We start from the raw sequence: 230,686 nt of genomic DNA, 5'->3' as shown, positions 1-230,686 counted from the left end.
CGGGCCACGCTCGGGCTGGTCGGGGCGATCCAGGTGGTGCTGGGGCTGGCACAGGTCGGCCGCGCCGCCGCCGGCCCACACCTGCACGCCGGCGGTCCGCTCGCGTCCGGGCACCTGTGGCACGAGGCGGCGGCGTGGAACGTCGCGGTCGGCGCGGGCTTCCTCTTCGTGGCGGCCCGGCGCACCCCGCCGACCGGGCTGCTGCCGATGCTGAGCGCGTTCGTCGCCACCCTGGTGCTGCTGTCGGTCAACGACCTCGTCACCGGCCGGGTCGACACGACCCGGCTGGTCAGCCACGCGTTCCTGCTGCTCGGCTACGCCATCGTGGTGGCCATGTCCCGCCCCGGCCTGCGTCCGGGCGGCCCCACCCCCCGCGGCGTCGAGGACGAACCCCGCTGGCGCATCCACGTCGAGGACGAGGTGCCCGCGCCCGGCCTGCGGCTGCTTCCCCCGCCGCACCCGGGCACGGCCCGCCACCGGGACCGCACCGCCGCCTGAGCATCACCCCCGCTCCACGACGCCGGTCGCCCCGCGCGTCCGCCGCCACCGACCAGCCACCCGACATCGGTCACCGAGAGGACCCTCCATGCCCAGCACCCGCAGACTCCCGCACCGGGCGGCACTGCTCACCGCCGCGATCCTGGCCCTGGCCGCCGCCGGCTGCGGCTCGTCCGCCGACCCGTCGCCCGGCACGAACGCCCCGTCGACCACGGCCTCGGCGTCGGCGAGCGCCGCCGCCGGGGTGCTCGGCATCCGTGACCCCTGGGTGAAGGCCGCCGACACGGGCATGACCGCGGCGTTCGGCACGCTGGTCAACGACGGCGACGCCGACGTCACCCTCACCGCCGCGTCGACCGAGGTGTCGCCGATGGAACTGCACGAGATGGCCATGGAAGACGGGAAGATGGTCATGCGGGCCAAGCCGGGCGGCATCGTGATCAAGGCCAGGAGCGCGCACGCCCTGGAGCCCGGCGGCGACCACCTGATGCTGATGAACCTCGCCCAGCCGGTGAAGGCCGGCGACGAGGTCGCCTTCACGCTCACCTTCGCCGACGGCCGCACCCAGACCTTCACCGCGGTGGCGAAGCCGTTCACCGGCGCGCAGGAGAGCTACGCCCCCGGCCACGGCCAGCCGATGCCGGGCACGTCCGCCACCCCGGGGATGAGCATGAGCCCGGCGGCATGACCGGCACGTCCGACGCCCGGCCGGTGAGCCGGCGCGGCCTGCTCACCGGCGGCGCGCTGGCCGCCGGGGGCGCGCTGGCCGGTGCCGCCACGGTCACCGCCGCCCGCCCCGACACCCCGGGCGTACGCCCCGCCGAGGCGGCGCCGGTGGCGCAGGTCGGCAGCGCTGTGGAGCCGTTCCACGGTCCCCGGCAGGCCGGGGTGGCCACCGAGCCGCAGGCCCACGCGGCGTTCGTGGCGTTCACTTTGCGGTCGGGCACCGACCGGGCGGCGCTGGGGCGGATGCTGCGGTTGCTGTCCGACGACGCCGCCCGCCTCACCCAGGGCCGCCCCGCCCTGGCCGACACCGAACCGGAGCTGGGCCTGCTGCCCGCCCGGCTCACCGTCACCTTCGGCTTCGGCCCCGGCCTCTACCGGGCTGCCGGGCGCGACGACCGGCGACCGGACTCGGTGGTCGACCTCCCGCCGTTCCGCGTCGACCGGCTCCAGTCCCGCTGGTCCGGCGGGGACCTGCTGTTGCAGATCTGCGCCGACGACCCGCTCACCGTCGTGCACGCCCAGCGGGTCCTGGTGAAGGACAGCCGCCCCTTCGCCACGGTGCGGTGGGTGCAGCAGGGATTCCGCCGGGCGGCCGGCGCCGAGCCGGGCCGGACCCAGCGCAACCTCTTCGGCCAGCTCGACGGCACCGCCAACCCGAAGCCGGGAGTGCCGCTGGACACCGCGGTGTGGGTACCGGACGGACCGGACTGGCTGCGCGAGAGCACCACCCTGGTGGTACGGCGGATCAGCATGAACCTGGAGACCTGGGACCTGCTCGGGCGCGCCGACCGGGAGGTGGCCGTCGGCCGCCGGGTCGGCACCGGCGCCCCGCTGACCGGCACCGGCGAGCACGACGAACCCGACTTCGCCGCCCTCGGCCCGGACGGGCTCACCGTCATCCCGGACTTCTCGCACCTCACCCGCGCCCACGTCACCGACGACCGGCTGCGGATCCTGCGCCGCCCGTACAACTACGACGGCGTACCCACCGCGGACGGCACCGCGGACAGCGGTCTGGTCTTCGCCTCCTACCAGGCCGACATCGCCCGACAGTTCCTGCCCATCCAACGCCGGCTGGCCGAGCGGGACCTGCTCAACGAGTGGACCACCCCGATCGGCTCGGCCGTCTTCGCGATCCCTCCGGGTTGCCCGCCCGGTGGCTGGATCGGCCGGCAACTGCTCGGCTGACCGAAGGAGACCCATGCCCACCCGCACCCGCCCGAGCGTCGCCGGCCTGCTCGCCGCCACCCTGACCGCGATGGCGCTGCTGCTCGTACCGGCCGCACCGGCCGCCGCGCACAACACCCTGCAGGCCGCCACCCCGGCCCGGGACGCCCGGCTCACCGCCGCGCCGACCATGGTCACCCTGCGGTTCATGCAGAAGCTGGACCCGGCCTTCACCACCATCGCCGTGTCCGACGCCGCCCAGCGCCGGATCCCCACCGGCGAACCCGCCGTCAAGGGCACGACCGGCACCGTCACGATCGACGAACCGTTGTCCAACGGGACCTACACCGTCGCCTACCGGGTGGTCTCCACCGACGGGCACCCCGTGCAGGGCTCCTACCGGTTCACCGTCGCCGACCCGACGGTCACCGCGAGCCCCGAGGTGACCGCGCCGGTCACCTCCGCGGCACCGGCGACGTCGGCCGCCCCCGGGTCGCCCAGCCCCGCCTCCTCGACCGGCGCCACGGAAGGGCCCGGCCCGCTGGTCCTGGTCGGCGGTGGAGTCCTCCTGGTGGCGGTGATGGTCGCCGGGATCGTCCTGCTGCTGCGCCGGCGCCGGTCGTCCTGACCGCGGCCGGCGCCCCGATCCGGGAGCCGGACGGATCCGCTCAGCCGGTCCGGAACTTTCCGAGGTCCTGAGCCGACTATTCGACCGGGAGTCGGCGACCGGGCCGCCGACGGCTCGACGGGCACGAGCTCCGCACCAAAACCTCCATCTCCGATCGGAGTAGTCGATGTCCGTGACCGATCTGCCCGGTGATCGCCCGCCGGACCTTCCCTCCGCCCCGGCGGACCCGGTACGGCCGGCGCGCCGTGCCACACCCTTCGCGGCCCTGCTGGTCCGGCTGCACTTCTACGCCGGGATCCTGGTCGCCCCGTTCCTGGTGGTGGCGGCGCTGACCGGGCTGGCCTACACGGTCAGCCCCCAGCTGGACCAGGTGCTCTACGGCGACCAGCTCACCGTCGCCACGGTCGGCGGCCAGCCCCGGTCACTCGCCGAGCAGGTCGCCGCCGCCCGCACCGCGCACCCCGACGGCGCCCTCGCCGGGGTGCGGCCCGGCACCGGCGAGAAGACCACCCGGGTGGTGTTCTCCCAGCCCGACCTGGGCGACCGGCAGCACACCGTCTACGTCGACCCCTACACCGGCGAGGTCAAGGGTCAGCTGACCACGTGGTTCGGTTCCACCCCGGCCACCACCTGGTTGGACGACCTGCACCGGAACCTGCACCTGGGCGAGGTCGGCCGGCACTACTCGGAGATCGCCGCCAGCTGGCTGTGGGTGCTGGTCCTCGGTGGGGTGGTCCTGTGGTGGCGTCGCCGCGCCGCCCCCCGCTCCCGGATGCGGCACCTGGTGGTGCCCGACCTGTCCGCCGGCAAGGGGGTACGACGCACCCGGGGCTGGCACGCCACCACAGGGGTCTGGCTCGCCGTCGGCCTGATCTTCCTGTCGGCCACCGGCCTGACCTGGTCCCGTTACGCCGGGGCGAATTTCAGTGCCGGACTGGACAGCCTGCGCGCCGGCACGCCGGCGATCTCCACCACTCTGGACGGTACGCCCCCGGCGGCCGGTGGCGGGGAACACCAGCACGGCGGCCCCTCGTCCGCCGCCGCGGAGGATCCGGCGGCGTACGACCGGGTGCTGGCGTCCGCGCGCGGCGCCGGCCTGTCCGGCCCGGTGGAGATCGTCCCTGGGGACCTCGGCGCCGCGTGGACCGTCGCGCAGACCGACAACACCTGGCCGGTCGCCCGGGACCGGGTCGCCGTCGACCCCACCGCCGGCACCGTCACCGCGCGCAGCGACTTCGCCGACTGGCCGCTGCTCGCCCGGCTGAGCAGCCTGGGCATCCAGGCCCACATGGGCGTGCTGTTCGGCCCGGTCAACCAGATCCTGCTCGCCGGGCTCGCCCTCGGCCTGCTCTGCGTGATCGTGTGGGGCTACCGGATGTGGTGGCAGCGCCGGCCGACCCGCACCGACCGCCGGGCCCCCGTGGGCACCCCGCCCGCCCGGGGCGGGGTGCGCGGGCTGCCGTGGTGGGTGCTGCTGCTCGCGGTGCCGGCCACCGTGGCGCTCGGCTGGGCGCTGCCCTGGTTCGGCGTCACAGTGCTCGGCTTCCTCGTCGTGGACACGCTCCTCGGCGCGGTCGCCCGCCGGCGGCGCCCTGCGGTGCCGGTCTCGCCGGCTCCCGCCGGGAGTTGATCCCCGGCCGTCCGGCCGCCCGCGCTCGCGGGGCGGCCGGACGGTCGCCGCAGCCTGGTCAGGGCACGTCGACCGTGTACGCCGCGGTGTGCACCGCGCCGTCGACCTGGAAGTCGAGGAACGCCCGGTACCGGCCCGCGCTCGGTGCGGTCAGCCAGAACCGGACCGCGCCGTCGACGAGTTCCGACTCGGGGTGCACGTGCACGTAGCCCAGGTCGCCCTCGCGGACCACGACCAGGTGCCCGTACGCGCCCAGGTAGCGCTGCAACGCCACCGGGTCGGGCGTCCCGGCGGGGCTGACCCGGAAGTCCAGCGGCACCGTCACACCGGCAGTCGGGGTGCCGCCCATCGCCACCGTGTAGGGCCCGGCCGTCGCCCGCGGCCCGGCCGGTGGCAGCGCGACCGGGGCGTACGCGCCCGGCACGTGGTGGTCGACGCCGAGCACCAGCGGCACCGGCCCGCCGTCCGGACCGGCGACCGAGAAGTCGGCGTAGACGCGGTAGCTGCCGGCCCGGGTCAACGCCAGCGGGACGGTCCACGTGCCGTCCGGGGCCATGGTCGGATGCAGATGCTGGTAGCCGTCGAGATCACGGCCGACCACGATCAGGTGCAACGGCTTGTCGTGGACGGTGACGAAGCGCGTCACCGGCTGCCCGTCGGTGCCCACGACGCGGAACTGGTAGTCCGCGCCCGCGCCGGCCGGCTGGGTCCGCCGCACGGGCCGCATCGTGTAGCCGGCCGCGCTGACCGCCGTCCCGGCGACCTGATTCTGGCCGGCGCCGTCACCCGGGTGGGTGTGCGGTCCGGTACCCGCCACGTGCTGGTGCCCGTCCCCCGCCGAGGCCGCCCGCGCCTGGTCGGGGTCCCCGCTGCCGGCCGCCGGGCCGGCCGGCCCGCCGGTCGCGACCCGCTCGCCGGTGCCGGTCCGCCCCAACCCGAACCCGGCCAGCAGGGCCACCACCACCGCACCGACGACCAGCGCGAGACGTGTGTTGCTCGTCCGCGGTCCGAAGGTCGGCCCCGCGGCCGACAGGTCCGGCCCGTCGACGGGTACGACCGCCGCCCGGTCACCGTCGGGCGGAGCGGCCGCCGGCGCGGTCTTCCGGGTGGCCGTCGACCCGGCGTCGGCGGCGCCGGCCGCGCCGCCCTTCCTCGTCGTGGCCGTGGGTTGCCTCGTACTCCCGGTGCCGGTGCGGCGGCCCGTCCCGCCGCGCCCGGCCGGACGCGCCCGGCCAGCACCGCCGCCGCGACGCGGTGCGGCCCCCGGGGCACGGGAGCGCCCGGTGAGCCGGCGCACCGGAGCCGGCCGGCGCCGCCGGAGCAGGAGCCCGGCCAGCACCGCCGCCAGCGCCACCGCGCCGCCCCAGGCGAGCAGGCCGGGGCCGCCCTCGTCCGACGCCGGCGGACCGGCTACGGCCGGGGTCGGCGCCGACGACACCACCGGCGCGGCGGCGGCGGTGGTCTGCCCCTCCGGTCCGTGACCGGAGGTCTCGTGCTGCGCGGCGGCCGTCACCAGCGCCGGGTCCGGCTGGTCGGTGGGCGGACTCCAGCCGGCGGGCGGCGGAGTCGCCCGGCCGGTGTAGCGGAACGTCAGGGTGCCCCGGACCGGCTCGCCGTCGGAGGCCAGCGACAGGTAGCTCACCGTGTACTGCCCGACGGCCGGCAGGTGGGCGACCCTCACCACCGCCGGGAAACCCGTGGTGTACTCGCGGGGCTCGAACGTCCCGTTGACCAGGAAGTACTCCCGGACGGGCCGATCCAGCGGCTTCGGCTCACCATATCTCCACCCACCGTCGACACGACCGCCGCCCGGGGCGGTGACCGTGAGGTACGCGTTGGGCGCCACCTTCTCGGTGAAGTAGAGCGACACCTCGGTCAACGGCTGGGCCACGCTGGCACCCGGGGCCGGCGTGGACATCGCCAGCGAACCGTGGGCCGAGACCGGACCGGCGGGCACGAGGAGGACGAGCGCCACGACGACGAGCGCGAGCAGGCCGGAGATCGGCCGGCGGGGAACTGAGCGGGGACGGCGCATCACCACATCTTCGTGACAGCGCCATCTTTAGTCGAGATATGACCATCTTTTTGTTTCAATGGCAAAAGCCCTGGCATGCATCGACGGGTCTCGGTACGCTCGCCCCGCCCGCGGCCAGGCGTGCGCGGGGCGACAGCGGGTAGGCAGCGGCCGGGTGGCGTGCTGGACGCCACCGGGCAGGAGGCCCCTCGTGAGCACCTACCAGGACGACCCGCTGCGCCGGCCGCCGGAGGCCGACGCCGTGGAGCAGCGGCAGGACGCCATCGACGACGGGCCACCGGACCGGATGTCGGGCGACGTCGACGCGGAGGCGTCCGAGGCCGACCTGGCCGAGCAGGGCTCCCTACCGGCGAGCACGCTGGAGGACGTGACGTCGTTGCCGGCCGACGCCAACCCGGCGGACGCGCTGGAGCAGCGTCAGCAGATCCCCACCCGGGACGACGACCGCAGGTGACGTCGACACCTCAGGACCCGGCCAGCGCCGAGGCGTTGCGCTCCAACAGGTCGTAACCGAACTCCCGGCAGACGCCGGTCGCCTGCACCGCGTAAGCCCGGGACTCGGTCGTCCCGGCGACGCCGCGCAGCCGGTGGGCCCGCGCCAGGCCGATCAGCGCCTGCGCCTCGGTGTGCCGGTCGCCGTCCCCACGGGACTGCGCGAGGACCTGCCGCAGGTGCGCGACGGCGAGGTCGGCGTCGCCGGTACGCAGGTCCAGGTCGGCCTGGGCGATCAGGACCTGGGCCTCGACCCAGCGGTCACCGACCTCGCGGGTTATCCGTAACGCCTCGGTGGCCAGGCCCTGGGCCTCCTCGACGTGACCGGTCGCCGCGCGCACGGAGGCCAGCAGGCGCAGGGTGTCCGCCTCGCAGCTGCGCGCCCCGGCCCGGCGGTGGGTGGCCAACGCCACCGAGAGGTAGGTCAGTGCCTCCTCGTGGCGTCCGAGCAGCAGATGGGCCTCCCCCAGGCAGCCGTGGGCGGTGCCCTGCCCCTGCCACTCGCCGATCGTGCTCTCCAGCGCGACGACCCGCTCGCAGTACGCGATGGCCTCGGCCAGTCGGCCCTGCTGGAGGCGGATGTTGCCGAGGTTGGCCAGCCGGGCGAGCTGGCCGGCGGTCCGGCCGATCCGGGTGTCCAGCTCCAGTGCCTCCAGGCTGTGCCGGGCGGCCAGGTCCAACCGGCCGGTCTCGAACGAGACGTGGGCCAGGTTGCTCAACGCGCAGGTCTGGCCCTCGACCCACCCGGCGTCCCGGGCGAACCCGAGCGCCCGCTGGAAGTCCTCCAACGCCTCCGGGTATCGGCTGGTGGCCAGCAGGACCGTCGCCCGGCCCAGGTGCGCGGCGGCCTGCCCGAGCGGGTGCGCGTCCGCCCGGGCGTGCCCGAGCGCGGCCTCGGTGACCGGCAGCCACTCCGCCGACGGGGCGGTGAAGTCGAGGTGCCAGCGCAGCTGGTCGGCCAGCCGCCAGGCCGCCTCGCGGTGCCGGGGTCCGGCCGCCAGGATCGCCGCGATCATGTTGTCCTGTTCGGCCGCCACCCAGTCGGACGCGTCGGCCGGGTCGTCGAACCCGACCCGGTGCGCGGCGTCGACCGTCGCGGGCAGGTCCAGCCGTACCACGTGCGGATAGAGCAGACCGGCGGCCGCGTCCATGGTGGACAGGTAATGGTGGTGGAGCCGGTCGATCGCCACCTCCCGGTCGGTGTCCTCGGCGAGGCAGCGACGTCGGGCATAGAGGCGGACCAGGTCGTGCCAGCGGTAGCGGCCGGGGCCGGCCCGCTCCAGCAGATGGGCCCGGGCGATGGTGTCGAGCAGGACCTCGGCCTGGGCCACCGGCACGTCGGCGAGGGCCGCCGCCGCCGGTGCGGTCACCGTGTCCCCCGGTGCGACGCCCAGCAGCCGGAACAACCGGCGGGCGGCCGGCGAGTGTGCCTGGTAGGAGAGGTCGAAGGCGGTGACGGTGCCGGTGGTGGCGTCGCCGGGCACACCGAGCGCCGCCAACCGGTCCCCGGCGGCGAGCCGCCGGTTGTACTGACTGATCGGAGTCAGCTCGGCGCGCAGGTTGGCGGCGGCGATGCGCAGTGCCAGGGGCAGGTGACCGCAGAGCCGGGCCAGTTCCGCCGCGTCCTCGTCGGCCGCACCGGGTAGCAGCGTCCGCAGCAGGTGGGCGGCCTCGTCCGGCGGCAGCACCCCCAGGTGGAGTCCCACGGCGCCCTCCCGGGCGGTCAACCCACGCTGCTGCTCGCGGCTGGTCACCAGGACCATGCAGCCCGGCCCGCCCGGCAGCAGCGGGCGGACCTGGTCGGGTCGCTCCGCGTTGTCCAGCACGACGAGGATCCGCCGGACGGCGGTCACGCTCCGGTACAGGCCGACCGCCTCGTCCAGCCCGGCCGGGATCTCCTCGGCCCGCACGCCGAGGGCGTGCAGGAAGTGCGCGAGTGCCTCCATCGGCGCGACCGGCGGACGGGGTGAACTCCCGCGCAGGTCGAGGTAGAGCTGACCGTCGGGGAACCGGTCGCGTACCGACTGTCCCCAGTGCACCGCGAGGGCCGTCTTGCCGACCCCGGCCAGACCCGCGACGACCACCGGCGGCGCGGGCCGCTGCCGCGCGAGGGAGTCCAGGCTCGCGAGCAGGTCGTGGCGGCCGGCGAAGTCGGCGACCGCGGCCGGCAGCTGCGCCGGGATCACCGGCGCGACGGCGGGCGCGGCCAGCGTACGGTCGTCGGTGAGCACGGCGTGCTCCAGGCCTCGCAGTTCCGGACCGGGCTCGATGCCGGTCTCCGCGACGAGCACCCCCCGGACCCGCCGGTACGCGTCGAGCGCCTCCGCCCGCCGTCCGCACCGGTACAGCGAGATCATCAGGTAGCGGCAGAGTCGCTCGCGCAGTGGATGCTCACGCGTGAGCGCGGCCAACTCGTCCACGATCTCGGCGTGCTGACCCAGCTCCAGCCGTGCGCCGAAGTGTTCCTCACGGGCCGTGAGGCGCAACTGCTCGACCCGGGCCACCTCGGCGGACACGGTGAGCGTGGCCGGCACGTCCGCGAGGGCCGCGCCGCGCCACAGCGCCAGGGCACCGGACAACTGGCGCGCCGCGTCGGCCATCCGGCCCTCGGCGACGTACCGCTTGCCGGTGCGCACCATCCGCTCGAAGACCTGGATGTCGACCGCGTCCTCGGCGGTCGCCAGCTCGTAACCGGCGGCGCGGCTGACCACGTCGCCGGCGTCGCCGGCGCGCAACGACCGGCGCAGGCGCATGACGTAACCGTTGACGGCGGTGGCCGCGGTCCGGGTCGGCCGTTCACCCCAGATCTCGTGGATCAGCCGGTCCCTGGGCACCGGTCGTCCGGCGTCGGCCAGCAGTACCGCCAGCACGATGCGTTGGTGCGGCGCCGCGATCGACGCCCACCGCGCGCCGTCCCAGATCCGGAGCGGTCCCAGCGCCTGTATCCGCACCACAGTCCCCCCGCTTCACCGCGGTTTCATCGACGAATTATCACCCCTGGCTAGCGTCCGCGGCGAGGCGGAGGGATCACCAGAACCGCTCGCCTCGCCATCCAGCAGCTCCTCGGAAGGAGACGCCAGCCCATGAGATCCACGTTCCGCGGCAGCGGAAGAGCATGGGGTGCCATGACCGGGATCCTGGCGGCCCTGGCCACGCTCACCCTGATGGTCGGCATCAATGTGACCGTCACGCCCGCCGATCCGCTGACCGTCCGGCCGGTGGCGGCGGGGCCCGGCGACGACCCGGGCACCTGTACCCGCGACATCGACTACCGGGGGGTGCTCACCCGGTGGACGTTCGACCCCTGCGTTCCGGAGGGGGCACCACTGCCCGCCGACGTGCGCAACGCGTTGGCGCAGGACTATGCGGACGCGCAGGACTGCCCCACCGCGACACCGACGGCCGGCGGCACCCCGGCCACGCCGCGGCCGGACCGGGCCGACACCGGCGAAGCGGCCCGGGCCGCCGCGATCGCCACGGTGGCCCCGACGGCCGTCGCGACCAGCGACAGCCCGGCGCCCACCGGGAGCCCGAGTCGATCACCCAGCGGCAGTCCGACCCCCTGCCCCAGCCCCACCGGCGGCCCGAGCGGGTCGCCGTCGGCCAGTTCCACCGCGTCACCGTCGACCAGCGCGAGCGGGTCACCGTCGGGCAGCCCGAGCGGCTCACCGACGAGCAGTCCCAGCACGTCGCCGTCGACCAGCCCGAGCGGGTCGCCGACGGCCAGCCCGAGCGGGTCGCCGACGAGCAGCCCGAGCGGCTCACCGTCCGGCAGCCCGAGCGGCTCACCTTCGGGCAGCCCGAGCGGGTCCCCCTCCACCAGCCCGAGCGGATCCCCGAGCAGCAGCCCGAGCGAGTCGCCCTCCGAATCTCCCACCGCGCCGACCGACCCGCCCACCGACCCGCCCACCGACCCGCCGACCGGTCCGCCGAACCCGCCGCCCAGCCCGACGGTCGGACCGCCCTGCCCGACGAAGGCCGGCGACGAGGAGCTGACCGACGCGCGCAAGGACCGGTTCTGCCCCTCGGGGCGCAACCCCGCCAAGCCGGTCGTGCTGGTGGCCACCGGTGACTCGGTCACCTCCGCCCACCTCCAGCTCAGCCACGCGTACCCGGTGGGCAACTGCGTGGGGAACACCTCCGCCGACTTCCGGGTGCCCAAGCTGCCCGGCAACGACATGATCTTCAGCTACGCCGGCAAGTACGTCGCCAACCACAACCGCAACGTCACGGAGTACTTCAACTTCGCCCGTACCGGCATGGGCACCGGAGAGATCCGCGGCGCGGGTCCGGGCCACGCGGACGCCTGCAGGAACCCGTGGGCGCGCAACTCCCCGCCCATCGACCTGGCCGACCGCGCGATCCGCCAGGCCAAGGCCGACCGCAAGGCCGCCTACTTCGTGACCACCGGCGGGGTCAACAACACCAACTGGACCGAGGTGCTCACCGGCATCGCGAAGTGCGGCACCGCGGACCACTACAAGGATCTGGTGCAGCGGTACTTCGACCAACACGGCCAGCTGTTCAAGGCGATCACGGAGTGGTACGACCTCGCGGGCAAGGTGACCACGAAGCCCAACGTCATCAACGGCGGCTCCTGCGACGTCCGGATCGAGGGTGACCGCAGCGGCATCCGCTACGTGCACCGCCGGATCGAGATCAAGGCGTACGACGGGCCGGCCCACTACGCCGCCATCAAGGCCGACGTGGAGAGCATCGTCGAGCAGGTGCTCGACGCCGGCGCGGACAAGGTGGTGTGGATGGGCTACTACGACATCAGCCGGGCCGGGTTCGACATCGGAATGTTCGCCGAGACGTACCGCGCGGCCCTCGACAAGGAGGTACTGGGCCTCCTGCCCGGACAGATCCCCTCCGACGTGCGGGACCTGATCGACGATCCGGGCTGGAAGGCGACCGTCCAGCGGTGGACACAGGAGATCAACGCGGTGATCCTCGCCGGACTGCCCCGCCACGACCGGGTGCGGTTCGCGCCGCCGCCGGCACTCGGCCCCGGCGACATCCAGCAGACCGGCCTCGGCGGCTGTCCGCACCCCAACGAGCCGGGTCACCGGAAGCTGGCCGCGGTACTCGACAACGTGTTCGGCTGACCTCCGACCCGCGAACCCGGGGGCCCCGCACCGTGCCGGTGGGGGGTCCCCGCACAACCCGGACCGGTCATAGCCCGCGCGGGGACACCAGGCCGGACTCATAGGCGAGCACCACGAGCTGGGCCCGGTCGCGGGCATGGAGCTTGGCCATCGCCCGGTTGACGTGGGTCTTCGCGGTCAGCGCGCTGATCACCATCCGATCGGCGATCTCGTCGTTGGACATGCCCCGGGCGACCAGGGCGACGGCCTGCCGCTCCCGGTTGGTCAGCCCGGCCAGGGCCGTGCGGGCGTCCGGGAGCGGCGGCTCGGCGACGTACCGTTCGATCAACCTGCGGGTGATCGACGGGGCGAGCAGGGCGTCGCCGCGCGCGGCGACCCGTACCGCGTGCAGGAAGTCCTCCGGCTCGATGTCCTTGACGAGGAACCCGGCGGCGCCGGCGCGCAGCGCGTGCAGCACGTGTTCGTCGAGGCCGTAGTTGGTCAGGATGACGACGCGCACCCCGGCCAGGCTCGGATCCGCGGCGATCCGTCGGGTCGCCTCGATGCCGTCCATGACCGGCATCTGGATGTCGACGAGCGCCACGTCGGGCAGGTGTTCCCGGGCCAGCGCCAGACCCCGCGCGCCGTCGGCGGCCTCCGCCACCACCTCGATGTCGTCCTCGCCGTCCAGCAGCGCGCGGAACCCGCTGCGCAGCAGGGGCTGGTCGTCCACCAGCAGGACGCGGATCGTCACGGCCGGCCCAGGGGCAGTTCGGCGTGGACGGTGAAGCCGCCCTCGTCGCGTGGTTCGGCGCGCAGGCGACCGCCGAGGGCGGTGACCCGTTCCCGCATGCCGAGCAGTCCGACACCGGGCACCGGGGCGGCCTCCGGTGCGGCCCGGCCGTCGTCGTCGACCCGGATCGCCAGCGCGTCCGGGCGGTAGTCGATCCGGACCGAGGCGGTGGCGGCGGCGGCGTGCCGGGCGACGTTGGTGAGTGACTCCTGCACGATCCGGTAGGCGGTCCGCTGCACCGCGGCCGGCACGTCGTGGCGTTCTCCGGCGATCGTCAGCGTCGCGTCCAGGCCGGCCGTGCGGGCCCGGTCCACCAGTTCCGGGAGATGGTCGAGCCCGTGCGGCGGGGACGCGCGGTCGTCATCGCGCAGCGCCTCCAGGGTCGCCCGCAGTTCCCGGGTCGCCTCGCGGCCGGCCTCCCGGATCGCCAGCAGCGCCTCCGGCACCGGTTCGCCACGCTTGCGAGCCAGGTGGACGGCGACCTCGGCCTGCACCTTGATGATGGAGATCTGGTGGGTGAGCGAGTCGTGCAGCTCCCGCGCGATGCGCAGCCGTTCCTCGTCGGCGCGGCGTCGCGCGGTCTCCTCCCTGGTGCGCTCGGCCTCGTCCGCCCGCCGCTCGGCCTGCCGCAGCGCCTCGCCCGCGGCGCCGGCGGCGACCAGCCAGGCCAGTTCGAGCACACCCCGGGCCCGGGCGAGCGCCTCGCCCACCGGCAGGTCCGCCGGCGGGGCGAGGGCGGCGAGCGGGAGGGCGGCCAGCATGGTCACCGCCGCCGCGACCGTGACGACCCGGTGGCCGGCCCGCACGGCGGTGTACACGGCGAACAGGAACGCCACGGCGGGCACCTCGAAGCCGACCGCCTGGTAGCCCACCGCGCACGCCCCGGTGACGGCCAGGACGGGAATCGGAGCCCGGCGTCGCGCGGCCAGGGCCAGGCCGCCGGCGGCCAGCAGCGGGTAGCCGAGCGGGCCGGCGCCGGGGTGGTCCGCGGACAGCCCGGCGACCACCAGCACCGCCGCCACGCCGACGGCGGTCGCCCAGTCGGTGACACCGGCTCGTCCCGCCCTCATGTGCGCACCCTAGCCGCCGGACGTCCCCGGGCGGATCCTGCGCGCGGGCGAGGGTCCGACTACCGCGGGTGCGGTATCCGCGCGGCGCCTGCGGCGTCCGCGGCAGTCGGCTGCGCCGCCGGCGGCAGCCCGAAGTGCGTCCGTCGGCGGGACGACCGGCGGCGGGCCCGGCGACATGATCAGGGACATCAGCAGACGTACGACGAAGGAGCGGGACATGAGTTCGTTCAGCGCACCGAAGCCGGTCCGCCTGGTCCTTGCCACCGCGGCCGCACCGCTCGGGGGGTTCGGGCCGGCCACGCCGGCCGCCGCGCACCTCCCGTCCGCACCGGTCGCCGCCGATGCCCTCGCGATGAGCGCCGGACGCCTCGGGGCGAGCGTCGCCGCCGTGCTGGGGCTGATCGGTCTGATCATCGGCGGGCTGGCGCTGGCCCGGCCCGCCGGTCGCTTCGGCACCGCCGGGGGTCGGCTCGGCGCGACCGTCGCCCTGGCGGCGGGACTGGCCGGCGTGGTCCTCGGTGGGGTGGTGGTGGCCACCTCCGACAGCGGCGTCGGCACCGGCAACGGGCGGGGCGGGGGGTACGTGGCCCTGGTGGTGGGGTCGGTCGCCGTCCTCCTGGGTGGACTGGCCCTGAACCGGTCCCGCCGCGCCGGGTGACGCCCCGGGCGACGCACGGCGCTGGCACCAGCGCCGTGCGGCCGGTCATTCGTAGCGGTACCTGAGCGCGTCCGCCTCCGCCTGCTCGATGTCGGCGATCGTCAGCTCCGGCATCCGTAGCTGGGCCAGCGTCACCTCGGCCGAGGTCGGCTGGGCGTCCGCCGGCAGCCACTGCTCCGGCTTCCAGGCCCCGCCGCGCAGCAGCGCCTTGGGGCAGTTCAGACGCCTGTCGTCGGTCGCGTCCGGTATCGCCACCGTCCGCGCGTCCAGAACGGCGACGAACCCGGCGGGGCCGCCGCTCGACGCGGCACGGCTTCACCGGGCATCTTCGTCCAATCAACGGACGAAACAGAAAAGGAAGGGGAATGACGCATCCCCTTCCACTCCTAACGTATATCGCACCGGGGGGCTTGCGGCAAGACCCCGGTCGTGCCGCAAAATCGTCGGCCGAGCCCCGACACCTGCGGAAACGGAAGTCATAAATGCGAGATCGACGCGAACTCGGCGGGTGGAATCCACCGACCGACAACGACGTGTTCCACCTTCCCGACCACCTCGCCCCGAAGGCCGATCCGGCACTGATCGCCGGTGACCGGCGGCATTTCGCGGCCATGGCGGAGAGCCTCGGCCGGCTGTCCGCCGAGCTGTCCGGCCGCCTCGAAGCCGCCCGCCGAGCACCCGGCGGCGGGGGCCGGCAGGCGGTGGACCGGGACCAGGAGGTCCGCCGGCTGACCACCCGGCTGCGCACGCTGGGCCGCTTCGGCCTGGACCTGTGCCTCGGACACATGGTCGGCGTCGACGACACGGAGCCGGTGTACGTCGGGCGGCAGGGCCTCACCGACGGCGCGGGCCGCCGGCTGCTGGTGGACTGGCGCTCCCCCGCGGCCGAGCCGTTCTTCGGGGCGACCCACGCCGACCCGATGGGCCTGGTGCGTCGCCGCCGGTACCGCTGGACCCGGGGCCGGATCACCGACTACTGGGACGAGGTGTTCACCGCCGACGGGTTCGAGGGACACGCCGCGCTCGACGACCAGTCCGCCTTCATCGCCAGCCTGGGTGGCAACCGTTCGGCCCGGATGCGGGACGTGCTCGCCACCATCCAGGCCGACCAGGACGCCATCATCCGCGCGGGTTCCCACGGCGCTCTCGTCGTCGACGGCGGTCCGGGCACCGGGAAGACCGTCGTCGCGCTGCACCGCACCGCCTACCTGCTCTACTCCGACCCCCGCCTGCGTCACCACCGGGGCGGCGTCCTGTTCGTCGGCCCGCACCAGCCGTACCTGGCCTACGTCGGCGACGTACTGCCCAGCCTCGGCGAGGACGAGGTGCAGATCTGCACCCTGCGGGACCTCGTCGCCGAGGGAGCCACCGCCGGCGTCGAGACCGACCCGAGGGTGGCGAGGTTGAAGGCGTCGGCGGACCTGGTGGCGGCGATCGAGACCGCCGTCCGCTTCTACGAGGAGCCGCCCGGCAAGGGGATGGCGGTCGCGACCGACTGGTCCGAGATCTGGCTCGGTGCCGACGACTGGGCCCGGGCGTTCGAGGCGCCGGACCCCGGTGTCCCGCACAACGAGGCGCGCGACCAGATCTGGGCGGAGCTGCTCACCATCCTGCTGGACAAGTACGACGGCGACGAGCCGGTGGATCTCCTGCGCCGGTCGCTGTCGGCGAACGAGGAGTTGCGTACCGCCCTGCACCGCGCCTGGCCGCTGGTCGAGGCGGTCGATCTCGTCGGTGACCTGTGGTCGGTACCCGCCTACCTGCGCCGGTGCGCCCCCTGGCTCGATCCCGACGAGATCCGGTTGTTGCAGCGCCCGGACGCCCGCGCCTGGACGGTGTCCGACCTGCCGTTGCTGGACGCGGCACGACAGCGGCTCGGCGATCCGGAGGCGTCCCGCCGCCGACGCCGGCACGACGCCGCGCTGGCCGCCGAACGCGAGCGGATGGCCACCGTGGTCGGCGAACTGATCGAGGCCCACACCTTCGACGACGGCCAGGGTGTGCTGGCGAGCCTGCGCCAACTCGACCTCCAGGACGCCCTGGTCGACGAGGCCGTGCTGCCCGGCACCGACCCGGACCCGCTCGCCGGCCCGTTCGCGCACGTCGTCGTGGACGAGGCTCAGGAGCTGACCGACGCCGAGTGGCAGATGCTCCTGCTCCGCTGTCCGTCCCGGAGTTTCACCGTCGTCGGGGACCGCGCCCAGGCCCGGCACGGGTTCACCGAGTCCTGGCAGGAACGCCTCGAACGGGTCGGTCTCGGTCGGGTCGAGCTGGCCTCGCTGACCGTCAACTACCGGACGCCGGCCGAGATCATGACCGAGGCCGAGCCGGTCATCCGGGCCGTGCTCCCCGACGCCAACGTGCCGACCTCCATCCGTGGCACCGGCCTGCCCGTCGTACACGGCTCGGTTCGTGATCGGGACTCGATCCTCGACACCTGGCTCGCGGCGCATCCCGACGGGATCGCCTGCGTCATCGGCGATCCCGCGTTCGCTGGATCGTCCCGCGTCCGGTCGTCGACGCCGGAGCTGGCCAAGGGGCTGGAGTTCGACCTGGTCGTCCTCGTCGACCCGGAGGCGTTCGGTGACGGCATCGAGGCGGCGGTCGACCGCTACGTGGCGATGACCCGGGCGACCCAACAGCTCGTCGTCCTCACCGGGCGCTGACCGGCTCCCTCCCCTCCCCCCGTGAAGGCGGGTCCGGTTCGCGCGCCTGCCAGTCCAGCCGATCCCGGTACAGACGCTCCACGGCCATCCAGCCGAGTGAGAACGGCAGCACGCCCAGGACGACGATCTCCAGAACGCCACGTCCGGTCACCTCGAACGCGGCCCCCGCGCCCAGGAACAACTGGGCGACGGTCTGGAAGGCGAGGTGGAATCCGATGCCCGCCCAGATGTCGCCGGTGGCGACGCGGAAGCCACCGAGCAGCAGCGCGAAGAGGAAGAAGATGGGGAGCCGGTCGAGCGAGGTGGCCGCGCCGACCAGGAACCCGAACAGGGTGAACAGTCCGGCCTGACCGAGGACCGCCTGCCAGGCCGGCAGGACGGTGGCGAGACTGCGTTGGAGGTAGCCGCGGAAGACGAGTTCCTCCGGCAACGCCTCGTAGAGCAGGACCAGCACGACCAGGAGCGCCGCCGTCCGGAGGGCGTCCATGGCGGAGGCCCGCAGGCTGATCTCCACCCAGCCGACGCCGAGACAGAGCGCGAACCCGACGGCGGCGGGGACGAGCCAGCAGGCCATGCCGAGCAGCAGGCGCCGCCCGCCGGCACGTAGCGAGGGCAGTCCGAGGCCGGCCCAGGGGCGACGGTCGAGCAGCCGGCGGGCCACCACCACGAGGGGGACGACGAGAGCGGTCGTCAGGACCGCCCGGGCGGCGTGGGTGAGGCGGTCGTATTCCGCACCGGGCGGCACGACCTGGTAGAGGAACAGCCAGAGCAGGACGGTGGCGGCGAACACGACCAGGACCCGCCATCGCGGGGCGGGGCGGGAGTCGGTCGTGGTCGCCGGACCGGTCACGTCGACCACTGTAGGTGCCGGGCCCAAGGCCCCGAGCGCCCTGCCAGCGCCGGGCCCCGGACGGAGCGACCGCGAAGGCCCGCGTGGGCGCTAACCCCGCAGAGCGTCCTGGACGGCGGGGTCCGGCGGCGAGACGACCGCGGGCGGGCGGTCCCGCACCGCGTCCCAGGCCGCCTTGCCGCTGGCGAAGTAGTCCCGGACGGCCTTCTCGGCGAGCAGCGTCGCGGCGCAGCCGTCGCAGTCGGCGGCCACGCCGTCGGCGTCGACGCCGAGGTGCCGGCAGAGGGTCACCGCGCGGGCCAGGTGGTACGACTGGGTGACGATCAGCGCTCGGGTGACCCCGTACACGTCGCGGGCGCGGGCGCAGCTGTCGTAGGTGTCCAGCCCGGACGGATCCGCCACGACACGACCACGGTCGACACCCAGCCGCTCGGTCAGGTAGCTGGTCATCACCGACGGCTCGTCGCCGGAGGCACCACCGCCGTCGCCGGAGACCAGGACCACCCGGGCCTTCCCGGCGTGCACGAGTTCGGCGGCGGTCCGCAGCCGGCCGGCCAGCCGCGTCCCCGGTTCCCGGCGGTCCGCCGCCACCTCGGTACCCAGGACGATCACCACGTCCGCGGCGGGCGCGTCGGACACCTCGTGCAGGTGACCGGACGCGGCGATCGTCGTCCACAGCCACGGGCCGCTGACGACCAGCAGCGCGGCGGCACCGGCGACGGCGAGACGTCGCGCGGTCCGGCGCCCCCCGGGAACCCTGAAGCCCACCTGGCCGTCCTCTCCCGCCGCCGTTGCGGCCATGATCGTAACGGCGCCGGCGGGGACGTGGTGTCCACCGGCCGGCAGGCGCCGGGCCATCGGTGCGATGATGCGGCCCGTGACTTCCCCACCCGCTGATCCGCTCGACGTGCGGGGCGTGCGGCGCGCCTACGACACGGTGGCCGAGGACTACGCCGCGCATCTGCCGGACACCCGGGCCGAGGCCCCACTGGACCTCGCCATGCTCGACGCCTTCGCCGCCGTGGTGACGTCGGGTGGGGACGCGCGGGTCCTCGACGCCGGGTGTGGGGCGGGCCGGATGAGCCGCCACCTCACCGAACGCGGCTGTCTGGTGCGGGGCGTCGACCTGTCCCCGGGCATGGTCGCCCGGGCCCGGCGGGACCACCCCGACCTGCTCTTCACCGTGGGCTCGCTGACCGATCTGCCGTTCCGGGACGACCAGTTCACCGGCGTGCTGCTGTGGTACTCGACCATCCACACGCCTCCCGCCGGCCAGGCGCGCGTCTTCGCGGAGGCCGCCCGGGTCCTCCGCCCGGGCGGCTACCTGCTGGTCGGATTCCAGTCCGGCGACGGCACCCGCGACGTGTCCGCGGCGTACCGGCGGCGGTTCGGCCTGGAGATCCAGCTGGAGCGGCACCTCTACACCGCCGACCAGGTCGCCGCCCGGTTGGCGGCCGCCGGCCTGCGGGAGATGTGCCGCCTGGTGCGACGGCCCCGGGGCAGCGAGCGCGACGACCAGGCGTTCCTGCTGGCCAGCGCCCGGGATGCGACCCGACCGGAGACGGCCTGACCCACCCGGGAGGAGGATCCTGGCGGCCGCGCCGAGGGCCTCACCGTTCGCCCAGGGTGAGGCGTCCCTCCCGGTCGTGGCGAAGACGGCCGCTGGTGAGGGCGACGTGCAGTCCGTACCGGAGAAGCTTGTCGATTTTGTCGGTGCGGCGACGGTAGCCGAGCCGTTCCAGCCCGGCGCGCAGCAGCCGTTCCTCCGCCAGGTGCGGCACGCCCTGCAGCACGTGCGCGAAGGCGTTCGCCACCTCCTCGGGCGGCACCTCCTCGAACGCCCGGTCGTTGCTGACCTGGGTGACCCGGTACGCGCGGTACGTCCGCGGATCGGTGCCGTCCGGCCAGGCGTACCGACCCACCGCGGGATGGTCGTGCAGCCGCCGGGAGTCGACGAGCGCGAGCACGGCCAACCGGCGGTCCTCGCGGGTGCGCAGGAAGCCGAACCGGGCGAGGGCCAGGCGGGCGAGCCGGTGCTGCTCGACGGGCCCCTCCGCCTCGATGATCTCGCGGAGCGCGTCCCGCACGAGACCGCGGACCCGCTGGTCGGTGCCGAACACCTCGAGGTCTGCCTGGTCACCGAGCGGCGTCGGGACGTACGGGACGAACGGGCTCACCGTGATCGCGCCGGACGCCGGCGGCGCGGCGGCCACGGCGACCGGCGCGGGCCCCGCGAAAGCCGTCACCGGGGCCGGTGTCGGGTCGTCGCCGGTCACGTCGTCCGCCGCCGGTGCGGGTGGCGGCCCGGTGTCGTCCGCCCCGGAGCGCGGCTGCGGCAGGCCGACCGCGCCGGCGACCTCCGCCGGTGCGGGCTCGCCGGTCGCGCCCGGCCCGGTCCGGGCGACCGCCGCGTCGACCCGGTCGAGCAGCGCGGACCGGTCGTGCACCCAGGCCGGGAGCCAGAACCGCACGACCTCCGGCCATCCCATCACGGTACGCAGCAGCGCGGGCGCCGAGTCCCGGTCGGCCACCGTGGGGCGGACGCTCCACTCCGGACCGTCCAGCATGACCGCCACCTGCCATCGGGGGGACCCGGGCGCGCGCACCGCGATGTCGACGGTGAAGTCGGACAGGCCGTGGGAGGTGCGTACCTCGTGTCCGCGGGAGCGCAGCGCCGCCGCGACCTCGTCGCGGATCCGGCTGCGCCGCTCGGTGCGGTCGGTCGCCAGGTCACCCAGGCGGTCCGCGCCGGTGGCGGCCATCTCGCAGTACGCCCGCAGGTGCTGGGTGCCCAGGGCGGAGGTACGGGAGAGGTCGATGTCCGACGGGTCGAAGGAGGAGTAGAGGACGACCTGCCGGCGCGCCCGGGTGATGGCCACGTTGAGCCGCCGCTCCCCGCCGGCCTGGCTGAGCGGACCGAAGTTCAGCGGGAGCTGGCCGGTGTCCGGGTTGGTGGAGAACGCCAGCGAGAACAGGACCACGTCACGCTCGTCGCCCTGCACGTTCTCCAGGTTCTTGACGAAGACCGGCTCGGCGACCGCCCCGGACAGGTGCTCCCGCAGGATCGGGTCGGCGTCGTCCTCGAGCAGGTTGAGGATGAGGTCGCGCTGCTGGATGTTGAAGGTGACCACGCCGATGGACTGGCCCGCGGTGGCCGGGTCGTGCAGGCGCCGGGTGATGTCGGCGAGGATCGCCCGCGCCTCGACCTCGTTGGTCCGCGCGCCGCCCCGGTCGTACTGGCCGTCGACGCGGTGCCAGGTGATGCCGGCGGTGTCGCCGGCGCCGGGCGACGGGAGGCTGGAGAGCTTGCTGTCGTAGTAGTAGCGGTTCGAGAAGGCGATGAGTGACTCGTCGTGGCTGCGGTAGTGCCACGACAGCCAGCGCTGCGGCAGTCCCGACTCGACCGCCTCGCCGAGGATGCTCTCCAGGTCCTCCGGCACCGGACCGGTGTCGTCCGGCACGTCGTCGGTGGCGTGGCTGGCCTGCATGATGCTCGACGGTGGCATCTGCCGGGAGTCGCCGACCACCACCACGGCGCTGCCCCGGCCCATCGCACCGACGGCCTCGGCGACCCGGATCTGCGACGCCTCGTCGAAGATGACCAGGTCGAACCGCCGGCTTCCGGGTGCCAGGAAGTTCGCCGCCGAGGCGGGACTGACCAGCACGCAGGGGGTCAGTGCCAGCACCACGTCGGGGTACTGCGCGAACAGCTCACGGAACGACCGGCCGCCCCGTTTGCGGCGCAGCTCCGCGGCGAAGTCGGCGAAGCGGCCGCGCCGGTCGGTCGGGCTGAACGGGCGGCGACCGACCAGGACCGCCGGCAACCGCGTCGGGAGGGCGGATCGCAGCTCACCGGCGGCGGCCTCGAACTGGACGATCTCGTCGTCGTGCAGCTCCGGGTCGAAGTACTGCAGGCCGCCGGCCCGGACCCGCTCGGCCAGCGACGCCGCCGCGACTCCCCGGCGGTAGGCCTCCTCGGCGAGCTGCGCGTTCACCTCGGCGCGCAGCAGCTGGTCGCGGTAGTCGGTGAGGCCGGCCGAGGTGAGCACGTCGGCGTGGGTCAGGACGGTCGCCCAGCGGCGCAGCGGGAACAGCTCCTCGGTCCGCAGCTCGTGCAGCCAGGTGGCGCCGTCGCGCTGCCAGGCGTCGACCCAGTGCGTGTCCCCCGCCCACAACGCCAACTCGGGTGCCGTCGAACGGAGCACCCCGCGCCAGGCCCGCCACCGCGCGGCGACCCGGTCCAGCACGGCGGCGTCGCTGTCGGTGACACCGGCCTGGAACAGCTCCCAGGCACGCGGGTGTCCGGCCAGGAGGGTCCGGCCGGTCCGGGTCGCGTCGACCGCCTCCGCCAGCCGCTGCGGCGCGTCCGGGCCGGTGGGCTGCCACCCCGGCAACCGCAGCCCGCCCAGCGCCGCCGCCTGGTGCTGGAGCGCGGCGGCCTGCGCCTGGGCGGCGACCAGCCGGCCGGTGGTCACCTCGACCCGGTCGACGTCGAGGGACGCGCCGGAGACTAGGTGCACCGCCAGCCGGTCCAGGACGGACTGCCGGCGCTTGCGCTTGCCGAACAGCTTCCTCGCCGCCTCCTGCGCCTCGGCGTGCCAGGTGGACAGCTCCGCCAGGGCGAACGCCTCCGGCCGGAAGGAGGCCAGCTCACCGGCGAAGCCCTGCCGGAAGGCCGCCAGGTCCGCCTGGAGTCGGGCCGCCGCCTCGTCCCACCGCCGGTCGCCGGCGCGCAGGGTCGCCTCCCGGTCCGGCAGCATGCCGCGTACGGCGAACCAGGCGCCGGCCTGCAGCTCGGTGACGGTCTCCGGGTCCGGCAGCGTCCGCAGCAGCTCCACCAGCCGGGGGTGGGCCGCGAGGTCGGCCCGGAGGTGTTCGAGGTCGGCGGCGATCTCGGTGACGGCGGCGCCGTGCAGCCCGTCGAGGGTGCGGCAACCGCTGATCGCCCAGGGATGCCCGGGCCGGACGCGCGCCGAGCGGGCGGCGGCCGGGAATTCCCGCAGCGTCGTCTCCACCCGCGCCCGCACCTCGGCGGGAGCGTGCAGGTAGCCCACCGGGATCGGGGCGACCGGGCCGTCGCCGTACGCGAGAACCTGCTCGTAGGCCGACCAGAGCGACATCCCGACGGGGTTGGCGGTGTGGACCTGCGTCGGGTACTCCGCCAGCGGCGCGAGGCGGGTCCGGTAGGCCGTCTCGACGGCCGTCCAGGTGCCGTCGTCGCCGTGGTCGTACTGGTCGAGGGCGTCGCGGAGCTGCTGGCGGATCGCGTTGAGGGACTGCTTGCGCCCGTGCAGGTCGAGGGCGAACGGACCGAGGCCGATCTGCTTGAGGCGGCGCTTGACCACCTCCAGGGCGGCCTGCTTCTCGGCGACGAACAGCACCGAGCGGCCGGCGGCGACCGCCCGCGCGATCATGTTGGTGATGGTCTGCGACTTGCCGGTGCCGGGCGGACCCTCCAGGACGAAGGACTGGCCACGCTCGGCCATCACGATCGCCTGCATCTGGGAACCGTCGGCGGGGATCGGCAGGTGCAGGTCCGCCTCGTCGACCATTACCCGGGACTCGTGCTCCGGGCGGGCCGGGTCGTCGAAGGTCGCGCCGGAGGACTCGACCAGGTGCCGGACGACCGGGTTCTCCATGAACCGGGGCCAGTGGTCGGTGAGGTCCCGCCACATCTGGAAGGTGGAGAACTGCAGCAGTCGCAGGCTGGCGGTCTCGTCGATCCGGTAGTCCAGCCGGTTGTCCACCAGCCCGGTGTTGATCGCCGCCAGGGTCTTCGCCACGTCGATGCCGTGCTCGTCGAGGACCGGCCGCTCCAGCTCGGGAATCCGCACGCCGTGCTTCACCCGCAGCCACTCGACCAGGCAGTGGTTCGGGCTGGCGACCTCGGTGCCGTCGATGACCAGCGCGTACGGGCGACGGCCGCTGCCGCCCTCGATCCGCACCGGCAGCAGGAACAGCGGCGCGTACGCCTCTCCGCCGGTCGTGCGGGCGTGCACCAGCGTGCCGATGGTCAGGTAGAGGTAGTTGCTGCCGGTCTCCTGCTCCATCGTGCGCGCGTCGCGCTGCAACGCCCGCATGGCCGTCTTGTAGCGGGCCTCGGTGACCGCGCCGTAGACCCGCCGGTCGGTGCGCAACTCACCGGTCAGGATCTCCGGGTCGAGGTCCTGCGCCCGGCGTGCCCCGGCCAGTTCGTGGACACCGCTGATGGCGTCCTGCGGGATCACCTGCACCTGACGGCCGTCATGGATGAGGTCGTCGAGCAGGGCCAGCGCCCCGGCCGGCACGTGCAGGTCCAGGCCGCGCCCCCGGGTGGGCAGGTTGAGCAGCGGGTTGCGCAGGCTCAGGTCGAGCAGCGACTTCTTCCACTGCTGGATGCGCGCCGGTGCGCCGTCGGACCGGTCCGGTACCTCGTCACCCTCGTCGGCGAGCCGGCGCAGCCGGGCCGCGGCGATCCCGTCCGGAAGGTCCAGGGGCGCCGCGGCGGCCGGCGCCGCCGGGGCGTCGACCGGTTCGGGTACGGCCACCTCGTCGACCGAGGGCAGCGGCCGGATCCCGGAACGGTGCGCCAGGTGTACGTCGACCACACCGCGCGGGCGCCGGTCGGTGCCCCGGAAGTGGCCGAGACCGACCCGTACCGCCTCGGTGAACGTCGCGGTCTGCGCGCCCGGTCCGATCCGGGTCAGCTCGACCGGCACCGCCCGCCCGGAGTCGACCATCGAGACCAGCAGGTTGCTCTCGGTCAGCGCGGCGGAGCCGAGCCGCTCCGCCTCCAGCAGGAAGCCGCCGAAGGCGTGCCCCTCGCCGACGAAGACCAGCGGGTGCAGCCCGGCCGCCTCCAGGCAGGCGGCGTACGTGACGGACAGGTCGAGGCAGTTGCCGAGCCGCCCGTCCAGCACGGCCGCCGTGGTGCGGACCTTCTGGCCGGTGTTCTCGAACGACGCCGGCAACGTCTGGTAGGTGATGCCCAGCCGGCGCAGCGCCTCGTACACGGCGCCGGCGATCAGCGCCGCCCGCTCCGAGCCGTCCTGGTAGCCCTGCAGCGAGCCGGAGCCGGTGCGGGCGAGCAGGATCTGCGCCGCCGACCGCAGGACCGCCTCGACCGCCCGGGTGTTCGGCTGCACGAAGGCGGCCAGGCTGTCGTACAGGGCCGGGCTGTTGAACCACTCGTTGTGCGCGAGCACTGCACTTGGCGCGACCAGCCGTAACGGCTTGTCGTTCGCCTCGACGGTCAGGTGGTAGTCGACCGGGAACGCCTCGTCGGTGCGGTACAGCAGCGCGCGGTCGGGCGTGACGTCGCGGAAGTCGTCCCAGCCGGTGCTCGCGCCGGGCCGCAGCGGCGCGGTGAGGGTACGCGTCCACGGCTCGACGAGTGCGCCGTCCGGCCCCCGCAGCTCCAGCGTCACCGTCACGTCCGGCAGCGGCTCGACGCCCCGGTTGACCAGCGTGAGGTGGCGGACCAGTGGCACCCGGTTGTGCACCAGGGCGGCGTTGATCGCCGGCTGCACGAGCAACGCGACGGCGAGGCGGTCGTCGTCGGCGGTGAACTGTGCGAAGACGCTGTCGGACATGGGGTTTCTCCAGGTGGCGAGGCCAGGAAGGGCCAGCCTAGCGGTCAGCCGACCGGCGGTTCCTCCCCTGGCCCGCATGCCGATCTTGGTTGTCGTACGCCTGGGGCAGGATGTGCGCCATGACGACGTACCGCCTGGTTCACGGTCACGCCCAGCTGCACGACTGCCTCGCCTTCAACGTGCTCGACGGCCGCGGCTTCAGCCCGATCGGCGGCGGAGCATGACCGTCATCGACAAGGTCGCCTGGATCCGGTTGGAGAACGCGTCGATCCTCAGTTCCCGCTCCCGCGGCAAGGACGTCTACTACATACCCGGCGGTAAGCGCGAACCCGGCGAGAACGACCTCGACACCCTCACCCGGGAGATCCGCGAGGAACTGAGCGTCACCATCGTCGCCGACAGCGCCGAGCACCTCGGCACCTTCCATGCCCAGGCGCACGGGCACCCGGACGGTACGACGGTGCGGATGACCTGCTACACGGCCGACTACCGAGGCGCCCTTCAGCCGGACAACGAGATCGAGGAGATCGCCTGGCTCACCTACCAGGACCGCGACCGCGTCTCCCCGGTCGACCAGCTCGTCTTCGACCATCTCCACGAGTCGGCCCGCCTCAGCTGAAGCCCGACAGGAGCCCCGCTGCTCCCCCGGCAAAACGTCGGGCCAGTACGCAGCGCCACCGATTGATAACGTGACGGCGGCATCGGCGACCGTCTACGTCGGTGCGGCGGAGGGTCACGCATGTGGGCAGACGAGGCCGCGCTCGACGCGACGGTGCGCCGGATCGACGACTGGGAGTCCTCCATCGCCGCGCGGACAGCCCAGGCGCAGGCGTTGTCCAGGCAGATCCAGGCACTGACCGGCAACGCACGAAGTCCTGATCGGACCGTCGAGGTCACCGTCGACTCGGCCGGCCTGCTGACCGATCTTCGGCTCGACGAGCGCACCCGGCAGCACTCCGCGGCAGTCACCGCGCGGCAGATCCTGCAGACCACCCTGGCCGCCCGCCACGACCTGCTGCGGCAGGTCACCGCGATCACCACGCGGGCCCTCGGTGCCGACGACCCGACAGCGGCGGCGCTTGTCGCCTCGTACCGGCACCGACTGGACCCTGACCCGGGACCACCGGATGCCGACCGGTGACGGCATCCGAGTCGACCCCGACGACCTGATCCGGCACGCCGCCCGCATCGACCGCAGCGCCGACGACCTCGACACCGCCCGGCAGGCAGGCCAACACGTCCGACTCGACACCGACGCGTACGGCCAATTGTGCGCGATCATGCCGCTGCTGCTCGACGGCCTCCAACGGACACTGGTCGACGGCATCGGCACCGCCGCCGGCTCGGTCCGCGACACGGCCGGCCGACTACGGGCCAGCGCGGCCAGCTACCGAGCCTCCGACGTCCACGCCGACCACCTGCTCCGTCGCGTACGGGACGACCGGTGACCGCCAACCCCCTGGTCGCCCCCGTCACCGGCACCCCACCCACCGCCTGGGCCGGCGTCTGGATCCTCGAGGACATCGAACTCATCGCCCAGGGCGTCCGCGCCGGCAGCTGGATCGACGGCAGCCTCGGCGTGGTCAGCGCCGGACTTGACGCCCTCGCCTTCGTCTCCGACCCGGTCGGCGCACTCCTCCAGTACGGCATCGCCTGGCTGATCGAGCACGTCAAACCGCTCAGCGAAGCCCTGGACTGGCTCGCCGGCGATCCGGCCCAGATCACCGCCCACGCGCAGACCTGGCGCAACGTCGCCGCGAGCCTGCGCGACGAAGCCGCCCAGCTCGCCGCCGCCGTCCGCACCGACATCGCCGGCTGGGGCGGCACCGCCGGACCCGCCTACCGGAGCTGGGCCGCCGAGCAACAGCAGGCCGTCGCCGGCCTCGCCATGGGCGCCGACGCCATGGCCGCGATCACCGAGGGCACCGCCGGCCTGGTCGCCGCCGTCCGACTGCTGGTCCGCGACGCCATCGCCACCTGCGTGTCCCGCCTCATCGTGTACGCCGGCGAGCTGGTCATCACCGGCGGCCTCGCCGCGCCGCTGGTGGTGGAGCAGGTGACGACGCTGGTGGCGTCGTGGGCGGCCCGGATCGCGAAGCTGCTCCGCGCACTGCTCGCCAGCCTGCGCCGACTGATCCCGGAGATCCGGCGGCTCGGCGACCTCATCGAGAAACTGAAGCAGGCGCTGGGCCGGCTCAGGGCCGGCACGGTGGAACACCCGGGCAGGGCCGCGGACGATGTAGTCGACGTGCATGGGGGCCACACGACACGCCCCCGCAACGTAACCGACTACGATCGTCAGGACCGTTGGGCGACGGAGGCGTACGAAGTGATCCGGCAGCAGGACGACGTCGACGTGATCACCCGCCATACTGCCGACGCCCCGCGGCTGGACGGTGTTTCCCGAGGCTTCTCCCGTGAGGAGATCGAGCAGATCCGTCGGCACATCTTCTTCGAGGAGCACCCGATGGATGACTACGCGGGCGGGATCGTTCATCAGCGTTACGAACCAAGCCCGCACATGGCAGAGGCGTGGTTACGGCTCAGACGTGGTGGTCAATTACCGTCAGATCTCCTGCTGCTCGAACATGAGCTGGCGGAATCTCGGTACTACCGGTCACATCCGACGGCGCAATACCGTGAAGCCCACGCCGCCGCCAACGATGTGGCCAGGTGGGAAGACTCGATTCCCGGCCCCACCTACGAGGACTACACAGGCTTTGGAGGCTAGTGCTGTGGGAATGATGGTCACCGCGCGGCGGCTCGACAGTGCCGCAGACGAGGTCCGCTACGCCTTCGGCTTTGAGGACAGGTTCGACCGCGTCCTCATCATTGATCCCCACACCCTGGAGGCGCGTGCCGAGGAAGGCGACTTCGACGGGGCCGCCAGCGTGATCACAGCGAAGATCGTCAAGATGTGGCGGTCGAGCGGTGAGTTCCCGACAAGAGCGATGTTCGCCGGTTGAGCGAGCGACGGTCCACCTGGACAGGTGGGTGAGCGGAACCGGGCCACCGCTGCTTGGACGTCGCCTCCTACGCCTCGGTCACAGGCTCGTCCACACCGCATTCAACGGCGTAGGCGGCGGGCGCAGGCACCGTCGTGGTCGGCGCGGAGCAGGCAGCGCCGGCCGCCGGGCATCCGCAGGTCGCAGAAGACCCGATGGCGTACGTTCTGCTCGTCCTCGGCCGAGACGGTGGTCTCCCCCGGGTCGGTCTGCGGCAGCACCAGCGCCCAGCGGCCGACCACCCGGGCCAGGCGCTGCGCGGCGGGCAGGTCGGCGGCGACGACCGGCAGGTGGATGACGTATCGTCCGGTCATGCCGCCGGGCCCCGATCGTCGCGGGCGCGGTCCTGGTCGGACTGCCGGCGGCGCAGTGCGAGTGTGATGGCGGCGGTCTCCCGGCGGCTCGCGGCCAGGGCGGCGTAGACGGCCGCCATGTCGCCGGCGACCCGGTCGAGGAAGGCGTACACGTCGGCCGGTTCCAGGCCGCGACGTCCGAGCCCGGCCGCCTTGAAGCGGCGCTCGCGCACCTGCCACGGCAACAGACTGGTGTACGCGGACACCGCACCCCGGTACGTCGGGCGCTGGTTTCTCATCGGCCGTCTGCCTCTCTTTCGGAATGGAAGGGGTGGGACCACGCCGCCCTCCCCGCACGGGCGGTCCCACCCCGCCCTGCCACCGCAGCCTCCGATCAGCGCTGCAGCACCAGGGCTTCGTGGTCATCCTGTGACGGTCCGAAGTCGAAGCGCAACGTTCCACGGCAGAATTCTTGTGACATGCATTGACTTTCTTTGTCTTCACGAGTAGCTGTTACATGACTACGTCACGCAGTGTTGCGAATTGGAATCAAGGAGTGCTCAGGTGACTGAGGACGTCGGATCGACCGTGCCGCGCCGGCAGCTCGGCCGGCTGCTGCGCCAGTTCCGCACCGAGGCGGGGGTGACGCTGGACGCCGCCGCCGAGGCGCTCGAATACAGCCGGCAGAAGATCTGGCGGATCGAGTCCGGCACGGGGCCGGTACGGGTGCTCGACGTCAAGGCGATGTGCGAGCTGTACCACGTGTCGGCGGAGATGACCGAGGCGATGCGGGGGCTGGCCGCGGAGACGAAGTCCAAGGGGTGGTGGCACGCGTACGGGGACGCGGTGCCGAGCTGGTTCGAGCTGTACGTGGGCCTGGAGTCCGCCGCTTCCCGTCTCCGGGGTTACGACGAGTCGCTGATCCCCGGCATCCTGCAGACCAGGGAGTACGCCGACGCGCTCTACCGCCTCGGTCGGACGCTGAGCGACGAAGAGCGGGAGCGCGCCGTGGAGGTGCGGTTACAACGGCAGGCCCTGCTCACCCGACGGTTACCGGCTGCTCCCAGGTTGGAGTCGGTGCTGTCCGAGGCGGTGCTCCGGCGAAGCGTCGGCGGGCCGAGCGTCATGACCTCACAGCTCAACCACCTCATGAAGCTGACAGAGCTGCCAAATGTCTTCGTCCGGGTGCTGCCGCTCGCCGCAGGCCCTCAGCCCGGAGCGGTCGCCGGCACCTTCATGATTCTCGATTTCCCAGCCACCAAGGGTGGTCGCGAGGCACCCGAACCGTCCATCGTCTACAGCGAATCGCTGACTGGGGCTCTCTACCTCGACAAGCCCGGTGAACTGGCCGCGTACGAACGGGTCTGGAAGGGTCTGGATGCACTCGCGCTTGGCGAGGCAGAATCAAAGGACTTGATCAAAAAGATCACCGGGGAGATGCGGCATGACTGACCTGACCGGCGCCATCTGGCGCAAGAGCACCCGCAGCGGCGACAACGGCGGCGCGTGCGTCGAGGTCGCCGACAACCTCCCCGGCGTCATCGCCGTCCGCGACTCCAAGCACAGCGGCGGGCCGGCGTTGCTCTTCGGGCCGAAGGCATGGAGAGCCTTTACCACTGGGATCAGGGCCGACCACATCCGCCCAGACAACGCGCACTCGTAGCAGTACCCGCCCTCCAAGCGGACCGGCAAGATCGCCTTCCAGTCTCGTCGACGGGACCGATCGGAGGGTGACGATCTGCGATCGACAGCACGAGACTTTATCTCGTGACCTATCACGACTCGTCGCAGCAGTGGCATGCCGGTCAACAGCACCTGCCCGTCTCCGCCACCAATGCCGTGCCCGCGTACTACCCCACGCCGGTAGCGGTGGTCCCGCAGAAGTCAGCCGGCGCTGCAGTCGCGCTGGAACTGGTCCTCGGTCTGTTCGGCGTGGGCAACATCTATGCGGGCCGCGTCGCCACGGGCGTGATCCTGATGGTGTCGTTCTGGGCACTGTTCTGGGTGAACTTCCTCCTCATCTTCGTGATGGTGGGCTTCGCGACCATGCCGCTCACCTGGATCACCTACCTGGTAGTCGGTGCGCTCCTGGCCGCCCGGAGCGTCGAGCAGCACAACTCTGGCGCGGTGGGGGTCACGCGTTCGGCTACCAGGCATCCATACTGATCGCCCGCAGGTGTTCCCCCACCCGGCGCAACCATCGTCCAGATCACGGGGAGGCTCTGTGCCGTTCCAGGCACCCATCACGATTGCCGCCGCGCTCGAACGGATGGCACGGCACGACTACGTCCTTCCCGCCATCCAGCGTGAGTTCGTCTGGGGACCTGATCGGATCTGCAAGCTCTTCGACAGCCTTATGCGTGGCTATCCGATCGGCTCTTTCCTGTTCTGGAAGGTGAACGGGGACACGGTCAAGTCCTACACCTTCTACGACTTCGTGCGGACCTACCACGCTAAGAACTCACCACATTGCCCCACCCTGGACGTCGAGCGTGGCAGAGATGTGACCGCTGTCCTGGACGGCCAGCAGCGCCTGACCGCCCTCAACATCGGTCTGCGCGGCTCCCACGCCGAGCGGATCCCGAGGATGCGGTACAACAACCCGCTTGCCTACCCGACGAAGCGGCTCTACATAAATCTGCTCGCTCGGGGCGACGACGACGAGCTCGAGTTGGCTTACCACTTCCGGTTCCTGACCCCGGAGGAGGCCAGCGCCCGTGACGAACGGACATTCTGGTTCCTGGTGTCGGAGATCAGAAACGTCAACGAAGGCGACCAGGTCTTCGACATCACCGCTCGCCACGAACTGCCCAACGCCGCCGGACGAGTGCTGTTCAAGCTCTACGAAGTGGTGAAGCGGCAGACGCTGATCAACTACTTCGAGGAGGAGGACCAGAGCCTGGAGAAGGTGCTCAACATCTTCATCCGGGTCAACAGCGGCGCGGTCCCCCTCTCCTTCAGCGACCTGCTGCTGAGCATCGCCACGTCGCAGTGGCGGGAGCGCGACGCGCGGGAGGAGATCCACGCGCTGGTCGACGACCTCAACCGCACGGGGCTGGGTTTCAACTTCGACAAGAACAGCGTTCTGAAGAGTGGGTTGGTCCTGCTCGGTAAGCGTGACATCCGCTTCAAGGTCGACAACTTCGACCGGCACACCATGCTCGCCATGGAAGAGGGTTGGGACGACATCGAGCGGGCACTACGGCTGGCCGCCCAGATGCTCAGCGACTTCGGTTTCTCGTCAGCTACCCTGCCCGCCAGCAGCGTGATCATCCCGCTCGCCCACTATGCGCACCTTCGGCGCCTCGACACGGGCTACCTGCGGCGATCGGCCGAGGCCTCGGACCGCAACGAAGTTCGACGGTGGTTGTTGCAATCGGTTATCAAGGGTGGCATCTGGGGCAGCGGCCTCGACACGCTGCTGGGCGGCCTGCGGGCGGCACTGGACGCTGAGGCCCGGAACGGCTTTCCCCGCGCCTTGATCGAGCGAGAGATGGCCCGGCAGGGCAAGGCGCTCCGGTTCGATCCGCTCGAAGTGGACGATCTGTTGGACCTGAAGTATGGCGGAGCGAAGACCTTCGCGCTGCTTGCGTTGCTCTACCCCGGCATCGACGTGCGCAACGCGTTCCACGTCGACCACGTGTACCCGAGAAGCAGGTTCACGGCAGCCCGCCTGCGCAACGCGGGCATTCCCGAGGAAGACATCCCCGTCTACCTAGATCGTGCCGACCGGCTGGCCAACCTCCAACTCCTGGAGGGAACGGAGAATGTCGACAAGCGGGCTGCCATGCCGTCGGATTGGGTTCGGCGCGCTCACCCCGATCCGGGCGCCCTGTCGGGATACCTCGCCCGTAATGACCTCGGCGATCTTCCCCCACTCTCCGACTTCCTGTCGTTCTACGATCGCCGGCGCGCGCTGATGCGGGAGCGGCTGATCAGCCTGCTGGGCATTGACCCGTCGGCGGTGGCAGATGTCCGCGAACGGACCGAAGAGGACCAGCACGGGCACCTACCGGAGCAGCTCCCGTCCACTCGCGGCCCACAGCGCCGCGACATCGCCGCACACATCACCTCGGCGTTCGCCGCACTCGCGTCGGGCGCATTCCTCACCGTTCAGGAGATCCGCAATCACCGCAGCGACGAATACGGCGCCGAGTTCCCCTCGGCAGGCGCGATCTCGGCACGGCTCTTTCCGGTCACGGGCAGGTGCAGCGTGCCGGGTGTTGAGCCGGGTATGAACGAACGTGGCGTACGAGGCGCAAGGAAGCTCTAACGCGGGTCGCGCTCCCCTGCACCGTCGCCCAGTCGGCCCAGATGGGCCAGTAGCGCCTCGATCTCCGCTGCCGCCGACGAACGCGGGCCATGCATCGCGCTGGCGTCACGAAGGAGAGCCGTCAGCTGCTGCCGCGCGTCAGTCACCTCCCCGACACCGGCGGCCAGCATGGCGATCTGCTGCCGTAGCGGGAACAGTTCTGGCGAGTCTGGCGGCATGACCTGCGACGGCCCTTCACCGAACGATTCGGAAGTGACCTCTGCGGGACATCACCGGCGCGGCCTCGCGGTGGCCGGCGCGGTCGGCGCCGCCACCGTTGTCCTGGCCGTCGTCGGGGTCGTCGCGGCGACGCGTGACCGCGACGGGCAGGCGACGCCCGCCGAGGAGACGAAGACGCCGCTGGTCGTCGCCGACGAGCGGTGCCGGAGCACGTCCACCGGCGGGGCGAAACTGGGCGATGAGGGCAGGACGCTCACTCTGCGCGGCCAGGGCAAGGAGAGCATCGGCCTCGGCTACTCGACGCTGGAGTGCTACTGGTCGGCGCTCGGCATGCCCGACTCGGTGAAGGCCGAGGTGGGCCCCACCCGTGCCCTGGACGGACGCCGGAGCGGCGACTGGGCGGGCTACCACGCGTCGTGGAGCTACCACCCCGACAGCGGGCTGCAGATGGTTCTCACCCTCCCCGACTGATTCATCCACGCCATCAGATCGACAGCGTCACACCAAGCCCGCCCCGGCAGCGCACCGCGGTCGCGAATCCCTCATGACACGCCACAGGAGGCGTCGTGCGTCCCGATGAGTTCCTCCGCGCCCTGGCCCAACTCCCCCCGACCCTGCACGACCAGGCCTTCGACCTCCGCCGCTACACACGCGACACCGGCTGCGGCGACTGCCACCGCGTCGGCGACGCCGTCCGCCTGGCCCTCACCGCCGCCCACTACGACGAGTTCACCTCGGCGACCGACCTGCTCGACAGCGCCGAGCTACTGGCTGCGGAGCACACCGAGCACGCCGGGCGCATCGGGCCCGCCCGGCAGGGGTCCGGTTGCGGGCCCCGCCCGGACCGGCGGCAGCGGAGCCGCGGCCGAGTGGTCCGGTGGGCGGGGACGTCCGCGCCGCTGGTGGCCGCGACCGACGCCAGCTGGAAGGGCCGTGCCGGCGGCATCGCGTACGTGGTCAGCGACGGCCACTACGGTCTGCGCGGCCGGGGAACCGGCCGGCTGGACCCGACCGGCGCCTCCCGGGTGCTCGTCGACGAGCTACGTGCGGTCGAGTTCCTGCTGACCGCGTACGACGAGATGCCGGTGGGCACGACCGTGCTGCTGGACAGCCTGTCCGCCCTGAGGTACCTGCACCGCTGGCAGGCCGGCGAGACGGGGGCGATGCCCCCGGGCTACAGCCTGCGGCAGCGCCGCTGGTCGGACCAGCCCACCCTGGTCCGGCTCGCCGGGCAGGTGGCCCACCGCCCTGACCTGGTCTTCGCGCACGTCAAGGGGCACAGCGGCCACGCGCTGAACGAGGCCGCCGACGGGCTGTCGCACATGGCCCGTCGCCGACGGGAGGAGTCGTTCGACCTGCGTCCCCGGGCGCACGCCCTGGTCGAGGCGTTCCTCCGCGACTGGCACGCCGCCCCGACCTGCTGACCGCCGATCCGCGAGCACCCGCCCGCGGGGGTGCCCACGAACCGGGCTCACTCCGGTGCCAGCGGCGCAGGGTCGACGTGGTCGCGCCACGAGTGGCGGGGCTCGTAGCCCAGCACCCGCCGCGCCTTGCCGATACTCAGTAGCGTCTCGTGCCGGCCGAGTTCGCCGCGTACCTCGACGCCCGGATAGACCTCGGCCATCAGGCTGGCGCTCGACCTGGTCATGACGGTGTCGGCGTTGGCGACGATGAAGACGTCGGCGCCGGGCCGGTCGTGTGCGAGCGCCCGCTCGACCGCCTGGGCCGCGTCGCGGGCGTCGACGTAGCCCCAGAGGTTCCACCGCCGCGCCCGCGGGTCGGCGTGAAACGACGGGAACGTGGCGTAGTCCTCGACGTCCATGACGTTGGAGAACCGCAGACCCACCATGACCAGTTCCGGGTCCCAGCGGCAGAAGTGCCGCGCCATCTCCTCCTCCAGGGCCTTGTTCAGCGAGTACGTCGACTCCGGCCGGGGCGCGTACTCCTCGTCGACCGGGGCGTACGGCGGTGGCGTGTCGAACGGCAGCCCGAGCACGGTCTCGCTCGACGCCCACACGACCCGCTTGATGCCGGCGGCCCTGGCCGCGGCGAAGACGTTGTACGTCGCGGCGGAGTTGTTCGCGAACGTGGCCGCGTTGGACACCAGCCCGGGGGCCGGGACCGCCGCCAGGTGCACGACCGCCTCGATGCCGCCGGCGTGCTCGTCCGTGCCCCCGGTGAACGCCTCCACCACCTGGCCGTAGTCGGTGAGGTCGACGAGGAGGAACTCGCCGCCCACGGCGCGCGGATCGGGGCCACCGGCACGGTCCACCGCGAGCACGTCGACACCCTCGTCGCGCAGGTGGGCGACCACGGCACGGCCGAGCTTGCCGGTGGCCCCGGTGACGACGACGCGGGCGGGCAGGGCGGAGTGGGTCATGCCCCCCATCCTCCGTCGGACCGCGACACCCCGCATCCGGGGTACCCGGTCCTCCGGCCCAGGGTGCGTAGCGTGCAGGGGGTAGCCGTTGCCTGCCAGGAGGAGACCTCATGTCCAAGCCGCCGCTTCCCGAGGCCGCGGTCGCGATGCTCCGGAAGCCGAACCCCGCCGTGATCACCACGCTTCGCGCGGGTGGCCACCCGGTGTCCGCCGCCACCTGGTACCTCTGGGAGGACGGCCGGATCCTGGTCAACATGGACGAGGGTCGCCGTCGGCTGGAGCACGTCCGCAACGATCCCCGGGTGTCCCTCACCGTGTTGGACGAGGCCGGCTGGTACACCCACGTCAGCATCATCGGGCAGGTCGCCGAGCTGCGCCCCGACGAGGACCTGGCGGACATCGACCGGCTGTCCCGGCACTACACGGGCAACGCCTACCCGCGCCGGGACCGCGGTCGGGTCAGCGCGCTGATCGAGATCGACCGCTGGCACGGTTGGGGCGCGCTCAAGGACAACGCCCAGGTCGGCTGAGGACCGACCGCACGGTCCGGGGGCCGCCGTGGTCAGGCGGGGCTCATCGCGCGTACGGCGGTGTCGATGAGCGTGGTGACCTGGTCCATGTCCCGGGCCCGGCGGACGTCCAACTCGGCCGAGGACCCACCGGGCAGCGCGAGGGTCACGGTCGCGTCCTCACGGCGGTGGATCAGCCAGCCGGCGACCGCCTGGACCAGCACCATGACGTCGCCGGCGTCGTCGACCGCCACCCGCAGCGGGTCTGCCCCGTCGGGTCGGGCGGGGGGCACCCGGTCGCGCAGCCGGTCCTCGGCGCGCAGCCAGGACGCCAGGGAACGCCGAGCGGCGGCGGAGGGAAGGTCCGGGTGGACCGAGAGCGTGATCGTCTCCAGGTACGCCGGCAACGTCGCCCCTTCCGGTCGCGGACGATGAGCGCGGGCACGACAACCCACAGTGATCAATGTACCTCGATGTCGGTGGTCCGGCCGGCCACGCGCCCGGCCGGCCGGACCACCGCGGTGGGCGTCAGCCGCTCGCGCAGACGGTGCCGTTGAGGGTGAACACGGTGGGCAGGACGTTCGGCCCGCCGTACGCGCCGACGAACCCGGCGCTGACGCTGCCGCCGGCGGCGATCTGCCGGTTGTCGGCGGGGGTGACCCGGACGTCGGTGCCGACCTGTTCCCAGGTGGCGCTCCAGCCGCTGCTGACCTGTTGCCAGCCGGTCGGCCAGGTCCAGGTGAGGGTCCAGCCGTCGATCGGGCGCGTCCCGTTGTTGGTGATCTCGACGCCGCCGATGTAGCCGTTGCCCCAGTCGTTGGCGGTGGTGAAGCGCACGGTGCACCCGCTGGTGGACGGCGCGACGGTGGCGAAGGTGAGCGGCGGCGAGGACCAGGACACCCGACCGGCGGCGTCCCGGGCCAGCACGTTGACCGTGTATCTGCGGCCCGGCACCAGATTGTCGACGGTGAACGAGGTTCCCGGCGTCTCGCCGAGTTGCTCGCTCACCGCGCCGTTCTGCCGGTGCACCTCGTACTTGGCGATCGGGCTGCCGCCCGGCGTGGCCGCCGGCCAGGAGATCGTCGCGGACCGGTCGCTGACGTCGGTGGCGGTCGGCTGGCCCGGCGCCGCGGGCAACCCGGCGGTCGCGCCGGCCGGTCGCAGCACCAGCATGGTCAGGGAGTACGGCGGCAGCGTCCGGCTGGTGGCCGAGCCGGACTGGCTGGTGGCGATGCCGGTGGCCCCGTTGGTCAGGGTGGACACCGTGGGCGCGGCGGCCGACGGGGTGAACCCGGCGTAGTCGACGGTGACCGGGTGGGCGTTGTCCGGGTCCTTGTTCAGCAGCAGCACCGCGAGGTCGCCGTTGCCCCGGCGGACGGCGTGCGCGGTGACCAGCGGTTCGTCGGTGCCGGCGCGGACGAACTGGTCCCCGGCGGTGGCGAAGAGCTTCATCATGCTCAGCCCGTGGTACGGCGCGAACGGCGTGTTCAGCGGCGGTTCGCAGACCGACCCGTCGGCGGTGCAGCCACCGCTGGAGAGCAGTCCGAAGTCGTCGTAGTCGGTCTGCCCGGCCACCTGCGTCACGTCGCCGATGCCGTTGTGCACGTTCCACCAGTGGACGGTGAGGACGCCGTTGGCCAGCAGTTCGCTGTACGCGTCGGCCAGGAAGAGCGCCCCGGGCTGAGTGTTCCGGCCGACGTCGACGTTCAGTTCGGTCAGGCTGATGCCGATGCGGTCGGCGTTCGGCCCGGCGTACCGGGTGAGCTGCTGCCGGAGCAGGTAGGTGGCGTCGACGATCTGGTTGGTGCGGGCCAGCGACTGCGCGGCGTCGCCGCCGGGGTACCAGTGCACGTCCACGAAGTCGATCTTCTCACCGGCGAGGGAGAGCACGGTCTGGTTCCACGGGCCGGGGTCATTGCCGGCGGTGATCCCGTCCGGCCAGTTGCCGGGCATGGTCAGCACCGCGCCGACCTTGATGCCCGGGTCGACCGCCTTCATCGCGTCGGCGTACTCGACGACGAGTCGCGCGTACTGTGTCGCGCTCTTGTCCGGGTGGTCGTCCGCCTCCCACGCGGAGCCGTAGTGGCCGTTGCCGTAGTTCTCGTTGCCGATCGTCCAGTACTTCGCGCCGTAGCCCTTGGTCACGTTGGCGTACCGCACCCAGTCGGCGGCTTCGGCGGGCGTACCGGTGCCGTAGTTCGCGATGATCATCGGCTGCGCGCCGACCCGGCGGACCCCGGCCATGAAGGTGTCGAAGTCGGTGTTCGGCGCGACGTACCCGCCGGGGGCGGTGTGGTCCTTCCAGTGGTAGATGTCGGCGTAGGAGCCGCCCGGGTAGCGCATCATCTGCACCCCGGCGTCGCGCAGCAGGTCCGAGGTCTCGGTGGTGCCCAGGTTCTGGTCCCAGATGGCGTGGTTGACGCCCAGCGCGGTGTCGGGCACGGTCGCCAACCCGGCACGCGCGTTCACGGTGACGGCGACCGGATCGGGTGCCGCCTCGGCGGTCGGGGGGTTGACGCCGGAGAGCGCGGTCGCGGCGAGCAACAGGCTCGCCAGCAGTGCCACGCGGCGTTTCGTCAGGGGCATGGGCTGGATTCCTTCGCGAAGAGCGGTCGGTGAGTAGCCCGTCCGTCCGGAACCCCTGATCGGATCCCGGCTGCCCTTCGGACGGGTGTCAGCTCCGCGCGCGGAAATGATCGACGGTCAAGAATGTCACGAGCGGACCGGCCGACTCAAGCCGACACCCGGCCGGCCTCGACCACCCGAAAGGCCGCCACGTTATCATCACTCGTCAATACGTTACAGAAATTCCGAAACCTGCATAAATGATTGGCCCGCCCTATCCTGTTCCTCGTGACATCGGGGGCCGAGGCCAACTGGGACGACGTGATGGCCTTCCGGGCGGTCGCCGAGCATCTGAACTTCACCGCCGCCGCCCGCCACCTGCACGTGTCCGCCTCGACGCTGTCGCACCGGGTCTCCCGGCTGGAGTCCGCCCTCGGGCTGGCCCTGTTGAGCCGGAACACCCGGTCGGTGCGACTCACCGAGGCGGGGACGGTGCTGCTGGAATGGGCGGTCGAGGCCGGCGATTCGTGGCGGGACCTGCACGTCTCCCTCCGCCGGGAGCCGGGTCGAGTCGGTCCGGCGGGCAGTCCCGGGGGGCGGAACGTCGTGCGGTTCGGCTACGCCCGGGTCGACACGACCGACCTCTTCGGCGAACTCCCCCTCGTCGACCCGGGGATCACGTGGCACACGCGGGCCCTGCCGACCGGGGTGGCGGGGCTCGGCGCCCTCGCCGACGGGTCCCTCGACCTGCTGCTCTGGGTGGACTGGTTGTCCTGGTGGCGTCGGGAGACCCCCGATCAGGTCCTGGCACAGGTGGAGTCCGCGGTGGTGGTCGACGAGCCCCTCTGGGTCTACCTGCCGGCCGGGCATCCGGCGGCCGGACAGGACGTCGTGGACGTCGGTCAACTCGCCGAGGACGACTGGATCGCCTCGCCGCAGCCGGTGCCGAGACGGCTGGTGCGGCACACGGCCCGTCGGTACGGGCGGTTCGAGCCACGGATCCGGCACCTGACCGACGATCCGAGGATGGCCTTGAGCCTGCTGTCCGAGGGGCTGGCCGTGGACGTGGGGCCACCGCCCTGCGCGCCGCTGCCGGCCCAGGTGGTGGCCCGACCCCTGCGGGGCGCGCCGCGGACCCGGATCCAGCTGAGCAGGCGACGATCCGGACCGCTGTCCGAGGAGACCTTCCGGGCCGTGCACCGCCAGGTCGCCCGGTGGTACGTCGATGGCTACCGGGTGGCCAATCCCGGCTACTGGCGCTCGCTCGCGCACCGGCCGGAGCGGCACCCGGGTCTGCGGGACGTGCTGCGGGAGTCCTCGGGTGACCTGCGGGTGACGGGGTGAAGTGGCAGGAGCTGCACTCGTTCGTGGCGGTCGCCGAGGAGGAGAGCTTCACCGGCGCGGCGCGGCGACTGGGCGTCAGCCAGCCCGAGGTGTCGCGCCGCGTGCGCCAGCTGGAGCGACAGGTCGGCGCCAAGCTGGTCCAGCGGACGACACGTCAGGTGACGATCACCGCTGCCGGTCGGGAGGTGCTCCGGTGGGCGCTCGGGACGATCGACAGCTGGGAGCGGGTCAACCGCAGGCTCGACGGCTACCGGGACGACGACGGCCCGCGCAGGTCAGACGCCATTGATACCGATCCGGACCAGAAGTGAGGGGATTAAGAGCATTTCCGTGCTTCTAACGTTGGAAATCTGCGGGCAGACTCGATCCCGCGGGGCACTCCGCGGCCGGACGGGACGACGCCTCCGGCATCTCGAAGGGAGCGCATCATGCGGTTGAAGCGAACGATCGGAAAGGGCTCCACCCTGGCCGCCGTCGGCCTGGCGGCCGCCGCGGTGCTGGCCGTGCCGGCGCCGGCCAGCGCGGCCGTCAGCGCCGCACTCCTGGGCACCTGGTACAACAACTACGGCAACGTGCTCAGCATCCGGGAGGACGGCGGGCACGGCACCCCCGCCGGCACCTGCGGCGACCTCATCCTGAAGGACGTCAACGTGGTCGACGGCGCGGGTCTGGTGCTGACCGGGCAGTACCGGACCGCCGCGGCCGAGGGCGTGATCGACGGCCAGGTGCGGTGCGTCAGCTACACGTACACCAATGTGCTGATCACCGTGAACGCCGCGCAGAACCAGTTCACCGTCACCGGCGGGGTCAACACCACCTACACCCGCGCCGCGTGACCGGCGGCGCGGCGCGTCGACGTCCGCACCGCTGAGCCCACCCCGGTCCGGTGTCCCCGCGGGGACACCGGACCGGCGCACACCACCCACAGTGCCGGGGAATACCGGTCGACCCGTACGACGTTCGTGGCTAGCGTGATGACCATGTTCGGCACCGTCGGCTCCGTGCGGCCCGCAGGTTTCCTCCTGCCGGCCGCCGTCGACGTGTGTGCCTGGCTGGTCGATACCCGAGGCTGACCCTCCTCCCGCTGCGGCAGAACCATGGAGGAGGGTGGCCCGGTCCTCCGGCGCTGCCCATCGGCGCGCCGTGACACGCGGTTCTGACGCGGTTTCCCGCGGAGTGGCGCCCGCCCGCGTTCGTCGACGAGCCATTCGTTCCACTGTGGAGTCTCAGCATGGCCAAGAGCCAGTTCATCCGTACGAAGCCGCACCTCAACATCGGCACGATGGGTCACGTCGACCACGGCAAGACGACCCTGACCGCCGCCATCACCAAGGTCCTCGCCGACCGCGACCCCACCGTCAACCGGTTCGTGTCCTTCGACGGCATCGACCGGGCGCCGGAGGAGGTGGAGCGGGGCATCACCATCAACATCGCGCACGTCGAGTACGAGACCGCGACCCGGCACTACGCCCACGTGGACATGCCCGGCCACGCCGACTTCGTGAAGAACATGATCACTGGGGCGGCGCAGGTCGACGGCGCGATCCTGGTGGTCTCCGCGCTGGACGGGGCGATGCCGCAGACGCGTGAGCACGTGCTGCTCGCGCGGCGGGTCGGCGTGCCCTACCTGGTGGTGGCGATGAACAAGGCCGACGCGGTGCAGGACCCGGAGCTGCTCGACCTGGTCGAGCTGGAGGTCCGGGAGCTGGTGTCCGAGTACGGGTTCCCCGGCGACGAGGTGCCGGTGGTGCGGGTCTCGGCGCTGCGCGCGCTGGAGGGCGACCCGCACTGGGTGGCGTCGGTGGTGGAGCTGCTCGACGCGGTGGACCGGTACGTGCCGGTGCCGCCCCGCGAACTCGGCGAGCCGTTCCTGATGCCGATCGAGAACGTGCTGACCATCTCCGGTCGGGGCACGGTGGTGACCGGCGCGGTCGAGCGGGGCACCCTGCGGGCGGGTGACCCGGTGGAGGTGGTCGGGCTCGGTCCGACGCTGTCGACGGTGGCGACCGGGCTGGAGACCTTCGGCAAGTCACTGGCGACCGCCGAGGCCGGCGACAACGCCGCGGTGCTGCTGCGCGGGATCAAGCGGGACCAGGTGCAGCGGGGTCAGGTGGTGGCGTTGCCGGGCAGCGTCACGCCGCACCAGCGGTTCCGGGCCCGGCTGTACGCGCTGACCACCGCCGAGGGCGGACGCCACACGCCGTTCTTCGCCAACTACCGGCCGCAGTTCTACTTCCGCACCACCGACGTGGTCGGATCGGTGGATCTCGGCGACGTGATGATGGTCATGCCGGGCGACACCGTCGACCTGACGGTGGAGCTGGGCAGGCCGGTCGCGATGGATGCCGGGCTCGGCTTCGCCGTCCGCGAGGGCGGCCGCACGGTGGCCGCCGGAACGGTTACCGAGCTGCTCGACTGACGCGTGCCGACGAGGGGCCCCGCTTGGGGGTCCCTCGTCGCACGTGGTGGTGACATTGCAGTCGTATCGCCAAACGGGTACGGTGGGATGCAATGCGAGTGCATTGCATAGAGAGTGGGCCCACATGCGCGTGATGGCGTTGTCCGAGGTGACCGCCGGGATGCTCGACCTGGTCGGTGGCAAGGCCGCCGGGCTGGGCGAGCTGATCCGGCACGGCGAGCGGGTGCCGGAGGGATTCTGTGTCACCACCGAGGCCCACCGGCTCGGCGTCGTCCCGCAGGCGGAGGTCGTCGCCGCGTACCAGCGGCTGGGCGGGGGCCCGGTGGCGGTGCGCTCCAGCGCCACCGCCGAGGACCTGCCGGAGGCCAGTTTCGCCGGGCAGCAGGACACCGTCCTGAACGTCACCGGCACCGCCGAGTTGTTCGCCGCGATCGAGAAGGTCTGGGGGTCGCTGCACACCGCCCGCGCCACCGCCTACCGCGACGCCCGCGGCATCGACCACCGCTCGGCGCGGATGGCGGTCGTCGTGCAGCGCATGGTCGCCCCGACCGTGGCGGGGGTGTTGTTCACCGCCAACCCGCTGACCGGCCGCCGCGACGAGATGGCGGTCGACGCCGCGCCGGGCCTCGGCACGACGGTGGTGGACGGCGCGGCGACCGTGGACCACTACGTCCTCGACGGCACGCCCCGCCCCGACGCCGGTTGCCTGACGTCCGCGCAGTTGGCGGAACTCCGGGCCGCCGGTGAACGGCTCCAGGACCACTTCGGCTGTCCGCAGGACGTGGAGTGGGCGTACGACGCCGAGGGCGTGTTGTGGTTGCTCCAGTCGCGGCCGGTCACCGGCCTGTTTCCCCTCCCCCCGGCGACCGACAAGCCCCTCCCCCGGGTCTACCTGGAGTTCGGGCACGTCCAGGGCATGTTGCGACCGGTCACCCCGATGGGCATGTCGACCCTGCGGGCCCAGATCGCGGCGATGCTCGCCGCGCTCGGCGTCCGGGTGGAGATCGTCGACATCGGCGGTCGCCTCTACGGTGACCTGACCGAACTGGCCCGGAACCGTTCGTCCCGCCGGCGGCTGGTCAAGCTGCTGGCGGTCGACTTCGGCCCCCGGGCCCAGACGGTGATGCGGCACGTCCTGGCCGATCCGCGGTTCGCCCCTACCAGGGGTGGCGCCGGCAACGGCGCGCGGTCGGGCGGCGGCGCCTCGCTGCGTACCGCCGGTCGCGCGGTGGTGGGGATCCTGGCCGCGCTGGCTCGTCCCGACACCGCGCGGATCCGGATGTTCCAGGCGATCGAGGAGATGAGGGTACGGTCGGCGGCCCCCGCCGACCTGAAGACCGCCGCCGACCGGCTCCGCTTCGTGCGGGCGCACGACACCGAGGACCGCGCCGACGCGATCATGTGGCCGATCGTCGCCGGGATGCTCGCCGCGGCGGCGCCCACGGCGCTGCTCAAGGGAGTCGCGAGCCCGGACGAGATCCACGCCGTGCTGGGTGGGATGCCGCACAACGTGACCATCGAGATGGACCTGGCGCTCTGGCGGCTCGCCCAGGGGGTGGGCGAGCACCGACAGCTCCTCCTCGACACCCCGGCGGACGAGCTGGCCACGCGGTACCTGCGCGGGACGCTGCCCGACATCGGGATGGCCGGATTCCTCGACGCCTACGGTCATCGCGGTGTCGCCGAGGTGGACCTCGGCGTACCGCGCTGGGCGGAGGACCCGGCACCGGTCTTCGCGGCGCTCGCCAACTACCTGCGGGTCACCGACCCGCGGCAGGGGCCCGACCAGCGCTTCCAGCGGGCCGCCGCCGCGGCCGAGGCCGCCCTCGACGAGCTGGTCCGGCGGGCCCGCCGCCGGCGACCGGTACGCGGCACGACGGCCGGATTCCTGCTGCGCCGCGCCCGGTCGTTGGCCGGTCTGCGGGAGGCGGGGAAGTTCGCCGGGTTGTACCCGCTGCGCGAGACCCGCCGGCAACTGCTGCTCATCGGCGCCGACCTGCACGGCGTCGGGTTGCTGGAACAGCCCGACGACGTCATGTTCCTGACCCTCGACGAGGTGCACGCCGCCGTGCACGACGGCACCGACCATCGGGCGACGGTCGCCGCCCGACGAGCGGTGCACCGCCGGGAGTCGCGCCGCAGGACGGTACCGGTGGCGCTGCTCTCGGACGGCACCGACGTCGAGGCGGTCCTGCCGGCGACACCCGCCGTCGACGGCACCCGTACCGGGGTCGGCGCGTCGGCCGGTCGGGTCACCGGCCCGGCCCGCGTCGTCCACGACCCGGCCAGCGCCCACATCGAACCCGGCGAGGTCCTGGTCGCCGCGACCACCGACCCCGGTTGGACCCCGCTGTTCCTCACCGCGTCGGCACTGGTCACCGAGACCGGCGCGATCATGGCGCACGGGCCCACGGTGGCCCGGGAGTACGGCATCCCCGCCGTCATCTGCGTGCCGGACGCCACCCGGGTGATCACCACCGGTCAGCTCGTCACCGTGGACGGCGGCGCCGGCACCGTCACCGTCCACTGACCGTCACCCCGCACCGATGACCGACGGACTCCCACCGCGAGGAACGACCATGACCGAGACGAAGGCCCCGACCGGGGCGAGGATGGGTACGCTGCTGCGCCGGGCCGCCGCGATGGAGGTCGCGATGTGGCGGAGCCTGTTCAGGTGGGCGCTACGCCGGCCGCTGCGGCTGGCGCCGGGCGACGAGCCGTTCGGCTATCTGGGCCCGGTCAAGCCGATCCTCGGCGTCCTGATCGGCCTGTCGGTCGTGGAGATCCCGGTCCTCGACCTGATCGTCGCCAACGTGGTGCCGTGGACGCCGGCCCGCTGGATCGCGCTCGGCCTGGGCGTCTGGGGAGTGCTCTGGATGGTCGGCCTGTACGCGGGCATGCGGATCCACCCGCACGTCGTCGGTGACCGGGGCCTGCGGGTCCGGGCCGGTTCGGACATCGACGTGTGGATCCCGTGGACGGACGTGCAGGCGCTGCGCAAGCGGCACCGCTCGCTGCCCTCCAGCAGGTCGGTGCAGGTCGAGCAGGAGGGTGACCGCCGGGTGCTGTGCCTCGGCGTCGGCAGCCAGACCAGCGTCGACGTCGTGCTGCGCCGGCCGACGACCTTCGACCTGCCCAAGGGCCGGTCCGAGCCGGTGGACGAGTTGCGGTTGCACGCCGACGACCCCGACGGCCTGCTGCGCAGCGCACGGGGCACCCCGACGACCGGAGCCGTCAGCCGGTAGCCGACGCCGCGCGGGCGGAGGTGTCCGGACCACCCACTGTGAAACGATCGAGGTCATGCCCAAGAAGGTCGATCACCAGGCGCGGCGCACCCTCATCGCGGACGCGTTGATGCGGGTCGCCGCGGACCAGGGACTGGAGGCGGTCAGCCTCCGCCACGTGGCCGCCCAGGCCGGCGTGTCCGCCGGGATGGTCCAGCACTACTTCCGCACCAAGGACGAGATGATGGCGTTCGCGCTGGCCGAGGTGCGCGAGCGCAGTCAGGTGCGGGTGACCGAGGCCCTGGCCCGGCTGGGCGCGGACCCGTCCCCGCGGCTGCTGCTGCGGACGATGATCGCCGCACTGCTGCCGCTGGACGACCGGACCCGTGACGACGGACGGGTGGCGCTGGCGTTCCTCGCCTACACCGCGGTGCGTCCGGCGGCCGCGACCGGCCTGCGCGAGGACACCGCACAACTGGCCGGGTTCATCGCCGGCCTCCTCCCCCGGCCCGACGCCGACGCCGCCGCGGCCGGCCTGCTGGCCGTGATGGAGGGGCTGGGCGTCTACCTGCTCGGCGGGCAGTTCACCGCCGAGCAGGCGTTGGCCGCGCTGGACGCCCACCTCGACCTGCTCTTCGGCTCACCCACCGGTATCTGACCGGGGACGTCGAGCGGCGGCGTTCCGGGGCGGCGACAGCCACGACGACGGGGGCGGAACCCGGGAGCGTCCAGGCTCCCGGGTTCCGCCCCCGTCGTGCGAGCGGTCGGTCAGGCGGTGGCGAGGCGGCATCGGCCGAGCGGCGCGTGCCCGCCGGGGTCAGTGGATGACGACCGGGGTCTTGACCTGCTCGCCGCCGGGCTGGTCGTCGAGCAGGTGCGAACGCTCCCGCCGGCGGGGCAGGAAGGCCGCCGGGACGAACGTCACCAGCACCAACGCGAAACCGACCCAGAAGGTGGTGGCGAAGGAGTCGGCGGCGTAGTCGAGCCCACGCTCGATGAACGACGGGTCGACCGGGAACTGCTGCGCCAACTCCGGCCGCTGCTGCACGGCGATGGCCAGGCCGGCCTCGGTGACCGGGTTGCCGCTCGGGTCCACCGCGCCGGGGATCGGCCGGGAGTCGTTCAGCTCGTTGGTCAGGATCACCGACATCACCGCGGCGCCGATGGACCCACCGATCTGCTGGAGGATGTTCACCAGGGTCGAGCCGCGGGCCACCTCCGGCCCGGAGAGGCTACGCAGCGCCGAGGTCATCAGCGGCATCATCGTCCCGCCCATGCCGAGACCCATCACGAACAACGAGCCGCACAGCAGCACGTACGACGTGTTCGGGTCCACCTGGGTGAAGGTGAAGAACCCGGCCGCGATCAGGACCAGCGCGAACGGCACCGTGCGGCCGACCGGCACCTTGTCGGCCAGCATGCCGGCGATCGGCATGGTCACCATCGCGCCGAGGCCCTGCGGCGCCATCAGCAGACCGGCGGTGAGCGTCGTCTCGCCGCGCACCTGGAGGAAGTAGCTGGGGAACAGCAGGCCGGCGCCCATGAACGCGATGATGAACACGAACAGCGTCACCGACGCGATGGTCAGGTTGCGGTTGCGGAACAGCCGCAGGTCGAGCAGGGGGTGGCGGGGCTTGAACGAGTAGCGGACGAAGGCCACCACGAGTGCCGCGCCGACGAGCATCGGCAGCCACACCTCGGGGTCGGCGAAGGTGCCGGCCTCGGGCAGGGTGGACACGCCGTAGAGGAACAACGCCAGGCCGGGCGAGAGCATCAGCATGCCGAGGAAGTCGAACGACTCCGACGGCTCCGGGCTGTCCTTCGGCAGCGCCAGCTGGGCGTAGACCAGCGCGATCAGGCCGATCGGCAGGTTGATCAGGAAGATCCAGTGCCAGCTCGCCACGTCGATCAGCCAACCGCCGAGGATCGGGCCGCCGATCGGGCCGAGCAGCATCGGGATGCCGAGGACGGCCATCAACCGGCCGATCCGGTGCGGGCCGGCCGCGCGAGTCATGATCGTCATGCCGATCGGCATCAGCATGCCGCCGCCGAGACCCTGAAGCACCCGGTAGCCGATCAGCTCACCGATGGTGTCGGCGGTGGCGCAGAGGCCCGAACCGATCGTGAACAGGGCCAGGGCGATCATGTAGAGCCGTTTGGTGCCGAACCGGTCGGCCGCCCACCCGCTGAGCGGGATGACCGTGGCCAGCGCGAGGGTGTAGCCGGTCATCGTCCACGCGACGCGGGCGTACGAGGCGTCGAACTCGCTCTGGAACGTCGGCAGCGCGACGCTCACCACCGTCACGTCGAGGATCGACATGATCGCGCCGAGCACCACGACGCCCGCCACCTTGAGTACCGCGGCGTCGAGCTTGTCCGACGTCGGGACCGGCTGCGGTGTCGCGACAGATTGCTGTGCCACGAATTCTCCTGAGATCAGATTGACCGAACGGACGAGCGGTGGTGGCCGGTACGGCGAATGCCGGGAACCGGGGCGCAACGTGCCGAGGGGTTGAACCGCAGGAAGACTAGCCCTGGGCGGCGACACCGCGCCGCCTCTTTAGCCGCTGGCAGAGCGTGCCGTGGCGGCAATCACGTTCCCCCCGGGTAACCGCCGGTGGATCCCGCTCCCCGCCGGCCGGAAAAGTCGGGACGCCACAGCTTCAACCTTCGGGTCGGTCTCGGAGTCGTGTCAGATAACCGAGCGAGGTGGGAGCAGATGGCGGCAGACGACGAGCATTTCCGAGAGTTCGTCGACACGCGTTACATGGATCTGATGCGCGTGGCGTACCACCTGACCGGGTCGGCCCAGGAGGCCGAGGACCTGGTGCAGTCGGCGCTGGTCAAGGTGATGCGGCGGTGGCGGCGGATCGACGACCCGATGGCCTACCTGCGACGGGTCATGATCAACCAGCACATCAGCCTCTGGCGCCGCCAGCGGGTGCACGAGGTGGTCAGGGCGGTCCTGCCGGACCGGTCCACCCGGGACCTGACCGAGACCGTGCTGGAACGGCAGGCCCTGTACGAGGCGATGCGCGAGCTGACGCCCCGTACCCGGGCGGTGATCGTGCTGCGGTACGTGGCCGATCTGCCCGAGGCCGAGGTGGCGGCGACCCTCGGCTGTTCCGTCGGCTCGGTCAAGAGCCGCGCGTCCAGAGGATTGGCCCGCCTGCGAAGGGCGCTGGGCCCGGTGCCGTCGGCACCAGCGACGGCACCCGCGGCCGAGACGACAGAAACCGCTACGGCGACGACGAGGATGACGGAGGTGGCACCATGACGGTCGACGAGGAGCTGAGCCGGGCCCTGGACGACCTGACCAGGGGACTCACCCCTCAGCCGGACCCGTACGGTCGGGTCGTGGCTCGCCATCGGCGGGCCCGGCAGCGACGCGCGGTCGGCCTGACCACGGCCGTCGTGGTCAGCCTCACCGGCGCGGTCGTCGCGGTCGGCGGTCCCGGCACACCGGCGCAGCCGCCACCGGCCGACTCGACCGACCCCGTCCCTCCCGTGCTCGCCTGGTCGGAGAAGTTGCTCCAGTCACCTCCGCGGGGAGCCGTGGCCCGGGACGCCGCATACGTCCGCGGCCTCACGGACCTTCTGTCGGCGGCGCAACGCAGCGGCGACATCGCCCGGCTGAGGGGGGTGCCGGTGCGCGAGGTGCGGGTGCTCTTCGTCGACGACGTCGGCGGGCGGCGGATCGCCCTCGCCGCCTTCGTCCGCGAGGAGCCCGACCCGAACACCGGCTGGCCGAGCGCGGCGGTGTGGCTGGTCGCTCCCGAGGGCGCCGACGCCGAAGAGCTGGCCGACAGCAACGCGATCCGGAGCGTGAGCGACGCGCTGGAACCCGTCGAGAGCATGGTGCTCGAAGACACCGCCCCCCGTTCGGGCGAGCCGGCGGTGCAGGTCGCGATCGCACCAGCCGAGTGTGTGTTCCTCAGCTCGCCGATGCCCGTGGACCCGGCCCGGTGGACCCCCGAGCCGACCAGCTCCTACCTGGTCCGTACCCCGCAGACCCGACGGCCCGAGTGGTGGCGGGTCGACTGCGGCCCGGTGACCCGCAGGGTCGTGCCCGCGCCGGGCTCGCTGGTGACCGGGCCGATCACCGACGCCCAGCTCGCCACCGCGATGTCCCGGTCGCGTGGGACCGCCGACGCGGAACGTTCCCGGGCGCTGGTCCAGCAGACGGCCCAGACGCAGGGGTACCGGGCGAGCGCCCTGCCGACCGTGGTCTGGGGGGGCCGCGTGGCCTTCGTTCCGATCAGCGACGCCTCGCCGGTCGCGCCGGCCGCCGACGCGCAGGTCACCGTACTGGCCGCCCCCGCCGTCGGGGGAGGTTGGCGGGGCACGGTGACGATCGACCACGACCGGCCGGGGGCCGACGGCGCGACCGCCACCGGGATGTCCTTCGAGGTGCCGACCGATCCGAACGATCCGACCGGCGTCCTCGCCATCCCCGCCGGCGAGGACGGACCGGACGGGGCTCGGCAGTCCCTACTGGTGGTGACGCCGGCCGCCGCCACCACCGTGCGGGTCCTCCGCGACGGTCAGGAGGTGGCCCGTTCCCCGGTGCGCCGCTCCGGCGCGGTGGTGACCGTGCCCGGCCCCGCCTCCGGACTGGTGGTGGAGGCACTCGACAGGTCCGGCACCGCCCTTGCCGACGCACCGGTCGCGAGGGTCGGCGACCAGCTGGATTCTCTGGAGATGGACGCCTTCAACCAGCAGTGAGCCGGTCCGGCAGCGGCCGACCGGGGCCGCTGCCGGACACGACGGGTCGTGAATCCCCCGGCCCGACGCCGGGACGAGCAGCCGGCGCCGTTCGGTCAGCGGCTCAACCGGGTTCTACCCGTCCAGCCTGCGAAGCCCCGCGCTGACGGCCGTCCGGAGCTGCTCGCCGTACGCGTCCGTCGGCAGCGCCTCGACGTGCTCGGCGGCCCGCTCGAAGGCGGCGCGCGCGGCGAGGGTCTCGCCCAGCCGCTCGTGAGCCAGCGCCACACTCACGTGCAGCGACGGGTAGAGGGCGGCGACCCGGCCGTCGCCGACGGCCTCGGCGTGTCGCAGCGCCTCCTGGTTCCACCGCAGGACCTCCTCGGACCGGTCCTGATGCCGGGCGAGATAGTGCGCGGCGACGCAGGCGTCGTAGTCGTCGGTACGCCTCGCCCAGGCCCGCTCGAACGACGCCCGCGCGTCGGCCGGTCGCCCCTCCGCCTCCGCCCGCATCCCCTCCTGGCACAGCACCAGAACCGGATTGTCCAGATCCATCATCACTCCCGAAGATCACCAACGAATGGCGCGATCATCGGGGCTCGACCTGGTCGAGGGTCAAGCCGAACCCGGAGCGCTGAGAACGCCGCGCACCCGAACCCACAGGGCGGAACGGCATTTAGTGAGGGTCATCTATATTGACGTCCGGCGTCGGCGTCGACAGAATCTCCGCACCACCACCACCATGATCCCTCTCTGGGAGGCGCCATGCCCCGTCCCCGCCTGCCGCTCCTGCGCGCAGCCACCCGGTTGGCCGCCCTCGCCGCGGCCACCGCCGGCGTGCTGCTCGCCGTCGCCGCACCCGCCAGCGCCGCGGTGCCCACCGGGCGCTACGTCGCGCTCGGCGACTCGTACACCGCCGGCCCGCTGATCCCCACCCAGGTCGACCTGAACTGTCTGCGGTCCAGCCGCAACTACCCCACGCTGGTGGCCGCGTCCGCCGGCTCCGCGTCGTTCGCCGACGTGAGCTGCTCCGGCGCCACCACCGACGACATTCTCTACGGTGGCAGCGGCCAGCTCGGCATCAACCTGCCACCGCAGCTCAGCGCGGTCACGTCGAACACCGCGTTGGTGACGGTCCAGATCGGCGGCAACGACATCGGCTTCTCCGGCATCATCAGCACCTGCGCGGAGGCGAGCGTCGACAGCCCCTTCGGGTCGCCGTGCAAGAACCGGTACACCGCCGGCGGCACCGACCAGTTGCAGGCCAGGATCGCCGCCGCCGCGCCGAAGGTGACCGCCGTGCTCCAGGCGGTCCGCCAGGCCGCGCCCGGCGCGCGGGTGGTGGTGCTCGGGTATCCGGCGATCGTGCCGGACTCCGGATACGGCTGCTGGCCGGTGGTCCCGATCGCCTACCAGGACGTGCCGTACCTGCGCGGCATCGCGAAGTCGCTCAACGCGATGCTGGCCAGCACCGCGGCCGCGAACGGGGCCACCTACGCCGACGTCTACACCCCGTCGATCGGCCGGGACGCGTGCAAGGGCAGCAGCACCCGGTGGGTGGAGGGGCTGGTGCCACAGAACTCGGCCGCCCCCTTCCACCCGAACGCCCGCGGTGAGCAGGGCATGGCGACCGCCCTGCTGGCCACGCTGAACAGCTGACCGGCCCGCGCGGCAGGCACCGGCCCCACCGCTTCGGTGGTGGGGCCGGCTCGCCCCGGTGCGCCGGCCACCCGGTGACACCGTCACCGGGTCGTTCGCGCCGATCCGCCGGTGCGGACGGGACCGAGATCTCGCCCGCCACCGCCGACCCGGCGCGCCGAGCGGGGCGCCGCCCGGATGGGCCGACCCACCCGGGCGACGTGCAGAAGTCGCTCCGGCGCCACGCCGAGCAGCGCGCCGAGCGCCGTCCGGGTGGCGGCGACGTCGATGAGCTGGCTCAGCGGGTGCGCCGCCAGTCCGGCCGCGTGCAGGGTCAGCCAGACCCGCAACAGCACCCGCCCGAACTCGACCTCGCCGGCCTCGTCCAGGCCGTCCGGGGCGATCAGGGCCAGCACGGCGCCACCCCGCGCGAGCGGGTCGCCACCGGCGGCGGCGAGCAGCCTCGGCAACCCCAGCGGGCGCAGCACCGGGTACGCGCCCAGCGCCGCACGCAGCCCGGCGGCGGCGGGCCGGGACAGGTCGAGGCAGCGGTCGCTGAGCCCGTCGGCGTGGTAGTCCGGATGCGCGGGATCCAGCCGCAACCAGTGGCGCAGCTCGGCGACGACCGCCGGATCCGCGTACAGACGGCGGTCGGCGACGCGCAGGAGACCGCCGAGACGCCCGGCCCGCGGCACGGCACGGACACCGCCGCCGGCCTGCCGGGCGACCAGGTCCACGACGGCCAGCGCGTCACCCCCCGGTGCACCGGCGAACCTGCCCCGGTCGGTGCGGCGCTCCCACACGTCGGTGGCGCGGAAGGATGTCCGGTAGCGGTACCGCGCCGGCCGCAGCCATCCCACCCGTCGGTTCCGGTCGTCGTGGTCCGCGACGTACTCCAGCCGCAACCCGGCGTCGGCCGCGACGATCAGGCAGGTCTCGACGAACGCGCCGAGGGACAGCCGCAGGTCCCGGCCGGTGGGGTCGGCCGCCTTCAACGCCTGGTCCGGGTCCCACCCGACGCGGATCGCGTCGGGTTCGTAGCGCAGCCGCCACGGTTGGGTGTTGTGCGCGCTCGGCGCCCGCCAGCACAGCGGTTCGAGCGTACGGAAGGCCGACAGGTCCACCTAGCGCTCCTTGGCGTAGAAGGTGTAGCCGTGCAGCGGTTGACCCCGCAGTCGCAGGAACTGGGCGGCCGACGCCGGGTTGTCCCGCCCGACGTAGGTGCTGCGCAGGGTCTCGTAGCCGGCGGCGTGCAGGTTGTGGTGCAGGTGCGCGGAGAGCAGCCGCTGGTAACCCCGTCCCTGGTGCTCGGGGAGCACGCCCTTGACGATCAGCACCGCCTCCCGGCGGTAGCGGCGACGGGCGGCCAGCAGCCGTAGCTGGTTGACCGGGTGCAGGTCGCCGCGGACCGCGACCAGGAACTCGCTGATGTCCGGCACGCAGAGCACGAACGCCACCGGCCGGCCGTCCCGGGTCAGGTAGAGCAGCAACGACTCGTCGAGCAGGTAGGCCAGCCCGTCGGTCTGCCGCCGCAGCTGCGCGGCGGAGATAGGCGTGTAGTAGCCGAGCTGGGCGAAGGAGGCGTTCAGCATCCCGCGCAGCAGGTCGAGTTGCCCGTCGAGCCGCCGGACGTCACCCCGGTGCAGTTCGAGTCGACCGCCGTCCGGGTCGACGCCCACCGGCGGTGCCGGTTCCGACGGGGCGGACACCGGGCAGATCCAGGTGTCGGACTCGAACCGGCGGTGGAACCCGTACGCCTCGTAGGCGGCCACGTAGCGCGGCGGGTTCCAGGCGCTGTCCACGAAGCCCCGCCCGGCGTACCCGGAGGTGATCACCCCACCGGCCTGGTTGGGCAACAGCGCCACCGGGCCGAAGAGCAGGTCGGCGTCGGGGTCGGCGTGCGCGGTGATCGCGTCGAACAGCGGCCGGGCGGCCGGCTCGGTGAACTCGGTGAGCCCGAAGAGCTGGCACCGGCGGCCCAGCTTGGCGTCGAAGTCGCCGTCGGTGTGCAGGGTGGTGCGGCCGACCACCGCACCGGATGCGTCGCGCAGCAGGTACAGCGGCACACCGGCCCGCCACCAGCGCCGGATCTGCTGCCGTGGGACGGGTACGTGCCGCGGTTCTTCGGCGTACAACCGGTCGGCGAACGCGAGGAACTCCCGCAGGCCGCGGCGGTCGGTGACCCGCTCGAACCGGTGCCGGCCGGCGCTCACCGGCGGACCGCCGGACCGGTCGTCTCGGTGCCCAGCGCGGTGAAGGTCTCGATGTGCCCCATCTCCGGGCCCTCGGCCCGCCACGCGCCGTTGGAGTATCCGTCCGGCGAGGCGCTGTAGAGCCGGATGAAGCCGGCGGTCGCGTTGCGGGTGCCGTCGGTCAGCCAGACCATCAGCCGGCGGTGCTGCCTGGTCCGGGCGAAGCGCAGCATCGCGTCCCGGTCGGTGAAGAACGCGATCGTGCCGAGCGTCAGGGGGAACTGCCAGTACACCGTGTGCCAGCAGTAGCCCTTCATCCGGCGCAGGTCGCGGATCATCCGGAACCAGTCCGGGGCCAGCCGCAGCAGCACCAGGGGGTTCGCGTAGCGGGTCCCGCCGATGAACATGGCACCGGCCCGGGCCTGCGCGGGAGCGCGGGAGAAGTCACGGGTTCGCATGGTCACCTCACCAGGTAGGTGTTCTTGAGCTTCTGCTGGCCGGCGAACGGGCCGGTACCGGGCTCGTGCAGCTCCACCCGCAGGTCGCCGGCGGACGAGTCCTCCACCAGGGACTGGGCGAAGTCCCGCGACACCGAGGTGAGGTGCCGGCGTACCCCGCGGCGGCACGCGTCGGCGAGCGCCGCGCGCTGTGCGGCGGCCAGCGGGCGACGCAGTTCGAGGTGGATCACCGGCCGCGTCTCCAACGCCGTGTCCTCGACCAGCGCGAGGCAGAAGCGGTCGATTTCGGCGGCGTACGGGTTGCCGTCGTAGAGGCCGTACTCGACGTCCTGCGGGTAGAGGTTCGCGCCGAGGTAGGAGACCGTCGAGTCGGTCCGGCCGAAGAGCAGCAGCACCGGCAGGGTCATCCGCTCCACCGAGGCCACGGTGCGCAACTCGGCCCGGCGGACCGGGTCGGCGCACGCCAGCTCGACGACCCGCCGGTACGGCACGAGCAGCGCCTCGTCGCCGACGTTGTAGCGCAGCCGGGGCTGGAGCACGTCGCCGTCGGTGATCGTGCAGACCAGTTCCCGCCGCTCGTTGGTCTCCAGGTAGGTGGCGAACGGGTTGTACTGGAACACCATCGGCAGCCGTTGCTCGTCGGCGCCGAGCAGGGCGGCCCGCAGTTCCCGGTCGGTCTGCAGGCGCCGCCGCAGCCACACCGTGAACCGGGTCTCCGCGCCGATGCCGATGCTCAGGTCCGAGGCCCCGTACGCCGAGCGCACCAGCGCGAACCGCTGTTCCAGGTAGTCGCGCAGCGCCTCGGTCATCCCCTCGCCGCCGCAGCTGGCGAAGACGCGGTACCGCGACCAGGGGAAGTCCTCGGCGTCGAGCCGGTCCCGCAGGTGCTTGAGAAACGGCGGATAGGCGGTCACCAGGTAGTCGAAGTCGGGACCGAACTCCCGGAGCGTGTCGACGATCTTGCCGAGGTCCGGGCCGGTGTTCTTCACCACCGCGATCCGGGCCATCGCCGCGCCGGTCGTCGTCCCGGTCGCCCAGGCCCCCATCGAGTACGCGTTGATGACGAACGGCCGGCGCATCGGGAAGACCAGGCCGGTGTAGCCGACGATGTCCCGGTGCACCGCGCGCAGCTCACGGTCGGAACGCGGCCAGTTGAACGGCCGCCCGGACGAACCGGCCGACTCGTCGACCACCACCCCGCGGGTGGGCAGCCGCCCCTGCCAGCAGCGCGCGGCGGAATCGTGGGCCACCACGTACCCGCGCTTGTCGGTCTCCGGGAAGTCCGCCAGCGCGCGACGGGCACCGGCGGGGTGGGCGCGGAGGAACGCCCGGTAGGCGGGTACCCGCCGGGCGGCCCGGACGCAGATCGCGCGCGCGTTCGCGGCGGCCAGCCGCTCCAGCACCGGGTGGTGGCGCCGGGCCAGCCAGCGCCACCCGGCCGGATGCCGGCCGATGATCCGGGCCAGCGCGGCGACCACGCGGCCCAGAGCCGCCAGCGCGGCGTGCCGGCCGCGCGCGGCCAGCGCCGGCAACGGCGAGTCGACGGTACGCAGAACGGTGTGTCGGTGCGGCAGCTCAGCCATGACAGCCATCCTGTCCACGCCGGACCGGGTGCGCCTGAGCCGGCGGACGGTGCCCCGCTGAGTATCCCTACTCAGCGGGAGGCGTGGGCGCACGCCCGGCTGGTACCCGGTGCCACGGGCCGCCCCTGTCGGCGTTTGGCGAGATTCAACCCCGGCGGCTGCCTATGGTGGAACCGATGCGACGGACCCCCATCGGCCGGTCGCCGCCGAGGATGATGGGCAAGCAGCATGGAGCGGTTCCTGGAGGCACTCTGGGACACGAGCAGCGTGAGCGGTCGCCTGGTGACCAGCATCGTCCTGATCGTGCTGGCCGTCGTGCTCGCCGCCCTGGCCGGTCGCCTGTCCACCCTCCGGGTGAAGGACACCACCAACCGCTACTACCTGCGCAAGGCGGCGCACTACCTGACGGTGGTGGTGTTGCTGTTCGCGCTGGCGCTGCTGTGGCGGCCGTTCGCCGGCCGGATCGGCCTGGTCGTCGGACTGATCGGCGTCGGTCTCGCGCTGGCCCTTCAGGAGGTCATCGGCGCCTTCGCCGGGTGGATTTCGATCCTCACCGGCCGGCAGTTCCGGGTCGGCGACCGGATCCAGATGTGCGATGTGCGCGGTGACGTCCTGGACATCACTCCGCTGCGCACCCGCATTCTGGAGAGCGGGTCCTCCACCGACCCGGAGTCCTGGGTCCGCGGTCGCCAGTACACCGGACGGGTGGTGTCGCTGTCGAACCGCTTCGTGTTCTGCACGCCGGTCTACAACAGCAGCACGGTGCTGGACCACCTGTGGGAGGAGTTGATCCTGCCGGTACCCTACGAGGCGGACTGGCACCTGGCCGAGCGGATCCTGTGCGAGGAGGCGGAGAACATCTCCTCGACGGCCGAGGCGCGGCGCGCCATCGAGCAGATGCGCCACCGCTACCCGGTCGCCGACGCGGAGGTCGATCCCCGGGTGTTCGTCCGCGCCACCCCCAACTGGGTCGAGCTGTCGGCCCGGTTCGTGGTGCCGGTGCGCGCCGCCCGACAGGTCAAGGACCAGGTCACCCGGCGGGTGCTGGACCGCTTCGCCGAGAGCGGCATCCGGGTGGCCTCGGAGACCCAGGACATCACCGTCTACTCACCCAAGCCACCCGGCGCGGTCGCCGGCCCCGGTCGACCGCCGATGACGGGTCCCGCGTCGTGAGCCGGCCGCGCACCATGTCCAAGCGGCTGTCCGACATACGGGAGAGCTTCTGGCTGGTTCCGGCGGTCTTCGCGGTGGGTGCGGTGACGTCGGCGATCGGACTGTCGGCACTGGAGTTGCAGTTCGACCTGCCCTTCGGCGGGGTGGTGCCCAGCGGTCCCGCCGGCGCCCGGTCGCTGCTGTCCTCGATCATCACCGCGATGATCTCCTTCACCGCGCTGGTCTTCTCCATCACGGTCGTGGCCCTGCAACTGGCCAGCAGCCAGTACTCCCCCCGGGTGCTGCGGACCTTCCTTCAGGACCGGACCATCCAGGCGACACTCGGCACGTTCGTCGCCACCTTCCTGTTCGCGATGGTGGTGCTGGCCGCGCTGCCGGCCCAGCGGGACGAGGGACTGCCGGAGCTGTCCCTCGCGGTGTCGATCGCGCTCGTGCTGGCCAGCAGCGGCACCTTCATCTACTACCTGCACCACATCACCACCGTGATGCGGGTCTCGCACATCATCGGCTCCATCGGCGCGCAGACGCGGCGGTCCATCGCCCAGCTCCCCCCACCCGACCAGCCGTCGGCGACGGTGCTCGGCGAGGTGATCCAGACCGTGCCGGCCACCGCACCCGGCATGGTCAGCAACATCGACCTGGCCCTGCTCGCGCGGCTGGCCCGCGAACACGACTGCGCCATCACCGTCGTGCCCATACCGGGTGACTTCGTGGTGACCGGAGCACCCCTGCTGCGCGTACACCGCACCGCCGGCGGGACGGGCCGTCCGGTGCCGGCCGACCGGGCCGAACAGGGCGTGACCATCGGCGTGGAACGCACCCCGGGCCAGGACCTCGGCTTCGGCTTCCGGCAACTCGCCGACATCAGCGAACGCGCGCTCTCCCCCGCGGTCAACGACGTCACCACCGCCGTACGCGCCATCCAGGAGGCGCACGACCTGCTCCGCCGGCTCGCGGCCCGACCCGACCCGGTCCACGTCGTCCGCGACGACGACGGCACCGTCCGCGCCCGGTTCACCGGCATCAGCTACGACACCATCCTGGCCATGGTCATCGACGACATCCGGCTCGTCGCCGGTGATCAGCCGCGCGTGATGCACCTGTTGGACAGCATCGTCCGTGACCTGGCGTCCGTCGCGCTACCCGTGCACCGGGCGACGATCGGCCGTCGGCTGCCGGCCCGCGGCCCGGGCAGCCACTGACCACCACGTGTCCGGACGCCGCGGTTCGGCCGGCCCGGTATCCGGCGACGAGCGGGAGCAGGAACGGGACGAGCCCCGGTCGATCCCTGAGGATCGGCCGGGGCCCGTCGGTGGAAGCTGTCAGGCGATGTCGAACCGGTCGAGTTCCATGACCTTGGTCCAAGCCGCGACGAAGTCGGTGACGAACTTGTCGCGCGCGTCCTGGCTGGCGTAGACCTCGGCGAGGGCACGCAGCTGGGAGTTGGACCCGAAGACGAGGTCGACCGCGGTGGCGGTCCACTTCACCTCGTCGGTGGCGAGGTCCCGGATCTCGTACACGTGCTCCTCGGACTCCGACGCCTTCCACCGGGTGCCCGGGGAGAGCAGGTTGGCGAAGAAGTCGTTGGTGAGCACGCCGGGCCGGTCGGTGAGCACGCCGTGCGTCGCGCCGCCGACGTTGTTGCCCAGCGCCCGCAGGCCGCCGACGAGGACGGTCATCTCGGGTGCGGTGAGGTTGAGCATGTAGGCACGGTCGACGAGCAGCACCTCCGGCTGGGTCTTCTCGCCGGCCCGCAGGTAGTTGCGGAACCCGTCGGCGCGCGGCTCCATCACCCGGAAGGACTCGGTGTCGGTCTGCTCCTGGGTCGCGTCGGTGCGGCCCGGCCGGAACGGCACGGTCACCTCGACGCCCGCGTCCCGCGCCGCCTTCTCGACGGCGGCCGAACCGGCCAGCACGATCAGGTCGGCCAGCGAGATCTGCGCGCCGCCGGCGGAGTTGAACTCCCGCTGGATGCCCTGGAGGGTCTCCAGCACCGTCGCGAGCTGCTCGGGCTGGTTGACCTCCCAGTTGCGCTGCGGCTCGAGACGGATCCGGGCGCCGTTGGCACCACCCCGCTTGTCGGTGTACCGGAAGCTCGCGGCGGAGGCCCAGGCGGTGGAGACCAGCTGCGCGGTGGTGAGCCCGGACTCCAGGACCTTCGCCTTGAGGGCGGCGACGTCGGCGTCACCCACGAGCGCGCCGTCGACCGCCGGCACCGGGTCCTGCCACAGCTGCGGCTCGGCCACCCACGGTCCGAGGAAACGGCTGACCGGGCCCATGTCGCGGTGCAGCAGCTTGTACCAGGCCTTGGCGAAGGCCAACGCGAACTCGTCGGGGTTCTCCAGGAAGCGGCGCGAGATCTTCTCGTACGCCGGGTCGACGCGCAGCGACAGGTCGGTCGTGAGCATCGTCGGCTTGTGCTTCTTCGACGGGTCGTGGGCGTCCGGGATGATCGCCTCGGCGTCCTTGGCGACCCACTGCTTCGCGCCGCCGGGGCTGGTGGTGAGTTCCCACTCGTAGCCGAAGAGGATCTCGAAGAAGCGGTTGCTCCACTCCGTCGGCCGGTCGGTCCACGTCACCTCGAGACCGCTGGTGATCGTGTCCTTGCCCTTGCCGCTGCCGTGGGTGCTCAGCCAGCCCAGTCCCTGCGTCTCCAGCGGGGCGCCCTCGGGCTCGGGGCCCACGTGGCCGTCGGCGACACCGGCGCCGTGGGTCTTGCCGAAGGTGTGGCCACCGGCGATGAGGGCGACGGTCTCCTCGTCGTTCATCGCCATCCGGCGGAAGGTCTCCCGGATGAAGTGCGCCGCCGCGAGCGGGTCCGCGTTGCCGCGGGGGCCCTCCGGGTTGACGTAGATGAGACCCATCTCGGTGGCGCCGACGCCGGCGGCCATCTCCTTCTCGGAGGCGTAGCGCTCGTCACCGAGCCAGGTGTCCTCCGGACCCCAGAAGATCTCCTCGGGCTCCCAGACGTCCTCCCGGCCGAAGCCGAAACCGAAGGTCTTGAACCCCATCGACTCCAGGGCGACGTTGCCGGCGAGCACGAGCAGGTCGGCCCAGGAGATCTGCTGGCCGTACTTCTGCTTGACCGGCCACAGCAGCCGGCGGGCCTTGTCCAGGTTGGCGTTGTCCGGCCAGCTGTTGAGCGGGGCGAAACGCTGGCCACCGTCGCCGGCCCCACCGCGGCCGTCCTCGATCCGGTAGGTGCCGGCGGCGTGCCAGCTCATCCGGATCATCAGGCCGCCGTAGTGGCCGAAGTCGGCCGGCCACCAGTCCTGCGAGGTGGTGAGGACCTCGGTGATGTCGCGCTTGAGGGCCTCGACGTCGAGCTTGGCGAACTCCTTGGCGTAGCTGAAGTCCTCGCCCAGCGGGTTGCCCTTGGACGAGTGGGCGTGCAACACCGACAGGTCGAGCTGGTTGGGCCACCAGTCCCGGTTCGTACGCGGACGACCGCCGGTCTTCGGGGTCGGCGAGTCGATCGCCGGGTTCTCGCTCTCACTGCCGTGCGCGGTCACCGAGTCGTGCGCGACCGGGCAGCCGGCCGCCTCCTTCTTGTCCACGCCCTGCGCGCTGGTGAAAGCGTTGTCCTGGGTGTCGCTCATCTGTTTCCTTCCGAACTGGCGATCAATGGGAGGTGCGTTCGGTCGCGCAGTCGGGGCAGGTGCCCCAGTAGACGACCTCCGCCTCGTCGACGGCGAACCCGCGGTCGTCCGAGGCGGTCAGGCAGGGGGCGTGACCGACGGCGCAGTCGACGTCGGCGATCACGCCGCAGGAGCGGCACACGACATGGTGGTGGTTGTCCCCCACCCGCGACTCGTACCGGGCGACCGCCCCGGCGGGCTGGATGCGCCGGATCAGACCGGCGTCGGTCAGCGCGCGGAGCACGTCGTAGACCGCCTGGTGGGAGACCGTGGGCTGGTCCGCCCGGACCAGCGCGATCACCGTGTCGGTGTCGACGTGCGGGTGGTCGCGCAGCGCGGCGAGCACCGCCAACCGGGGCCGGGTCACGCGCAACGAGACCGCGCGAAGCTGGGTCTCGAAGTCGTCCGTCACCGGACGAACATATCCCAGTTTTCTGGAATCAATCAAGTTCTGCCATGATCGTGATCCGGGCTCGCGCGGGCTGCCGCCCGATATCGTCCCGAGTCGCCCCGCTGTCGCCCTCCGACCCGTAATCTCAGCGCCCGCGGCGCGCGTGGAGCCGGGCGGCCTGACGGGTCAGGTGGTCGCGCTCGGCCAGGTTGGGGGCCTTCCGGGCCGCCTCGGCGTACAGCCGGGCCGCCGTCGCCAGGTCTCCGTCGCGCTCGTGCAGGTACGCCGCCACGGCGGCCCGGCGGGGCAGCGAGGCGTCCAGCCCCACCAGCGCCGCCAGGCCGGCGCGCGGTCCGTCGGCCGCACCGACGGCCACCGCCCGGTTCAGCCGCACCACCGGGCTGTCGGTCAGGCGCGCGAGTTCGTCGTACCACTCGACGATCTGCACCCAGTCGGTCTCCTCGGCGGTGCGCGCGTCGGCGTGCAGGGCCGCGATGGCGGCCTGGGCCTGGAACTCGCCCAGCCGGTCGCGGGCCAGCGCCTTCTGCAGGATCCACACGCCCTCGGCGATCGACCGGGTGTCCCACCGGCCGCGGTCCTGCTCGGCCAGCGGCACCAGGCTGCCGTCCGGTGCGGTCCGGGCGTCGCGCCGGGCGTGGTGCAGCAGCATGAGGGCGAGCAGCCCGGCCACCTCGGGGTGGTCGATCGCGGCCGCGAGTTGCCGGGTGAGCCGGATGGCCTCGGCGGCGAGGTCGACGTCGCCGGAGTAGCCCTCGTTGAAGACCAGGTAGAGGACGCGCAGCACGGTGGCGACGTCGCCGGGTTGGTGGAACCGCACGCCGGACACGGTGCGTTTGGCCCGACTGATGCGCTGCGCCATGGTGGCCTCCGGCACCAGGTAGGCCGCGGCGATCTGCCGGGTGGTCAGCCCGCCGACCGCGCGCAGCGTCAGCGCGACCGCGGAGGACGGCGTCAGCGACGGGTGGGCGCAGAGGAAATAGAGCTGGAGCGTGTCGTCCACCGCGGGCACCGGCCCCGCCGCCGGCTCCTCGTCGAGGAGGTCCTCACGCCGGCGGCGGGCGGCGTCCGACCGGGTCGCGTCGAGGAACCGGCGCCACGCCACGGTGACCAGCCAGCCCTTCGGGTCCCGTGGCGGGTCGGCCGGCCAGACGCGGACCGCCTCGAGCAGCGCGTCCTGCACGGCGTCCTCGGCCGCCGCGAAGTCGGCTCCGCGGCGGACGAGGATACCGAGCACACCCGGCGTGAGGCTCCGGAGCAGAACCTCGTCCATCAGGTCACTCCGTGATGGTCGGCGGGGCGGTCAGGAACGGACGCACCTCGAGCCACTCGTGCAGCGGCTTGCCGCCCACCCCGGGGGCGGCCGACAGCTCCCCGGCCAGTTCGACGGCCCGCTCCCAGCTGTCGACGTCGATCACCATCCAGCCGGCGATGAGGTCCTTGGTCTCGGCGAACGGACCGTCGGTGACCGGCGGGCGGCCCTCCCCGTCGTACCGGACGAACGTCCCCTCGGGGGCGAGCGCCTGGCCGTCGACGAACTCGCCGGTCCCCTCGAGCCGGGCCGCGAAGTCGTTCATGTACTGAATGTGCGCCGAGATCTCCTCCGGCGTCCACTGGTCCATGGGCACGTCGTTGATCGGGGTCGGGCCACCCCGGTAGTGCTTGAGCAGCAGGTACTTGGCCATCGTGTTTCTCCTCCGTGCCGGTGCGACCCCCATTCTGGTCGCGTTCACCCCGGGGACGGAGCCGGCCCCGGATTCTCGACAACATGGCCGAACCTTTTTTGGCACCCGGGTTGAGGTGGACCGGGATGCGGAACTCCGGGTGTGGAGTGGAATGATCGAGGCGGCCCGCTTCCGGCGCGGCCTTCGTCGTCGGAGGTGCTGGCGATGGCACGTCAGGGCTTGCCGACGCGGGGCGACATCGCCACCGACGGAGAGAGCGGCCGAGCAGGATGATGGAGTCAGCGCGGCGTGAGCTGGCACGGGCACGGAGGTCGTCTGCCGGGTGGCCGGAGCTGCGCTACCAGCACGCCACGGACGCCGACGGCCATGCCTGCGACGGAAACGCGGTGCGGCGGGCGAGGGTGTTGTGGGCGCTGCAGTACGACCACCGCGCCGAGGACCTTGCGCTGGTGCGCTGGTTGGCCGGGCAGGAGGCGCGGTGCCGGCGGGAGGCCCCGTCCCAGGGGCTGGGTGAGGAGACCGAACTGGCCGGCTTCCTCCTCGCCGGGTACCGCCGGGTGCAGGACGTCTGGCTGCACTGGGAGATCAAGGGGGCCAACTTCGACACCTGGTGCGGCTACGACATAGAGCACCTGTTCGCCGCCGGTGTCCGGACCACCATCGCCTTCGTCCGGGACAGCGGCCACGCCGATCGGGACGACGTGCTGGAGCGACTGACGGATCAGGACGGCGAGCCGTGCGTGTCCGAGGAGGACCTGGCGCAGTGGTGGCAGGGGCGACTGTCGTACTTCCCGGCCGATCCGGACGCCGAGGACCCGCTCACCTGGATCGAGCGCGCCAAGCGGGTCGGTGACGCCGTACTGGCCCGCCACTGGCTGGACCGGTGGACCGTGGGTCGCCCGCGGGACGCGGCCACCCTGAGCCAGCTTCGCTACCAGCTCACCGACCTGGGTGCGTTCGCCGAGGCGGCTGCGGCGCAGCGGGAGAGCCTGGTGTTCGCCGGTGACGCCTGGGACTTGGCGTCGGCCTGGCAGTCCCTGGCCGGGCTGGAACGCCAGGCCGGCAACCAGCACGCCGCCTGGGACGCGCTGCGCGAGTGTGGCCGGGCCCTGGACGACGTGTCCGGCTGGCGGGAGGTGGGCCTGGGTCGGTCGTACGTGATGGAGCTTTTTCTCCTGGCCCGGTGCGCCGGCGGCGAGTTGGCCGACGTGGTGTTCGCCGAGGCGGACCGGCGGGCGCGCGAGGTTCCCCGCCTGCCCCTGGTGGTGTTCCGGGCAGCCGCCGAGGCGGCCGACGCGGTCGGTCTCCGGACGCGGGCACAGCACTACCGTGAGCTTCGCGATGCCGAGCGACGGCGCCTCGACGGCGACAACGGCCCGGGCCGCTCGTGACCCGTCCGGGGACGACCTGTCAGTGCACGCTGACGCCGTGGCCGAAACCGCCGCTGCCGGACACGCCGTGAGCGGTCGCACCCGACCGACGCAGGAAGCTCCGGTCGGTCTCCGTGCACGGCCGGTCGCGCCCGCCGTTGTCGGCCGCGGCGCACAGTCGGTCACGTAGCTCGTCGTACCGGTGCAGCTTCCCGGCGTACTTCCGCAGTTGTCGGCCGTCGGGATCGGCGTCGTCGTAGCGGTCCCACTGTTCGGTCAGGAACAGAAACGGTGCCACGTCCTCCCGCCGCGACGGCAGGTGACCGGTCTGGACCGTCACCGTCCGCGCGATCCTGTCGCCCCCCATCGCCAGGCGGCAGAGCACGTCGCGGTCCTCCGGGCGGTCCATGTCCCGCAGGGTGGCGAGGCAGGCGCGCCGCACGTCGCGGGGACCAGAACGTCGAACAGGTCGCCCACCGGCACGTGGGGGCGGCCCGCCACGTGGCGGCAGAGCCACGACGTGGCGGCCCGACCCGGCCACCCCTGGTGGTCCAGGGCGAGCGTACGAACCCAGCGTGGTGGAGCGATCGCCATCCGTCCATGATGCCCGCATCCCGCCGGGTAGCGCCGTGTCGCCCCTGCGGGTCAGGGCAGCGGTACGACGTAGGAGTCCACCCGGGCGATGAGCCCGTCGCGGAACGTGAACAGGTCGTTGAAGGCGAACCGGAACGGCCCGTGGTCCACGCTGGTGCCGCGACCCTCGCCGGTGGCCACGACGACAGCGCCGGCCTCGTGGACATGTTGGACGTCCAGTTCGGGGCTACCGGTGAAGGCCGGATTCTCGATCTCGCTGTCGAACTCCGCCTTGCCACGGGTGGTCCGGTGGCCGTGGATGACCCACTCGACGTCGTCGGTGAGGGTGGCCAGGATTCGCCGGTGGTCGGTCGTCCGGAATCCGGCGAAGTAGTCCGCGACGAGTTCTCGCTGGGTCGGTCGGGTCATGGCGATCTCCTCTGGTGTGATCGGGGAATGCCGCAGGTGTGCGGCGAGGGCGTCGAGGATCGAGGCGAGCCCGTCGACCGCTCGGGCCGTCCGCAGTTCGGGCGGAAGCCGGCGCTGGTGGATGACGAGATCGGTTCCGCCGTCGGCGGGACGGACGGTGACGGTCGTACGGAGGCCGGTGACGGGCTCGTCGAACACGAGTTCGCGCGGCGCGTCGATGCGCGCGTAGACGAACCGGAGCCGGCGGGTGGCGCCGTCCGGGGCGCAGGTGTCGAGGGCGAACTCACCGCCCGGACGCAGGTCCACGGTCACCGACCCGGTGGGCACGGTGGCGTGCGAGCCGCCCCAGAACGCCGCGATGCCGTCCGGCGAGGTGAAGGCGACCCACACGCGTTCCGGTCGCGCCGGCAGGTGGCGCTGGGCGATCAGTTCGTCGCCGTGCAGCTTCGCGCGGGCGGTCAACTGCCCGCCCCGTCGTCGGCGAGGTGCTGGGCGAGGGTGTCGAGCCGGTCGTTCCAGGCGCGGCGCTGGTCGTCGATCCACGTGCCGAGCAGCGCCAACTGGTCGGCCCGCAGCCGGCAGCGACGTCTGGTGCCCTCGGGGCGTTGTTCAACCAGGCCGCACCGGCGCAGGACACCGACATGGTGGGAGATCGCCTGTGGGGTCAGGTCGAACGGTTCGGCCAGCTCGCCCACCGTGGCGTCCCCGCGCGCGAGACGAGTCACCAGGGCGCGGCGGACGGGGTCGCCGAGGGCGGCGAAGGCCGCGTCGAGATCGGGGGCCGGCGACACGGTCGGGGTAGGCATGCCCCCATCCTAATGCAAATGATCGCTTGCGCAAGCGATCATTTGCATACTGTCTCCGGGAAGCGACACGATCAGGGGATCCCGCTCGACCGCCCCTCGAACGTGTGCCTGATTCATCCTATTATCGCCATGTTCGCGCCGGTCAGCTCCTGCCGTTCGCCACCTGGCGGGTGATGCCCCCCAGCGACTCGACACGGCAGCAGCCACGGAGGGTGATCATGGAACACACCAGACCAACTGAGGGACTCCGCCGACGTCAGTTCGTCCGGCTCTCCGGCACCGCCGGTGCCACGGGACTGTTGGGCCTGATGGGCGCGGGTCGGGCGCTGGCCGACGGAGGCGGCGAACACCAGGCCCCCGAGCCCGCCCCACCGGCGCCCGACGGTCCCGGTGCCACGACCTGTCCCACCCCCTCCACCCTGTGCGGCTACCCCAGCGACACCGGAGGCAGGTACGACCTGTGGGACAGGGTGCAGGTCTGCGAGGGCACGAAGACCGGTCCACCCTTTCCACAGTGCCTGCGGACGACCCCCACCTACGTGATCCTCAACGGAGGGTCCGGGTCGAACCACGACTACCTGCTCGTGCCCAGCTGCCGGATCAGCGGCATCGAGTGTCCGTTCATCACCACCGCCGCCGCGCCGAACTACTGGCTGGAGGCATGGAACAACGCTCAGCCGGGGCAGCCGGGACATGTGGTGTATCCGAACATCGGGTTGGGGATCAACTCGGCCGACCCCTCGATCCGCCAGCAGGACCAGCTCCACATCCACCTGGCTGGCATCCACTCGGGCATCCAGACCCAACTGAACAACTACGACGCCACGATCACCAACACCCCATCGCGGTGGCGCAACCAGATCGTGCCGATCTGGGGCCTCACCAGCGCCGGCAATCCCGCTCCGCGCTCATACCGCGTGCTCCACGTCGGAAACCTGAACACGAATCTCTTCCGGCTCCTGCTCGACAGCGTGGTGCGGCCGACCGGAGCGGCCATGTCCGCACAGATCCTGGCCGTGACGCCGCGACTGATCGGCAACGGCGGGTTCTACGTGCTGAACAGTGAACCAGGCCTCCCCGTCCCGCCGGGCCAGCCCGGTGGCACCGGCACCGTCGACTTCCTGCTCGCGTACGCCTGACCGAACCGGGCTCGCGACCTCGCGGGCCCCGACCGCCTCGGACGATCACCGACCGGCGGCTGTCATCCCGCGGGGATGACCAGGCGAACAGACACGACGTCGTCGAGGCAGATGTTCTCCCTCTTGCGCACCGAGTCCCGCAGCGGGAGAACGTAGCCGCCGTCCCGGGGGAACAACGAGGTCCGCCATCGGCTCCGCCCGAGCCGGACCTCGACGGGCACCATCCCCCAGCCGTACGTCACCGCCGACGCCAACTCGCGTACCACCTCGGCGCACTCGTCCGGGACGGTGACGAAGTGGTACGGGGACGGCCCTCGCCACTCCCACACCACGCCCTCGAACTCCATCACCGAATCGGGCACTGCCGAGCGGCAACGATCGGCCAGAGAGCGTCGACATCGAGGTCCGAGGTCCAACGGGGCACCATGACTATCAACATACCCGGCCATGCGTGGACCGCCCCGCGGCCACGACGGAGGAGACGGCGGCCGCCGTCTCGCCGATGTGCTGCGGCGCCGGTGGCGGCCCTCTGCCGTGTCCGGCACGACCAGGCACCCCTACCAGCGGCGGAAGCGGGGCAGGTCGCGCCAGGACATCTGGCGCCAGAACCGCCGCATCTCCGTTCGCGGAACGCTCTGCCACGGTGCCCGGGCCGGCAGCAGGTAGCGCAGGGTGGCGAGATCGGCCTGGCGAGCGGAGAAGTTCTGGTCCAACCGGTGCGGCAACGGTTCACCCTTAGCCGGCAGGGGGCAGAGCCGGAAGGGGCAGTCGTCCAGGCAGGTGGCACCCGGAGCGCACGCCTCCACGCCGTGAACGCTGCGCTCCGGCTCCATCGCCCTCCGGTCCGCGGTGAGGCACGGCGGCAGGTCGCAGCGATCAGCCCGGCGCAGCCGCTCCTCCCGGGCGACGAGGCTGTCGCCCCGGTCCGCGAGATTCAGCAGCAGCATCACGTCGGCGAGCAGCCGCTCGGCGCGCGGCTCCAGCACGCTCCAGCCCATCGAGTCCGGGATCCACAGCCGTTGCACGCGCCGTACGTCCGTCGAAGGGCTGCACGCTCCCACGCGGCCAGCGGTGTCATCTTCGTCTATCCAGCAGAACCGCTCCGGTTGCCGGGTGATCAATGCCGATACGCAGAGCCGGCCGGCCGCCAGCAGGAAGGGGTGAGCAGTGCAGCGTTCCCGGTTCGGCACGCCGCTGCTGGCGATGGCCAGCCAGTGCTGCACCAGGCCGACCGGGTTGGCTCCGTGACCCCGGGCGGGCAGTAGATCACCTGGTTCGATCGGCAGGGAGAACAGGGTGAGAGCCTGGATGAGCACGAGATGGCTGTACCAGAACCGGGAGTGGGTCAGGGCGAACTCGGCCTTCTCGACGAGCGCGCTCCGGTCCCCGATCGGTCGACCGCGTGGCAGGCTGCGCACGTTGGCGGCGAGCCGGAAACCCTGGGCTAGGGCGATTTCCGAGTACAGGCAGAGCGTCCCGGCTGCCAGCTCCTTCAGCCACTCCCGGAGACAACCATCGGTATCGGTCTCCGGGGGGAGCTCGCTCGGATCGCCGACATCGTAGAGCGTCGACAGATGCAGCAGGGGCACCACCCATCCGCGGAGTTGCCGTTCCCAGAGTCCGCTGTCGTCGGTGGTCCAGCCGGTGTGCAGGGGCCTGAGGCCCCCGCCGTCGACCATCTCGTGCGCGGCGGGCCGGCCGCCCAGTCCGATCTCCTTGGCGGCGGCGAGCCGGACGCGGTAGGAGCTCTCCCGGGCGGCGAGCTGGTACAGGCTGCGGTAGGTCTTCGTCTCGGCATGTCGCCGCCGGCCGAGGAACACGGCTGCCCCGTGCAGCCTCGATCCACCGTGCCGTGCCGGCCGCCGGTGGTGGTCGTCAGTGACCAGGCGAGCGGTGTCGCCCCACCGTCGGACGAGGCTGACCTTCGCCTCGTCCAGGGGTCGGTCGCCGACATCTCCCTCGTGGAAGTCGCTCCACTTCGACAGGATGTCGATCACGATGTCGGTGTGCCTGGGCGGCGCCATGGCGCAACCTATCTCCAGGGCGGCGGCGTACATCTCCAGCCGCCAGCACTTGTTGGCACCGTGGTTCGCGTGGTTCTTGAGCATGTCGACGAGGTGAGCGTTCAGGGCATCGGTGGTGTCGTTCTCCCGCGACAACAGGGTCAGCGCGATCAGGGACTCGTGGCTGGGCTCGTCCCGAATGAGTTCCGGCAGCAGCTTCTGCCGGACGTCGGACTCGGTGAGGAACTGCTCAGCCAGGAATGCCTGGATGACGCCGTGCTGGAACCGTAGGCCCTCGGGGTCAAGCCCGACCACGGAGAACTCGCCCGCCGTGGTTACCGCGGTGACCAGGTCGACCCGGCTCCGCACGTCCAGACCGTCCGCCACGCGCTCCTCCAGTTTTTGGAAGATCACGTGGTACGGGTGGCCCTCGCGCGTCCAGTCGCCGTTCTCCGTGAGGTGGTCGTAACTGACGCTCAGCGAATTCTGGAGCAGGCCGATGCAGGCGAAGGCCGCGACCACATCCAGGACGTGCCTGCGTTCCACCGGGTTGTGGGCGAAGTCCTCGCAGACGTATCCCTGCTCGATGGCCTGCCGCCAGGCGTGGAGAAGTTTGAGGCGGACCATCGACCGGTCGGCCGGATGGTTTGCCGTTCGGGGCCCGGGATCGCCACCAAGTTCCTCCGGCAGGTGCTGGTACCTGTTTAGGTCACGGATCACCTTCAGGTACAGCGGAGACTCGGTGGCATCGGCGTCGTTGATCAGGCGGGTCAGGACGGCCGACTCGGGTGACTGCGCCTGATCGTCTCCGAGGCCGAAGGCGAGCGCGTGACTCTCGCTCAGCGGCTCCAGTTCGACAATCACCGCGGGCATGCTGCGCAACGGGTCGTACGGACGGGTGGCCGCGATCAGTGGCAGCCGGTGGTGTGCCGCCCTGGTGAAGGCGTCCCGCAGCACGCTGTCGTACTGGCCCTGGTGCCCGTACTGGCCTGTGCCACCGAGTTCCTCCAGCCCGTCGGCGAGCACGGCGATCTGGTTGCTCCAGCGCAGTTGGCGCCAGAGCCGGTCGCCCTGCGCACCGCTGTACAGAAACGGGTCGATGAAGTCGGTGAAGTGCTGCCGCGCCGCCTTCTCGAAGTCCAGCCCGTCCCTGAAATCCAGATCCCTTACCCGGAGCACGATCGGCACGACTCCCCGCCGGGCGAGTTCGTGGGTCAGCCGGAGCAGGATGGCGCTCTTGCCCGCCCCGACCCCACCCACCAACACCATCGGGCAGCGCACGCCCGGATCCCTGACGCGCTCGACGAGCACCTCACACAGCTCGTCCCGGCCGATGACGTCGGCCAGCACGTCGTTCGAGGTGGTGACCAGTTCCTCGGGCGTACGCCGGGCGATCTTCAGGTAGGCGGGTTCGACGTAGCCCCGGGTGAAGAGGTAGAAAACGGCCAGGAGGATGGGCAGAGGGAACAGTGTGGCGAAGAAGCCGGCGATCTTCCTACATTGCTCGCCGTCGCCATCGCTGCAGAGCTGGCGGTGGACCCACTCCGTGGGTGGGAACCCCACCCGCCGGTCGAGCCAGACGTTCCACAGCGGCAGCACGAACTGGGTGAGTACCCACACCATGAGGACAACGGCCGTGAACGCCGCCAGGGCGTACCACCACCAGGGCCGGTGCCACCAGCGGGCGGGAGCGGCCGGACGGGCCGCTTGCAGCCGTGCGTGCTCCTGAGACCGGCCCTGGAACCAGGTGGCCGTTCGGCGGAAGGTCATCGCCACCCAGGTGCGCGGTGTCCAGAGCCACCCGCGCCAGAGCGGACCGCGCATGCGTCGCACCCCCGTCCGCGCGCCGCCGTACGTCGAATACGAGCGACACTCACCGCCCGGCTGGACCGAGGCTAACCCCTCCTGAACTGCGAGTTTCTTGACTTGGCCGAATCCGTCTCACCGACGCACGCGGGTGCCCTACGGCGGGTCACGCCCTTCGTGGCGGGGGACGGCTCGGTGAACAAGGATGGACCCATGCGGAAGTGGGCCGTTCTGGCCGGCGCGATCGTCGCCGAGACGTGTGCGACGCTGGCCCTTCGGGCGTCCAACGACCACGCCGCCTGGATCGCGGTGGTGGTCGCCGGGTATGCGCTCGCGTTCACCTTGCTGTCGGTGGTGCTGCGCGCCGGGATGCCGATCGGGGTGGCGTACGGCATCTGGGCCGCCTGCGGTGTGGTGGCCACCGCGGTACTGGCCGTCCCGTTGTTCGGTGACCCGCTGACCTGGGTGATGGGTCTCGGCTTCGCGGTCATCGTGGCGGGGGTTCTGCTGGTGGAGTTCGGCTCGCACACCCGGACGTCGCCGGCCGCCGACGACGCCGTCCCGGAGGTCGCCCGATGACGAGCTGGCTGTTCCTGCTCGCGGCCATCGGCTCGGAGATCACCGCCACGATGGCACTGCGCGCCTCCGACGGTCTGCGCCGCAAGACCTGGCTACCGCTGATCGTCGTCGGCTACCTGGGCTCGTTCGGCCTGTTCGCGCTGACCCTGCGGCACGGCATGGCGGTCGGCGTCGCGTACGGCATCTGGGCCGCCACCGGTCTGGCGCTCACCGCCGTCTTCGCCCGCATCCTGTTCAAGGACGTCCTCACCACCCGGATGCTGGTCGGCATCGGTCTGGTGGCGACCGGCGTGTTCATCGTCGAGGTGGGCGCGCACTCCGCGCGTGCGTAGGGTCGGGTGTCCCTGGCTAACTCCGCAGGTATCCGGTCAGTCGGTCGGCGAGTTGCGTCGGGTGGCTGAGCGCCACCGCGTGACACCCGTCCATCTCGTCGGGAACGACGCCGAGCCGATCGGCGGCCACCCGGCGCTGGAACTCCACCGGGAAGAACCGGTCCTCGCGGGCGATGAGCACCTTCGTCGGCACCTCCGGCCACACATCCCGCGGCCACGGCTCGTCCCACTCGGCGCTGGCCTGGTCCCGGACGTGGTTCGCGGCTTCCGCGACGACCTCGGCCGGCACGCCGTTGTAGAACTGCTGCTCCTCGCTGAGCCCCTCGGTGCCCCGGTAACCGGTGTTGTCCCACCAGTCCCCCGGCCGCTCACCGGGTCTGGGGATCATCGGGGTGAGCAGCACGACCAGCCGCACCGGCAGCCGGTCGGCGACCAGCGGCGCGGTGAACGCGCCGTAGGACTGCCCGACCACCACCAGATCGTCCCGGTCACCGACCGCGTCGACCACCGTCTCGCAGAACTCGGCGAACCCCGCCGACTTGTCCCCGATCGGCAGCTCCGGCACCACCACGTCGTGGCCGCGGGCGGTCAGCTCCGGAACCAGCAGATGCCAGTCCCACGCGCTGCCCCCGCCGCCGTGGATGAGCACGAAAGTCGTCATGTCCCGGAGCCTCACACACGGGTCCGACAGTTCTGGTGCAGTCACCACTCGACGACGCGGTCGAGGCGACCGCCTCGTCGTACGCCCGGGTCCCGCCACCGGCGACGGACCGTGACTTCCGGCCGCCGGGTCGGCCGGCGGCTGGCCGGTTCCCGCCGCCTGCCGACCACCGGATGGCAGGGTGTGTTCCATGGACAGGAGGCACGTCGACGACTGGATCAGCGCTTACGAGAAGGTGTGGCGGACGCCGGGCACGGACGCGCTGGTCACGCTCTTCACCGAGGATGCGAGCTACCGGCAGGGGCCGTACTGGACGCCCGTGGTGGGCCTGCCGGCCATCGCCCGGATGTGGGAGAAGCAGCGCAAGGGTCCCGACGAGGTGTTCCGGATGACCTGGGAGATCGTCGCGGTCGACGGCGACACCGCCGTGTCGCGCCAGGAGGTCCGCTACGGCGACCCGGTCGACCAGGAGTACCGCGACCTGTGGATCATGCGATTCGCCGACGACGGACGGTGCCGGTCGTTCGAGGAGTGGCCGTTCTGGCCGGGACAGCAGGTGGCCGAGCCGCCGGCCGGATCGTGACCCGGGACGGGCCTACCGCTCGTTCGCCGAACCGGCGGCCTCGCGCAGCGCGGCGAGCGTCGTCCGCGCCGCCGGGGTGTGCGCGATCGCGTCGTGCACCACCACGTGGATCGACCGGACCGGCGTCGGGCGGACCACTCGAACGCGGCTCACGCCGTGCGGCAGGTGTGCCGCGCCGAGCGTGGGAAGCACGGTCAGGCCGATGCCGGCCGCGACGAAGGCGACCGCCGTGGGGTAGTCGTGCGCCTCGACCCGGAAGGCCGGGCTGAAGCCGGCGGCGGTGCAGGCCTCGATGAGGTTGGCACGGCACCAGCCGCGCGCGAAGTCGTTGTCGACCCAGCGCTCGTCGGCGAGATCGGCCAGGTCCACCTCCTCCTGCCCGGCGAGGCGGTGCCCGGCGGGCAGCACGGCCACGTACGGGTCGTCGAGGAGATGGTGGGCGGTGAAGCCCGAACCCGGGTCGAACGCGGTGCCCGCCACGACCACCTGCACGTCCGCGCGCTCCTCCCGGCTGTCCGGGATGTGTTCGCGCAGTTCCAGGTCGAGCCGTACGCCGGGGAGTTCGGTGAGGACGCGTCGCACCACGAGCGGCATCCACGCCGCGCCCACCGACGCGAAGTACGCGATGGACAAAGCCCCGGTGCGGCCAGCGCGCAGATCGGCGACCAGCGACTCGGCCGCACCGAGCCGGGCGAGCACCCGATCCGCCTCGGCGGCGAGGGCGTGCCCGGCGGCGGTGGGCGTCAGGCCCCGTCCCGCTCGGACGAGCAGGGCGAGGCCCGTCTCGCGCTGGAGCGCGGTGAGGTGCTGGCTGACGGCGGACGGGGTGTAGCCCAGGTTGGCGGCGGCCGCCTGGACGGACCCGGACGCGACGACGGAGCGGAAGATGCGGAGGCGGTGGACGTCGAGCACCCGACAACAATAAAGCCCGACTGAATCGTCGTGAAGAAATAGTCACTGGTGCTGAAGATTCGGGCGCACCAGACTTGCCGCATGTCCCGTACGCAGCTCAGCACCGGTCCGAGTCGGAGCGACGTCCGGCCGGCCACCGGGGACGTCCACCCGCGGGGGTCCGCCCGGCCCCGGTCCTGGCCGATCGTCGCCGCCGGGACCACGGTGTTCCTGTGGGCGTCGGCGTTCGTCGGCATCCGTTTCGCCGGACACGACTACTCCCCCGGCGCCATGGCACTGGGCCGCATGGCGGCGGCGTCCGTCGCGCTGAGCGCGTTCATCGCACTCTCCGCCGGACTGCGCCGCCGCGGCACCCGGCCGCGGTACACCCGGTCGGAGCCGGGCCGCGCGGTGTCCCGCCGGGTCGCCCTGCCCCGCGGCGCGACCCTGGGCCTGATCGCGCTCTGGGGCGTGGCCTGGTTCGGCGGGTACAACGTGGCGCTCAACGCCGCGGAGCGGCTGATCGACGCCGGCACGGCGGCGCTGCTGGTGGCGGTCGCGCCCATCCTCGTCGCGGTGGCCGCGGTCCTCGTCCTGGGCGAGCGGCTCACCGGCCGGTTCGGCGCCGGGGTGACGATCGCCTTCGCGGGCGTGGCCCTGATCGCGGCCAGTGGCTTCACCGGGCACGTCGACAAGATCGGCGTCGGGCTGGCGGTGCTCTCCGCCGTGCTGTACGCCTTCGGCGTACTGCTCCAGAAGCGCCTGCTGGCGAGGGTGGACGCCGCGACGATGACCTGGCTCGGCGCGCTGGCCGGGACCGCGGTGCTGCTGCCGTTCGCTCCCACGCTCCTCGCGCAGCTCGCCACCGCACCGCCGCAGGCCACCCTGGGCATGCTGTACCTGGGCGTGTTCCCGACCGCGATCGGCTTCCTCACCTGGGGTTACGTCCTGTCCCGCTGGACCGCCGGGCGCACCACCGCCGCGACCTACCTGGTACCGCCGGTGGCCGTCCTGCTGTCGTGGACGCTGCTGAACGAGGTACCGGCGCCGCTCGCCCTGGTGGGCGGCGCGCTCTGCCTGACCGGCGTGGTCCTCGCGACGCGCCGCTGACGGTCTCCCGGGGCGGCGGGCGACCGGGGAAGATGCCATCGCGGCGCCCTCGGCCACCTATCGTCGAGACGATGGAGCGACCCGCAGTGGCTGCCGTCCGTACGACCGCTTACAGGAGACCGTGATGAGTGGCGAAGATCGGCCCAGGGGCATCAGCCCGACGGCGGTGGAGGGCGCACCGGGGTTGTGGCGCGTCGACCTACAGCGGCACGACCTCAGCATCCCCGGACGCGAGGTCGTGCAGACCCGGGTGGAGTTCACGCCGGACTCACCCCCGTTCACGCACTTCCATCCCGGCGAAGAGATCATCTGCGTTCTTCAGGGGTCGCTGGAATACACCATCGAGGGCCAGCCGACCGTGGTGTGCCACGCGGGTGACGCGCTCACCGTGCCCTACGGCGTGCACCACCGGGCGCGCAACGTCGGCGACGACATCGCGGTCGAACTGGCCACCTACGTCGTCGAGAAGGGCAAGCCGCTGCTGACCCGGGTGGAGTGAGCCGTCCTAGTTGCCGGCGGGAGCCTCGGACGCCGCGGCCGGGCTGACGGACGGCGCCGCCGGGTCTGCGGGCGCGGTGTCGTCGACCACCTTGCGGTTGAGGCTGACCTGCGCCATGCCGGTGCCGCCGACCCGGATGTCGTCGTACGCCTGGAGCCGGTTGTCGGCACCGAGGTAGAGCACCGACATGGCCAGCGGCATCGGTTCGTCGCCTTCGAGCCCGCGTAGTCCCGCCCCGCCGGTGGAGCCCTGCACCGCCAACCGGGTGACGACCTCGCCGTTGGGCGGCAGCGACGTCACCTCCCGCTGGTGCGTGTGGCCGGCCAGGACCAGCGGTACCGTCCCGTTGAGCCCGGGCGCGGACGCGGGGTCGTGCACCAGCGCGATGTCGACCGGCTGGTCCAGGGCGCGGATCGTCGTGGCGAGCTGCGTCCCGGTGCCCTCGACGGTCGTCGCCGGCTCCTCCCAGGGCCCCGCCTCCTCCGCCTGTTTGTCGGGCGTGAACCGGGGGTCCGCGATGCCGGCGATCGTCACCCCGGCGATCGTGGTGACGGAGTCGTCCAGCACCACCGCGTTCGGCTGGCTGGCCACCGCCGCCGCGGTTCGGGGTGAGTCGTGGTTGCCGCGGATGTAGACGTAGGGCGCCTCGAGCTGGCCGATCATGGAGACGTACGTCGTCTCGGGCTCGCTGCCCCAGTCGGTGATGTCCCCGGTGTCGATCACCAGGTCGATGTCGTACTGCTCGACCACGGTCCTGATCACCGGCCAGGCGGCGGGGTTGAGGTGCAGGTCCGAGACGTGCAGGATCCGGGTGGTGTCCGGTGCCGCCTGATAGATGGGCAGCGTTGACACGGTGGTGTAGAGCTTGCCCACGTTGCCGACGAGCCGTTGGAGTTGCTCGGCGTAGCGGGTGTAGTCGTCGGCGATCCGCTGCGCGTCTCCGATCAGCGCCGGGGCGTTGATCAGCAGGCCCTCGTACCGGGGTTCGGCCAGTGCCTGTGGTCGTACCGTCAGGGCGGCCGTGCCGAGGGCGCCGCCGGTGACCAGCAGGGCAAGACCACCCGACCAGGCGACCCGCCGCACGGACCGGAACGCCAGCCCGGCGAGCAGCATCGACGCCAGGACCGAGACACCGAGCGTACGGAGCCCGAGGCGGACCAGGGCGTCGCGGAGGTCCTCGGGTGCGGTGGCGCCGGCGCGGGCCAGGCCGGCGGGATCGTCGAGCAGCGCCTCGGTGCGTCGCTGGTCGAGCGAGTCGAGGCGGACGGTCAGCCGCACGGGGCCGTCGTGACTGTCGAGGAAGAGTGATCCCAGCGGGGGGATGGCGATCTCCGAGCCGCCGTCCGTGGACGGGCTCAGCTGGAAGGCCACCCGGAACGGCCCGACGTCACTGCCTCCGCGCGCCCCCAGGAGGGTGCCGATCGTGATGCCGGTGGCGGTGACGGCCACCAGCGCGAGCACCGCCAGGACGCGGCGCGCCCACCGCGAGCGCATGATCTCAAGCGGCCGAGTGGTCACCTGCCGCAGGCGTGCGGGCACGGCAATCCGACGCGGGGGCGCTGCGTCCGGGGGCGGAGTCACGAGCGGGGTCCGATCTGTGGGGCGGCCGAGGGGACGGGTGGTTCAGTTCGAGGAGGCGGCGCTGCCGTCATCCCCGCCACACAGCAGGCCGAGCAGGCCGGCGGCGAAGAGTTGCCGTCGGACGAAGTGCGCGAGGTTCTCCAGCCGCAGGGTGCCGCCTCGCACGGCGACCGCGCGTTGGCATGCCACCAGGGTCCCCATGCCGGAGGAGTCGATCAAGGTGAGGTGGGTGAAGTCGAGGGTGACGTCTCGCACCGAATCGATCGCCAACGCCGCGATGACGGCGTCGTGCACGTACCCGCTCGTCGCGACGTCCATCTCCCCGGACAGCCGGAACCGGGTGACGGGCTCCTGCTGCGTCATGTCGATCGTCAACGCCACGCACGACTCCATCCGATCGGCGCCCACCATCTGAAACGTGCAAGCATGCAATGAACTGTGCCGTAGGTCAGCCTATCCGGCCGCGCAGGTCACGTCCAAGATCGCCAAACGTGCAGGCGGTTGGGTCACCCGACCGCGGGCCGGCGCTCGGCCAGCAGCAGGGCGATGTCGTCGTGCGGTTCGCCGCCCACGTGCCGGTGCACCGCGCCCCAGACGGCGTCGAGACACCTGTCCACCGACGGCTCGGCCAGACAGTCCCGCAGCGCGTCCATCGGGAAGAAGCGCCGCTCGCCGTCGCGGGCCTCGATCAGTCCGTCGGTGAGCAACAACAGCCGATCGCCGACCGCCCAGTGGCGGCCGATCTCCGCCGTGCGGGGCCCGGCCAGCCCGAGCGGCCGATCCGGTGGAGACGTCCCGCACTCCGTCATCTCTCCGGAGCGGCGGCGCAGGATCGGTGCCGGATGGCCGCAGTTGACGGTCCGGATCTCACCATCGCGTAGCTCGACCAGGACGGCGGTGACGAACGTCGTGCCGCGGGCGGACGTGGGCTCCCGGGCGACCAGGGCGTCCAGATCACGCGCCACCTGCACCAGGTCCGGCCGGATGATCGCCAACTGCCGGAACGCCCCGGTCACCGCCGAGGCCAGGCGCACCGCGGCGAGCCCCTTGCCGCAGACGTCACCGACGATGATCCGCAGCCGGTCGTGGTCGGCGACCACCTCGTACAGGTCGCCGCCCACGCCGGCCTCCTCGTAGGCCGAGACGTAACGGGCGGCCAGCTCCACCCCGGCCGCGTACCGCGGCGGCTCGCGCAGGATCGCCGCCTGGGTGGTCCGGACGATCTCGGCCATCCGGCGCAGCCGCTCCTCCCGTCGGGTCCGGGCCCGCGCGACGTACACGGCCATGAGGCTGACCGCGATCACCACCAACACCCGGAGCAGGTGGTCGAGGCTGCCGAGCATCCCGCTGGGCAGCCCGGCCGCCACCGCCGCCGTGATCGCGGTGGCCGACACCACGCCCGTGCGGCGGGGCGTGTCGACGGCGGCGGCGAACAACGGGGCGAGGGCGAGGAAACCGATGAGTACGGCGTGCGTGCCCGCCGCGACGTCGACCAGCAGGACCACCGCGATGAACCCGATGGCCAGCCGCAGTCCGAGCCAGGGGGCCCACGGGGAACCGGCGGCGTCCGTCCGGTCCGCCACGCGCTCAGCCGGCGGGTTGGTCCGCATGGTCCCGCCGATCCGGGTCGTCGCCGGTCGTCGACGCCTGCGGGTCGAGCTGCCGACGCAGCGCCGCGATCTCCGCCCGCAGGGCCGCGATGTCGTCGACGGTGGCAGCGGCCGCCCGGCCCTTCTCGGAGACCCGGTCCACGATCCAGGTGGCCAGTGAACCGGTGACGAAACCGATCAGTCCGATACCGCCGATCATGAGCCCCAGTGCGACGAACCGACCCGTCGCGGTGACCGGAAAGTGATCACCGTAGCCGACGGTGGTGATGGTCACCGTCGCCCACCACATCGCGTCGTCGAAGGACGTGATGTTGCTGTCCGTCGCCGATCGCTCGGCGTCCAGCACCGCCAGCGCGGACACCAGCACCAGCAGCATGGTGGTGGCGCCCACGTAGACGGCGAGTCGGCCACGGGCCCAGGATTCGGCCCTTCTGCTCAGGTTGAGCACCACGGTGACCAGCCGCAGCGCGCGCAGCGGCCGCAGCATGGGCAGCACCAGGACCGCGAGGTCGAACAGGTGATCCCGCAGGAAGCGCCGCCGCTCGCCGGCCAGGATCAGCCGCGTCACGAAGTCGACCCAGAACAACAGCCAGATCAGGACGGTCGTGGCCTCACACGCAGCCCGCCAGGAGTCCGGCAGGTCCGGCCGCAGGATCGGCACCGCGTAGACCACCAGGAACATGACCGACAGGAAGGTCAGCGGCAGCGCCGTCAGTCGTTCCCACCGCGTGGCCCGGTCGGCGGGTATCGCGTCAGTTCTCACCTGCATCTACGGCCCACCCGATAGCTATGCGTGCATACGTGCAATCATTTCGGGGTGAAACTGTACGTGGAGGGCGACACCCCGTCGACCGCGGCTGACGACCAGCTGGTCGCCGGCCTTTCCGCGCTGAGCCGCACGTTGGTCGGGATCACCGCCCGAACCCTGGGCTCACTGGACGCCGAGGTCACCCTGTCGCAGTACCGGACACTTGTCATTCTCGCGTCACGCGCCCCGCTGCGGACCGTGGATCTCGCCACGTCGCTGGGGGTGCATCCGTCGACCGCGACGCGGACGTGCGATCGACTGGTACGCCGGAACCTGGTGCTCCGCCGCCGACAGCCCGACGACCGGCGGGTCGCCTGGTTGATCCTCACCGACGGCGGCAAGACGCTCGTCGGCGAGGTCATGCGGCGCCGCACCGCGGAGATCCGGCGACTCCTGGAGCTGGCGGGCGCCGGAGGGCCGCGGACGACCGCCGACCTGATCAACGCTCTGGTGGTCGCCGCCGGGGAGCCGACGGAGGAGCTGTGGTGGCGCCGCTGGGAGCAGTCCAGCACCAGCCCCTGACGATGCCACCGCCGCAGGGCCGCCGCGCGGCACCGCCCCGGACGCCCCGAACACCCAAGCCCACCGGGCAGGTACCGTTGCGCCGTGGATACCTGCAATCATGCAGGTATCCAGGCGTCGACTCAGGGAGGTGGCAGCAGCCCCGATGTTCAGCATCCGGTCCTCCGGTGCGGGGCTCGCGCCGAGGACTCTGCACCTCTCCGGAGAACTGGACATGGCCTTCTCCGGCCACCTGCGCGAGGCCGTGGAGCGCACCCTCGCGTCCACCGCCACCCAGTGGCTGATCGTCGACCTGCGGGACACCACCCTGATCGACTCGAGTGCCGTGAAGGAGTTGGTCGACGTCCATCGGTTCGCCGCCCGGCAGGGGCGGGTCCTGGTCGTGCGCAACGCCAACGGAATCGTCGCCGAGGTCCTCCGGATCACCGGTGTGGCGGCCACGCTCGAGCGTCCCGCCACCCGGCCAACCGGCACGCTCTACGGCTCGCCGAACGGCAGATGACGTTCCGTGGCCCCATTCACCTGGACAGTCCTGCGCGACTTCGACGGCGGCAGCACCCGGATCACCATCGCGGGTAGCCTCACCCGGGAGGCGGAACCGCATCTCGCCGCCCTGCTGCTCGGCGGGACCCTCGACGCTCCGCTGGCCTTCGAGGTGGACCTCAATGCCCTGGCCACGCCGGACGTCGCTCCGGTCGCCAGGTTCCTCTCCCGATGGGCGACCGACCCGCTCGACGGACCTCGGCTGACGTTGTCGACCAATCCGCTGACTCCCACCGGCCGGCTGCTCCGCGCCACCCTCGGTCAGCACGCGATCCTCGGCAGGGCACTCCTCGCTCAGGCTGCCGGGCGTGAACCACCCGGTTCCCGCCGGACGCACCTGTGTCTGCCCGCCCACGCGCAGTCGCCCGCCGCTGCCCGCAGGCTCGTCGCCCGGCAGTGCCGCGAATGGGGCATGGACGCGGTGGCCGACCAGGCGATGGTCATCGCCTCGGAACTGATCAGCAACGCCGTCCAGCACGCCGGGACCGAGATGGACATCACCGTCGCCGAGGTCGCGGGATCGCTGCGGATCAGCGTCCGCGACCGGGGAGGCGACACGCCCCACTCCACCGCCCCGACACTCCCCGGTCAGGTCTCCGAAGGTGGTCGCGGCCTGCCGATCATCGCCGCTCTCACCACGAAGTGGGGCTTCTTCGCCTTCGGTGACGGCAAGACCGTCTGGGCCGAGATCGACGGATCCTACTGATCAGTCGCCGGCGGACGTCTCGTCCCGATCCCGCGACCGGGACCGCAGCGGCCGGCGCGCCCGGTGCAGGACGCCGAACCAGGCAGGCGTCTCACGGGACTCGTCGAAGGCTCGGGCGATCACGACGTCGGTCGAGGAGTGCAACAGGATGGAGATGACGATGGTCAGGGCGACCAGGTGGAACACCTCGTCGCCGGCGGCGATGCCGGACTCCAGGACCAGCAGCCCGTAGACGACGGAGGCGAAGCCCTTCGGTCCGAACCACATCGCCGCGGCCTGTTCCCGGGCGCCGAGCCCGGAGCCCAGGAACGAGATCCACAACGCGACCGGACGGGCCACGAAGATGGCCAGCGCCGCGAACGCCCATCCGGTCCAGGAAATCTCGCTCAGGAACTGCACCGAGATCAGCGCGCCGAAGACCAGCAGCGCGGCGAGTTTCAACAGCTCCGCGACGTTCTCCCCGAAATGCTCGAACGCCGCTCGCTCCCTCGGCCCGAAGGTGGCCACGGTGATCCCGGCGGCGAACGCCGCCAGGAACAGGTTGCCGTGAGTGACCTTGCCCAACGCCAGGACCAACAGCCCGATCGCCACCCCGTTGAGCGGCGCGTACGCGGCGGACGCCGCGAACCACCGGGTCCGCTCCAGCGCGAGCGCCAGCAACGGCACCAACACACCGATGAGCAGTCCCACCGCGAGTTCGCTGGCGAGCCCTCCCAGGTGCAGGTCGTCCGAGCCCGCGGCGACCGCCAGCAGCAGCACCACGAACGGAAGGACCAGCCCGTCGTTGACGCCCGACTCCACGTTGAGCAGGTGCCGGAGGCGGGCCGGCACCTTGTCGTTGCCCACCAGCGCCGCCGCGAACACCGGGTCGGTGGGGGCCAGAACCGCGCCGATCAGCAGCGCCTCGGCCCAGCCCAGCCCGGCCACGTAGTGCGCCAGCAGCGCCGTGATCAGCAGGGTCAGCGGCAGACCCCACCCCAGTGCCCGGCCGGGTAGCCGCCACGCCGACCGCAGGTCCGCCCAGCCGACCCGCATCCCGTCGGAGAACAGCACGGCGAACAGGGCGAGCTCCGCCAGTTGCGCCACGATGGGCGAATCGGCGTGCAGGTGCAACAGCCCGCCGGTGTCCTCACCGAGGATGAAGCCGGCAACCAGGAACAGCGCCGCGGTCGACAGGATGGTGCGGTGAGCCAGCGCCGAGAGCAGCACCGCCAGCAGCAGCACGGCGGCGAACGACAACAACAGCATCGGTCACGCTCCAGAGACCCGCGTCAGCACGGTGCCGACAGACCCCGCGGCGCTACATCGGACCCCGATGATCATAGCGACGGCGCCGGACGATCCCGGTGGCCGTCGTCGGCCACGTCGTCCAGGCTGCTGCCGTCGCCGAGCTTGCTGCGCTGGATGACGCTGAGGCTGCCGTCGGACTCCAGCACCACCGCCGCCAACTCGCTCAGATCTCCGGCGCCGCTACTGCGGGCCGCCTGGCGGATCTCGCTCTCCGCGACCCGGGCGCGCCGCATCGCGTCGCGCCGCAGCCGACCGTCGCGCAGCAGCATCGTCGGCCGCGACTTGAGCAGGCGCTGCGCCGCCGGCCAGCGTACGGCGACCAGCGCGACCGCGTACTGCAACGCCACCAGCAGGGTCAGCGCGAGGATCCCCTCCACCAGTGAGACGTCCCGGGAGAGCAGGATCGTCGCAAGGGTGGACCCCAGCGCCACCGTGACCACGAAGTCGAACGCGTTGAGCTTCGACAACGTGCGTTTTCCGGACAGCCGCAGGATCAGCACCAGCGCCGGATAGACGATCGCGGCGACGACGAGCAGGCGGAGCAGGTCTTCCGGGTTCTTCAGCACCATCCGCCTCAGATACCCCGGTACCTCGGCCCGTACCCGGCCACCCCGACCGGTCCGCTGCGCGCTTCCCACGGAATCGTGACGCAACTGTCACGGTTCCGGGGTCGGGTCGCCACAGGCGGGGGAACTCCTTGAATCGAGACACCCGCACGAGAGGAGGAACCACGGATGGGCAGAAAATGCGGCTGGAAACGTCCCGCAGTGGCAGCGCTGGCATCGGTGGTCCTGCTCGCCGCGGGCTGCACCGGCGAGTCCGCAGCTCCCCGGCCCAGTCCCGAACCCGCACCCACGACTGCCCGGGGCACCGTCGCGCGGGCGGAGGTGGGCGACCGGCTCACCGTGACGGCGAGCGTCGAGCGGGTCATCACCGATGCCGCATTCGTCGTCCGCGATGTGGACCTGACCGACGGAACGCTGCTCGTGCTGATCACGGGCCCTTCGATACCCGCGCCGCCGCAGCTGGTGACCGTACAGGGAACCGTGATCCGGTTCTCCCACCGCGACCTCACCGACCGCTACGACCTCGGGCCGCCGGGACCGTACCGGGCCTTCGAGGGCGGCCGTGCGCTCGTCGCACAGGAGATCACCGTCCGGTGACGGGGCCGGGACGCCCGCCCGTCGGGGTGCGATCGCCGACGGATCGGGAACGCCACCGGTGAGCGGGGCCGGCCGCGACCGCGCTCCGGGCGGCGCCACCGCGCCGGCCCCGACGACGAGTGATCCCCGGACGAAGGTTGCCTGATGCTGACACCTCGCATTCGTCGAAACGGGAACCATACCCACGCCACCGACCGGAGGTCGGTGACACCGGATCGGGTCGCTCCTTCCCACCCGAGGCTCGTCCTGCGGCCGGCGACGCGCGGTGAGCTGCGGGCCACCGCCCGCGCCCACGTCGACTTCCTGCCGACCGGGCTGTTCCCGTCGCTCGGCGCCCGTTTCGTCCGCCGCTGGCACCGGTCGTTCCTCGACTCCCCGTACGGCGTCTGCTACGTGGTCGTCGATGCCGACGCCCCCGGTGACGGGCTGGTCGGGTTCCTGCTGGGCACCACCCACCAGAGCGCCCACACGGCGACGTTGCTCGGCGACCGCCGGGCGATCGCATCCTTCGCGATCACCGGGGTCACGGCGATGGCGCGTCGACCCCGGGTGGCCGTTCGGCTGCTGCGCTCGCGGGTCGGACCGTGGGCACGCCGGCTGTTGACCCGTCGACCGGCGGGTCGAATGCCGGACCGGTCGACGCCCGCGCCGCAGGTCGCCGTGATCACCGCCCTGGCGGTGCATCCGGCGTGGCGGGGCGGCGGAATCGGCGAGCGGCTCGTGCACCGATTCGTGGCGTACGCCCGGAACGCCGGCGCGACGATGGCCGAACTGGTCACCCCTACCGGGCCCGCCGGGGCGGTCGGATTCTACGAGCGACTGGGTTGGGAGGCCGGCTCCCACCGGCACACCCGCGACGGTGACGGGCTACGGACGTACCATCACCGGCTGCGGGACCGGCCACATCCCTGACCGTGCCGTCCGGCGGGCGTCTGGTGCCGGTCACTCGTCCCGCAGGCGCAGCCGGTTGCTGACGTCGCGTACCTCGGCGCGACCCCAGACGAGGGCGTGGGCGTGGGCCCGCACGCCGGCCGAGCTGACCGATCCCTCCAGGATCACCACCCGGTCCTGCACCTCGATGCAGATGCGTTCGTGGCGCAACAGCGGCTCCCGCTGCATCTGTTCGAGCAGGCGGCAGGCCAGTCGGGTGTCCTCGGAGACGGGGGTGCTCGGGAACAGCGACGGCAGATCGTCAGGGAAGAACCAGGGGTAGGTCACGACTCACTCCTCACATCCTGGTGGGGCTTCCGTACTGCGCTACCCCGCAGGTTTCGCCGCCAATACGACAAAGTCGTGACGGTTGGAGCGTACGACCGTGACAGTTCCACCGGGTGGCCCACGGGACGTTTGGCGCCAATGGGGCCGGGTAGCGGCCCGATGAGGCGCCGGGAGGCGCGCCGCCGGACGGATCCGGGAGAGGTGAGACGTGGCACGTCGATCGCGCCGGGTGGCGCTGCTCGGCACCCTGGCGGTGCTGGTCGTCAGCACCGGCCGCACGGCGGACGGTCGGGCCGATTCTCCCGCCGTGACCCCGACGGCCGTCACCCGCTGACGCCGTGCCCACCCCTCCCCGAGCCCTGCCGCCGGCTCCGTTCGACCGATGACGGGCCCTTCCGACGACGAGCGGTCCCGCGACGCGGCCCTGAATGGACTCGCCCGGCGGCTGGACAAGCCGATGGGCGCCCTCGGCGTTCTCTTCCTGCTGGTCGTGTTCGGCCAGGCGCTCGCCCGACACCCCACGCTCTCCGCCGCGCTGACCGTCGTCAGTTGGGTCCTCTGGGTGGTCTTCGTCGTCGAGTTCGCCCTGCGCGCCTGGCTCGCCCGACACCAGCCCGCTACGTTCTGGCGCCGCAACTGGTGGCAGGTGATCTTCCTCGCCGTACCGTTCCTGCGGTTCGCCCGGGCCGCCGCCACGTTGCGCGCCGCCCGCGCCGGCGGCGTCATCAGCGCCGCCGTCCGCGGCTCCCGCTCCGCCGGCCGCCTGCTGACCGACCGGCTCGCCTGGCTGGCGATCATCACCACCACGATCGTCCTCAGTGTCGGGCAACTGCTGGTCCTCGCCGGCACCTACCGCTCGTACGGCACCGCGCTGCACGACGTCGCGCTGACCACGATCACCGGTGAGCCGCTGACCGCCGCCGACCCGCTGGCCCAGGTCGTCGAACTCGTGCTCGCGGTCTACTCGGTGGCCGTCTTCGCCACCCTGGCCGGTGCCCTGGGTGCGTTCTTCCTCAGTTCCGAACGCCAGCGTGCCGACGCCGACCGGGAGCAGCGGGAGTGACGCTCATCCGGATGGCGTCGGCACCTCTCCTGGTTGTCGGCCCGCCTGCCGCGCGTCGGCGATCGCGATGCCCAGCAGGACGAGGGCGGCGGCGGTCGCGGCGACCAGCGGTGTGCTGAAGAGCAGTGGTATCGCGAGCGCCAGCAGAAGCACGATGCCGACCGTCCGGCGGGTGGAGACGCGGTCGAAGACGACGCGTTCCAGCCGGATCCGACCCAGCAGGAACAGGACCGGGCCGCCCAGGATCATCACCAACCAGACCGGTAGCACGCCGGCCGTCGGCCGTTCCTGCACGACCTCGGCGCCGACGGCGACGGCGAGGATTCCGATCACCATGATCATATGAGCGGCGCCGGTGCGCCGGCCGATGCTGTCCCGGTCCTTGGCCATGGTGACCGCCTCGGCGAGGACCTGCCCGGAGCGGTAGAAGTAGATCCGCCAGAGCAGGATGGTGGTGACGAAGGCGACCACGAGACCCAGGGTGTTGCCGACTCCCGCGGGCAGGACGGTGTAGGTGGTCCCCACCGCCAGGACGCTCTCCCCCAGCGCGACCAGCAGGAGCTGTTGGTAACGCTCGGCCAGGTGGTGGCCGCTGTGCAGCGCCCAGGCGCTGATCGCCCGGCGTCTGAGGTGCGGCACGAACCACCCCACCCGGGCACCCACCAGATCGAGCACGATGGCCACCGACCAGAGCAGGACCCTCGCCTCGTCCTGCAGGATTCCCCCCGCCAACCACGGCACGGCCGAGACCGCGGACCACGCCGCCGACCGCAGGTAGAGGGCGCGGAGCGGGAGGTGCCCACGCACCAGCGCCGCCAGGATCAGCGGCCGACCGACCTGCAGGACGACATAGGGCACGGCGAAGACCAGGCCCCGACCGATGAACGCGTGCGCCAGCGACGTGGTCATCAGCAGGAGGCCGAAGGCGCTGACCAGCACCATGACCTGAATCCCCTGGTGGCGCGGATCGAATCGGCTGGTGATGTGCACGGTCGTGGTCCACAGCCACAGCAGCGGCAACGCCAACAGGACGGCGTAGAGCAGCGACGACCAGCGGATCGCGAGGTCGCTGTCGAGGAGGTCCGGGGTCACCCGGTCGACGACGCCCTTCAGTGCGAAGACGAGTACCAGATCGAAGAACAACTCCAGGAAGTTGGCCTGCCTCGACTGCTCCGGGCCACGGAGCAACTTCCCGGGATCGTCCCTGCCCTCGCCGGTCCTCATCGCGCCCGGTGACTCGCGGGCGGGCGCGTCGCCGCCCGCCCCGAACCGATCCGGTGCGGCACTGTCGACCCGCTCGGGACACCCGACGTGTTCCACGGCGGGCGGCCAGAGTCGACCGGAGGCCACTGACCCACCACAGCCTCCCTCCGGCCCCGCTTGGACGAGCCGGCCGGGTGCCGCGGTTGCCATCGCCCGTCGTGACGTCCCGGGCAGCCCGGGAGGCACGACCGTGGACACCCGCGTCGCGTCGGCCGGCTCGGCGACATACCCGCCGCCGAGCCGGTCACACCTGCCCGACCGCGCCGGGCGCGGGTGGACCGCGAGCGGGAGGGGCCGCGTCACCCGGCAGCATTCATGTCTGCCTCTGTTCGCCGGCCCGGCCCCGTTCACCACACCGTCGGGGAGGATGAGGCGGCGGTCAGATCGGGACCGAGTGCACCGCGATGTCGATGCCGCTGGTCGGCGTGTAGTCGAACCAGGTCGCCATCAGCGAGGCGCCCGCCGCGGCGGAGATGTCCGCGTCCACGCCCTCGCCGCCCGGCTCGCCGTCGGCACCGAAGGAGATCAGGTCGTAGTCGTTGCCACTGCCGGGCAGCCGGTACACCAGCTCGCGGTTCCACGCGTCCCGGTAGGGCCCGCCGGCCAGGTCGGCCAGCTGCGCCGGATACCGGCCGTGGGTGGCGTGGTAGCGCTCCAGTTCGTCGATCACCACCTGCATCACGTCCCACGTCGTCCGCTGCTGCGGGTACAGCAGCGGACGGGCGTGCTGCTCCGGGTTCGCCGGCGGGATCCCGGCGTAGTTGGTGTGCGCGAACGCGGCCACCTCCTGCGCGATCGTCAGATAGGGCGACGTCCCGGTCGGGCTACCCGTGTCGAGCAGGTGCGTGAAACGCTCCTCGAAGCCCGGTCGGATCGGCACCACCACCCGTGCGTAGCCGGCGCGCAGGAAGTCGCGGTGCCCCGGGTCGGCGTGCTCGAACAGCAGCTTCTCCCGGGCCAGGTCGTCACTGCCCCAGAAGTACGGGTAGAGGAAGTACAGCAGGTTCTCCCACTCGACGGCGTGGTGGATGAACTTCACCAGGTCCCCGAAGCCCGACACGGTGCCCCACTGGCCGGCGGTGAGGATCCGGTCGGGTTGCGGCTTGTCGTCGGGGGCGTCGACGGCGTCGGCGTCGCGATCCATCGACTGTTTGATGATGCTGCCGACCTCGTTCGGCGCGGTTTCGAACTCGGGTCCGATAAGCCAGGTCAGCACCCCGCGCATCAGCTCGTCACGCTCCAGCCGCCGGAGGGTCAGGGTGTCCTTGCCCGACAGCAGCATCCACAGCCGGTCGCGCCGGTCCTGCAGCAGCGCCTGCTGGGTCTGGTGCTTGGCCAGGGCGGTGTCGCGCAGCGCGGTCCACGCCCGCTGCTGCCAGTCCCGGAACGTCCGGTCCGACCGCTTGGCCCCGGCCACCAGCGAGAACTGCATCGTGTACGAGGGCGTCCGCATGAACGTGACCATGAGTTTGTCGTCGCTGGCGATGCCCTCGCCCTTCACCTCGGCGATGCCGGTGCCGGGGGTGGGCAGCTGCGCCTCCAGCTTCGTGTCCTCGGTCGGCCACAGCATCACCGGGATCCCACCCGGGCCCCACCACTCGATGACACCCATGAACCCGCTGCCCATCGTGTAGCCGGGCGGAGCGGTGAACTCGATCGGGCCGTCCACGTCCTTGCCCGCCTCGAACCGGCGGGCGTACGGGATGACGATCTTCTCCGCCGGCGGCGGCTCCAGCGCCACCCCGTACTCCTTGCCCAGGGCCGCCCAGCTCGTGTCGGTGATGTCGTCGACCGACAGGGCGAAGCTGAACGGTGTCCGGATCCGCACGTCCAGGTCGGCCAGCTCCCGGTGCCGCGCCCACAACCGGGCGCCCGGGTTGGGCACGGCGATGTCGAACGTCAGCCGCAGCCCGTAGCGGAACAGGTCCACCCGCCACCTGCGCATCATCCGGAAGTAGTCCACCCGCAGCGCCCGGTCGGCGTGCGGGTTGGTGATGGTCCGGTACGACGCGTCCTCGGTGCCCCGCGTCGACTCCAGCTTCAGCGACACCTTGTGCTCCTGCCGGGACCGCGCCGACGCCTTCTGCGTGATCTCGCGGGTGTTCGACACACTCTCCTCGACCGAGGCGCGATCCTCCGACGAGTTGGACAGCCCCACGCTGACCGACGCGGTCACCGGCCCGTACCCGCCGCTCACGCTGGAGCCGAAGGTGAACGCGCTGGTGTGCCGCGACTCGTTCTCCGTTGAGACCGACGCGTCGGTCTTGTCGACCACGCCCCGCTCGCTGTAGCTCTCGAAGTAGTCCGAGACGATCTGCTCGTACTCGTCCTTCGACGTCGACCACTCCTTGTGCGAGACGGTCACGGTCTCCTTCGGCGTCATCGGGACCGTGAAGACCAGCTCGCCCCGCTCCGTACCCGCCGGATACATCTCGATGCGCTCGAGATGCAGCCGCCCGACCGGCGCGATGCGCAGCCGCTGCTCGAACGCGGCCACCGTGTACGTCGTCGCGGGCGTGGCCCGCAGCCCGGCGACGGCCTGCCCCAACCGCAGGAAGGCGGCGTCGTCCAGGGCCGCCATCCGTCCGGCGGTGAGCAGGTGCTCGGCAGGTCTGGCCATGAGCGTGTGCGCCAGGTCGAGCAGCTGGTGGTCCTCGGGCAGCGCGTGCCGCAGCGTGCGCAGCTCCTGCTCGACCAGGGCCAGGTCCCGGACGAAGTTGACCTTCTCCAGTGCCCGGCCGCTGACCGACCGGACCTGGACACGGTCGTCGTCGGACAGCTCGGTCTGCACGTAGCTGGCCTTCAGCAGCACCCGCTTGCTGTTGGTGAGTTCCATCGGACCTCTCCGATCATCGGACGGTTACCCGGCCCAGGTAGCGGACGTGCAGCGGTGCCGGAGGCTCGGGGGACGCGAACAGGTCGCGGTCGGCGCGGGTCTGCCCGTGGTCGTGGACGTTGATCCGGTCGCCCTTGACGGCGTCGCGCGGCCCCCGGTGCGCGGCCAGCGCCCGGACCAGGTACACCCCCGACGTCACCTCGGCGATCAGGTGCCTCGGGTCGGGTGCGGTCACGGTCGTCTGCGGCTGCTCCGGCGCGGGGGTGGCCGCGGGCGGGACGGGCGTGCCCGCGTACGCCTGCGTGGAGAAGGTCAGCACGGCGATGCCGCCGGCCGCCGCCGCGGCCGTCTTGACCACCGGCGCGGCGGCCTTCATCGCGGTGGTCAGCAACGGCACCACGTTGCTGGTCGTGTTCGCCGCCGCGCCCGCCCCGCCGGCCTGCGCCAACGCCACCTCCTGGAACGTCATCGCCACGCCGCGGCTGGCGGTCGCCGCGGCCACCTGCGTGCCCGACCCCGCCTCGACCACCAACTGCGGCAGCGCGGCGCGGCCGAGCCCACCGATCATGTTCGCGCCGACGATCTCCCCGCCGCTGATCTCGGCGGCGGCCAGCGCCCCACCGACCAGCAGCCCCGCGTCGATCGCCACGGCCAGGCCGCCGGTCACCACCACCGGCACCACCACCAGCGCCACCGTCAGGTACGGGTGCGCGCTCATCCAGCGGATCACCGCGTCGGCGAACTCCCGCAGGCCCGGCACGACCCCGTTGGCCAGCCGGGCCATCTCCTCGACCTTCACCAGCACGTCCTGGCGCAGCATCGTCACGCCCTGCTTGCCGCCCAGCAGCTCCGCCCACGCCTCGGCCTGCCTGCGGAACTGCGCCCACAGCGTGTTCACGCTCGGGCCGGGCAACGGCACCAGTTGCCGGTACGCCGCCTCGTCGCAGACCAGCAGCCACTGCTCGCCGGGCAGCGCCAGCCCGCGCTGGAACATCGCCTCCTCGATCCGCGCGTTGAACGGCTTGAGCTGCTCGATCACGTCGAAGGCGCAGCGGATGCGGGGCACCGCGTCGCCCTCGTACGACGTGTCGCCCAACTCCTGACCCAGGTCCCTGAACCGTTCCGGGGCCAGGCAGTACACGTAGACGGCGAGGATGTGCTTGGCCAGGGCCTTGCTCAGCGTCTGCTGCCTGCGCCGGTCGTCGGAGTCCATCTCCACGCAGATCTTGTACAACAGCAGCCCGCTGCGCTCCCGGCGCACGTGCAGCGCCAGGCGGATCGCGGTCATCCCGTGGCGGGCCAGCAGCGTCCCACACAGCACGGCGAACAGTCGGTTGACCGGCAGTGGGATCTTCACGTTCTTGCCGTACGGCGGGTAGTAGTCACCGGGCCGGTAGGGCAGCTCGAACTTCCGGTAGACCCGGATGATGTCCTTGAGCTTCTCCTTACCGCGTTCGATACCGGTGTCCGAGTCCGGCTTGATCTCGTAGAACTCGTGCCTGCCCCGGCGGAGCGCGGGCCGGGGCGCGGCCGGCCGACCCGGGTGGAGGACGAGCGAGTTGATGATCGCCACGATCGGCGGGGCGGAGACGCCGTCGTGGGTGACGATGTCCGGCCAGCGCATCCGTTCGGCCATCAACCGCTCGACCGTGACGTGCTTGTTGCGCCGGGCCAACATCTCGCAGTAGTTGCGCTTGCCGCCGTGGTCGGGCCAGTCCCGTTCGTCCAGTACCGCCTGCGGGAAGGCGGCGTGGTTGGTGACCGTCACGTAGTGCTCGAAGATCACCTTCTCGGCGATGTCGAGGCCGAAGACCTGCGTGCCGTTGAGCTGGCCGCGATCCTTGGACGCGTCGAGCAGCTCGCCGACGGTATAGCAGCCGCCGGACGTCGTGTTGGCCATGCGCCCACGCTAGGGACGGCGATAATGTCTCGCCGCTGACTGTCCGATGTACGTCTCGGGTCGGTGACACCGCCGCTGGCGGCTCGCCCACGGCGGCGCAGGCGCGCGGTGGTTCAGGCCACGAGCAGGCGGAGACCGAGTTCCGCCGCGTCGAGGGCGACGAGGTCACGGTTGCGCTCGGCCCACCGACCCGAGCGGAGGTCCGCGGCCAGCGTGCTGACCGCCCGCTGTTCGGCCTGCGATCCGACTCTGGTCCAGACCGAAACCGCGCGGCGCACGCGTTCGTCCAGGTATGCCTCGGGCCGGCGCCAGTGGGCCTCGAAGAAGCCGTCGGCGCAGTCCCACGGGACGAGCAGCGGCTCCGCGCGTCCGCCGATCGCGTGCGTCAGGTCGGCCAGCGACGGCCAGCCGACCAGGAGGTCCCCGAACTCGGGCAGGTAGTCGCGGGTGAGCCAGAACCGTTGACGCCACCCGATGTCGTCGGCGTCGTAGGTGAACACCACCACGCGGCGGGCCACCCGCCGCATCTCGCGCAGCCCGGCCACCGGGTCCGACCAGTGGTGGACGGTGCTGACCGCCATCGCGGCGTCGAAGGACTGGTCCTCGAACGGCAGCCGCTCCGCGGCGGCGGCGACGCACGGCGCCGCGCCCACCGGACGCTGCGCCCGCATCACCGCCGACGGTTCCACCGCGGTGACGTCCCGGTCGGGTGGTTCGTAGGAGCCGGTGCCGGCCCCGACGTTCAGCACCGTTCGGGCGTCCCCCAGCGCGTCCCAGACGCGCGCGGCGATCCGTGGGTCGGTGCGCCGCGTCGCGGGGTAGGCGGATCCGATGGCGTCGTACAACTGCCCGCCGAACACTGTCAACTGCTCCTCCGGCGTCGTCCTGATGCCCATTGCTCGTGCCTCCAGTTCCCTGTCTATGGCCGCCACCATGGCAGCGGCGCGGTCGCGCTGGTCCATCAGCAGACCGCGCAGCCGGCACAGATGCGCGACCGCGTCGGTGGTCGGATCGTCGACCAGATCCGCGATCTCCCGTAGTCCGAAGCCCAGCCGTCGGTACGCGAGCACCTCCCGGAGCCGCTCCACATCGCCGGCGGAGTAGGCCCGGTGCCCGGCCGCGGTCCGGGTGGACGGCTCCAGGAGGCCGATCTCGTCGTAGTGGTGCAGGGTGCGGACGCTGACCCCGGCCAACTCCGCCACCCGTCCCACGGTCAGGTGCTCCGTCACGCCCACGACTATGTGGCATGACGTCGCGTGAGGAGCAAGCGCGCCGGGTGGCGGGTGCGGACACCTACACGACCGCATCCACACCTTCCTATACAGCGACGCATGGCCGTTGTGTAGAGGTCCCTGCCACGATTCCGCCGAAGGCAGCCAGCGTGGAAGGGATGGGCGGATGGATCAGGCATCCACCGGCGTCGTCGAGCGCGACCGGACGGCCGACGACCTGGCCGCCGTGCGGCCACGGCTCCGGCACGACGTCGTGTTCGCCGAGTCGGCCGACGGCGTCTTTCTCCGGCACTCGGACAACGGTTTCGTCCTCAAGGGCCGGTCGGCCTACCGGCTGGTCTCCAGCCTGACACCCCACCTGACCGGCGAGCACAGCGTCGAGGATCTCTGCACCGGGCTCGGCGACGCGCAGGCGGCGATGGTCACCGCCACCATCCGGACGCTGCTGGACCGGGGCTTCGTACGCGACCGCGGCCGGGAGCCCGACGTCGTCCTCGCCCCGGAGGTGAAGGCCCGGTTCCAGCGGCAGATCTCGTTCGTCGAACACTACGTCGACGGCGCGGTCGGGCGTTTCGCCGCCTTCCGGCAGAGCCGGGTGCTGCTGATCGGCCGGGGTGAGGTGGTCGACGCCGCCGCGCTCGCGCTGCTGCGCAACGGGCTGCTGCGGGTCCACCTGTCCAGGCCCGCAGGCGCAGCGCGACCGAGTCGCGCTCGCGCTTCTTCCGCTGGCGATACTGATCAGCGGTCCTCCGGTAACGCGCGAAGCGCTCCGTACCGGTCACGACCGACGGTCGGCCCGTCGAGAGTGTCCGCGTTGTCCACGGCGGGCGTCCCGCCCGAAGGTTGGTTAGGGTCGTCGGAGACCCGCACCGCCGACGACGAGGACTGCGATGACCCGGACCGACGACGACGTCGACCTCGACTCGGCGCTGGACCCGCTGGTCCTCGCGCTGGACATCGGGTCCACCGCCACCCGTGGCGGCGTGCATGACGCGTCGGGTCGGCGGGTCCGCGGCCTGCAGCACAAGGTGCCGCACGCCTTCACGGTCGCGTCCGACGGCACCTCGGTCATCGACGGAGATCAGGTGACCGCGGAGGTCGAGCAGGTCCTCGACGCGGTGACCGGGGACCCACGGCTGGGGACCCGCATCGCCGGGGTCGCGATGGACACCTTCGCCGCCTCGCTGATCGCGGTCGACGCGGCCGGCCGCGCGCTCACCCCGTGCCTCACCTACGCCGACTCGCGCAGCGCCGACGCGGTCGCGACATTACGGAACGAACTCGACGAGCAGGCCGTGCAGCAGCGCACCGGCACCCGCCTGCACACCAGCTACCACGCTCCGCGGCTGCGCTGGCTCGCGGCCGCGCAGCCGCGGGTCGTCGCCGGGGCCGCCGGGTGGTGGTCCCTGGGTGAGTACGTCCTGGCCCGGCTCGTCGGGCACCCGCTGGCCGGAACATCCACGGTCGCGTGGACCGGCCTGCTCGACCGTCGCACCGGTGAGTTCGACGCCGAGCTGCTCGCGGCCACCGGCATCGGCCCCGAGCAGTTCTCGCCGCCGCGGGACATGACCGAGCCGGTGCCTTCGGCGGCCCCGGCGCGCCGGCCCGCCCTGGCTCGGGCCGCGTGGTTCCCCGTCATCACCGACGGCTTCGCCAGCACCATCGGGTCCGGGGCGACCGACGCCACGACGCTCACCGCGGCCACCGCCACCAGCGGTGCGCTCCGGGTGCTGCTCGACGGCCCGGCCGATCCCCTACCGTTCGGGCTGTGGAACTACCGGGTCGACGCGGGACGCACGCTGCTCGGCGGGGCGATCAACGACGTCGGTCGCGCCGTCAGTTGGGCGCAGAGCACGCTACGCCTCAGCCCGGCGCTCGCGGACGCCCTCACCGCGCCGCCGAGCGACGCCACGCCGCTGGTCCTGCCGTACCTCACCGGTGAACGCGCGCCGGGCTGGGTCGGCGGGGCCCGCGCCGTGCTCGGCGGAGTGTCGGCGGCCACGGACGCCGACGCCCTGTTCCGCGGGATCGTCGAGGGCGTCGCCATGACCTACGCGCGCGTCACCGACGAGTTGCACCCGGCCGCCCCGCGGGTCCTGGAGGTCGCGGCGTCCGGGCGGGTCAGCAACGACCACCCGGAATGGCTCCAGATCCTCGCGGACGTGCTCGGGCGGCCCGTCACGCACGTGACCCGGCGGCGCGCCACGCAGCGTGGCACCGCGCTGCTCGCGCTGGACGTCCTGGCGCCGGACGTCCCGCGCGCCCCCCGGACCACCGGAGCGACCTACGAACCCCGACCGGCGCACGTCGCGCACTACGCCGGACGGCGCGCGCGGTTCGCCACGGTGTACGACGCCCTCGTGCGCGGCTGAGGAACGCCCGTTGAAGATTTCTCCGGCACGGCGTCGGATCCGGGGCGGGTCGTTCGTAGAACAGGTGAGAGGCGGCCGGAGGGGCCGCCGTGACAAGGGAGTCATCCGGTGGCCCGGTACTTGATCTCGTTCAATGACGGCGCGATGGACCACATCCCCGACGCGGACTGGACCGAGGTGAGTAGGGCCTCGCACGCGGTGGTCCGGGAGGCCGCGGAAGCCGGCGTGTGGGTGTTCGGCGCCGGACTCCAGCGGCAGCAGGCGAGCATCGTGGGCACGGACGGGGTGGTCACCGATGGGCCCTACCCGGAGACCAAGGCGGTCATCGGCGGGTTCTCGATCGTCGAGGTGGCCTCCCGCGAGGAGGCGCTGAAGTGGGCGGCCAGGATCGCCGCCGGTTGCCGCTGCGCGCAGGAGGTCCGGGAGCTCATGCCCGACGCCGAGACCGACGCGATGCTCCGCCAGGCTGGCCGGCGATAGCGTCCGACACCCGCAACCGCTGCACGCAGACGAGCACCGGCGGGGAGGATCATCCCCGCGCGAGGATGTCCCGCGCCACCGGCAGCGCGGTCTCCCGGTGCGCCGGGACGAGCCCGACGCGGGTACGCCGGTCGAGCAGATCGTCGACGGTGAGCGCGAGTTCGTGTCGGACGGCCCAGAGCAGCTCGGCCCCGGTGACCGGGATGTCGGGCCCGATCGGCCGGTGCAGCTCGACCGGCGCCCCGGCCAGCACGTCGACCGCCTCGGTGCCGTAGCGCTGGACCAGCCGGCGGGGTGCCGGCACCCGGGCCAGTTGCGCCCGGCTCGCCGCCCCGGGCAGCGGGAGCCGCCGGGTACGACAGGGGCCCGCGGTGAGTCGACGCGTACGCACCGCGGTGTCGACGGCGTCCTGCGCCATCCGGCGGTAGGTGGTGAGCTTGCCGCCGACCACGCTGATGATGCCGTCCGGATCGTCGATGACCGCGTGTCGCCGGGAGATGTCGGCGGTCCGGGCGGCACCGTCCAGCAGCGGGCGCAGACCGGCGTACGCGCCGAGCACGTCGGACGGTCGCAGGGGCACGTCGAGGACACTGTTGAGCACGTCGAGCAGGAACGCGATGTCGGCCTCGGTGGCTTCCGGCACGTCGGGCACGGGTCCGTCCACCGCCTCGTCGGTCAGGCCGGCGTAGACCAGGCCGTCGGTCTGGGGCAGCGCGAAGACGTAACGGGTGAACTCACCGGGAACCGGAATCGTCAGCCCGGTCCAGAGGCCGCCCAGCCGGGCGGCGGACAGCACGATGTGCGTACCCCGCGACGGGCGCAGCCGGACGTGCGGGGTGAGGTCGCCCGCCCACACACCGGTGGCGTTGACCACGGCGCGGGCGGAGACGGTCAGCCGGCTGCCGGTGCGGGTGTCCACGATGGTGGCGCCGTCGCGGTGCAGATCGACGGCTCGGCACCGGGGCAGGATGCGCGCGGAGTGGGCGGCGGCGGCGCGGGCCAGGCCGACGACGAGTCGGGCGTCGTCGCAGAGTTGCCCGTCCCAGGAGAGCTGCGCGCCGCGTAACCCGGCCGGGCGCAGCGCCGGTGCCATCGCGCCGGCCTCGGCCGCCCCGAGCCGGCGGGTGCCGGGAAGGGCGCGGCGGGACGTCCCGGCGCAGGTACGGAGCAGGTCTCCGGCGCGCAGCCCGGCCGCCGCGGCGCGGTCCTGCCAACCGGTGGTGAAGGCGGTCGACGGCAGCAGCATGGGCAGCGGCCGGGTGAGGTGCGGGGCGGTACGCGTCAGCAGCAGGTGACGCTCCGCCGCGCTCTCGTAGGCGACGCCGACCTCGCCGTGGGCGAGGTAGCGGAGCCCCCCGTGCACGAGCTTGGAACTCCACCGGGAGGTGCCGTGCGCCAGGTCGTGCGCGTCGACGGCGACCACGGACAGTCCCCGGCTGGCGGCGTCGAGCGCCACCCCGGCGCCGGTGACGCCCAGCCCGACCACGAGGACGTCGACGGTGGTGCCGGCGGCCAGCTCGGCCAGGTCACGGTCACGCCGGGCGCCGGTCAGTGATGCCTCCACCCGAACTCCTTGCACTAAGTGACATTGGATGTAACTCTGTCACACATGGATGAGCGAGGGGAAGCGTCGGACACCGGATGGGCCCGCTGGGGAACGGCGCAGGCCGCCCGGGAACTGCCGGACGGCGCGCGGAAACTGCTGGCGCAGGTGCTCGACCTGACGCCGCCACCGCCGGCCGTGCCGCTGGCCGAGGTCGCCCTGCCGGACTGCGAACTGGACGAGGTGGTCCTCGACGCACTTCGGCACGCGGTCGGCGACGAGCACGTGGTGACCGCCGCGCCGGCCCGGGCCCGCCGGGCGTCCGGCATGTCCACCCCGGACCTGCTGCGCGACCGGCTCGGCCGGCCGACCCTCGCCCCGCAGGCGGTGATCCGCCCGGCCGACCACGCCGAGGTGGTGGCCGTACTCGACGTCTGCTCCGCACGCGGCGTGCCGGTCGTCCCCTTCGGCGGCGGCACCTCCGTGGTGGGTGGCCTGACTCCCGCCGCCGCCCGGCACGTGACCGTCGACCTCTGCCGGCTCGACGACGTCGTCTCCGTCGACCCGGTGTCCCGGACCGCCACCCTGCAGGCGGGGCTGCCCGCCCCGCGGGCCGCGCAGCTGCTCGCCGCGCACGGGCTGACCCTCGGCCACGTTCCCCAGTCCTACGAGTACGCGACCATCGGCGGCTTCGCCGCCACCCGCTCCTCCGGGCAGGCGTCCGCCGGCTACGGTCGCTTCGACGACATGGTGACGGCGCTGACGGTCGCCACGCCCCGGGGCACCGTCCGGATCGGTCGCGCGCCCGCCTCGGCGGCCGGTCCCGACCTGCGGCAGCTCTTCCTGGGCAGCGAGGGCACGCTCGGCATCATCACCGACGTCACCGTGCGGGTACGTCCCCTGCCGGCGCAGTCACACCACGAGGGCTGGCGGTTCGAGTCGTTCGCCGCCGGCCTGGACGCGGTACGCCGGTTGGCGCAGGACGGACCACGACCCACCGTGCTGCGACTCTCCGACGAGATCGAGACCATGATCGGGGCGGCCGGCTCCGGCCGGTCGGACGGCGGGTGCCTGCTGATCGCCGGGTACGAGGGGGCCGACGTCCACCCCACCGCCGAGGCGGCCGCCGGCGTACTCGCCGCGCACGGCGGAGTGCCGCTGGGAGCCGAGGCGGGGCAGCAGTGGGTGCGGCACCGCTTCGACGCCCCGTACCTGCGTGACGCGCTGCTGGAGGCCGGCGCGTTCGCCGAGACCCTGGAGACCGCGGCGTACTGGTCGACGCTGCCGCAGGTGTACCAGCGCGTCCGGGCGGCTCTGCTCGACGCGCTGCCGGACGGGGCGCTGGTGCTGGGCCACGTGTCCCACGTCTACGAAACGGGCGCCTCGCTGTACTTCACGGTGATCTGCTCCCCCGGGCCGGACCCGATCGGCCGGTGGCACACCGCGAAGGCGGCGGCCGGCGACGCGATCATCGCCGCGGGCGCCACCATCACCCACCACCACGGGGTCGGCGCCGACCACCGGCAGTGGTACGCCACCGAGATCGGGGACGTCGCCGTGGACCTGCTCCGCACGGTCAAACGGCACCTGGATCCGGCCGGCATCCTCAATCCCGGCATCCTGGTGCCGTGAGGTGCGCACCTTCGCGGTGATCCTCGGCCCGGCCGCGCGCCGAGGGCTGTCCCGCCTGATGCCGGTGGCCCACCATCTGCGTGCCGCCGGCGCGCGGATCCGGGTGGAGTACACGCAGACCACCGAGCAGGCTCGCCGGTGCGCGACCGAGGCGGTCGACGCCGGCGAGGTCGTGGTCGCCGCCGGTGGCGACGGCACCATCCGGCTGCTCGCCGCCGCCGTCGTCGACGCCGGGGGGACGCTCGGCGTCATCCCCGCCGGACGCGGCAACGACCTGGCACGTGAGTTGCGACTGCCGCACTCCCCCACCGAGGTCGCCGACCTGCTGCTGCACGGTCGGCCCCGACAGTTGGACGTGCTGCGCGTCGCCGGGCAGACGGTCATCGGAAGCGTCTACGTCGGGGTCGACGCCGCCGCCAACGAGCTGGCCAACCGGTCCCGCCTGCCCGCGTCGCTGGTGTATCCCAGCACCGGTCTGCGCGCGCTGCTGCGCTGGCCCCGCACCCGGTACACGATCACCCTGGACGGCCGGACGGAGCGGGTGCACGCGTACACCGTGGTGGCGGCCAACTGCGGGTACTACGGCAACGGGCTGCACGTCGCCCCGGGGGCACGGCCCGACGACGGGACCCTGGAGGTGGTGGTGGTCCGACACGCCAGCCGGCTGCTGTTCCCGGTCGCCCTCTGGCGGATGCGTACCGGATCGCACGTGGGACTGCGGCAGGTCACCGCCTACCGCACCGGCTCGGTCACCGTACGCGCGGACCGGCCGGTCGTCGTCTACGGCGACGGGGACCCGGTCGGCCAGACGGCGGAGGTGAAGGTCGAGGTGCGGCCCGGAGCGCTGCGGATCATCGCCGGTTAGTCGGGGCGCAGGTAGCCGTCGACCAGACGGGCCAGCTCGCGGTCGAACTCGGCGAGCGGCGTGCCGTCGGCGACCGTCCGGACGGAGAGCACGAAGGACTGCGCGGTGAGGTAGACCGCGCGAGCCATCAGCCCGGCGTCGCCGGGCCGGACCGAGCCGTCGGCCTGGCCGCCGGCCACCGCCGTGGCCAGGAATCGCAGCATCTCGTCCTGACCGCCGCCACGCCGATCCAGCAGGTACGGCAGCAGCACCTCCGGATCGACGTCCCGGATCTTGCACAGCAGTGGGTGCTCCCGCAACAGGCGCGCCCCTGCCGTCACCCGCCCCACGAGGCGGGACCGGGCCGGCCCGTCGCGCTCGTCCTCCCCGGTGGCCACCAGCACCTGGTGCCACTCCCGGCTCATCAGGTCCCCGATCAGCGACTGCACGTCGGGCCAGCGCCGGTAGACGGTCATCCGCGAGACCCCGGCCCGGCGCGCCACGTCCGTCAACGTCGTACGCCGCACCCCGTAGGCCAGCACGCAGTCCCGGGCGGCGTCCAGCACCAGGTCGTCCACGCGGCATGTCTACCACGCGGCGGCCGGCCCGCATCCGCCACATCAAGGGTCGATCGTTGCCCGTTACGCAACGGTCGTGGTCCGAACCTTACTTGATCACCCCCTCGGGCTCGCGCAGAGTAGGTGTCGTCAACTACCGAATGCGAGGCCGACCACCATGTCCTTCCAGGCATACCTCGACGCGATCGAGGACAAGACGGGCAAGACACCGCGTGTCCTGGTCGACGAGGCCAAGCGACACGGCTACGACGCGGTCGACGTGAAGGCCGGCGTGATCGTGGACTGGCTGAAAGCCGAGTACGGCCTCGGTCGCGGGCATGCCATGGCACTGGTCCACGTGATCAAGAAGGGGCCGACCATCAGCGCCACGCACGTCGGCTCGGCCGGCTCGCACCGCGACGTCGCCGACACGCTGTGGCTGGACGGAAAAGCCGGCCGGCCGACCTGAGTCGCGCCGGCCAGGCGCCCTGGCAGGCACGGGTTTCGCGACCAGGTCGGCAGGGGTAGAGATCGCACCCCATCGTCCAGCCTCTGAGGAGCCTGCCATGTCGGCACAGGCGTTTCTCTACATCGTCGCGGTCATCCTGCTCGTGCTCGCCGCGCTGCCCATCCCGACCCGGGGTTTCTCGCTCGCACTGCTCGGGGCGGCATGTGCTCTGCTGGCCTACGCCTGGCCGGTGATCAGCGGCTGACGCCCGGGCCGAACCCGGTCGACGCCGCTGCGACCACGTTCGACAACCCGCCGTCCATCCCGTCCGGGTCGACAAGGACCTGCCGGGATGGACGGCGGACCGGGGGCGAGGGACTTCGGGGCCGCTACGGCTGCATCTCGTACGCGCCGCAGAGCGCCACGACCTGCGCCCACACGGCGGCGGTCCGGGACGGGTCGGGAATCGGGCGGCGCAGGTGCGCCACGGCCCAGGCGGCCTGCGCCTCGGTGGCGGCGGCCTTGCCGTGCAGGTCCGTCGCGAAGGCGGAGAAGTCCCCGACGAGGACCGCGAAGATCTCGTCCAGCAGGTGGCGATCCAGGCCGGTCAGCTCGGCCTGTTCCAGGATCAGCTGACCGTAGACGACCAGCGCGAAGAGCTGGCCGAGGGTGAGCATGAGGTCCAGGTCGCGTTGCTGCTCCTCGTCCGGGGCGTGGGTACGCAGCAGGTCGCGGAGTCCGTCGGCCTGTTCCCGGAGCACCGCGACGTTCGGGATCTCGGCATACGCGTCGTAGGCGGCGCGCCAGTCGTGGAACCGGATCGCCCCGAGGCCGCGGGCCGGTCCCTGCTGGAAGAGGAACTCGTCGTCGGCGGGGTCCTGACGGGTCGGCACCGGCGCGAAGCCGGCCGGCCGGAACAGGTAGTTCGGCATGAACTTCAGGATCAGGGCGAGGTTGACGTGCACGGTGCCCTCAAGCTTCGGCAGGCCACGAATGTCCTTGGCGGCCTTGTCGAAATAGGTGTCCGCCTCGAAACCCTTCGCGGCGATCACGTCCCACAGCAGGTCGATCACCCGCTCGCCCTCGGTGGTGACCTTCATCTTGGTCATCGGGTTGAACAGCAGGTACCGCCGGTCGTCCGGGCCCGCTGACCGGAAGTAGTCGGTGGCCCGGTCGCTGAACAACTTCATCGCGACCAGCCGGGCGTACGCGTCGGTCAGCTCACGCCGTACATGCGGGAAGTCGGTGACCCGCTTGCCGTAGAGCACCCGCCGGTGGGCGTGGGTGACGGCCTCGTACATCGCGTGCTCGCAGATGCCGATGGACGCGGTGCACAGGTTGAACTTGCCGACGTTGACGGTGTTGAGCGCGGCGTCGAACGCGGCCCTGCCGGTGTGCAGCACGTCCTCGTCGCGTACCGGGTAGTCCTCGAGCCGGAACTCGCTGACGTACATCTGCCCGTTCACGACGTTCTTGACCAGGCGGTAGGCGGGATGGCGGCTGTCCGCGGCGAAGAAGACGTAGCCGTCGGGCCCCGGCACGTCGGCGCGGCGACCGAAGACGGAGACGAGGCCGGCGACGTTGCCGTTGCCGATGTAGTACTTACCGCCGTTGGCCCGGAATCCGTCCGCGCCGTCCGGCGTGAGGATCATGTCGGTGGCGTAGATGTCGGCGCCGTGGCCGCGCTCGGACAGGCCGAACGCCATGACGTGGCCGTCGGCCAGCAACTGGGCCGCGCGGGCGCGGGCGCTCGGGTTCGCGCTCTGCCACACCGGCCCGAGACCCAGGACGGTCACCTGCCAGGTGTACCAGTAGCCGAGGCCGTAGAAGCCGAGGATCTCGCTGAGCGCCGCGTTGCGCGCCGTGTCCCAGCGTCTCGCCGGGGCCCCGCCGCCCTCGGCCGCCGGCGTCAGGAAGGTCGCGAACAGGCCCTCCTTCGCGACGAAGTCCAGGAAGTCGCCGTACCAGGCCCGGTCGTTGTAGCTGTCGACCAGCGCCTTCTTGCCGCGGTGCTCGAAGAAGTCGACGGTGGCCCGGAGCAGCCTGCGCGTCTCGTCGTCGAGGTGCGTGGGGTCGTAGGTGCGCGGGTTCAGCAACAACGGGTTCGCCATGGTGGCAGTCCCTTCCTGGGGGTCAGCGGTCGAGGCCGCGGAGGGTGTCGAGGACGTCGTCGAGCCAGTCGAGCACCATCCGCTCGTACGCGATGCCGCCCCGCAGCACGACGTGCTGCAGCCGCTGACCCGCGTCGATCTCGGCGGCGTCGAGGAAGTCGCGCCGTTCGCCGGCCAGGTAGCGGTCGAGGGTGGCCACGTGGTCGGCGCGGTACCGCTCGACCTGCACGATCAGCGCGGCCCGGCCGGCATCGTCGTCGTACGCCGCGCCGCGGATCTTCACGGCCAGTTCGTGGCGGACCGTCTCCGGCTGGACGGGCTCCCGCAGCCACCTGGTGAGTGTTTCCCGGCCGGCCGTGGTCACCGAGTAGCGCCTCTTGTCGGGGCGCCCATCCTGGCCGATCTCCTCGGCGGTGACCCAGCCGTCGGTCTCCATCCGCCGGAGGACGCGATAGATCTGCTGGTGGGTGGCGGTCCAGAACCGGCCGATCGAGCGCTCGAACCGCCGGGCCAGCTCGTAGCCGGACCCGGGCTGCTCCAGCAGCGAGACGAGAATCGCGTGTTCGAGTGCCACACCGACGATCCTGCTATGCAACGAGTTGCATAGCAACCCCTGCGCGGGTCCACACCGCCGACCGCCCCGGTGATGAGTTGTCGCGCCCGCGCCCGTCACACCTCCGACGGGAACGGACGAGACGGAAGGATGACCTGATGAGTGCGGACACGCGGCTGGAGGAGTCGGGCGTGAGCGAACTGGGCGTGAGCGGGCTGGGTGAGGTCGACGAGCCGGCGTTCTCCGGGCTGGCGCAGCGGCACCGGCGGGAGCTGCACGTGCACTGCTACCGGATGCTCGGGTCGTTCGAGGACGCCGAGGACACCGTGCAGGAGACGTTCCTGCGTGCCTGGCGGCGGCGGGAGACCTTCGAGGGGCGGTCCACGTTCCGGGCGTGGCTGTACCGGATCGCCACCAACGCGTGCCTGGACCTGCTCGCCACGTGCCGCCCGGAGCCCGCGACCGGCGGTGAGGTGCGCTGGCTCCAGCCCTACCCGGACCGGCTGCTCGACGAGCTGCCCGCCGGCGACACGGACGAGCCGGAGACGGTCGCCGTCGCGCGCGAGACGATCGAGCTGGCGTACCTGGTCGCGGTCCAGCACCTCGCCCCCCGCCCGCGGGCCGTGCTGATCCTGCGGGACGTGCTCGGCTGGCCCGCGAAGGACGTCGCGGAGCTGCTCGGGGACTCCGTCAACTCCGTGAACAGCGCGCTGCAACGGGCCCGCGCCGGCATGCGGGAGCACCTGCCCGCCGACCGGCAGGACTGGAGCGGCGGCGAGGAGGACGCCGGGACGCGCGACCTGGTGCGCCGCTTCACCGACGCCAGCGTGGCCACGGACGTCAAGGCGCTCGCCGCCATGCTGCGGGAGGACGTCCGCTGCTCGATGCCGCCCACCCCGGGCCTGCACATCGGCCGGGACGCGGTGCTGAACAGCTGGGTCGAGGATGGATTCGAGGGCATGGCGGGCCTGCGCGCGGTCACCACCTCGGTGAACCGGCAGTCGGCCGTCGCCTTCTACCAGTGGCGGGAGCGCGACGGCGGGTACCTGCCGCTGACGATCGACGTCCTGCGCGTCACCGGCGGGGCGATCTCCGAGATCGTCACCTTCCACGCCGACCGGTTCCCGCGCCTCGGGCTGCCGGAGCGCCTTCCGGCGGACGGCACGGAGTAGTCCCGGTGCGGACGCTCGCGCTGCGCGGTGGCGCGCGTGTCCCGGTGGTCGCGGCGGAGTGGACCGACGCGTTCGGCGTCGTCACCCGTGGACGGGTGCAACTGGAACTGCGCGACGGCGAGCCCGGACCGGTCCTCGGACGCGACGCCGGGTTCTGGCTGCGCGGCACCGGCGTCCGCGCCCTGCGCAACCCCGACCGCCGCACCGCGCGGGTACGCATCGTCACGCCCGGGACCAGGACCGGCACCCGCCGATCGACAACACCCCCCGCGTCAGTCGCCGAACCATGGAGGAACGACATGAACAGCATGAACGACACCGGGGCCGTCACCGGCCCGGCACCGGGCCGGACCAGCCGCCCCCACCGACTACGTGGGCTCGCCGGCACCGGCGTGATCGCCACGCTGGCAGCGGTGGTGGCCACCACCCTCGCCGCCGCGTCGGCGAAGGCCGTCGGCGTCGACTTCGAGATTCCCGATGGGGGCGAGACGATCCCGTTGTCCGGGTTCGCCGTGGTGACCGGCTTCTTCTCGGTCGTGGGCGTCGTCATCGCCGCCGCCCTCCTTCGCTGGAGTGCCCGCCCCGCCGAGCGTTTCGGGTGGACGGCGGCGTCGCTGACCGCGATCTCGTTGGTCCCGCCCCTCATCTCCGGGGCGGACACCGCCACCATCACCGCCCTCCTCGGGCTGCACCTCGTCCCCGCGGCGGTGATGATCCCCGCCCTGACGCGGAGCCTGCGCACCCGCAGCGACTGACGGTTCCGCGCCCGGACAACACGCCGACCAGGGTGGCCGGCAGGCCGCGCTGTCCCGGCTACCCGGGCCGGACACACGGGTCGGCGACCGGGTAGGTGGGGCTCTGCGCCGTGCGACCGTCGATCGAGGTTGCCCGTACCGACCAGGTCATCGCCGACGCGCGCAGCCGCCCGACGGTGACCCGGGCGGTCGAACCGTCAACGGTCATCGCGCGGGTCGCGGTCCTGCCCCCGGCGGTTGCCCAGCGGACCTCGGCACCGACGAGCGTGGCACTGCCGGTGGCCTGCACCACGACGGCGTACGTCTGGGCACCGCACCGCACCCGTGCGGTGGCGGAAACCGTGAACGGCGCGGCGACCGGCCGAGGCGCGATCGTCGGCGCGGGCGCGGTGCCAGTCGGCGCGGGCGCGGTGCCACCCGACCTGACCTCCGGCGCGGCGGGCGCGGCAGGCCCCGGCTCGGTGGAACCGGCCGGTGGCCGCGGTGCGGCGGCCCGGGTACGGGCCGCCGTAGGCGTGCCGGACGACCGCGGCGCGACCGCGGGTGCGGCCGGAGTGCCGGCCAGGGCGCGAGCCGGGGTGCCGGCTGTCCCGGAGACCGGTTGCCCGGAGCCGCTCGGCACGGCGGCCGGGCGGGTCGGTGCCAGCGCCCACGAACCGAGCGCGGCGAGGAGAACCAGCAGAGCCGACGTCACACCCACCCGGCGACGCCGCCGGTCGCGGCCCGCTCGCGCGGTCGTCCGCGCGGCGGCCGCCACCCGCCGCGCCACCCTCGCGCCGCCCGATACCGCCGGTTCACCTGGCGGAGCCCCACCGTCCCGAACCGGCGCACCACCGGTGGGGGCGGTGAGCCCGTCCGACGGCCCGGGTTCCCCGGGTCCGGAAGGTTCCCCGCCCGCTGCCGCCGGACCGGGCGCCAGAACGTCCGCCACCGGGTCGGTCGCCGGATCGGATGCCGGGGTCGACTCGCCGGCCGGCCGATCCGACTCCGAGCCCGTTGCCGCGTCGCCCGGGGCATCGGTCGCGTCGGCCCCGGCCAGCCTCGGCCACGCCGCGTCGGTGATGGCCAGGAAGGCCGGCGCCGTGTACGCCGACAGCAGCGCGGCCGGGCTGAACTGTTCCCGCTGGAGCAGTCCGCACACCGCGCAGCCCTCGATGTGCCGGGAGACCCGTTTGCGCAGGGTAGGGGTGAGCCGGCCCTGCCAACCGTCGATCAGGCCGGCGAGCGTGGGACAGTCCCGGGCCCCGGCTCGGGCCACCAGCAGTGCGCCCATCGCTCGTTCGAGCTGTGAGCGGGCCCGCGACAGGCGGGCGTGCGCGTGATTGGCGGGGACCCCGAGGGCCGCGCCGATGTCGGCGGACGACAGGTCGTGCCGGATCGCCAGGTGGACCACCTCGCGGTCGCCCGGGTTCAGCGCGTCGGCCGCCGCGTGCACCAGGTCGCGCACCTGCTCGGCGTTGACCCCGGTCCCCGGGTCTGCGATGTCGGCCACCGGCTCGTCGGTCTTCTCCAGTGGCAGGGACCGGGACCGATCCCGGAGCTGCCGGTGGCATTCGTTGCGCACGATGGCGTACAGCCAGGGACGCAGTCGGGCGGGCTCACGGAGCTGACCGATGCGCTGACCGGCAGTGAGGAACGCGTCGTGGACGGCGTCCGCGGCGGCCTCCGGTTCGCGAAGCACGCTCCGGGCGTACGTGTACAACCGGTCGGCGTACCGGCGGTACATGCCCTCCAGCCCGGCCCGCTCACCGCGGCGCACCGCCTCGACCAGAGCGGTGTCGTCCTGTGCCGGCATGTCCATCCCGTGCCCCCCGCTGCTCGTCGACGGGTCCAGTAGAGCCGCGATTTTTTTCCTTCGGGTCTTTCTGTTGGCATCCCGACCCCGACGCTCTCCTACCGGTGTCAACGCACCGACCAGAACACCTCGTCACCGAAACAATCCAGGAGAGGAAGACACCATGCGAGAAGGACCGAACCGCACCCGTTGGTCGCGTCGGATGGTCACCGCGGGCGGGATCGCCCTGAGCGCCGTCGTGCTGGGTCAGGTGGCACTCACCGGACCGGTCGCGGCGGTGCCCGGCCTGGTCCGGGTGAACTCGCTCGGCCCGAGCAACAGCGTCGCGAAGACGCAGAACGCCACCTGCCCGACCGGCACGAGGGTCATCGGTGGCGGCGGCCTGGTCTCCGCCTCGGGCGCCGGGCAGGTGGGCATGGACATCATGCTGCCGGTGGCCGGCTCCAACGTGTACTCGGTCACCGGCCGGGAGGACCCGACCGGCCTGGCCGCCAACTGGTCGATCACGGCCAGCGCGCTCTGCGCCCCGACGCCGTCGGGCCTGACCACCGTCTGGGGCAGCTCGGTGAGCAACTCGATCAGCCCGAAGTTCCGGGAGGTGTTCTGCCCGGTGGGCAAGCGCGCGATCGGCGGTGGCGGAGCGGCTCTCGGCGGTGGGGTCAGCGAGGTGATCCTGGAGGACCTGCGCATCTCGCAGAACAGCGTCACGGTGGCGGGTGTCGAGACCGGCAACGGCATCGCCGGCAACTGGACGGTCGAAGCCACCGTCATCTGCGTCGACCCGCTGCCCGGCGAGCAGCGGGTGATCACCGACAGCTCGTACAGCTCGACCAGCACCCAGTCGGTGACGGCCACCTGCCCGGCGGGCAAGACCGTACACGGGGTGGGCGGTGAGATCGTCGGAGGCGAGGGCCAGGTGCGTCTCACCGAGATGCGGGCCACGGCGTCGAATACGGTCACCGTCCGCGCGGCGGAGGACGAGAGTGGTTTCAGCGACACCTGGAAGGTGCGGGCGTACGCGGTCTGCGCGAGCTGACCCGCCGGGTGAACCCGCGCCGGCGTCCGGTGCGGGACCACCCGGCACGCGGCCCCTTCCCACGCGTGGAAGGGGCCGGCGTCGCGCCGGAGTCCACACCGTCACGAGTCAGGTCGGTGACCAGCGGCGACATCGGGCACCGGTGGCATCGCGCCGATCGACCGGAGACGGTCCAGGCGGCCGTGCAGCGCCTCGACCACACCCGGCAGGCCGAGCCGGGCGGCCTCCACGACGGCGAGGTTCCGCAGCAGCGGCGCCACCCCGGTCCGGCCGAACTGGAAATCGAGTTGGCTGTGGTAGCTGCCGGCGGCCGCCACCTTCGCCGCCAACTGATCGCTGATGTCGACGCCCGCCTCGACTCCCGCGGGCACGCGGTGCCACGGCGACGCCGCCGGTTGTCGGTCGACGTACGGCACGTCCCGCCAGAAGAGGCTGTCCGGGGCGAGGCCCGCGACCGTCTCGGTGACGATGCGGTGGTCGACGTGGTCGCCGAGGGCCTGCGGCGCGAGAACCACATCGGCGTCCGCCAGCTGCGGGCGTAGCGCCGGCGCGAGCGCGGCCGCGGCCCGGTCGTCCGCGCGGACTCCGGCGAAGAGCGCGGCCGGGTCCGGATAACCGCGATGCGGCGCCTCGGGCAGCGGCAGGTGCACCGGCTCCACCCCGAGCAGCGCGCACGCGGTGTCGTCCTCGGCCCGGCGCAGCGCCATGTAGTCGACGTCGGCCGGGAACCCCTTGTCGAGCTGACAGGCCAGTGCGAACGGCGACGGGTCCGGCACGCTGGCGGTGAAGCAGGTGACCACCCGTACCGTCCAACCCGCCGTGACCAGCGCCGCGAGGGTGCCACCGACGGAGAACACCGCGTCGTCCAGGTGCGGGCTGACCGCCACCGCGAGCCCCGGCTCACTCCTCGCGCTCACCGGCCCACCCGTCGATCGCGACTGCGGGGCTCGCAGGACCGGCTCACTCCTCGCGCTCACAGAAGGTGGGGGGCCGCGCGGAAGCGGCAGGTCGGGTCGACCGGCGGGTCGGGAATCTCCGGCACGGTCGTGGGCAACCCGTCGTAGACGGCGGTGATCCGGCCGGCGACCACCGGCCAGCTCCACTGCTGCTCGACGTCGGCGCGGGCCCGCCCGGCGAGCCGACGGCGCAGCGCGGGGTCGTCGAGCAGCCGACGGACGGCCGCCGCGAGAGCCGCCGGGTCACCGGCCGGCACCAGCAGCCCGTTCTCGTCCGAGCGCACGCAGTCGCGGACACCCACCACATCGGTGGAGACGACCGGAAGGCCACTGGCCATCGCCTCCAGGATGGTGTTGGAGAAGCCCTCGGCGTATGTGGGACTGACGAAGATCTCCCCCCGGGCGTACACCTCGTGGGCTCTTTCGTAGGGCACGGCGCCGAGCGGCTCGACCACGTCGGCGAGGCCCAGCTCGGTGATCCGGGTGGCGACGGTGTCCAGGTCGGGGCCGATGCCCGACAGCAGCAGACGGACCGGCACGGCGTCCGCACGCAGCTTGGCGACCGCGTCGAGCAGGTCGAGTACGCCCTTACGCGCGTCGATCCGGCCGTGGTAGAGCAGCACCGCCGGGTCGGACACCCGGCCGGGGGACGCGACCGGCACGAACCGCTCGGCGTCGGTGGCGCCGGGTACGACGGTGAAGCGGGCCGGATCCAGCTCGTGCCGCCGGCAGACCTCGGCGGCGAACGACGGCGAGCCGATCAGCAGTGCCGGCGCGTGCGCGAAGACGGCCCGGACCAGGTCCCGATGGGTGGCACAGCAGGTGCCGACCCAGTGGCCGTCGCCGCCCTGCACGGAGACCACCGCGGGTAGCCCGGCCACCCGGGCGGCCCGGAGCACCGCCAGCCCGTTCGGGTAGGCGTACTGCGCGTGCAGCACGTCGAAGGGCCGGCGGGCGTGCAGCCGCAGCACGGTGTCGGTCATCTCGGCGACGTCCGCCTCGAAGTCCGCCGGCCCGCCCCGGCACACGGCCTGTTCCCCGCGCGCCTGGAGGGCGTGCACCTCGACTCCGGCGGGCACCCGGTCCGGCGGCGGTGGGCCGCCGCCGTACACCGCGCGGCCCGCCGGGTCGCCCCGGTACTGGGACACCAGGGTGGGCTCGTGGCCGGCGCGGACCAGGTGCCGGAGCAGGTTCTCGGCGTACGCGCTCATCCCGGACACCGCCGGCCAGTAGCGGCGCGAGACGAAGCAGATCCTCATCGGACGCCGGCCTTCAGCCCGGCGGACCGGGTGGACCGCTGCTCGGCGCGGCGCAGCGCGGCCAGCGCGGCGGGCACCACGGTGTCGGCCCGGTGCGCGTCGCGGGAGAGTTCGAGGCTGACCAGACCGGGATGGGCGATCTCGGTCAACGCGCCGAGCACCGCGGGAAAGTCCAGGTCTCCCTCGCCGGGGGCGCGGTGCTCGTGCCGGCCGCGGGGCATGTCCTCGACGGCGACCGCGCCGAGCCGGGCCGCGAACGCGCGGACCGCGGCGGCCGGATCGTACCGGCCGGAGACCAGGCAGTGTCCGGTGTCCAGGGCCAGGGTGAGGCCGGGAACGTCGGCCGCGAGCCGGGCCCAGTCGTCGCAGTCGTCCACGAGCATTCCCGGCTCCGGCTCCAGGGCGCAGGTCACGCCGTGCCGGTCCGCGTACTCGACGACGTCGCGGACTCCCTCGACGAGCCAGTGCCAGCAGCGGTCGCGGTCGGTGCCCGGCTCCGGCACGCCGGCCCAGAACGACACCGCCTCGCTGCCCAGCCCGACCGCCACGTCGACGCAGAGACGCAGGAAGTCACGCCGCCGGCTCCGGTCTCCCGCGTCCGGCGAGACCAGCGTCGGATGGTGCTTGCGCCGCGGGTCGAGCAGGAATCGCGCACCGGTCTCGACCACGCTGGCCAGGCCGAGCGCGTCGAGCCGGTGGGCCAGCCGGCGGGTGCGCCCGGCCAGGTCGGGCGCGTACGGGTCGTGGTGGGCCACGTCGAGGGTCAGCGAGACGCCGTCGTAGCCGCAGTCGGCGAGCAGGGCGAGCGCGTCGTCGAGCCGGTGCGAGGTCAGCCCGTTGGTGTTGTAGGCGTAGCGCAGGCTCATCGCTCACTCCGGGCCACGACGTGCCGGCTCGGTTCCCGGTAGAGCGGGTAGAGCGGGCCGACGGTTCGGGCGATACCGGCCAGGTCGAGCCAGGCGTCGCCGCCCAGCCGCTCCCGGCCCGCCGGGTCGAGGACCACCGGCGCGGCGCCGTCGTGCGGGGGCGCCCCGAGCCCGACCAGCGGTGAGTCCCGCTCCAGCAGGCGCTCCACGCCGCGCGCCGCGATCCGCCCGTACGACATGGTCTCCGCCTCCAGGCCGGGCACGATCACCTTGACCGCGACCGCCCCGTCGCCGGGTGCGACGACGACCAGCACGTCGAAGTCGGCCAGCCGGTGCAGCAGCTCGGCCAGCAGCGCGCTCGGGTCGTCCAGGCTTCCGGGCGCGACGGTGGGCAACGCGGTGAAGGGCACGGTGCTGCGCCGGGCCAGCACCACGGGCTCCAGCAGTGCCCGCAGCTGCCCGCCGTCCAGGTGGGTCCACTCCCGCATCGCGGTGAACGCCCGGGTCTCCTGGGACTCGGCCGGCCGGGCGAACTCCCGCCGCCAGTACGCCTCCGGGGTGAGCCGCCGCAGCGGCTCCAGCGGTCCGTGCGAGAAGACCTTGCGGGAGCGGGACGAGACGTACTCCAGCAGCGCCTTGCGCAGCGCGGCCTCCCGGTCCGGGTGCGCTGCCTCCCCGCACGCGGTGACCGCCAGCGGCGGCGTCTCCGGTTCCCGGTCGACACCGACGACGTGCACGTCGACCAGGCCGAACCCGGTGGAGGCGAGCTTGGGCACCACGTCGATGCCGGCGGACCGGAGCCGGTCCAGGGTGGCCCGGGTCACCGGGTCCCGGACGTCGTCGAGGTCGATCACCACGCCCGCGTCCATGGCCCGGAAGGCGGTCGTGTTGCCGTCGCGTTGCAGCAGCTCCAGCAGGCCGTGTGCGACGGCCCGTTGCACCGTGTCACCGGCGCCCGACCCGTTGGTGATCACCGGGACGAGTCGCTCGGCGGGGTCCTGCCACGGCAGGTCCTCACCGGCGGAGGCGCAGAACTCCGCCGGCACCAGCACCGTCTCGCCGGTGCGCCAGCGCACCGTCGGCAGCCAGGAGCGGGGCTCGTCGTCGTCGACGACCGTCCCGGCGCGGAGCACCAACGACCGGGGATCCACCACGCCGGCGGCGCCCCGCTCGGCGCGCAGCTCGGCGTACGAGGCCCGGTGCGGCACCATCGCCCGGAGCTGGCCGTGCAGCAACAAAGCCTCCGCCAGCTCCCCGTACGCGCCGGTGCGCGCCTGCTCGACGGTGGCGCCGTAGCCCACCGCGGCGGCCCGGGGCCAACCGTCGCCGAGGTGGTCGGCGGAGACCACCGGCAGACCGATCCGGTCCAGGCCGGACACGTCGAAGTCACCGACCTCGCCGGCGGGCAGGGCGTCGGCGAGTCGGTCGGCCACCGACGACGCGGAGACGGTGGGGGTACGCGGTTCGACGGCTCGGGTCACGTCAACTCCTCGATCGGTATGGGCCCGGCCGTCGGCTGCCCCCGCAGCTGACGGTCGAACAGGGCGAGCACCTGCTTGCGCGAGACCGGCGCGGCGTACTCGAACGGCGTGGCGACCGCGTCGAAGTCGAGCGCCTCGACCAGCTCACGGGCCCGTCCCACCTCGGCGTGCGAGAGCGGGATCTGCGCGTGGAAGGCCTTGTGGCAGGAGAGGGCGGTCGGCTGGTCACCGGCCAGCTCCACCTTGATCAGGTCACCGACGAACAGGATGCCGCGCCGCTCGTCGTGCAGCACGCTGTGTCCGGGGAAGTGGCCACCGCTGCGGTACATCACCAGCCCCGGCGCGAGCGGATGCCGGTCGTCGGTGGGCCAGGTCACCTGGAACGCCTTGGTCCACCCGAGATCGTCGACACCGATGGCGAGCACCGGCGGGGCGAGTTCGTCCTGAAGCTGCCAGAGCGCGCCGTACCCGTGCACATGGCTCGCCCCGAGCGCGACCAGGCCGCCGCGGGCGCGCAGGTCGGCGAGCGCCTCGGCGGGGTACCAGCCGGCCGCCTCCCAGCCGACCGGACCGGCGTCGGTCTCGATCACCCAGCCGGTGCTGCCGAGCCCGAGCTGCGGCTCGCACCAGTAGCCGGTCACCCCGGGGGCGACCACCGCCGACCGTGCCCGCCGCCCGACCGCCACCTCCTCGGCGGAGAGGAACCGCCAGCCGTCCTCGGGCAGCGCGTTGCGCACGTCCGTGCAGACCGGACAGGACGGTGGGGGCGCGAACCAGCGCTGCCAGTGGCCGCAGTTCGCGCAGGCGTACGGAGACAGGGGCACGGTCAGCTCCTCTCGGCGGCGGTGTGCAGCAACTCGTGCAGGCGCAGGTCGCGGGCCAGCGGCCACGGCCAGCCGGCCCCCCGTACGGCGGCGGAGAAGGCGCGCACCTGCCCGGTGAACGGACTCTCCGCGGCGTCGAAGGGCACCTCGGTGGCCGCTCCGGTCGCGGCGTCGAGGCGGGTCAGCGTGCCGCCGGCGCTCTGGCCGAGGGTGTCGACGGCGACGAGCTGCGCGGCGGTGCCGACCACCTCCAGCCGGCGTCGCGGCAGCGGATCGGCGGTGTTGAACGAGACGTGCGCCTGCACCAGCACCCCACCCCCGGTCACCCCGGCCACCAGCGCCCCGTCGTCCACCCGGTAGGGATGCACCCGGCGCTGGGTCCGTACGGTCAGCTCCGTCAGGTCGTCACCGAGCAGCACGCCGACCAGGTCGACACCGTGCGGGGCCAGGTCCACCAGCGCCCCGCCGCCGGAGCGGGCCTCGTCGACCCGCCAGTTGTCGTGCGGCCGACCGTCCGGACTCCACCGCGGCGGCAGCCAACAGCCGTAGACGATCCGGACGGCGGTCACCGTGCCGAGGTCACCGGCGGCGACGAGGTCGGCGATCCGCCGGTGGGCGGGGTGGAACCGCTGGTCGAAGGCGGCACCGGCGAGTACGCCACCGGCCGCGTCGACCAGCCGCCGGGCGTCGGGCACGTCGGCGGCCAGGGGCTTCTCGCACAGCACCGGCAGTCCGGCCTTGGCGACCGCCACCACCACGTCGGCGTGGGTGTCGTTGGGGGTCGCGACGTGCACCGCCTCGACCTCCGGGTGATCGAGCAACTCGTACAGGTCGGCCGTGGCCAGCCGCTCCGGGGCGAGCCCACCGGCGGCCGCGGGGTCCCGGTCGCAGGCGGCCACGAGCCGGTGCCCGGCGGCGCGGATGGCCGGGGCGACGTGGTCGCGGGCCACCCAGCCGCAACCGACCACCCCCCACCCGACCGGGTCCACCTCCTCACCACCGCTCGGGCAGGTCGAGCAGGAGGCGGCGGCGCGGCGCGTCCGGGCCCGGGGTCGCCGGCCAGCGCTCCGGCAGGTACGCGGCGGCCCGCTCGCCGTACTCGGCCGCCCACCGCGGGTCGGGCCAGCGGCGGACTCCGTCGGTGTAGAGCGGGTTGGGTCGCAACGGGCTCGCCGGGGCGGGCCGCAGCAGGGCCGGGTCGGCCGGCGCGGCGGCGGCGTCCCGGGCCAGGCCGACGGCTTCGGTGCGAGCCAGCGCGGCCGGGTCGGCCGCGGCGGGCAGCCGCCCGGCGACCGCCGCCACGGTGAGTTCCTCCTCGGCGTACGCGTCGGCGCCCGGCAGCAGGGCCGTCCAGCCCTCGGGTGGCAGCGGTAGCCCCGCCGTGCCGGACGGGTGCCGCGCGTTGTGCAGGTGACCCAGGAGCACCGCTCCCCCGGGCCCGGCACAGGCGAGCGCGGCGGCCACCACGGCGGCCTTGTCCGGCAGGAAGTACAGGGCGTCGTGGCAGGCCACGTGCCGGGGCGCCGCGGACGGCGGCAGCGGCCAGGCGGCGGTCAGGTCGGCGCACACCAGCGCCACCGGCGCGCCCGGCGGCAGCACGAACCGGCGGGCCAACCACAGCTTGGCGAAGACCACGTCCACGCCGGTCGCCTCGGCCTGGCCGTGCGCGACCAGGTGCCGCAGCAGGTGCCCGGCACCGCAGGCCAGATCGACCACCGGCCGCCCGTTCGGCGGGTGCGCGGCGGTGAGCGACAGCGCCGCCAACCAGCTCGGATCCGACCAGCGATGCAGGAAGTACACCCCGACCCGGCCGAGCCGGAGCAGGTCCACCGCCTCGCGCAGGCTGGTCGCGCGCAGCGCGGCCCGGAGCTGTGCCGCCGCAGGCGGCTCGCCGTCCCACCAGTCGTCGGCGTCGGCGAGCAGCACCACGGCGGCCTGGTCGGGATCCCCCGCGTCGAGCGCGGCCACCGCCCGTTCCCGCAGGTCGTCCCGATCCGGGCGCAGCCAGGGGATGGTCTCCACCACCGGCCAGCGGCGCACGCCGTCGGTGAGGGTGTGGGGCGTGTCGGCGCGCAGGGGGGTGCCGTCGGGTCCGCGCCACGCGATCGCGGTGCCGGCGGGCACCGCCCGTACGGCGGTCACAGCCCGGCCGCCCGGAGCACCGCCCGGTGATAGTCCACCACCGGACCGTCGTGCACGAGCGCCAGGTCGACCAGGGCCTGCTCGACGGTGAACGCGGCGGCGCGGGCGTGATGGTGCACCTGGAGCACCCGGTCCAGCACGTCCGCGGCGTGGAAGGTACGCCCGAGCGGGGTCTCCGCGTCCACCCGCGACGCCATCGTCGCGGTGACGCGGGCGGCCAGCCCGGCGGGCAACTCGGCCAACTCCCCGTCGGTGAGCCTGCTGGTCATCGGTTCGAGGTACGCGCCGAGCAGCAGTTCACCGGCGAACCCGGCGTCGGGCAGCCGGGCGTTGTGCAGGTGGTGGGCCAGGCCGAGCAGGAACGCCTCCGCCGGGTCGGCGCCGGTGTCGTCGGCGAGCAGCGCGCCGTACACGGCCACCGCCCAGCAGTGCTCGGCGTGGTTCTCGGCCGGTTCGACCACCAGCCGGGGCCGTCCCGCGGCGGTGGCACCGGCGCGCGGCTGCCGGCGCAGCGCGGTCACGAACGGCGGAACCGGTACGTCCGGCTCACCCGGGGTGACCAGCCGCGGCAGCGCGGCGCGGACCCGGCGGCCGGTGCTCGGGTGCAGGGAGCCGACCAGTTCGTCGACGGCCCGGGCCAGGACCGTCTCCACCTCGGTGGCGTCCAGGCCGCAGGCGAGCAGGGTCGCCGCGTCGACGCCACCGAGGCGGGCTCCGGCCAGCGCGGCGGCGCACTCGCGGTCGGCGACGGTGGCCGGGTCGGCGCCACCCACCAGCGCCGCCCAGGACCGCGCGAACGACCGTTCGGCCACCGAGCCCTCGGCGTGGGCGACCCGGACCCGTTTGAGGTCGCCGACCTGGCGCAGCGTGGGCGTCACGGCGGCCAGCCGGTCCACCGGTGGCGCCGCCAACGCGGTGGTCATGCCGGCGCGTCCAGCCAGTCCAGCAGCACCCGTTCCTGCGCGTGCAGCGCGTGTTCCGGGGTCCGACCGTCCCGGGTGACCGGAGCCTTGAAGAAGTAGCCGAACTGCTCCTGCGCGCCGCTGGAACCCCGGCGGGCGGCCTCCGTCATGAGCCGCGCCAGGTCCAGCACCAGCGGCGCGGCGAGGATCGAGTCCCGGCACAGGAAGTCGACCTTGAGCTGCATCCGCTGCCCGAGGAAACCGATCAGGTCGACGTTGTCCCAGGCCTCCTTGGCGTCACCACGCGGCCGGTAGTAGTCGATCCGGACCACGTGGTCGTCCACGTCGTAGCCGAGGATCTGGTTGAGCACCGAACCCTTGGTGTCCAGCTTGCTGGCCAGCGACGACGGATCGTCCAGGATCTGCCCGTCCCGGTTGCCCAGGATGTTGGTCGAGTACCAGCCCTCCACGGTCAACGCCCGGGACCGGAACGCCGGGGCGAGCACCGTCTTGATCAGCGTCTGACCGGTCTTGCCGTCCTTGCCGGCGACCGGCACACCCTCCCGCTCGGCCAGTTCCAGCAGCGCCGGCACGTCGGCGCCCAGGCTGGGCGTGAAGTTGACGTAGGGGCAGCCCTCCCGGATCGCCGCGTACGCGTACAGCAGACCGGGGGTGATGGCCGGGTCGTCGGCGTCCAGCCCCGCCTCGAACCCGTCGAGGCTCCGCAGCACCGGCGACGCCAGGTCCGGTCGGGCCTCGGTCGAGGCCAGGTTGACCACCACCACCCGCTGTGCGGCCTGGGTGGACCGGAACCGGTCCAGGTCGCCGCGCAGGTGGGCCACCCGTTCGCGCAGTGGCCCGATCGGCACCACGTTGGCCCCGGTGGCGTTGCGGCAGTACGCCGGGTCCGCCACGGCGGGCCAGGGCTGGATCTGCCCCAACGGCCCGGCGACGGTGTCGAGCTGCGCCGGTTCCACCACGCGGTGCAGGTGCGCCGCCTTGGCCAGGTCGTCCGGCGCCAGGTCCCAACCGCCGAAGACCATCGACTCGTACGGCACCAGGTCGGTGCGGTGTGCCAGGGGCAGTCCCGACATGTCCCGCATGCCCAGTCGCAACAACTCCACTCCCGCTATCGCCGTGGTCGCGACCGCGCCACCCAGTCCGACCACCGCGACCCCGATGCGCTGCCCCGTCATGCCGCCTCCCGATTCGACCGGGCCGTCCGACCCGAGCCGCCGCCGCGTACCCGTCCCGGCAGCGGTCAGTCATGCGACTCGGTCGATGGCCACCGGCGTCCGGTGATCGGTCGATGGCCCGGAGGTGGTCAGGCCGGCAGCCACGAGGTGGTGGGTTGCAGGACGGCTTCCCGCAGGGCGTCGGTGCGCCACCGGGTGACCTCCTGGTATTCCGGGTCGGCGACCATCCGGCTGAAGGCCAGCCGGCTCGGGTACCGCACCAGCAGCACCGCGTCCCACGCCTGCCCCTCCTCGGCGACCAGGGCCGGTCCGCCGTCGCCGGCGTAGAGCACCTCGCCGCCGTGGCGCGGCAGGAACGTCTCCCGCAGAGCGGCGGCGTAGCGCGCGTACGACTCCCGTCCGCCGTCGGCGAAGCGCAGAAGATTCAACATCACCACCGGCCCCTCAGGGTCGGCGGCAAGGAACTGCTTCAGATCACGGCCGGTCGGGTCGACTGCCATCGGTGCCTCCGGTCTGCTCGTCGGTGCCGACATGACACCACGGGCACCCGCGCTCAGCGATGACAGATCGTCGTACGTGGCCGCCCCCTCCGGTGGAAAACGGCGAAAGCGGAACGCGGTGCCGGCCGGCTTCATAGGGTGCGAACGGGGTGGCCGACCCGCACCGACCGGCGGTCTCCGCAGGCCCGTCGCCCACCTGACGCACCTGAGGAGACCCCGTGGCACCTGTTCGCCGCCGCCGATCCGGTCCGCCACCATGGCGGCGCCGACTCACGCCGCGCGCGCGGCGTGGGGCGGGCCGGCGCCTTGGCGCCGCGGTGCGGCTGCTGATCGCGCTGACGCTGGCCGGCGGGGTGTACGCGGCTTTCGCGCCATCCGCGCAGGCGCAGGAGGAGCCCCGGTTCAGCGGTGCCGCCGCGGAGGGTGAGGCGTTGTTCGACGTCGGATGCGTCACCTGCCACGGGCGCAGCGCCGGTGGCGTGCAGGGGCGGGGTCCGAGCCTGGTGGGCGTGGGCGCGGCGTCGGTCGAGTTCCAGGTCGGCACCGGGCGGATGCCGCTGGCCCGGCAGGAGGCCCAGGCGATGCGCAAGCCGCCGCAGTACAGCGACGAGGAGGTCCGCCAACTGGCGGCCTACATCCAGGAGATCGGCGGCGGGCCGGTGGTTCCCGACGGCATCGGTGACCAGCTGGGCGAGGCCGACCTGACCCGGGGCGGGGAGTTGTTCCGGATCAACTGCTCGCAGTGCCACGCCTTCGGCGGTGGCGGAGGCGCCCTGTCCTCCGGCAAGTACGCACCGAGCCTGTACCCGGCGTCGGACCGGACGATCTACGCGGCGATGCTCAGCGGCCCGCAGAACATGCCGGTGTTCGGCGACAGCCAGCTCACCCCGGAGCAGAAGGTCGACCTCATCGCCTACATCCAGCAGGTGGTGCAGGACGACCGCGACCCGGGCGGGTTCAACCTCGGCCGCTACGGTCCGTCCACCGAAGGCCTGGCGATCTTCCTGGTCGGTATCGTCGTGCTGGTCTTCGCCAGCCTCTGGATCGCGGGTAAGTCGTGACCGCGCGCACCGAGCGACAGGGCCGGCCGCCGGCGGACCTCGACGACCCGGGGCTGACCCGCTTCGAGGTGGTCCGTGCCGGGGCGCGCCGCGACGACATCGAGATCGTCCACTACGAGCCGCAGGTCGCCGCCGGCTCGAAGGCCGAGCAGCGGCTGGCCCGTACCGTGGCGGTCCTCTTCCTGGTGGCGGCGGTCGCCGCGACCGCCTTCCTCGTCGTCTACGTCTGGTGGCCGTGGCGGTACCGGCTGGTCGGCGACATCGAGGAGTTCTACACCCCGCTGCTCGGTGTGACTCTCGGCGTCGCGCTGCTCGCGCTGGGCTTCGGCGTGCTGGTCTGGGGCAAGAAACTGTTACCGAAGGAGGTGTCGATCCAGGACCGGCACGACGAGCCCTCCCCCACCGACGATCGGCGAATCGCCGCCCAGACCATGCTCTACCTGGCCGACGAACTCGGCGTCCGGCGACGTCCCCTGCTCGGGGTGTCCCTGCTCGCCGGCCTGCTCCCGGTCGGAGCGGTCGCCGCCGCTCCACTGGTCGGCGGCCTGATCAAAGACCCCCACGACGACCAGGAACTGTTCCGCACCGGGTTCGCCCCCGCCGACGACAACGGCGCCATCACCAGGATCCGCCTGGTCCGGGAGGACGGACGGCCCGTCCGGCCGCTGGAGATCCTGCCCGGTGGTCAGGTCACCGTGTTCCCGGGAATCCCGCACGGGGTCAGCAACGCGCACGCGGACTCCGTCACCCTCCTCATCCGGCTCCGCGCCGAGGACGCCCTCGTCGCGCGGGAGAACAACCGGGAAGCCGGCAAGCAGGACTGGATGTGGGGCGACTTCATCGCCTACTCGAAGATCTGCACCCACGCCGGCTGCCCCGCGAGCCTCTACGAGCAACAGACGAACCGGCTGCTCTGCCCGTGCCACCAGTCCCAGTTCCTGATCACCGACAACGCCCGGCCCATCTTCGGACCTGCCAGCCGGCCGCTGCCGCAACTGCCCATCGAGGTCGACGACGAAGGCTTCTTCGTCGCCACCTCCGACTACCAGGAGCCCATCGGCCCCGACTTCTGGGAGCGCCCGTGACCCGGCGCTCGCTTCGGAGGTCGGCCCGATTCGCCAGGTTCTCCTCGCGGGTGACGCTGGTACCCACGATCGCAGGTCTGCTGCTTGCCGGCTGCGGCGCGGGGCAGATCGCCGAGACGGCCGAGAAGGAGCCCTCCATCCAGGGCGTCAACGTCAAGACCGACAACGGCGAGTACGCGGTTCGGGGCCTGGTCCTTGAGTTTCCCGGTGCCGACGGTTACCCGGCCGGCGGCACCGCGCTGCTCAGCGCCGTCATCTACAACGACTCGAAGGGCCCGGTCACGGTGACCGTCACCACGCGGGATGCCCGCGACGTCGTCATCGTGGGCGGGGAGGGGGCCATCCCCCCGTTGCCGGCCACGCCCACCGGCCCGGAGAGCCCGGGTGGTTCCCCGTCACCGGACGAATCGCCGCAGGATCCCGGCCCGGCGACCGAGGCGGCGCGGGTCGAACTCCCCCCGCTGAGCTTCGTGCGGTTCAACCAGCAGGCCGGGCGCCAGTTCGCGCTCCTCGGACTGGACGAGTCCCTGCGTTCGGGGCAGAACGCCTACGTCACGTTCGACTTCGGCAACGGGCAACGCGTCACCGCCCCGGCCCCGGTCGCCGCCCCGCTGACCCCCGTCGCACCGCCCCCGCCGATCATCGAACCCGAGGAGGCCGAGATCGACGACGGAGCCGAACGAAACGATTGATCCGACGCCCGACCCACCGGTCACCTCCGGATACCGGGAGCGGCGATCCGCGTCCCGTCGCTCCCGGTCCCGCGACCCGGCAGAGACGTTCTCGTCCGCGCCCCGGCAAGGAGACCGATGCCGTCACCCGGCGGGCGGTGGTGCCCCGGTCGTGGATTCCTTCCCGCCGCCGACCGGGGACGCGGTGGCGGACGGGGCAGCGGTGGTCGGCGCAATGGGCGAGCCGCTGGGTGGCGGGCTGGCGGTGGACTCGTCGTCGGGCGGCGGCGACACCGGGCCTTCGGTCGGTGTCGGGTCGGCACTCGGCGAAGGGTCGGCACTCGGCGAGGGGTCGGTAGTCGGCGAGGGGTCGGTAGTCGGCGAAGGGTCGGCACTCGGCGAAGGGTCGGTGCTCGGCGAGGGGTCGCCTGACGGTGCGGGTGTGGCGGGAACCTCGGGGTCCGCCGTCGCCGAGGGACTCGGGGCATCGCTCACCTCCGGCGTCGGGGAGGGTGGATGGTTGTCCCGCGGAGTCGCGGGTGCCCCGGCCGCGCCCCCGGGTGACCGCGTGGCGGCAGCTTCACCGGACGGCCGCTCTCCCGGTGTCATCGTGGTGACGGAGGAGGCGGTCGGCGTGGCGGAGCGGTCCAGTGAGGCGATCTCGCTGACGACCCGATCGCAGGGGAGGCCGTTGACGGAGAACGTGGCCGGGGATTTCAGGTGGTCCGCCTCGACCGTGCCGCGCAGTGCCGCCGCCAGAGTGGCGCCGGGCGCCAGCTGTGTGGCCGGGGTGAAGGTCACCCGGCGGTGCTCCTGGTTCCAGGCTCTGCCGGCGGTGAGCACACGGTGCCCCGGAGGCAGCGCGAACGCCAGTGACCAGTCGCGCAACCACTGCGCGCCCGTGTTGGTCACGGTGAGGTCGGCGCGGAAGCTGCCGTCGGGCAGGTGCCGGGCGGTGTAGCGGGCGGCGCAGCTACCGGCTTGCGCCTCGGCGCCCCCGGTGTCGCTGTCCGCGGCATCGTCGAGCGCGGTGAGGCCCGGCAGTTGACCGACGAGCACCGCGGCGAGCACGACCGCCGGCACGCCGACGGCGACACGGGTGCCGAGCCCGCGCCGGCCCAGGGCACCGGCGGCCCGGACGGTTCCGCGCCGGGTCCTTCCGACGCGGGGCGTGGTCCTGGGCCCGCCGGTCAGCTGACGGGTCGAGCCGGCGGTGGCCGGTAGCTCCGCCACCGGGCCCGCCGGCCGCACCGCCGCCCCCGGGACGCCCCGGAGGACGGCTGCCACCTCGGCGGCCGCCGGTCGGTGGACCGCGTCCGGTGACAGGCAACGCCGCACCAGAGCGGCCGCCTCGTCGGGCAGTTCGGGTACCGGAGGGACCTCGATCTCGCCCCCGCGGCGCCGCAGCTCGGCGGGGCTCCGCCCGGTGGCGCACTCGACCAACACCAGCCCCAGGGCGAAGACGTCACCCGCCGGTGCCGCCGTGGCACCGGCCGCCTGCTCCGGTGCCAGGTAGGCCGGCGTACCCCAGATCACTCCCGCCTGGTCGGCGGGATCCTGGCCGACCCCCGCGGCGATACCGAAGTCGACGACCTTGATCCCCCGGGAACCGAGCATCACGTTCGCGGGCTTGACGTCCCGGTGGACGAGTCCATGTGCGTGCGCGGCGGCGAGGGCGTCCGCCACCGCGGCGCCCAACCCGGCGGTCTCGCGCCAGGACAGCCGGCCCGACCGGCGTACGCGGGCGGCGAGACTCTCGCCGTCCACGAACTCCATCACGAGGAAGGGGGCCCGTCTCCTGCCCCGGCGCCGGTGCTCGCCGTAGTCGTAGACGCCGGCGATGTGCGGGTGATCGAGCTTCGCCGCGGCGAGCGCCTCACCGCGCAGCCGCTCGCGCGCCACCGGGTCGTCCAACAGCTGCGGGGAGAGCATCTTCACCGCGACCGTGCGCTGCAACCGCAGGTCGAAACCCCGCCAGACCACCGCCATGCCGCCCTGGCCGACCGACTCGTCGAGTCGGTAGCGCTGCTGCAGGAGCCGCACGTGTTCGTCTCCCCTGTCGTCGTCCGACGTCGGCACGGTCAGGGCGGGGCCAACACCCGGTGCCAACGGCCCGTCAACTGTCGGCGGTACCCGGCCGCCGTACGCCAAAACCCCTGCTCAACAGCCGTACGGCGAATGACGGCGATCGTCATGTGACCGTCATGGTTTCGCGATCGCTCCGCCACATGACGTGCGGTGCAGGGCTCGTTCTCGCGATGGTCGACACACCCTCCAGCGCGTCCTAGGACACTGGCCTGGGGCGGGACGAGCCGGCCTCGCCGGCGTTAATTTATGGCGACCTCGATGATCGTCGAGTGATGATGGCCGACGTGGCGGAAGTCGAGGTCGTCGTCGCCCACGCCGAGCGGGCGACCCTGCGGGTCGGTGAGGTGTTCCTGAAGATCGACGCTGATCAGGCGCGTGTCGACGTCGAGGTCGAGGCGATGGCCCTGGCACCGGTCCCGACTCCGCAGGTGTTGTGGCGCAAGCCGCCCGTGCTCGCGCTCGCCGCCCTCTCCGGGACAGCACTCGGCCGCCTCGGCGAGCCGTCGACGGCGTCGGCGGCGGCGTGGGCCGCGGCGGGTGCCGCCGTCCGGATGCTGCACGACTCGCCGCTGCCGCCGTGGCCCGGCCGGAGCCTCGACGAGTTGGCATCGCGCCTCGACGGCGAATGCGAGTGGCTGGTCAGGCACGGCGCTCTCCCCACCGACCTGGTGACGCGCAACCGCCAGGTGGCCGAGTCCGCGCTGCGGCCGTGGACACCGGTGTTCACGCACGGCGACCTCCAGATCACCCACGTGTTCGTCGACGGTGACACGGTCACCGGAGTGATCGACTGGTCCGAGGCGGCCCAGGGCGATGCCCTGTACGACCTCGCCGTTCTGACGCTCGGACACGAGGAGCGCCTTGACGATGTGGTCGCCGGCTACGGCGCGGATGTCGACCTCGACGTGATCCGCGGGTGGTGGTCGTGGCGAAGCCTGGTGGCGGTCCGCTGGCTGGTCGAGCACGGCTTCGACCCGTCCTCGCCAGGCTGCGAGATCGACGTGCTCAGATCCCGGATGTGAGGCGGGAAGCGCTCGTCCCCGCGGACGCCGCTCCCGGAGCCGTCGGCGGGGTCAGGGCTGGACGGGCTGGGCCAACGATCGGGCCAGGCGCTCGCCGTCGGGCCACGCGCCGAACCCGGTCTTGGAGTCCAGGTGCCCGACCGCGCCCGCGTCGAACAGTTCCGAGCCCCAGTCCCGCGCGTACGCCTCGAATTGCGCGAACGTGGCATGCGGGTCGTTGCGACTGGCGACCAGGATCGACCGGAAGGGCAATGGCTCGCGTGGCACCTGGTCGATGAAGACATCGACGGTCTCGTGCGGGTCGGGAGTCCAGTCCGGATCCAGGTACGGCGGCGTGACCAGCAGGGCGGCGCGGACCGGCCCGACGTGCTGGCTGGCCCAGACCGCGACGGTCAGGCATCCGGCGCTGTGCGCCACGAGGATCGCCGGCTCGTCGTCGGCGCTGATGGCGGCGCGCAGCGCGGCGGCCCGGTCGGCGGCGACGTACGGGGGCCCGGGCGGTTCAGGCGCCCACTGGAACTCCGGGTGGTCCCTGACCCACCTGCGCGACCAGTGGTCGGGAAAGGGGACTCCTCGACCGGGCACGACAAGCCAACGCGTCATGCTCTGGAGGGTAGTGCGACGCTCCCCCGGGCTCGTGCCGTGCGGTGGTCAGTCGCTGATCGGCGGGGAGCGAGACGACCGCCCGGAAACCGCAATGCCTGGTGAGTTAGAACCCCGATCGGGTGGGCCCGAACCTCACTGCGGTCATCAGCGTCGAGGCGCCGCTTGACGTAGCTGTGGAACTATCCGGATGGGACCGTCCGGGTGGCTTGGACGGCCCGGCGCAGCCGGCCGTCAGCAGCCAACTCCCCGAACATGTAGATCTCCGTGGTGATGGCGGCGCCCTTACCCAACTCCGCGATGAGCCGGTACCGGGCGGCGACATGGTCGCCGTCCACCAGCGCCTGCTCCACCTCGACACGGAGACCAACTGCCCGCTTGCGGGCCGGACGGATGTGGTCCAGCAGCCGCTTCCGGTCCAGCAGCACGCCATCGTTGACCAGCTCGTAGTCCGGCGTGTGGTAGCGGTCGAGCACGGTCTCCGGGTCCTCGTCGCCCAGTCCCGCTTCCCGCGGATAGTGGATCAGATAGTTGGTCAGGTCGGTGCGGGGCGTCATTCGATCTCCCCAGAACGACTTATCTTTGACATGGTGTCCACGATAATGCCGGGCAGTAGATTAGACAACATGTCAGAGATAACGGGGGGTCGGCGGCGTCGGCGGCGTTCGGACGCCGAGCGCAGCGCCGCCGCCGTGCTCGACGCGGCCGTCGAGGTGCTCGGTCGGCAGCCGGACGCGAAGGTGGAACAGGTTGCCGCCGCGGCTGGCGTCACCCGCCAAACCGTTTATGCCCACTACCCGTCGAGGCCACTGCTGGTGGCCGCGGTCATCGACCGCATCACCGCCGAAGCCGTCGCCGCCCTCGACGCCGCCGACGTCGACAGCGGCACGGTCACCGAGGCGCTGCTGCGCTGGCTGGACGTCACCTGGCGGCTGTTCGACCGGTACCCGCTGCTCCTGCACCCGTCGGCGACCTCCGCCGACCAGGCGGACTCCGAACGTCAGCATGCCGCGGTCAACGAGCGCCTGGAGCGGCTGATCAGGCGCGGCCAGGCCACCGGCGAGTTCGACGGCACCCTCAGCCCGGCCTGGTTGGTCTCCGCGACCATCGCGCTCGGCCATGCGGCCGGCGGCGAGGTCGCCGCCGGCCGGATGAGCACCGCGCAGACCGCGGCCGCGCTACGCCACAGCATCCTGCGCCTCTACGGCGCCCGCCAGCCCTGATCGACGGCGGCCTCTGCCTTTGGGCGCACTCGGCGTTCACCGGTGCGCCCCGCCCGCCAGCGCACGAACCTCAATGCCGCGGTCGAGGGGCCACGCACCGCCGGTCCGTCAGGGCCCGGCCGACGACGGTTACCGAAGCTGAACGACCGGCCGTCGACGGGCCCCGGTCGGTCACGAGGACCGCATACCTGTCTGGATACGACGGGAGCGCAGCTTGTCCACCCACCGGGTGCGTTCCGCCTTCTCGGTGGCGGTGGTGACGGTGCCCGGCAGGCTCTTGTTGTTGGTACAGGTACCCGGATGGCAGTGGTCGAGCCTGTAGTCGGTGCGGGCGCTGGTGTTCCTGGTGGTGATCCACGCGTTGCCGACGACGTTGTCGCGAGCGGTGTTGTGGGTCCAGACGCCCTCGGGGATGTGCCGGTAGCAGCAATCCCAGACGTAGATGCCGACGAAGTGGTGGCGCAGGGGACGTCCGTCGGGCAGGCGTCCGGAGGACACGACGCGGTTGCCGGCGAGGAGGTTGTGATGGCCGGCGGCGATGAGCATGCCGACGTTGGCCACGGAGACGACCGAGGAACGTCTCCTGCACGACGTCGTCGACCTCGGCGGGGGGCACCGGCCGGGCGATAGTCGCCCGTACCGTCGGCAGGTGTCGACGGAAAAGCTCGTCGAGGGCAGCTCGATTTCCGGCTCGGCCTTCGTTCACCAATCGGGCGTCGATCCTGTTAGTCATGATGTACCTCTAAGTCACCGCGAAATGGCCGGCACGAACCGTACCGCATCTTTGCCTGTCGGCTAATCTCGATCACCGTATCGGCGCGACCAATTTCGACACCCGAAAACTGCTATCTGGAGCCCTCGAAGTTCTCGCACCGGACCCCACACATATTCGCGCTGCTGCCCCGGCATCCGCGTGATCTGCCGGTCGCCCCCCCGGCGATCACCGGCGTCGGCACTTGATCCCGCTCCAGATCCGGTGTACGAGAAGGGATTCGACACACCGGCCGGCCGGACACCCCTTCCGTCAGATGGCAATCCGAGCGGCACCCTGCGGCGAATCCGACGTCGCCGTCCCGCGATCGAACGTCGCCTGCGTGGACCCACCCCCGGCACCGATAACACTTACCGCATCATCACCAAGGCTTGACACCCACCGACAATGCATTGAAGAATGCGAATCACAGTGGCAGCGGCGTGCTTCTGTAACCGTCCCTTCGCGACCCTCGGAGTTCGCCGTGTCTCTTCCGCTGTCCCGTCGCCGCCTGCTGACCGCCGGCGGCGCTGGTCTCGTCCTCGCCGGCCTCGCTGAGCCTTTCCGCGCCAGCCCCGCCCGCGCCGCCGTCACCACCGCCGACCTGGTCGTCTACGGCGCCACCTCCGGCGGGCTGGCCGCCGCCGTCACCATGCGCCGCCTCGGCCGCACCGTGGTGGTGGTGGAGCCGACCAGCCATGTCGGCGGGCTGAGCACGGCGGGCCTGGGCGCCACCGACACCGGTGTGCAGGCGTCCATCGGCGGCCTGGCCGCCGAGTTCTACCGCCGGATCCACGTGAAGTACCACGGCGGCACGGTCACGCCGACCTCCCCGCTGCGGATGACCTTCGAACCCCGGGTGGCCGCCGCGGTCTTCGCCGACCTGCTCGCCGAGGCCGGTGTCCCGGTAATCACCAACGCCCGGCTGACCGGCCTGGGCCGCACCGGCACCCGGATCACCGAGTTGCGCACCGAGGACGGGTCGGTCTACCGGGGCGGTGTCTTCGTCGACGCGACCTACGAGGGTGACCTGTTGGCCATGGCCGGGGTCAGCTTCACCGTCGGACGGGAGTCGAACGACGCCTACGGCGAGACCATCAACGGGGTGCAGTCCCGCGGCACCCACCAGTTCGCCCACCCGGTGGATCCGTACGTCACGGCCGGCTCACCGGCCAGCGGCCTGCTACCGGGCATCTCGCGCACGCCGCTGGCGCCGCAGGGCAGCGGTGACGACCGGATCCAGGCGTACTGCTTCCGGATGTGCCTGACCCAGTCGGCCGACCGGATCCCCTTCGCGAAGCCGTCCGGGTACGACCCGGTCGACTACGAGTTGCTGCTGCGCCACATCCAGGCCGGGTACGCCGGCCCGTACTTCACCACCCACTCGGTGGGCGGCGGCAAGACCGACTCGAACAACAACGGCGCGGTCTCCACCGACCACATCGGCTACAACTACACCTACCCGACGGCGAGCTGGGCCGCTCGGGAGAGCATCATCGCCGAGCACCGCAACTATCAGCAGGGGCTGATGTGGTTCCTGGCCAACGATTCCCGACTGCCGGCGACGGTGCGCGACTCCACCGCCCGGTGGGGCCTGCCGGTCGACGAGTTCACCAGCACCGGCGGGTGGCCGCCGCTGCTCTACATCCGGGAGGCTCGCCGGATGGTCTCCGCGTACGTGATGACCGAGCACGACTGCCGGGGCGCCACCCGGGCCGCCGATTCGGTGGGTCTGGCCAGCTACACGATGGACTCGCACAACTGTCAGCGGGTGGTCGTCGACGGCAGGGTACGCAACGAGGGCGACGTGCAGGTCGGGGTGCCGGCGCCGTACCCGGTGAGCTACCGGTCGATCGTTCCGCACCAGACGCAGTGCGCCAATCTCCTGGTGCCGGTCTGCCTCTCGGCGAGCCACATCGCGTACGGCTCGATCCGGATGGAGCCGGTCTTCATGATCCTGGGGCAGGCCGCGGCCACCGCGGCGTCCCTGGCGCTCGCCGGTGACCAGGTCGTGCAGGGGGTGTCCGTGTCTGCCCTCCAGTCCCGGCTGCGTTCCGACGGCGCGGTGCTGGACTGGTCGCCGGGTGGCGAGGTGATCGTGGACAACGCCGCCGCGAGCGGGGTCACCCGTGCCGGCACCTGGCTGCGCAGCAGTGCCATCGGTGGCTACTACGGCGTCGACTACGAGCACGACGGCAACACCGGCAAGGGGGTCAACCGGCTGCGGTTCCGTCCGACGCTGCCGGCGGCCGGGGCGTGGACGGTGCAGTTGCGCTGGACCGCCCACGAGAACCGGGCCAGCAATGTACCGGTGGACATCACGTACTCGGGTGGGATGGCCACGCGGACGGTGAACCAGCGACAGTCCGGCGGCCAGTGGATCTCCGTCGGCACCTTCACCTTCGCGGCCGGAAGCAACGGAAGCGTCCTCATCCGCACCGACGGTACCGACGGCCACGTGGTCGCCGACGCGGCCCGATTCGTCCGCGCGTGACACGAGCCTCGCGCCGGTCACCGTCCGCCCGGCGCTGATGACAGGAGGGGAGCCGGCGCTCAGCGGCCGACGGCCAGCGTGGCGAGGAACCCGTCGGTCAGTTCGGTCTGCCGCTGGGCGGTGAATCGGGCCGGGTCGAACAGCGCCTGCACGACGAGCCCGTGGGTGAACGACAGCACGGTGGAGGCGACGTGGTCCGGTTCGCCCGCGGGTAGCTGCCCGAGTTCCTGGGCGTCGGCGACACATTCCCGCAGCGACTCCCGGATGCGCTCGTATCGTGCGGCCTGCGCGGCGAACAGGTCCGGATCGGACAGGGCCACGTCCCACGAGCCGAGCCAGATCCGGTTCATCGCCGCCGCGTCCGGGGTCAACGGCAGAATGTTGAGCACGTGGGTACGCAGCGCGGGCAGGCCGGGTGCGGGTACGGCCCGCCGCGGTCGGTGCGTGGTGCGCGTCTCCAGGATGTCGAGAGCGTGGGCGATCAGCTCACGCTTGCCCGCGAAGTAGTGGGTGACCAGGCCGGTGGAGGCGCCCATGGCGGTGGCCACCGCACGCAGGGTGAGCCCGCCGAAGCCGTGCTCGGCGAGCACCTGCCAGACCGCCGCGGAGACGTCTTCGCGGCGGGAGGCGTGGTCGGCACGGGCGGGCGGCATCCGTGCTAGCTTACATACCAAACGTTTGTTATGCACCTGCCGGACACCTCGGGAGGACCGATGTACGCCCCCCTCACCGCCGCCGCCGAACTGCGGCCGCTGGAGTCCTGGCAGGCCGAGGAGTTCCTGGCCAACCTGGACCGGTGCCGGGACCACATCAAGCCCTGGGTGGGAGCCTCGTTCGTCGCCACGGACCTGGCCGGGGCGCGAGACGTGCTGGAGCGCTATGCCGACCGGCGCCGCCGCGACGACGGCGGGATCTGGGGCATCTGGCAGGAGGGCAGGCTCGTCGGCGGAGTCATGTTCGTCTCCTTCGACGTCGGGCAGGGCGTCTGTGAGGCGGGCTGCTGGCTGGAGCCCGGCGCCGAGGGGCAGGGCCTGGTGACGCGGGCCGCCGAACGGATCCTCGACTGGGCGATCCGCGAACGGGGCATCCAGCGGGTGGAGTGGCACACCAAGGCGGGCAACGTACGCAGTGTCGCCGTCGCGAAGCGGCTGGGCATGAGCCGCGACGCCGTGCTGCGCTCGGTCGGCCCCGACGGCCACGGCGGCCGTACCGACGGCGAGATCTGGTCGGTGCTGGCCCCCGAGTGGCGGGCGCGCTCGATCGCGGCCGATGACGACAGAGCCCAGATCGACCGGCTCGTCGCGTCCTTCTTCGCACTGTTCACCAACGCCGACGGTGCCGTGCCCGACGTCGGGTCGATCCACCGGCTGTTCGCCTCCGGCGGCGTGATCGTCCAGGGCGGGCCGCAGCAGCAGATCTGCGACCTGGAGACCTTCGCCGCCCCGTGGCAGAAGCTGCTCACCTCGGGCGAGCTCACCGGGTTCAGCGAGGAGGAGACCTGGGAGCAGACCGCGATCTTCGGCGATGTCGCGCAGCGGCTGAGCCGTTACCGCAGGCGCGGGGTGCTGAGGGGCGAGCCGTTCACCGGTGCCGGAACGAAGAGCATCCAGTTCCTGCGCACGCCCGACGGATGGCGGATGACCTCGGTCGGCGGGGACGACGACCGCCCGGTCGGGTGAGTCCCCGCTCGACGGGAGGCGGCGGCGGCACCGCCCACCCGCCGGGGCGTCAGGGCTTGCGCGCCACCCCGCCGACGATGGTGTGGTAGGTGGTGGTCTGCGGAGGGATCTCCTCGCTGTCCGGGTGCCACTCGGCCAGCGGCACCAGCCCGGGCGGTAGCAGCTCCAGGTCGCCGAAGAAGCTCGTGATCTCCTCGCGGCTGCGCCACCGACCGGTGCCGAGGGTCTCGTTGAAGACCTTCTCCACCTCCCGTGCCCGCTGCGAGACCTCCGGCTGGGCCTCGCCCGGGTCGTGGAAGTGCGAGATGGCGACGTAGCTGCCGGACGGCAGGGCGGCGATGAGCCGCCGGGCGACACCGGCCGGGTCGTCGTCGTCGTTCAGGTGGTGCAGGATCGCCAGGAGCAGCAGCCCGACCGGCTGGTCGAAGTCGATCAGATCTCGGTCGTGGAGCCGTTCCAGCAGTTCCTCCGGCCGCCGGGCGTCGCCGTCGAGGACGGTGGTGGTGCGGGCGTCGGCGAGCAGCGCCCGACCGTGCGCGAGGGCCATGGGATCGTTGTCCACATAGACCACCCGGGCGTCGGGGTCGACCTGATGGGCGATCTCGTGCACGTTGCCCTGGGTGGGCAGCCCGGAGCCGAGGTCGAGGAACTGGCGGATGCCGGCTTCCGCGGCCAGGTACCGGACCGAACGGCGGAGGAAGGCCCGACACGCCCGCCCCGCCTCCGGGCCGTCCGGCGTCACCCGCATCGCCATCTGGGCGGCGTGCCGGTCGACCGCGAAGTTGTCCTTGCCGCCGAGATAGTAGTCGTACACCCGGGCGATGCTGGGCCGGGTGATGTCGACGCCCGGCGGCGCCACCTGCTCGCTCGTCAACGTTCCGATCCCTCCGAACACGGGCCACGGCTGGTCGCACAGCGGCGGGGAGACCACGACACTCGTGGCTGCCGAACCGATGCCGGCTCACCGAAGTGGGGCCAGCTGAGTCCTGAGAGTAGTGGAGCGGACTCCCGCGCGTCGATCCGCGAGCGCCGGCGGTTCCCGTGGGACCCGGTGTTCGGCCGGCGTCCGCACCGTCATGCCGGCTCGGGCACGCCTCCCGGCTCCCCGTCGTCGGGCATCGGCTCCACCGGCGCGTCCGGCAGCTCGCCAGGCGTACCGGGAAGCAGCTCTTCGACGTTGTCCGGCGCGCGCTCGCCAGGGTCGATGGGCGGATAGACGTCCGGATCGAGGTCAGGATTGGTCATCCGGCAAGTATCCGCCACGACCGGGCGGGCCGCCCCTCGGCGGTGACGGACCGCCGACGACCGATGTCCTCACCCTCGACCGGTAGAGATATCTGACCCGGGTCAGGTAGTTTCTCGGTGTGGGAGCTGATGCGATCGAGCGGGTGCGCGAGTTCAACCGGTTCTACACCCAGCGGCTGGGTCTGCTCACCGACCATTACCTCGGCCTCGACCGGCCGCTCGCGCCGGCCCGGCTGCTCTGGGAGATCGGCGACCGCACCGGCGTACGCGAGTTACGGGACCGCCTCGGCCTGGACTCCGGATACCTGAGCCGGCTCCTGCGGGCCCTCGAGAAGCAGGGCCTGGTCCGCGTCGTTCCCGACCCCGCCGACGGCCGGGCCAGGATCGTCGAGCTCACCGGCGCCGGCCGCCGGGAACGGGTCGCGCTCGACGAGCGGTCCCGGGCCGGCGTCGCGGCCCTGCTGGGCGGCCTCAGCGCCGGTCAACAGGACGACCTCGTGGCCGCCCAGCACCAGGTCCGGCGGCTGTTGCGGCTGGCGACCATCACGGTCACCCGGGTCCCGCCGGACGACGCGCGGGCGTGGCGGTGCCTGCTGCGGTACGCGAGCGAGCTGGCCGAGCGTTTCCCCGAAGGCTACGACGAGGCGACGTTGACCCGGCCCGAGGACCTTGACGGGGCCCTTCTGCTCGCCTGCGAACGGGACAGCCCCGTCGGGTGCGGCGTGTGGGTCCGGCTGGCCCCTGACATCGCGGAGGTCCGTCACCTCTGGACCGACCGGACCACCCGCGGCCTGGGTCTGGGCCGGCGCCTGCTGGAGCGCCTGGAGGCGGACGCCGCCGCGCGGGGGATGGACCTCGTCCGGCTGGGTACCCACCGCAGCCTCACCGAGGCGATCGCGCTGTACCGCGGCAGCGGATACCGGGAGATCGCCCCCTACACCACGTCGCCGTACAACCAGATCTGCTTCGAGAAGCAGCTCGGCCCGCTCGCCCGGTGACCGGGACGGGGCAGGACATGCGGCAGCGTACCCGCGACGAGGTGCTCGGCCGCCTGGCTGAGGCAGTCGGGTCCGTCACCGTCGCACACCCGACACGGGTCGCCGTCGACGGACCGCCCGCCGCCGGCAAGACCACCCTCGCCGACGAGTTGGCCGACGTCCTGCGTGGACAGGGCCGACACGTCATCCGTGCGACGATCGACGACTTCCTCTTCCCCCGGGCGCGGCGCTACCCGCGCGGTGAGTACTCGGCCGAGGGCTGCTACTTCGACACCCACGACCACCACGCGCTGAACCGGGTGCTGCTCGATCCACTCGGTCCCGGCGGAGACCGACGCTTCCAACCCACGGTCTACGACCGCACCGGGGACACCGTGCTCTGTCCGCCGGTCACCACCGCCCCCGCCGACGCCGTGCTCGTCTTCGACGGCGTCTTCCTCCTGCGCCCGGAACTGATTGACCGCTGGGAACTGCGCATCTTCGTGTCGACGGCGCCGGAGACGACCGTGCGGCGTGCGGTGGTCCGAGAGCGTCGGGTGTCGTCCCGGGCCGACGTAGAACGGCGCTGGCGCGAGCGTTACCTGCCCGCCCAGCAGTTCTACCTGGCGAGGGTCCGCCCGATCGATCACGTCGACATCGTCGTGCACAACGACGATCCCCAGCGGCCGGCCTGGGAGACCCGAAGACCCTGACCGCGCCCGACCGGGCAGGTCCATCCCCTGGACGCCGTGCGGGTGGTGATTCCGCGAATCCGGTCGCTGGGAGCCGTCAGGCCGGCTCGGGCGCGGCTGGTCGCTCGGGAACCGCTGGTACGGCGGCCTCGTCGCCGAGCGCGTCGAGGTAGCGGGCGAACCCGTGCGGGGCCCGGCTGCGCCGGCGGGCGCTGGTGAGCACCGGGCAACCGGCGTCGGCGACGACCCGCATGGCCTGCCGCCGGCCCCGGTCGACGAGGTCGTGGTCCTCGGAGTGGGACAGGTCGGCGAACCCACCGAGCCGTTCGTACGCCGTGGCGGCGCAGCCCAGGTTGGCCCCGTGGACATGCCGGTGGCCCACGCTGGTCAACCCGCGTCGATAGCGCGCCTCGAAGCGCTCGCGGACCCGCCGTGGCCTCGGCGTCCAGTCGTCGACCTGGACGGTGCCGATGAGAATGTCGGTGCCGCCGAGAGCATGGCGGAGGTGCCAGTCGCCCCATTGCCGTGGCACGCGGCTGTCCGCGTCGGTGGTGGCCAGCCACAGTCCGTGCGGGCCGTGCCGCAGGGCGTGTGCCATTCCGGCGGCGCGGGCACGGCCGACGCTGCGGGCCCGCACGGTCACCACGGTGGCCCCGAGTCGCCTCGCGATGAGCGCCGTGTCGTCGCGACAGTCGTCGGCGGCGACGATCACCTCCGATCGGACCGGCAGGCGACGTAGCGCGTCGAGGACCGCGGTCAGGCAGCCGGGCAGCAGCGCCTGTTCGTCGTGGGCGGGCACGACGACCGCGACCCGGTTCACCACAGGCCCTCGACCTGCGCGACGGACCTGGCCGCGGGCGGCTCCCGGAGGAAGACGTCGAGGAGGAAGTCCGGCTCCTCGTGGCGTGCCGTCCGCACCAGCCCGTCCAGGTCGCCGAGCAGCCGGTGTACGTCGTCGCCACCGCGTACGTGCTCGGGCACCGGCGGTCGCCAGTGCACCGCGACGAGCGTGCCGCCCGGCTCCAGCGCCTCCACCACCCGGGTGGTCAGCAGGTCGAACCCGGCGTCGTCGAAGTAGTAGCCGAGTTCGGACAGCACGATCAGGTCGAAGCCGGGTGCCGCCCCGGTCGGCCACTGGTCGGGGATGCGCATCTGCTCCACCCGTACGTGCGGCTGGTCGGCGAGCCGTCGCCGGGCGCTCCGCACGGGCGCGGCGGCGACGTCGACGGCCAGCAGCCGGTCGCACCGCGCGGCGAGACGGCCGGTGAGCAGACCGGTCGAGCAGCCGGGTTCGAAGGCCGACCGGTAACGGCGGCGCGGCAGGCAGGCGACGGTCAGGTCGTGCTTGCGCTGTTCGTACCAGCGGGTCTCGAAGCTCCAGGGATCCTCGGCCGCGGCGTACATGTCGTCGAAGTAGCTGGGAGGAGTACCGCGCGAGGTCATGTCACGAACACCGTCTCGTAGGGGCGCGCGAAGCGGGCCAGCACGTGCGGGGGGAGGATCGCGGCGTCGGCCGGCGCCGGTCCGAGCGGGAGGATCTGGCTGCGGAAGGTGTCGATCGCCGCCGCTTTGGCCGCCCGAGCCGCATCCGTCAGGTCCAGCCGGCGCGCGCGATGCCACGGCACGTCCGGGTCGTCCGGCGCGGCCCAGTGCCACGTCCAGACCGGGAACTCCAGCAGGGTCGCGCCGGTACGCCGGCAGGCGGCCTCCGCCGCGCGCCCGACCGCCTCGTGGTCCGGGTGGCCGTCACCGCGCCAGGTCGTGACGCACCACCTGCCCGAGGTCAGCCGCGCGGTCAACACGTCGGTGAGGGCCGTCTCGTCGACGCCGCCGTCGAGGTGCCCGAGATGATCGACGGCGGCCGGGGCGACGCCGAGCCGTTCGCAGGCGGCGCGTGTCTCGGCCCGCCGGATCGCGGCCAGCTCCGCCGGGCTGAACACCGTCGAGTCCGGATGGGACGCCTCGCCGTCGGTGACGACGACGACCTCGGCGCCACCGCGGTCGGCCAGCATGGCGAGCAGACCGCCGACGCCGAGGACCTCGTCGTCCGGGTGGGGGGCGACGACCAGCGGCGGCGCGGTCGGCGGTGGGACGTCGAGTGCCAGCGCCGGCCAGGCGGCCGGGCCGGACCACGCCCGCCACCGTCCCTCCTCGGTGCCTGCGCCGACGATGGGCTTCACCATCCGGGGTCCTCGGCCGCGGCGACCAGCTCGCCCAGGTGCGCCAGGTCCGCCTCCGCGTGGCTCTGGCGCAGGTACACCGTCAGGTCGGCGACCCGTCTGGCGTGGCGGGCGTCCTGGCACAACGGGCCCGCTCCCAGCGCCCTGCCGACCCGGTCGACGACGGTGCCGGCGGTCGCCTCGACGGTGGCGCGCACCTGGTGCGCCAACCGGTCGGCGTCGGCGGTCGGGTTCGCGTCGATCTCGTCGGCGGCGCTGAGCAGGACGGCACGGGTCCCGGTCAGGGCCGCGTCGACCGCCCCGAGGTGCGCCAGGGCGTGCGGGTCGAGGCGGCGACGGCGCGCGGCGTGGCGCAGGGTGTCGGCGATTCCGGCGGCTCCGCCGTACCAGCAGGCCGCCACACCGACGCCACCGTGCCAGAAGCCGGGCCGACCGGTGTACCGCCCGGGATCGCCGATCGGATCGGCGAGGACGCCGTCGAAGCGTACGGTCCGGCTGTCGCTGGCCGCCATGCCGACCGCCGGCCAGGTGCCGGCCAGCGGGGTGACCCCGGGCTGGGCGAGGTCGACCGAGAACAGCCGGACCCCGTCGGCGGCGACGGCGGTGACCAGCGCTCTCGACAACACCCCGGCCCCGGAGCACCAGGGGCGCTCGCCGTCGAGCCGCCAGCGGGCGTGGTGCGGCGACGCGGTGACCGAGGCCGGCACGGCCGCCCACACACCCCACGGCTCGCGACGGCTGGCCGGGGCAACCTCCGCGCCCAGCTCGGCGAGGATCGCGAGGGCGTCGGCGTGCCCCTCTCCCAGCCGGGCCAACACCAGGTCGGTACGACCGAGCTCCATCAACCGCAGCAACCGCTCGCCGGTCCGTCCAGCGCCGGGCAACGGCAGGTCGAGGCTTCCGTCGAGCACGGCCGCACGAAACGCCTGTGCCGGGGAGCCCGCCGGGTCAGCAAGCGTCATCAGAGTGGCACCGGCAGACGCGGCTGCCCGACCCTTCCCCGACGGCACGCCCACCGCTGCGCCCCCACCTCGCACACGTGGGGTTTCCCTGAACAGCCGGTGGTCAACGCCATCCCCATTCCGGTCGGTGGAAGAGCGACCCCGGGCGGGTCGCGGCTCGAAGATGCCCCGATCATGGGGCGCCAAACATCGGGCCGGGGTGTGGCACGCCATGCCGGCCAGTCCGGTGGCCAGGTGTCCGGCCGGTTGTCGCGTCGCACGACGGTGACGATCCCGAGCGCGCTGAGCGCGTTGCGGGCGATCCGCCCCGAGGTGCCAGCGGGCCGCGCCGGGCGTCGCGGGCTGGGAGGATGGCCGCGTGGACCTCGACTCGGGCGCCGGCCTGCTGCACCGGCTCACCTCGTACCGGCCGGACCGCGAGTGGGACGTGCCCGTCGACGACCCGCGCGTCCGCCAGGACCTCGTCCCGAACGACCCGGCGACGCTGCCGCCGCCGATGAAGGCGTACGCCGAGAGTCTGCCCGTCGTCCTCCTGCCGCGCGATCTGCCCGACCCGGCCGTGCCGGCGACGGCCGCACTCGCCGGTGTGGCGGCTCCGGCGTGCGCGCTCGACGCCGCGCAGCTCGGCCGGGTGCTCTTCCTCGGAGCCGGTGTGGTCCGCACCGCCGAGCGCGACGGGCGTCCGGTCCTCTTCCGCGCCTCCGGCTCGGCGGGTGCCCGCTTCCCGCTGGAGGTGTACGCGAGCACGCGCGGCGTCGCCGGCGTGCCCGACGGCGTGCACTGGTACGACGGACAGCGACACGCCCTCGTCCAGGTCGCGCCCCCCGCCGTCGGGACGGCCACCACACTCGTCGTCACGGGCGTGCCGTGGCGGACCGGCTGGCGGTACGCCGAGCGCGGCTGGCGGCACCTCTACTGGGACGCCGGCACGCTGCTGTCCCAGTTGTCCGCCGCGCTCGCCAGCGCCGGCCTCGCGCCGCGCCTGCGGTCGTTCTTTCCCGACGCCGAGCTACGCGAGCTCGTCGGCGCCGACGGCGTCCACGAGTACCCGCTCGCCCTGCTCACCGTCGGCGACGGCGATCCGGCCGTCCACCCTGGCGGACCGGCCGCCACCGGCGATCTGCCGGCGGTCGAGCTGCCGCTGTGCACCGCCGCGCAACGGGCCGGCGAGCGGACGGTGCTCGGGGAGCCCTGGCCGGCGGGGGATCCGCTGCCACAGGTCCCGCCGTCGGACACCCTGGACGAGGTGGTGCGGCGGCGCGGTTCCCAGCGCCGGATGGACCGTTCCGGGACACTGCCCCGCACCACCCTGGAGTGGTCGATGAGCGCGGCCCTGCGCGGAGTGGACGTTCCGCACTGGGTCGCGGTCCACGGCGTCGACGGCGTGCCGCCGGGTCTGTACCGGTGGCCGGACCTGTCGGCGCCACTGTGGGCGGGCGACCTCCGTGACGAGCTGCTCCGCGTCTGCCTCGACCAGTCGCTCGCCGCCGACGCCGCGTACGTCGTCATCGCCGCCACCGACGTGTCCGGCCTGGACGACCGCTCCTATCGGGACGCGCAGCTGGCCGCCGGGCTCGTCGAGGGCCGGCTGCACCTCGCCGCGTACGCCCTGGGCGCCGGCGCCTCCGGCATGACCTTCGACGACTCGGAGGTGCCGGCCCTGCTGGGTGAGCCGGCCAGCCTGGCCGCTCTGCTCTTCACCTGCGTGGGGGTGCCCGAGTACGCGTCCCGGCCCGGCGGCCGGCCGGGCGCACCGGTGGCGGTCCGCCCGGTCGCGCCCCGCCTGGGCAACGCGTGACCCTTGACGTCGCGCGGGTGGGGGCGACGTTCCGGCATTGACGTCCGTCTCTATCGGGTGTCTCATGGCGGATACCTACCGGTAACCCCGCCCCCGGAGGTTCCCATGCGTCCCCGTCCCCTGCGTCGTCTCGCTCGGCTGATGCCCCTGGTGCTGCTGCTCGCCGCCGGGACCGTCACCGCCCCACCGGCCCACGCGGCCGGGCCCGCCGGCTGCGACCCGGCCGGCTGCCTGCTTCCCTTCCCCAGCGACGTGCACACCGTCGCCGACCCCGGCACCGACACCGGTATCCGGCTCAACCTCGACCGCGCCGACATGCCGGCGAACATCCTCGGCACCCGGATCAACCCCTGGGAGTGGAACCGCAGCGACGGCTTCTCCCCCGGATCCGCGCTGCTCGCCCACGTCCCGGGGCTCGACGCCGCGTCGACCGGCCTCGCCCCGGTCACCGACATCGGCCGCTCGCTCGCCGCCGACGCCCCGATCGTGCTCGTCGACACCCGGACCGGGGCGCGGCAGCCGTACTGGGCCGAGCTGGACGCCACCGCCGCCGGCCGGCCCGACCGGCAGGCACTGATCATCCGGCCGGCCCGCAACCTGAACGAGAACACCCGGTACGCGGTCGGGCTGCGCCGACTGCGCACCGCCACCGGCGCCCCGGTCGCCGCCTCGGAGACCTTCACGGTCCTGCGCTCACCCACTCCCCCGGCCGATGCGGCCCTGCACCGCCGCTGGGAGTACACGCAACGCGCCCTCGGCTCCCTCGCCTCGGCCGGCGTCGACACCAGCGAGCTGCACCTCGCCTGGGACTTCACCGTGGCCAGCCGACGCGGGCTCACCGGGCGGATCACCCACATGCGCGACGAGGCGTTCCGCCGGCTCGGCATCTTCGCGCCGGCGGTCACCATCGACAAGGTCACCGACCGGCCCGCCGAGACCGACCCGTACATCCGGCGGCAGGTCACCGGAACCGTGCTGGTGCCCAGCTATCTGAACAACCCGCTCGGCCCGCCCGGCTCCTGGTTGAACACCGGCGAGGACGGGCTGCCCGAGCAGGAGGGCGTGAACACCCAGCTGGCGAAGTTCCACTGCAACATCCCCCGCTCGGCGAGCGCCGCGACGCCGGCCCGGCCGGCGCTCTACGGGCACGGCCTGCTCGGCTCGCCGCTCGAGATCGAGCAGAGCCGACTGCGGCAGTACGCGAACGAGTCGAACACCATGCTCTGCGCCACCGCCTGGATCGGGATGGCCACCGAGGACGTGCCCAACGTCATCTACTCACTCGGTGACTTCTCGCAGTTCCCGTCGATCCCGGACCGCAGCCAGCAGGGCTTCCTGAACTTCCTGTTCCTCGGTCGGGCGCTCACCCACTCCTGGGGCGGGCTGAGCACCCGTTCCGCGTTCCGCGACGGCGGCTCGTTGTTCCGCTCCGGCTCCGGCCAGCTCGTCTACCTCGGCAACAGTCAGGGCGGCATCCTGGGCGGGGCACTCTGCGCCGTCGCCACCGACCTCACCCGTTGCTCCCTGGGCGTACCCGGGGCCAACTACTCCACCCTGCTCAACCGCAGCGTGGACTTCGACCAGTTCCTTCCGGTCTTCGGCACCGCGTACCCCGACCCGCTGGACCGGCAGCTCATCCTCGGGCTCGCGCAGGTGCTCTGGGACCGGGGTGAGGCGAACGGCTACCTCGCCCACCTGACCCGTGATCCACTGCCCAACACTCCGGCGAAGCGGGTGATCCTCGTCGAGGCGTTCGGCGACCACCAGGTGGCCAACGTCGCCACCGAGGTGATGGCGCGCAGCATCGGCGCGCGGCTGCGTACCCCGGCACTGGCCGCCGGACGCAGCGCGGACGTCGTGCCCTTCTGGGACATCCCGGCCGCACCCACCCTGCCCTACGCCGGCAGCGCACTGGTGGTGGTGGACAGCGGTTCGCCGGCGCCGCCGGCGGGCAACGTCCCACCCCGCGCCGGTCTCGACCCGCACGGCCACCCGGCCAACTCGCCGGAGATCCGGGCCATGATCGCCCGGTTCCTCGCCACCGGGGAGGTGGTGGACACCTGCGCCGGGCTGCCCTGCACCGCGGCACCACAGTGAGCCCCGCTTGTCGGACACCGATAACGGAACAGCCGGCCGTCAGGCCGGCTGTGGGTCCTGGTAGCCGGCGGCCTGGAGGCCGAACAGCCGGGCGTACTCGCCGTCCGCGGCGAGCAGCTCCACGTGGGTGCCGCGTTCGGTGACCACCCCGCCGGCGAGCACCACGATCTCCTCGGCGTCCCGCACGGTGTTCATCCGGTGCGAGATCAGCAGGCTGGTCCGGCCGGTACGGTGCTCGGCCAGCCGCCGGCCGATCTCGTGCTCGGCCTCGGCGTCGAGGCCCGCGCTGGGTTCGTCCAGCACGAGCAGGTCGCAGCCGTCCCGCATCAGGGCCCGGGCCAGCGCCACCCGCTGCCACTGGCCACCGGAGAGCACCACCCCGGAGGTCGGGTCGTCCCGGTCGGCGGCGTTCATGTACACCCGGGTGAGCAGGGTGCGGTAGCCGCGCGGCAGGCCGGCCAGCACCTCGTCGACGCCGGCCAGGCGGGCGGCCGCCCGGATCCGGTCGAGGTCGTCGAGCGCGGACACGTCGCCGACACCGATGTTGTCGGCCGCGCTGAGGTCGTACGACATGAAGTCCTGGAACACCACCCCGATCCGCCGGCGCAGCTCGGCCGGCGGCAGGTCCCGCAGGTCCACGCCGTCCCAGCGGATGCTGCCCCGGGTGGGGTCGTAGAACCTGCACAGCAGCTTGACCAGGGAACTCTTGCCGGCGCCGTTCAGCCCGACCAGCGCGACGGACGTGCCGGCGGGGATGGTCAGGTTCACCCCGCGCAGCACCCAGGGCAGCTCGTCGTCGTACCGGAACCAGACGTCGTCGAACTCGATGCCCCGGCGCAGCGGCGGCACCGCCGGCAGCTGTCCCGGGCGGGCCGGCAGGTCCGGCGGTGCCTCGACCACGAACCGGTAGTGCCCGAACACCAGCATCGCCTCGTGCAGCCGCCCGGCGTTGGCGAAGACCGTGCTCATGCCGCCCTGCACGCCCGCGACGGCGGCGACGAACACCGTGACGTCGCCGACGGTCAGCGCCCCGGAGCGCGCGGCCCGCACGGCCCAGACCAGCCCCAGGCCGGCGACGACCGCGCCGAGCAGGCCCTGGAGGGTGGCGACGAGCAGCTCCCGCCGGTCCATCCGTCGCTGGCCGGCGTGGATGGAGCGCAGCTCGGTGAGCATCCGGGTGCCGAACAGCCCGCCCAGGCCGTAGAGGCGCACCTCCTTGGCGGCGGTGACGCTGGTCATGAGCTGGGCGTAGAAGAACTCCCGCCGCGCGGCGTGCCCGTGTTCCCAGAGCAGGCCGGCGCGTTGCCGGGACAGCCGCAGCTCGGCGTGCAGGGTGGGCACCGCGGCGACCGCCACGACCAGCAGCATCCACGGGTTGATCGTGGCCAGCGTGGCGAGGAACGCGAGCATCGTGATCAGCCCCTGGGCGGCGCCCAGCGAGCCGCTGACCACCTCGGGCGGGCCGGTCGGGCCGGTCTCCGCGGCGAGGCTGAGCCGGTCGTGGAAGGCCGGGTCCTCGAAGCGGCGCAGCCCGGCCATCCGGGCCACCGCCGCGTAGAGGTGCCGGCGCGCGGTCAGCCCGACGCGGCGTTGCAGTTCGGCGTCGGCGTACCGGCCCAGCTCGGGCAGCAGCACGGTGGCCACCCCGGCGGCGGCCAGCAGCAGCACCGGACCGGTCAACGACTGCCCGCCGCCGGCCAGCCGGTCGAGGACGATCTTCATCAGCCAGGCCGCCGCGACCGGGACCGCCCCGGTGGCCACGGTGAGCAGGACCCGCACGACGAGCCAGCCGGCCGCGGCGTCGGAGGCGATCCGGGTCGCGGCGCGCAGGGAGCCCCACGCCGAGGCGGTCACGACGCGGCGGTCTCCGGAACCCGGTCGAGGACGAAGTGACTGGCGACCATCGTGTCCCCGGCGAGCAGCCCGAAGGCGGGGTAGCCGTCGACGCCGAAGGCCCGGGAGACCGGCCCGCGTTCGGGTTCGACGACCACCCGGGCCACCGGGCTGAGCTGCTCGCTGAGCCGGTCGGCGGCCTCGCCCGAGCCGAGCACGACGGCGAGCGCCCCCTCCCGGCCCTCGGGTCGGGCCCCGGCCCGGGCGACGAACCCGGGCAGGCTCTCGGCGCACGCCGGGCAGCTCGGGGAGACGAAGGCCACCAACGTCTCGCCCCGCAGGTCGGCCCGGCTGACCGGTGCGCCGTCGACCGTGGTGGCGGTGAATTCGCCGACCGTCGCGCCGGCCACCATCATGATCGGCTCCGGGTTGGCGACCCCCTCGATACTGACCTTCAACAACGCGGACTGCTGCCGCAACTGCCGCAGCACCACGGCGAGCACCACCGTGTTGGCCAGGCAGACCACGGTGAGCAGCGCCAGCACCAGGGGAAGGTAGGGCATCTCGCCTCCCGACCAGCCGGGCGGCCCGCCGGTGCCCGTCAGGGACACCGGCCGCGCTCCGCCGAGTGTGAGGACCGTACCGCCGACGGCCACCGCCGTCAGCCCCACGTTGCGGGCCAGGTGGGCGGGGCCGGGCGGGTCGTCGGTGGCACCGAAGCAGCGGCATGGCTCGCGTACGCCCCGGCGGATCATCACCGCGACCGCCGCCGTGAAGGCTCCCAGCAGGGTGGCGGCCAGGACGTACCCGGTCGGGGCGAGGGCCGGGACGGCCAGGGCCGCCACGAGCGTGACAGCGGTGACCACCTCGGCCGTGACCACCCCGACGGCCAGCGGCCCGGCGAGCCCGGCCGGCACGCCGAGGGTACGGGGCAGCGACGCGCGGAAGGCCGCGTGCGCCACCCGACGCACCTTGCCCGACGCCGACCACGCGAGGGTGACCGCGAGGACGAGCTGACCGACGAGCAGCGCCGCGCCCGTCATGTCAGTAGCCGACCTGGGTGACCTCGCCCCGCCGATAGGGGTCGCCGGCCAGCAACAGGTCCGCGACGGTCTCGCCCAGCGGCAACCCCAGGTCGTGCTGCATCCACATGAACTGGCCGCCCGGGTTGACCTCCAGGAACACGTGCTCGCCGTCGGGCGTGACGATGAAGTCGATCGCGGCGTAGACGATGCCGAGGCGGTCGAGCATCCGTTGGACCTTCGCCACCACATCGTCGGGCAGCGGCTTGTAGGGCCCGTAGGGCAGATGGTTCTCGCCGCGCCAGTCGACGGAGGTGGTGGACATGGCCTGCGAGTCGATGACCACCGGGAACCAGGTGTCGCCGATGACGGTCAGCCGCACCTCGTACGCCTTGTCCACGTACTCCTGGAACATGCAGACGGTGTGCCGGACCCGGTCGGCGTGCGTCAGGATCTCGTCGCCGACCATGGTGGTGTAGAGCCCGCTGGGGAAGGCTCCCGGGTAGTGGATCACCCCGCCGGTGAGCGCCTTGTAGACGATCGGCCGGTCGGTGGACTCCACGAGGGCCTTCACCTCGGCGGGGTCGTTGGTGAGCAGGGTACGCGGCACCCGCATGCCGAGCTGCTTGGCGAGCTGGAGCTGATAGGGCTTCAGTTCGGCGACGGCGTCGACGTCGGGCCGGTTGACCCAGAGGCAGTCGGTGGCGCGCAGGATGCCGCCGATGCCGTGCAGCGCCTCGTTGCGGGCGAACTGCTGCTCGGCCTCGCTCATCTGGGCGTCGAAGCGGAACGCGGTGGGACGGCGGTACCACACCCCGGAGAGCCGACCGAGGTCGATCTCCCGCCCGCGGTGCAGCAGCCGCCGTCGTTCGCCATCGAAGTCCGAGGTGGTGAACGTCAGCGTCTGCGGGAAACAGCTCAGGTCGACGCGTACGACGTTGGCGCCTCTCGCGGTGAGACTCCGAACGACGGGATCGACCGTGGGGTCGAAGTCCTGGGTGAGAATCAGGATCCCGGGATCCGATGGCGACATGGTCACGAAGCGTCCCTAGGCGCAGGCGTCGTCGGTCACGCAGTCACCGCAGCTCGATCCCGAGGTGCGGGTCTTGGTGTAGATGCCGGCGGTGATGGCACCGTCGGGGGTGACCCACACCTGCTGGTCGGGGTCGTAGTGACCCAGCTCCGCCGCGGTCGGCTCCGGCATGCCCGGGTCCCAGTTGGCGAACAGGTAGCCGAAGGGCTGCTTCTCGTGGTCGGCCGGCAGCGGCTGGCTGAAGTCGTGTCCGCTGGTCATGGACAGGGACGTCCGCAGCGGGGTGCGGGTGAGCGTGGTCGTCATTCCTGGTCTCCTTCGTTTCCGGCCGGCGGAGTGCCGGCCGACGACAGTGGCTCGGTGAGCCCGATGATTCCGGGCACGTCGGCGGAGAACGACCAGACCAGGTTGTCCTCGTCGTAGTGCCCGGCGTCGAGAGTGAGATCGGATTCCAGCTCGTCGTGGTCGGAGCGGTCGTACAGGTAGCCCAACGGCGCGAGGTGGTGCACACGGCGCTGTTCCCGCAGGTCGACGTCGACTGCCCGGACGACGAGACGCGTCCCGTCGAGTTCCGGACGGTCCAGCCGCAGGACGGTCACCGGGATGGTCGCGCTCCCCCGTCGGCCGCCGTCCCCGGCTGGTTCTCGGTCGTCCACGATCACATCTTTATAGACGCATCTAACTTTGTGAAGGTCTATGGGACTGGAACTTCCACGCGGTCACCGTCGACTGAAAGACTATTCAGACAAAGGCGGCCAACACATTCGACCATTGTCCGAAATTGGAATTCCCGCTCATGGGAATTGCGTACCGGGATCCAAACCCGGCTCAGCGCAGTTCGGCGTCGTGCACGGCCAGCGCGACCTGCACCCGGTTGCTGCCGCCCCACCTGGTCAGCAGCGGGCGCCTTCACCCCGGTTCAGGCACCGGCTTCGAGCACGGCGAGGTCGCGTGTCGCGTAACGGTGATGCTCGGCCTCCTCCTTGAGAACCACCTTGAGGCAGCGGCGCACGACGTACTCCTGGTCTGGGTATGGGTCCGCCGGCTTGCGACCACACACCCGATCGAGCTCGGCCTCGGTGAGCCCGCCGAGGACACGCCGCATCGTGGCCATGCGAGCGAGTCGCGGCACGAGCACCTCGTCGAGCGTCGGGGTGGCTTCGAGGGTGAGCCCGAGCTTCACCGCCGCTTCGGGCGGCATCCCGCCGTGAGGAAGGCCCAACGGGTGAAAGGGCGCATCCTCCTCCAACACGGCATTACCAAGCCAGGCATCGGCGGCCATCAGCAGGTGCCGTTGGGTCTCGACGAATGACCACTCGCCGTCGACCTGCTCGTGCAGTCTGGCCTCGGGCAGGAGCCTGGCGCGGTCGAGTGTCGCCTCCCATTGCGTCTCGATGGCATCCCAGGCAGCCCGGTAGTCGACGGGGGACACGGCATCACGCGCCCGCACCCGCGTGGGATGCCGCCGGTCGAGTTCGGCCTCGACGTAGGCGGTCACGTCAATGTCGTTGACAACGAGACGCTCGAAGGCACCACCGAGGTAGACGTCGCCCCCATAACAGTCCACGATCTTCAGGCCGCTGACTTCGCAGTCGCGAATCTCAAGACCGACAAGATCGCACAGGTGGATGCGGGCACCCCGGAACTGATCACTCTGGGCATACGCAGCAGGCATCGAGACAGCCTCCCGGATCCGTCCAGCCGACGTCAACGGGGAGCCCGCGTGAGGGATAGGTGGTACGTCGGTACGGCGTCGGGCGGTGAGCGCGCCTGGAGCAGCAACACGCCCACACCCTGTCCGGGTGGAGGCGGCGGTGTGTCAGCTTTCGGGCGGTGGTGGTTCGTCTGCGCCGCGCGCCTTCCACGGCTGGTGCTCCGTGATCCAACGCTCCACATCTTCCGCCCACCAGACCGCACCACCGGCCAGGCGTTCGAACGGCTGCTCGGCGTGGCCCTCAACGCGGCCGGCGCCATCCTCCTGCGGCGGCGCTGCGCGTCAGGGCACCCGGTTCCCGGGTCATTGACTTGATCCGTGCCTCGCGTCCGGTTGGAGTCTCCCGGCGACCGGCGTCACGATGCCGGCGTCGCGGGCCAACAGTGCGGCCCGCACCCGGTCGCCCACACCGAGCTTGGCGAAGACGGCGGAGACCTGGTTGCGTACCGTCTTCGCACTGATTCCGAACCGCCGGGCGATCTCCGCATTGCCCTCCCCCGCCGCCAGATGCCGCAGGATCTCCTGTTCCCGCGGCGTGAGCTGGTCGAACGGCGGCGGCAACGCCGCCGGTGGCGGCAACCGGCCGGGCGGTGCGGTCGTCCCCGGGAGTCGGACTCCCGGGCCGAGCACCAGCCCGCCGAAGGCGGCGGTACGCAGCGCGTCGACCACGACGTCCGGGTCGGTGTCCTTCAGCAGATAGCCGCGGGCCCCGGCCTGCAACGCCCGGGCGACCAGCTCGTCGTCGTCGGCCATGGTCAGCATCAACACCGCGATCCGCGGCCGGTGCCGCAGGATCTGCGCGGTGGCCCGCACGCCGTCGCCGTCGGGCAGGGCGATGTCCATCGCGACCACGTCGACCTGGTGCGCAGTGACCGTCGCGAGCGCCTCGGCGCAGGACGCCGCCTCCCACACCTGCGCCACCCACGACTCACCGTCGAGCATCGTACGCAGACCACGGCGGACCACCGGATGATCGTCCACGATCAACACCCGCACCGGTTCCGGCATGCCCACTCCTTCACCCCTCAGTCGTCCCGCCGGGACCGGTCGTCCCCCTGAGCGTGATCCGGCCACGGCAGCCGGACCCGTACCGCCGTCCCGCCGTCGGGCCGGTCCCCGATCTCGCAACTCCCACCGAGTTCGACCGCACGTTGCCGGATCGAGTCCAGGCCGACTCCGCCGGGTCGGGGACGGGCCGCGCCGACGCCGTCGTCGACCACCTCCATCAGCAGGAAGCCGCCGTCGCGGCCGACCCGGACCTCGCACCGGCCGGCCCGGGCGTGCCGGGCCACGTTGGACAGCGCCTCGGCCACGATCCGGTACGCCGCCACCTCCACCGCCGCCGGCAGCACCCGCAGATCGTCGCCGACATGCAGCCGTACCCGCAGCCCCGGCCCGTCGAAGCGCTGGCACTCGGTCCGCAGCGCCGCCCGCAGCCCCTGGTCGAGGGCGGCCGGGCGGAGCTGGTCGACCAGCCGGCGAACCTCCGCGGTGCAGATACGCAGCTCCTCGGCCAGCTCGTCCAGGATCGACCCGAGGCGGTCGCTGCCGGCGACCAGTTTGCTGGCCGCCCGCACCTGCATCGACATGCCGGCGAAGGTCGGCCCCAGGCCGTCGTGCAGGTCCCGGCGGAGCCTGCGGCGTTCCTCCTCACGGGCCAGGACCAGTCGTTCCCGTGAGTCCCGCAGCTCGCGGATCAGTCGAGCGGTCGCCACCGCCACCGAGGCGTGCCGGGCGACGTCGCTGAGCAGCCGGCGCTCCACGGGGGTGAAGCGGTCCCCGGGGCGGCGGTGCGCCACGACCAGCTGGCCGACCTGTTCGCCGTGGGTCACCATGTCGAAGCGTTCGGTCGTTCCGGTCGACTGCCCGTACACCGCGTCGGCCAGGTCGGCACCGGCCGGGTCCTCGACCTCCACCGCGACGTACGGGACCCGCAGCGACCGGGCGATCGTGCCGGTCAACAGCGCCGGCACGGCGTGCGGCCGCACGGTGTTCGCCAGCAGCCCACCGAGGCGGGTCAACACCCCGTACGGATCGTCGCGGTCGCCGTACAGCAGCCGGTTGACGCCGCGCTGCACCCGGTGGCGCACCGGCTCGAAGGCGACCGCGACCAGCCCGGTCGCCGCCAGCGAGGCGTTCGAGGTGTCACCGGCGAGGAGCAGGTCCCGCAGCAGCGCGACGGTGGCCACGAATCCGGCGATCACCAACAGACTCATCACCGACCAGACCAACGTCCGGTTGATCACCTGTTCCAGCTGGTAGAGCCGGTACCGCAGCACCGCCAGGGTCAGCCCGCCCGGAACGGCCACCACCATCAGCACCCAGGCGCCGGCCAGGTCCAGCCCGTCGAGCACGAGACCGAGCAGGAACAGCGCACCGGCGACGAGCAGGCAGGCGAGTTGCTGACGGGTCTCCCCCCGCGCGCGCCGCCACCGGCGCACCAGCGACCACAGGACCGCGCCGACAGCCAGCAGTTCGCCGGCGATCGCCACCAGGGCGAGCTGGACGAGCAACTGCGCCCGACCAGTGGCGGCCAGTTCACCGGTCAGCAGCAGGCCACCCGGGTCGTCGACGGCGGCGGCCGCGAACCCGGCGGTGGAGATCGCCGCGCAGCCGACCAGAACAGCGGCCACGGCCCGCCATCGCGGACCCGGCAGCCGCCCGTCCGGGAAGATCAGCAGGGCCAGGAAGACCAGGGCGTACGGCGGCCACCACAGCCACTGCGCCAGCCACGCCAGGGGTAGCCACGACGACCAGCTGAGCGCGAGCGTCTCGCCGACGGCGAGCAGGCCGGCGGCGAGCATCAGTCGGCCGACCGGGTGGCCGGCGACGCCGGCCAGCACCAGCCCACCGCAGGCGGTGAACGCCGCGGCGAAGACCGCGGTCAGCGAGCTGGGTCCGAGCAGCGCACCGTCGCGCTGCTGGAAGTGGCCGGCCAGGACGAGCAGCGCCACGGCCGCTGCCGCCCCGGCCAGCGGCCAGCGGCGTACGCGGTGGTCGTCCGATGTCACGGCGGCCTCCCGACTCGACGGGGCCGGTCAGTGCGCCCAGCCGGCCGCGTGCATCGCGTTGTGCAGGAAGTTGCCCCGGCTGCCCTCGTGGTGCCAGGGCATCAGGTCGATGTCCTCGGTCAGGGTGCGGCCGAGCGGTGGCAGGGTGGCGACGGCCTCGGCGACGCTCAACCGGGCCCGTTCGGCGACGTCCGGGTGGGTGGTGAGGAACCATTCCACGTGGTCCCGCACCGCCCGCAGGCGGCGCTGGATCGCGGTCGGGTCGGCCGGCTCGTCGCCGGGTCGCAGATCGACAAGCGTCCACTGCGGATCGAACACCGGGGCGAGGCGACGCCCGGTGGAGTCGAAGAACTCGACGGCACCGCCGAGCCTGTCCCCCTCGGCCGGCTCGGCCAGCAGCTCGGCCAGGTCGGAGTAGGTGTGGGCGAAGGTGTTGTCGCTGGCGATCAGCAGGATCCGGCTGTCGGCTGCACCGCCACTGGGCATCCCCATGGGTCTTCCTCTCGTCGGGCACTTCGTCGACTGTGCGGCGCGCACGGTGGGTCGGGACGCCCCGGTCGTCCCGACCCACCGCTACTCGCGTACAGACGTGACGCTTTCAGTGCAGGTTTGCGTTGACGGCGCGGGTGTAGTCGACCGAGGCGGTCACCTTCGGCAGGCCTTCGGCGTGGCTGCCGGCGGCGATCCGGCCCGACCAGTGTGCGTACCGCTCGGCGAGCAGTCCGACCCGGATGTCGCCGACGCTGACCAGACACGAGCCGATGGGATCCCGCGGCCGGCCCGGCACGTCGGCCTGGGGGCAGGCGAAACCGTACTGCGGTTGGTCCGTACGGGGGTCGAATCCGGACCGGTCGTCGGCGCAGGGATCCCACGCCTCCGCCTGGGCGCAGCCGTCGTAGTTGTTCAGCGCCTTCTGGAACGTGTTCCGGAAGTGCTGGTTCGCCGTCTGGTCGACGTCGGTGCGTGGCCGTGACCAGTCGCTGGGCAGCGCCCGGGTGCCGAACAGCATGCCACTCATCGCGTCGTCGGACTCCAACGCCGTCGCCCAACCCAACTCCGAGTACGCCTGCAGCATGCGGACGGCGTCGGAGACCGCCTTGCCGCGCTGCCACAGGATCCGGGAGTTTTCCCAGTCGTGCCCACCGGCCGGCGGGTTGACGCCACTGCCGTCGAGCACCACCCGGTAGAAGTAGCGCTGCCGACCGGCGAGCATCGCGGCGGCCTTCGCCCGGGCGGTCTCGGTCGCGGCGGCGACCGGCGGGACCGGAGCCGACTCGAACGCCGGCCGGTAGTTGGTGCTCCACCGCTGGTTCAGGTAGCGCACCTCGTCGTAGCAGTAGCCGCTGGGCTCGTGCGACCGCACGTCCCAGGAGCAGAAGACACCGATCGGGAACACCCGGGTGGCGGTCTGGGCGACCTGCCAGTCACCGCCGTGCCACTTGACCCGCGACCGCACGGTGATCTCCAGGTCGCCGCTGGTGGTGTGGAAACGCGGTCCCTCGTTCTCCTCGACGTTGACGAAACGCGCCTCGTAGCAGGTGTGGAACTGGGGTCGCTTGGCGAGCGGCAGGCCGTGGTCGGCGAGGTGGTACGCGTTGGGCAGGGTGGCCCGCAGCAGGGTCGACGGGACGGCCCGGGATCCCTGGGTACCGGAGCACGACGACATCCCCGTGGCCTCCGGGATCCGGGCCGTGACCGCCTGGTCGGCGTTACCCCACAGGTCGTACTGCACCGGCACGTCGTGGCCGTTCCACATCACGGCCCGCCGGATCTCCTCCACCTGGCCGGCCCAGCCGCTCATCGCGCTGCGGTAGTCCTGCACCAACCTGGTGAACAGCGCGTTGGTGGCACCGCCGGCGGCGGGCTCGCTGAACCGGCGTACCCGCTGGTTGATCTGGTCCCCGGCGTCGGCGATCGCCTCGGCCCGGGCGCCGGTGACCTGGGCGGCGTACGCCGGGTTCTCCAGTTGCAGGATGTTGTAGGTGCGGGCGGCGGTGCTCCACGCGGCCGGGTTGGCCACCCGCTCGTTGGGCCACTCACCGCCGACCTTGCCGGCCGCCCAACTGGTCAGGTAGTTGATCGACCCCTCCGGCAGGTAGGTGTTCAACACCGACACCGGGTCGGCCTGGTCGGCGCCCTCCGGGGCGGTGAACGTGACCTGGTTCGCGGCGGTGACGGTGGCGAACCTGAACGTCGGCGACTCCGCCAACGGGTAGTAGACGGTGGCGTAGTCCGGGATCGGCACGCCGGCGATCTCCCGGTGGTGCACGTACGTGGTGATCACCGTGTCGAGGTCGCCCTTGTCGATGCTCTGCAGCGCGACGTGGATCGCCAGCGCCATCGAGTCGATCTTGCTTTCGATGGTCTGCAACTGGGTGGTGATCTGCCCGAGCCGGGCGCGAATCTCGGCCACCGAGCGGGTCAGGTCGGTGAGCAGGCCGACCAGGTCGGCGTACATGGTGTTCAGGGCGGTTTCGATCCGGTCGAACCGCGCCTTCATGTCCTTCGCGAGCCGGTCGATCTGCTCGCGCAGCTTGGCGATCTCGCCGAGGATGAGCGCGTTCGGGTCGGGGCCGCTGCCGGCGAAGAGCGTCACCAGGCTCATCGCCGCGCCGAGCAGGTTACCGGTGAGCACCGCGGTGCCCATCGCCGTCGCCGCCGCCGTCAGGCCCTGCCCGAGCACGGTCGTCATGTAGGTGTTGATCGCGGTCACCGAGGTGACGATCGCCTTGCCAACGGTCTGCAACTGCTTGCCGAACCGCGGGTCGGCGAAGCCCATCAGGGTGGAGAGCACATCGACCGTCGCACCGAGACCCTCGAAGATCTTCTTGTTGCTCTCGGTCTTGACCCGCTCGGCCTCACGGGTGGCGGCGTCCGGCGACGGAGCCTGGTTGAGCACGTACGTGTTCGAGTAGTTGATCACCTCGGTGATCCGGGTGTCCGCGTCGGATCTCAACACCGTCAGCACCCGGGTGGCCTGCTGTTCGAGCAGCGCCTGGTACCCGGCCCGGTCACCACTGCCGGCACGTAGCACCGCCAGCGGCACGTAGTGGCCGAGCGTGCCCGGGTTACCGGAGCGCGGCGGGTGGATCTGCACGGCCAGCAGCGTCGCCTCACCGGCCCGCACACTGGCGCCGGCACGGGCCGCGAACGCCGTGTCCCAGCCGGTCGCCAACGCCTCGTCGGTGGTGGCCCGCTCGTGCAGGGTCCGCCAGGTGGCGGCGGCGACGTCCCGTACCCGGGCGTTCCACGCGGCATCCTGGTAGCCGCCCCGGACCAGGTCGAGGGCTTCCTGCACCACGTTGGCACCTTCGGCGCCGACCGTGCTGGTCAGGAACGCCCGGACCGCCGGCCCGTTCGCCCTGGCCGGACTGCCGGGCCCGGCGAGCTTCGCCAGCACCGCCGAGGCCAGCGCGAACCGGGACATCTGGTCACCCCGGCTGTCCGGCACCGCCTGGTCGGCCAGGGCGCGCACCGCCGCCGCGTGCGCGGCCAGATCGCCGCTGCTGGCCGCCGGGTTCGCCGACCGCCAGTCCAGCAACTCGGCGGTGAGCAACGCGTTCTTCAGCCCGACGGTGTCCGGCCCGGTCAGCTGCACGGCCGCGGCGAACAGCGCCGCCTGCGCCTGGCCCTCGTGGAACGCCACCGGGTCGGACGCCCGAACCGGTGTCTGGTGGGCGGTCACCACCATCAGCCCGGCCAGGACGGCGGCACAACCCCGCCACCACGGGCCAGGGCCGGGCCGTCGCCGGCCGCGCGGTCTTCCTCTCGTACGCACCATGTGCTCCTCCCGCCGGGCGGGCCGTTGCCTGGCCCGCTTACTGTGGCGCACACCGTGCCGGGCCGATCGTCCCGAGGGACAGGGACGGCTGTCCCACCCCGGGCGGGACAGCCGTCCCGGCCCGGTGGTGGGACGTCGACCGAGGAATCCGGCTGGTGGTCGTGAGAGGGGCATCGGCCTGGTCGTCCGCGCCCGGAACCGGCGGACCACCCGCTGCCCTGGTCAAGTTGGTCAGCTGGTGGCCCGGGCGCGCCGCTCGCGCAGCCAGACCAGCGCCACCATGGCGATGTTGACGACCGCCAGGATCAGCAGGGACGCGTCACCGGAGTCGGTGGACCGGTCGATCGCCAAGGCCTCGCCGTCGGCCATCACCGTGTTGACGGACGTGAACAGGACGTTGTTGGCGACATGGAAGGCGACCGGCGCCTCGATGCCGCGGCTGATGACGGCCATCAGGCCGGTGCTGATCCCGAACACGGTGTAGTAGCCGAACAGCCAGGGGTCGGTCGAGCCGTGGACCACGGCGAACTGCAGACTGGAGACGACGAGCCCGACGGCCAGGGCCGGCCGGACCGCGCGTACCCAGGAGGCGGCGGCGGGCAGCGTGGCGCTGCGGTACGTCAGTTCCTCGCCGACGGCCTGCACCGGGGTGCTCAGCAGCACGATCGCCAGCATGCCGATCGTGGTGCCGGTGACACCGAAGGCGGTCCAGCCCGGTGAGTCGGGTGCGACCAGCGCCACGACGCCGATTCCCGCGCCCACCAGCAGCGCCGCGCCGATCAGGTAGTGCGTCAGGCGGCGTGCGTCGAAGGCTCGCGGAAAGCTGAGCAGGCTGCGCCACGGCACCCTGGCCGTCCAGACCAGGAGCAGGATCGCCAGGACGCCGGTCGCGCCGATGCTCAGGTTGACGGCCAGGAACTTCAACGGTGTGAAGGTGGCGGACATCGGGTCGTCGCTGCCCTCGACGACACCCACGACCTGGTAGAGCAGCACCTGCAGGACCAGCATCGCCAGCGGCGGCACGAGGATGACCACGAGCGGCTTCCACCAGCTCATCCGGAGATGGACGCCGAACGGCCGGGAGCTGTCCACGGCCGGCGCGGGACCCTCCGGCGTCAGGAGTCGCGAGCCTCCGGCGTCTGGAGGGTTCGGGCCGCTCGTCGTCTCCCGGGGTCCGTCGGATCCTGCGGCGTTCATCGGTGAGGTTCCTTCCAAGCGTGGGGACCTCCCCATCGCAGCGCTCACCGCGCCCTCCGGGCAGTGTCACCGCGTCACCATCTCACCGTGACATTCGACGAGAGGACATGGCGGGAAGACCCGCCCGCCGTCGTCACCGAGTGAGTACCGCCGGTGCGGGTGGAGGCCGAGGCGTGGCTCGCCCCGCGTCGGTCCTCACCCGCTTCTCGCGGGGCGGCCCGGCGATGTGCAGTCAGCCACGACCAGTGACACGGCGTCACATCCGGTGGTGACATGGCGCCACTGACCGGTCAGCCGGGTCCGCGCTGTCATGGAGGCATGTCCACCACGCCGGTCCCCGTACTGGAAAGAAGGCCCGCATGACTCCCCCGCCCTCCTCGCCGGGCGTCGTCATCGAGCCCACCCGTCCGTCGCGACGGCGGTGGCTCCGGATCGTCTCCGGCATCCTCGTCACGGTCGTGGCCGCCGCCAGCCTCGGCGTCGCCGCCCTTCAACTCGGCCTGCCCTGGCAGCTGGGCGAGGGTGACCGTAACCACGTCTACGAGGGCGACGCCGGGTCGCAGCGCTACCAGGTCCACCTTCCGCCTCAGCACGACGGGACGGTCCGGCTGCCGGTCGTGCTGGCGATCCACGGCTGCGCGATGACCGGCTACGGCTGGAACTCCATGAAGTCCACGACGCAGTTCAACCGCCTGGCCGACCGGGAGGGCTTCATCGTCGTCTACCCCACGCAACTGATCTCCCGCAACGTGATCGCCTGCTGGAACTCCAGCGACCCGCGGGAGCAGCAGCGGCACACCGGCGAACCGGCACTGCTCGCCGGTGTCGCCCGCCAGGTGGTCGAGGAGTACGACGCGGATCCCGCGCGGGTGCACGTGGCCGGCGCCTCGTCGGGCGCGGGGACCGCCGTCATCCTCGCCGCGACCTATCCCGACGTCTTCGCCACGGTGACCTCGGTCGCCGGCGGCGAGTACGGGCTCAACCAGGTCGACCCGGACGACCCGGACGCGACGTCGCCGCTGGACACGGCGCGTCAGGCCTGGGCCCAGATGGGTGAGCGGGCCCGGCGGGTGCCGCTGCTGGTCATTCAGGGCGAGCGGGACGAGGTCGTGCCGCCCCTGGTCGCCACCCGGCTCGTCACCCACTGGACCGCGGTGGGCGACCTCGTCGACGACGGCCTGCCCAACGACAGCCTCGACCTGACCGAGGAGACCGTGTCCGTGCCGGCCGAGGCGGGGCGGCACCCGTACACGCACGTGACCGTCACGGCGCCGGACGGCTCGTCGGTCGTCGAGGCGTACCGCGTCCAGGACATGGGGCACGCCTGGCCGGGCCCGGACGGTGACGGCCGCTACACCGACCACGCGGGCCCCGACGCCAGCGCGATCGCGTGGGAGTTCGCCGAGCGCCACCCGATGCGATGAGGTCCGCCCCCGGCGGCTACGGCGCGGACGGCGTCGCGGAGCGGTTGACGGCGGCCGCGACCGCGGTGCCGATGCGCGTCAACGTCGCCAGCTCGTGGGGTTCGAGCTGGCGCTGGCCGCGCCGCAGATGCGCGTCGAGATCCGGCTGAACGCCGTCATCGGTCGTTCCTGACCGGTCACGCTGTCGAAGTCGAGCTGCTGGTCGAGCGCGGGCACCGGGCTGTCCCGTAGTGGCTGCTGCCGGTCCGGCAGCCCACCCCGTACCTGTCCCGGCACGGCCTGCCCGTCGGTGACGGCTATCCGGCCTGGCTACGCAGCCGCATCCCTGGTGCGGTCATCGAGTCGGCGCCGGCCGTCACCCACTACCCTCACCTTGCCGACCCCGCCTGGTTCGTGGGGCGGCTGATCGCCTTCGACGACGCTGATGCACGGGGACGGCGCATACTGGGGCAGCCGACGTACCCCGACCGGCAGGGACACGGTCGCCGTCGAGCAGAAGCCCGGACCGACATCGAGGCGGAATGCCAGATCTGAACCCGGTCGCCACTCAGCGCATCGAGAGCGTCGTGGTCGCGGCCCTCACCGTCGTGGTGACCATCGCCGCCGGGTACCCGTGGTGGTCGCTGCTCGCCCTCTTCCTCGTCTTCGACCTGTCCATGCTCGGCTACCTGCACGGGCCACGCCTCGGCGCCCTCTGCTACAACCTGGCGCACTCCTACGCCCTGCCGGCGGCGCTCGGCGCGGTGGCCGTGACCGCAGCCGCGTTCGGCGACCAGATCACCTGGCTCGGGGTCCTGGCCATCGCGTGGGCCTTCCACGTCGCCGTCGACCGCGCCCTCGGTTACGGCCTCAAGACGACCGAGGGATTCGAACACACCCACCTGGGTCCCATCGGGAAGGCCCGGCGTGCCGAGCCGAGCTCCGGCACCAGGGCGGCCGGCGGGCCCGACACCGCCGTCGCGGATGGACCGTCCTCGACGTGATCAAGCACGCCGAGGTGATCCGGGTTCTCCTCGGGTGAGGGACGCCGCCCGACGGCATCCGCGAGATCGCTCCCGTCTCACCGAGAAGGGGGTACCGGGCGAGGTCGAGCTGCGCTTCGCCGGATCCCGACACCCTGGGGTTTGTCAGACGCGGCTGTTCGGGCGACGGGTTGCGTGCTCGCCCGGTGGGTAAGACCTGCGGGGCCGAGCACGTGGGTACGCTGCAACGGCGGACTGAGCCAACTCCCTCCGCACCGCGCGGCCACCCCTACCGGCCGGTGGCACGATCGGTCGTTCCGCGTACCGAGGACGAGAGGCGAACCCACCCGTGACCGCAGTACCAGGCCAGATGTCCCGTGCTGCTGCGGCTCCGGCGGCTGCCGGGCGAGCAGCGGAGGAGGATCTGCGGGCACTGTTCGGGCAGTCCATCGCCCTTTTCGCGTCGCTGGCGGGGCCAGCGCACCTGGTGGAGACGGCGAACCCGGCGTTCTTCGCCACCATCGGCGAGGAGCCCGGTCGCGTCGGGGTCGCGCTCGCCGAACTGATGCCTGACCCCGCCGGTCAGAAGATCATCGCGCTACTGGACCAGGTCTTCCGCACGGGCGAGCCCTACACCGGCCGTGACGTCCGGGTCGTTCTGGGCGGCGGCCCGCACGCGCGCGAGGCGTTCTTCGACTTCACCTGTGAGCCACGCCGGGACGCCGACGGCACCATGACCGGAGTCCGCATGATCGGCGTGGAGACCACGCAGATCAAACATGCTCAACGGCTGATGACCGAACACCGTGCCCTGCTGGAGCAGATCGCCCGCCAGGCACCCCTGACCGAGGTGCTCGACGGGATGGCCCGCTGTATCGAGAACCTGGCACCGCGGGAGGTGCTCGTCTCCGTCCTGCTCGCCGATCCCGACGCCCGGCACCTACGTCACGGTGCCGCGCCGAGCCTGCCCGACTTCTACAACCACGCCATCGACGGCATCGCGACCGGCGAAGGTGTCGGCTCGTGCGGCACCGCCGCCCACCGGCGGGAACCAGTCATCGTCACCGACATCGCCGTCGATCCGTTCTGGGACGACTTCCGTGAGTTGGCTGGCCAGGCCGGATTGGCGGCCTGCTGGTCCACGCCGATCCTGGCCCGCGACGGCGGCCTGTTGGGCACCTTCGCCATGTACCACCGCACCCCACGCGTCCCGCAGGACTCCGACCTCGCCCTCGCGCGGCTCTTCGCCGGCACCGCGGCCCTGGCCATCGAACGCCACCACATCGAGCAGGCGAAACTCGCCGCCGAGGCACGCGCCACGTCAGCCAATGACGAGCTGGCCAAGGTGGTACGCGTGGAGCGGGAGCTGCGCGCCGAGGCTGAGCAGCGCGCCGCCGCCGCCGCGGAACTCGCCAGCCGGATGCGTGCCGCAGCGGCCGCGCAGGCCACCACGCCGCACCCCGAGCACTGCCAGCTCGGCGGCGCCGCCGGCTGCACCGCGCCGGCCGAGATCAAGATCGCTGATTCGTGGGGCGACGCTGCGTGGGGCTGCCCCACCCACGTCGAGGAAGCCATCCTCAACGTGCGGTCGGTGTTCATCGCCAGCGAAGAACTCGGTGGCCTGACCGCCTACCTCAACCGCTGACCACTACGTTCGACGGCCCTCAGGACCGATGGCGCCTCCCCGGGCAGGGTTCCCCTTACCGTTCGCGAACGGGTTCCCGTGGACGGCGCCGATGCTCGCCGGGGGCCGGTAGCGTCGCGGCGGGACCGCGGACGTTGCCGCGGTGGCGGCATCGGGGGTGACACAGCGTGGCCGACCTGGATCTGCTGGTGCTGGGCGGCGGCACGGCGGGGCTCGTCTCCGCGGTGATCGCGGGCGGCCTGGGCGCCCGGGTGGCGCTGGTCGAGCGGGACCGCACCGGCGGCGAGTGCCTGTGGACCGGGTGCGTGCCGAGCAAGGCGTTGATCGAGGCGGCGGACCTGGCGCACCGGATGCGACGGGCCGACCGGGTCGGCCTGGCTCCGGTGGAGCCGGCGGTCGACCTCGCGGAGGTGATGGCGCACATCCGCGCGGCCCAGCGGGCGATCGAACCGCACGACGCGCCGGAACGGGTCCGTGCCGCCGGGGCGGAAGTGATCACCGACGAGGCCGTCTTCGTCGGGCCCCGGCGGGTCCGGATGAAGTCCGACGGGCGGGCGGTGACGGCGCGGTGCGTGCTGGTGGCCGTCGGCTCGGCGCCGGAGCTGCCGCCGATCCCGGGACTGGCCGAGGCCGCGCCCCTGACCAGCGACACGGTCTGGGGCCTGGAGGTACTGCCGGCACGTCTGCTGGTACTCGGTGGCGGGCCGGTGGGCTGTGAACTCGGGCAGGCGTTCGCCCGGCTCGGCAGCCAGGTGACGCTGGTGGAGCGGGGACCGCGCCTGCTGGCCCGGGAGGACCCGGACGTGGGCGAGCTGATCACCGCCCGGCTGCGCGACGAGGGCGTCGATGTCAGGACATCCACCGAGGTGACCCAGGTCCGGGTGGGTGGCCGGGTACGGCTGACCGGCGGGCAGCCGGGTGAGATCGACACCGACCGGATCCTGGTCGCGGGCGGGCGTCGACCGCGTACCGACGGGCTGGGTCTGCCCGAGGCGGGGGTGGCGCTCACCGATCGGGGCGCGGTCCGGGTGGACACCCGGATGCGTACCACGGCTCCGGGGGTGTACGCCGCCGGCGACGTCACCGGAGAGCTGCCGTTCACCCACGTGGCCGCCCACCAGGCCGCGACGGCGACGCTCAACGCGCTGTTCTGGCTGCCCCGGTACGTGCGCTACCTACCGATGCCGTACGTGGTCTTCACCGACCCGGAGGTGGCCCGGGTCGGCCTGCGCGCGGCCCAGGCCCGGCACCGGTGGGGCGACCGCGCGGTCGTCGCCCGCCTCGACCTTGCCGACGTGGACCGGGCGGTGGCCGCCGGGCGTACCGACGGGTGGGCGAGTCTGGTCGCCGACCCGAGTGGGCGGCTGGTCGGCGCCACGGTCGTCGCGCCCAGCGCCGGTGAGGTCATCGGCGAGTTGGCCGCGCTGGTAGCCCGCCGGGCCCGGCTCACCGAGCTGTACCGCACCGTGCACCCCTACCCCACGTACGCGCTGGCCGCCGTCGACGCCGTCGGCGAGCACCTGCAACGGCGGTTGCTGACCCCCACCACCCGCCGGCTGGTCCGGCCGGTGCTGGCGGCACTGCGGACCGCGGCCCGCACGTCCTGACACCGGACGAGGTCGGCGCCCCAGGTCTCATGCCCGGGGCAGCCGGCGCAGCAGGGCCCGGGCGGCGGCGCGGCCGGGTGTACCGGCAATGCCGCACACCGGCGCGGTGCGGCACCGGAGACGAACAGCCTCGGGACCGCTGCGGTCGAACCGCAGGCCGCACCGCCTCCGGCTCGGAGACCCGTCACCGCGCGACGTCTGGCTTCAGCCGGGGGTGAGCCGGAACACGGGCCAGCCGATCTCGGTCCGCCACCGCCGGGCGTCCCCGGTGTCGCGCGGACCGGCCAGGTAGGTCTCGTGGACGGGCCCGTCGATGCCCAGGGCATGCGAGACGACCCAGTCCCCCAGGCGGCCGTAGCTGACATCGATGTCGTCGTGCGGGCCCGCGTGGACGGTCACCGCCAGATCGGTCGCCGGAAGATCGACAACCTCGATCCGGCCATCACCGCGCGGGCGGCGGACCGGCCGGAAGACGGTCAGGGTGCCGGCACCCTCGGTGAACAGGTCGTTGGCGTATCGGCCCCCGGGCGGCCCGGCACGTTCGGCCTGCGGAAAGGCTGAGTCCAGCTCGTCCATCGCCGTGTCGAACCAGGCGAGTGAGTCCTCGATCCGGACCTTCGCACTGATGGCGGCGACAGTCCGCGCCGGGACGGAACGCAGTTCGACGTCGAGTGCCGCGGCGTCGGGCCGCAGCAGTTGGCGCAGGGACACCACCGCCGCCCGGGTACGGTCGAGTTCGGACTCGAGCCGGCGCAGGTGGCCCGCGATGAGTTCGGCGCGCTGGTGCGGATCGGCGGTCGCGATGATCGACTTCACCTCGGCCAGAGGCACATCGAGCTCGCGGAGACGGTGGATGACCTGCGCCGTCGCGATCTGGTCGGGCAGGTAGTACCGATAGTTCGTGTACGGGTCCACCCTCGCCGGGGTCAGCAGCCCGGACTCGTGATAGCGCCGCAGGGTCCGCACACTGAGGTGCGTCACGGTCGCGAACTCGCCGATGGTCAAGCCCTTCCGCATCGTCACAGTCCCCATCCTCGTCCCTCCCCTCGGGGAGGGGCGACAGCGCGCCGTCACCGTCGAGTGGACCCGGACCCGAGCAGCCCGTCGGGGCGAGCAGGTCACAGCCGGCCGCGCTGTGGCGGGGTGGAGCCCGGGACACCACCCACCGTGATCACCCCTCGGGCGTCGTGGCTCACGGTGCGATGGTGAGCCGGGTGATCAAGGCACCGTCCAGGACGAACCGGTAGTGCAGGTCCGCCGATCCACCAGGAAAGTTCCCCTCCAGATGCTGCACCACGTCGAACTCAGCCTCACCGACCCGGCGTGCACCGACAAAATCCGTGGTGTACGTGTACTCGCTGCCCCCGTTGATGAGCCAGCTCCGGATCTCGTCCAACCCTCGGTAGGTACGGCCCTCGTCCGTCACCACAGCGTCCGCGGCGAACGCGCCGACGGCCGTCCCGGTATCCCGGGCCTCGTGCGCGGGAAGGTATGCCGTGATCACCGCTGGCAACTCATCCCAGGCGACCCTAGTTCCTCGCTTCGAGTTCACGTCCATACCCCCAACGATCAGGTCTCCCTCGGGGAGAGAGTCAAGTACGCTGATCAGCGGAGACAGCCGTCAGTTCTGCTCGGACGACAGCCGGTCGAGTTCGGCAGAATCATCATACGAAGATCCGCCTCGCCATCGGCGGCGATCTGCTCATCCCCGTCGCGCGGGATCTCGTCCCGGTACCCCCTCCGACCCCGGCGCCGCCGCTCGTCGGCGTCGGAGCGTCGCCAGGGCCACCGACACCAGCACAAGCACCCCACTCGCGCCGAATCCCGCTGGTATCCAGCGCGCCGGGCCGTCGGCCGGTTCGATCGTGTCGGCGATCCAGTCGCCGAGGATGTCGGTGCGGGCGCTGAAGTCGGGACCCGGGTGTGGACATCCCGGACCGGTGCTGACGACCGCGACCAGGACGGCCGTGCCGTCCGCCTGCTCGCGGAAGTAGGGCCCACCGGAGTCGTGCGGGCATGGACTGGTGTCCGCGCGGGGCTGCCGGCCGGAGGTCTCGATGACCTCGGCGCCGACCCGACCGACGGTGAACCGGCCGGTCTGGAGCCGGCCCGCCGGCACGAGTCCGTCGGCGGTGATCGAGCCCCACCCGGTCAGCCGGAGCACCTCACCCGCCACCGGGGGCGTGTCGGCGAGCCGCAGCGGCACCACGTCGGTGATCGCGGTGTCGAGTTCGACGAGGGCCACGTCGGCGGTGTCGGCCTGGTGGACCGCGACCACCTCGGCCTCGTATCCGCCCCGACCGGTGAGGTCCGTGCGCCCGACCGTGACACTGGTCCGGTCGGCCACGACCCGGCTGACCCGCTGACCGTCGGAGGCGCGGAAGCAGTGGCCGGCAGTGATCACCCAGCGCGGGGCGATCAGCGCACCGGAGCACCAACTGTCCCGGGTGCCACCGCCGGCCACGGGTAGACCGGTCATGGTCAACCGGACGGAGAACCGGTACGCACCGTCAGCCGTGTCCTCACCGTGGGCGATCGCCGACGCCGGCCGGGCCGAAACGGGAGCGACGGCAACCGCCGTGGCCGTCAGGGCGACCATGGCACACTTCGTGACGAGTCGGAACACGGGATCACCAGCCTGTACGCACGGAAAGCAGGACCGCACCGATGCTGCGGCTCCGGTCGTCCGCGGAGCGTCAGCGGCGTCCTTATGGGTTCTTTATGCGAGGGGTGGCAGCCTCGCGGGCGGCGGTCGCGGGCACGACCAACGACGGGGAAGGAAGCGCGGTGCGGGTGCTGATGGCGGACGACGAGCGGATGCTGGCCGACACGGTGGCCGAAGGGCTGCGCCGGTTGTCCATGGCCGTCGACGTGGTCTACGACGGTGACAGCGCCCTGGAGCGGCTCGCGGTCAACCGCTACGACGTGGCCGTCCTCGACCGGGACATGCCAGGCAAGACCGGCGACGAGGTGTGCCGGCGGATCGCCGGCTCCGACGCCGGCACCCGGGTGCTGCTGCTGACCGCCGCGGCCGGCATCCGGCAGCGCGTCGAGGGTCTCGGCCTCGGCGCGGACGACTACCTGACCAAGCCGTTCGCCTTCGCCGAACTCGTCGCCCGCTTGCAGGCACTGTCCCGGCGCTCCACCCCGGCGCTGCCCCCGGTGCTCGAGCGGGACGGGATCGTGCTGGACATCACCCGGCACACGGCCTCCCGCGACGGGCTGGCGCTCTCGTTGTCACCGAAGGAGTACGCCGTCCTGCACGTACTGATGCGCGCCGACGGTCGGATGGTCAGCGCCGAGGAACTGCTGGAACAGGCCTGGGACGAACACACCGACCCGTTCACCAACACGGTACGGACCACCGTGATGACCCTGCGCCGCAAGCTCGGGGATCCGCCGGTGATCCACACCGTGCCCCGCGTCGGCTACCGGCTCGGGGCATGAGCCTCCCCTCACCGGCCCGGCGGATGCTTCTGGTCGTCGGAACGCTCCTGCTCATCGCCCCGTTCGTGACGACGGTCGCCGAGCTGCTGCTCGCGCTGTGGCGGGAGTTCGGCCCGTCCTGGTGCGTCACACCAGAGTTGCGGGCGCCCGGCAACGACGCCTCGTTCTTCTGCGCACAGGTGTTCCGGCGTCCGCGCATCCCCATGGCGATCGCCGTGGTGGTCGTCCTGCTGGCCCTCCTGGCCGCCGGCTACCCGGCCGTACGTTGGTGCCTGCGTCCGCTGCGGGACCTCGTGCCGGTGATCGCCAATGTCGGACCACAGAACCTGGGCCACCGGCTAAAGCCCGGCCCGGGCCGCGACGAACTGACCGTCCTGGGTCGCGCCATCGACGAGATGATGGACCGGATCGCGGTGGGATACGAAGCCCAGCGCCGGTTCGCCGCGGACGCGTCCCACGAACTGCGGACCCCGCTCGCCGTCCAGCGCACCCTCATCGAGGTCGGCATGGCCCGTACGCTCAACGACGACCAGCTCGCGCTACTCACCGCGCAACTGCTGGAAACCAACGAGCGCAACGAACGCCTGATCGAAGGGCTGCTGGTGCTCAGCGAGAGCGATCGAGGTCTGCAGACGCGCGTCCCACTTCGGCTCGACCAGATCGTCGCGGCGGTGCTCGACGCCCACCGGGCCCGGGCCGAGGAGGCCGGCGTCACGATCATCAGCCGGTTGACCCCCCGACTGGTCGCCGGTGAGCAGGTGCTGCTGGAACGACTGGTCGTCAACCTGGTGCAGAACGGCCTGAAGTACAACCGACCCGAAGGCACCCTGGAGGTGCGGGTGGGCACGGACCCGGCGCTGGTCGTGGAGAACACCGGCGACGACGTCCCCCCGGACGAGGTCGCCGCCCTGTTCGAGCCGTTCCGACGCAGGTTCGGCAGACGCATCGACCACAGCGGCGGCGCGGGCCTCGGACTGGCGATCGCCCGCTCGATCACCCGGGCCCACGACGGCATCATCACCGCCTCCTCCACCGGCCGGGACGGACTGCGGATCCAGGTCACGTTCCCAGCGGTCGACTCCTGACGTTCCCCTGCCGCCGCTCGCGCGACCACCGGCGTGCGACGGCCGCCTGGACTGCGGCTCAACGCGCTTCGAGGACGAAGAAGATGACGCTGAGCCGCTTCACCATCGCTCTCCGACCAGCGCCCGTGCCCCCGCCAAGCGGGCGACCGTCTCCACCGCGACCACTCACCGACCGACTGGGCGCGTCAGCGCGCCACGATTCCGCTACAGCCGTTGACATCAGGGCAGTTCGCTGAGAAAGTCCGGGCCGTGAATCGTCCGGGGCGAGGCGCGGTGCCGTTCCGATCCGTAACCGCGGAGTGCGCCCTCGCGACAGCCTCGGCCGAGATCAACCGGCTCGGCCTCACGGCGCGGGCGGCGGTCCTCGGCGTGGCCGCGTCACCGACCACGCGCGTCACGCTGTTCCGGGACGGAGCACGGGTCGCCGTGGGCGCGGGAAAGGGAACGGGTCACCAGGGCGCGGCGAGCGCGTACTTCGAGGCCCTGGAGCGCTATCTCATGTCAGCCCGGGACAACCGCCGATGGACCGCGGACGCCACCAGGCTACTGTCGGCGACCGTCGTGGCCGGACAGTCCGCCCTGGAGTCCGACCTGGTCGTACGGCGGTGGGCGGCGGAGTTCCCGGACGCGGTCGCGGCGTGTGCCTCGTACGGCGGGGTCCGTTATCCCACCTTCCTCACTGATCCGCGCTACTACCGGTGGCCGGTGGCGGGTGACGACGTCCGGCCGTACCGCAGTCTGCTACGGTACTCGTCCAGTCTGGGCACGGCGGCCGGCGTCGACCTGGCGGAGGCCGTCTATCACGGCCTCTGCGAGCTGATCGAACACGACGGGCTCGGGCAGGCGCTGCTGCGCTGGTTCGTCGCCGGAGTCCCGGACGTCGACCTCGTGCCGGTCGGGGATCTGCCGGACGGGTTGCGTTCACTTCATGCGGAGGCCGAGCGGGCGGCCGGCGCACCCGTGCACCTGCTCGACGTCACGACCGACCTGGATGTGCCGGTGTACCTGGCGGTCAGCCGAACGGCCGACGGCGAACCGACCCGGCTCGGGGCCGGCGCGTCGCTCTGGGCCACCGACGCCGCGTCGCGTGCCCTCGGCGAGCTGATCCAGGTCTGTGCGCTCTCACCATCCGCCGCCGGCTCGCCTGCGGGCCAGCGTCTGGCGACCTGGCCGGCCCTGCAACGATGTGCCTCGATGCCACTCGACCAACTGCTCTCCGGCCCGGTGCGGGCGGTGCCGCTACGCGCGGACGTGGCCGGCGACGGCAGCCCGGGTTGGGGGCTGGAGCACGTCGGGCGGGCTCTGGCCCGGCACGGCATCGGCTACCACGTGTGCGAGATCGCGCCCGTCGGCTCACCGATCGCGGTGGCCACCACGATCGCCCCAGGGCTGGAGCGCTTCAGCCTGGTGCGGCACGGGGTGCCCGTCATCCCGACCGGGCGCGGGTGGCACTTGTGGCCGTCGCCGGACCAGGCGACGATCACTCGACCACATCCGGTCCGAGCGAGATGAGGGAAACATGTCTGCTGTCGAATTTCGCTTCCGCCCCGGTGCCGGGGACGACGAGCTGATGGCTCGTCACCCTGGGCCCGGTGGCGGTGGCGGCAACTTGTGCTTCCGTCCCGGCGACGACGGCGATGAGCTGGTTGCTCGTCACGGTGGGATCGGCGGCGGCGGGTACGCCTGCTTCCACCCCGGTGACAACGAGCCGGTGGCGCAACACCGCGGGCCCGGAGGCGGCGGCGGTACGTGCTGCTTCCACCCCGGAGACGAGGGCGGTGCGCCGATGGCTCGTCTCGCCGACGACCTGGCGACGGACCTGCACCTCGCACTGACCAGCATCGACGACCGGCACCTTGCGGTGCTCGCCTGAAGCAGGCGGTGACGCGGCACGTCGCGACAGCCGGCGTCGAAGGACACCGGCTGTTCCACCGTGACTTTTCCCTGTGGTACCTCGCCCGATCGGTCTCGGTCGCCGGTACCGCTGCCAGCGCCGTCGCCCTGCCGCTGCTGGTCTACCGTACGAGCGGCTCCCCGGCGCTGACCGCGGCGGTGGTCGGCCTCGAAGCCCTGCCGTACCTGTTGTTCGGGCTCTTCGCCGGCGCCGCCGCGGACCGCCTGCGGCGCAAGCGCATGATGATCGTCGCCGACGTGTGCTGCGCGCTCCTGCTCGCCACCGTGCCGGTCGCCGCGCTGTTCGACGCGCTGGCCCCCTGGTACCTGCTCATCGTGGCGTTCGGCGTGGGCTGCGGTTTCTGCTGGTTCGACGCCGCGGCCTGGGGCGCCTTCGTCCGCATCGTCGGCAAGCCGGGGGTCACCCGGGCGAACAGTCTCATCTGGTCCACCGAGATCGCGCTGGAGATCGCCGCGCCCGCCGCCGCCGGACTGCTGGCCGCGATCGCCGACCCCACCCTGGTGCTGGCCGTCGACGCCGCCACCTATCTGGTGTCCGCCGTGCTGCTCGCCCAGATCCGGACTGGCCTGGACCCGGGGCCGACGGTGGCCCGCCGACTGCGGGCCGAGATCGCCGAAGGAGTGCACCACCTCTGGCGTACGCCGGTCCTGCGTACGCTGACCGCCGCGGGCTTCGGCCTCAACGTCGCCGCCGGCGGCGTGCTGGGTCTGCTCGTCGTCCACGCCGACCAGGCTCTCGGCGTGGGCCCCGAGGACCAGCGCCTGGGTCTGCTCTACGCCGCCGCCGCGGCCGGCTCGCTGGTCGCCGCGGTCGTCCTGCCCGCAGCCAGCCGTCGGGCCGGCCAGGGAGTGGTGTCGATCACGGGGCTCATCATCTTCGTCGCGGCCCTCGTCGGCCTGGCCGGCACGTCGGTGTTCGCCCTGGCGCTGGCCGGGTGGGCGATGTGGGCCGTGGCGCGCCTGACCGTGAACGCGAACGGCATCACCGTGCGCCAACTGCTCACGCCCGATGCGCTGCAGGGCCGGGTCAACACCACCGGGCGGATGGTGGCGTGGGGCGGTACTCCGTTCGGCGCCCTGATCGGCGGGCTGGCCGCAGACACCTACGGCGTCCGGGTCGCGTACCTGGTGCTGGCCGTGCCCGTCGTGCTCAGCCTCGCCCTGGTCACCGCCTCACCGGTGCGTGGCCTGCGCATCGCGGTCAACTAGCCGCACTGCCGCGATCCACCGGCTACCGCGCGGAGCAACGCCGAAGGGAATCCGCGTGTCCTGGCTGGGCGCGGCGCACCATCGACGGAGCACCTCACGACCGAAGGGCGGGGCCCCAACCAGGGCCCGGGTCCTTCGTCGTCGTGATTTCCACCAAATGCGGCACGCATTGACGAGCTTCGACATGAGGGGTGAGGCTGGGGCGGTGAGAGCGCTCTCACGTCCGGGATCCACCGGACACCACCAATTCTGGCCATGGCAATCTCCGATGTCTTCGGCGGCGGCGCCGGAGCTGTCCCTGGCCCGTCCCCCGACAGGAGTCACAAGATGGACAGGGCCGCACCCCTCTCCGGCGTCCACCACCGACTGCGCCTCGCCACGGCGATCGGCGCTCTGCTGGTGCTACTCGGCACGTACCTCTTCTCCACCACCGCACGCGCCGATGCCGCCCCGGGAGTCAACGCCATCCGGGTCGCCGAGTTCCCCGCCGACTGCACCTACAGCCACCGGCTGCCGGACGACCCGATCGTCCTCCCCGGGCTGCCCGGCGCCTCGCACATGCACAGCTTCTTCGGCAGCACGGTGACGAACGCGAACACCACTCTCCCTGATCTGGTCAGCTCCCCCACCACCTGCAACCCGCGGGTGGACGTCTCGTCCTACTGGGTGCCGACGCTGTACCGCGACAACGTGCCGGTGGAGCCGGCGATCGCCACGTTCTACTACCTGGGCGAGGGGGTACGCGCCGACGTCGTCGCGAACACCCAGCCGTTCCCACTGGGGCTGCGACTCGTCGCCGGCAACGCGCGAGCCACCGGGCCGAACGACAGCATCGCCCGCTGGTCGTGCCTGCACGCCGGGCACGTGCCACCGTCGAAGAACTTCGTCAACTGCCCGGCCGGCACCATGCTGGAGTCGTACCTGGACTTCCCGCAGTGCTGGAACGGTCGGGACCTCGACTCCCCGGACCACAAGAGCCACCTGGCGTACCCGGTCAACCAGGCCTGCCCCAGCACCCACCCGGTGCACGTGCCCAAGTTGCGGCAGGTGCTGCGATACCCGGTCAGTGGTGACCCGTCGCGGTTCCGGCTGGCCTCCGGGCCGGGCTACACCATGCACGGCGACTTCTTCAACGCCTGGCCGGTGGCGGAGATGGCCCGCCGGGTCCAGGACTGCATCCGTCCCGTCATCAAGTGCGGTCACGACGGCCGACCGATCTGAGTCGGCACGTTTCCCCCCGGAGGCGGGCCCGGTCACGCCGGGCCCGCCGTCCGAGCCAAAGGAGGCCGGATGCGGACGCCCGTGACCGCACCCATCCCCCTGCTCCTCGTGGCGCTGCTCGCCATCGGCTGCGCCACCGGCTCGCCGGGCCCCACCCGAACCACGCCGCCGGCGGTCGTGCCGTCGACAGTCACGTCCCCCGGCCCGGTCCCGTCCACCCCGACAGCCGGTCAGTTCAACGCGACCGACATCGCGTGGCTCCAGCTGACCGCGGCGATGACCGAGCGCCTACTGCCGGTGCTCGACATGGTGCCGGGCCGGACCACCGACCCGGCCTGGCGACGCCTGGCCGCGCGGGTCGGCGCGGCACACCGTGACGACCTGGACCTGGCCCGTCGGCTGCTCACCGAGGCCGGTGCCCCGGCGACCAACCCGCACGAGGGCCACGACATGCCGGGCATGGCCACCGAGGCAGAGCTGACCGCGTTACGGTCGGCAGACGGTGTCGCGTTCCACCGGCTGGCGGAGCGGCAACTGCGCGCGCACCTGGCACAGACGATCCGGATCGCCGCCGCGGAGCAGCGGGGCGGGAACCACCCCGCGACCACCGCGTTCGCCGCGGCGGTGCTCCGAACGGGCAATGGCGAACTCGCCCGGCTCGATCGGATGGACCTGGACGATGCCTGCTGCCGCACCTGAGCCCGGGCCGGGACGGCGCGCGCTCATCGACAGTTGCGGATACAGTCCGGCAGACCATCGAGAGCCATGGAAGTTCACCCGCCGGTGCTCAAGGCCGACTCGACGTTCTCGGGTCGGTGTCGTCGGGGCTCATACGGTCGCCATCGGCGGTCGGTCGGGTCGAGTTGAGCGCGGACAGGGAACGCCGGACCTTGTTTGCGAACTCCATGTTGCCCAGCCGTTCGTACACCGCGATCGCCGCCCGATACGCCCTGGCCGCCTGGTCCGGGCGACCCTGAGCGGCCGCGACGGCGCCGAGGGCGTGCTGTGCCCCACCCACCCCGGCGCCGTGCCGGATCCGCGTGAAGATCTCCAGCATGGCGCGGAAGTCCTGTTCGGCGTCCCGGTGCCGCTCGTCCTCCGCGGCGAGCCAGCCCCGTTCGTGCAAGCAGTACCCGCGGAGGAACTCGTCGTCCAGCCGGTCGGCGATGTCGAAGGCTCGCCTCGTCAGAGCGGCCGCCTCCGTCGGGTGGCCGGCGATCTTGTGGCCGGCAGCCAGCCCCAGGAACACGTAACCGTGTAGTGCCGTCTCCGCCGTCGGAAGGAGTGCCGCCGCCCGCTCCAGCGTCGGAATGCTGCGTTCAGGACGACCAAGGGTGTTGTAGAGGACCCCCAGGGCGGAGCGGACCTCGATCTCCTCCTCGACCGCGTGTGACCGCTGGAACAGTCGCAGAGCCCGCAGCAGCGACTCCTCCGCCTCATCCGGACGTCCGTACGACCGCAGCGCCTCGCCCATTCGGCGAACGGTCTGTGCCAACTCCTCCGTGTCGCCGAGTCGCTCGGCGAGAGCGACGGCCTCCCGCGCCGCAGACAGTTCGGACTCCACCTCGCCGGCCAGCCCGTAGGAGTGCGAGACCCACCGCAACGCGCGCACCCGCCGCTGGTCGTCGCCCGCCGATGCCGCGGCCTGCTCCGCCGATCGCCACAGCTGCAGTCGGTAGCTGTGGTCGTCGGCCGCGGTCAGCAGCGGGTGCACCGCCTCCACCAGTGCCCACGCCTGGTCGGTGAGCCCTTCGGCCACCGCGGTCCGCAGCACGGCCAGGATGTTGTCGCGTTCGTCCGCGACACCGCCGCCGGACCCGGCCCTGTCCCGTAACCAGTCCAGCTGCCGGATCAGGCAGGCGGCACGGTCGCCGGCCGTCTCCTGCCGCTCCATCATCTCTGCGGCGAACAGCCGCAGGAGGTCGTGTAGCCGGTAGCTCGACGGTGTCGGCGCCTCGATCAGGAAGGCGTCCACCAGCCGGTCCAGGGCGTCCCGCACCGCGGACGAATCGAGGCCGCACCGACGCGCCGCCGACTGGAGCCCGAACAGCACACCCGGATGCGACCCGGCTCGCCGGAACACCAGCCGGTCCACATCGCTCAACTCCTCGTACGTGGACTGGAAGGCCGACCTGATCGTCCGGTCACCCACCCGTAGCTCGTCGAGCCGGCGGCTCTCGTCCGCCAACCGGTCGGCCAGGGCGGACGGGGTCCACCCGGGTCGGGCGCGGAGCCGGGATCCGACGATACGCAGCGCGAGCGGCAGCCCCGCGCAGACCTCGACCAGCCGGCGGGCACCCGAGGCGTCCGCGGCGATCCGGTCCGCGCCGACCGTCGCCGCCAGCAGTTCGAGCGCCTGTCCGGACGACAGCGCGTCGAGGGTCAGCACGGCGGTTCCGGGCAGGTCCGCGATCAGCCGGCGACTCGTGATCAGGGTGAGACAGCCCGCCCCCGCTGCGATCAGTGGCCGTACCTGCGCCGCGTCGCGGGCGTCGTCGAGTACGACGAGAAGCCGCCGGTGCGCGACCAGGGACCGGAAGCGTGACGACAACTCCTCCAACGTGCCCCGGCGTTCCTCCACGTCCCGACCGAGCGCCTTGAGCATCCGGATCAGCGCTTCCTGCGACGGCACGGGGTCGGGGCCGGCACCGCCCAGGACGACGTACAACTGGCCGTCCGGGAACCGCTCGCGGACCCGGTGGGCGTAGGACAAGGCCAGTGCCGACTTTCCCGTGCCCGGCGCCGCGGAGATGCTGACGGCCTGCGCGCCGTCCGCGACCAGTTCCTCAACGGTGGCCAGCTCCGTCTCCCGACCGGTGAGACGCGGCGCGACCGGAAGCTCACTCGGCGGGGACGGGACCTCCGCAAGCGGGAGAGCGGATGTCGGGCAAGACTGCCCGACCTGTCCCAGCCGGTGCTGCCACAGCGCGAGGCCGACCCCGGCGAGGGTCAGCGCGGCGACCGTCGGCCAGGCCAGCCAGCCGTACGCCGCGACCGGTTCGGGCAGTTCACCGCCGGTCGCCACGTTGACCACGACGGCGAGCACGACCGAGAGCAGACTCGACACCGTCACCAACAGCAGGGCCACGTTCCGGCGAGGGTCGCGTCTCCCGTCCGGGGGAACCCGAGTCGGACCACCGCGCCACCCGTCGGCGCTCAACCGACCGCCGCCCCGGCCGCGTCGGGCACGCCCACGCCAGTACGCGAAGCCATCGACACCCGGAGATCGCTCGGCATGCGACCATGATGCCAGTTCCGGTCCACCGGAGAGGTGCCCGCGTCAGCGCTGTCTCGCCCGGTCGGGAGCTCCGGGTGCAGCGTGCGCGACAGCCTGTGGCGTCATCGGTCGGTGCCGTGCCGAGCGCGACGACGCCCGGCACGCCGGTACGGGTGGGCGTCGGCGGAGATGGGCCTTCGGGTCGAAAGCGGGTGATCATGAGACAACCAACGCTCTTCCTCACCGTGGGACTCCCCTGCACGGGGAAGACCACTGCCGCTTGGCGCATCGAGATCGAGCAGCGGGCACTCCGTCTCACCAAGGACGAATGGGTGAAGGCTCTCTACGGGCACGAGAATCCGCCATCGGCTCAGGACGTGATCGAAGGACGGCTCATCCAGATCGGGCTGCGCGCCCTCGAACTCGGCACCAATGTCGTGATCGACTTCGGCCTCTGGAGCCGCGACGAGCGCTCCGCCCTACGCCGGGCCGCAGCGGACCTCGGCGCGACGGTGCAGATGCGCTACTTCGAACTCGACCCGGCCGAACAGCGCAGACGACTCGATCGGCGCCAAGCCGAAGCCCCACAGACGACGTGGCCGATGTCCGACGAAGAACTCGCCGAGTGGGCCGCCACCATCGACATCCCCACGCCAGGCGAGCTCGACGGCAGCGAGCCCATCGACGACCCACCGGCCGGGTTCGCGACATGGAACGAGTGGCGCACCCACCGCTGGCCCCCGGCGGTCTCCTGACGCCCCGGTCCTCGCCACGTTGCCCGACTGCTCATCCCGACCCGGCGAGGATCGGTGATCACGAGGTACGCACGGGTGTCCCGGTCGCTCGGGGTGTTCAGGGAGGTTGGCCAACTGGACCGGTCGGCACCTGCCGGGGTGTCCGACCTCCCGCCTACGATCACGCGGTGATCGACGCTTCGTTGTCTCAGGCCGATGCCTGGCGTCCGTTCGTGACCGCGCTGCGCAACAGCATGCCCCCCGGGGCAGCGGAGGCCGAGTTCCGCGGCACGATGGCACCCGGCGCGTTCGGCGGCTCGATCGCCTACGACGGCGACCACAGCCTCCCCGGACTGAGACTGGAGCGGGGTGAGCGGCCGACGGACATGCTCAGGTCGCTGGCCGGGCTGACCGGCGGGCAGACCGTCGCGGTGCGCGGCGTCACGACGCGCTCCGGGTCGGCGGTGGTGAGCATCGTCCCCAGCGCGCCGCAGGTGTCGTTCGGGATGGGCAGTGACCTGCTGGAGGACGTGCACCTGGTCGCCGGAGCGCATCCGGAGCCGTACCGCCGCGAGCCGGTCCGCCACGACGTGGCCTTGTCCGCCGGTGCCGACGCGGCCACGGTCACCGCGCTGGTCCGGCAGCTGCTGCCGGACGCGCGGCCGGTCGACCCGTCGGAGCTTGCCGCGGCGGAGGCGGACCTCGGCGTCGCGCTGCCCGATGACGTCCGGGCGCTCTTCCTCGCCGCCGCCGAGGGCACCCTGGTCCTGCAGCCCGCCGACCGGGAGCTCTTCTACGGCTTGCGGATCGTGCCGCTTGCCGACGCCGCCGCCCGCGCCTATCTGGAACCGCAGGCCCGTTATCTGTCCTGGACCTACGGCGCGACCGAGGTCGTCGCGCCCGATCCGCACGGCCGGGTGCAGCAGTTGGCGGCCTCGTCGGCGTGGTTCGTGGTCGGCGAGGACGGCGGCGGCAACCTGTACGTCGTCGACCTCGCCCCCGGGCCGCAGGGGACGTTCGGCCAGGTGCTGTTCGTCGACCACGAGATGTCCGCTGGCGCCCGCTGGCTGGCGCCCTCGCTGACCGAGCTGCTCACCGAGCGGCCCGCCACCCTGGCGAAGCCGGGTCCGGAGGGCGAGCTGCTGGTGCGGGTCGGGTCGCGCACCGGCAAGACACTCGCCGATGTCCAGCCGACGACCGAAGTGCTGTACATCGGAGCCGCAGCCGTGCCCTGCGACCTGTCCGCTCTGGCCGGCCACCGGCTACGCACCCTGGTCACCGAATCCGCCGTGGTCGCCAACCTTCCCGCCACCACCGAACTACCCGCGCTGGAATACCTGCGGCTCGACGTCGTGGGCTGGCAGCAACTGCTGCGCGCCGGGCAGGTCCCGTCGACCCTGCTGACCGCCGGCCTGAGTGGCCGTGCCGGCTGGACGGACACGGTCGAGGTGGTCAACGGCCTGCTCGCGGCCTGGAAACGGAAGCCGATCCAGGTGATCGACGTGCCAGTGTAGCTCTGACCGCCGGTCCCGGTCAGGCCAGCCCTGCTGAGGGAGCGTTTCCGCACGTCGAGAACGGGACCGGTGGGCCACTACCATGCGAGCGTGACTCCCGTCGCTCTGGCCCGCAGGCCGTACTCCCTGCTCGTCGCCGCAGCGGTCCTGCTGGCGCTCGGCGCGGCCACGGCCTGGGGGGTCGGCGACACGCTGGGACTGAGCCACTCCCCCGCCGCCGTGCCGCGCGAGGACGTCGTCGCCGCGGCGGCGCGGACGCCCGCACCGGTCCCGCCGTTGGCGTCCCTCGTCGTGCCCGACGAGCCGCGGATCAGGAAGGCCGCGGCCGCCGTCGCCGACGCGGTCGTCTCCCGCGGCCTGCCCCGGCCGGCGCTCGCGCCCGCCGCGGCGCGCCCGGCCAGGTCCGCGACGGCCGCGCCGGGCACCGGCGCGGCGCGCGGTGCGGACCCGGACCTGTCGGCGGTGACCACGCTGCGGGCGGGCGTGCTGGCCGCCCTCGGCGGGGCGCCCGAGTCGTACCGGCTCGACGTGGACGGCGCCGAGCTGGCCGTCCACGGCGGCGACGTCGCGGGCGTGGCAGCCGGGATGTACCGGCTGGCCGACCGGATCCGCTCCGGTGCCGAGGCGCTCCCCGCGGCGGACGTGGGTCGGGTGGTCGTCCCCCGGCTCGGCCTGCGGCTGACCGACGCGGGCTCGGTGGGCCGCGAGCCCGACCCGGCCGCCTTCGCCGCCGGCGACGACTACGGCCTGAACACCGATGTGGTCGCATCGGCGGTGCTGCCCGGCGCGCCGTGGGTGGACGCCGGCGCGGTGGCCCGCATCGACGCGCAGTTCCGGCAGTTCGTCGACCATTCGGTGGCGCAGGGATTCAACGGGATCGTCGTACCCGGCTTCCTGGAGTACGTCACGTTCGCGAGGGTCGGCGACGGGCGCGCGGTCTACCCGTCCGGCGATCCGCACGTCGACCGCGCGCGGGCGATGGTCGCGGCGTTCGGCCCCGTCTTCCGGTACGCCGAGGACATGGGCGTGCGGGTCTTCCTGCTGACCGACATGCTCGCGGTGTCGCCCCCACTGGAGGCGTACCTGACGCGGACCGTCGGCGGTCTCGACGTGGCCGACCCTCGGCTGTGGGCGGTCTACCAGGCCGGTCTGGCCGAACTGTTCGAGAGCATGCCGTTCGTCGACGGCCTGATGGTCCGTGTCGGCGAGGGCGGCGAGGTGTACGCCGGGACCGGCTGGGACTACTCGTCGAAGCTCGCGGTGACCACGGAAACGTCCGTGCGCGCGATGCTGCGGGCACTGCTGGACACCGCGGGCCCGGCCGGCAAGGACATCATCTTCCGCACCTGGACAGTGGGCGTCGGCGCCGTCGGCGACCTGCACACCAACCCGGAGTCGTACGCGCGGGTGCTCGGCGGGCTCGACGACCCGCACCTGATCGTGTCCACCAAGTACACCCTGGGCGACTTCTACAGCCACCTGCCGCTGAACACCACCCTGCTGGGCGGTGGGCACCGCCGCATCGTGGAGTTCCAGGCCCGGCGCGAGTTCGAGGCGTTCGGTTCGCTGCCCAACGACCTCGGCCCGCTGCACCGCCAGGCGTTGCGCGCGTTCCTCGCCGCCAACCCGAACGTCGAGGGCGTCTGGAACTGGACCCAGGACGGCGGGCCGCTGCGCGCCGGGCCCATGTCGCTGTACCTGCGCGCCGGCTTCTGGCAGCTCTACGAGCTCAACACGTACTCCGTCGGCCGGCTGGCGTGGAATCCGCACGCCGACCCGGCGCAGGTCACGGCGGACTGGGCGTACCGCACGTTCTCCGGCGACCCGGCCACCGTCGCGGCGATCGGGCAGGCCATGGCGCTGTCCCGGCAGGCGGTCACCAAGGGCCTCTACATCGGCCCGTACGCCGACCGGTCGGTGCGCGCGCTCGGTCTGGAACCGCCGCCCATGATGTGGATCTTCGAGTGGGACATCCCGACCGGCGACTCCGCCGCGCTGGGCAGCATCTACGCGGTGACCGGCGGCCGCGTCGACGAGGCGATCGAGGAGGGCGCGCAGGCCGTCGCGCTGGCCCGGCGGATGCGCGACCTGGTCGCCGCGACCGACCCGGCGACCTGGCGCGACGCCGAACTGCGCGGGCGCTTCACCGCGACGCTCGACTACCAGGTCGACCTGTTCGAAACGCTGGGCGCGTACCGGGCCATGGTGCTGCGGCACGCGCAGTGGCTGGACACCGGCTCCGCCGCCGCCCGCCACGACTGGCGGCGGGCCGCGGCGGCGTACCAGGACGCGCGCGACGCGCACCGGCAGCGCTACGGCGCCGACCTGGACCTGCCGGCGTACAACTTCACCGCCGCCGACCTCGGGGCGCGGCGCGCCGACCGGGACCCGGCGATGGCCTGGGCGGCCCGGGCGCTGCTCGGGTCGGTCCTGCTGGTGGTGCTGCTCGGCCTGCGCGGGCGCGGGTTCGGCGCGGCCGCCGCGCGCGGGTTGCTGCTCGGCGCGCTCCGGCCGTGGCGGGTGGCCGCGCTGCCGGCACCCCGGTCGCGGGCGGACCGGGTGTTGGTGTGGCTGGTCCCGGCCGTGCTGCTGGTGGCGAGCCGGCTCGTGCTGACCTGGTTCGCCGCGCCGGCGCACCTGCTGGTCACCCTCGGCGGGTGGGCGCTGTTCGCCCTCGTCGTGCGCCTCGTCGTCGGCCGGCGGGATCCGTTCCACCTGTGGGCCGTGGTCGGCGGCGTCGCGCTGCTGCGCAGCGTGCTGCTGCTGGCCGCGCTCGCCGGGCGCGGGCCGGGCGGGTACTGGTTCGCCTTCTGGACCGCGCCGGGTCTGCGCGCGGCGTACGTCACCGTCGCGTTCGCGGCGTTCGGCTGGCTGTTCGTGGCCACCGCCGTGGTCCTGCGGGACCGGTACGGCCTGCGCCGCGCAAGCGCCGTCGGGCTGACCCTCACCGCCGCGGGCGTACCCCTCGGCGTGCTGTCCGCCCTGGTCTCGGTGGTGGGCCTGGAACGCGCGCTGACGGTGTGGAACGACCAGCTCGCGCTGCTGCCCTGGGGCCTGTCCCGCATCCTCGGCATCACCGTCCACCTGGGCATCCCCACCCAGCTCCCCGGCTACACCGCCGCCGCCGGAGCCGCCCTGGCCGTCGCCGGCCTGCTCCTGTCACTCGGCCGCCGCCGGCAGTCCGCCTGACCGCCCCGACCTGACCTCAGCAAGCCCCGTTCGGTCAGGCGAGGGAGACGACGAGCGGCTGTCGGCCTGCCCGGACGGTGGCCGGCCGGCGGAGGGCTCCCGCCGGCCGGCTCGGCGTCACCGGCCGTAGACCTCGAACTCGTAGAGCGAGAACCCGTACGAGGTGGCCCGCTTGAGGCCGTACACCCGCACGTAGCGGGCGCTGACCGGGGCGAACGTGACGTTGTCGACGCCGCCGTTGCCGGTGGTCGTGGCGAACACCGGCGTCCAGGAGCTGCCGTCGCCGGACACCTCGATCCGGTACGACGTGCCGTACGCCGCTTCCCAGCGCAGCACCGCCCGGCTGACGGTGCGGGCCGCTCCGAGGTCGACCCGCAGCCACTGGTTGTCGTTGTAGCTGCTGGCCCAGCGGCTGCTCAGACTGCCGTCGACCGCCTTGGCCGGCGTGTGGCTGGTCAGGAACTGGGTGCTCGACGCGGTGGCCGGGCGGCCCCGGGCCAGGTTGGTGACGTCGTCGCCCCGGCGTGCCGGGAACGAGACGACCTGCTGGTAGCTGGGGCGGTTCTGCCAGGCGATCAGCGGGTGGGTGATGCCGCCGAGCCCGGAATGGGCGATCGAGTCGGCGCACCACTGGTCGCCGGCGGAACAGGACTTGTCGCCCGGGTAGACGGTGGTGGCCGGCACGGCCGCCGCCTGCCCGAGCGCGCCGAGCAGCGCCGTCCGGCACGCGGCCAGGTCGCCGGCGCCGCAGTACGCCCGCCCGAGGCCGCCGGCCACCGGGTCGCCGAGCACGGTGCGTAGGTCCTTGTCGACGTAGCCCCACCAGCCGTACTGGAACGACGAGCCCTTGTGCGGCTGACCCTGCAACGCCCAGCTCGCGGCGCCGTCGCGCCCGCCGTTCTGGCCGCCCGACGGCGCCTCGTTGACCTCGATGGCGTCGACCAGCGCGGCGTAGAGGTCCGGGCCCAGCCCGGGGCGGAACTGCGCCGAGGCGAGCAGCGGCCACCAGGCGTCGAAGATCCGGATGGCGTCGGCGTACTGGTAGACCTTGGAGCCGGGCGCGGTCTCCACCCGCCGGGCGCCGGCCTGCTGCCAGGCCCGCAGCTTGCCGATCGCGTCGGCCAGCGCCGGGTCGGTGACCGGCGCGCTGTCGAACACCCGCAGCAGGTCGCCGAGGACCTGCTGGCCGCGCAGGTCGGTCACCGCCGCGTCCGCCGTGATCTTGACGACGTCGGCGCGGCCGAGCTTGCGCTGGGCGATCGCCGCGCGCACCGGACCGTCGAGCAGCTGGCCCCGGTGTACGGAGCCGAAGCTGAAGTTGCCGTCCGCCGCCCCGAAGTCCTTCGCCTGCTTGTTGTTCCAGCTCACGTAGTAGTCCTGGTTCACCGACTGCGGGTGGGCCGAGGGCGGGGTGTAGGTGGCGTCGTTGGTGTCCGGGTTCCAGCCGACCCACTCGTACGCCGGTTCGGCCTTCGTCGGCAGGTTCGGGTCGGCGGCGGCCGGGCGGACCGGGTTCGAGCCGGAGTTGTAGTACGCCGCCTCGGTGGAGTTGACGTAGAACCAGTTGAACGCGTACCCCACGTTCGCGGCGGACGCCTGGAACGCCGCCGCGCTGCCCATCGCCGACGGGTCGTTGTAGGCCTGGAAACCGATCGCCGAGTCGGCCTCGTGCCGGTAGGTGGAGCGCAGCTTGGTGAACGCGGTCGGCTGCCCGTTCACCAGTCCCCGGTAGGCGACCAGCCCGTACTTGGTGCGCAGCGCGCGCAGTGTGTAGGACCCGGCCGGAGTGGAGTCGGCCAGCGTCGGCGACCAGGAGTTGCGCTGCTCCAGCGTCTCCATGGCCAGGCACTGGCCGTGGTAGAGGTAGCGGTTGGTGCGCAGCGTCGGCGTGCTGCCGTCGGTGGTGCACAGCGGCACCGCGTAGGTGTCGGTGAGGTCCTGCGAGGCGGAGGTGGCGCTCCACGCGTAGTCCTGGCCACGGCCGAGCAGCACGTAGAGGTTCAGCCCGGCGAACGCGGCGCCGCGCGCGCTGATGCCCGGCCCCTGCAACTCCTGGAGCATCAGCAGTTGCGGGGCGAAGTAGCCGGTTTGCGGGCCGAACACGGCGACCGGGTTGCCGGTGGTGGTGTGCCGTCCGGAGACCACGACCGCGTTGGACATGCCGTGCGCGCGCAGGTTGGCCAGGCCGCCGATCAGCGGCTGGGTGGCGGTGCTGGCGCCGGTGCGCGCGGTCGCCCCGCCGGTCTGGTCGTAGGCGAGCGGCTCGGCGACCACCGTGCCGGCGTCGGGGAGCACCGCGCTGGTCGCGCCGGGCGGCGTCGCGCCGTACGGGAAGCTTTGCCCGTCGTGCAGGGTGAGTACGGTCTCCGGGTCGTTCTGCGACCGGAACGCCGCCCACACCTTGTCGCCCTCGGTGGTGCCGTACTTGGCCCGGGCGGCCACCCGGACCAGCGCGGACTGGATCTCGCTGCCACCGCCCCCGCCGAAGAGGCCGCCGATCACGCCCGCGGTGGCGATCAGGTCGGTCATGGTGAAGTGCTTCGGTTTGCCGGCGCCGGCGAGCACGTACTCGCCGGGGTAGTTGTCGTCGGCGATCGACTTGTCGATGTAGGCGTTGACGCCGGCGATGTAGTCGGCCACGTCGGTGTAGAGCTGCTGACCCCGGGCGCCCTTGGTGCGCAGCGCGTCCACCTGTGCCTGCAGGTCCGCCTCGGTGTAGGGCGAGTTGGCCCAGACGCTCTGCTCCAACTCCCGGTTGCCGGGGGCGCCGCCGGCGAACGAGGTGACGTTGCCGCGGCCGACGTGCCGCAGCAGGTCCATCACCCAGAGCCGGTCCTGGGCACCGGCGTAGCCGGCGCCGAACATGGTGCCGGCGCGGGTGGTGCCGGTGATGTGCGGGACGCCGGTGGCCTTGTCCCGCACGATGGTGACGTCGGCGCGCGGCGAGACGGTGCTCTCGACCTGCGCGGCGGGGACGCCGAACGAGGCGTCGTTGTAGAAGTGGGCGATCTGCTCGTCGGTCAGCCCGGCGTAGTGGTAGACCAGGTTCGCGTACTCGTCGAGCTGGTCGCTGGAGTGCGCCGGGCGGGTGCCGAGCGCCTGGTGGGCCAGGATGGCGACCAGCGTGGCGTTGCCGTTCTGCCCCGGGGGCAGGATGTCGGCGCACTGGCCGAGGCAGTAGTCGTCGGGGGCGAACGTGCTGGCGGCCAGCGCCGGTGACGGCGGGGTGACGGTCAGGACGCTCGCGGTCAGGACGGCGGCGGTGAGCGCCGCGAGCCGGGCGCGGAGTGGGAGACGGGGCATGAGCTTCCTCCGGGGACGCGGAGTCGGGCCTTCGGTACGCCCGGCTGCCGTGCCGACATCTCGCCCTCCGCGCCCGGGCGTTCCACCCAGAGGTGAGCATGACTCATATCTATCTCTGGGCAATGATCGGCGGCTGACCGTCGCCCGGGATAGCAGTCGTTCACCAACCGCCAATGCCGACGTTTCGGCACCGCTGCGTGATTCCCCGCGCGCCGTGGCTGGCCGGCCCGCGCGGTCGGCTCACCGCACCCGCTAGGCCGCGGCCGGGAGCCGGTGCCGGCGGATCAGCCGCTGCCCGATGAAGGTCCGCCAGACCCGGTCGGCGACCGTCGATTCGACGATCCAGACTCGACGTTGGGCCTCGGCGAGGGTGAGCGGCGAGGTGAAGAGATCCAGGAACAGCCGACTGCTGTGGTTGAGCGCGAACACCTGGCCGTCGGCGCGGCGGAACAGGTGCCGGTCCGCCGGCAGGTCGCCGGGCACGCCGTCCTGCTCGTCCGACCGGATCCGCCGGTACGCGTCCCAGACCTGGTCGTCGTCGCGTTCCAGGAAGGAGCCGTTGGCGAGGAACTCGGTCTGGCCGTCGGTGTCATGCCGAACCCGGTCGTGGGCGAGCACGTTGCGCACCGCGGTGCCGTAGCGGTCGTGGTAGAAGAACGTGTGCGGGGTGTCGGTGCTGCCCAGCCACGGACGGTGGAAGTGACCCGGGTTGAGGCCGGCCTTGGCCTGGGCCACCTCGGCCTGTGCCGCCTCGGTCACCGGCTCGTCGTAGCGGAGTACCCGGACGATGTCCGATCCCTCCACCGGCCGCACGTTGGTGATGCCGAACCGTTCCGGCTCCTTGGCGACGATGGCACCCGGGGTCAGCATGAAGTCGCCGAGCCCGCCGAGGGTCCACAGGTCCGGGTTGTCGCGCAGGAACGTGATGCTGTCCAACGCCTCTTCCCGGGTCTCGGTGGGGAAGCCGGTGAAGCCCATCATCTGCACACCGATGTTGGCCTTGGTCATCGCGGTGATCGTGCGCCGTACCTGCTCCGGCTTGGTGCCCTTGTCGATCAGGTCGAGGATGCGCTGGTTGCCGGACTCGAAGCCGACCGAGACGGCCACGCAGCCGCTGCGCCGCAACAGCTCACAGCGCTCGTCCGACCAGTACTTCTCCAGCCGGATCTCCGCGCCCCAGCGGAAGTCCAACCCCCGCTCGACGACCTGCTCGGCGAAGCGCAGGATGGTCGCGGGGGCGAGCACGTCCACCGAGAAGTAGATGAACTTGGCGAACGTGGACAACGCGGTGACGTCCGCGACCATCCTGTCCACCGTGTCCTGCCGCCAGGGGCTGGTGGGACCGTCGGTGTTCAGGCCGTAGTCGCAGAACGTGCACTTGTTCCAGTAGCAACCTCGGGTCGGCGAATAGTAGACGAACCGCTCCGGGCTGAGGTAGAGATCCCAGGGCAGCCCGGAGAAGTCCGGGACCGGCACCTGCGCCAGGCGCTCGTAGCGCAGTGGGAGCTGACGCTGGCGGCCGTACTTCGGGTGCAGGCGGACATTGGGGTGCCCGGCCGGTAGGGTGCCGGCCGCCACCGCGTCCAGGATCTCCGTGTACGCGCTCTCGCCCTCCCCGACCACGATCGCGTCGAAGTCGGCCAGCACCTGGAAGACGTACTCGGGTCTGCGGGCGCACTTCCAGACGTCGGAGATCTCGGTGCCGCCCGCGACGAGGAAGACGTCCGGGCAGGCCCGCCGGACGAGTCGGGCGATCCAGAGCGCGAACGGAAGCTGCCACTGGTAGGTGGCGCTGATCCCGATCACCTGGTGCCCGCCGGCGGCCAGCCGCGGGATCAGCACGTCCTCGAAGTACGGCTGGAAGGGCCGGTTGAGCCGGCCGAGCACCGCCTCGTCGGTCAGCGCCGCCACCGAGCCGACCGAGACCAGCGGCGGCGGCTGGAGCCGGAAGCCGGCGCGGAACTGTCCGGGGAACCCGACCGCGCCGAGCGCGTCCATCCAGGAGATCACGCCCTCGACCGCGTCCTGGTAGTGCCGGTAGTCGTAGAACAGGGTCGGATCCTGTAGCACCCCGACCGACCGGCGCAGCCGCTCCGGATCGGGGTCGGGCAGGCCGAGCTGGTTCGCCCTGGCCATCAGCGCGTCCGGGCCGCCGAGGTCGTCGATCGAGAGCCGCGACAGCTCCCGCCGCAGCCACTCGTACGCCGAGGGGGTGTACGAGTGGTGGAATGCCTCGATGTTGGCGTCGATGATCTCCGCCGGCCGGTGCCCCTGGGCCCGAGCGTACGAGTCGAGGTAGTTCAGGGAGTGATATCCCGAGGTGGGATCGGTCAGCGGGGGATAGATCAGTGCCGCCTTCACCGTGCCGCTCATGGACTCCTCCTCAGCCGACCCGGGCCGCCGAACCGGCCAGGGGTTCCTCCTGCACGCGCTCGGTCACCGCCGGCAGCGGCGGGGCGCCGAAAGCCTTGACGTACGCCACCAGTGGTTCGGCGGCGTACCGGAACGCCGCCAGACTGACGAAGCCCCGATCCCACGCCGCCGCCTCCAGCCCGTCCGCGGTGCAGCCCCACAGCTCCGCGAAGCACCGGTCGATCACCTCCGTGCGGAAGTGCAGCCGACCACCCGGTCGGCGGTGCCCCGTCGTACGCGGCACCAGCGTCTCGTTCAGCGACGCCGCAGTGGCCACGACCTGTCGCGCCGCGGCGAGCAACGCGGGGGTCCGCAGCGGCGACGCGACCATCCACAGCGCCAGGCTGCGGTACGGCGTGGTGCCGAACGCCCGCACCAGCACCCGCAGCACCGCCTCGTGATCGTCGAGATCCCGTTCCCGGTCGGTCAGCCAGTCCCACCCGCTCGGCCCCGTACCGGTCAGCCCTCGCCCGCGGGCCACCTCGCGTGCGCGCTCCTCGACCGTCGGGTCGGCGATGTCGACCTCGGCCAGCCCGGCCAGCACCCCCCGCCGGTGCCAGGCCGGCGACTCGGGGTGCAGCAGCATCAGCACCGCGGCGGCCTCCCGGTCGCTGACCCAGTGCCCGCCGACCGGCTTTCCGGCGAACCGCGACCGCCAGGTGTCCAGGAAGCGGGTGTGCAGGTTGTCGATCGGCTCGTCGCCGGCGTGCGCCGGGCACAGCTCGGGGGCGTTGTCGGCCGCCATCGACAGCAGCAGCCGTGCGTCGGCGCCCTTGGCGTCCCAGGGATGCCGCCGGCGCCAGGTCAGGAACCGGTCCGCCACGGCCGCCGCCTCGGGTGGCGCGGTGCGCTCCAGCGCGCGGTACGACCGCCGGCGGAAGGGCAGTTCCCGCCCGATGTCCAGCAGCATCGCGGCCTCCGCCTCGGTGAGCACGCCGGCGGCGACGGCACGGCGCAGCGCGATCCGGATGTTCACCAGCGGCTCGCTCAACGTGCGGTGGCCCTCCTCGGCGGGCCCGTGAACGACCGCCACCTCGTCGTCGCCGGTGACCACGCCGTCGCGGTAGAGCTGGAAGACCTCGCCCACGCCACGCATCCCGAACGGCCACAGCTCGGCGCCGCGCAGCGCACCCATGCTGGCCGCGCCGGCCACGGTCACGCCACGGTCGAGCAGGTCGAGGATCTCCCGGTGGCGGACCGGAGGGTGTTGCAGGAAGAACCCGTCGATGATGAGGACCCGGTCGCCGGGGGCGACGTCCAGACGGAGCAGGTCGCCGTGCGCGACGGGCGGCAGCACCACCGCGTGGGGCAGCAGCCGGTCGACCTCGTCGGCCGGCAGGCTCGGACCGATGAAGACGACGTCAGTCACGGGGTACTCCTGGTCGGGTACTCAGGGCCCGCTCGTCGAACATCCGCAGGCCAGGGGCGAACACCTTGCTCACCGGAATGCCGATGTCGTCGTGTGTCAGGTCGACGCTGAACGGCTCGACGCCGGTGATCCGCAGCACCCGTGCCGCCAGCTCGCGCAGCACCTGGGTCACGTCCCCGGCGGGCGGGGGGTCCCGGCGGACCGGACGGACCGGCCGGTCGACGGTGGGGGGCGGCACAGGCGGTGCGCCGACGTCCTGGTAGGAGGTGGCGTCGATGTCGTCCCGGGCCCCGGAGACCATGACCAGCCGGGACTGGGCCGCCTCCGCCATCGCCCGACCGACGGCGATCTCCGGGTCCACGTGACAGCCGAAGCCGCCGAAGGTGACCGGCAGGTCCGGCGACCAGATCGAGGCGGCGTAACAGGGCACGCCGATCGCGTTGGTGATGTCGCAGACCTCCACCCAGCAGCCAGCCCGCAGCAGCGCCTCGTGCACCGTCCGGGTCATCGGGTTGGTCGCGGTGCCCGGGTCGGTGTAGGTGCGCTCGGCCAGCGAGGAGGTGCAGTACGGGGCGATGCAGTCACGTTCGATGACCTCCAGCAGGGCGTGCAGACTGGCCTCGGCGAAGGTGTTCCCGGTGGCCAGCCCGTTGCTGCTGGGGGTGAAGAGGGCGCGCTCCCAGCCGCGCCGGACGGTGAAGTCGAGTTCGATGGTGGCGCGGGGCACCAGGCAGGTGTTGCCGGTCAAGAGCCCCCGACCGGCCACCCAGTCGAGGGGGACGGCCGGGGTCAGCGGAGAGCGCTCGGCCAGGTGCAGCCATCGGACGTCGTAGGTGAGGGCGAGCGCCTCCGCCGGGGACCTGGTGACGACCCCCGGCCGGAGGTTCTCGGCGTGCCAGGACTCGATGCTCTCCATGACCGCGCTGACCCGGGACTGCGTCGCCGTGGCACCGGTGCCGACGCTGACCGCCATGGTCGCCCCGACCGGGCGGTAGGCGACGTGCACCGGCAGGCCGATCTCGTCGAGGCGGGTGACGTCGGCGACCCGGGTGATCCGGAACCGGTCGAGCAGGCGGCTGACCCGTTCCCAGGTCTGCTCCACGGTGGCCGTCCGGTAGGTGCCGGAACGGAACGCGATGGTCTCGGTCGTGTCGGTCATCGAAGCTCCCGGCGGGGTGGAGGGAACCTAGAGGATGAGGACGGCGACGATGTTGACGTTGTTGTCAGCCGCCGGAGCCACGCCGCCGGCGATCGACTCCAGCTCGGCCTCGCTCAGCTCGTTGAGGTCCACCAGGGGCACCTCGGGCACGTGCAGCACGTGCCGGCCCGGGGTGCCGGACCAGTCGGCGACGATCTGGTCCTTGGTGTAGAGCGTCTCGGGCTGGGCGCGGTCGACCTCGACCACGGCGCCGGGGGCCACCGGCAGACCGGCCGCGGTCGCGTACCCGGTCGGGTCGGCGAGGAGCCGTTGCAGCTCCTCGTCGCTGCGCCACACGACGGTGACCAGCTCCGAGTACTTGGTCACGAACCTCGCGCCGTATTCCTGCTCGTCGTTGCTCATCGTTTGATCCTTTCCTCTGGATCGGGGCGGGGCGGGCGGTGAACTGTTGTGGCGAGAACGCTAGAAAGATCGGTGCGTGACAATCAATGATTTCGTTTCAACTGCCACCAGAATCTGCCACGCGAGCCGGCGGACGGCAGATATCGATGTCAGGTGCAGCAGCACGGGCAGCAGCAGGCGCAACTGGGGTCCAGGCCGGCGACGACGCTGTCCAACTCGTCCTCCGCCAGCTCCGCCTCACTCAGCGGCAGCAGCGACGGCACGAAGAGCACGAAGGCCCCGGTCGCCGCCGCCTGCTCCCACGACTCGACCTGGACCTCCAGGTCGGGATCGGTGCCGCCGGTGTCTCGAACCACCCGGACCCGCACGCCCTCAGGCAGCCGAAGCCCGTAGCGGGCCAGGAAATCCCGTGGGTTCCGGTCGAGCGCCCGCCCCTTCTCCGGGTCGGCCCAGACGTCCGCGACAAGCCGGCTGTACGCGGCCACGAAGACCGCTCGATCGACAGGTGTCATGCTCCCGCTCCCTTCGGTGGTCAGCCGCCGGTGGTGACGCCAGGGCGGCGACGGGCGGCGCGTGGAGTGACCCGGCCGCCGGTCTCGCTTCATCGTGAGCTACCGGTCGATCCGGCCCTCCCGCTGGGCGGGAATTTCATTGAACGTGGCCGGGAAAGGGGAATGCTGCGGCGGAATTCGGGTAATAAGGGATCGGCGTCCGACGATGAATTGCGGATCCTAATCACTGGCCCGGCTCGGGACAAGTAGTAGTTCCTCGCCTGTCATCCGCCCGGTACCCGCCCATACGCTGCTCTCGGCGGACCGCCGGCGTGACAGTGGTCCGACGGGGGTGCTGTGCCGCAACCGACTACTGCCGGAGGCCACCGTGACCATCGACGAGGCGACCGTCGGGGCGACGCCCAGCGGCCCGGCCGGGTACACCGTGGAGCAACTCGCCCGTAAGGTCGGGATGTCCCCGCGCAACATTCGCGCCCACCAGGCCCGGCGTCTGCTGCCCCCACCGGTGCGCCACGGTAGGGCGGCCCTCTACGACGACTCCCACGTGCGCCGGCTGGATGCGATCCTCGCCCTGCAGCGACAGGGCTTCAACCTCGTCTCCATCGAGGCGATGCTCGGCGTCCGGCCCAGCGACGAGGCACCCGACGGACTGACCGCGATGCTGCAACGTCTGGCCGCCGACCGCCCCGCGCTGGCTCACGCGCTGACCCGCCACGGGGTGATCGGTCGGGCCACCGACGGTACGCTCCGCAGCGTCCGGCCACGCCCGCTGCGCGCCGCCCTCGATCTGCATCGGGTCCGGATGGGCACGGTGCCGGCCCTGCAGACCCTCAGCGAGGTCCTGGACAGCCTGCACCCGGTGGCTGACGAACTGGTCGCCGCCGTCACCGCCCGGATGCTGACCCTCGCGCCGGAGCTGGTGCGCAGCGGCGACCGGTCGTCCTGGGAAGACCTCGACCGGGAAACCCTGCTGCTGACCCGGGGCATGGTCAACATGGTCACCGAGGCATTCCGGCTGGCCGTGGAGAACCGGGCCGAGGCCCACGTCGCGGAGATGCTGGAGAACCACCTCGACACGGACGTGTGCCTGGAGGAGAGCACGGTCGTCGACAACGGCTGACCCTGCCGTCAACCCGTCGCGGGCTGCCCGTCGGGCTGCCGGCTCTCCCGCACGGCGTCGGAGCGTTCCGGTCCGGTCAGCAGTTGCCGCCGCGCCAACCGGTGAAACAGCCCGCCGGTCTGACCCATCAACTCGTCGTAACTGCCGCGCTGGACGATCCGCCCCGCGTCGAGGACCACGATGGTGTCCGCCGCGCGGACCGTGGACAGCCGGTGGGCGATGACCACCCGGGTCGCGGCGAGGGCGGCAGTGCTCCTGGTCACCACCTCCTGGGTCCGGTTGTCCAGGGCGCTCGTCGCCTCGTCGAAGAAGATCACGCGGGGCCGGGGAGCCAACGCGCGGGCGATCAGCACCCGCTGTCGCTGCCCGACCGAGAGCGTCCCGCCGCCGAACGGCACCATCGTGCTCATGCCCATCGGCAGCGCCTCCAGGTCATCGGCCAGTCCGGCCATGCGCGCGGCCTCCCAGACCTGGTCCAGCGGGAAGCTGCCGGCACCACAGATGTTGTCCCGGACCGACCCGGCGAAGAGCTGGCCGTCCTGCAGGACCACCCCGCACTGCCGGCGGACCGCGTGCACGTCCAGCTCCGAGAGGTCCTGGCCGTCGTAGAGCACCGCGCCCTGCTGTTGGCGTTCGAAGCCGAGCAGCAGCCGCAGCAGGGTGGACTTCCCGCAGCCGCTCGCGCCGACGATGGCGACGAACTCACCCGGACGAACGTGCAGGTCGATGTCGACGAGCACCGGCGGCTCGTCCGGCTGGTAGGCGAAGGTGAGACGGTGCAGCGCGATCTCACCCCGCAGCTCGCCGGGGTCCACCCGGTCCGGACGCGCCTCCGGCTCGGCGCGCAGGATCTCCCGCAGGCTGCCCAGCCGGGGCACGGCCGCGATCACCTCGACCCCGGCTGTGACCAGCACCAGCAGCGCACCGAGCAGCATCGCGAAGCCCACGTTGAGGACGAAGAAGTCCGCTGGCGTGACCCGGCCGGCGAGCGGTCCCATCAACACGGCGAACAGGACCAGTTGACCGGCGACCGGCAGCACGGTGGCGAAGGCGACCAGGCCCGCCTGACTCTGCCGGACCCGCTGCAGAGCCGCCCGCGCCGCCGCGGCCACCTCCGACCAGCGGGCGTGGGCCCGTGCCTCGGCGGCCGCCAGCTTGATCTTCACTATCCCGCCGAGGAGTTGGTTGGTCATCGCCGCCGCCCGGTGCTCCGCCGGCAGCGCGGACCGTTGCTGGCGGACGATCAGGACGGCGAACGCGCCGAAGACGAGGGCGCTGGCGACGACGATGCCGATCCCCCACAGCCCCAGCACGGGCTCGACCATCAGGAGCATCCCGAGGGTCACCGCGACGGTCGCGGCCGCCGCGACGATCTGCGGCAGTAGTGCGCTGAGCGCTTCGCCGACGAAGGAGATCCCCAACATCGAGTTGGCGATCTCACCACTGCTGCGACCGGTGAAGAAGCGGGCCGGCAACCGCATCAGCCGGTCCCAGACCGCCATCTGCGCGCCGGACTGCAACCGGCCGTCCAACCGCAACAACCGCAGGTTCTGCACCACGCCGACCAGCCCCGCGACCACTGCCGCGCTGAGCATCAGCGCGAGAAAGCCGACCAGGCCGTCGACCTCGCCCTGCCGGGCCAACTGGCCGAGCACCTCGCCGGTGGCCAGGGGCACCCCCAGGCCCAGCAGCGCGACGCAGGCTGCGGCGAACAGCAGGCCCCGAAGGTCACCGGCGGCACCGACCAGGCCGGCCCGCAGCAGATGGCGCATCCGGGCGGTCAGCGGCAGTGGCGCCTGCACCTGGGTCGCCTCGGCGGCGAACGTCGCGGCGACCGCCGCGTCGACCGGACCGTGGCCCCGGGTCTCCGGATCGACGTGGTGGTACCGGCCACGGCGAAACAGCAACGGCACCGCGACCACGCACGCCGGATCGGCGCCGGCCCGCCACCCCACCAGCGGTCCCAGGTCCCGCCGCCACCACCGGTCCGGCAACTGCACCTCCCGCAGGAACAGGCTCGACGCGCGGGACACCGCGTGCACGGCCGTCCGGTCGTCCAGCGGTGCGCGGCTGCGGCCGACCGGTTCGTTGACCGGGCTGCCCATCCCCTCGGTGACCACCCGGATGATCGAGAGCGCCCGTCCGTACCGGTCGAAGTCGGGCTCCCGGGCCGGGCCCGGCGCCGCCTCGCCCGCGCCGATCACCCCGATCGACCGGCGGGCCGCCGCGGCGACCATCGCCGCATCGGTCTCCCGGCGTCGATCCACGGCGCTCAGCACGGCCGCGTCGGCCTCCTCGATCCTGGTCCCGACCATCCGCAGCAACCGGGCCACATGCTGGTCGACCGCGGACTGGAGCTGCCCGGCGACCAGCAGGTCCCCGCTGCTGTGGCTCTCCACCGCGCACGGGGAGCCGGCCACCACCCAGTCCCGGTCGACGACCAGCAGCAGCTCCTGCTCCCCCGACATCTCCTCCGGGCCACCGTCGTTGCGGTGTAGCTGACCGCCGACGCTGCGCAGCCACCAGGCGCCGCCGATGGAGGTGAGGGCGCTTCCCTCGGCCAACGAGACGATCTCGCGGCCGGACAGGGTGGACGCCTCCCGGGGCGCCTGCCCGCGACGCAGCGCGTCGGCGATGGTGACCAACACCAGGTCCACCGCCGTGACCAGCTCCGTCGCGGCGGTCCGCGCCCGCAGCGTCGCCTCGTCGTCCGCGGCCGGACCGGGCCGGACGTGCCGCTCCAGCAGAGACAGGCGCTGCCGGGACAACCCGCGCAGCTCCGTACCGGGCAACGGCACCAGGATCAGCTGCCACGCGCCGATCGCGGTCGACGTCGGCACCAGGCCACCCGCGGGCAGCCGCGCCACGTGGTGCCGACGCGACGGCCGCATCCCGGCCCGACGCACCGCGAACAGGTCGGCCTCACCGCCGGTCACCAGCCATCCCGCGTCCGGGCCGTCCAGTCGACAGACCTGGCGTACGCCGTCGCCGGTGAAGCCGATCAGGCCACCGGCCGGAGGTTCCTCCACCCCGCCGCTCATCTGCGTCTCCTCCGGTCGCCATCGTCAGTAGTCCCGGACCAGGCGCGCGTACGCCCCGTCCCGGGCGAGCAGTTCCTCGTGGGTGCCGCGCTCCACCTCCCGACCGCCGTCCAGCACGACGATGAGGTCGCAGTCGCGGACCGTGGACAGCCGGTGGGCCACGATCAGGCAGGTCGCACCGCGCCGACGCAGATGCAGGTCGATCCGGCGTTCGGTCTCGGCGTCCAACGCGCTGGTGGCCTCGTCCAGCACCAGCACCCGGGGGTTGCGGACGAGCGCACGGGCGATCTCGAGCCGCTGCCGTTGACCACCGGAGAAGTTCCGGCCGTTCTCCCGCACCGGGCTGCCCAGGCCACCCGGGCGGGCCGCGACGTCGCCGTAGAGGCACGCGTCGGTCAGCGCGGTGACGACGTCCTCGTCGCCGACCGTGAGGTCCCACATGGTGACGTTGTCCCGGACCGTCCCCTCGAACAGCCGCTGGTCCTGGTCCACCATGGCGACGGTGGCCGCCCACAGACCGTCGTCGGCATCCGCTCTTTCGACGCCGTCCACGGTGACGCGGCCGGTCCACGGCCGGTAGAGCCCGGCGACCAGCCGGCCCACCGTCGACTTGCCACTGCCGGACCGTCCGACGAGCGCCACCCGGGCACCCGGCGGCAGATCCAGGCTGAAGCTCTCCAGCAGTGGGCGGCCCAGCGGGTTGTAGCCGAAGGTGACCTCCTCGATGCGCAGGTGTCCCTCCAGCAGGGTCGACGACGCGGCGGGCGCGTTCCCGGCCGGCGGCAGCGGATACCGCTCCACGTCGCGCAGCCGATTCAGGTCGGCACTCATGTCCTGCAACCGCGAGCCCAGCGCGGTCAGATTGCCCAACGGCCGGTTCATCGCCACGGCCAGGCTCTGCATGCCGACCAGCACACCGACGCTCATCGCCTCCGCCACCACCTGCCGGCTGCCCAGCCCCAGCAGCACGGCGGTGGTCACCGCGGTGAGGAACACCGGCAGGACGGAGAGCACCGCGGTCGGGACTCCGAGTCGCTGCTGTCGGGTGGCCACGGTGGCGTTGCGCGCCGCGAACCGGGCCACCGCGCGTTCCTCCTCACCGCCGGCCTTCACCGTCTCGATCATCTGGACGGTGGTGTAGACGGTGGTCACCACCTTGCTGCGGTCCGCCTGGAGCCCGGCCACGGCGGTCGACCGGGTCGAGGCGACATAGCGCAGCACACTGACGTTCAGCCCGGCCAGCGCCATCGCGCACAGCCCGAGCAGCAGGTCGTACTGGCAGAGCAGCGCCCCGTACGCCAGCACCAGGCCGGTGTCCACCACGGTGGTGGCTCCCCGGCGGGTGAGCACCTCGGCGACCACGTCGTTGCTGCGGATGCGCTGGCTGAGGTCGGCGGCCTGCCGCTGGTCGAAGAAGGTCGGCGGCAACCGGAGCAGATGTCGGAAGAACCGCGCGGCGCTGCCCAGCGCCAGCGCTGTCTCCGACCGTACGGTCAGGCGTTGCTGGAGCAGGCTGGCCAGGAAGGTCAGCACGGTGGCCACCGCGACCGCCGCGACCAGGCCGGCGAACGCCGCCCGGTCCTCCTGCAGCAACACCCGGTCGACGAAGACCTTGGCCATCACCGGGATGGTCAGACCGACCACGGCGATGAGCAGGCCGAGCAGGAGCATCTGCGCGATGGCCGATCCCGGGCCGCGCCATCGCTGCGCCAGCGCCCGGACCATCCGGTAACGGGTGCCGCCCGTCCGGAACTCCGGGCCGGGCTCCATGGTGAGCACGACGCCGGTGAAGGCACCGTCGAACTCCTCCCAACTCACCGCGCGGGGACCGGTGGCCGGATCGTTGATGAAGACCTTGCGGCCGAGCCCCTCCAGCACCACGAAGTGCTCGAAACGCCAGAACAACACCGCCGGCAACGCCACGCCGGCCAGCCCGGCCAGGTCCATCTGGAAACCCTTGGCCACCATCCCGTACCGGCGGGCGCCCTTGAGCACGGTGGCCGCGGTGGAGCCGTCGCGGCTCACTCCACACACCCGGCGCAACTCCTCCAGGGGCACGTGCCGACCGTGGTGGCCGAGCAGGATCCCGAGGGCTGCGGCACCGCACTCCACCGCCTCCATCTGGATCAGGGTGGGTGTGCGGACCCGTCGACGCCGAATCTTGGCAGTCGACGGCGACGCGGTGGCGGTGGTCGACGGCGCGCTCATCGCCGCAACAACCAGTCGATCGGACGTTCCCGGTCCACCGTGAACCAGGCGGTGACCTCGCTGGCCGAGTTGAGCTGGAACGGTGGTGGGGACTTGGTCCAACGCAGGCCGTCCGGCGCGGCCGGGTCGGGCTCCAGGGCGACCGTCACCCGGACCACGCTGCCGTCAGCGAGCAGCCGCCGGACGTCCTGGCCGGTACCCAGGAAGGCCCGTAACGACGCCTCGGTCTCCGGGAAGGCGCCGACCGTGGACACCCGGCCGGCCAGGGTGCCGAACACGTTGCGCGGCGCCGCCGCGGCGGCCACCTCGACGGGTACGCCGGGTTGCAGCAACGGCGCGGCGACGGCCGGGGCGTAGACGACGGCCTGCAACGCGTCCCCAGCGGTGTCGAGCCGCTCCAGATCGGCCAGATGGTCGCCCGGAGTGACGATCTCACCCTCCGATACCAGCCAGGCGACGACGTTCGCGTCACCCGGCGCGGTCTCCACCCGTACCTTGCCGTCCGTCGTGCGCAGGCTGTAGAGCGGCAGGCCCTTGGGTACGCGCTGGTGCGGCGTCGCCCACACCTTGGTGATCTGACCGCTGACGAGCGCGTCGAGGGCGGAGATCCCGTTGGAGTGGATCAGCACCCCGGCCGCCTCGACCGTGCGGGGCACCACCGTCCGCACCGACCAGACCCCCGCGGCGACCACCACGATGACCAGCGCGGCGGTGGCCAGCCAGTTCGGCACGGTGGTCAGCCGGACCGCCTGGTCCAACTGCTCGGGCGCCTCCAACTGGCGCAGCGCCTGCCGCCGGAACTTCATGGCTGGCCCGCCGATCCGGCGGCGACGCGCGAGCCGAGCAGGAAGTCCGCCACGCTCGGTTCAACCAGCGGATCGAGCCCGGACAGCTCGGCGAAGGCGTGGGAATCGCCGGCGCCGAGCGCACACGGCGCCAGGCCCATGGCGGTGGCCACAAGGTACATCTGGTGGGTCAGCACACCCGCATCCTTGAGAATCATGGCGTAGCTCATCCCTTCGTACTTCCACATGAGACGCTGGACCCGGGCGGTGACCACCAGGACCGTCTGCGGCGACCCGGGCATGGCGCCGGCCGCCCGGGCGTACGCCAACAGCCGGTCCGCGGCCGGCCCCCAGTCGGCCACCGGCTCCAGCCGGTGCCCGACCGCGTCGTAGTGGTAGAGGCCGGGGTCGAGCCCGGCGCAGCGCGCGACCAGCGGATAGATCTCCAGCTCGTAGACCCCGCCGCCGCCCGGATAGGGTCGGTGGCCGATCTCCTGTCCGCCGGCCTCCCCGACGGCGACGGTGTGCTGGGACCGGTACAAGAACTCCGCCAGCCGCTCCACGGCCAGCGGCACGGCGTCGTGTTCGCGCACCGAGCGCCGCTCGGCGACGACCTGCCCGAACCCGGGGTCGGCCTTCGCGATCGTCGCCAGGTCCGGCAGCGGCAGCTCGATCGCCCGGCTCCCGTCGTACCGGCGGCGCAGCGGTTGCGGGCCGAAGCGCTCCCGCAGCCGGTAGGTGCCGCCCACCGGCAGCGCGTGCCCGCCCACCCGGGAGCGGTGGTGCAGCCGCAGTTCCTCCGGCGACCAGTAGGCCAGCGGCGCGTCGTCGCGCTCCGCCTCGAACTCGGCGTCCGTGACCAGAATCCGGGCGGTGGCCAACTCGTCGAGCACCCGACCGGCGGCCTCCGGCGGCACACCGAGCAGGCGAGCCACGGTCTCGGCGCCGACACCCGGCGCGGCGGCGGCCAGCACCGCGCCGAGGGCGGCGTCGACGCAGCCGACCGTGAGGGCGCTCAGCGGCGACGCGGCCACGAGCATGTCCCGTTCGTGCTGGAGGACGGCGAACCGGGAGAGCCGGTAGCGGACCCCGGGAAGGTGCCGGCGGTTCTCCGGCAGGCTGCCCCGGCCCAGGCCGGTGGGCATCAGGTCGAGCAGCGGCCGTTGCTCGACCTGGACGCGGCGTTCCAACCAGGAATGGGCGAGCAACCGGCGCAGCAACAGTTGCGCCGGCAGCACGCGGCTCTCTCCCTCCAGGCCACTGACCAACCGGCCGACGTCGACATCGCTGACCCAGTCGTCGGCGAGGCGCAGCAGCAGCCCCCGCCGGCCCATTCCTGGTTGCTCCAGGGTGAGCTGGAAGCGGGTCTGGCGCAGGGTCAGCGAGCCGTCCTCACCGAGCCGCAGGTCCGCGTCGCGGCGCAGCCGGTACGACTCCTGGATCGGCGGACCACCGACGGCGCCACTCATGGCGACCGCCGGTCGACCGGGCCCACCGTGGTGGTCATCTCCACATCCCTCCCACGTTCCCGGCGGGCCGGAAACGCCGGCTCCTCAGAAGAAGACGTTCAGCGGATTGGCTGACGTCTCGTCGGCGGCCCGCGGGACCCGGCCGAGGCGGGCCGGGACGTCCCACAGCCGGCCGGGGCCGAGGCGCCGCCAGAAGTGCCGCAGTCCGGGCACGACGACCTTCACCACCGCCAGATCGACATCCGGGCGGGACTGATCGACGACGATCACCTCCAGGCCGGCCCGCTCCGCCAGGCCGACACAGAGGCGAACGTCGTCCCCGACGTCGCCGGTGGCCAGCACCCGATGGTCCGCGGCGGTGCGCGGCGCCCGGGTGGGATCCGGGGACAGCCACGGTTGCTCGGCCACCCGCACCGTGCCGAACCAACGCGCGGTGTCCGGATCGTCGACACCGTACCGATGGCGTGCCGAGGTCGGTTCCCCGAGAGCGGGCAGGAACTGGTTGACCTCGGTGAGCGCCCGGATCAGCGCCACCCGCGCGTCCAGGTGCGCGCCGAAGCCGACCAGGACGTCCTCCGGGCCGCCATCGGTCCGCCGGGACACCGCGGCGAACGTGGGCACGCCGAGGTCGGCGGTCAGATCGAGCGCCCACAGCTCGCGGCGCAGGCCGGTGGCGTGATGGTCGACGCAGGCGGCGACCCAGGGGTCGGCGAACGAGGCCAGGTCCACCCCGGGCATCCGGGTGCGGTGGTACCACCACAGGGCCACGCTGTCCCGCTCCACCAGCTCGCAGAAGCCCTGCAGGATCGCCTCGGACACGGTGCTGCCGGCCGCGCAGCCGTTCGAGTCGGCCGAGCACACCCCCAGTCCGGTCAGTTCCGGATGCCCGTACCAGCAGTGCACGGCGGGCAGTTCGCGTGGCGTTCCCCGGGTCAGCGACCAACCCGTGGTCCAGTCCAGCTCCACCTGGTCGGACAGCGGGCGGGGGACGCGGTGCAGGTGGCCGAGGTCGCGGTTGAGCCGCTTCCGGTCGGCGTACTGGCGCTCGGAGAACAGCAGCAGCTCCCGCAGGTGCACCGCGCGGTCCGGACCGAGCTGCCGGTAGGACGCCCGATGCACCGGACGGTCACCGCGCCACACTCCGCAGTAGCGCTCCACCGCCTCCCCGACCGCGCTCAGTCGGGCCTGCAGGTCGGTCCGGCCCTTGCCGCCGCTCTGGCCGCGCAGGTTGCGGCGCAGGGCGGCCAACTCCCGGGGCTGGGCGAAGTTGTGCCCCGCGGAGTAGGTGTGGGTGACACCGTTGTCGACCTCCTCCAACGACGTCAGCCGGCTCACCACGCCCAGGTACCGGCTGACGTGGTGGGCGAGCGAGGCGTACACCTCGGCCGGCTCCCGGGTGCGGAAATCCCCGCCCAGGCTGGGCTGGGCGCCGCTCGGTGGCAGGTCGATCCGCGGATCGGCCTTGCGGACGAGGTCCGGGTCGCCGCAGGCGGGACACTGCGGCTGGCGTACCAGCTGATGGCTCTCGGAACTCAGGTCCCGGGTGTCCAGGGCAACCATCCGGCCGGTGAGCCGGGGCGACGTGCCCCGCACGGCGAGCACGGCGAGTTCGGCCGCCAGCAGCCCGGCGGCCATGGTGGCCAGCCCGGGCAGGGTCGCCCGACCCGGCTGCGGCAGCGGACCGGCCAGGCCCTGCCCGCCGAGAAAGGCGTTCACCTGGTCGTTCTCCTGCCAACGCTGCCGTAGGCAGACCCAACAGCCGGTGCGGCCCGGCACCAGGTGCGGCCCGAGGAAGACGACGTTGCCGTGCGGTCGAGCCAGTGTCCAGGCGCGACCGGCGGCCAGGTGGCGGTCGTTGACCACCGCCAGCCGGGGGTCGAGCATCGACGACGGCAGCACCAGCACCTGGGCGGCGTCCGGGCCCGGATCGGAGGTGTCCGCTCCGACCACCGTCGCGGCGATGCCGAGGGCACGCAGCGCCTCGGCGGTCTCGGCCACCCGGGGCGCACCGAGGTCCACGATCGTGACCGCACCCCCGGCCATCCACCGCTGCCCGGCCTCGGGCGGGACACCCCGGGCGTCCCAGCCGGCGGCCTCGGCCGGCGAGGTGCGCGCCGGACCGGAGACCAACAGGCCGTGGTCGCGCAGCCGGGCCAGCGCGGTGGCGACGGCGGCCACCGGATGCCGGACGGCCAGCCGGGCGACCACGTCGGCCAGCGGCGCGACACCGTCGAGCTGGTCGGCCAACTCCCCGGCCACCGGGTCGTCGACGAGCAGACTGCGGGTCTCTCCCAGCACCATGAGCGGACCGTCGGGTAGCCGCACCGGCAGGTAGTCCGATCGGAAGCGCGGACGCCACATGGTTCCTCCCGAGCCTGATGGCCGGACCGCGGCACCGCCGGTCCCGCCCTGATCACGGCTGCCACCATCGTCGCGGTCGGATGGTCGATCCCCCAGCGATGTCACCGGTTTCTGCCGTCGGCGGCACCGCCGGTGTTCGGTGACGGGATCAGCTCGCGGTGACGGTCAACGCGGTGTCGTTGAGCCCCAGCAGCGAGGTGCCGACGGTCTGCGCCGGCACGAGCAGCAGGAACGTCTCCACCCGCGTGACCTGGATCGACTTCCCGCGCACCGCGGTGGAACGGCCGGCGGCGATCAGGTCCGGGCTCTGCGGCTCCAGCCGGACGGTGGCCGGACCCCCGGGTGCGGGACTGAGCGTGTCGGTGACGTGAAGCGTCAGGAAGGTCAGCGTGCCGGTCGGTACCGCGACCGCGCAGTCCGACCACTCCGCCCGGTCCATCGTCCGTCGCACCTCGGCGCCGACGCCGGCGAGCTGCTGCCCGTAGACCTCCCAACCGCCGGCGAACTGGCCGTCCAGCAGCGGGCTCGATGCGACGAGGGACCGGTTGCTGGTCGTCGACCCGATGCTGCGGGCGAACACCTCGGCGGCGAGGGCTTTCCGGCTGGTGACGTCCAGGGCGGTGCCGCCGGACGTGGCAGGTCGGCCGCCGATGCTCCGAGCCGTCACCAGGGCCGGCTGGGTGACCTGGACGTTGTGGCTGAGCTTCCACTGGCCGTCCGCGTCGAGCACGAACTGACTGACGTCGGTGGGGGCCAGTTCCGAGCCGGTCAGCCTCAGGGTGGCCGTGGCGAGGAAGCAGGTCGGTTCCCCGGCCGGCACCGCGAAGACCGGGTTGATGTGTTGGAAGGACGGTTGGGGACGTTGGTTGTAGGCGGACCGGCGGACCGCGGCGATGCTGAGGTCCAGCGAGGGCGACACCTCCTGTGTTTTCAACGCCTCGATGTCACCGGCCACGGACGCGGCCGAGTCGGCCTGGTCGAAGGCGGTGAGCACCAGCGCGGCGCGATCCGGTCCGAAGGCAGCCGACGCGGCGACCTCCGGGGTGGCCGCGTCCACCGGCTCGCCACCGCAACCGGCCAGCGCGAGCAGCGCCACCGCGGCGACCAACGGCGTCGCCGGCATCGACGCGGTGCGGGCGCGCGGACTCCTGACGGATCTTCTGCCCAGCATCTCGTCCTCCATCCACCGCCGTTCACGAGAGTCGCGCCCGGTGGGTTCGAGTATGTGAGCGCTTGTGGATTCACCGCTGGTGGCGGCGCGGCCTCGTGCTGCCCGACCCCCCGGCGTTGCCGCGATCGGTGTCATCCGGCCCGGATCGCGGTCACCGATCGGTGTCATCGAGCCGGGCGACCCAGGCGACCAGACCCGACCGGGAAGCGACGCCCGCCTTGCGGTAGATCCGCGTCAGGTGCGCCTCCACCGTGCGGGGGCTGATATGGAGCTGCCGGCCGATCAGCCGGCTGGTGGCCCCGGTCGCCGCGAGCTGCGCGATGCGCCACTCCCGGTCGGTCAGCGCGGCGGCCTCACGTGGGCCGGCCGGACGGGCCAGTCGCAGGCCGACCCGTTCCGTCCCGCACCACCCGGCCAGTTCCAGCGCCCGGCGGCGGGCGAGCGCCGCCGGGCCACTCCGACCCGCGGCTTCGGCCGCCCGGGCCAGGGAGGCCAGCGCCAGGCTGCGCCGCAGCACCATCCCGCTGACGCGGAACAGATCAGCCGCGGTCTCCAGGTGATGCAACGCCACCGAGACCTCGCCGCGGGCCAGTAGCACCTCGCCGTACGCCGACTCGGCGTAGCCCCGCTGCCCGACCAGGCCGACCTGATCCGCCTCGACCATCGCCATCCGCGCCAGCCGCTCGGCGTCGGCCATCTCGCCCTCGGCGAGCGCGGCGGCGCAGAGCAGCTCGTACCACCTCGGCCGCAGGGTGCTCTGCAGGCGGCTCAGCCGGCTGTCGCCGCCGGCCGAGCGCACCAGTTCGGCACAGGTCGCCGGATCTCCGGCCAGCAACGCCGCGGTCGCCAGCGCGGTGGCGGCGGTACGACCACTCCAGGTGGCGAGGTCGGTGGCGAGTCCGGCGGCGCTGCGCGCGAGCGCCACCGCCCGGTCGTCGTCCCGGGGGCCCCCGCGCCACGCCGTCGCCTCCGCCTCGAACGCCAGGGCGAAGCTCAGCAGGTCAGGGCTGCCGATGCGTCGGGCGACGATACCCGCCTCGGTGACCAGATCGATGGCGGTGGCTAGCTGGCCAGCGTGGTAGGCCACCTGACTGCGGCCGAGCAGCAGCTGGCACAACCCGTCGTCCCGGCGCGAGGCACGCACCAGGTTCAGTCCCCGGTCGAGGTGCCGCACCGCGTCGGCCTGCCGTTCCAGGTACAGCTCGGTCAGGCCGAGCGCCGTCAGGCAGTCGGGATGGTCCCGGACGTCCCGGTCCGGCAGCGAGTCGATGATCTTGGTGCCGGCGTCGAGCAGTCCCCGGGCAGCGTCGAGCGCCCCGTCGTGGGCGGCGGCCAGACTGCGGACGGCCAGCAGGCCGGCGCGGTCCGCGCCGGAGCCGCCAGGCTGCATGGGCGGCGCGTCGGGCGACCCGACCATGGGTCGGCCGGCCAGGATGCCGGCGACGCCGATCTCGGTGGCGAGCCGGTCACCGCCGGCAGGTCCGGCGCCGTCCGGGAGCACGGCCAGCTCCCGACGGCTGATCGCCGCCGCCTCCGCGTAGTTGCCGAGCAGGCGTTCCACCCGTGCCCAATGGGCCACCGCCCGAGCCCGACGCCCCTGGGAATCGGCGGGGAACAGCGGCACGATCTCCTGGAGCAGGGCCCTGCTCTCGGCCAGTTCACCCGACTCCCCGATGATCTGGGCCAGGGTGAACGACACGTCTCGACGCCGCGTCGACCCGGCCGCGGGCGGCAGCGCCCGCAGGGCCAGCCGCAACCAACGGACGGCCAGCTCCGGTGCTTCCCGGCGGGTCTCCTGGGCGGCCCGTAACAGCACGTCGACGCAGGGTTCGACCCACCGGCCGTTCGGCAGGGTGAGCAGGCGCAGCGCGTAGCGGACCTGGTCCGTGGCGGGCGCGCCCCGCTCGACCAGCGCGGTGAGTGCCCGTGCGGAGGCCTCCATCCACCACGCCTGGTCGGTGTCCTGGCTGACCGCCATCCGCAGCACCGGATGCCGGAGGGCGAAACGTCCGGCACCCGGAACATGGCGAATCAGGTCACGTCGGGCCAACCGCCAACCAACTTCGACCGCCAGTGCCGTCGGCACCCGTGCGACCTCGGCGAGCAGGTCTGTGGTGAAGGGCGCATCGAAGATCGCCGCGGCACGCAGGCAGTCGCGCTCGACGGAGGGCAGGTCTGTCCACTCTCGCCGCAGCACGGCCACCGCCGCATCGGAGAGCCGAACTCGCCGCGGTTCGCGGATCGACTCGCCGCCGTGCCGAGTGGGCTCGCCCGGCAGCGCCGCCAGGTAACCGGGGTTGCCGCCGGTCAGGTCGTACCGGGCGCGTAGCTCCGCCTCGTCGACGTGGGGGTACAGAAGCGCGGCCTCGGCGAGGCTGAGGGGCCGGAGTTCGATCCGATCGCGGGACGTGGGCTCCGCGGCGGCACGTCCGTCGGAGTCCGGTGGGCCGAAAGGCATCGGAGTCGCGGTCTGCCGCGGGCGATAGACGAGCACGAGCAGCAGCGGAGCGGGCACCGGGTACCGCAACAGGTGGGTGATCAACCCGGTAGAGGAGGCGTCGGCCCAGTGCAGGTCGTCGAGGACCAGTACCAGGCCGTCCCGGGCAGCCAGGCCGATGAGCCGGCGGGCCAGCTGGTAGGTCCGGAACCGCTGGGCGTCCGACGCCTGGGCCGGCGGCGGTGGCACCGCGGCGGCGGAATCCGCCCAGATCTCCTCGGTCGCCGCGCTGGAACGCTCGGCGCTGAGCCCGCGTCGGGGTGGTCGCCCCTCGGTGAAGGCGTGCCGGAACACGTGGAAGGGGACTCCTCGCTCATCCGGCGCGCAGGTCCCGACGGCCCAGGGGACGGTGGGGACGTACCGCTGCAGGGCCTCGCGGACGAGCCGGGTCTTGCCGATGCCCGGCTCTCCGACCACCTCGCAGACCATCTGCCGGCCGCGGCTGAGCGCGGCGGCCCGGGCTCTCCCGATACGCGCCAACTGTGGTCGCCGCCCGACGAAGCGCGGGCTCGTTGACGCATTTTCCAGCCCAGGTGTCATCACGCAGCTCAGACGCTTTCCAGCACACTCCGAGGGGATTGATGGCACTATATCGAAAGCCCCGTCGAATGTCGAAGGTGCCGATGTCAGATCTTGTCTTTATCAGCCGCGTCGGGAAGCAGATTTTTCTTCCCGACATCGCACCGTAATGCACAGAAGGGACCGGTCATCAAAAGGACGGAAGGACATCCTGAAACCCAATAAATCACCCGTCGCCTTCTGATGGTGAAGGGGCCAGCCCTCCCGCACAGACCTCCACGGCGACGAATGGATGGGACCTGGCCGTCGGATCTGGGCGATGTTCGGGCAATCGTCAACAGGCGAACGGAGCAGCATCCCGACGCGACCAGCGCCCCGTCGCATCAGCTCTTGCGCAGCCGGCGGGGAAGGCCCCCCTTTGCGCTCGCCACCCACCCCACCACCCCCGCCCCGGTGGTATAGCCAGAAGACGGCGCAGCCGAGACATAGCGCCAGTAACACGGCTGAGGTGAAAAGCAGCGCACAAAGGTGTTCAGATCGCTGCGTGCCGCCGACGTACGCGGTTCCGGTGGCGGAATTCCTCCTGTCGGCGCGAGGTCGGACACGACGTGACATGGCGGTGCGCCCTCGTCTCGCCGGTTGTCAGGGGTGGCCCAACTGTGTGCGGCGTGTCAGGCGGCAGACGCACGTGCGGGCGTACGTCCGGCTGCCGCCTGGTCACCGATGTGCCGATCGATCAGCGGCGGCGCAGCGCCGGCTCGAGCAGAGCGGGCGGGGTGTCGTTCTTCTCGTGGGCGGCGAGGTCGACGCCGGGAGCCACGATCGCGTCGATCGCGTCCAGCACGTCGGCCGAGAGCACCGTGTCCGCGGCGGCGAGCTGCGAGCGGAGGTGGTCCGTCGTGCGGGGGCCGATGATCGCGCTGGTCACGCCCGGGTGTGCGGTGACGAAGCCGAGCGCGAGCTGGATCAGGCTGAGGCCGGCCTCGTCGGCAACGGTGGCGAGTTGCTCGACGGCGTCGAGCTTGGCGCGGTTGGCGGGGATGCCGACGTCGTAGCGCTGCTGCATGAAGCCCGAGCGGTTCGTGCTGATCTCCTGTCCGGCGCGGATCGCGCCGGACAGCCAGCCCGACGCCAGTGGGCTCCAGGCGAGCACGCCCATGCCGTACTCCTGCGTCGCGGGCAGCACGTGGGTCTCGATGCCACGCTGCAGGATCGAGTAGTTCGGCTGCTCGGTCACGTAACGGCTCAGACGTCCCTCGCGGGCGGCCCACTGCGCCTGCACGATGCGGTAGGCCGGAAAGGTCGAGGACCCGAAGTAGCGGATCTTGCCCGCCCGCTGCAGGTCCGTCAGCACCGACAGCGTCTCGTCGTCGCTGGTCGTCGGATCCCACCGGTGCATCTGGTAGAGGTCGACGTGATCGACGCCGAGCCGACGCAGGCTGTTTTCCAGCGCGGTGACCAGCCAGCGACGCGAGCCGCCCCGCTGGTTGCGCTCGTCGCCCATCGGCAGGGTCGCCTTGGTGGCCAGGACGACGTCGTCCCGGCGGCCGGCGATGGCCTTGCCGACCAGTTCCTCGGACTGGCCGCCGCTGTAGGCGTCGGCGGTGTCGATGAGGTTGATCCCCGCCTCGAGCGCTGCGTCGACGATGGCCGTGGCGTCGTCCTGGGTGGTGTTGCCGATCTTGCCGAAGTTCATCGCGCCGAGTACGAGGGTGCTGACCTGCACACCAGTGCGGCCCAAGGTGCGGTACTGCATGAGTGTTCTCCCTACAGACGTCCGGCGGTGCACGGTTTGGTGGTGGCCCGTCCGGTCAGTATGCTGAGCAAGCGGAGCGCTGTTCCGATAAACAAACATACGGAACGGCGTTCCGTTTGCCAAGTGGAGTGACGGAGGTAACGCGACGTGGCCGACTTCGACAGCGGCTCGGAGCAACCGGTCCCGCGCAAGCGGGCCGACGCCCGGCGCAACGAGAGGGCCCTGCTCGACGCCGCCGCCGCGGCGTTCGTCACCTCCGGCGTCGACGTCCCCGTGCGGGACATCGCCGTACGGGCGGGCGTCGGCGTGGGGACGATCTACCGCCACTTCCCCACCCGGGCCGACCTCATCGTCGCCGTCTACCGGCACCAGATCGAGGCGTGCGCGGAGGCGGGACCGGCCCTTCTGGCCGACAGCGACACGCCGTACGCCGCCCTGGCGCGGTGGATCGACCTCTTCGTCGACTTCCTGGTCACCAAGCACGGTCTCGCCGCAGCGCTACAGTCCGACGCCGCCGCCTTCCAGACCCTGCACGCCTACTTCCTCGACCGGCTCGTCCCGGTCTGCGACCAGATCCTCGACGCCGCCGTCGCCGCCGGCGAGATCCGCCCCGACACGAACGCCTACGGACTGCTGCGTGGCGTCGGCAATCTCTGCATCGGCGCGGGCAACGATCCCCGTTACGACGCACGCCGCCTGGTCGACCTCCTCGTCGCCGGGCTTCGCGTCCGCTAGCCAGGGGCGAGTTCAGGGGTCGGCGGCGGGCCCGACCACGAATGGGCCCGACAGTAGGTGCTCAGGCACGCGGTTCGACCAGGCCGTTGTCGTACGCGAAGATGACCGCCTGGATCCGGTCTCGCGCTCCGATCTTGGCCAGGACGCGTCCGACATGCTTTTTCACCGTGGATTCGGTGAGGGTGAAGCGTTCGGCGATCTCGGTGTTGGTGGCGCCCTGGCCGATCGCTTCGAGGACCTCTCGCTCTCGCTCACTCAGTGTGGTCAGGCGGGGGTCGGCATGTGTGGTCGGTTCCGGATGCTGGAGGTAGGCGTCCATCAGCTTGCGGGTCAGGCTGGGCGCCACCACCGAGTCTCCGCTCGCGACGGCGCGGATACCGGCGATCAGTTCCTCGGGGCGGACGTCTTTGAGCAGGAAGCCGCTGGCTCCGGCGCGCAGTCCGGCGTAGACGTATTCGTCCAGGTCGAATGTGGTCAGGATCAGCACACGGGTGCGTGAGCCGGCCGCGGTGATGCGCCGGGCGGCCTCAATGCCGTCCATGCCGGGCATGCGCACGTCCATCAGCATCACATCGGGCCGGGTCTGCTCGACTTTCCGCACCGCCTCGGCGCCGGTGGCGGCCTCGCTCACCACGGTGATGTCGGGGGTGCCGTCGAGCAGCATCCTGAAGCCCATTCGTTGCAACTGCTGGTCGTCGGCGATCAGGACGGTGATCATGAGGGCTCCTTGAGGACGACGTCGACGAGCCAGCCCCGCTGGGCCGGGCCGGCGGTCACCACCCCGCTGTACATGGCGGCGCGTTCGCGGATGCCGAGCAGGCCGTGGCGTGGCGGAGCCGGTACGGCACGGCCGTTGTCCTGAACGCGTACCCGTACCTCTCCGTCGCAGGCAGCGAGAGTGACGGTCGCGGACGCGCCGCGTCCCGCGTGTTTGAGGGTGTTGGTGAGAGCTTCCTGAACGATGCGGTAGACCGCGAGCTGCACGCCCCGGCCGAGGGTGTGCAGCTCGCCCGATGTGGAGTAGGTGACCGGCAGTCCGGCCGCCCGCACGCTCGGCAGCAGCCGGTTGAGATCGTCGATGCCGGGCTGCGGGCTCAGCTGCGGATCGGCGTCTGAATCGCGCAGCACGCCCAGCACCCGGCGCAACTCGGACAGCGCCTGCCGGCCGGTGTCACCGATCAACCTGAGTGGTTCGGCGGTCTGCTCGGCCCGCGCGGTGGCGAGCGCGGCGCCGCCGTCGGCCAGGCCCACGATGACCGAGACGTGATGGCCGACGATGTCGTGCATCTCGCGGGCCACCCGGGCTCGCTCCTCGGCGACGGCGAGGCGGGCCCGCTGATCCCGCTCGACTTCCAGGCGGGCGGCGCGGTCCTCGAGGGCGATGAGGTACGCCCGGCGGGTGCGCACCGCGACGCCCGATGCGACCGCGGCTCCCGACATGCCGATCACCAGGAGCAGCGTGATCATGCGGTTCTCCGGCGCCGGGTCGAACAGGTAGATCTCGGCGACCAGCAGCGCGAGGGTGATCCCGGAGGCCCAGGCCAGCGCCCGCCACGAACCACGGGAGGCCACCCCGTACAGCATCACGAGCAGGATCACCCCGGCGCCGACGCCGACGCCCAGCAGTCCCTGGATCACCTCGGTGGCCGCGGTGACCAGGAACGCCGGGAACGGGTACCGCCGCCGCCAGTACAGCGGCGGCAGCAAGACCAGGGTCGCGATCGTCGCCGACAGGGGATCTTCGATGATGTTGGGGATGCTGAAGAGCACGATCGGTACGGCCACCAGGGTGTCCATGACCCACGGGCGGCGCCGGTCGAAGGCCCGCCACCGCGCCTGCCGGTCCACCAGCCCTCCCTGCGTGCTCATCAACCGATTCTCCCCTCGCACGCTTACGCGTCGGTCGTCTTGAGCCGATACGCCGCCGCCGCGAGCGCCACGACCACATACCCGGCGAGGACCGCGAGACCGGCCCATGGCGCCAGGGTGCCGTCCCCCTGGGTCAGCGCCATCACGGCACTGCCGGCGTTACTCGGCAGGTACGGGGTGATGGCCTCGGAGATCGAGTCCGGCAGCAGCGCGGCCAGACCGGGCACGATCAGCAGCAGGCCGGCCAGGATCGCGATCGCGCCGGCGCTGGAGCGGACGAGCATGCCGAGCGCGACGCCGAGCACCGCGACCAGGCCCAGATAGAGGCCGGCGCCGAACAGGGCCCGCAGTACCCCGTCGTCGCCGAGGCCCAGGCTGCCGACCTTGTCGTTGAGCACGGCCGACCCCGCTGCGAAGGCGGCGAAGGCGCCGGCGGTCATCGTGACGAAGGCGGCCGCCCCCGCCACGAGGCTCTTCGACCACAGCACCGGCAACCGGCGCGGCACCGCGGCGAGGGTCGCCCGGATCATGCCGGTGGTGTATTCGCCGGCGCCCAGCAGCGCGCCGAGTACGCCCACGGACAGGGCGGCCAGGGTGCTGCCGGACAGAGCCAGGTCGATCGAGTTCAGGCCGTCGCCCGAGAAGGAAGCCGAAGCGATCATGCCGAAGGCGACCAGGAGGAAGGCGGAGATGCCGGTCGTGATCCAGGTGGAGCGCAGCGAGGAGAACTTGGTCCATTCGGCGGCAACCACGCCACCAGGGGTGATCTTCATCGGGAGGCCTCGTATTCGACAGCGTCGCGGGTCAGGTCCATGAACGCCTCTTCGAGCGAGGCGTTCTGCGGGGTGAGTTCGAACAGTGGGATGCCGCGAGCGGCTGCGGCCAGCCCGATCACGCGGGCGGAGGCGCCGGCGACGAGCAGTTCCTCGGCGCCGGTCGAGGTGACCGTGACACCCGGGCCGGCAATCGTCGTGCGTAGCGCGTCGGGGGCGGGAGTGACGACCCGGACGCCCTCGGCGGTCACGAGGTCGGCCACGGTGGTGTCGGCCAGCAGTCTGCCCCGGCCCACGATGACCAGGTGATCCGCGATCAGCGAGACCTCGCTCATCAGGTGCGAGGACAACATCACGGTGCGGCCCTCGGCGGCCAGGCCGGTGAGCAGCTTACGCACCCAGAGGACCCCCTCGGGGTCGAGTCCGTTGACCGGCTCGTCAAGCATCACCACGGCCGGGTCACCGAGCAGGGCGGCGGCGATGCCGAGCCGCTGGCCCATCCCGAGGGAGAACGCGCCGACCCGCTTGTGGGCGACGGCCGAGAGCCCGGCCAGGTCGAGCACCTCGTCCACGCGAGAGCGCGGGATGCCGTGCGTACGGGCCAGGGACAGGAGGTGGCTGACCGCCGTCCGGCCGGGGTGCGCGGCCTTGGCCTCGAGCAGCACGCCGATCTCGCGCAGCGGCGCCTTCGACGACGCGTACGGCTTTCCGTTGACCAGCACGTCGCCGGAACTCGGCGCGTCGAGGCCGACGATCATCCGCATGGTCGTCGACTTGCCGGCGCCGTTGGGGCCGAGGAAGCCGGTGACCTGTCCGGGCTTCGCGGTGAACGACAGGCGGTCGACGACCGTCTTCGCACCGTATCGCTTGGTTACTTCGCGTACCTCAATCATGCTCACCACGCTAGGGAGGCGCATTGCACGGATCGTGGTACCGCGGTCGACACTTCCCGGCCGCCGCTGGTACCCGGGTACCACTGGCAACCTTCAGCTCGGCGGACGTTCGTGCTACCCGTCACATCCACCCACCTGGCCAAACGGAGCAGCGTTCCGTATCCTGAATTGGAACCATGCTCCACTTCATTGTGCCAGGCTCAGGACGCTGCCCGGGACGCCCCTGACTGTCGTTCCGACACTCCTGACTGCCGTCCCGACACTCCGCCCGCCCTGCTCGACGCGGCCCGGCGCCGCCGACCGGCCGCCTGAGCCGGAGAGCCACCCACAGAGCCAGTGCCGGACACGCGCCGCAACGAGCGAGCGTCCGGCCACCCGCCCGGGCTCACCGCGCTCGGTCCGACCCACGGCCCGGCACGCACAGAAAGTAGCTCCACATGACGCCCAACTCGATTACCGGCTCGTCGACCGCCCCGGCGGTCGTGGTTTCCGTCAGTCCCGTTGTCCTGCCCGCACCGGGGCGACCCGTCGACCTACAGGTGCGTGTGACGGCGCCGGCCACCGGTCATGACTTGCCGTTACTGCTGATGTCGCACGGGCAGGGACCGTCGAACAACCTGTCCTCGCTCCACGGTTACCTCCCGCTCGTCCAGCACTTCGCCGCCCGGGGCTTCGTGGTCGTGCAACCCACCCACCTGAGTTCGGCCACCCTGAAAGGGCACCCAGGCCTCAGGGACCATCCGGAAGCGCCGTTGTTCTGGCGTGAACGCGCGTTGGACATGACTCGCATCCTGGACGCCCTCGCCAAGCTGGAAGCCGCTGTCCCGCAGATCGCCGGCCGGATCGACCACGGCAAGGTGGCCGTCGTCGGGCACTCCATGGGTGGACACACGGCCAGCCTGCTGCTCGGCGCCCGGTTCAACCACCCGAGCACCGGCGAGACGGTGGACGTTCGCGACCTGCGCATCATCACCGGCGCCCTGCTCGCCGCCCCGGGCCGCGGAGGCGAGGCGCTCAGCGCCACGGCCGCCCGGCACTATCCCTTCCTCCTGACCACCGACTTCTCCACCATGACCGCCCCCGCCCTCGTGGTGGCGGGCGACAACGACCCTTCACCGCACCTCACCGTGCTCGGCTCGCCGTGGCACACCGACCCGTACCGGCTCGCACCGGCACCCAAGACCCTTCTCACCGTCTACGGCGCAGAGCACATGCTCGGGGGGATTTCGGGGTTCGACGCCGCCGAGACCTCCGACGAGAACCCGGCACGCGTCGAGGCGGTGGCCCGCCTCACCGGCGGGTACCTGCGGACGCAGCTGATCCCGGGCGACCCCGCCTGGCGAGAGGCTCAGGATGCGCTGCTGTCCAGTGCCGAGCCGGCAGGACAGGTGGTGACCAAGTAACGGTCGGCAGCTGCGGCCGTGCCTGTGTACCACGCATGCGGTTGCGGGCAGGTTCGGCACGCAAGTGGTGCGGGCCCGCAGCCCTGCGGACATGCCTCCCCCTGCCGCTCTGCTGAACGGCGCCAGACATCGATGCTTCCCTACGGAAAGCAGAGCGGATAAACTGCAACAGGAAAGCGCTTTCCTGATCGGGATGGGAAGGCGGGGCCAGTTCTCGAGTCGGTGGTGGCGATGGTTGATGCGCGACAGACGTCGGGGCTGCCGCGGCGGCTCCTGGTCACCGCCGCGGCGGTGCTGCTTCTCCTGGTCAGCTGTCCGGGCAGTCAGCCGGCCGGGGCGGACGCCGACCCCTCGGCCGCGCAAGCGGCCGGTTCCGCCCCCCGCACCGAACTGGCCGACAGTGGTGCCTGGTGCTGGTTCGCCGACCCCCGTGGGGTGTATTACCACGGCAGTCACCGGCGTACCTACCTCGGTTTCATCACCTCCAACGGCGAGATCCGGGTGGCGATGTACGACCACGCGACCGGGCGTCGCACCACGTCGGTGGTGACCACCGGATTCCAGATCGACGACCACAACAACCCGGCCATCGTGATCCGCCCCGACCGGAGGGTCGTCGTCTTCTGGTCCGCCCACGGCGGTTCGGCCATGTACTACCGCCGGTCGGCGAAGTCCGAGGACGTCTCCGCCTGGGAGCCGATCAAGCAGGTGCCCACGAACACCGCCGGCACTCACGGATACACCTACCCCAACCCGGTACAACTGTCCGGGGAGGACAACCGGTTGTACCTGTTCTGGCGCGGCGGGGACTTCAACCCGGCCTACTCCACCACCAACGGCGGCGACCGGTGGACGACGGCCACCCGGCTGATCTCCGTACCCGGGCACCGGCCCTACGTCAAGGTCGCCGCCAACGGCCGCGACACCATTCACTTCGCCTTCACCGAGGCGCACCCGCGCAACCTCAGAACCAGCATCTACTACATGTACTACCGGGCGGGCAGCCTCTATCGGGCCGACGGCACCCGCATCGGACCGATGGGCACCGCGGTGACACCCGCGCAGGCGACCAAGGTGTACGACGCCGCGACGCACGGCGCCAAGGCCTGGATCCACGACATCGCCATCGACAGCTCCGGCCACCCGGTCATCACGTACGCCACCTTCCCCACCGACGCCGACCACCGGTACCGCTACGCCCGTTGGACCGGCACCGGCTGGTTCGACCGCGAACTCACCGCGGCCGGCGGGACGATCAGCGGTGACCCGGCCGAGCCCAACTACTCCGGCGGCATCACCCTCGACCACGACAACCCGTCGGTGGTGCTCATGTCCCGGCAGGTCGACGGGGTCTTCGAGATAGAACGGTGGACCACCCCCGACGGCGGCACCAACTGGAGCACCGAAGCCATCACCGCCGGTTCCACCGAACCGAACATGCGGCCGTTCTCCCCATGGGGCCTGCCCCACGGCGGTGCCCTGGACGTGGTCTGGATGGCCGGCGACTACCCCAGCTACACCCGCTACCGCACCCGCATGCTCCGTACCGGCACCGGAGCGGGCGGCAACACCGCACCCACCGCGTCGTTCACGGCCACCCCCACCAACGGCGACCCGCGCACCGTCGCCTTCGACGCCCGCGGCTCCGCCGACCCCGACGGCGCCGTTGCCTCCTGGTCATGGAACTTCGGCGACGGCACGACCGCGACCGGGGCCACTCCCGGCCACCGGTACGCCCAACCGGGCCGCTACTTCGTCACCCTGCGCGTGACCGACACCCATCCCACGACACCCGCCAGCGACGTCTTGGTCCGTGAAGTCGTCGTCACCGGCTGAGTCCGTGACCACCTGAACCGGCAGACACGACGGCGACCAGGTCTGGCTGCTCCCCTCCCACCGCGTCGCCGCACCGGCCGGTGCCCCAGACGCTTCCCCCCGCGAAGTCACGTCCCTCGCCCGGTTCAAGGAGGACATCCATGAGACGCATGATCATCGGTGTGGCCGTGGCCGCGCTGCTCACCGCAGCCGGCGGCGCGGCGCCCGCGCAGGCTGCCGACCCGGCGTACCAGGTGCTGGTCTTCTCGAAGACCGCCGGCTACCGGCACGCCTCCATCGCCAGCGGCCTGCAAACCATCCGGGACCTGGGCGCGGCGAACAACTTCACCGTCACCACCACCGAGGACGCCAACGCCTTCACCACCGGCAACCTCGCCCAGTTCGAGGCGGTCGTCTTCCTCAACACCACCGGCGACGTCCTGAACGCCACGCAGCAGACCGCGTTCGAGTCGTACATCAACGGCGGGGGCGGCTACGTCGGCACCCACTCGGCCGCCGACACCGAGTACAACTGGCCGTTCTACGGGCAACTCGTGGGTGCCTGGCTGGACTACCACGCGTCCATCACGCAGGCGAACATCACGGTGGAGGACCGTGCGCACCCCGCCACCGCGCACCTCGGCAAGACCTGGACGCGCACCGACGAGTGGTACAACTACCTCACCAACCCGCGCTCGTCGGTGCGCGTGCTGGCCAGTCTCGACGAGTCGAGCTTCTCGGGCGGCACCATGGGCGACCACCCCATCGCCTGGTGCAAGACGGTGGGCAACGGGCGCTCGTTCTACACCGGCGGCGGGCACACCGCCGCGTCGTTCGGCGAGAGCGGCTTCCGCGCCCACCTGCTCGGCGGCATCCGGTACGCGGCCGGCTTCGCCAAGCAGGACTGCCGGCCGGAGAACGGCTACACCACCCTCTACAACGGGTCCACCACGGGCTGGTCGCAGGCCGGCGGAGGCGGGTTCACCAACTCCAACGCCACGCTGAGGTCGTACGGTGAGTTCGGCACCCTCTGGTACTCGGCCAAGCAGTTCGGGGACTACTCGCTGAAGCTCGACTGGATGATGGACGGCGACGACAACTCCGGCGTCATGATCGGATACCCGACCACGTCGACGCCCGGCTCGTACGACTCCGGCGCGTTCGAGATCCAGATCGACGCCACCGACGCCGCCGACCGCACCACCGGCTCCGTCTACCGCCGCAAGGCGGCCGACGCCGCCGCCCGCGACGCGGCCCTCAACCCGCCCGGGTCGTGGAACACCTACGAGCTGCTCGTGCAGGGCGAGCGGGTACAGGTCTTCCTGAACGGCCGGAAGATCAACGACTTCACGAACACCGACGCGTCCCGCACCCTGCGGGGTCACATCGGTCTGCAGAACCACGGCGTCGGCGACGACGTGTCGTTCCGCAACGTCCGGATCAAGGAGCTCGCCGGCGATGCGCGCACCGTCGAGGGAGAGTCGTACACCTCCTCCTACGGGGTCCAGCGCATCGCCAAGCCCACCGCCAGCGGCGGCGACACCCTCGGCCGGGTCCGTAACGGCTACTGGGCCGGCTACTCACACGTCGGCACGGTGGGGCGCACCGGCTTCTCCGCGGTGATCTCCTCCGGCGGCCTCGGCGGCACCATCACCATCCGGTCGGGCTCACAGACCGGACCGGTGCTGGGCACGGTGCAGGTGCCGGTCACCGGCGGCTGGGAGACCTTCCGGACCGTGTCCACCACGCTCAACGGCAACGGCACCGGCGCGCTGTTCCTGACGTTCAGCGGCGGCGACGGTCCACTGTTCAACATCGACACGCTGACCGTCACCGGCTGACGGAGATGGGCGGGGGCGCCCGGTCATCGCTTCTCGACGCACCGGGTGCCCCTCCGAACGACCCGCCTCACCGAGGCCGGCACCGGTCCGCCCGGCGCGATGTCGTTCACGGCTGGTCGACACCGACCAGCCGGGCGAGAAACTCACGCTGGGTGCCATTCAACACCGTTTCCTGGTACGACGTGAGCAGCGCATTGGTCCGCGGATCCACCTTTGTCCACCCGTCGAAGCTCAGGTGGCCCAGTACGAGGTGGTAGTCGGCGACCAGCCGGTCGATCTCCTCATCGCCAGTGTCCGGCCCGAGCGCGGCGAACCGGGCGGTCAGCGCGGTGATGGCCGCCAGCAGGTCCGGCTCGGTGACCTGGCTGAGCAGCCCGGTCAACGCGGTTCGGCCCTTGTCGTCCAAGAGGTGGTGCAGCAGCATCATCACCTCGCGGTCGTGTTTGAGCATCTGTGGCGGCAGGTCCGGCCCGCCGCCGCCAATGCTCGCGAGTAGGCCGGCCAGTTCCGGCGGCGTGTCCGGGTCGGCTCGGGCGGCGCGAAGCTGGGCGATCACCTCGCGGCGGGCGGTGAGACGCTCGATCTGGTCGGCCAGTTCGCGGTCGAGCTCCTCAAGGACCGTGTGGTCCCGGCCGCTGGCGCTGAGCATCGGCGGAATTTCGTCGAGGGGGATGCCGAGCTCGGCCAGCCGCCGGATGCGCAGCAGCAGCACCAGGTCGCTCACCGTGTACTCGCGATAGCCGTTCGCCCGCCGTGCCGGCTCGGGGAGGACCCCGACCTGGTGGTAGTGCCGCAGGGCGCGGACGCTGACGCCGGCCAGCCGGGCGATTTCGCTGCTGTTCATCCGTTTCTCCTACTGGTCAGCCTACTAGTTCGGCCTCGGGTGCCGGCCGTGGTTCCAGGTCGCGCAGTGCCCGTGAGCCGATCGCGGCGACGCCGGTGATGAGCCAGACGACGGCGAGGACGACCGCGCCGGTCCGGGCGCTGAACTCCGCGACCAGCAGCGCGGCACCGCCCATGCCGAGTGCCGGGGCGAGGGTGAGCAGTGCGTTCTGGAGGCTCATCACCCGACCGCGCATCGCGTCCGGGATCCGCTCGACCATGAGCACGCCGATCAGGCTGCCGAACAGCCCGTTGCCGAGCCCGATCAGGGCCGCGGCGCCGAGCACGATCCACGGTCCCGCCAGCGTCGCCATCGTGCTGAAGCCGGCGATCGTGATCAGCATTCCGGTCAGGAACCAGGTACGCCGCCGGCCCCGGCTGCCCGCTGCGGCGTATGTCCCGCCGCCGATCAGCAGCCCGACGGCGAGCGAGCTGAGCACCAGGCCGAGCAGCTCAGGCCGCTGCTGGAGGGTGAAATATACCGGCAGGACCAGCGCCTGGAAGCCGGCCAGAACCACCACCAAGCCGGCACTGAGCACGGTGGTGGCCAGCAGGAACGGCGAACGGCACAGGGTGTGCCAGCCGTCGCGCAGCACCTCCCGCCGCGGAGCGGCTCCGTCCGCCGGGATCACCGCCGCCGCGATCACGCCGGCCTCGCGCGGGATGAGCATCGTGACCGCCGCGGCCGTCGCCGAGGTCGCCGCGGTCACCCACAGCACGATGACGCCGTCGAACGCCGCGATCAGCGCCGCCCCGACCGCCGGCCCGATCAGCATGACCATTGCGCCGAGCGCCTCGCGCAGTCCTAGCAGCCGCTCGGTCCTCATCCGCCCGGCCCGGATGACGCCCGGGATCATCGCTTCCCGGGCGGTCAGCCCCGGCACGTCGCCGAACGAGCCGATCACCGCGAACAGCACGAACCAGCCGAGTGCGAGCCCGACCGCGGCGTCGACCAAGGGCAGCGCGGCAATCGAGAGCGCGGAGATCACATCGGTGAGCACGGAGGCCGTACGCCGGTTGATCCGGTCGATCATCACGCCCATGACCAGTCCCGCGACGGCTGCGGGCAGCGCCGAGGCGACGGCGACCGCACCGGTGGCGAGCACACTGCCGGTGGTCTGCAGGACCAGCAACGGCAGGACCACCCCGGCGATGGAGTTACCCAGCATGGACAGGACGTAGGAGGCCAGGTAGGCCCACGGCGCGCGGTTCATACGGGCATCGCAAACCATGACGCCGCGTCGGGGTCAACTCCACAGCGCCCACCGCCACCGTCCGCGCTGTGGGCATGCGCGGGCCGGGTCCCTTAGTTCATCGACAGCTGGATCGCATGTCTGCTGGATCGGCGCCGGCGGTTCCACGCCATGATCCAACTATTGACATCGGAGCTATCTGTAAGTTCACTTAACAGTAAGGTCGGTAAACCGCACTGCCCGGGCAGACAACCGACCAGGCGTCGGAGTCTGCCCGTCCCTCGGATCGTCGCCGCCGGCTCCGAGATGCCCGATGCATGAGTTGAAGGAGCGCCTGCATGAGCCGTTCAGGCAGATTCGGCCGCCGCCAGCTGCTGGGCGCCGCGGGTGCAGTCGGTGCCGCCACGCTGCTCGGAGTCCCCGGACGCGCTCAGGCTGCCGCTACCCCTGTCGTACCGATCGACTGGCGGATTTTGGGCTCGTATCCCGGCGCCGACGCTGCCGGACAGCGGTTGACGGCGATCCTCGCGGGGAGTTCCCGCTACCTGATCGGGCCGTGGTACGCGACCACCTACACCTACTACCTGCCGGACGGATACATCGACCTCAAGGGCACCGACGAACGAGCTGTCCGGCTGCCCGCGATGGCCGCCGTCGCCGCCGCGGCGGCTTTGGTCACGGGCACCTATGACCCTCGTACCCTGTCGGTCCCGAACGCCACCGTCCGCACCCGCAACCTCATCCGTACCCTCGCGGCCCGGCACCGGGCCACCAACACGAACAGCACCACCCGCTGGGGCGGAACGTGGCAGAGCGCGCTCTGGGCGTACTACACCGCGCTTGCCGGGTGGCTTCTCACCGACCACCTCGACGCTGTCACGCACGGCCACCTGGCCGCCATGCTCGCCTGGGAGGCCGACCGGCTCGCCACCGGCAACGCGGTCCATCTCGTGGGTACCGCCGGTAACCAGCTCTACATGACCCGCCGGGACGGCACCGTCGTCACCCCCGGCGACAGCAAGGCCGAAGAGGACAACTGGAGCGCCGCCGCACTCTCCCTGGCCGCGGTGATGCTACCCGGCCATCCCAACGTGACCCGCTGGGCCCGCCGCAATGTCGAGCTCCTGCTGGCCGCGGCGGCCTGTCCGGCAGACCTCACCGGCACCGCCACGATCAACGGGATTCGGCTGTCGTCCTGGCTCCAGGGCACGAACATCGCCGACGACGGGACCCTGCAGAATCACTCACGGCTGCATCCGCTGTACATGGTCTCGTTCGACCAGAGCCTCTACCAGGGCTTCGTCTACGGACTCGCCAACCGGGCCGCGCCCCGGGCGGCGCTGCACAACATCACCCGGACGTACCGCGCGCTGGTCAACAAACCGTTCCCGTTGCCGAGCGGAGGTACCAGCCCGATCTACCGCCCGAACTCCGCGGAGATCTACTACCCCGAGGGCAACGACTGGGGGACGCACTTCCCGTTCTACTTCGGCAGCTTCGACCTGCTGGTCTCGTTGACCGGCCAGGATGCCGGCATCAGCCCGTCCGCAGCCACCTGGGAGCAACGGCACAACGACGCGCAACTGGCCCTCATGACACGCTTCAGTGATGGCCGCACCTACGGTGCCAGCAGCGAGAACACCTACTACGGCAGGGAACACCGCATCGGCGCCATGGCCGCTCAGACCTACCTCACCCTCTTCCTGGCCCGCAACTCCACCGGTAACCGGCTTCGCTGGGAGTGACCGCGTCGCGGTGACCGTCGGCGCTACTGACGCCAGGGCGTGAACTGCGGCACCACGTCGGCGAGCGCCTGGTCGAGGATCTCCAGGCCCAGGTCCAGCTCGGCGTGGGTGGAGGTGAGCGCCGGCGCGATGCGGAAGACGCCGCCCATGCCGGGCAGCTGCACCACATTCATGTGCAGGCCCAGCTCCAGGCACCGCCCGGTCACGGCGGCACCCAGCGCGTCGGCCGGTCGTTTCGACTCCCGGTCGCTGACCAGTTCGAGCCCGACCAGCAGCCCGCGGCCGCGCACGTCGCCGACCACCGGGTGTCGCTGGCCGATCTCCCGCAGGCCCTTCCGGAGGTACGCGCCCAGGTGCGCCGCCTGTTCGTCGAGCCGGTCGGCCTCCAGCACGTCCAGGACCGTGTTGCCGACCGCGGCCACCAGCGGGTCCGAGACGTGCGTGGTGAAGAAGAGGAAACCGCGCTCGTGCGCGGCGTGCTCGATCTGCGGGCTGGTCACCACGGCAGCCAGCGGCAGGCCGGCGCCGAGCGTCTTGGACAGGGTCAGGATGTCCGGCACGACGCCGTCACGCTCGAACCCGTACCACTCGCCGGTGCGGCACAGACCGGTCTGCGCCTCGTCGAGGATCAACAACCCGCCGCGCTCGTGCACCTTGTCGCGCAGCGCCGCGAGGTATCCCGGCGGCAGGTCGATCACGCCGCCGGAGCTGAGGATCGGCTCGACGATGCACGCCGCCAGACTGCCCACCGACTGGGCGTCGAACAGCTCGAACGAGAACTCCAGCTGACGCCGCCAGTCCAGCTCACCGTCGGCAAGGGTGAAGTCGGGCCGGTACGCGTTCGGCGTCGGGATCGCGAAGTTGCCGGGCGCCGCGGGCCCGTACCCCTTGCGGCCCGAGCTGTAGGTGGCGCTCGCCGCCGCCTGCGTCATCCCGTGCCAGGAGCGGGCGAACGAGATGATCTCGTGCCGGCCGGTGACCAGCTTCGCCATCCGGATCGCCGCCTCGTTGGACTCCGCACCGGTGGTGAGCAGCAGGACCTTGTCCAGCGGCGCGGGCAGGGAGCCGGCGAGGCGGCGGGCCAGCTCGACCACGGGCCGGCTCAGCATGCCGCTGAACAGGTGGTCGAGGGTGGCGGCCTGTTGCTGGATCGTGGCTACGACAGCGGGGTGGGAGTGACCGAGGATGGCGCTCATCTGCCCCGACGTGAAGTCGAGCAGGCGGCGGCCGTCGGCGGTGAACACGAAACTGCCTTCGGCGCGGTCGATGATCTCGCGTACGAAGCTGCCCGCGCCGATGTAGCGGACCAGGTGACGATCGGCGTCGGACCAGAACGAATCAGCCATGAACCGACGCTAGGCAGTCCCGGGGAGGCACGTCCATCGCACATTTCCGCTGTCGCTGTTAAGCAGAGCCGTACAGTCGGGGGTCATGACGCTGAATCCGTGGCGGCTGCGCCTGCTCGCCGACCTGGCGACCTACGGCACCGTCCGAGCCGTTGCGCGGCGCGGCAACCTGAGCCCGTCGGCGGTGTCGCAGCAGCTCGCCACGCTGGAACGGGAGACCCGGACCGCGCTGCTGGAACGCACCGGACGGCGGGTGCGGCTCACCGCGGCCGGAATGTTGCTCGCCGGCCGGGCTCGGGAGATCCTCGCGGCCATGGACGCGGCCGAGGCGGAGCTGCGCCGCCTCGCCGACGAGCCGGCCGGCACGGTCACCGTGGCCGCGTTCCAGAGCGCCCTGCAAGCCCTCGCCCAACCGGCGCTGGCCCGTCTCGCGGCCCGGCACCCGGACGTGAGCGTGGTGTTGCTGGAGTTGGAGCCGCACGAGAGCATGCCGGCGCTGCGTCGGGGCGACGTCGACCTGATCATCACGACGGCCGACTTCGCCGGCGCCGAGCTCTCGCCGGAGATCGACCTGGTGCCGCTCGCCACCGATCCGGTCGTGCTCGTGCTGCCCCCGGAGCATCCGCTGACCAGCGCCGAGTCGGTCGCCCTGAAGGCGTGCGCGCAGCAGCGCTGGACCTTCGACGTCGCCGGCTCGTACATGTCCGAGCTGTCCACCCGGCTGTGCCGGGAGGCCGGCTTCGAGCCCGTGGTGATCTGTCGGTTCAACAACTACATGCTGGCGCTCCAGCACGTGGAGAACGGCCGCTCGATCGCCATGCTGCCGAAGCTGGCAGTGGACCCGCGGTACCGGGTGGTGACCCGGCCGCTGAACCCGCCGTTGACCCGGCGCATCACGGCCGCGGTCCGGCGACCGGCCGTCTCACGCCCCGAGGTGACGGCCGTGCTCGGCGCGCTGAGAGCAGGTGACTGACCTTGGCCCGAGCCAGCACCGCACGCCGATCCGTCCGGACGGGGCCCGTGGCGGCAGCCTCAACAACGAGCGCAAGAACTACCGCTGCGACCACCCAGCCGAGTATGCCGACGCCAACCACATCGCGCTCCCCCGCAGCCGCTACGTCCGAACGGATACCCATCTCGGGCTGCGTGTCGTCGGCGCCGTCCGGGCCGGCGGAGAGCAACCCTCCCCGCTGTGGGCTCGGGCTGCAGAGCTGTCAGTCCTCTGGCGAACCGGGACTGACGAGGCCCGTCTCGTAGGCCACCACCACTGCCTGGACCCGGTCGCGCAGGTTGAGCTTGGCGAGGATCCGGGCGACGTGAGTTTTCACGGTCGCCTCGGACAGGTGTAGCACCGCCGCGAGTTCGGCGTTGCTCAGGCCGCCGGCCAGTAGGCGCAGGACCTCCGTCTCGCGTCGGGTCAGCGTGGCCAGGTCGCGGTGCAGCGTCGCCGTCTGCGGATCAGGGCGGGCGAAGCGTCGTACCAGGCGGCGGGTGATGGCGGGCGCGAGCAGCGCGTCACCGTCCTGAACCATCCGCACGGCCGCCACGAGATGCTCCGGCGTCACGTCCTTGAGCAGGAATCCGCTGGCTCCGGCCGCGAGTGCGGCGTAGACGTACTGGTCGAGGTCGAACGTGGTCAGGATGATGATCCGCGGCGCTGCGGCGGTCCCGGTGAGGATGCGGCGGGTGGCCTCGAGACCGTCGAGCTCGGGCATGCGCACGTCCATCAGCACGACGTCGGGCTTGGTGCGGCGGACCGCGTCGACCGCTTCCGCGCCGGTTGCGGCTTCGGCCACCACGTCCGCTCCGCCGGCGGTGAGGATCATGCGGAAGCCGGTGCGAACCAGCGCCTGGTCGTCGGCGACCACCACGCGCACTGTCATGTCGCCTCCCACGGGATCAAGGCCTCGACCTGGTAGCCGGCGCCTGGCCGGGCTCCGGCACGTAGCGTCCCGCCGTAGACGGCGAGTCGCTCCCGCAGCCCGATCAGGCCGCGCCCACCCGTCCCGCTGGTCGCGGCCGGGATGCCGGGTTCGGTGTTGCCGACCTCGATCCGCAGGGCTTCCGGCGAATACTCGACGACGACAGTGCCAGCGGCACCGGGCGCGTGCCGGACAATGTTGGTCAACGCTTCCTGCACCACCCGATAGGCCGTCAGCCCGATGCCGGAGGTGACCGGTCGGCGCTCGCCCGAGATGGTCAGTCGCACCGGCACACCGACGTCACGCATACGTTCGATCAGCTTGGGCAGGCCTTCGATCCCGGGCTGGGGGTCCTCCGGGTCGTCCGGCTCGGGCTGGGCCAGCAGGCCCATCACGTGCCGCAACTCGGTCAGCGCGGACCGACCGGTCGACTCGACGGCGAGCAGCGCCTCCCGCGCCTGGTCCGGTGCGGCGGCGAGCACCGTCCGGGCCGCCCCCGCCTGGATGACCATCACGCTCACATGATGCGTCACGACGTCGTGCAGTTCGCGGGCGATGCGGGCCCGCTCACCGGCGACCGCGTCGCGCAGCGCCGCCTCGTGGGCTTGGGCCTCAGCGGTGAGCCGCTGCCGATCCTCACCCGCCCGGCGTCGCCACACGTGGTGACCCCCGGCGGCGGCGACCAGCGGGGCCAGCAGGACGAACGGCAGATAATCCGCGGACACCGTGATGAACATCAGCTCGCGCAAGCTCATGGCAACCAGCACGGACACCGGGACGGATGCCAGCGCCGGAAGCCGGTACGGGCTGTGCGCCGCCGCGCTGTAGACGGCGACGAGGTAGGTGAGCACCACGCACGGGTACAGGTTCGACTGTCGGCCTCCGTCGGTCACCAGTACCAGTGACGCGGCGGCCATCGTCGCCCAGAGCACCGCGAGCGGATAACGGCGGCGCAGCACCAGCGGCGCACACATGACGAAGACCAGCAGCAGCGCTCCGAAGACCGATCCCGGCTGCGCCTCCGACGGGACCGGCAACGGCGGCAACGACGGCAACGGCGGCGGTGGGACCCCGGGATCGTCCGTGGCGGCCTGGAAGCACACGAGTCCGAGCGCACCCGCCAGTGCTCCGTCGAGCAGCAGCGCCCGCCAGCCTGGCCTCGGCAGCGGTCCCGTCGCCACGATGCCTCTCACAGGCACATTCTCGCCGCCGAGGGCCGGTTCAGGCATCAGCCACGGTATGCAGGGCGACTACATCGCAGGGATGACTCCGAACGAAGATCCGACTTCGACGGTACGACCGGTGCGTCGCCGGACCGATGCAGGGACCTCGTACTCGCCCCTAACGTCACGGCCGTCCACTTGAACCGGCCTGACCCGAGGGGCGACACATGACCGACCCGGTGATCGAACTATGCGGGGTGACCCGCCACTACGACAAGGGCCCACCGGCGCTGGACGACGTGTCGCTGACCGTGCATCCCGGCGAGTGTGTCGCCGTGCTCGGCCCATCCGGCAGCGGGAAGTCCACGCTGCTCAACCTCCTCGCCGGTCTGGACCGGCCGAATGCGGGCACGGTGGTCGTCGCGGGCACCAGATTGGAAAAGCTCGGCGAGGCCGCGTCGGCCCGCTTCCGGCGCGCACACGTAGGTCTGATCTTTCAGTTCTTCAATCTGCTCGATGACTTGACCGTGCTGGACAACGTGCTGCTCCCGGCCCAACTGGCCGGCGCCCCGGCGCGCGGATCGCGCGAACACGCGGCCCGACTGTTGGACTCGCTCGGCATCACCCGGCACGCGCGCGCGTACCCGGGTCGGCTCTCCGGCGGCGAACGCCAACGCGTCGCCGTCGCCCGCGCCTTGATCAACCGCCCCGCGCTCCTGCTGGCCGACGAGCCGACCGGCGCGCTGGACACCGCCTCCGGCGAGGACGTCCGGCACCTGCTCGACGACCTGCACCACAGCGGCCAGACCATCGTGCTCGTCACCCATGACCTGCGGTTGGCCGAGGCATGCGCGAGCCGCACGATCCACCTGCGCGACGGCCGGGTAGAGGCGGAACGGTGAGCGGCCTCGGCCGGGTCATCCGGTCCGGCGTACGGCGTCGCAGGGTGCAGACCATCGTTATCGGACTCGTCACGGCGGCCGCCGTGACCGCCACAGTGCTCGGCGCCGGACTGCTGGTCGCATCCAAGGCACCCTTCGACGACGCGTTCGCAGCCCAGCGGGGAGCCCACCTGACCGTGCAGACGGACACCGATCTGGTCACCGAGTCGCAGCTCACCGCATCGGCCTCGGCCCCGGGAGTGGTTGCCGCCGCCGGCCCGTACCGGGTGTTGGTGGTCACCTTCGCGGAGCGCGCAGGCATGCGGTTGCCGCCGCTGACGATCGTTGCCCGCGCCGATCCTGGCGGCGCCGTCGACCGGGTCGAGCTGGCCAGTGGACGGTGGCCAGCCAGGCCGGATGAACTCGTGCTGGGCGGCGGCCACGTCCGCATTCCGCCCGGCGTCCGCCTGAGCGCGCCCGGCGGTACCGAGTTCACCGTGGTCGGTACGGCCCGGTCGGTCAGCGACACCGCCAGCGCCTGGGTGCTGCCGTCCGCCATCGGCGCACTCGACGGGCCAGGAACGGCAGACGGTTACCAGATGCTCTACCGGTTCGCGGATGCGCGCACCGCGACCGAGGTCGAGAGCGGCCGCGACGCCGTGGTCGCGACGTTGCCGCCCGGCGTGGTCACCGGCGCCCGATCCTGGCTCGACGTCCGGCAGCGCGCCGTCGAGGACGCGGCCGTCTTCGTGCCGTTCCTCGTCGCGTTCGCACTGCTCGGCATCGTGATGGCGATATTGGTGGTCGGCACGGTCGTCGCCGGGTCGGTCGGTGCCGCCACCCGCCGCATCGGCATCCTCAAGGCGCTCGGCTGCACGCCGGCCGGCATCGTCCGCGCCTACGTCGCGCAGGCGCTGTTCGCGGCCACCGTCGGTGCCGTCGCCGGAACCGTCACCGGGAACCTGATCGCGCTGCCGGTGCTGGCCGAAACCGAGCAGCTCTACGGCTCGGCGAACGCCACCATCGCCTGGTGGGTGACTCTTCTGGCGGCTGGCGGGATGCTGGCGGTGGTGGCGGTGACCGCGTGGATCGCCGCGCTGCGGGCCGGCCGGCTACGCACCGTGGACGCCATCGCGGTCGGACGGGCGTCCGGCCCCGCGCGCGGCCGGTGGGCATCGCACCTGGCGGCGCGACTGCCGGTGGCCAGGCCGGTGGGGCTCGGCCTGGCCCGCCCGTTCGCCCGGCCGGTGCGCACGATCGCGATCCTGCTGGCGGTCGCGACTGGCTCGGCGGCAACGACGTTCGCGACCGGCCTCGGTGCGTCGCTGCTGCGCATCGAGACCGCCCTCGATCAGAACGTCGCGGACGTCACAGTGAGCGGCGACCGCGCTGCCGGACCCGGCACCCCTCTCACCGCCGATCCCGCGAAGGCGCTGGCGACGATCGACGCGCAGCAGGGCACCCAGGCCAGGTACGGCCTCGCCAAGGCACCGGGCACGGTTGTGGGCATTTCCGATCGGGTTTCCGTCACTACGATCACCGGCAACGCGACGTGGGACGGCTTCGAGATGGTGGCCGGACGCTGGTTCATGGCACCCGGCGAATCCGTCGCCAGCGGCCCCCTGATGAAGGCGGCCGGAGCCCGAATCGGCGACAGCGTCACGGTCCACGTCGAGGGCACCCCGGTACGCCTGCACATCGTCGGGGAGGTTTTCGAGTCCAACATGGCGGTGTTCACCAGCACCACCACGATCGCCGACCAGAAGCCGGCCGAGTACCGTGTCGCGCTCACCCAGGGCACTGACGCCGGCGATTACGCGGAGACGCTGACCGGCGCACTCGCCGGCCAGGCTCTGACCGCGCAGCCGACCGGTCTGGAAACCGACCCACTCCTCGTGGTCGTGGAGGGGCTGACCGCAACGTTGACCCTGCTACTCCTCGCGGTGGCGGGGCTCGGTGTGCTCAACATGCTCGTCCTCGACCTACGTGACCGGGTCCACGATCTCGGCGTACACAAGGCGCTCGGCATGACGCCGGGCCAGACGATCGCGATGGTGATCGCGTCCGTCGCCGGGGTCGGGCTGGTCGGCGGGCTGCTCGGCGTACCCGCGGGCATAGCGATGCACCGGCTCGTCGTACCCATGATGGCCGCCAGCGGCGGACTGCACCTGCCGGCGACGCTGCTCGACGTGTACGGGCCGGTCCCGCTCGCGGCGTTGGCGCTGGGCGGGCCGATGACGGCCCTACTCGGAGCGCTACTGCCAGCCGGGTGGGCGGCCAGGACCCGGACTGCGACGGCCCTGCGCACCGAATAGCGCGGAACCCAGGTCAGGCACGCGGCCCTTGCGGTGCCGGACCCGCCAACCATCGCGAGAACGCCCGTCACGCACGTCGATACCGGCTAGAGCGTCGGTGGGGCTGGTCCATTGTCATCCGGTACATCGAGTGCCGCCAGTGCGGATTCGGCGGCCTCAGTTGTTTCCGGGTCGGGCTGCACCATGGATCCGTTGAGTTCGAGAGCCCGGGTGAGTGCGGCTCGTGCGGCGTCTCGCATTCCGAGTCCGGCGTATGTGAGCCCGATCAGCAGGTGAGTGGTGGAGAGCTGGAGGACGCTGCCGGACCGTTGGACGGCCGTGAGCGTGGCTGGCGCCTCGGCAAGGGCCTCTGGCCACCGTCGCGCCTGCGTCAGCGTCCGCAGCAGTCCGTTGTGGCCGGTGCTGAGCGCCACGAGACGTGGCGTCCGCGACATCGGTCGCACCTGGGCTTGTTGTATGGCCGCGCGGTACTGGTCGACCGCCTCGTCGGTCCGTCCCGCCAGCTTGTAGGCGGTGCCGAGGCTGACGAGGTACTGCACGCAGGCGTCATGGATGCCGGCGGCGTCGGCGACGTCGATCGCTCGGCGGATCGCGGTCAGGGACCGGTCGTGGTCGCCGGCTCTGGCCCAGCCGGCGCCGGCGAGCCACAGCGCCTCGGCTTCGCCTTTCGCGTCGCCATGCTCGTCAGCCATCCGGTGGGCTTGCATGGCGAGCTCGACACCGTCGGCGTATCGCAATTCCAGATAGATGAGCACCCAGGCGAGGTAGTTGATGTGGGTGATTTCCTGGCGTCGGTCCGGCAGGTGCGCGGCGGCGGTGCGTGAGCGTTGGTAGACCTCGTGCCACGGGCCGTCCTTGGCCGACTGGTCGGAGTACCAGTGCATCGATTCTGCGATGTCGACGACTTGTTGGTGCTGTCCGTCCCGGGCGGCGGCGCGGAGGGCGCCGACCCAGTTGCTCAGTTCGGCCCGCAGCCATGCGCGGGCGCGGTCCTGGGTGTCGAGTGGGTCCAGGCCGCGCCAGTGCCCGGGTGGAGCGCCGTGGCCGGGCTCGTACCAGCGGCCGGCCGTGATCGCGGTGTCGATGAGCGCGTCGAGCATCCTGCGTCGGGCCGCGTCCCGCTCCGGACGGGTTTCGTCGGTCCGGAGGCACTCGGCGGCGTAGAGGCGGATGAGGTCGTGGAGGCGGTACCGGTCGCCGACCGCCTGCAGCAGGCCGAGGTCGGCGAGGTCGTCGAGGAGGTGTTCGGCGTGGTGGTGGTCGGTGTCGACCAGGACCGCGGCGAGCGGCGCGGTGAAGTCGTCGCCGGGGATGAGGGCGAGGCGCCGGAACAGCGTCGCGGTCGGTCCGGTCAGTTGGGCGTAGGACAGCGCGAATGCCGCGGCGACGCCGGTGTCACCGGCGGTGAGGTTGGCCAGCCGGCGTTCCTCATCGGCGAGCCGGTCGATGAGGTGTCGCATGGTCCATCCGGGTCGGCTGGCGAACCGGGTGCCGGCGATCCGCAGTGCGAGGGGCAGGTTGCCGCACAGGCGCGCGACGGTGCCGATCTCGGTGTCCGACGCGCTGCGCGACGTGGCACCCCCGATGGTCCGCAGGAGCCCGGCGGCTTCCGCGTCGGCCAGCGGTGCCAGCCCGATGCGGAGCACGCCTTCCAGACCGGCGAGCGTGCGGCGGCTGGTGACGATCGTCATCGCCGTGCCGGTGCCCGGCAACAGCGGCCGGACCTGCGTCTCGTCGGCGGCGTTGTCCAGCAGCAGCAGTACCCGGCGTTCGGCCAGGATCGCTCGGAGCTGGCTGGCCTGTTCGTCCTCGCTGGTGGCGATGCGGCCAGGATCGGCCCCGAGCGCCTGCAGCAGACGCCGCAGGGCCGCACCGACGGCTAACGGTGTCGGGTCCATCCCGCGCAGGTCCAGATAGCAGCGGCCGTCGGGGAATCGAGCGCGGAGCTCTTCGCCGGCGTGCAGGGCGAGCGCGGTCTTGCCGAGCCCGCCCTGCCCATGGATCAGCACTACCGGGGCCATCCTGCCCGTGCCGGCGCCGTCGGCGTGCTGCGCGATCAGCTTCGACTCCGCCTCGCGGCCAACGAAGTCCGAGACGCCGCGTGGCGGCTCACCCGACCGCGGCCGCCCGGATGCGTTCTGCGCCCGGGCGGCCCGGGCGGCCGCAGCCAGGTCCGCGCGCTCGGCCCCGCCGAGGCCGAGCCCGTCGAACAGCGCAACGAGTGTCCGGTCCTGCGGCCCTCGGCTGCGCCCACGTTCCATGTCGCTGATCGCCCGCGCACTGACGCCGGATGCTTCGGCGAGCGCCTCCAGGGTCAGGCCCGCCCTGCGGCGCAACGCCCGCAGCCGATCGCCGAACGAGGTCTCCACCACCACACCTCCAGGCCGTCGATCGAAGATCGACGCTAGCGGCCGGCCGAAACGTCGGGCAACGGGCCGATCAGATGATGAGAGCCGCGGGGCGGCACGGCCGGCGCGACGCCTCCGTGGTGTCGGGCCGCCGGACGTTCTGCGCAATCTTCTGCATGGCCCACCACCATCCCGGCTGGTTGCATAGTGACCAGCCGAGACAGCCGCACCCACCGGCCCCCGGCCACACCCACGCAGGTGAGCTCGCAGCCGCGAGCCGATGCCGCACGCCTACCCGAGCCGTTCCGGTAGGCCCACAACTGCCCGAGAGGAAGATCGATGTCCACTGCAACCCGACGCACGGTCCTGGCCGGCTCCGCAGCCGTCGTCACCACCGGTGTCCTCGCCGCGGCGACCGGCTCGCCGGCCGCCGCCCACGGCTCCAGCGGCCCGAAGCCGACCATCGTGCTGGTGCACGGCGCGTTCGCGGACGCCTCCGGCTGGAACGATGTCATCCGCCGGCTGATCCGAGACGGCTATCCAGTCCTGGCACCGGCGAACCCCCTACGCGGCGTCGACACCGATTCGGCGTACCTGGCCAGCATCCTGGCGACGATCGCCGGCCCGATCGTGCTGGTCGGGCACTCCTACGGTGGTGTGCTGATCACCAACGCCGCGACCGGCAACGCCAACGTGAAGGCCCTGGTGTACGTGGCCGCGTTCGCCCCGGACGCGGGTGACACCGTCATCGGGCTGCAGACGATGTTTCCCGGCACCAAGCTCGGCCTCGACGCGCTGGACTTCCGGCCGCTGCCGGGTGGCGCGGGCGCCGACGGATACGTGAAGAAGGCAGTGTTCCGCGACATCTTCGCCGGTGACCTGCCCCGCTCCATGACCGACATCATGGCCGCCACCCAGCGCCCCGGCGACGGTCACACCCTGCAGCAGGCGTCCGGGCCGCCGGCATGGAAGCAGATCCGCTCCTGGTACCTGGTGGCCCGCAACGACAACCTGATCCCCGCCGCGGCGCAGCGATTCATGGCTCAGCGCGCCGGTTCCCGCGTTGTGGAGGCCAACGCCTCGCACGTCGCCATGATGTCGCAGCCACAGCTCACCGCCGACCTGATCGCACTCGCCGCGCGTTCCACCCGCCGCTGACCCGGAAGGAAACGACCATGCCATTCGTCACCACCGCCGACGGAACGCAAATCTTCTACAAGGACTGGGGTGCGGGCCGCCCAGTCGTGCTCGCCCACGGCTGGCCGCTGAACTCCGACAGCTGGGAGGCGCAGCAGCTGTTCCTCGCCGAGAACGGCTACCGCGCCATCGCCCACGACCGGCGCGGCCACGGCCGCTCCACCCAGACCTGGCACGGCAACGAGATGGACACCTACGCCGACGACCTCGCCGCCCTCATCGGGCACCTCGACCTGAGCGACGTCACGCTCGTCGGATTCTCCACCGGCGGTGGTGAGATCACCCGCTACATCGGCCGCCACGGCACCGACCGCGTCGGCCAGGCCGTGCTCGTGTCCGCGGTGCCGCCGTTGATGGTGCGTCGCGACGACAACCCGGCCGGCGTCCCGATCGAGGTGTTCGACGGCATCCGCGCAGGCTCCACCGCGGACCGGTCGCAGCTGTACCGGGACCTCGCCGACGGGCCGTTCTTCGGCAACAACCGGTCCGGCGCGACCGTGTCGCAGGGCATCCGGGACGCCTTCTGGCTGCAGTCGATGGCCGCCGGGCACCGTAACGCGTACGAGTCGATCGCCGCGTTCTCGGCCACCGACTTCCGCGACGACCTCGCCACGTTCGACATCCCGACCCTGGTCATCCACGGCGACGACGACCAGATCGTACCGTTCGAGGTCGGCGGCAAAGCCTCAGCCGCACTGGTCAAGGGCGCCGAGCTGATCGTCTACCCGGGCGCGCCGCACGGCATCACCGACACCCACAAGCAGCAGCTCGGCAACGACCTGCTCGCCTTCCTCGACACGTTCGGCGCCCGGCGATGACCGACAAGCCCGACACCATCGTGCTCGTGCACGGCTTCTGGGTCACGCCGCGCAGCTGGGAGAACTGGATCACCTTCTACGAGCAGCAGGGGTACCGTGTCATCGCCCCCGGCTACCCCGGCTTCGACATCGAGGTGGAGGCGCTGCGCGCCCGGCCGGAGGTCATCACGGCGCTCACCGTCCCGGCCATCATCGAACACCTCGAGTCGGTCATCGCGGCGCTGCCGAAACCGCCGATCATCATGGGCCACTCCGCCGGCGGTGCGTTCACCCAGATCCTGCTCGACCACGGCTACGGCGCCGCTGGCGTCGCGCTCAACTCCGCCCCCACCGAGGGCGTCCACGTCGTACCGTTCTCGCAGGTGAAGTCGACGTTCCCGGTGCTGAGGTCCCCGGCGAACCGGCACCGGGCCATCGGACTGACGCCCGAGGAATGGAAATACGCGTTCACGAACACCTTCAGCGACGAGGAAGCCGCGGCACTCTACGAGCGGTACCACATCCCGGCCAACGGCGGCATCCTGTGGGGCAGCGTGCTGGCCAACTTCCAGCCC

At 72.3% G+C, this 230,686-nt stretch carries 203 protein-coding genes and 1 pseudogene (2 of these 204 only partly in view); 95 read left to right on the top strand and 109 right to left on the bottom strand.

Annotated elements, in window-relative coordinates:
* The 5 genes from D7223_RS13410 to D7223_RS13390 form a co-directional block, all read left to right on the top strand.
* A protein-coding gene (locus D7223_RS13410) for a zf-HC2 domain-containing protein (RefSeq protein ID WP_120728702.1) crosses the window boundary here: on the top strand, window positions 1–498 show its 3' portion. Its footprint begins 255 nt before the window's first position; only the last 498 of its 753 coding nucleotides appear in the window; its start codon lies off the left edge, out of view; its stop codon occupies window positions 496–498.
* A gap of 88 nt (window positions 499–586) precedes the next feature.
* Window positions 587–1,186 carry a copper chaperone PCu(A)C gene (locus D7223_RS13405; protein WP_120728701.1) on the top strand — a complete coding sequence of 200 codons (600 nt, stop codon included), beginning with the start codon at window positions 587–589 and terminating at the stop codon, window positions 1,184–1,186.
* Entirely contained in the window at window positions 1,183–2,412 is a 1,230-nt protein-coding gene (locus D7223_RS13400; protein WP_120728700.1) for a Dyp-type peroxidase, read from the top strand. Before D7223_RS13405 ends, D7223_RS13400 begins: the two co-directional genes overlap by 4 nt.
* Window positions 2,413–2,425: 13 nt before the next feature.
* Window positions 2,426–3,019: a copper resistance CopC family protein gene (locus D7223_RS13395; RefSeq protein ID WP_120728699.1), complete on the top strand. Its 594-nt coding sequence runs from the start codon at window positions 2,426–2,428 to the stop codon at window positions 3,017–3,019.
* A 166-nt stretch (window positions 3,020–3,185) separates the two neighbouring features.
* On the top strand, window positions 3,186–4,649 hold the full coding sequence (locus tag D7223_RS13390) for a PepSY-associated TM helix domain-containing protein (RefSeq protein WP_120728698.1): 1,464 nt from the start codon (window positions 3,186–3,188) through the stop codon (window positions 4,647–4,649).
* A 58-nt stretch (window positions 4,650–4,707) separates the two neighbouring features.
* Here the strand turns inward: D7223_RS13390 and D7223_RS13385 are convergent, their stop codons facing one another.
* On the bottom strand, window positions 4,708–6,684 hold the full coding sequence (locus D7223_RS13385) for a copper resistance CopC family protein (RefSeq protein WP_120728899.1): 1,977 nt from the start codon (window positions 6,682–6,684) through the stop codon (window positions 4,708–4,710).
* 190 nt (window positions 6,685–6,874) lie between these two features.
* Here D7223_RS13385 and D7223_RS13380 point away from each other — a divergent pair, with 190 nt between their 5' ends.
* Complete coding sequence (locus D7223_RS13380; protein ID WP_120728697.1) at window positions 6,875–7,138, top strand: hypothetical protein; 264 nt, start codon at window positions 6,875–6,877, stop codon at window positions 7,136–7,138.
* A gap of 10 nt (window positions 7,139–7,148) precedes the next feature.
* Here D7223_RS13380 and D7223_RS13375 read toward each other — a convergent pair whose 3' ends face one another.
* Both D7223_RS13375 and D7223_RS13370 read right to left on the bottom strand, forming a co-directional pair.
* The gene (locus tag D7223_RS13375) at window positions 7,149–10,127 is read right to left on the bottom strand and encodes an AfsR/SARP family transcriptional regulator (protein ID WP_158610881.1); all 2,979 of its coding nucleotides are present in this window, start codon (window positions 10,125–10,127) and stop codon (window positions 7,149–7,151) included.
* 410 nt (window positions 10,128–10,537) lie between these two features.
* On the bottom strand, window positions 10,538–11,257 hold the full coding sequence (locus tag D7223_RS13370) for a hypothetical protein (RefSeq protein ID WP_147252504.1): 720 nt from the start codon (window positions 11,255–11,257) through the stop codon (window positions 10,538–10,540).
* Between D7223_RS13370 and D7223_RS13365 the strand changes: the two genes are divergently transcribed.
* On the top strand, window positions 11,235–12,284 hold the full coding sequence (locus D7223_RS13365) for a hypothetical protein (protein WP_147252503.1): 1,050 nt from the start codon (window positions 11,235–11,237) through the stop codon (window positions 12,282–12,284). The two genes, D7223_RS13370 and D7223_RS13365, sit on opposite strands and share 23 nt — an antisense overlap.
* Window positions 12,285–12,351: 67 nt before the next feature.
* On the opposite strand, the gene D7223_RS13360 is transcribed toward D7223_RS13365, so the two are convergent.
* Both D7223_RS13360 and D7223_RS13355 read right to left on the bottom strand, forming a co-directional pair.
* Complete coding sequence (locus tag D7223_RS13360) at window positions 12,352–13,017, bottom strand: response regulator (protein ID WP_202864640.1); 666 nt, start codon at window positions 13,015–13,017, stop codon at window positions 12,352–12,354.
* A complete protein-coding gene (locus tag D7223_RS13355) occupies window positions 13,014–14,126 on the bottom strand; it encodes a sensor histidine kinase (RefSeq protein WP_120728693.1) in 1,113 nt (370 codons plus the stop codon). Before D7223_RS13355 ends, D7223_RS13360 begins: the two co-directional genes overlap by 4 nt.
* 217 nt (window positions 14,127–14,343) lie before the next feature.
* On the opposite strand from D7223_RS13355, the gene D7223_RS13350 reads away from it, so the two are divergent.
* Window positions 14,344–14,784 (top strand): DUF6223 family protein, encoded by a 441-nt coding sequence (locus D7223_RS13350; RefSeq protein ID WP_120728692.1) that lies wholly within the window; start codon window positions 14,344–14,346, stop codon window positions 14,782–14,784.
* Between the two features lie 45 nt (window positions 14,785–14,829).
* Here D7223_RS13350 and D7223_RS13345 read toward each other — a convergent pair whose 3' ends face one another.
* Entirely contained in the window at window positions 14,830–15,039 is a 210-nt protein-coding gene (locus D7223_RS13345) for a hypothetical protein (RefSeq protein ID WP_238161906.1), read from the bottom strand.
* A 227-nt stretch (window positions 15,040–15,266) separates the two neighbouring features.
* Between D7223_RS13345 and helR the strand changes: the two genes are divergently transcribed.
* On the top strand, window positions 15,267–17,450 hold the full coding sequence (gene helR / locus D7223_RS13340; protein WP_120728691.1) for an RNA polymerase recycling motor ATPase HelR: 2,184 nt from the start codon (window positions 15,267–15,269) through the stop codon (window positions 17,448–17,450).
* Here helR and D7223_RS13335 read toward each other — a convergent pair.
* Window positions 17,437–18,300: a CPBP family intramembrane glutamic endopeptidase gene (locus D7223_RS13335; protein ID WP_120728690.1), complete on the bottom strand. Its 864-nt coding sequence runs from the start codon at window positions 18,298–18,300 to the stop codon at window positions 17,437–17,439. The genes helR and D7223_RS13335 overlap by 14 nt on opposite strands.
* Window positions 18,301–18,390: 90 nt before the next feature.
* Window positions 18,391–19,068 carry a SanA/YdcF family protein gene (locus D7223_RS13330; protein WP_238161905.1) on the bottom strand — a complete coding sequence of 226 codons (678 nt, stop codon included), beginning with the start codon at window positions 19,066–19,068 and terminating at the stop codon, window positions 18,391–18,393.
* Window positions 19,069–19,177: 109 nt separating this feature from the next.
* On the opposite strand from D7223_RS13330, the gene D7223_RS13325 reads away from it, so the two are divergent.
* Window positions 19,178–19,870 (top strand): class I SAM-dependent methyltransferase, encoded by a 693-nt coding sequence (locus D7223_RS13325; RefSeq protein ID WP_238161902.1) that lies wholly within the window; start codon window positions 19,178–19,180, stop codon window positions 19,868–19,870.
* Window positions 19,871–19,910: 40 nt separating this feature from the next.
* Here the strand turns inward: D7223_RS13325 and D7223_RS13320 are convergent, their stop codons facing one another.
* Window positions 19,911–25,871, bottom strand: a complete 5,961-nt coding sequence (locus D7223_RS13320) for a DUF4011 domain-containing protein (protein ID WP_120728688.1) — start codon at window positions 25,869–25,871, stop codon at window positions 19,911–19,913.
* Between the two features lie 220 nt (window positions 25,872–26,091).
* Here D7223_RS13320 and D7223_RS13315 point away from each other — a divergent pair, with 220 nt between their 5' ends.
* The 5 genes from D7223_RS13315 (at window position 26,092) to D7223_RS13295 (ending at window position 28,837) form a co-directional block, all read left to right on the top strand.
* Window positions 26,092–26,490: an NUDIX hydrolase gene (locus D7223_RS13315; protein WP_120728687.1), complete on the top strand. Its 399-nt coding sequence runs from the start codon at window positions 26,092–26,094 to the stop codon at window positions 26,488–26,490.
* Between the two features lie 120 nt (window positions 26,491–26,610).
* Entirely contained in the window at window positions 26,611–27,012 is a 402-nt protein-coding gene (locus D7223_RS13310) for a YbaB/EbfC family DNA-binding protein (protein ID WP_120728686.1), read from the top strand.
* Window positions 26,999–27,319 carry a type VII secretion target gene (locus D7223_RS13305; RefSeq protein ID WP_120728685.1) on the top strand — a complete coding sequence of 107 codons (321 nt, stop codon included), beginning with the start codon at window positions 26,999–27,001 and terminating at the stop codon, window positions 27,317–27,319. Before D7223_RS13310 ends, D7223_RS13305 begins: the two co-directional genes overlap by 14 nt.
* On the top strand, window positions 27,316–28,602 hold the full coding sequence (locus D7223_RS13300; RefSeq protein WP_120728684.1) for a WXG100 family type VII secretion target: 1,287 nt from the start codon (window positions 27,316–27,318) through the stop codon (window positions 28,600–28,602). Before D7223_RS13305 ends, D7223_RS13300 begins: the two co-directional genes overlap by 4 nt.
* A gap of 10 nt (window positions 28,603–28,612) precedes the next feature.
* Window positions 28,613–28,837 (top strand): hypothetical protein, encoded by a 225-nt coding sequence (locus D7223_RS13295; protein WP_238161939.1) that lies wholly within the window; start codon window positions 28,613–28,615, stop codon window positions 28,835–28,837.
* Window positions 28,838–28,938: 101 nt separating this feature from the next.
* On the opposite strand, the gene D7223_RS13290 is transcribed toward D7223_RS13295, so the two are convergent.
* Both D7223_RS13290 and D7223_RS13285 read right to left on the bottom strand, forming a co-directional pair.
* Window positions 28,939–29,190 carry a hypothetical protein gene (locus tag D7223_RS13290; RefSeq protein ID WP_120728682.1) on the bottom strand — a complete coding sequence of 84 codons (252 nt, stop codon included), beginning with the start codon at window positions 29,188–29,190 and terminating at the stop codon, window positions 28,939–28,941.
* A complete protein-coding gene (locus D7223_RS13285; protein ID WP_120728681.1) occupies window positions 29,187–29,468 on the bottom strand; it encodes a DivIVA domain-containing protein in 282 nt (93 codons plus the stop codon). Before D7223_RS13285 ends, D7223_RS13290 begins: the two co-directional genes overlap by 4 nt.
* A gap of 265 nt (window positions 29,469–29,733) precedes the next feature.
* Here D7223_RS13285 and D7223_RS13280 point away from each other — a divergent pair, with 265 nt between their 5' ends.
* From D7223_RS13280 to D7223_RS13250, 6 genes are all read left to right on the top strand, one after another.
* Window positions 29,734–30,621 carry a helix-turn-helix domain-containing protein gene (locus D7223_RS13280; RefSeq protein WP_120728680.1) on the top strand — a complete coding sequence of 296 codons (888 nt, stop codon included), beginning with the start codon at window positions 29,734–29,736 and terminating at the stop codon, window positions 30,619–30,621.
* Complete coding sequence (locus D7223_RS13275) at window positions 30,614–30,832, top strand: DUF397 domain-containing protein (RefSeq protein WP_120728678.1); 219 nt, start codon at window positions 30,614–30,616, stop codon at window positions 30,830–30,832. Before D7223_RS13280 ends, D7223_RS13275 begins: the two co-directional genes overlap by 8 nt.
* Before the next feature lie 104 nt (window positions 30,833–30,936).
* Window positions 30,937–31,335 (top strand): TM2 domain-containing protein, encoded by a 399-nt coding sequence (locus D7223_RS13270; RefSeq protein WP_120728676.1) that lies wholly within the window; start codon window positions 30,937–30,939, stop codon window positions 31,333–31,335.
* Between the two features lie 58 nt (window positions 31,336–31,393).
* Complete coding sequence (locus D7223_RS13265) at window positions 31,394–33,442, top strand: DUF262 domain-containing protein (protein WP_120728674.1); 2,049 nt, start codon at window positions 31,394–31,396, stop codon at window positions 33,440–33,442.
* A 252-nt stretch (window positions 33,443–33,694) separates the two neighbouring features.
* Window positions 33,695–34,132: a hypothetical protein gene (locus tag D7223_RS13255; protein ID WP_120728670.1), complete on the top strand. Its 438-nt coding sequence runs from the start codon at window positions 33,695–33,697 to the stop codon at window positions 34,130–34,132.
* Window positions 34,133–34,227: 95 nt separating this feature from the next.
* Window positions 34,228–35,085, top strand: coding sequence for a ribonuclease HI (locus D7223_RS13250; protein WP_120728669.1), 858 nt, complete (start codon window positions 34,228–34,230; stop codon window positions 35,083–35,085).
* Between the two features lie 47 nt (window positions 35,086–35,132).
* On the opposite strand, the gene D7223_RS13245 is transcribed toward D7223_RS13250, so the two are convergent.
* The gene (locus D7223_RS13245) at window positions 35,133–36,041 is read right to left on the bottom strand and encodes an NAD-dependent epimerase/dehydratase family protein (RefSeq protein WP_120728667.1); all 909 of its coding nucleotides are present in this window, start codon (window positions 36,039–36,041) and stop codon (window positions 35,133–35,135) included.
* Window positions 36,042–36,151: 110 nt separating this feature from the next.
* Here D7223_RS13245 and D7223_RS13240 point away from each other — a divergent pair, with 110 nt between their 5' ends.
* A complete protein-coding gene (locus tag D7223_RS13240; RefSeq protein ID WP_120728665.1) occupies window positions 36,152–36,571 on the top strand; it encodes a PPOX class F420-dependent oxidoreductase in 420 nt (139 codons plus the stop codon).
* Window positions 36,572–36,603: 32 nt separating this feature from the next.
* Here D7223_RS13240 and D7223_RS13235 read toward each other — a convergent pair whose 3' ends face one another.
* A complete protein-coding gene (locus D7223_RS13235; protein WP_120728663.1) occupies window positions 36,604–36,957 on the bottom strand; it encodes an effector-associated constant component EACC1 in 354 nt (117 codons plus the stop codon).
* Between the two features lie 121 nt (window positions 36,958–37,078).
* On the bottom strand, window positions 37,079–39,136 hold the full coding sequence (locus tag D7223_RS13230) for a cellulose binding domain-containing protein (protein ID WP_120728661.1): 2,058 nt from the start codon (window positions 39,134–39,136) through the stop codon (window positions 37,079–37,081).
* Between the two features lie 267 nt (window positions 39,137–39,403).
* Between D7223_RS13230 and D7223_RS13225 the strand changes: the two genes are divergently transcribed.
* The 7 genes from D7223_RS13225 (at window position 39,404) to D7223_RS13195 (ending at window position 46,760) form a co-directional block, all read left to right on the top strand.
* Entirely contained in the window at window positions 39,404–40,459 is a 1,056-nt protein-coding gene (locus D7223_RS13225; RefSeq protein ID WP_120728660.1) for a LysR family transcriptional regulator, read from the top strand.
* Complete coding sequence (locus D7223_RS13220) at window positions 40,456–40,770, top strand: LysR family transcriptional regulator (RefSeq protein ID WP_120728658.1); 315 nt, start codon at window positions 40,456–40,458, stop codon at window positions 40,768–40,770. Before D7223_RS13225 ends, D7223_RS13220 begins: the two co-directional genes overlap by 4 nt.
* A 117-nt stretch (window positions 40,771–40,887) precedes the next feature.
* Entirely contained in the window at window positions 40,888–41,295 is a 408-nt protein-coding gene (locus D7223_RS13215; RefSeq protein WP_120728656.1) for a hypothetical protein, read from the top strand.
* Window positions 41,296–41,690: 395 nt separating this feature from the next.
* Entirely contained in the window at window positions 41,691–42,878 is a 1,188-nt protein-coding gene (gene tuf / locus D7223_RS13210; protein ID WP_120728653.1) for an elongation factor Tu, read from the top strand.
* Between the two features lie 124 nt (window positions 42,879–43,002).
* Window positions 43,003–45,408 (top strand): PEP/pyruvate-binding domain-containing protein, encoded by a 2,406-nt coding sequence (locus D7223_RS13205; protein ID WP_120728651.1) that lies wholly within the window; start codon window positions 43,003–43,005, stop codon window positions 45,406–45,408.
* Between the two features lie 49 nt (window positions 45,409–45,457).
* Window positions 45,458–46,123, top strand: coding sequence for a hypothetical protein (locus D7223_RS13200; protein ID WP_120728650.1), 666 nt, complete (start codon window positions 45,458–45,460; stop codon window positions 46,121–46,123).
* Window positions 46,124–46,178: 55 nt separating this feature from the next.
* On the top strand, window positions 46,179–46,760 hold the full coding sequence (locus D7223_RS13195) for a TetR/AcrR family transcriptional regulator (protein WP_120728648.1): 582 nt from the start codon (window positions 46,179–46,181) through the stop codon (window positions 46,758–46,760).
* Window positions 46,761–46,919: 159 nt separating this feature from the next.
* On the opposite strand, the gene D7223_RS13190 is transcribed toward D7223_RS13195, so the two are convergent.
* Window positions 46,920–48,524 carry a DHA2 family efflux MFS transporter permease subunit gene (locus tag D7223_RS13190; protein ID WP_120728646.1) on the bottom strand — a complete coding sequence of 535 codons (1,605 nt, stop codon included), beginning with the start codon at window positions 48,522–48,524 and terminating at the stop codon, window positions 46,920–46,922.
* Between the two features lie 297 nt (window positions 48,525–48,821).
* Between D7223_RS13190 and D7223_RS13185 the strand changes: the two genes are divergently transcribed.
* Together D7223_RS13185 and D7223_RS13180 are read left to right on the top strand one after the other, a co-directional pair.
* Window positions 48,822–49,379 (top strand): SigE family RNA polymerase sigma factor, encoded by a 558-nt coding sequence (locus D7223_RS13185; RefSeq protein ID WP_120728644.1) that lies wholly within the window; start codon window positions 48,822–48,824, stop codon window positions 49,377–49,379.
* Entirely contained in the window at window positions 49,376–50,827 is a 1,452-nt protein-coding gene (locus tag D7223_RS13180; RefSeq protein WP_120728641.1) for a hypothetical protein, read from the top strand. Before D7223_RS13185 ends, D7223_RS13180 begins: the two co-directional genes overlap by 4 nt.
* A gap of 114 nt (window positions 50,828–50,941) precedes the next feature.
* Here the strand turns inward: D7223_RS13180 and D7223_RS13175 are convergent, their stop codons facing one another.
* Entirely contained in the window at window positions 50,942–51,361 is a 420-nt protein-coding gene (locus D7223_RS13175; protein WP_238161901.1) for a hypothetical protein, read from the bottom strand.
* A 210-nt stretch (window positions 51,362–51,571) separates the two neighbouring features.
* Between D7223_RS13175 and D7223_RS13170 the strand changes: the two genes are divergently transcribed.
* Window positions 51,572–52,465: an SGNH/GDSL hydrolase family protein gene (locus D7223_RS13170; RefSeq protein WP_120728637.1), complete on the top strand. Its 894-nt coding sequence runs from the start codon at window positions 51,572–51,574 to the stop codon at window positions 52,463–52,465.
* Window positions 52,466–52,548: 83 nt separating this feature from the next.
* On the opposite strand, the gene D7223_RS13165 is transcribed toward D7223_RS13170, so the two are convergent.
* From D7223_RS13165 to D7223_RS13150, 4 genes are read right to left on the bottom strand one after another with little or no spacing between them, the layout of a single operon-like run.
* Complete coding sequence (locus tag D7223_RS13165) at window positions 52,549–53,568, bottom strand: nitroreductase family protein (protein WP_120728636.1); 1,020 nt, start codon at window positions 53,566–53,568, stop codon at window positions 52,549–52,551.
* On the bottom strand, window positions 53,569–54,657 hold the full coding sequence (locus tag D7223_RS13160) for a GNAT family N-acetyltransferase (protein WP_120728634.1): 1,089 nt from the start codon (window positions 54,655–54,657) through the stop codon (window positions 53,569–53,571).
* Window positions 54,654–55,094: a DUF4188 domain-containing protein gene (locus D7223_RS13155; protein ID WP_120728632.1), complete on the bottom strand. Its 441-nt coding sequence runs from the start codon at window positions 55,092–55,094 to the stop codon at window positions 54,654–54,656. The genes D7223_RS13160 and D7223_RS13155 overlap by 4 nt, the downstream gene beginning before the upstream one ends.
* A gap of 2 nt (window positions 55,095–55,096) precedes the next feature.
* Entirely contained in the window at window positions 55,097–56,677 is a 1,581-nt protein-coding gene (locus tag D7223_RS13150; protein ID WP_120728630.1) for a phenylacetate--CoA ligase family protein, read from the bottom strand.
* A 228-nt stretch (window positions 56,678–56,905) separates the two neighbouring features.
* Here D7223_RS13150 and D7223_RS13145 point away from each other — a divergent pair, with 228 nt between their 5' ends.
* Together D7223_RS13145 and D7223_RS13140 are read left to right on the top strand one after the other, a co-directional pair.
* Window positions 56,906–57,850, top strand: a complete 945-nt coding sequence (locus tag D7223_RS13145; protein ID WP_120728628.1) for a mechanosensitive ion channel family protein — start codon at window positions 56,906–56,908, stop codon at window positions 57,848–57,850.
* Window positions 57,847–59,052, top strand: a complete 1,206-nt coding sequence (locus D7223_RS13140; protein ID WP_120728626.1) for a DUF2254 domain-containing protein — start codon at window positions 57,847–57,849, stop codon at window positions 59,050–59,052. Before D7223_RS13145 ends, D7223_RS13140 begins: the two co-directional genes overlap by 4 nt.
* Window positions 59,053–59,172: 120 nt before the next feature.
* On the opposite strand, the gene katG is transcribed toward D7223_RS13140, so the two are convergent.
* The 4 genes from katG to D7223_RS13120 form a co-directional block, all read right to left on the bottom strand.
* Window positions 59,173–61,449 (bottom strand): catalase/peroxidase HPI, encoded by a 2,277-nt coding sequence (katG, locus tag D7223_RS13135; protein WP_120728624.1) that lies wholly within the window; start codon window positions 61,447–61,449, stop codon window positions 59,173–59,175.
* 22 nt (window positions 61,450–61,471) lie between these two features.
* A complete protein-coding gene (locus D7223_RS13130) occupies window positions 61,472–61,900 on the bottom strand; it encodes a Fur family transcriptional regulator (RefSeq protein WP_120728622.1) in 429 nt (142 codons plus the stop codon).
* 124 nt (window positions 61,901–62,024) lie between these two features.
* Entirely contained in the window at window positions 62,025–63,170 is a 1,146-nt protein-coding gene (locus D7223_RS13125) for an RNA polymerase sigma factor (protein WP_120728620.1), read from the bottom strand.
* 4 nt (window positions 63,171–63,174) lie between these two features.
* Window positions 63,175–63,582, bottom strand: a complete 408-nt coding sequence (locus D7223_RS13120) for a YciI family protein (protein ID WP_120728618.1) — start codon at window positions 63,580–63,582, stop codon at window positions 63,175–63,177.
* A gap of 386 nt (window positions 63,583–63,968) precedes the next feature.
* Between D7223_RS13120 and D7223_RS13115 the strand changes: the two genes are divergently transcribed.
* Window positions 63,969–64,973 (top strand): hypothetical protein, encoded by a 1,005-nt coding sequence (locus tag D7223_RS13115; RefSeq protein ID WP_238161899.1) that lies wholly within the window; start codon window positions 63,969–63,971, stop codon window positions 64,971–64,973.
* Window positions 64,974–64,992: 19 nt separating this feature from the next.
* Here D7223_RS13115 and D7223_RS13110 read toward each other — a convergent pair whose 3' ends face one another.
* From D7223_RS13110 to D7223_RS13095, 3 genes are all read right to left on the bottom strand, one after another.
* Window positions 64,993–65,361, bottom strand: a complete 369-nt coding sequence (locus D7223_RS13110; protein ID WP_147252500.1) for a hypothetical protein — start codon at window positions 65,359–65,361, stop codon at window positions 64,993–64,995.
* Window positions 65,362–65,597: 236 nt separating this feature from the next.
* The gene (locus D7223_RS13100) at window positions 65,598–66,416 is read right to left on the bottom strand and encodes an SRPBCC domain-containing protein (RefSeq protein ID WP_238161896.1); all 819 of its coding nucleotides are present in this window, start codon (window positions 66,414–66,416) and stop codon (window positions 65,598–65,600) included.
* The gene (locus D7223_RS13095; RefSeq protein WP_120728612.1) at window positions 66,413–66,760 is read right to left on the bottom strand and encodes an ArsR/SmtB family transcription factor; all 348 of its coding nucleotides are present in this window, start codon (window positions 66,758–66,760) and stop codon (window positions 66,413–66,415) included. Before D7223_RS13095 ends, D7223_RS13100 begins: the two co-directional genes overlap by 4 nt.
* A 218-nt stretch (window positions 66,761–66,978) precedes the next feature.
* On the opposite strand from D7223_RS13095, the gene D7223_RS13090 reads away from it, so the two are divergent.
* Entirely contained in the window at window positions 66,979–67,899 is a 921-nt protein-coding gene (locus tag D7223_RS13090; protein WP_120728610.1) for a CDP-diacylglycerol diphosphatase, read from the top strand.
* Window positions 67,900–67,961: 62 nt separating this feature from the next.
* On the opposite strand, the gene D7223_RS13085 is transcribed toward D7223_RS13090, so the two are convergent.
* The gene (locus D7223_RS13085) at window positions 67,962–68,246 is read right to left on the bottom strand and encodes a DUF1905 domain-containing protein (RefSeq protein ID WP_120728608.1); all 285 of its coding nucleotides are present in this window, start codon (window positions 68,244–68,246) and stop codon (window positions 67,962–67,964) included.
* Window positions 68,247–68,456: 210 nt separating this feature from the next.
* The gene (locus D7223_RS13080) at window positions 68,457–71,726 is read right to left on the bottom strand and encodes an NACHT domain-containing protein (RefSeq protein WP_120728606.1); all 3,270 of its coding nucleotides are present in this window, start codon (window positions 71,724–71,726) and stop codon (window positions 68,457–68,459) included.
* Between the two features lie 195 nt (window positions 71,727–71,921).
* Here D7223_RS13080 and D7223_RS13075 point away from each other — a divergent pair, with 195 nt between their 5' ends.
* Both D7223_RS13075 and D7223_RS13070 read left to right on the top strand, forming a co-directional pair.
* A complete protein-coding gene (locus tag D7223_RS13075; protein WP_120728604.1) occupies window positions 71,922–72,287 on the top strand; it encodes a DMT family transporter in 366 nt (121 codons plus the stop codon).
* Window positions 72,284–72,619: a DMT family transporter gene (locus D7223_RS13070; RefSeq protein WP_120728602.1), complete on the top strand. Its 336-nt coding sequence runs from the start codon at window positions 72,284–72,286 to the stop codon at window positions 72,617–72,619. The genes D7223_RS13075 and D7223_RS13070 overlap by 4 nt, the downstream gene beginning before the upstream one ends.
* A 16-nt stretch (window positions 72,620–72,635) precedes the next feature.
* Here D7223_RS13070 and D7223_RS13065 read toward each other — a convergent pair whose 3' ends face one another.
* Window positions 72,636–73,280: an alpha/beta fold hydrolase gene (locus D7223_RS13065; protein WP_120728600.1), complete on the bottom strand. Its 645-nt coding sequence runs from the start codon at window positions 73,278–73,280 to the stop codon at window positions 72,636–72,638.
* 190 nt (window positions 73,281–73,470) lie between these two features.
* Between D7223_RS13065 and D7223_RS13060 the strand changes: the two genes are divergently transcribed.
* Window positions 73,471–73,863, top strand: a complete 393-nt coding sequence (locus D7223_RS13060) for a nuclear transport factor 2 family protein (RefSeq protein ID WP_120728598.1) — start codon at window positions 73,471–73,473, stop codon at window positions 73,861–73,863.
* Window positions 73,864–73,875: 12 nt separating this feature from the next.
* On the opposite strand, the gene D7223_RS13055 is transcribed toward D7223_RS13060, so the two are convergent.
* Window positions 73,876–74,775 carry a LysR family transcriptional regulator gene (locus D7223_RS13055; RefSeq protein WP_120728596.1) on the bottom strand — a complete coding sequence of 300 codons (900 nt, stop codon included), beginning with the start codon at window positions 74,773–74,775 and terminating at the stop codon, window positions 73,876–73,878.
* An 81-nt stretch (window positions 74,776–74,856) separates the two neighbouring features.
* Between D7223_RS13055 and D7223_RS13050 the strand changes: the two genes are divergently transcribed.
* Window positions 74,857–75,864, top strand: a complete 1,008-nt coding sequence (locus D7223_RS13050; RefSeq protein ID WP_120728594.1) for a DMT family transporter — start codon at window positions 74,857–74,859, stop codon at window positions 75,862–75,864.
* Window positions 75,865–75,988: 124 nt separating this feature from the next.
* Window positions 75,989–76,363, top strand: coding sequence for a cupin domain-containing protein (locus tag D7223_RS13045; protein ID WP_120728592.1), 375 nt, complete (start codon window positions 75,989–75,991; stop codon window positions 76,361–76,363).
* Between the two features lie 6 nt (window positions 76,364–76,369).
* On the opposite strand, the gene D7223_RS13040 is transcribed toward D7223_RS13045, so the two are convergent.
* From D7223_RS13040 to D7223_RS13025, 4 genes are all read right to left on the bottom strand, one after another.
* Window positions 76,370–77,881, bottom strand: coding sequence for a metallophosphoesterase family protein (locus D7223_RS13040; protein WP_420330309.1), 1,512 nt, complete (start codon window positions 77,879–77,881; stop codon window positions 76,370–76,372).
* 105 nt (window positions 77,882–77,986) lie between these two features.
* On the bottom strand, window positions 77,987–78,325 hold the full coding sequence (locus D7223_RS13035) for an STAS domain-containing protein (protein WP_158610880.1): 339 nt from the start codon (window positions 78,323–78,325) through the stop codon (window positions 77,987–77,989).
* 125 nt (window positions 78,326–78,450) lie between these two features.
* Window positions 78,451–79,527, bottom strand: a complete 1,077-nt coding sequence (locus tag D7223_RS13030; protein ID WP_147252499.1) for a PP2C family protein-serine/threonine phosphatase — start codon at window positions 79,525–79,527, stop codon at window positions 78,451–78,453.
* 4 nt (window positions 79,528–79,531) lie between these two features.
* Window positions 79,532–80,323, bottom strand: coding sequence for a potassium channel family protein (locus D7223_RS13025; RefSeq protein ID WP_120728585.1), 792 nt, complete (start codon window positions 80,321–80,323; stop codon window positions 79,532–79,534).
* Window positions 80,324–80,371: 48 nt separating this feature from the next.
* On the opposite strand from D7223_RS13025, the gene D7223_RS13020 reads away from it, so the two are divergent.
* The 3 genes from D7223_RS13020 (at window position 80,372) to D7223_RS13010 (ending at window position 82,133) form a co-directional block, all read left to right on the top strand.
* Window positions 80,372–80,884, top strand: a complete 513-nt coding sequence (locus D7223_RS13020; protein WP_120728583.1) for a MarR family winged helix-turn-helix transcriptional regulator — start codon at window positions 80,372–80,374, stop codon at window positions 80,882–80,884.
* A 145-nt stretch (window positions 80,885–81,029) separates the two neighbouring features.
* On the top strand, window positions 81,030–81,386 hold the full coding sequence (locus tag D7223_RS13015) for an STAS domain-containing protein (protein ID WP_158610879.1): 357 nt from the start codon (window positions 81,030–81,032) through the stop codon (window positions 81,384–81,386).
* 6 nt (window positions 81,387–81,392) lie between these two features.
* A complete protein-coding gene (locus tag D7223_RS13010) occupies window positions 81,393–82,133 on the top strand; it encodes an ATP-binding protein (RefSeq protein WP_120728579.1) in 741 nt (246 codons plus the stop codon).
* Here D7223_RS13010 and D7223_RS13005 read toward each other — a convergent pair whose 3' ends face one another.
* Window positions 82,134–83,381, bottom strand: a complete 1,248-nt coding sequence (locus D7223_RS13005) for a cation:proton antiporter domain-containing protein (protein ID WP_120728577.1) — start codon at window positions 83,379–83,381, stop codon at window positions 82,134–82,136.
* A 71-nt stretch (window positions 83,382–83,452) separates the two neighbouring features.
* The gene (locus tag D7223_RS13000; protein ID WP_238161892.1) at window positions 83,453–84,061 is read right to left on the bottom strand and encodes a DUF421 domain-containing protein; all 609 of its coding nucleotides are present in this window, start codon (window positions 84,059–84,061) and stop codon (window positions 83,453–83,455) included.
* Window positions 84,062–84,310: 249 nt separating this feature from the next.
* On the opposite strand from D7223_RS13000, the gene D7223_RS12995 reads away from it, so the two are divergent.
* Together D7223_RS12995 and D7223_RS12990 are read left to right on the top strand one after the other, a co-directional pair.
* The gene (locus D7223_RS12995) at window positions 84,311–84,586 is read left to right on the top strand and encodes a hypothetical protein (RefSeq protein WP_147252498.1); all 276 of its coding nucleotides are present in this window, start codon (window positions 84,311–84,313) and stop codon (window positions 84,584–84,586) included.
* Window positions 84,587–84,790: 204 nt separating this feature from the next.
* Window positions 84,791–85,498, top strand: a complete 708-nt coding sequence (locus tag D7223_RS12990) for a GNAT family N-acetyltransferase (RefSeq protein ID WP_202864638.1) — start codon at window positions 84,791–84,793, stop codon at window positions 85,496–85,498.
* A 30-nt stretch (window positions 85,499–85,528) separates the two neighbouring features.
* Here the strand turns inward: D7223_RS12990 and D7223_RS12985 are convergent, their stop codons facing one another.
* Window positions 85,529–85,804 (bottom strand): BON domain-containing protein, encoded by a 276-nt coding sequence (locus D7223_RS12985; RefSeq protein WP_120728569.1) that lies wholly within the window; start codon window positions 85,802–85,804, stop codon window positions 85,529–85,531.
* Between the two features lie 208 nt (window positions 85,805–86,012).
* Between D7223_RS12985 and D7223_RS33945 the strand changes: the two genes are divergently transcribed.
* Window positions 86,013–86,138: a hypothetical protein gene (locus tag D7223_RS33945; protein ID WP_272948690.1), complete on the top strand. Its 126-nt coding sequence runs from the start codon at window positions 86,013–86,015 to the stop codon at window positions 86,136–86,138.
* A 48-nt stretch (window positions 86,139–86,186) separates the two neighbouring features.
* On the top strand, window positions 86,187–86,867 hold the full coding sequence (locus tag D7223_RS32775; RefSeq protein WP_158610878.1) for a hypothetical protein: 681 nt from the start codon (window positions 86,187–86,189) through the stop codon (window positions 86,865–86,867).
* Between the two features lie 3 nt (window positions 86,868–86,870).
* Here D7223_RS32775 and D7223_RS12975 read toward each other — a convergent pair whose 3' ends face one another.
* From D7223_RS12975 to D7223_RS12960, 4 genes are all read right to left on the bottom strand, one after another.
* The gene (locus D7223_RS12975; protein ID WP_158610877.1) at window positions 86,871–88,055 is read right to left on the bottom strand and encodes a low temperature requirement protein A; all 1,185 of its coding nucleotides are present in this window, start codon (window positions 88,053–88,055) and stop codon (window positions 86,871–86,873) included.
* Between the two features lie 454 nt (window positions 88,056–88,509).
* Window positions 88,510–90,966 (bottom strand): type II secretion system protein GspG, encoded by a 2,457-nt coding sequence (locus tag D7223_RS33210; protein WP_202864637.1) that lies wholly within the window; start codon window positions 90,964–90,966, stop codon window positions 88,510–88,512.
* Between the two features lie 13 nt (window positions 90,967–90,979).
* On the bottom strand, window positions 90,980–92,866 hold the full coding sequence (locus tag D7223_RS12965) for a hypothetical protein (RefSeq protein ID WP_120728566.1): 1,887 nt from the start codon (window positions 92,864–92,866) through the stop codon (window positions 90,980–90,982).
* 113 nt (window positions 92,867–92,979) lie between these two features.
* Window positions 92,980–94,095, bottom strand: a complete 1,116-nt coding sequence (locus D7223_RS12960) for a MerR family transcriptional regulator (RefSeq protein ID WP_120728893.1) — start codon at window positions 94,093–94,095, stop codon at window positions 92,980–92,982.
* A gap of 169 nt (window positions 94,096–94,264) precedes the next feature.
* On the opposite strand from D7223_RS12960, the gene D7223_RS12955 reads away from it, so the two are divergent.
* The 3 genes from D7223_RS12955 (at window position 94,265) to D7223_RS12945 (ending at window position 96,950) form a co-directional block, all read left to right on the top strand.
* Window positions 94,265–95,089 (top strand): hypothetical protein, encoded by an 825-nt coding sequence (locus D7223_RS12955; RefSeq protein WP_120728564.1) that lies wholly within the window; start codon window positions 94,265–94,267, stop codon window positions 95,087–95,089.
* Complete coding sequence (locus D7223_RS12950; protein WP_120728562.1) at window positions 94,989–96,470, top strand: gluconokinase; 1,482 nt, start codon at window positions 94,989–94,991, stop codon at window positions 96,468–96,470. Before D7223_RS12955 ends, D7223_RS12950 begins: the two co-directional genes overlap by 101 nt.
* A 108-nt stretch (window positions 96,471–96,578) precedes the next feature.
* The gene (locus D7223_RS12945) at window positions 96,579–96,950 is read left to right on the top strand and encodes a YciI family protein (RefSeq protein ID WP_120728560.1); all 372 of its coding nucleotides are present in this window, start codon (window positions 96,579–96,581) and stop codon (window positions 96,948–96,950) included.
* A gap of 49 nt (window positions 96,951–96,999) precedes the next feature.
* Here D7223_RS12945 and D7223_RS12940 read toward each other — a convergent pair whose 3' ends face one another.
* Window positions 97,000–98,514: a glycerol-3-phosphate dehydrogenase/oxidase gene (locus D7223_RS12940; RefSeq protein WP_120728558.1), complete on the bottom strand. Its 1,515-nt coding sequence runs from the start codon at window positions 98,512–98,514 to the stop codon at window positions 97,000–97,002.
* 45 nt (window positions 98,515–98,559) lie between these two features.
* Here D7223_RS12940 and D7223_RS12935 point away from each other — a divergent pair, with 45 nt between their 5' ends.
* A complete protein-coding gene (locus tag D7223_RS12935; protein ID WP_120728555.1) occupies window positions 98,560–100,125 on the top strand; it encodes an FAD-binding oxidoreductase in 1,566 nt (521 codons plus the stop codon).
* Between the two features lies 1 nt (window position 100,126).
* Window positions 100,127–100,990 (top strand): diacylglycerol/lipid kinase family protein, encoded by an 864-nt coding sequence (locus D7223_RS12930; RefSeq protein ID WP_120728554.1) that lies wholly within the window; start codon window positions 100,127–100,129, stop codon window positions 100,988–100,990.
* Here the strand turns inward: D7223_RS12930 and D7223_RS12925 are convergent.
* Window positions 100,987–101,547, bottom strand: a complete 561-nt coding sequence (locus tag D7223_RS12925; protein WP_120728552.1) for a TetR/AcrR family transcriptional regulator — start codon at window positions 101,545–101,547, stop codon at window positions 100,987–100,989. The two genes, D7223_RS12930 and D7223_RS12925, sit on opposite strands and share 4 nt — an antisense overlap.
* 157 nt (window positions 101,548–101,704) lie before the next feature.
* On the opposite strand from D7223_RS12925, the gene D7223_RS12920 reads away from it, so the two are divergent.
* Together D7223_RS12920 and D7223_RS33035 are read left to right on the top strand one after the other, a co-directional pair.
* Window positions 101,705–101,995: a DUF4287 domain-containing protein gene (locus D7223_RS12920; protein ID WP_120728550.1), complete on the top strand. Its 291-nt coding sequence runs from the start codon at window positions 101,705–101,707 to the stop codon at window positions 101,993–101,995.
* Between the two features lie 97 nt (window positions 101,996–102,092).
* The gene (locus tag D7223_RS33035; RefSeq protein ID WP_186832205.1) at window positions 102,093–102,239 is read left to right on the top strand and encodes a hypothetical protein; all 147 of its coding nucleotides are present in this window, start codon (window positions 102,093–102,095) and stop codon (window positions 102,237–102,239) included.
* Window positions 102,240–102,363: 124 nt separating this feature from the next.
* Here D7223_RS33035 and D7223_RS12915 read toward each other — a convergent pair whose 3' ends face one another.
* Complete coding sequence (locus tag D7223_RS12915) at window positions 102,364–104,085, bottom strand: acyl-CoA dehydrogenase family protein (RefSeq protein WP_120728549.1); 1,722 nt, start codon at window positions 104,083–104,085, stop codon at window positions 102,364–102,366.
* 22 nt (window positions 104,086–104,107) lie between these two features.
* The gene (locus tag D7223_RS12910) at window positions 104,108–104,659 is read right to left on the bottom strand and encodes a PadR family transcriptional regulator (RefSeq protein ID WP_120728547.1); all 552 of its coding nucleotides are present in this window, start codon (window positions 104,657–104,659) and stop codon (window positions 104,108–104,110) included.
* Window positions 104,660–104,796: 137 nt separating this feature from the next.
* Between D7223_RS12910 and D7223_RS12905 the strand changes: the two genes are divergently transcribed.
* Window positions 104,797–105,810 (top strand): RNA polymerase subunit sigma-70, encoded by a 1,014-nt coding sequence (locus D7223_RS12905; protein WP_120728545.1) that lies wholly within the window; start codon window positions 104,797–104,799, stop codon window positions 105,808–105,810.
* Between the two features lie 5 nt (window positions 105,811–105,815).
* The gene (locus D7223_RS12900) at window positions 105,816–106,565 is read left to right on the top strand and encodes a DUF6069 family protein (protein WP_120728543.1); all 750 of its coding nucleotides are present in this window, start codon (window positions 105,816–105,818) and stop codon (window positions 106,563–106,565) included.
* A gap of 58 nt (window positions 106,566–106,623) precedes the next feature.
* On the opposite strand, the gene D7223_RS12895 is transcribed toward D7223_RS12900, so the two are convergent.
* Window positions 106,624–108,366: an RNA polymerase sigma factor gene (locus tag D7223_RS12895; protein WP_120728541.1), complete on the bottom strand. Its 1,743-nt coding sequence runs from the start codon at window positions 108,364–108,366 to the stop codon at window positions 106,624–106,626.
* 157 nt (window positions 108,367–108,523) lie between these two features.
* Here D7223_RS12895 and D7223_RS12890 point away from each other — a divergent pair, with 157 nt between their 5' ends.
* The gene (locus tag D7223_RS12890; protein ID WP_147252497.1) at window positions 108,524–109,396 is read left to right on the top strand and encodes a hypothetical protein; all 873 of its coding nucleotides are present in this window, start codon (window positions 108,524–108,526) and stop codon (window positions 109,394–109,396) included.
* Window positions 109,397–109,497: 101 nt separating this feature from the next.
* Here the strand turns inward: D7223_RS12890 and D7223_RS12885 are convergent, their stop codons facing one another.
* From D7223_RS12885 to D7223_RS12840, 10 genes are all read right to left on the bottom strand, one after another.
* Window positions 109,498–110,313 carry a PIG-L deacetylase family protein gene (locus tag D7223_RS12885; RefSeq protein WP_120728538.1) on the bottom strand — a complete coding sequence of 272 codons (816 nt, stop codon included), beginning with the start codon at window positions 110,311–110,313 and terminating at the stop codon, window positions 109,498–109,500.
* Window positions 110,314–110,369: 56 nt separating this feature from the next.
* Entirely contained in the window at window positions 110,370–111,611 is a 1,242-nt protein-coding gene (locus D7223_RS12880; RefSeq protein ID WP_120728536.1) for a glycosyltransferase family 4 protein, read from the bottom strand.
* Complete coding sequence (locus D7223_RS12875) at window positions 111,608–112,477, bottom strand: sugar phosphate isomerase/epimerase family protein (protein ID WP_120728534.1); 870 nt, start codon at window positions 112,475–112,477, stop codon at window positions 111,608–111,610. Before D7223_RS12875 ends, D7223_RS12880 begins: the two co-directional genes overlap by 4 nt.
* Window positions 112,474–113,958 carry a YcaO-like family protein gene (locus D7223_RS12870; protein ID WP_120728532.1) on the bottom strand — a complete coding sequence of 495 codons (1,485 nt, stop codon included), beginning with the start codon at window positions 113,956–113,958 and terminating at the stop codon, window positions 112,474–112,476. The genes D7223_RS12875 and D7223_RS12870 overlap by 4 nt, the downstream gene beginning before the upstream one ends.
* Window positions 113,955–114,782 (bottom strand): hypothetical protein, encoded by an 828-nt coding sequence (locus D7223_RS12865; RefSeq protein WP_120728530.1) that lies wholly within the window; start codon window positions 114,780–114,782, stop codon window positions 113,955–113,957. The genes D7223_RS12870 and D7223_RS12865 overlap by 4 nt, the downstream gene beginning before the upstream one ends.
* 2 nt (window positions 114,783–114,784) lie before the next feature.
* Window positions 114,785–115,771 (bottom strand): Gfo/Idh/MocA family protein, encoded by a 987-nt coding sequence (locus D7223_RS12860; protein ID WP_120728528.1) that lies wholly within the window; start codon window positions 115,769–115,771, stop codon window positions 114,785–114,787.
* A 4-nt stretch (window positions 115,772–115,775) separates the two neighbouring features.
* Window positions 115,776–116,924: a class I SAM-dependent methyltransferase gene (locus D7223_RS12855; protein WP_202864636.1), complete on the bottom strand. Its 1,149-nt coding sequence runs from the start codon at window positions 116,922–116,924 to the stop codon at window positions 115,776–115,778.
* On the bottom strand, window positions 116,921–117,847 hold the full coding sequence (locus D7223_RS12850; RefSeq protein ID WP_186832203.1) for an HD domain-containing protein: 927 nt from the start codon (window positions 117,845–117,847) through the stop codon (window positions 116,921–116,923). The genes D7223_RS12855 and D7223_RS12850 overlap by 4 nt, the downstream gene beginning before the upstream one ends.
* Entirely contained in the window at window positions 117,844–119,022 is a 1,179-nt protein-coding gene (locus D7223_RS12845) for an inositol-3-phosphate synthase (protein ID WP_120728526.1), read from the bottom strand. Before D7223_RS12845 ends, D7223_RS12850 begins: the two co-directional genes overlap by 4 nt.
* Before the next feature lie 128 nt (window positions 119,023–119,150).
* On the bottom strand, window positions 119,151–119,522 hold the full coding sequence (locus D7223_RS12840) for a DUF1330 domain-containing protein (protein ID WP_120728524.1): 372 nt from the start codon (window positions 119,520–119,522) through the stop codon (window positions 119,151–119,153).
* Window positions 119,523–119,740: 218 nt separating this feature from the next.
* Between D7223_RS12840 and qcrC the strand changes: the two genes are divergently transcribed.
* Genes qcrC through D7223_RS12825 form a run of 3 tightly spaced genes read left to right on the top strand, consistent with a single transcriptional unit; the run spans window position 119,741 to window position 122,360 of the window.
* On the top strand, window positions 119,741–120,583 hold the full coding sequence (qcrC, locus tag D7223_RS12835) for a cytochrome bc1 complex diheme cytochrome c subunit (RefSeq protein WP_120728522.1): 843 nt from the start codon (window positions 119,741–119,743) through the stop codon (window positions 120,581–120,583).
* Entirely contained in the window at window positions 120,580–121,668 is a 1,089-nt protein-coding gene (gene qcrA / locus D7223_RS12830) for a cytochrome bc1 complex Rieske iron-sulfur subunit (protein WP_120728520.1), read from the top strand. Before qcrC ends, qcrA begins: the two co-directional genes overlap by 4 nt.
* 50 nt (window positions 121,669–121,718) lie before the next feature.
* Window positions 121,719–122,360, top strand: a complete 642-nt coding sequence (locus D7223_RS12825) for a hypothetical protein (protein ID WP_120728518.1) — start codon at window positions 121,719–121,721, stop codon at window positions 122,358–122,360.
* A gap of 123 nt (window positions 122,361–122,483) precedes the next feature.
* On the opposite strand, the gene D7223_RS12820 is transcribed toward D7223_RS12825, so the two are convergent.
* Window positions 122,484–124,382 (bottom strand): serine/threonine-protein kinase, encoded by a 1,899-nt coding sequence (locus tag D7223_RS12820; RefSeq protein ID WP_120728516.1) that lies wholly within the window; start codon window positions 124,380–124,382, stop codon window positions 122,484–122,486.
* A 320-nt stretch (window positions 124,383–124,702) separates the two neighbouring features.
* Between D7223_RS12820 and D7223_RS12815 the strand changes: the two genes are divergently transcribed.
* The gene (locus D7223_RS12815) at window positions 124,703–125,449 is read left to right on the top strand and encodes an aminoglycoside phosphotransferase family protein (RefSeq protein ID WP_186832380.1); all 747 of its coding nucleotides are present in this window, start codon (window positions 124,703–124,705) and stop codon (window positions 125,447–125,449) included.
* A 51-nt stretch (window positions 125,450–125,500) separates the two neighbouring features.
* Here the strand turns inward: D7223_RS12815 and D7223_RS12810 are convergent, their stop codons facing one another.
* The gene (locus tag D7223_RS12810; protein WP_120728514.1) at window positions 125,501–126,052 is read right to left on the bottom strand and encodes an RBBP9/YdeN family alpha/beta hydrolase; all 552 of its coding nucleotides are present in this window, start codon (window positions 126,050–126,052) and stop codon (window positions 125,501–125,503) included.
* A gap of 182 nt (window positions 126,053–126,234) precedes the next feature.
* Window positions 126,235–126,609 carry a nuclear transport factor 2 family protein gene (locus tag D7223_RS12805; protein WP_120728512.1) on the bottom strand — a complete coding sequence of 125 codons (375 nt, stop codon included), beginning with the start codon at window positions 126,607–126,609 and terminating at the stop codon, window positions 126,235–126,237.
* A 69-nt stretch (window positions 126,610–126,678) separates the two neighbouring features.
* Between D7223_RS12805 and D7223_RS12800 the strand changes: the two genes are divergently transcribed.
* Window positions 126,679–127,275, top strand: a complete 597-nt coding sequence (locus D7223_RS12800; protein WP_186832201.1) for a TetR/AcrR family transcriptional regulator — start codon at window positions 126,679–126,681, stop codon at window positions 127,273–127,275.
* A gap of 171 nt (window positions 127,276–127,446) precedes the next feature.
* On the opposite strand, the gene D7223_RS12795 is transcribed toward D7223_RS12800, so the two are convergent.
* Window positions 127,447–127,836 carry a hypothetical protein gene (locus tag D7223_RS12795; protein WP_120728509.1) on the bottom strand — a complete coding sequence of 130 codons (390 nt, stop codon included), beginning with the start codon at window positions 127,834–127,836 and terminating at the stop codon, window positions 127,447–127,449.
* An 88-nt stretch (window positions 127,837–127,924) separates the two neighbouring features.
* On the opposite strand from D7223_RS12795, the gene D7223_RS32770 reads away from it, so the two are divergent.
* Both D7223_RS32770 and D7223_RS12790 read left to right on the top strand, forming a co-directional pair.
* Window positions 127,925–128,074: a hypothetical protein gene (locus D7223_RS32770; protein ID WP_158610876.1), complete on the top strand. Its 150-nt coding sequence runs from the start codon at window positions 127,925–127,927 to the stop codon at window positions 128,072–128,074.
* A 436-nt stretch (window positions 128,075–128,510) separates the two neighbouring features.
* Entirely contained in the window at window positions 128,511–130,520 is a 2,010-nt protein-coding gene (locus D7223_RS12790) for an FAD-dependent oxidoreductase (protein WP_202864635.1), read from the top strand.
* 59 nt (window positions 130,521–130,579) lie between these two features.
* On the opposite strand, the gene D7223_RS12785 is transcribed toward D7223_RS12790, so the two are convergent.
* Window positions 130,580–131,173: a TetR/AcrR family transcriptional regulator gene (locus D7223_RS12785; RefSeq protein ID WP_120728507.1), complete on the bottom strand. Its 594-nt coding sequence runs from the start codon at window positions 131,171–131,173 to the stop codon at window positions 130,580–130,582.
* A gap of 60 nt (window positions 131,174–131,233) precedes the next feature.
* Here D7223_RS12785 and D7223_RS33500 point away from each other — a divergent pair.
* A pseudogene (locus D7223_RS33500) lies at window positions 131,234–131,776 on the top strand (GNAT family N-acetyltransferase); the annotation flags it as partial.
* 472 nt (window positions 131,777–132,248) lie between these two features.
* Here the strand turns inward: D7223_RS33500 and D7223_RS12775 are convergent.
* Both D7223_RS12775 and D7223_RS33030 read right to left on the bottom strand, forming a co-directional pair.
* Complete coding sequence (locus D7223_RS12775; protein WP_120728887.1) at window positions 132,249–133,073, bottom strand: SAM-dependent methyltransferase; 825 nt, start codon at window positions 133,071–133,073, stop codon at window positions 132,249–132,251.
* A 200-nt stretch (window positions 133,074–133,273) separates the two neighbouring features.
* Window positions 133,274–133,444, bottom strand: a complete 171-nt coding sequence (locus tag D7223_RS33030; RefSeq protein ID WP_186832200.1) for a hypothetical protein — start codon at window positions 133,442–133,444, stop codon at window positions 133,274–133,276.
* A gap of 119 nt (window positions 133,445–133,563) precedes the next feature.
* Here D7223_RS33030 and D7223_RS12770 point away from each other — a divergent pair, with 119 nt between their 5' ends.
* Together D7223_RS12770 and D7223_RS12765 are read left to right on the top strand one after the other, a co-directional pair.
* Window positions 133,564–134,442, top strand: a complete 879-nt coding sequence (locus tag D7223_RS12770) for a MarR family winged helix-turn-helix transcriptional regulator (protein WP_202864634.1) — start codon at window positions 133,564–133,566, stop codon at window positions 134,440–134,442.
* A 17-nt stretch (window positions 134,443–134,459) separates the two neighbouring features.
* Window positions 134,460–135,134: a nucleoside/nucleotide kinase family protein gene (locus tag D7223_RS12765; RefSeq protein WP_120728505.1), complete on the top strand. Its 675-nt coding sequence runs from the start codon at window positions 134,460–134,462 to the stop codon at window positions 135,132–135,134.
* A gap of 76 nt (window positions 135,135–135,210) precedes the next feature.
* Here D7223_RS12765 and D7223_RS12760 read toward each other — a convergent pair whose 3' ends face one another.
* Genes D7223_RS12760 through D7223_RS12745 form a run of 4 tightly spaced genes read right to left on the bottom strand, consistent with a single transcriptional unit; the run spans window position 135,211 to window position 138,204 of the window.
* Complete coding sequence (locus D7223_RS12760; RefSeq protein ID WP_202864633.1) at window positions 135,211–135,933, bottom strand: glycosyltransferase; 723 nt, start codon at window positions 135,931–135,933, stop codon at window positions 135,211–135,213.
* Complete coding sequence (locus D7223_RS12755) at window positions 135,930–136,556, bottom strand: class I SAM-dependent DNA methyltransferase (RefSeq protein ID WP_120728501.1); 627 nt, start codon at window positions 136,554–136,556, stop codon at window positions 135,930–135,932. Before D7223_RS12755 ends, D7223_RS12760 begins: the two co-directional genes overlap by 4 nt.
* On the bottom strand, window positions 136,553–137,296 hold the full coding sequence (locus D7223_RS12750) for a PIG-L deacetylase family protein (RefSeq protein WP_120728499.1): 744 nt from the start codon (window positions 137,294–137,296) through the stop codon (window positions 136,553–136,555). The genes D7223_RS12755 and D7223_RS12750 overlap by 4 nt, the downstream gene beginning before the upstream one ends.
* Entirely contained in the window at window positions 137,290–138,204 is a 915-nt protein-coding gene (locus D7223_RS12745; RefSeq protein WP_202864632.1) for an acyl-CoA dehydrogenase, read from the bottom strand. Before D7223_RS12745 ends, D7223_RS12750 begins: the two co-directional genes overlap by 7 nt.
* A 409-nt stretch (window positions 138,205–138,613) precedes the next feature.
* On the opposite strand from D7223_RS12745, the gene D7223_RS12740 reads away from it, so the two are divergent.
* Both D7223_RS12740 and D7223_RS12735 read left to right on the top strand, forming a co-directional pair.
* Window positions 138,614–140,053, top strand: a complete 1,440-nt coding sequence (locus tag D7223_RS12740) for a nitroreductase family protein (RefSeq protein WP_238161888.1) — start codon at window positions 138,614–138,616, stop codon at window positions 140,051–140,053.
* Window positions 140,054–140,158: 105 nt separating this feature from the next.
* On the top strand, window positions 140,159–142,150 hold the full coding sequence (locus D7223_RS12735) for a hypothetical protein (RefSeq protein WP_202864631.1): 1,992 nt from the start codon (window positions 140,159–140,161) through the stop codon (window positions 142,148–142,150).
* Window positions 142,151–142,189: 39 nt separating this feature from the next.
* On the opposite strand, the gene D7223_RS12730 is transcribed toward D7223_RS12735, so the two are convergent.
* The 11 genes from D7223_RS12730 to D7223_RS12680 all read right to left on the bottom strand — a co-directional run bounded on the left by D7223_RS12730 (window position 142,190) and on the right by D7223_RS12680 (window position 155,636).
* Entirely contained in the window at window positions 142,190–144,004 is a 1,815-nt protein-coding gene (locus tag D7223_RS12730; protein WP_120728493.1) for an ABC transporter ATP-binding protein, read from the bottom strand.
* Window positions 144,001–145,026 carry a TlpA family protein disulfide reductase gene (locus D7223_RS12725; RefSeq protein WP_120728491.1) on the bottom strand — a complete coding sequence of 342 codons (1,026 nt, stop codon included), beginning with the start codon at window positions 145,024–145,026 and terminating at the stop codon, window positions 144,001–144,003. Before D7223_RS12725 ends, D7223_RS12730 begins: the two co-directional genes overlap by 4 nt.
* 1 nt (window position 145,027) lies before the next feature.
* Window positions 145,028–146,038 carry an MvdC/MvdD family ATP grasp protein gene (locus tag D7223_RS12720; RefSeq protein WP_238161937.1) on the bottom strand — a complete coding sequence of 337 codons (1,011 nt, stop codon included), beginning with the start codon at window positions 146,036–146,038 and terminating at the stop codon, window positions 145,028–145,030.
* A 15-nt stretch (window positions 146,039–146,053) separates the two neighbouring features.
* Complete coding sequence (locus tag D7223_RS12715) at window positions 146,054–146,344, bottom strand: hypothetical protein (RefSeq protein WP_238161887.1); 291 nt, start codon at window positions 146,342–146,344, stop codon at window positions 146,054–146,056.
* Window positions 146,341–146,694 (bottom strand): hypothetical protein, encoded by a 354-nt coding sequence (locus tag D7223_RS12710; protein WP_147252496.1) that lies wholly within the window; start codon window positions 146,692–146,694, stop codon window positions 146,341–146,343. The genes D7223_RS12715 and D7223_RS12710 overlap by 4 nt, the downstream gene beginning before the upstream one ends.
* Before the next feature lie 263 nt (window positions 146,695–146,957).
* Entirely contained in the window at window positions 146,958–147,713 is a 756-nt protein-coding gene (locus tag D7223_RS12705; protein WP_120728485.1) for a DinB family protein, read from the bottom strand.
* Between the two features lie 342 nt (window positions 147,714–148,055).
* Window positions 148,056–148,760, bottom strand: coding sequence for a response regulator transcription factor (locus D7223_RS12700; RefSeq protein ID WP_120728483.1), 705 nt, complete (start codon window positions 148,758–148,760; stop codon window positions 148,056–148,058).
* Between the two features lie 17 nt (window positions 148,761–148,777).
* A complete protein-coding gene (locus D7223_RS12695) occupies window positions 148,778–150,763 on the bottom strand; it encodes a GAF domain-containing sensor histidine kinase (RefSeq protein WP_238161886.1) in 1,986 nt (661 codons plus the stop codon).
* A gap of 27 nt (window positions 150,764–150,790) precedes the next feature.
* Window positions 150,791–151,255: a hypothetical protein gene (locus D7223_RS12690; protein ID WP_120728480.1), complete on the bottom strand. Its 465-nt coding sequence runs from the start codon at window positions 151,253–151,255 to the stop codon at window positions 150,791–150,793.
* Between the two features lie 106 nt (window positions 151,256–151,361).
* The gene (locus D7223_RS12685) at window positions 151,362–154,544 is read right to left on the bottom strand and encodes a hypothetical protein (RefSeq protein ID WP_147252495.1); all 3,183 of its coding nucleotides are present in this window, start codon (window positions 154,542–154,544) and stop codon (window positions 151,362–151,364) included.
* 231 nt (window positions 154,545–154,775) lie between these two features.
* Window positions 154,776–155,636, bottom strand: a complete 861-nt coding sequence (locus D7223_RS12680) for a CPBP family intramembrane glutamic endopeptidase (protein WP_202864630.1) — start codon at window positions 155,634–155,636, stop codon at window positions 154,776–154,778.
* A 464-nt stretch (window positions 155,637–156,100) separates the two neighbouring features.
* Between D7223_RS12680 and D7223_RS12675 the strand changes: the two genes are divergently transcribed.
* The gene (locus D7223_RS12675; protein WP_120728474.1) at window positions 156,101–157,165 is read left to right on the top strand and encodes an extracellular catalytic domain type 1 short-chain-length polyhydroxyalkanoate depolymerase; all 1,065 of its coding nucleotides are present in this window, start codon (window positions 156,101–156,103) and stop codon (window positions 157,163–157,165) included.
* A gap of 78 nt (window positions 157,166–157,243) precedes the next feature.
* Here the strand turns inward: D7223_RS12675 and D7223_RS12670 are convergent, their stop codons facing one another.
* A complete protein-coding gene (locus tag D7223_RS12670) occupies window positions 157,244–157,441 on the bottom strand; it encodes a hypothetical protein (protein ID WP_120728472.1) in 198 nt (65 codons plus the stop codon).
* 245 nt (window positions 157,442–157,686) lie between these two features.
* Between D7223_RS12670 and D7223_RS12665 the strand changes: the two genes are divergently transcribed.
* The 3 genes from D7223_RS12665 (at window position 157,687) to D7223_RS12655 (ending at window position 161,379) form a co-directional block, all read left to right on the top strand.
* Window positions 157,687–158,148, top strand: coding sequence for a DUF4260 domain-containing protein (locus D7223_RS12665; RefSeq protein ID WP_120728470.1), 462 nt, complete (start codon window positions 157,687–157,689; stop codon window positions 158,146–158,148).
* Window positions 158,149–158,476: 328 nt separating this feature from the next.
* Window positions 158,477–159,772 (top strand): GAF domain-containing protein, encoded by a 1,296-nt coding sequence (locus tag D7223_RS12660; protein ID WP_120728468.1) that lies wholly within the window; start codon window positions 158,477–158,479, stop codon window positions 159,770–159,772.
* 167 nt (window positions 159,773–159,939) lie between these two features.
* Entirely contained in the window at window positions 159,940–161,379 is a 1,440-nt protein-coding gene (locus tag D7223_RS12655; protein ID WP_120728466.1) for a dihydrolipoyl dehydrogenase family protein, read from the top strand.
* Window positions 161,380–161,583: 204 nt separating this feature from the next.
* On the opposite strand, the gene D7223_RS12650 is transcribed toward D7223_RS12655, so the two are convergent.
* The 3 genes from D7223_RS12650 to D7223_RS12640 form a co-directional block, all read right to left on the bottom strand.
* Complete coding sequence (locus D7223_RS12650) at window positions 161,584–162,396, bottom strand: MerR family transcriptional regulator (RefSeq protein WP_120728882.1); 813 nt, start codon at window positions 162,394–162,396, stop codon at window positions 161,584–161,586.
* Between the two features lie 175 nt (window positions 162,397–162,571).
* Window positions 162,572–162,937, bottom strand: a complete 366-nt coding sequence (locus tag D7223_RS12645) for a nuclear transport factor 2 family protein (RefSeq protein WP_120728464.1) — start codon at window positions 162,935–162,937, stop codon at window positions 162,572–162,574.
* Between the two features lie 144 nt (window positions 162,938–163,081).
* Window positions 163,082–163,978, bottom strand: coding sequence for a S1 family peptidase (locus D7223_RS12640; protein WP_120728462.1), 897 nt, complete (start codon window positions 163,976–163,978; stop codon window positions 163,082–163,084).
* A 188-nt stretch (window positions 163,979–164,166) separates the two neighbouring features.
* Between D7223_RS12640 and D7223_RS12635 the strand changes: the two genes are divergently transcribed.
* From D7223_RS12635 to D7223_RS12625, 3 genes are all read left to right on the top strand, one after another.
* Window positions 164,167–164,826 carry a response regulator transcription factor gene (locus D7223_RS12635; protein WP_120728460.1) on the top strand — a complete coding sequence of 220 codons (660 nt, stop codon included), beginning with the start codon at window positions 164,167–164,169 and terminating at the stop codon, window positions 164,824–164,826.
* Window positions 164,823–165,911 carry a sensor histidine kinase gene (locus D7223_RS12630; RefSeq protein ID WP_120728458.1) on the top strand — a complete coding sequence of 363 codons (1,089 nt, stop codon included), beginning with the start codon at window positions 164,823–164,825 and terminating at the stop codon, window positions 165,909–165,911. Before D7223_RS12635 ends, D7223_RS12630 begins: the two co-directional genes overlap by 4 nt.
* Before the next feature lie 273 nt (window positions 165,912–166,184).
* Window positions 166,185–167,423: a YcaO-like family protein gene (locus D7223_RS12625; RefSeq protein ID WP_158610875.1), complete on the top strand. Its 1,239-nt coding sequence runs from the start codon at window positions 166,185–166,187 to the stop codon at window positions 167,421–167,423.
* On the opposite strand, the gene D7223_RS32765 is transcribed toward D7223_RS12625, so the two are convergent.
* On the bottom strand, window positions 167,392–167,766 hold the full coding sequence (locus D7223_RS32765; protein ID WP_158610874.1) for a hypothetical protein: 375 nt from the start codon (window positions 167,764–167,766) through the stop codon (window positions 167,392–167,394). The two genes, D7223_RS12625 and D7223_RS32765, sit on opposite strands and share 32 nt — an antisense overlap.
* Window positions 167,767–167,792: 26 nt before the next feature.
* Here D7223_RS32765 and D7223_RS12620 point away from each other — a divergent pair, with 26 nt between their 5' ends.
* The 3 genes from D7223_RS12620 (at window position 167,793) to D7223_RS12610 (ending at window position 170,954) form a co-directional block, all read left to right on the top strand.
* The gene (locus tag D7223_RS12620) at window positions 167,793–169,034 is read left to right on the top strand and encodes an MFS transporter (protein WP_158610873.1); all 1,242 of its coding nucleotides are present in this window, start codon (window positions 167,793–167,795) and stop codon (window positions 169,032–169,034) included.
* Window positions 169,035–169,361: 327 nt separating this feature from the next.
* Complete coding sequence (locus tag D7223_RS12615) at window positions 169,362–170,255, top strand: DUF1996 domain-containing protein (RefSeq protein WP_120728452.1); 894 nt, start codon at window positions 169,362–169,364, stop codon at window positions 170,253–170,255.
* A gap of 69 nt (window positions 170,256–170,324) precedes the next feature.
* Window positions 170,325–170,954, top strand: coding sequence for a DUF305 domain-containing protein (locus tag D7223_RS12610; protein WP_120728450.1), 630 nt, complete (start codon window positions 170,325–170,327; stop codon window positions 170,952–170,954).
* An 88-nt stretch (window positions 170,955–171,042) separates the two neighbouring features.
* Here D7223_RS12610 and D7223_RS12605 read toward each other — a convergent pair whose 3' ends face one another.
* Window positions 171,043–173,343 carry an ATP-binding protein gene (locus D7223_RS12605; protein WP_147252494.1) on the bottom strand — a complete coding sequence of 767 codons (2,301 nt, stop codon included), beginning with the start codon at window positions 173,341–173,343 and terminating at the stop codon, window positions 171,043–171,045.
* A gap of 224 nt (window positions 173,344–173,567) precedes the next feature.
* Between D7223_RS12605 and D7223_RS12600 the strand changes: the two genes are divergently transcribed.
* From D7223_RS12600 to D7223_RS12590, 3 genes are all read left to right on the top strand, one after another.
* Window positions 173,568–174,227 carry a P-loop nucleotide/nucleoside kinase family protein gene (locus D7223_RS12600; protein ID WP_238161877.1) on the top strand — a complete coding sequence of 220 codons (660 nt, stop codon included), beginning with the start codon at window positions 173,568–173,570 and terminating at the stop codon, window positions 174,225–174,227.
* A gap of 167 nt (window positions 174,228–174,394) precedes the next feature.
* The gene (locus tag D7223_RS12595; protein ID WP_158610872.1) at window positions 174,395–175,720 is read left to right on the top strand and encodes an SMI1/KNR4 family protein; all 1,326 of its coding nucleotides are present in this window, start codon (window positions 174,395–174,397) and stop codon (window positions 175,718–175,720) included.
* Window positions 175,721–175,810: 90 nt separating this feature from the next.
* The gene (locus D7223_RS12590; RefSeq protein ID WP_202864629.1) at window positions 175,811–178,909 is read left to right on the top strand and encodes a hypothetical protein; all 3,099 of its coding nucleotides are present in this window, start codon (window positions 175,811–175,813) and stop codon (window positions 178,907–178,909) included.
* A 117-nt stretch (window positions 178,910–179,026) separates the two neighbouring features.
* Here the strand turns inward: D7223_RS12590 and D7223_RS12585 are convergent, their stop codons facing one another.
* From D7223_RS12585 to D7223_RS12555, 6 genes are all read right to left on the bottom strand, one after another.
* Window positions 179,027–182,212, bottom strand: a complete 3,186-nt coding sequence (locus D7223_RS12585) for a penicillin acylase family protein (RefSeq protein ID WP_120728444.1) — start codon at window positions 182,210–182,212, stop codon at window positions 179,027–179,029.
* A gap of 252 nt (window positions 182,213–182,464) precedes the next feature.
* Window positions 182,465–184,585 (bottom strand): B12-binding domain-containing radical SAM protein, encoded by a 2,121-nt coding sequence (locus D7223_RS32760; protein WP_158610871.1) that lies wholly within the window; start codon window positions 184,583–184,585, stop codon window positions 182,465–182,467.
* A 10-nt stretch (window positions 184,586–184,595) separates the two neighbouring features.
* The gene (locus tag D7223_RS12570) at window positions 184,596–185,993 is read right to left on the bottom strand and encodes a TfuA-like protein (protein WP_120728440.1); all 1,398 of its coding nucleotides are present in this window, start codon (window positions 185,991–185,993) and stop codon (window positions 184,596–184,598) included.
* Window positions 185,986–187,152 carry a YcaO-like family protein gene (locus tag D7223_RS12565; protein ID WP_120728438.1) on the bottom strand — a complete coding sequence of 389 codons (1,167 nt, stop codon included), beginning with the start codon at window positions 187,150–187,152 and terminating at the stop codon, window positions 185,986–185,988. Before D7223_RS12565 ends, D7223_RS12570 begins: the two co-directional genes overlap by 8 nt.
* 27 nt (window positions 187,153–187,179) lie before the next feature.
* Complete coding sequence (locus tag D7223_RS12560; protein WP_120728436.1) at window positions 187,180–187,554, bottom strand: hypothetical protein; 375 nt, start codon at window positions 187,552–187,554, stop codon at window positions 187,180–187,182.
* Between the two features lie 149 nt (window positions 187,555–187,703).
* Entirely contained in the window at window positions 187,704–188,066 is a 363-nt protein-coding gene (locus tag D7223_RS12555; RefSeq protein WP_120728434.1) for a hypothetical protein, read from the bottom strand.
* Between the two features lie 367 nt (window positions 188,067–188,433).
* On the opposite strand from D7223_RS12555, the gene D7223_RS12550 reads away from it, so the two are divergent.
* A complete protein-coding gene (locus D7223_RS12550; RefSeq protein ID WP_202864628.1) occupies window positions 188,434–189,186 on the top strand; it encodes a MerR family transcriptional regulator in 753 nt (250 codons plus the stop codon).
* Window positions 189,187–189,194: 8 nt separating this feature from the next.
* Here D7223_RS12550 and D7223_RS33205 read toward each other — a convergent pair whose 3' ends face one another.
* From D7223_RS33205 to D7223_RS12510, 8 genes are all read right to left on the bottom strand, one after another.
* Window positions 189,195–192,227, bottom strand: coding sequence for an ATP-binding cassette domain-containing protein (locus tag D7223_RS33205; protein WP_202864627.1), 3,033 nt, complete (start codon window positions 192,225–192,227; stop codon window positions 189,195–189,197).
* Window positions 192,228–192,251: 24 nt separating this feature from the next.
* Window positions 192,252–194,435 carry an NHLP family bacteriocin export ABC transporter peptidase/permease/ATPase subunit gene (locus D7223_RS12540; protein ID WP_272948689.1) on the bottom strand — a complete coding sequence of 728 codons (2,184 nt, stop codon included), beginning with the start codon at window positions 194,433–194,435 and terminating at the stop codon, window positions 192,252–192,254.
* A complete protein-coding gene (locus tag D7223_RS12535) occupies window positions 194,432–195,241 on the bottom strand; it encodes an HlyD family efflux transporter periplasmic adaptor subunit (RefSeq protein WP_120728432.1) in 810 nt (269 codons plus the stop codon). Before D7223_RS12535 ends, D7223_RS12540 begins: the two co-directional genes overlap by 4 nt.
* Window positions 195,238–196,689, bottom strand: a complete 1,452-nt coding sequence (locus D7223_RS12530) for a SagB family peptide dehydrogenase (protein ID WP_120728430.1) — start codon at window positions 196,687–196,689, stop codon at window positions 195,238–195,240. Before D7223_RS12530 ends, D7223_RS12535 begins: the two co-directional genes overlap by 4 nt.
* Before the next feature lie 84 nt (window positions 196,690–196,773).
* Window positions 196,774–199,050 (bottom strand): TOMM precursor leader peptide-binding protein, encoded by a 2,277-nt coding sequence (locus tag D7223_RS12525; protein WP_120728428.1) that lies wholly within the window; start codon window positions 199,048–199,050, stop codon window positions 196,774–196,776.
* 148 nt (window positions 199,051–199,198) lie between these two features.
* Window positions 199,199–200,221, bottom strand: a complete 1,023-nt coding sequence (locus tag D7223_RS12520) for a hypothetical protein (RefSeq protein ID WP_147252493.1) — start codon at window positions 200,219–200,221, stop codon at window positions 199,199–199,201.
* Between the two features lie 151 nt (window positions 200,222–200,372).
* Window positions 200,373–203,258, bottom strand: a complete 2,886-nt coding sequence (locus tag D7223_RS12515) for an ATP-binding protein (protein ID WP_120728424.1) — start codon at window positions 203,256–203,258, stop codon at window positions 200,373–200,375.
* Window positions 203,259–203,973: 715 nt separating this feature from the next.
* On the bottom strand, window positions 203,974–204,993 hold the full coding sequence (locus D7223_RS12510; RefSeq protein ID WP_120728422.1) for an aldo/keto reductase: 1,020 nt from the start codon (window positions 204,991–204,993) through the stop codon (window positions 203,974–203,976).
* Window positions 204,994–205,140: 147 nt separating this feature from the next.
* Between D7223_RS12510 and D7223_RS12505 the strand changes: the two genes are divergently transcribed.
* Window positions 205,141–205,728 carry a TetR/AcrR family transcriptional regulator gene (locus tag D7223_RS12505; protein ID WP_120728420.1) on the top strand — a complete coding sequence of 196 codons (588 nt, stop codon included), beginning with the start codon at window positions 205,141–205,143 and terminating at the stop codon, window positions 205,726–205,728.
* Between the two features lie 61 nt (window positions 205,729–205,789).
* Here D7223_RS12505 and D7223_RS12500 read toward each other — a convergent pair whose 3' ends face one another.
* The 4 genes from D7223_RS12500 to D7223_RS12485 are packed head-to-tail and all read right to left on the bottom strand — an operon-like array spanning window position 205,790 to window position 209,263.
* The gene (locus tag D7223_RS12500; protein WP_120728418.1) at window positions 205,790–206,446 is read right to left on the bottom strand and encodes a response regulator; all 657 of its coding nucleotides are present in this window, start codon (window positions 206,444–206,446) and stop codon (window positions 205,790–205,792) included.
* The gene (locus D7223_RS12495) at window positions 206,443–207,597 is read right to left on the bottom strand and encodes a sensor histidine kinase (RefSeq protein WP_120728416.1); all 1,155 of its coding nucleotides are present in this window, start codon (window positions 207,595–207,597) and stop codon (window positions 206,443–206,445) included. The genes D7223_RS12500 and D7223_RS12495 overlap by 4 nt, the downstream gene beginning before the upstream one ends.
* A gap of 23 nt (window positions 207,598–207,620) precedes the next feature.
* Complete coding sequence (locus D7223_RS12490; RefSeq protein ID WP_120728415.1) at window positions 207,621–208,370, bottom strand: ABC transporter permease; 750 nt, start codon at window positions 208,368–208,370, stop codon at window positions 207,621–207,623.
* Window positions 208,367–209,263, bottom strand: a complete 897-nt coding sequence (locus D7223_RS12485) for an ABC transporter ATP-binding protein (protein ID WP_120728413.1) — start codon at window positions 209,261–209,263, stop codon at window positions 208,367–208,369. Before D7223_RS12485 ends, D7223_RS12490 begins: the two co-directional genes overlap by 4 nt.
* 437 nt (window positions 209,264–209,700) lie before the next feature.
* On the opposite strand from D7223_RS12485, the gene D7223_RS12480 reads away from it, so the two are divergent.
* From D7223_RS12480 to D7223_RS12470, 3 genes are all read left to right on the top strand, one after another.
* The gene (locus tag D7223_RS12480; protein ID WP_120728411.1) at window positions 209,701–210,666 is read left to right on the top strand and encodes an alpha/beta hydrolase family protein; all 966 of its coding nucleotides are present in this window, start codon (window positions 209,701–209,703) and stop codon (window positions 210,664–210,666) included.
* A gap of 231 nt (window positions 210,667–210,897) precedes the next feature.
* Window positions 210,898–212,502 (top strand): BNR-4 repeat-containing protein, encoded by a 1,605-nt coding sequence (locus D7223_RS12475; RefSeq protein ID WP_186832199.1) that lies wholly within the window; start codon window positions 210,898–210,900, stop codon window positions 212,500–212,502.
* A gap of 140 nt (window positions 212,503–212,642) precedes the next feature.
* Window positions 212,643–214,322: a ThuA domain-containing protein gene (locus D7223_RS12470; RefSeq protein WP_120728409.1), complete on the top strand. Its 1,680-nt coding sequence runs from the start codon at window positions 212,643–212,645 to the stop codon at window positions 214,320–214,322.
* A gap of 106 nt (window positions 214,323–214,428) precedes the next feature.
* Here the strand turns inward: D7223_RS12470 and D7223_RS12465 are convergent, their stop codons facing one another.
* Window positions 214,429–215,166, bottom strand: coding sequence for a MerR family transcriptional regulator (locus D7223_RS12465; protein WP_120728407.1), 738 nt, complete (start codon window positions 215,164–215,166; stop codon window positions 214,429–214,431).
* Window positions 215,167–215,182: 16 nt separating this feature from the next.
* On the bottom strand, window positions 215,183–216,418 hold the full coding sequence (locus D7223_RS12460) for an MFS transporter (protein WP_120728405.1): 1,236 nt from the start codon (window positions 216,416–216,418) through the stop codon (window positions 215,183–215,185).
* 491 nt (window positions 216,419–216,909) lie between these two features.
* Between D7223_RS12460 and D7223_RS12455 the strand changes: the two genes are divergently transcribed.
* Complete coding sequence (locus D7223_RS12455; RefSeq protein ID WP_202864626.1) at window positions 216,910–218,142, top strand: hypothetical protein; 1,233 nt, start codon at window positions 216,910–216,912, stop codon at window positions 218,140–218,142.
* Window positions 218,143–218,165: 23 nt separating this feature from the next.
* Here D7223_RS12455 and D7223_RS12450 read toward each other — a convergent pair whose 3' ends face one another.
* Complete coding sequence (locus tag D7223_RS12450) at window positions 218,166–219,488, bottom strand: aspartate aminotransferase family protein (protein WP_120728403.1); 1,323 nt, start codon at window positions 219,486–219,488, stop codon at window positions 218,166–218,168.
* Window positions 219,489–219,573: 85 nt separating this feature from the next.
* On the opposite strand from D7223_RS12450, the gene D7223_RS12445 reads away from it, so the two are divergent.
* Window positions 219,574–220,461 carry a LysR family transcriptional regulator gene (locus tag D7223_RS12445; RefSeq protein ID WP_120728400.1) on the top strand — a complete coding sequence of 296 codons (888 nt, stop codon included), beginning with the start codon at window positions 219,574–219,576 and terminating at the stop codon, window positions 220,459–220,461.
* A 241-nt stretch (window positions 220,462–220,702) separates the two neighbouring features.
* On the opposite strand, the gene D7223_RS12440 is transcribed toward D7223_RS12445, so the two are convergent.
* Window positions 220,703–221,371, bottom strand: a complete 669-nt coding sequence (locus D7223_RS12440; RefSeq protein WP_120728399.1) for a response regulator — start codon at window positions 221,369–221,371, stop codon at window positions 220,703–220,705.
* Window positions 221,368–222,603, bottom strand: a complete 1,236-nt coding sequence (locus D7223_RS12435) for a sensor histidine kinase (protein WP_238161875.1) — start codon at window positions 222,601–222,603, stop codon at window positions 221,368–221,370. The genes D7223_RS12440 and D7223_RS12435 overlap by 4 nt, the downstream gene beginning before the upstream one ends.
* A gap of 197 nt (window positions 222,604–222,800) precedes the next feature.
* On the opposite strand from D7223_RS12435, the gene D7223_RS12430 reads away from it, so the two are divergent.
* Entirely contained in the window at window positions 222,801–223,475 is a 675-nt protein-coding gene (locus tag D7223_RS12430) for an ABC transporter ATP-binding protein (RefSeq protein WP_120728395.1), read from the top strand.
* Between the two features lie 83 nt (window positions 223,476–223,558).
* Window positions 223,559–225,769, top strand: coding sequence for an ABC transporter permease (locus D7223_RS12425; RefSeq protein ID WP_238161869.1), 2,211 nt, complete (start codon window positions 223,559–223,561; stop codon window positions 225,767–225,769).
* An 86-nt stretch (window positions 225,770–225,855) separates the two neighbouring features.
* Here the strand turns inward: D7223_RS12425 and D7223_RS12420 are convergent, their stop codons facing one another.
* Entirely contained in the window at window positions 225,856–228,138 is a 2,283-nt protein-coding gene (locus D7223_RS12420; protein WP_120728876.1) for a helix-turn-helix domain-containing protein, read from the bottom strand.
* A gap of 318 nt (window positions 228,139–228,456) precedes the next feature.
* On the opposite strand from D7223_RS12420, the gene D7223_RS12415 reads away from it, so the two are divergent.
* The 3 genes in view from D7223_RS12415 to D7223_RS12405 are tightly spaced (at most 17 nt apart) and all read left to right on the top strand, a layout consistent with a single transcriptional unit that may run on beyond the window.
* Window positions 228,457–229,275 carry an alpha/beta fold hydrolase gene (locus D7223_RS12415; RefSeq protein WP_120728391.1) on the top strand — a complete coding sequence of 273 codons (819 nt, stop codon included), beginning with the start codon at window positions 228,457–228,459 and terminating at the stop codon, window positions 229,273–229,275.
* A 17-nt stretch (window positions 229,276–229,292) separates the two neighbouring features.
* Entirely contained in the window at window positions 229,293–230,132 is an 840-nt protein-coding gene (locus D7223_RS12410) for an alpha/beta fold hydrolase (RefSeq protein WP_120728388.1), read from the top strand.
* Window positions 230,129–230,686, top strand: partial view of an alpha/beta hydrolase gene (locus D7223_RS12405; RefSeq protein ID WP_120728386.1) — the 5' portion only. The gene runs 243 nt beyond the window's last position; 558 of the gene's 801 nt are visible here — the first part of the coding sequence; the start codon lies at window positions 230,129–230,131; the stop codon falls past the right edge of the window. The genes D7223_RS12410 and D7223_RS12405 overlap by 4 nt, the downstream gene beginning before the upstream one ends.

The sequence above is a fragment of the Micromonospora endolithica genome, assembly GCF_003626595.1.
In the GTDB taxonomy this organism is placed as follows: Bacteria; Actinomycetota; Actinomycetes; order Mycobacteriales; family Micromonosporaceae; genus Micromonospora; species Micromonospora endolithica.
Note: the sequence above shows the minus strand (reverse complement) of the source record. Positions and strands in the feature narration are given on the sequence as shown.

Excerpts from the sequence above, each read along its gene's own strand:
- D7223_RS13405 (WP_120728701.1), top strand. The coding sequence starts at position 587 with ATGCCCAGCACCCGCAGACTCCCGCACCGGGCGGCACTGCTCACCGCC.
- D7223_RS13400 (WP_120728700.1), top strand. The coding sequence starts at position 1,183 with ATGACCGGCACGTCCGACGCCCGGCCGGTGAGCCGGCGCGGCCTGCTC.
- D7223_RS13395 (WP_120728699.1), top strand. The coding sequence starts at position 2,426 with ATGCCCACCCGCACCCGCCCGAGCGTCGCCGGCCTGCTCGCCGCCACC.
- D7223_RS13390 (WP_120728698.1), top strand. The coding sequence starts at position 3,186 with ATGTCCGTGACCGATCTGCCCGGTGATCGCCCGCCGGACCTTCCCTCC.
- D7223_RS13385 (WP_120728899.1), bottom strand. The coding sequence starts at position 6,684 with ATGCGCCGTCCCCGCTCAGTTCCCCGCCGGCCGATCTCCGGCCTGCTC.
- D7223_RS13355 (WP_120728693.1), bottom strand. The coding sequence starts at position 14,126 with ATGAGGGCGGGACGAGCCGGTGTCACCGACTGGGCGACCGCCGTCGGC.
- D7223_RS13350 (WP_120728692.1), top strand. The coding sequence starts at position 14,344 with ATGAGTTCGTTCAGCGCACCGAAGCCGGTCCGCCTGGTCCTTGCCACC.
- helR (WP_120728691.1), top strand. The coding sequence starts at position 15,267 with ATGCGAGATCGACGCGAACTCGGCGGGTGGAATCCACCGACCGACAAC.
- D7223_RS13320 (WP_120728688.1), bottom strand. The coding sequence starts at position 25,871 with ATGTCCGACAGCGTCTTCGCACAGTTCACCGCCGACGACGACCGCCTC.
- D7223_RS13315 (WP_120728687.1), top strand. The coding sequence starts at position 26,092 with ATGACCGTCATCGACAAGGTCGCCTGGATCCGGTTGGAGAACGCGTCG.
- D7223_RS13310 (WP_120728686.1), top strand. The coding sequence starts at position 26,611 with ATGTGGGCAGACGAGGCCGCGCTCGACGCGACGGTGCGCCGGATCGAC.
- D7223_RS13305 (WP_120728685.1), top strand. The coding sequence starts at position 26,999 with ATGCCGACCGGTGACGGCATCCGAGTCGACCCCGACGACCTGATCCGG.
- D7223_RS13295 (WP_238161939.1), top strand. The coding sequence starts at position 28,613 with ATGATGGTCACCGCGCGGCGGCTCGACAGTGCCGCAGACGAGGTCCGC.
- D7223_RS13290 (WP_120728682.1), bottom strand. The coding sequence starts at position 29,190 with ATGACCGGACGATACGTCATCCACCTGCCGGTCGTCGCCGCCGACCTG.
- D7223_RS13285 (WP_120728681.1), bottom strand. The coding sequence starts at position 29,468 with ATGAGAAACCAGCGCCCGACGTACCGGGGTGCGGTGTCCGCGTACACC.
- D7223_RS13275 (WP_120728678.1), top strand. The coding sequence starts at position 30,614 with ATGACTGACCTGACCGGCGCCATCTGGCGCAAGAGCACCCGCAGCGGC.
- D7223_RS13245 (WP_120728667.1), bottom strand. The coding sequence starts at position 36,041 with ATGACCCACTCCGCCCTGCCCGCCCGCGTCGTCGTCACCGGGGCCACC.
- D7223_RS13240 (WP_120728665.1), top strand. The coding sequence starts at position 36,152 with ATGTCCAAGCCGCCGCTTCCCGAGGCCGCGGTCGCGATGCTCCGGAAG.
- D7223_RS13230 (WP_120728661.1), bottom strand. The coding sequence starts at position 39,136 with ATGCCCCTGACGAAACGCCGCGTGGCACTGCTGGCGAGCCTGTTGCTC.
- D7223_RS13215 (WP_120728656.1), top strand. The coding sequence starts at position 40,888 with ATGCGGTTGAAGCGAACGATCGGAAAGGGCTCCACCCTGGCCGCCGTC.
- tuf (WP_120728653.1), top strand. The coding sequence starts at position 41,691 with ATGGCCAAGAGCCAGTTCATCCGTACGAAGCCGCACCTCAACATCGGC.
- D7223_RS13205 (WP_120728651.1), top strand. The coding sequence starts at position 43,003 with ATGCGCGTGATGGCGTTGTCCGAGGTGACCGCCGGGATGCTCGACCTG.
- D7223_RS13200 (WP_120728650.1), top strand. The coding sequence starts at position 45,458 with ATGACCGAGACGAAGGCCCCGACCGGGGCGAGGATGGGTACGCTGCTG.
- D7223_RS13195 (WP_120728648.1), top strand. The coding sequence starts at position 46,179 with ATGCCCAAGAAGGTCGATCACCAGGCGCGGCGCACCCTCATCGCGGAC.
- D7223_RS13185 (WP_120728644.1), top strand. The coding sequence starts at position 48,822 with ATGGCGGCAGACGACGAGCATTTCCGAGAGTTCGTCGACACGCGTTAC.
- D7223_RS13180 (WP_120728641.1), top strand. The coding sequence starts at position 49,376 with ATGACGGTCGACGAGGAGCTGAGCCGGGCCCTGGACGACCTGACCAGG.
- D7223_RS13175 (WP_238161901.1), bottom strand. The coding sequence starts at position 51,361 with ATGGATCTGGACAATCCGGTTCTGGTGCTGTGCCAGGAGGGGATGCGG.
- D7223_RS13170 (WP_120728637.1), top strand. The coding sequence starts at position 51,572 with ATGCCCCGTCCCCGCCTGCCGCTCCTGCGCGCAGCCACCCGGTTGGCC.
- D7223_RS13155 (WP_120728632.1), bottom strand. The coding sequence starts at position 55,094 with ATGCGAACCCGTGACTTCTCCCGCGCTCCCGCGCAGGCCCGGGCCGGT.
- D7223_RS13150 (WP_120728630.1), bottom strand. The coding sequence starts at position 56,677 with ATGGCTGAGCTGCCGCACCGACACACCGTTCTGCGTACCGTCGACTCG.
- D7223_RS13145 (WP_120728628.1), top strand. The coding sequence starts at position 56,906 with ATGGAGCGGTTCCTGGAGGCACTCTGGGACACGAGCAGCGTGAGCGGT.
- katG (WP_120728624.1), bottom strand. The coding sequence starts at position 61,449 with ATGAGCGACACCCAGGACAACGCTTTCACCAGCGCGCAGGGCGTGGAC.
- D7223_RS13125 (WP_120728620.1), bottom strand. The coding sequence starts at position 63,170 with ATGGACGAGGTTCTGCTCCGGAGCCTCACGCCGGGTGTGCTCGGTATC.
- D7223_RS13120 (WP_120728618.1), bottom strand. The coding sequence starts at position 63,582 with ATGGCCAAGTACCTGCTGCTCAAGCACTACCGGGGTGGCCCGACCCCG.
- D7223_RS13110 (WP_147252500.1), bottom strand. The coding sequence starts at position 65,361 with ATGGACCGCCCGGAGGACCGCGACGTGCTCTGCCGCCTGGCGATGGGG.
- D7223_RS13095 (WP_120728612.1), bottom strand. The coding sequence starts at position 66,760 with ATGCCTACCCCGACCGTGTCGCCGGCCCCCGATCTCGACGCGGCCTTC.
- D7223_RS13090 (WP_120728610.1), top strand. The coding sequence starts at position 66,979 with ATGGAACACACCAGACCAACTGAGGGACTCCGCCGACGTCAGTTCGTC.
- D7223_RS13085 (WP_120728608.1), bottom strand. The coding sequence starts at position 68,246 with ATGGAGTTCGAGGGCGTGGTGTGGGAGTGGCGAGGGCCGTCCCCGTAC.
- D7223_RS13080 (WP_120728606.1), bottom strand. The coding sequence starts at position 71,726 with ATGCGCGGTCCGCTCTGGCGCGGGTGGCTCTGGACACCGCGCACCTGG.
- D7223_RS13075 (WP_120728604.1), top strand. The coding sequence starts at position 71,922 with ATGCGGAAGTGGGCCGTTCTGGCCGGCGCGATCGTCGCCGAGACGTGT.
- D7223_RS13070 (WP_120728602.1), top strand. The coding sequence starts at position 72,284 with ATGACGAGCTGGCTGTTCCTGCTCGCGGCCATCGGCTCGGAGATCACC.
- D7223_RS13065 (WP_120728600.1), bottom strand. The coding sequence starts at position 73,280 with ATGACGACTTTCGTGCTCATCCACGGCGGCGGGGGCAGCGCGTGGGAC.
- D7223_RS13060 (WP_120728598.1), top strand. The coding sequence starts at position 73,471 with ATGGACAGGAGGCACGTCGACGACTGGATCAGCGCTTACGAGAAGGTG.
- D7223_RS13050 (WP_120728594.1), top strand. The coding sequence starts at position 74,857 with ATGTCCCGTACGCAGCTCAGCACCGGTCCGAGTCGGAGCGACGTCCGG.
- D7223_RS13045 (WP_120728592.1), top strand. The coding sequence starts at position 75,989 with ATGAGTGGCGAAGATCGGCCCAGGGGCATCAGCCCGACGGCGGTGGAG.
- D7223_RS13025 (WP_120728585.1), bottom strand. The coding sequence starts at position 80,323 with ATGCAGGTGAGAACTGACGCGATACCCGCCGACCGGGCCACGCGGTGG.
- D7223_RS13015 (WP_158610879.1), top strand. The coding sequence starts at position 81,030 with ATGTTCAGCATCCGGTCCTCCGGTGCGGGGCTCGCGCCGAGGACTCTG.
- D7223_RS13005 (WP_120728577.1), bottom strand. The coding sequence starts at position 83,381 with ATGCTGTTGTTGTCGTTCGCCGCCGTGCTGCTGCTGGCGGTGCTGCTC.
- D7223_RS32775 (WP_158610878.1), top strand. The coding sequence starts at position 86,187 with ATGACGGGCCCTTCCGACGACGAGCGGTCCCGCGACGCGGCCCTGAAT.
- D7223_RS33210 (WP_202864637.1), bottom strand. The coding sequence starts at position 90,966 with ATGGAACTCACCAACAGCAAGCGGGTGCTGCTGAAGGCCAGCTACGTG.
- D7223_RS12965 (WP_120728566.1), bottom strand. The coding sequence starts at position 92,866 with ATGGCCAACACGACGTCCGGCGGCTGCTATACCGTCGGCGAGCTGCTC.
- D7223_RS12955 (WP_120728564.1), top strand. The coding sequence starts at position 94,265 with ATGGATCAGGCATCCACCGGCGTCGTCGAGCGCGACCGGACGGCCGAC.
- D7223_RS12950 (WP_120728562.1), top strand. The coding sequence starts at position 94,989 with ATGACCCGGACCGACGACGACGTCGACCTCGACTCGGCGCTGGACCCG.
- D7223_RS12935 (WP_120728555.1), top strand. The coding sequence starts at position 98,560 with ATGGATGAGCGAGGGGAAGCGTCGGACACCGGATGGGCCCGCTGGGGA.
- D7223_RS12920 (WP_120728550.1), top strand. The coding sequence starts at position 101,705 with ATGTCCTTCCAGGCATACCTCGACGCGATCGAGGACAAGACGGGCAAG.
- D7223_RS33035 (WP_186832205.1), top strand. The coding sequence starts at position 102,093 with ATGTCGGCACAGGCGTTTCTCTACATCGTCGCGGTCATCCTGCTCGTG.
- D7223_RS12915 (WP_120728549.1), bottom strand. The coding sequence starts at position 104,085 with ATGGCGAACCCGTTGTTGCTGAACCCGCGCACCTACGACCCCACGCAC.
- D7223_RS12905 (WP_120728545.1), top strand. The coding sequence starts at position 104,797 with ATGAGTGCGGACACGCGGCTGGAGGAGTCGGGCGTGAGCGAACTGGGC.
- D7223_RS12895 (WP_120728541.1), bottom strand. The coding sequence starts at position 108,366 with ATGGACATGCCGGCACAGGACGACACCGCTCTGGTCGAGGCGGTGCGC.
- D7223_RS12890 (WP_147252497.1), top strand. The coding sequence starts at position 108,524 with ATGCGAGAAGGACCGAACCGCACCCGTTGGTCGCGTCGGATGGTCACC.
- D7223_RS12880 (WP_120728536.1), bottom strand. The coding sequence starts at position 111,611 with ATGAGGATCTGCTTCGTCTCGCGCCGCTACTGGCCGGCGGTGTCCGGG.
- D7223_RS12875 (WP_120728534.1), bottom strand. The coding sequence starts at position 112,477 with ATGAGCCTGCGCTACGCCTACAACACCAACGGGCTGACCTCGCACCGG.
- D7223_RS12850 (WP_186832203.1), bottom strand. The coding sequence starts at position 117,847 with ATGACCACCGCGTTGGCGGCGCCACCGGTGGACCGGCTGGCCGCCGTG.
- D7223_RS12845 (WP_120728526.1), bottom strand. The coding sequence starts at position 119,022 with ATGACGGGGCAGCGCATCGGGGTCGCGGTGGTCGGACTGGGTGGCGCG.
- D7223_RS12840 (WP_120728524.1), bottom strand. The coding sequence starts at position 119,522 with ATGGCAGTCGACCCGACCGGCCGTGATCTGAAGCAGTTCCTTGCCGCC.
- D7223_RS12815 (WP_186832380.1), top strand. The coding sequence starts at position 124,703 with ATGGCCGACGTGGCGGAAGTCGAGGTCGTCGTCGCCCACGCCGAGCGG.
- D7223_RS12810 (WP_120728514.1), bottom strand. The coding sequence starts at position 126,052 with ATGACGCGTTGGCTTGTCGTGCCCGGTCGAGGAGTCCCCTTTCCCGAC.
- D7223_RS12805 (WP_120728512.1), bottom strand. The coding sequence starts at position 126,609 with ATGACGCCCCGCACCGACCTGACCAACTATCTGATCCACTATCCGCGG.
- D7223_RS12800 (WP_186832201.1), top strand. The coding sequence starts at position 126,679 with ATGTCAGAGATAACGGGGGGTCGGCGGCGTCGGCGGCGTTCGGACGCC.
- D7223_RS12785 (WP_120728507.1), bottom strand. The coding sequence starts at position 131,173 with ATGCCGCCCGCCCGTGCCGACCACGCCTCCCGCCGCGAAGACGTCTCC.
- D7223_RS33030 (WP_186832200.1), bottom strand. The coding sequence starts at position 133,444 with ATGACCAATCCTGACCTCGATCCGGACGTCTATCCGCCCATCGACCCT.
- D7223_RS12765 (WP_120728505.1), top strand. The coding sequence starts at position 134,460 with ATGCGGCAGCGTACCCGCGACGAGGTGCTCGGCCGCCTGGCTGAGGCA.
- D7223_RS12755 (WP_120728501.1), bottom strand. The coding sequence starts at position 136,556 with ATGACCTCGCGCGGTACTCCTCCCAGCTACTTCGACGACATGTACGCC.
- D7223_RS12750 (WP_120728499.1), bottom strand. The coding sequence starts at position 137,296 with ATGGTGAAGCCCATCGTCGGCGCAGGCACCGAGGAGGGACGGTGGCGG.
- D7223_RS12735 (WP_202864631.1), top strand. The coding sequence starts at position 140,159 with ATGCGTCCCCGTCCCCTGCGTCGTCTCGCTCGGCTGATGCCCCTGGTG.
- D7223_RS12725 (WP_120728491.1), bottom strand. The coding sequence starts at position 145,026 with ATGACGGGCGCGGCGCTGCTCGTCGGTCAGCTCGTCCTCGCGGTCACC.
- D7223_RS12720 (WP_238161937.1), bottom strand. The coding sequence starts at position 146,038 with ATGTCGCCATCGGATCCCGGGATCCTGATTCTCACCCAGGACTTCGAC.
- D7223_RS12715 (WP_238161887.1), bottom strand. The coding sequence starts at position 146,344 with ATGACGACCACGCTCACCCGCACCCCGCTGCGGACGTCCCTGTCCATG.
- D7223_RS12705 (WP_120728485.1), bottom strand. The coding sequence starts at position 147,713 with ATGCCTGCTGCGTATGCCCAGAGTGATCAGTTCCGGGGTGCCCGCATC.
- D7223_RS12700 (WP_120728483.1), bottom strand. The coding sequence starts at position 148,760 with ATGCCGGAACCGGTGCGGGTGTTGATCGTGGACGATCATCCGGTGGTC.
- D7223_RS12690 (WP_120728480.1), bottom strand. The coding sequence starts at position 151,255 with ATGGGGATGCCCAGTGGCGGTGCAGCCGACAGCCGGATCCTGCTGATC.
- D7223_RS12685 (WP_147252495.1), bottom strand. The coding sequence starts at position 154,544 with ATGGTGCGTACGAGAGGAAGACCGCGCGGCCGGCGACGGCCCGGCCCT.
- D7223_RS12675 (WP_120728474.1), top strand. The coding sequence starts at position 156,101 with ATGACTCCCCCGCCCTCCTCGCCGGGCGTCGTCATCGAGCCCACCCGT.
- D7223_RS12665 (WP_120728470.1), top strand. The coding sequence starts at position 157,687 with ATGCCAGATCTGAACCCGGTCGCCACTCAGCGCATCGAGAGCGTCGTG.
- D7223_RS12650 (WP_120728882.1), bottom strand. The coding sequence starts at position 162,396 with ATGCGGAAGGGCTTGACCATCGGCGAGTTCGCGACCGTGACGCACCTC.
- D7223_RS12645 (WP_120728464.1), bottom strand. The coding sequence starts at position 162,937 with ATGGACGTGAACTCGAAGCGAGGAACTAGGGTCGCCTGGGATGAGTTG.
- D7223_RS12640 (WP_120728462.1), bottom strand. The coding sequence starts at position 163,978 with ATGGTCGCCCTGACGGCCACGGCGGTTGCCGTCGCTCCCGTTTCGGCC.
- D7223_RS12630 (WP_120728458.1), top strand. The coding sequence starts at position 164,823 with ATGAGCCTCCCCTCACCGGCCCGGCGGATGCTTCTGGTCGTCGGAACG.
- D7223_RS12615 (WP_120728452.1), top strand. The coding sequence starts at position 169,362 with ATGGACAGGGCCGCACCCCTCTCCGGCGTCCACCACCGACTGCGCCTC.
- D7223_RS12610 (WP_120728450.1), top strand. The coding sequence starts at position 170,325 with ATGCGGACGCCCGTGACCGCACCCATCCCCCTGCTCCTCGTGGCGCTG.
- D7223_RS12585 (WP_120728444.1), bottom strand. The coding sequence starts at position 182,212 with ATGCCCCGTCTCCCACTCCGCGCCCGGCTCGCGGCGCTCACCGCCGCC.
- D7223_RS32760 (WP_158610871.1), bottom strand. The coding sequence starts at position 184,585 with ATGAGCGGCACGGTGAAGGCGGCACTGATCTATCCCCCGCTGACCGAT.
- D7223_RS12565 (WP_120728438.1), bottom strand. The coding sequence starts at position 187,152 with ATGACCGACACGACCGAGACCATCGCGTTCCGTTCCGGCACCTACCGG.
- D7223_RS12560 (WP_120728436.1), bottom strand. The coding sequence starts at position 187,554 with ATGAGCAACGACGAGCAGGAATACGGCGCGAGGTTCGTGACCAAGTAC.
- D7223_RS12555 (WP_120728434.1), bottom strand. The coding sequence starts at position 188,066 with ATGACACCTGTCGATCGAGCGGTCTTCGTGGCCGCGTACAGCCGGCTT.
- D7223_RS33205 (WP_202864627.1), bottom strand. The coding sequence starts at position 192,227 with ATGAGCGGCGGGGTGGAGGAACCTCCGGCCGGTGGCCTGATCGGCTTC.
- D7223_RS12540 (WP_272948689.1), bottom strand. The coding sequence starts at position 194,435 with ATGAGCGCGCCGTCGACCACCGCCACCGCGTCGCCGTCGACTGCCAAG.
- D7223_RS12535 (WP_120728432.1), bottom strand. The coding sequence starts at position 195,241 with ATGAAGTTCCGGCGGCAGGCGCTGCGCCAGTTGGAGGCGCCCGAGCAG.
- D7223_RS12530 (WP_120728430.1), bottom strand. The coding sequence starts at position 196,689 with ATGAGTGGCGCCGTCGGTGGTCCGCCGATCCAGGAGTCGTACCGGCTG.
- D7223_RS12525 (WP_120728428.1), bottom strand. The coding sequence starts at position 199,050 with ATGTGGCGTCCGCGCTTCCGATCGGACTACCTGCCGGTGCGGCTACCC.
- D7223_RS12520 (WP_147252493.1), bottom strand. The coding sequence starts at position 200,221 with ATGCTGGGCAGAAGATCCGTCAGGAGTCCGCGCGCCCGCACCGCGTCG.
- D7223_RS12515 (WP_120728424.1), bottom strand. The coding sequence starts at position 203,258 with ATGACACCTGGGCTGGAAAATGCGTCAACGAGCCCGCGCTTCGTCGGG.
- D7223_RS12510 (WP_120728422.1), bottom strand. The coding sequence starts at position 204,993 with ATGCAGTACCGCACCTTGGGCCGCACTGGTGTGCAGGTCAGCACCCTC.
- D7223_RS12500 (WP_120728418.1), bottom strand. The coding sequence starts at position 206,446 with ATGATCACCGTCCTGATCGCCGACGACCAGCAGTTGCAACGAATGGGC.
- D7223_RS12495 (WP_120728416.1), bottom strand. The coding sequence starts at position 207,597 with ATGAGCACGCAGGGAGGGCTGGTGGACCGGCAGGCGCGGTGGCGGGCC.
- D7223_RS12490 (WP_120728415.1), bottom strand. The coding sequence starts at position 208,370 with ATGAAGATCACCCCTGGTGGCGTGGTTGCCGCCGAATGGACCAAGTTC.
- D7223_RS12485 (WP_120728413.1), bottom strand. The coding sequence starts at position 209,263 with ATGATTGAGGTACGCGAAGTAACCAAGCGATACGGTGCGAAGACGGTC.
- D7223_RS12480 (WP_120728411.1), top strand. The coding sequence starts at position 209,701 with ATGACGCCCAACTCGATTACCGGCTCGTCGACCGCCCCGGCGGTCGTG.
- D7223_RS12475 (WP_186832199.1), top strand. The coding sequence starts at position 210,898 with ATGGTTGATGCGCGACAGACGTCGGGGCTGCCGCGGCGGCTCCTGGTC.
- D7223_RS12470 (WP_120728409.1), top strand. The coding sequence starts at position 212,643 with ATGAGACGCATGATCATCGGTGTGGCCGTGGCCGCGCTGCTCACCGCA.
- D7223_RS12465 (WP_120728407.1), bottom strand. The coding sequence starts at position 215,166 with ATGAACAGCAGCGAAATCGCCCGGCTGGCCGGCGTCAGCGTCCGCGCC.
- D7223_RS12460 (WP_120728405.1), bottom strand. The coding sequence starts at position 216,418 with ATGAACCGCGCGCCGTGGGCCTACCTGGCCTCCTACGTCCTGTCCATG.
- D7223_RS12450 (WP_120728403.1), bottom strand. The coding sequence starts at position 219,488 with ATGGCTGATTCGTTCTGGTCCGACGCCGATCGTCACCTGGTCCGCTAC.
- D7223_RS12445 (WP_120728400.1), top strand. The coding sequence starts at position 219,574 with ATGACGCTGAATCCGTGGCGGCTGCGCCTGCTCGCCGACCTGGCGACC.
- D7223_RS12440 (WP_120728399.1), bottom strand. The coding sequence starts at position 221,371 with ATGACAGTGCGCGTGGTGGTCGCCGACGACCAGGCGCTGGTTCGCACC.
- D7223_RS12430 (WP_120728395.1), top strand. The coding sequence starts at position 222,801 with ATGACCGACCCGGTGATCGAACTATGCGGGGTGACCCGCCACTACGAC.
- D7223_RS12415 (WP_120728391.1), top strand. The coding sequence starts at position 228,457 with ATGTCCACTGCAACCCGACGCACGGTCCTGGCCGGCTCCGCAGCCGTC.
- D7223_RS12410 (WP_120728388.1), top strand. The coding sequence starts at position 229,293 with ATGCCATTCGTCACCACCGCCGACGGAACGCAAATCTTCTACAAGGAC.